This window comes from Streptomyces sp. NPDC055243, assembly GCF_044544025.1.
In the GTDB taxonomy this organism is placed as follows: domain Bacteria; phylum Actinomycetota; class Actinomycetes; order Streptomycetales; family Streptomycetaceae; genus Streptomyces.
Map to the genome: position 1 here is coordinate 56,857 of NZ_JBITWR010000014.1, position 179,184 is coordinate 236,040.

Genomic DNA, 179,184 nt, shown 5'->3' on the forward strand with positions numbered 1-179,184 from the left:
CGTACGCCGCCGGTCGAGCCGGGCAGGTTCACGATGAGCGTGCGCCCCGCGACTCCGGCCAGTCCCCGGGAGAGCGCGGCCGTGGGCACCTGCTGTCTGCCGTGGGCGCGAATAGCCTCCGGGATGCCCGGCACTTCGTGGTCGATGACGGCGCGGGTGGCCTCGGGGGTGCGGTCGGTGGGCGAGATGCCGGTGCCGCCTGTGGTGAGGATCACGTCGTATCCGGCGTCGACTCCGGCGCGCAGGGCCTGCTCGACGGGGGCGCCGTCGGGGACGACCCGGGGGCCTTCGACCTCGAAGCCGAGCGCGGCAAGGGCGTCGGCGATGACCGGCCCGCCCCGGTCGGCGTAGACGCCCGCGGCGGCGCGGTTGGAGGCGGTGACGACGAGCGCGCGGTAGGCCGTCATGCTCCGGCTCCTTCGCGGCTCCAGTCCCCGGACTTGCCGCCGGTCTTCTCCTCGACGCGTACGTCCGTGATGACCGCGCCCTTGTCGACGGCCTTGACCATGTCGATCACCGTGAGGGCGGCGACGGACACCGCGGTGAGGGCCTCCATCTCGACGCCCGTACGGTCCGTCGTCTTCACGGTGGCGAGGATCTCGACGGCGTCGTCGGCCACGGAGAGGTCGAGTTTCACCCCGGAGACGGCCAGCGGGTGACAGAGCGGGATCAGGTCGGGCGTGCGTTTGGCGCCCATGATGCCGGCGATCCGCGCGGTGGCGAGGGCGTCGCCCTTGGGGACGCCTTCCCCGCGCAACAGCTCGATCACGCGGGGCGAGACCAGGACGCGGCCACTGGCGCGGGCGGTGCGCGCGGTCACGTCCTTCGCGGATACGTCGACCATGCGGGCGGCGCCCGCTTCGTCGATGTGCGTCAGGCTCTGCTGCGTACTCATGTGCTGTGGCGCTCCCGGTCCGGGCCCTCTCGCGGTGCGGCGCAAGGGGGCCTATGTGCGCGACACCGTACCGCGCGAGAGTGCCTTTCAGCCGAGCAGGACCACTTCGACGTCGGTGCCCGGCTCCACCGCTGTGGTGTCCTCCGGGACCACGATCAGCGCGTCCGCGTGCGCGAGAGCCGCGACGAGGTGGGAGCCCGCGCCGCCCACGGGCCGCACGCTGCCCGCGTCGGCGTCGTACTGCCCGCGCAGGAACTGCCGCTTCCCCGCGGGCGAGCTCAGCGCCTTGTCGGCGCTGAGCACCGCGCGTGCCGTGGGCCGGTGGACGTCCGGCAGGCCCATCAGGGCGCGCACGGCGGGTCGTACGAAGATCTCGAAGGAGACGTACGACGACACCGGGTTGCCCGGCAGGGCGAGCAGCGGGGTGTGGTCGGGGCCGATGGAGCCGAAGCCCTGGGGCTTGCCCGGCTGCATGGCGAGCTTGCGGAACTCGATGCCGCTGCCGTCCTCGTCCTCGTCCCCCACGGAGGCGAGGGCTTCCTTCACGACGTCGTACGCGCCGACGCTGACGCCGCCCGTGGTGACGATGAGGTCGGCGCGGATCAGCTGGTCCTCGATGGTGGAGCGCAGCGTCTCGGCGTCGTCGGCGACCGCGCCCACGCGGTAGGCGATCGCTCCGGCGTCCCGGGCGGCGGCGGTGAGGGCGAAGCTGTTGGAGTCGTAGATCTGGCCCTTGGCCAACTCCTCGCCGGGCTGGATCAGTTCGCTGCCGGTGGACATGACGACCACGCGGGGGCGCGGGCGCACCTTGACCGTGCCGCGGCCGATCGCGGCGAGCAGGCCGATCTGCGGGGCGCCGAGGACCGTGCCCGCGGTCAGTGCGCGGTCACCGGCCTGGACGTCGCTGCCACGCGCCCGCACGTGCGCGCGTGCCTCGGCGGGGCGGTGCACGCGGACCTCTCCGGAGGCTCCCTCGGGGGCGGCGCTGTGCGCGCGCATCCCGGAGACGGGGCCTTCGCCGAGGCCTCCGTCGGTCCACTCCACGGGGACGACGGCCTCGGCGCCGGGCGGCAGCGGGGCGCCGGTCATGATGCGGGCGGCCTGGCCCGCGCCGACGACCGGCTGCTCGCCCTGGCCCGCCGCCACGTCACCGATGACCGTCAGGACGGCGGGGAACTCCTCGCTCGCGCCCGCGATGTCGGCGACCCGGACGGCATAGCCGTCCATGGAGCTGTTGTCGAAGGGCGGCAGCGAGACGGGCACCGTGACGTCCTCGACGAGGACGCAGCCCTGGGCGTCGAGGAGTTGGAGCTCGATGGGCTCCAGGGGGCGGACGGTTCCGAGGATGTCGTCCAGGTGCTCGCTCACCGACCAGACGTGTTCCTGGCCGGTGACTTCGGTCGTCGCGCTGCTGCTCAAAGTGCTACATCTCCTCGGACACGTAACTGCGAAGCCAGGCCTGGAAGTCCGGGCCCAGGTCTTCACGTTCGCACGCGAGTCTGACAATGGCACGCAGATAGTCGCCGCGGTCGCCGGTGTCATAGCGGCGGCCCTTGAAGACGACGCCGTGCACGGGGCCGCCGACCTTCTCGTCGACGGCGAGCTGCTGGAGGGCGTCGGTGAGCTGGATCTCGCCGCCGCGGCCCGGCTCGGTCTTGCGCAGTATGTCGAAGACATGGGGGTCCAGGACGTACCGGCCGATGATGGCGTAGTTGCTGGGGGCGTCCGCCGCGTCGGGCTTCTCGACCAGGCCGGTCACCTTGACGACGTCGCCCTCGTCCGTGGCGTCGACCGCCGCGCAGCCGTAGAGGTGGATCTGCTCCGGGGCCACCTCCATGAGGGCGATGACGCTGCCGCCGTGCCGCTCCTGGACCTCGACCATGCGGGCGAGGAGCGGGTCGCGCGGGTCGATCAGGTCGTCGCCGAGGAGGACGGCGAACGGTTCGTTGCCGACGTGCGGGGCCGCGCACAGGACGGCGTGACCGAGTCCCTTGGGGTCGCCCTGGCGTACGTAGTGCATGGTCGCGAGGTCGCTGGACTCCTGGACCTTGGCGAGTCTCGCCTCGTCGCCCTTCTTCAGAAGGGCCGACTCCAGCTCGTAGTTGCGGTCGAAGTGGTCCTCCAGGGGGCGCTTGTTGCGGCCCGTGATCATGAGGACGTCGTCCAGGCCGGCGGAGGCGGCCTCCTCGACCACGTACTGGATCGCCGGCTTGTCGACGACTGGCAGCATCTCCTTGGGAGTGGCCTTGGTGGCCGGCAGGAACCGGGTGCCCAGGCCTGCTGCGGGAATGACAGCCTTGCTGATCCTTGGGGGGTGAGACTCAGTCATGTCCGTAACCATAACCGGTGCGTATGTGCGGAATCTGTGTCTCCGGACATTTTGTTCTCATATGAGCGCACCTGGAAGGGTTTGTGAGCGCACCATGAAAGAACCCGGCTCGGACCAGCCAACCAAGCGCACGTTGCGGGGAGAATTCCTCGCGGTGAGACGCCGGTTGACTAGGGATGACGCGCAGAAGGCCGCCGCGGTTCTCGCCGACCGCGCATTGGAGCTGAAAGAGCTCGCCGGGGCGCGCACGGTCGCCGCGTACGTCTCCGTGGGCAGCGAACCGGGGACGCGGGCGCTCCTCGACGCCCTGCACGCGCGCGGGACGCGGGTCCTGCTGCCGGTGCTCCTGGCGGACAACGACCTGGACTGGGCGGCCTACGAGGGCGAGGGCTCGCTGACCCGCGTGCAACACCCGGGAAAGATCGAGCTCTTGGAGCCCTCAGGCGCGCGCCTGGGGCCCGACGCCGTCCTGGCGGCGGACGCCGTGCTGCTGCCGGGCCTGGCCGTGGACGAGCGCGGGATGCGGCTCGGGCGCGGTGGCGGTTCGTACGACAGGGTGCTCGCCCGGCTCGACCGGGCCGGCGCCGATCCCGCCCTGGTGGTGCTCCTGTACGACACGGAGGTCGTCGCCCACCTCCCCCAGGAGCCGCACGACAAGCCGGTGCACGCCGTCGTCACGCCGTCGGGAGTACGCCGCTTCCGCTGACCCGCTCCGTACGCGAAAGGGCCCTCCACGCGCGCGTGGAGGGCCCTTTCACTGTCTCGTGCGGCAGCTCAGGGCCGCAGCACCAGGGTGTCGTTCGTGCTCTTCTTCACGGCGTTCTCGGAGAAGGACCACGGAAGCAGCTCGCCCTTGACCCACTTGCTCGTCTGGTCGGTGTAGTGCGCGCTGTAGGCGTGCCCCGAAGCGCCGGTGAGGTTGATCCACTTCGACTTGTCGAGGTCGTCGAGGTTCACCACCATGCGCATCGACGGCACCCACTGCACTCCGTAGCCGCCCGCCGCGTTCCAGCCGGTGGCGTTGACCGCCGCCTCGCCGCCGCCCAGCTTGAACGGGCCGCGGTTGAGCATGAACTGGAGCCAGCCGGGGCCTTCGACGCCCAGGGTCTGGTTCTTCAGGGTCAGCCGGTGCAGGCGGCCCCAGCTCCAGGTGTCGACGTCCTTGCCGAGCTTGGCCGTCAGGTCCCAGCGCGCGTCCTCCATCGCCCGGCCGAACAGCTGGTCACGGGTCTTGGTCTCGGCGTCCGTGCGGGTCTTGGGCGACTTCCACCAGTCGTTGTCCTCGTCGTCGAGGATCGACCGGATCACTTCGTAGTAGCGGTCGCCGCCGTCGGGCTGCGCGGACTCCGCGTCCCGCTGGCCGCACTCGCGCACCGGCTCGGCCTCGTCGGCCGGACCCGTGTTCCCGGCCGGCTCGACGTTCAGGCACTGGCCCTTGACCCGCAGCTCCTTGGGCAGCTTGTTGCCGATGGAGAGCTTGAGGATGTTGCGCCAGACCGAGTTGAAGTACGCCGCTGCCGCCGAGTCGGGATCCTGGGTGTAGTCCCAGCCCTCGAGGAGCTTCTGCGCCTCACGGACGTAGCTGTCCTTGACGTCGATCTTGAGCAGCTTGGGCACGAGGACCTTGGCGATCTCGCTGCTGTTGTCCATCTGCATCGTGCGCATGTCCTCGGTGGAGACCTTCCCACCGTTCTTGATCTTCGACTGGATCAGATCGGTGATGCGCTGGCTGCGTGCCCCGTAGCCCCAGTCCGACGTGAGCTTGTACGGGTACTCCTTGCCGATGACGGCCTGGTTCGCGGTCACGATGTAGCCGCGCTTGGGGTCGTACTCGTAGGGCAGCGCGGACTGCGGGATGTAGCCGGTCCAGCGGTAGTCGGAGTCCCAGCCGGGCGCGGGGAGCGCGCCGTCGCCCTTGCCGCGGACCGGGATCTTGCCCGGCGCCTGGTAGCCGATGTGGCCCTTGGTGTCCGCGTAGATCAGGTTCTGCGAGGGCACTTCAAAAGAAGCGGCCGCCTTGCGGAACCCCGAGAAGTCCTTCGCCTTGTTGAGCTCGAAGACCGCGTCCATCGACCTGCCCGGCTTCAGCGCGGTCCAGCGCAGCGAGACTCCGTAGCCGTCGCCCCGGTCGGGGGCGGCGCTGTCGACGGTGGCCTTCTTGCCGACCTTCACCAGTTCGTCGTCACGGTCGGACAGCAGGGGTCCGTTGCCGGTCTCTCTGACGGTGATCTTCTTGGACTTGCCGCCCGCGACCTTGATGGTCTCCACGCGCGACTTGAAGGGCAGCACCTTGTTGTCGTACTCGTAGCCGTCGCCCGCGAACTTCTCGAGGTAGAGGTCCGTGACGTCGGCACCGAGGTTCGTCATGCCCCAGGCGATGTCCTGGTTGTGGCCGATGACCACACCGGGCATCCCGGCGAAGGTGTAGCCGGAGACGTCGTACTGGCAGTCCTTGGAGACCGTCCGGCAGTGCAGGCCCATCTGGTACCAGACGGACGGCAGCTGCGGTGACAGGTGCGGGTCATTGGCGAGCAGCGGCTTCCCGGAGATCGTGTGGTCTCCGGAGACGACCCAGGAATTGGATCCGATGCCGTTGCCGTTCGGACCCAGGCCCGCGTCCGGGACGCTGTCCAGGATGTCGGAGAGGCCCGACAGCTGGGACTGCAGCCCTCCCGGGGCCTCGGTGTTGCCCGCGAGGCCGGTGCCCGCCGCGCCGCCGGTCTGCGACTGGCTGCCCGTACTGCTGCCCTTGCCCTCGTACTCCTTGGTGACGCTGTTGTAGGCGCCTTCCTGGACGATGGGCTTGTTCCGGTCGTACGGGTACTGCGGGTACAGGTCCTTGATCTGGGACGGGCCGAGGCGACTGGTCATCAAGGAGCGGTCGATCTCGTCCTGCATGTTGCCGCGCAGGTCCCAGGCCATGGCCTTGAGCCACGCCACGGAGTCGACGGGGGTCCACTCCTGGGGCTCGTAGTCGTTGGTGAAGCCAAGGGCGGCGTACTCCAGGGAGATGTCCTTGCCGCTCTTGTCCTTCAGGTAGGCGTTGACTCCCTTGGAGTACGCCTGGAGGTACTTCTTCGTCGCGGGCGAGAGCTTGGTGTCGTACTCCTTCTGCGCCACACGGTGCCAACCGAGCGTCCGCAGGAACTCATCGGTCTTTACTTGGCCCTTGCCGAACATCTCGGAGAGGCGACCGGAGGTCATGTGGCGACGTACGTCCATCTCCCAGAAGCGGTCCTGCGCCTGGACGAAGCCCTGGGCGATGAACAGGTCGGCGTCGGACTCGGCATAGATCTGCGGGATGCCGTTGCCGTCACGCTTCACGTCGACGGGGCCGGAGAGGCCGTCGAGCTTGATCGTCCCCTTGGTCTGCGGGAAGGAGGCCCGCACCGTGCTGACGCTCCAGTACGCGCCGTAACCGATGCCCGCCACGATGGCCAGGACCAGGACGATCACGAGGAGGCGGGCTCGGCGCCCCTTCTTCTTGCCGGACTTATGACCGGAAGAGGCGGTGGTATTCGAGGGCATCGCTGTCCTTGCTGTCCTTACGCGAGCGGCAGGGCTGGCTGGGCGGTGGTGGGAGCGCTGGAGCAACCATAGGCGCAGGGCACTGCGGCCCCGGACGCGGAGTCAGGAACGTACATCGCGACGCATCGTATGGGTGTTCGAAGGCGTCAAGGAAGCGTTAACAATTAGGTAAGGTAACGAAGTACTTGGCTCGCGCGGAGGAAGGAACGGCCCCTGACTGTCCACGACCTCAACCAGCTTCTGCTCATCTGCTCGCTCGTCCTGCTCGTCGCGGTCGCGGCGGTCCGCATCTCGTCGCGCAGTGGGCTCCCCAGCCTGCTCCTGTACCTGGGCATCGGCATCGCCATGGGCCAGGACGGCATCGGCAACGTCACCTTCAACAATGCCGAATTGACGCAGGTCATCGGCTATGCGGCGCTCGTCGTGATCCTGGCCGAGGGCGGCCTGGGCACGAAGTGGAAAGAGATCAAACCCGCGCTGCCCGCAGCCGCCGTCCTGTCGCTCGCCGGCATCGCGGTGAGCGTCGGCGTGACGGCCGCCGGTGCCCATTACCTGGTCGGCCTGGAGTGGCGCCAAGCGCTCATCATCGGCGCGGTGGTCTCCTCGACGGACGCGGCGGCGGTCTTCTCCGTGCTGCGCAAGGTGCCGCTGCCCTCACGCGTGACGGGCATCCTGGAAGCGGAGTCGGGGTTCAACGACGCCCCTGTGGTGATCCTGGTCGTGGCCTTCTCCACGGCGGGGCCCGTGGAGCACTGGTACATCCTGCTCGGCGAGATCGCCCTGGAGCTGGCGATCGGTGCCGCGATCGGCATCGCGGTGGGCTGGCTCGGCGCCTTCGGGCTGCGGCACGTGGCACTGCCCGCGTCCGGCCTCTACCCCATCGCCGTGATGGCCATCGCGGTCGCCGCCTACGCGGCCGGAGCCATGGCGCACGGCAGTGGATTCCTCGCCGTCTACCTCGCGGCGATGGTCCTGGGCAACGCGAAGCTGCCGCACTGGCCGGCCACCCGCGGCTTCGCCGAAGGGCTCGGCTGGATCGCGCAGATCGGCATGTTCGTCCTGCTCGGCCTCCTGGTCACCCCGCACGACCTGCTGGACGACATGTGGCCGGCGATCATCATCGGCTTGATCCTGACCATGGTGGCCAGACCCCTGGGGGTCGTCATCAGCCTGCTGCCGTTCCGCATGCCCTGGCAGGAGAAGGCCCTGATGTCCTGGGCGGGACTGCGCGGAGCCGTGCCCATCATCCTGGCCACGATCCCGATGGTGAACGGCGTCGACGACAGCCAGCGGATCTTCAACATCGTCTTCGTCCTGGTCGTCGTCTACACCCTCATCCAGGGTCCTACGCTGCCGTGGCTGGCCAGGAAGCTGCGCCTTGGCGACTCTTCGGGCGCCGCCGACCTGGGCATCGAATCGGCGCCCCTGGAGCGGCTGCGCGGACACCTGCTCTCCGTGGCGATCCCGAAGGGATCGCGGATGCACGGCGTCGAGGTGGGCGAACTGCGGATGCCCGCGGGGGCCGCGGTCACCCTCGTCGTTCGCAACGGCGAATCTTTCGTTCCGCAGCCCACGACCGTGCTGCAACGCGGGGACGAGCTCCTGGTCGTCGCGACCGACCCGGTGCGGGACGCGGCGGAGAAGCGACTGCGGGCCGTCGGACAGGGCGGAAAACTGGCCGGATGGCTGGGAACCGCTGGTCAGGAGCCGGAGGGGCGAGGTAATCGCAGGTGATGGGTGCCTCATTCTCCGTATTCACAGGTCTGATGCCACCATTCCCTGTACGGTGAAGGCACACTTCTTCTGTACCAACTGATCGAACCAACTCTGTCTGAAGCAGAGCTGGCGCCGACCGTATGGCGGCCGCGTGTCCTCGCAGTGGGCAACCGGCATCTACCGCAGTCCCGCGCAAGAGGACAGCTCTCGGCGCCGCCGCCCTGAAAAAAAGGGGGGCCGCGCTACCAGGCGGCAGAAAGGCACGGGCCGTGGCATCCACGGTCACCTCCCGCCCGGGATACGGACAGCTGCTGCGCACCCGCGGCGCCTGGACGTTTCTCCTGCCCGGCTTCGCGGCGCGACAGCCCTTCGCGATGCTGACCATCTCCATCGTGCTGCTCGTGCAGCACACCACCGGCTCGTACGGCGTCGCCGGCGCCGTGTCGGCCGTCACCGGTGTCTCCATGGCGGTGTTCGCCCCCTTCGGCGGCAAACTCGCCGACCGGTTCGGCCAGCGGGCCGTCCTGGTGCCGGGCGTGCTCATCCACACGGTGTCGGTGCTCTCCCTGACGGTCCTCGCGCTCTCCGACGCCCCCTTGTGGGCGCTCTTCGTCGCGGCGGTGCCCACCGGTGCCTCACAGCCGCAGATCAGCCCCATGGTGCGGGCCCGCTGGGGCGTCAAGCTCCAGGACTCCCCGCTGGCGGGCACGGCGGCCGCCTTCGAGTCGGTCACGGACGAGCTGACATTCGTCCTGGGTCCGCTCTTCGCGACCGCGCTGTGCACGACCATCGACCCGGCGGCCGGACTCTTCACGGAGGCCGGGCTCACGCTGGTGGGCGGCCTGCTGTTCGCCGCGCAGAAGAGCACCCAGCCCAAGCCCGCCACCCGCGAGGAGCACGCGCGCGTGGAGCACGTCTCCGCGCTGCGGATCCCCGGTGTGCGCGTGCTGATCGTGACCTTCCTGGGCATCGGCGCCGTCTTCGGCGGCATGCAGGTCTCCCTGGCGGCCTTCACCGAGTCCATCGGCGAACCCGGCCTGAACGGCGTCCTGTACGGCACGTTCGCGGCGGGCAACATGCTCTCCGGTCTCGTCTGCGGCGCCATCGCCTGGAAGATCGCCCCGCAGCGGCGGCTCCTGGTCGGCTACGCGGCACTGACCCTGATGGCCTCCGGCCTCTGGGCCGCGCACTCCGTGGTGCTGCTCGCCGGACTCGGCCTGCTGGTCGGCGTCTGCATCGCGCCCGCCCTGATCACCGGCTACACGCTGGTGGACAAGCTCGTGGACCCGTCCGGGCGGACCGAGGCGTTCACCTGGCTCACCGGCGCCGTCGCGCTCGGCCAGGCCGCTGCCGTCACGGTCGCGGGTCAGCTGGAGGACCACTTCTGGGACGGCGCCGGATTCCTGGTGCCGCTGGGCGGTACGGCACTGGCGCTCGCGGTGCTCGTGACCCTGCGCTCGCGGCTCGTTCCGCGGTCCGTCGGGCGCACCGTGGCACGTGGCGTCGGTCACCGCGAGCCGGTCACGGTGGACTGATCACGCGGAATACGTCACTATGGACCGTCGTTAGCACTCATCGAGTGAGAGTGCCAGGAGGAAGCAAGTGCCGACGTACCAGTACCAGTGCACCGAATGCGGCGAGGGCCTCGAGGCGGTGCAGAAGTTCACCGATGACGCCCTGACCGTGTGCCCCAGCTGCGACGGACGCCTCAAGAAGGTGTTCTCGGCGGTCGGCATCGTCTTCAAGGGCTCCGGGTTCTACCGCAACGACAGCCGCGGCTCGTCGTCGAGCAGCACGCCGTCGACGGCGAACGCGTCGAAGTCCTCGGACTCCAAGCCGTCGGACTCCAAGTCCTCCGCGGGCGCTTCTTCGTCCTCCTCGGGCTCCTCGGGCTCGGACTCGAAGTCGTCCGGCTCGTCCTCGGGTTCGTCGGCCGGTTCGTCCAGCTCTTCCAGCTCGTCGGCCGCCTAGGCCACAGCGCTCCGCGCACGTCGTTCTTCCAGGTCCCCGCTGTCCTCCGACAGCGGGGACCTCGGCGTTCCCGCGCCCGGCTACTGTGCTCGGCATGGTGAATCCCGACATGGTGAACACGGCGGACGCGATGCGGGCCGATATCGGTGTCATCGGCGGCTCCGGCTTCTACTCCTTCCTCGACGACGTGACCGAGCTCCAGGTCGACACCCCCTACGGAGCGCCGAGCGACTCCCTCTTCCTCGGTGACATCGCCGGTCGACGGGTCGCGTTCCTGCCCCGGCACGGCCGCGGACACCATCTGCCGCCGCATCGCATCAACTACCGCGCCAATCTGTGGGCGTTGCGCTCCGTGGGCGTACGGCAGGTGCTCGGCCCGTGTGCGGTGGGCGGGCTGCGGCCCGAGTTCGGGCCCGGGACGCTGCTGGTGCCCGATCAGCTCGTGGACCGCACGAAGACGCGTACGCAGACGTACTTCGACGGGGTACCGCTGCCGGACGGGAGCATTCCGAACGTCGTGCACGTGTCGTTGGCCGACCCGTACTGCCCCGTCGGGCGCGGCGCCGCACTGAAGGCCGCCCGCGGGCGGGAGTGGGAGGCGGTGGACGGCGGGACGCTCGTGGTGATCGAGGGGCCGCGGTTCTCGACCCGCGCCGAATCGCTCTGGCACGCGGCGCAGGGCTGGTCGGTGGTCGGCATGACCGGGCATCCCGAGGCCGTGCTCGCCCGTGAACTGGAGCTCTGCTACACGTCGTTGACGCTGGTCACGGATCTGGACGCGGGCGCGGAGAGCGGCGAGGGCGTCTCGCACGAAGAGGTGCTCCAGGTGTTCGCGGCGAATGTGGACCGGCTGCGGACGGTGCTGTTCGACGCGGTGGCGGGGCTGCCGGCGGAGGGCGAGCGGGACTGCCTGTGTGCGGGGGCGCTGGGCGGGATGGATACGGGGATTCGGCTGCCGTGAGGGGTCCGGCGGGCGGGGGCGTGCGGAGGCGTGCGGGGCCGGAACTTCACCTTCGGGTGAGGGAGTTGTCCACAACCCGCGAGTAGCGCACGGGGCTCAGCGGGATTCTGCGCGGCGGCGCATCGTGGGAGCGGAAGGCAAGTCCTCAGCTCTCTCGAACTCTCCGCAGGTGGTGGCCGTCGTGGCGCATGTTCCCCCAGACATCTCCTCCCCTTCTCCTCCCCCGCCGTGCCCCGTGCCGCATTTCTCCCCGGTGCGGGTGAGCGGCGGGCACCGCCGCCTGCGAAGGCTGCTGCGGCACAGACGGCGGGCCGTGGCCGCGGGGCTCGCGGTGACGGCGGCGGCGCTCGTGGCCGCCGGGCCGCGCGATGCCGAGCGGGCGTCGCCGCAGGGGCACCCGACGGCCGCCTCCCCCTCGCGGCAGCCGGACCGTGTCGCCCGCTGGGTGACGGCGCCCGTGCGGATCGCGGACGCGGAGACGGTGCGCCTGCTGCACCGGGGCGATCGGGTCGACGTCGTCGCCGCCGACGGCTCCGCTTCACGGGTGGTGGCTGCCGGGGCCAGGGTGACCGAGGTGCCCGAGCCCCGGGAGGGCGCGGCCGAAAGCGCCGCCGAAGCAGGGGCGTTGGTGGTCCTCTCCGTGCCGCGGGCGACGGCGGCACGGCTCGCCGGGGCCGGTGCGAGCATGCGCCTGGCGGTGACGCTGTGCTGATTCATGACGTGTGCAACTGCACTGACTTCCTGTCAAGTCGCTCATTCGAGCTACCCAATTGGACAGTCCTACCAGGGCCTGCCGTAGGTTGCGAAGCTGTCTGTTTCACAACCTGCACTTGCAACGAAGGGCCTTTTGGTGAGCGAGAAGAACGACCCGAGTCTCTGGGAGGGCTTCAAGGCCTTCCTGATGCGCGGCAATGTCATCGACCTGGCGGTCGCGGTGGTCATCGGAGCCGCGTTCACGAACATCGTGAACTCCGTGGTGAAGGGTGTCATCAACCCGCTGGTCGGCGCCTTCGGGACGAAGGATCTCGACCACTACAGCTCGTGCCTGAAGTCTCCGTGCCAGATGAACGACGCGGGGGAGGTCACCAGCGGCATCCCGATCATGTGGGGCACGGTCCTCAGCGCGACCCTCAGCTTCGTGATCACGGCGGCCGTCGTGTACTTCCTGATGGTGCTGCCCATGGCCAAGTACCTGGCGAGGCAGGCCGCGCGGAAGGCCGCCAAGGAGGGGACGCAGGAGGTCCTCGAACTGTCGGAGCTGGAGGTCCTCAAGGAGATCCGCGACGCCCTCGTGGCCCAGCAGCGCGGCACGGGCACGGGCCCGGGCTCGGCATCGGGGCCCGACGCGCCGCAGAGCCCTGGGCCCGACGGGCGGTAGAGCGGGCTCAGAGGTGGTGGGGCGGCTTCTCGTCGAGGAAGCGCGCCAGGTCGGCGGCGCTGTCGCCGCCGACCGGAGGCCGCTCGCCCCACCCGCGGTCCGTGTCGTCCGAAGACTGCTGCGACAGGGGGTCGTCGAAGACCAGGGCGCTCTTCGGCTTCTTCGGCGCCGTGGAGCCCTCCGGGGTCTCCGATTCCTTCGGATCGCGCGGTTCGGGGGCAGGGGCGGTGCTCATGTCTCCAGGGTACGTCCGTGGGGCGCCGCGGCGTCCGTCAGACGGCCAGCAGTCCCTGAGCTGCGAAGATCTCTTTGGCGGCGGCCACCTGTCCGGGGGTGGGCGAGGGGGTGTCGCGCAGGGTGAAGTCCTTGCCGAGGGCGTCCCACTTCGCCTCGCCCAGCTTGTGGAAGGGCAGCACGTCAACGCGCGAGACGTTGCCGAGCGAGGCGGCGAAGCGGGCGACGCCCGCGATGTTCTCCGGGTCGTCGGTCAGGCCGGGGACGAGGACGAAGCGCACCCAGACGTCCTTGCCCAGGTCGGCGAGGCGGTGGGCGAAGTCGACGGTGGGCCGCAGGGGGCGACCGGTGACCTTCTTGTACGTCTCGCGGTCCCAGGACTTGATGTCGAGGAGCACGAGGTCGACGTCGCGGAGCAGCGCGTCGGTGGCGCGCACGCCGAGGAAGCCGGACGTGTCGAGGGCGGTGTGCAGGCCCAGCTCGTGCTTGAGGCGGTGCAGCAGCTCGCCGGTGAAGACGGGCTGCAGGAGGGGTTCGCCGCCGCTGACCGTGGCCCCGCCGCCCGCCGCCGAGATGAACTTGGTGTACTTGGCGGCCTCCGTGATCACGTCGTCGGCGGTGGTCCGCTTGCCGTCGCGCATCCGCCAGGTGTCGGGGTTGTGGCAGTACAGGCAGGTCAGCGGGCAGCCCGAGAGGAACGTGACGAAGCGGGTGCCGGGACCGTCGACGCCGGTGGACAGGTCCCAGGAGTGGATGGACCCGGTGACGGGGCGCCGGGTGACCGCCGCCGCCGGGGTCTCCGGTGTCGCCGGATTCGCCGATGTCGCCGGATTCGCCGGTGTCGCCGTGTCGAGCAGGACAGCCATGGCAGAACTCCCGAACTACTGGCAGGACGTGGTGTTCGCGGCACCCGGAGCCGGAGTGAGGGTCCGGCTCCGGGGCCGCGGATCAGGGGTGGCTCGTGGGGAGCCGGTGGCTCAGCGAAAGCCGGTGGCTCAGAGCGAGCCGTGGAAGGTGCGGTTGATGACGTCGAGCTGCTGGTCGCGGGTCAGGCGGATGAAGTTGACCGCGTAGCCCGAGACCCGGATGGTCAGCTGCGGGTAGTTCTCCGGGTGCTCCATGGCGTCCTCCAGGGTCGCCTTGTCGAGGACGTTGACGTTCATGTGGAAGCCGTCGCTGGCCATGAAGCCGTCGAGGACTCCGGAGAGGTTCTGGATCCGCTCGCCGGGGGTGCGGCCCAGGGCGTCCGGCGTGATGGTGTTGGTGAGCGAGATGCCGTCCTCGGCGTCGTCGTAGTCGAGCTTGGCGACCGAGAGCGCCGAGGCGATGTAGCCGTGCTCGTCACGGCCGTTCATCGGGTTGGCGCCGGGGGCGAACGGCTCGCCCGCGCGGCGGCCGTCGGGGGTGTTGCCGGTCTTCTTGCCGTAGACGACGTTCGAGGTGATCGTCAGGACGGACTGGGTGTGCACGGCGTTGCGGTAGGTCGGGTGCTGCCTGATCTTGCCCATGAAGTCCGAGACGATCCGCTGGGCGATGTGGTCGGCCCGCTCGTCGTTGTTGCCGTAGGCGGGGTAGTCGCCCTCGATCTCGTAGTCGACGGCCAGGCCCGTCTCGTCACGGACGACCTTGACCTTGGCGTGCTTGATGGCCGAGAGCGAGTCGGCGGCGACCGAGAGGCCCGCGATGCCGCACGCCATCGTGCGCAGGATCTCCTGGTCGTGCAGCGCCATCTCGATGCGCTCGTAGGCGTACTTGTCGTGCATGTAGTGGATGACGTTCAGCGCGTGGACGTACGTCTTGCCGAGCCAGCCGAGCATCGCGTCGTAGCGCTCGGCGACGGTGTCGTAGTCGAGGTAGTCGCCCTCGATGGGCTCGAAGCCCTCGACGACGCGCTTGCCGGTCTTCTCGTCGCGGCCGCCGTTGATCGCGTAGAGCAGGGCCTTGGCGACGTTGACGCGGGCTCCGAAGAACTGCATCTGCTTGCCGACGGCCATCGCGGAGACGCAGCAGGCGATCGCGGTGTCGTCGCCGTACTTGGGGCGCATCAGGTCGTCGGACTCGAACTGGATGGCCGAGGTGTCGATGGCGACCTTGGCGGCGAAGTCCTTGAAGCCCTTGGGCAGTTCCCGCGCCCAGAAGACGGTGAGGTTCGGCTCGGGGGCCGGGCCCAGGTTGTAGAGGGTCTGCAGGGCACGGAACGTGGTGCGGGAGACCAGCGGGCGGCCGTCCTCGCCGATGCCGGCCATCGACCAGGTGACCCAGGTCGGGTCGCCGGAGAAGCCTTCGTTGTACTCGGGGGTGCGCAGGAAGCGGACGATGCGGAGCTTGATGACGAAGTCGTCGATGTACTCCTGGGCCTGGGCCTCGGTGATGCGGCCGGACTCGATGTCGCGCTGGAGGTAGATGTCGAGGAAGTTGTCGATGCGGCCGATCGACATGGCCGCGCCGTTCTGCTCCTTCACGGCGGCCAGGTAGGCGAAGTACAGCCACTGGACGGCCTCGCGGCCGGTGGTGGCGGGCGCCGAGATGTCGTAGCCGTACGACATCGCCATGGCCTTCAGTTCGCCCAGGGCCTTGATCTGCTCGGAGGTCTCCTCGCGGGCGCGGATGACGTCCTCGGTGGCCCACTCCTCGCCGAGGACCGCCTTGCCCGCCTCCTTCTCGGCGATGAGGCGGTCGACTCCGTAGAGGGCGACGCGGCGGTAGTCGCCGATGATGCGGCCCCGGCCGTAGGCGTCGGGCAGGCCGGTGATGATGCCGGAGGAGCGGCAGGCGCGGATCTCGGGCGTGTAGGCGTCGAAGACACCTTCGTTGTGGGTCTTGCGGAGGTGCGTGTAGACCTCCTTGACCTCGGGGTCGGCCTCGTAGCCGTAGGCGTTGAGTGCGCTCTCGACCATGCGCCAGCCGCCGTTGGGCATGATGGCGCGGCGCAGCGGGGCGTCGGTCTGCAGGCCGACGATGAGGTCGCGGTCGTCGTCGATGTAGCCGGGCTTGAAGGCGTCGATGCGGGAGGGGGTCTTCACGTCGACGTCGTAGATGCCGCGTTCGTTCTCCGCCGGGAACATCGCCAGGAGCTTCTGCCAGACCTGGGTGGTGCGTTCGGTCGCGCCGGCCAGGAAGGAGTCGTCGCCCTCGTACGGGGTGTAGTTCTGCTGCACGAAGTCGCGGACGTCGATGGCATCGCGCCACAGACCGCCCTTGAAGCCGTCCCATGCCTCGCCGTGCACTGTCGTTTCCGCGGGAGTGGCAGTCATCGCCGGCACCTTCCGAGTCGCCTTTTCGCTATGCGTCCATTGCACTCCGGTTCGATCGTCCAGCGGCTCCGCAATGGTCCCCACTTCCGGGCCCGAGGTCCCCTCTCTCCGCTCCCCCGGCTCAACTCACCCACCCTGACCTGCTGTTTTCATCGGGACTTTGGACCTAAGTTCGCTTGTGAACACATTCACAAGAATTTCCCGGACATCTCGTGGTACGGGATGTCGTCGCATGGATTCAGGGCATGCGAAGGGGCCGGGTGCTCCCACACCCGGCCCGCTCCGCCGACGCCGCTCAAGGCGTCAGCTCGGGGACTCCGCGCCCTTGCGGGCGTAGAACCACCAGCAGACCGCGATACAGCTGACGTAGAAGGCCACGAAGCCCCACATCGCGCTGGTCACCGCGAAGTTGGCGAACATCGCGGGGATGAAGAAGAAGCCGTACGCCGCGATGGCGGAGGTGAAGCCGGTGACGGCGCCCGCCTCCATCTCGGACTGCTTCAGCGCCTTCGTGTAGGCGGGCGTGCCTTCCGTCAGGCCCTTCAGGTGCTGGGCGCGGAAGATCACCGGGATCTGGCGGAACGTCGAGCCGTTGCCGATGCCCGAGAAGAAGAACGCGAACAGGAAGCAGACGAGGAAGCCCCAGAAGTTGCCGCTGTCGCCGCCGGAGGGCAGGAAGTTGATGACGCCGATGATCGAGAGCGCCATGCCGACGAACGAGATGATGGTGACCCTGGCGCCGCCGATCTTGTCGGCGATCCAGCCGCCTGCCCAGCGGGCGAGCGCGCCCACGGCCGGGCCCATCCAGGCGTAGGTGGCCGCGGAGTAGGCCGCGTCGATCGGTGTGAAGGTGGTCTTGATGAGCATCGGCAGAGCCGCCGCGAAGCCGATGAAGGACCCGAATGTGCCGACGTAGAGCCAGGTCATCAGCCAGTTGTGCTTGCGCTTGAAGATGATCTTCTGCTGGCTGAAGGGGGTCGACGCGACCTTCAGGTCGTTCTGGCCGAACCACGCGACGGCGGCAAGGACCACCAGGACCGGCACCCACAGGAACGCGGCGTTCTGCAGCCACACGGGAGTGCCGTCGGCCTTGTGCTGGGCCGAGCCGACCGCGAGGACCGAGCTGGTGATGACGATCGGGGTGACCAGCTGGACGACGGAGACACCGAGGTTGCCGAGCCCGCCGTTGATGCCGGTGGCGTTGCCCTTGTCGCGCTTGGGGAAGAAGAAGCCGATGTTGGCGAGGGACGAGGCGAAGTTCGCGCCGCCGACACCGCACAGGGCCGCGATGGCGACCATCACGCCGTACGAGGTGTTCGGGTCCTGGACCGCGATGCCCAGCCAGATCAGCGGGATGACCAGGACGATCGTGGAGAGCGCGGTGAAGCGGCGCTGGCCGATCATCGGGCCGAGGAAGGTGTAGAAGACGCGCGCCGTGCCGCCGGTGATGCCGGGGATCGCCGTCAGCCAGAACAGCTGCGAGGTGGAGAAGCCGAAGCCGACGTCCTTGAGGTTGGTCGCGGTGACCGACCACACCTGCCAGACGACGAACGCGACCAGGAGTGCGGGGACGGCGATCCACAGGTTGCGGGAGGCGACCTTCTTGCCGATGGACTTCCAGAAGAGTTCGTTCTCCGGCTCCCAGTCGGTGATGGTCCTGCCTGGGCGGTACTGCGCCGGGTCGTACGTCGCGTCCGTGGGTGCGGTCCGCGCTTCGTGGGTGGCAGGCGATCTCATGTTGGTTCCCAGTTCGCTACCGGTCCCGTCCTTGCTCCGGGGCCTGACGCTTCCACGTTCCCGTGCGCGGCTCTCCGGGAGCAGAGGCGTAGGGCATGCTCCGACCAGCCCAAAGGCACCAAGGTCAGGGGGTCTTCGGACCTCGTGGGCCGGGGTGCGCGAGCGGCCTCGGCCGCCCGCCGTGCGGCGGCCGGGTGTCACCGCCGACGCGCTGCCGGGTGTCACGTCCAGGGCCCGCCGACGCGCTGGGCGCCGCAGCCCGATCCGGCGGACGCCTGCTGCTGTGCCGGGGATCATGACGTCCGCACCGGCCCCCGGGCCGCCACCAGCACCAGCCCCACGTCGCGCACCCGCCGTTCTGCGGGCCCCTTCGCGGGCCCCTTCGCGGGTGTGGGCGAGGGAGCGGGCTCGGGCTCGGGCGCGGGCGCGGGAACTCGTGGCGACGGCCACCGGCGCGACCCGCTCGACCCGCTCGACGCTTACCAGCCGGATGGCACGCCGGGAGACGGCCGCGTAACTCCCCCGCGTGATACGCAAGTCGGCATGGCTTCCTCCCCTTCCCCCGGCTCTCCCGACTCCCTCGATTCCCCCAGCTCCCCCAGTCCCCTCAACTCCCTCGACTCCCTCAACTCCCTCAACTCCCTCACCGACGTCCCCGGGCTTCGCGTAGGCCATGCCACTCGTACCGCCCCCGCCCACGAGGGCCACCTCACCGGCACCACCGTGGTGCTCGCCCCGGTGGGCGGCGCCGTCGCGGCCGTGGACGTGCGGGGCGGTGGCCCCGGCACCCGGGAGACGGACGCGCTCGACCCCCGCAATCTGGTCCAGCGCGTGGAGGCCGTCGTCCTGACCGGCGGCAGCGCGTACGGCCTGGACGCCGCCGCCGGTGTGATGGCGTGGCTCGAGGAGCAGGGCCGCGGTGTGCGGGTCGGCCCCGATCCCTCCCACGTCGTCCCCGTGGTCCCGGCCGCCTGCGTCTTCGACCTCGGCCGCGGCGGCGACTTCACGGCGCGCCCCGACGCCGCGACGGGCCGCGCCGCCGTGGAGGCCGCCGCGGGCACCGAACCGTTCACGCCGGTGGAGGAGGGGAACGTGGGCGCGGGCACCGGCGCCGTGGTCGGCAAGGTCAAGGGCGGTATCGGCAGCGCGAGCGTCCGGCTGGAATCGGGCGTCACGGTCGCCGCCCTGGTCGTGGCGAACGCGGCGGGCGCCGGGGTCGATCCGGCGACGGGCGCGCTGTACGGGCGGTACTTCGAGGGGCGGCGCATGGAGTACCCCACCCCCGAGGCGCACGAGGAGGCCACGCGCCGCCTCGCCGAAGCCGCCGCCTCCGGCAGGAGCGGGCCTCCCCCGCTGAACACCACCCTCGCCGTGGTCGCCACCGACGCCGAACTCACCAAGGCCCAGGCGCAGAAGCTGGCCGGCACGTCGCACGACGGCATGGCGCGCGCCGTGCGCCCCGTCCACCTCCTCAACGACGGGGACACCGTCTTCGCCCTCGCGACCGGCGAGCGCCCCCTGCCGGGAGCCGAGCAGAGCCCGCTCGCCCTGAACGAGATCCTCGCGGCGGGCGCGGACATGGTGACGGCGGCGATCGTCCGGGCGCTCCTGGCCGCGGAGTCCGTGGAGACACCGGGCGGCAAGTTCCCCTCGTACCGCGACCTTTACGGCAACCAGGCGGCGGCCGCGGCCGCCGCCGAAGCCGAATAGCCCCGGCCACCCCGCTTCCGCTCCCCCTCCCCCCTTCTGCCCCCTCCGCCCTCCTCCGCCCCCTCCACCCCTCAGGAACACCAAAGCATCACCTAAGGGAATTCCAAGAAAGAAACGCTACAAATGACCGCATAGAGAGGCCCGTTGGGCGCCGACGGGCCATGTCTCTGTGCCCGCCCTCACACCAAGCGGACGGAACCTTTCCGCCCGCAGGCGGCTCTTAACCCGTACTGGATCAGAACGCGCACTTCGCACAAAGATGGAGCAGCCCGTGACAACGTCGCACATAGCCAAGCCCCGGCGGCGCACCCTTCTGGCGGCCACCGCGCTGGCAGCCGTGGGCGCGCTCTCCCTGACGGCCTGCGGCGGCGACTCGGACGGCTCGAGCGACGGCAAGGACGGCAAGCCCAAGACCCAGGGCGCCGACATCACCATCTCGGCCAAGGACGGCTCGACCGGCGCGTCCATCAACGCCACCGGCGTCAAGGTCGAGGGCGGCAAGCTGACCGACGTGAAGATGACCCTGGTCTCCACCGGGGCGGCGGTCGACGGCACGCTCGCCGCCGACGGCACCAGCTGGAAGCCCAAGGCCCAGCTGGAGCGCGGCATGAAGTACAAGATCGAGGCCAACGCCAAGGACACCAAGGGCAAGGAAGCGACCGAGAACTCGATCTTCACCACCGTCTCGAAGGACAACAGCTTCATCGGCAGTTACACCCCCGACGGCGGCACGAAGGTCGGCGTCGGCATGCCGGTCTCCTTCAACTTCGACAAGGCGATCACCGAGAAGCAGTCCGTCCAGTCGCACATCAAGGTCACCTCGGACAGCGGCCAGAAGGTCGTGGGCCACTGGTTCGGCGATCAGCGCCTCGACTTCAGGCCCGAGGAGTACTGGAAGGCCGGCTCCAAGGTCACCATGAAGATCTCCCTGGAGGGCGTGAAGGGCGCGGACGGCGCCACCGGCGTACAGAACAAGACGGTCACCTTCACCGTCGGCCGCGCGCAGGTGTCCACGGTCGACGTGAAGGCCAAGACGATGACGGTCGAGCGGGACGGCAAGGTCGTCAAGACCATCCCGATCTCCGCGGGCAGCCCGGCGAACCCCACGTACAACGGGAAAATGGTGATCTCCGAGAAGTTCACCCAGACCCGGATGAACGGCGACACGGTCGGCTTCGGCGGTGAGTACGACATCAAGGACGTCCCGCACGCGATGCGCCTGTCGTCCTCAGGCACCTTCATCCACGGCAACTACTGGGGCTCGCCCTCGATCTTCGGCAGCTCCAACACCAGCCACGGCTGTGTCGGCCTCCAGGACGCGCAGGGCGCGGGCGACTCCAGCACGCCGGGCGCGTGGTTCTACGACAACTCCCTCATCGGGGACATCGTGACCGTCAAGGGCTCCCCGGACGAGACGATCGCCCCGGACAACGGCCTCAATGGCTGGAACATGTCCTGGAGCCAGTGGACGGCGGGCAGCGCGGGCTGATTCCAGCCCCCGCGCCAAGCCTCTCACCAGGCCCAACACCGCGAGCCGCACGGGAACTTGCCGTGCGGCTCGTACGTTTTCCCGTTCCCGGACATGATGTCCGACGCAGGGGCTACGGTATGCACTCACAAGGTGACATGCAGCAACGCCGGGAGAAACCTTGAGCGTTCCGTACGAGTACGAGACGGCGTACGAGCCACAGTCGGCCGAGCAGGAGTCTTCGCACTCTCCGCAGGAGCATCTGGAGCGGCTTCTTCGCCGCGCCCTGAACTCCTTCGACCTGCCGGACGAGACGATAGGGCGCCTGGACTCAGCTCTCGCGTACGACAGTTCGCTGCACTCCGCGCACCACAGCGCGGGCCTGCACCGCGAGACGTACCGGCACACGTGGCTGCTCGCCGACGCCGGGTCACTCACCCTCTGGGAGCTCGTGCACAACACGGGCCCCGGCAGCCACGCCCAGCACGAGCTGTACGCGGACGAGGAAGAGGCCGGTGTCGCCACCTCGCGCCTGCCGCTGCCGCCCGACACCCCCGCCACCGCCTGCGACCAGCCCGTCGTGCTCCAGCTCTCGGTCGCCGACGAGCCCCGTCATACGTACGTCCCGGACGACTCGGCGGATCACGCGCGCCGGCTGCTGCGCCGCGCGGAGAACTCGGTGAGCGAGGGGCGGCCCGCCGAGGACATCGAGCGGTTACTGCGCTCGGCGTTCGCGCACCAGATCACGCAGGCCTTCGGCCGCCCCTGCCTGGCGGGCGAGGCACGCCTCTGCTTCTCGCTCTACGAACACGCGTTCCTGCTCTTCGACGGCAGCGAGCTCAGCCTCTGGGAGGTCGAGCACACGGTCACGCCCGACAAGCGCCACAGGTGCGAGGTGTACGTCTCCGAGGAGGCGGCACGCGCGGCGATGGAGCAGCGCGCGAGGAGCGTTCCGCAGCAGCGTACGAAGTAGGGCAGCGCACACAGCAGGGGGCGGCACGCAGGGGCGGCACCCAACCTCACAACCGGCCGTCAGAAGCGTCCGTCACGACCGGCCGCCAGAAGCATCCGTCACGACCGGCCGTCAGAAGCATCCGTCAGGACCGGCCGTCTCCGCCGAACTGCCGTACGAGGCCCGCGAAGGCGGCTCGCTCGTCCGGCGTCAGTTCGACCGTCTCCGCGCGCGGCGGGCCCGTCTGCGCGGGCAGCGCCCGCAGCGCCTGGGACTGACGCCAGACGTCCACGTCGGCCTGGTCGCGACGCAGTACCCGCACCAGGCCCACGGCCCAGACGGCGGTCGCCACGGCCAGTACGGCCACGCCTGCCTGCTGGAGGAACGAGACATTCTGGAGCATGCCGCTCAGTAGACAACACGATCCAGGGCTTACGACAGGGGGTTGTGGGACTTACGTCCTGAAGTGACGCATGTCGCACAACCCCCCTCATAGAGCCCGAACGGCCCGGACCCGCGGAACCGGGCCCACGGAACCGGGCTCAGACGGCCGCCGGAACCTTCTTCTCGGGCGCGCCCGCCTCGGCCTCCGCACCGCTCTCTGCGGGGTTCGTCTTCCGGCCGCCCTTGAGCAGGATGACCGTCACGGTCGAGACAGCGACACCGGCGGCGATCGCCACCAGGTACAGCAGCGGCTGCCCGATGAGCGGCACCACGAAGATGCCGCCGTGCGGGGCCCGCAGCGTGCAGCCGAACGCCATCGACAGGGCGCCGGTGACCGCGCCGCCCGCCATCGAGGCGGGGATCACCCGCAGCGGGTCGGCCGCGGCGAACGGGATCGCGCCCTCCGTGATGAAGGAGGCGCCGAGGAACCAGGCCGCCTTGCCGTTCTCACGCTCGGTCTTGGTGAAGAGCCGGCCGCGGACCGTGGTGGCCAGGGCCATGGCGAGCGGCGGGACCATGCCGGCCGCCATCACCGCGGCCATGACCTTGAAACTGCCGTCGGTCGGGTTGGCGAGGCCGCCGACGGCGAAGGCGTACGCGACCTTGTTCAGCGGACCGCCGAGGTCGAAGCACATCATCAGGCCGAGGATGACGCCCAGGATGATGGCGTTGGCGCCGGACAGGCCCTCCAGCCAGTCGGTGAGCGCGCTCTGGAGCTCCGCGATGGGCTTTCCGATGACGAGGAACATCAGGAAGCCGACGACCGCGGACGAGATCAGTGGGATCACGACCACGGGCATGATGCCGCGAAGGACGGACGGGATCCGCACGCGCTGGATGCCCATCACGACCGCACCCGCGATCAGACCCGCCGCGAGACCGCCGAGGAAGCCCGCGTTGATGGTGACGGCGACGGAGCCGCCGACGAACCCGGGCACGAGCCCTGGCCGGTCGGCCATTCCGTACGCGATGTAGCCCGCGAGGACCGGCACCAAAAAGGCGAAGGCGAGCCCGCCGATCTGGAAGAGGAGCGCGGCCCAGCTGGTGGTGTCCGTCCACACGAAGTGCTCGGCGACGGACGGGGCCTTGTCGATCTTCCAGCCGCCGATGGCGAAGCCGAGCGCGATGAGGAGGCCGCCCGCCGCGACGAACGGGACCATGTAACTGACGCCGGACATCAGCCACTTGCGCAGCTTGGTGCCGTAGCCGTCGCCGCTGTCCCCGGCGTTGTCCACGGGGCTCGGCCCGACGTCCGCGGTGGTCTCGCCGCGGGCCGCCTTCGCCCGGACCTCCGCGATGAGCTCGGCGGGCCTGCTGATGCCCGCCTTCACGCCCACGTCCACCGTGGGCTTGCCGGCGAAACGGTCCTTGTCCCGTACGGGGACGTCGTGCGCGAAGACGACGCCGTCGGCGGCCGCGACGACCGCCGGGTCGAGGCGGGTGAACCCCGCCGACCCCTGGGTCTCGACCGTGATCTCCACGCCTGCCTCGCGGGCGGCGTTCTCCAGGGACTCGGCTGCCATGTACGTGTGCGCGATGCCCGTGGGGCAGGAGGTGACCGCCACGATCCGGAACGGCTCCACCGGGGTGGGGCCATCTTCCGACCGCGGTTCGGTGGGGTCCTCTTCCGCCTGCGGGTCGGTCGGTTCCTCTTCCGCCTGCGGGTCGGTCGGTTCCTCCGCCGCACCGCGCGCGACGGGCTCCCCGCTGATCAGGGCGGCCGCGGACTCCGCGTCCGTCGCACCCCGCAGCGCGCTCGTGAACTCCTCGTCCATCAACTGCCGTGCCAGCGACGACAGGATGGTCAGGTGCGCGTCGTCGGCCCCGGCAGGGGCGGCGATCAGGAAGATGAGATCGGCGGGCCCGTCCGGCGCCCCGAAGTCGATGCCGTCGGCCGAGCGGCCGAAGGCGAGGGTCGGCTCGGTGACATGGGCGCTGCGGCAGTGCGGGATGCCGATGCCGCCGTCGAGACCGGTCGGCATCTGTGCCTCGCGGGCCGCCACGTCGGCGAGGAACCCCTCCAGATCGGTCACCCGGCCCAGGGCGACCATGCGCTCGGCGAGGGCACGGGCCGCCGCTTCCTTGGTTCCGGCGGACCGGTCGATTTCGAGGTCGACCAGTTCCGCGGTGATCATCTCGCTCATCGCGGGCTCCTTCGCACGCGTATCGCCCGGAGGGCGGGGGTGGGGACGGGGGTTGAGGTGGAGCTCGCGCCCTTGCGGGCGTGGGGAGTCATGCGGCCGGCTCCGTCAGTACGCGGTCCATCGGAACCTGTGAGGTGACGGTGACCGCGTCGGGTGCGAGGTCGGAGGGGGTGGGCATGGCGCTGCCGGGGAGTTGCACCGCCGCCGCGCCGTGCGCCACGGCCGAGGCGAGGGCGGTCGCGCCGGTGCCGCCCGCGATGAGGAAACCGGCCAGGGAGGAGTCACCGGCTCCTACGTTGCTGCGTACGGCGTCGACCGGTGCGCTGCCGAAGTACGTACCCGATCCGTCCACCAGGAGCTGGCCGTCCGCGCCGAGGCTGGCGAGCACGGCCCGCGCGCCCGACTCCCGCAGTTCTTCGGCCGCCTTGACCGCGTCGCCGACGGTGGCCAGGGGGCGGCCCACCGCTTCGGCGAGCTCCTCCGCGTTGGGCTTGACGACGTCGGGACGCTCGGCGAGCGCGGCGAGGAGCGCCGGGCCGGAGGTGTCGAGGGCGATACGGGCGCCCGCGGCGTGCGCGCGGGCCACGAGGTCGGCGTACCAGGAGGGGGCGAGCCCGCGCGGCAGGCTGCCGCAGCAGGCGATCCAGTCGGCGCCCGCGGACCGCTCCCGCACGGCTCCGAGCAGCAACTCGGCCTCGGCCGACGTCAGTTCGGGTCCGGTCGCGTTGATCTTGGTGAGGGTGCCGTCCGGTTCGGCCACCGCGATGTTGGAGCGGGTCTGGCCCGCGACCCACACCGGCGCGACCTTGATGCCCTGCTCGTCCAGGAGCTGGGCGACGAGCGCGCCGGGCGCGCCGCCGAGGGGCAGGACGGCGAGCGTCTCCGCGCCCGCCGCGGCGACGGCCCTCGATACGTTGACGCCCTTGCCGCCCGGGTCCATCCGGTCGCCGGTGGCCCGGATGACCTCGCCGCGGTCCAGCGAGGGAACCTCGTAGGTGCGGTCGAGGGAGGGGTTGGGGGTGACGGTGAGGATCATGCGCGTACGTACCGTTTCCTTGCCGGCCTGCGGGCTGTTCTTGCTGCTGCTGTCCACGTTCGTGTCCGTGCCGCTCATGCCGCTCATGCCCGGATCACCTCCGTGCCGCCGCCCTCGATGGCCGTGGCGTCCTCGGGACTGAGCCCGGTGTCGGTGATCAGCAGATCCACGTCGGTCAGATCGCCGAAGCGCGCGAAGTGCTCCTGGCCGTGCTTGGTGGAGTCCGCGAGGAGCACCACGCGGCGGGCCGCGCCGATCGCCGCGCGCTTGACGGCCGCTTCGGCGAGGTCGGGGGTGGTGAGCCCGCCCTCCGCGGAGAAGCCGTTCGCGGCGACGAACAGCACGTCGGCGCGGATCTCTCCGTACGCCCGCAGCGCCCACGCGTCGACGGCGGCGCGCGTACGGCTGCGGACGCGGCCCCCGATCAGGTGGAGCTGGATGCCGGGGTGGTCGGCGAGGCGGGCCGCGGTGGGGAGGCCGTGGGTGACGACCGTGAAGGTCGCCTCCAGGGGGAGGGACGCGGCGAGGCGGGCGACGGTGGAGCCCGCGTCGAGGATGACGCTGCCTTCCGTCGGGAGCTCGGCGAGGGCGGCGCGGGCGATGCGGTCCTTCTCGTCGGCGGCCGTTCCCTCCCGCTCGGCGAGGTCGGGCTCGAAGTCGAGGCGTCCGGCCGGTATGGCACCGCCGTGTACGCGGCGCACGAGACCTGCCCGGTCGAGGGCCTTCAGGTCACGCCGAACGGTCTCGGCGGTGACCTTGAACTCCTCGGCCAGCGACAGCACGTCCACCCGGCCGCCGTCACGCGCGAGCCGCAGGATCTCCTGCTGGCGCTCCGCTGCGTACATGTCCGTTCGCCTCCGAGTTGTGCCCGAGCGTGTGGTTTCACTCGCAGAGTACGTCCAGATTTCAGCGAAGTAAACAAGTTCGGACCCCCACCAGACACAAACGGACTTCCGCCCCGCCACCACTGGGCCCTACGACTTCCCCCCGCAGGGACCTCTCCCACCCACCCGATTGCCCCGCGGGGCAGAGGTTGGCAGGCGGGGGGGACAGGGCCCGCCCCATCCCCCACACACCCGCAGTCGGCGACGCTCGGGAGGGGACGGGTCGGTATGTCCGCCCGGAGCACGGCTCGCGGCGCTCCGGCGCCGAAGCACCTAGGCGGCGACCGGACGATAGCGAGGACGGACATACCGGCCCGGCACCGCACCCACAGCCAACCACCCCGCAACACGCACGCGCCCGCAGTCGGCGACGAACCCCGAGGGGCGGACCTACGGCCAGGTGAAGCCGTCCAGGGTCGTGATGCAGTGGTCCGCCAGCGCCGCGGGACCGCCCCCGCCACCGGCCGGGGCGTCGCCCGACGCCCACGTCTCCACCGCCACCCGCACCGCCGCACTCGCGACCCCCGCCGCCAGCCGCAGCTCCAGAGAGGGCTCCCGCTCGGCGCCACCTTCCCGCGCGGCGCCGCCTTCCCGCTCGGCCAGGATGGCGAGCAGCGTCTTCTCCGAGGCGTGACAGGCGTCCGACCACACCGCGCGCAGCGCAGCACTCTCCCCCGCCATCCGCAGCAGCCCCCGCACCCACTCCAGCGCCTCCGCGTCCCCGATGGCGACCCCCGGCGCCGCATCGCTGTCAGGGACCAGCGCCCTCGCCGCCGCGTACCGCAGCGCTTCCCGCACCGAGAGCCCGGCAGGCGCACCCCGCACCGCCTCCGCCCACTGCTGCGCCCCGGCCGCGAAGAGCGGGGCCACCGCCTCCTCCTTCGTCGCGAAGTAGCGGTAGAACGTGCGCGGCGCGACACCCGCCGCGCGCGCGATGTCCTCGGCGCGGGTGGCCCGCAGCCCGTTCTCGGCGAAGAGCGCGGCCGCGGTGCGGGCGATGTCCAGGCGCGTCTCCGCCTTGCGGCGCTCGGTGAGCGAATCGGGCGAGTTGAGCGAACTTGCGGGCATGCGAGGCAGGTTATGCCAGCGCTCCAGGCAGGCGGACGGGCACTCCTGGGCACGTTGTGCCTGTGTGGCAGAATCTGCCACCGTACGAGAGCCATGAGATCCGAGCCGTGAGATCCAGTGCGTTACGAAGGTGGCAAGCCCGGTGCGTCGTCGACAGTTCCTGACCAACTCCGCCGGCCTCACCGGCGCATCCACGCTCGGACTCGGACTCGGCGTCAGCCTCAGCGGCTGCGCGTCCGGCAGCGACACCACCACCCTCGAAGTCCTCGTCGCCAGCTACGACAAGAGCGTCGGCTCCTCCATCGGTGACCAGTGGGACGGCCTGGTCACCGCCTTCGAGAAGGCGCACCCCACCGTCAAGATCGCCCTGGAACGCGTCCCCTTCGACAAGCTCGACCGGACGCTCGCCCGCCGGGTGAAGGACGGCAACGCCCCCGACATCGCGCAGTCGAACATCTTCGCGCCCTACGCCGAGGACGAGCAGCTCTACGGCGCATCCGACCTCTTCGACATCCGCACCGAGGCCGACTTCACCCGCTCGTACGCCGAGGCGGGATCGGTCAGGCACATCCAGTACGGCATCCCGTTCCTCGCCAGCACCCCGCGCCTCTTCTACAACACGGCCCTCTTCAAGCGGGCAGGCATCAACGGCGCCCCCACCTCCTGGGACGAACTGCTCAAGACGGCCCAGGCGTTGAAGGGCATCGGCGTGAAGACCCCCTACGGGCTGCAGTTGGGGCCGGAAGCCGCCGAGGACGAGACCCTGTCCTGGCTGCTCGCCGACGAGGGCGGCTACTCGGGTCTGGCCGGCTACGACTTCCACACCGCCGGCAACGTCCGGACGCTGACCTGGCTGCGCGACGAACTGGTCGCGAAGGGGCTCGCGGGCGCGGACCCGGCGGGGCTCAACAGGACGGCGGCGTACGAGCAGTTCATGCGCGGCACCATCGGGATGCTGATCGCGCACCCGGTACTCATGGGCGCCGCCGACAAGGTCAAGTTCCCTTACGCGCACGCCGCGTTCCCGGCCCGGAGGGGCGGGGCGGCAGCTCCCGTGGGCCTGAGCGACTGGCTGATGGCGTTCAAGCAGAACGGCCACCGCGACGCGTGCGGCACGTTCCTCGGCTACCTCTACGGCCGCAAGTCCGCGAAGGCGTACGGCGGGGGCCAGGCCGCGCTCCCGGTGACCAGCTCGGCGTCCTCGGCGCTGCGCGCGGACGCGGCGCAGCGCCCGCTGTGGAAGTTCATCGACCAGATGCCGCAGGCGCAGTTCCAGCCGGTCAGCCTGCGCTCGTGGCCGACGGTCCGGGCGACCATCCGCAAGGAGATCGGCGCCGCCGTCGTGAAGGGCGGCAACCCAGCCGCCGTACTCGAATCCCTGGACACGACGGCGGCCCAGGCGGAGCTCTAGGCTCCACCCGGGCCGCACCCGCCACTCCCCCCCCTCAGGGGGTCAGGTCAAGAGGTCAACGCGGGCTCCCGCTCCGGGAGTTCACCGGCGCCCCCGGCGACGACCCCGTCCCCGGCGTCACCCGCGTCACCGGTGTCCCCGCCCTCGACATGCTGTCGCGGCTTGCCCGGCAGGGCGAACATCAGCAGGAAGATGACGACGAGCACGCCGACGACCCACCACAGCGAGTTCTGGAACGCGCCCACGATCTCCATCGGCACCTCGCTGCGCGCCGCCTTCTCGTCGATCATGCCGAAGAACACCACGGAGACCAGGCCGAGCCCGAGCGCCGTACCCATCTGCTGCACGGTGTTGAGCAGCCCGGACGCCGACCCCGAGTGCTCGCGCGGCACGTCCGACAGGATGGCGTCCGTCAGCGGCGCGACGATGAAGCCCATGCCCGCGCCCATCACGACCAGCGGCAGCGCCATCTGCCAGGACGCGATGTCCGCGCCGTACCGGTCCGCCTCCCAGATGTAGAGCAGTACCCCGGCGGCCATGACGAGCGCGCCGCCCTGGAGCACCTTGCGGCCGAACCGCGGCACGAGCTTCTGCACGGACATGCCGGCCGCCACCGACACGGCGATCGAGAACGGCACCCCGGTGGTGCCCGCACGCAGCGCGCTCCAGCCGAGCCCCGTCTGCATGTACACCGTCCAGACCAGGAAGAAGATGCCCATCGCGACACCGAACACGGTCTGCACCGCGATGCCCGCCGCGAAGCTCTTCACCTTGAACAGGGACAGCTCCACCAGCGGCGAACCGTCCTTGGCCGCCTTCGCCTTCTCGTACGCGATGAGCGCGCCGAAGACGGCGACTCCGCCCGCCATCACGGCGTAACCCCACAGCGGCCAGTCCAGCTCCCGGCCACGGGTGAGCGGGTAGAGCACCATCAGCAGGCCGAGGGTGACCAGGACGACGCCGACGAGGTCGAGCTTGAGCGCCTTCGGCGCCTTGGACTCGGTGATGAACTTGCTGCCCAGGATCAGTCCCACGATCCCGACGGGCAGGTTGATCAGGAAGATCGGGCGCCATTCGAGCCCGAAGAGGTTCCACTGCGTCAGCAGCGCGCCGAGCAGCGGACCCGAGACGGCGCCGAGCCCCACGACCATCCCGAAGAGCCCGAAGACCTTGCCGCGCTCGTGCGCGGGGAAGGTGGCGTGCACGATCGACAGGACCTGCGGCACCATCATCGCGGCCATGCCGCCCTGGAGAATCCGCGACGCGACCAGCATCTCCGGGTTGGCGGCGAAGCCGCAGAGCGCGGAGGCGACCGTGAAGCCCGCGATCCCCAGGAGGAACATCCGCTTGCGCCCGTGGATGTCACCGAGCCGCCCGCCGGTGATGAGACCGGCCGCGAACGCGAGTGCGTAGCCCGCGGTGATCCACTGGATCTGGCTGTACGAGGCGCCTGCGTCCTCCTGGATGGACGGGATCGCGATGTTGACGATGGTGACGTCGACGAGGTCCATGAAGGCCGCGGTCATCACGATGGCGAGGGCGAACCAGCGACGCCGGTCGGCGGCGGCTGCCGTTCCTGGCACGGGTTTCGCGGAGCTGCTGTAAGTCATGAGAGAAGACTAGAAGTCATATAGGCCAGAAGATGTCCTAGATGGGCGGCATCCTGTGTGACATGACTTCGACTTCCGGCACGACCTCCGAACGGTCCGGCGGTACGGACACCCCGGCTCGGCTGCTGCAGCTCCTCTCCCTCCTCCAGACCCCACGCGAATGGCCGGGCGGCGAGCTCTCGGACCGGCTCGGCGTCAGCCGCCGCACGGTGCGGCGCGACATCGACCGGCTGCGGGACCTCGGCTATCCGGTGCAGGCGAGCCAGGGGGCGACCGGTGGGTACCGCCTGGTCGCGGGCAAGGCGATGCCGCCGCTCGTCCTGGACGACGAGGAGGCGGTGGCGATCGCGGTGGGCCTGCGGGCGGGGGCGGGGCACGCGGTGGAGGGGGTGGAGGAGGCGTCGGTGCGGGCGCTGGCGAAGCTGGAGCAGGTCCTGCCCTCGCGGCTGCGGCACCGGGTGCAGACCCTCCAGATCGCGACGACCCCGCTGACCAGCGGGGACGGCGCCAGCATCGCGCCCGAGACGCTCACGGTCATGGCGTCCGCGGCGGCGGGCCAGGAGCGTCTGCGCTTCGCGTACCGCTCCGGCGACGGCACCGAGTCCCGCCGCCTGACGGAGCCGCACCGGCTGGTGTCGACGGGGCGGCGCTGGTACCTGGTCGCGTACGACATCGACCGCGACGACTGGCGCACCTTCCGGGTGGACCGGGTGTCGTCGCCCTTCGCTACCGGTGCGCGCTTCGTCCCGCGGGAGCTGCCCACGGGGGACGCGGCGGAGTTCATCCGCCGGTCGATGTGGCGGGGCCAGCCTTCGTACGCGATCGACGTGACGTTCGCCGCGTCCGCGGAGGCCGTCGCGGGGGCGTTCCCCTCGGCGCTCGGCACTCCGGAGCCCGTGACGGCCACGTCGTGCCGGCTCCGCTCGGAGGTGACGGACTCCATCGACTGGCTGGCGGTGCGGTTGGCTACGGCGGGCTGCGATTTCGTGGCCCACGGCCCACCGGAACTGCTGGCTTCCCTCCGGAAGCTGGGCTCCCGCATGACCCAGGCGGCCGCCTCCGCCTGAGGCCGTGCGCTTCACCCCACGGGCCGTGGGTCCGCCCCGCGGGCCGCGGAGGTGGCGCCGAGGGCTCTCCCCGCAGGCCGTGGAGAGGGCCCTCCCCCACACGCGCCGCCCGGATCCTTCCCCTGCGGGCCGTGGGTGCCGCCCCTTCGCCGCGCTCTGCGCGGATCTCCTACCTGCGGGCCGTGGGTGCCAACCCCTTCCCGCGCTTCGCGCGGATCTTTCCCTCCCACCCACCCATTGCCCCGGGGTAATCGGGTGGGTGGGCGGGAGAACTCCGCGCGGAGCGCGGGAAAGAACCCGGTGGACGGAACATCTCCGCGCGAAGCGCGAGGACACACCCCATGGGCGGGCGGCCCCCGTGCCCAGCGCGAGGACACACCCCATGGGCGGGCGGCCCCCGCGCCCAGCGCGAGGACACACCCCATGGGCGGGCGGCCCCCGTGCCCAGCGCGAGGGCACACCCGGGGAGCGGGGCCTCCGCGCGGAGCGCGGGAAAGGGGACCCGCCCACCAGCCGCAAGGCAAAGAAATGAGCCCCGGTGCCGGGGGGATGGCACCGGGGCTCAGCTATTGGGCGGCTTCGCGGGGCCGCGCCCAGTCCCCGCCCAGGCCCCGCCCCGCTCAGCTGTAAGGAACCGTCAAGCAGGCCGCCGCCTAAGCCGCCGCGTCGAAGCCCGTGTCCCTCGCCAGCTTCTTCAGTTCCAGGAGCGCGTGCTTCTCTATCTGGCGGATCCGCTCCCGCGTCAGACCGTGCTGCTTGCCGACCTCCGTGAGGGTCCGCTCGCGGCCGTCCTCGATGCCGTACCGCATCTTGATGATGGAGGCCGTGCGCTGGTCGAGGCGGCCGATCAGGTCGTCCAGTTCCTCGCTGCGCAGCAGCGTCAGGACGGACTGCTCGGGCGAGACCGCGGAGGTGTCCTCGAGGAGGTCACCGAACTGCGTGTCCCCGTTGTCGTCCACGCCCATGTTCAGCGAGACCGGGTCGCGGGCCCAGTCCAGGACGTCCGTGACACGCGCCGGCGTGGAGTCGAGCTCCGCGGCGACCTCCGCGGGCTCGGGGTCGCGGCCGTGCTTGCGGTTGAACTCACGCATCACCCGGCGGATCCGTCCCAGCTCCTCCACCAGGTGGACGGGGAGACGGATGGTGCGCGACTGGTCGGCTATGGAGCGCGTGATGGCCTGACGGATCCACCACGTGGCGTACGTGGAGAACTTGAAGCCCTTGGCGTAGTCGAACTTCTCGACCGCGCGCACCAGGCCCGCGTTCCCCTCCTGGATCAGGTCGAGGAGCGGCAGACCGCTGCGCGGATAGCGTCGCGCCACGGCGACGACCAGCCGCAGGTTCGACCGGATGAAGACGTCCTTGGCCCGCTCGCCGTCGGCGACGAGCGCCTCCAGCTCCTCACGGGACGCCTTCGCGCCGGCGCCGGAGCTCTCGACCTCGCCGTCGATTATCTTCCGGGCGAACACACCGGCCTCGATGATCTGGGACAGCTCGACTTCCTTGGCGGCGTCGAGCAGCGGCGTACGCGCGATCTCGTCGAGGTACATGCCGACCAGGTCGCGGTCGGCGATCTCCCCGCCTACGGCGCGAACACTGCGTGCCGCGTCGGTCTCGCCGAAGGTGGCGGACTTACGACGGGCGACGGCACGGGTTGCCATGCGTGCTCCCTTGCGTGTGGAGGTCCTGGTCGGCCCTTTTCACGGGCCTCTGTGGTGGAAACCACACCCTTCCGGGTGCCCTGCTTCCGATGGAAACAACGACTGGAATCCGGACAGAATTCCCAAGCCGCGCATCTATTTTCCTGACGTTGCAGTACCCTGTGCCGCCACAAAGGGAGGCCAGATGCCGTCGGAACGTACAGAGGTGCAGGTCAGGCCGGGCACTGAGGCCGATCTGGGGCCCCTGACCGCTATCTACAACCACTATGTACGTGAGACGGCGATCACCTTCGACACGGCCGTCTTCCTGCCGGAAGAGCGCCGCCCTTGGCTGCTCTCCCATCCTGAAGACGGCCCCCACCGTCTCTTGGTTGCCCAGGAGAGGGATTCCGGCCTGATCCTCGGGTACGTCACGAGTTCTCCTTTCCGGGCCAAGCCCGCCTACGCCACCTCGGTGGAAGTGAGCGTCTACTGCGCGCCACAGGCCGCGGGCCGCGGCATCGGCACCCTGCTCTACAAGGCGCTCTTCGAGGCCTTGGACGGCGAGGACCTGCACCGCGCCTACGCCGGGATCGCCCAGCCGAACGACGCCTCGGGCCGCCTCCACGAACGCTTCGGCTTCCGCCATGTCGGCACGTACCGCGAGGTGGGCCGGAAGTTCGGCCGCTACTGGGACGTCGCCTGGTACGAGCGTCCCCTGGGCCCCCAGCGCCCAAGCGGGACCTAGGTCCCGCAGGTCACGGCCTAGGTCCCGTCCTAGGCCGCAAGGCCGTTACGCCCCTGTTCGCGCCCCGCCTACCGTGCCTCCATGGACGCCACAGCCGACACCACAGGCACCCTCGACGAAGCCCTGAAGCGCCTGCACGCCTGGGGCCCCGAGCGGCTCGGACGGCTCACCAACCACGCCCCGATGGCCGTCGAGGCGCTCGCCGCGCACGGCCGCTCCGGTGATGTCCACCGCTGGCTCGAGCTGTACGCGCCGAAGTTGGAGGGGTACCCGAACGCGGTCGGAACAATCACCGGTGACACCTGGCGCGAGGCCATCGGCGATCCGCGCCGGGCGGCGGACTGGATCGCGTACTTCGGCAGGGAGATCGACGAACGCCCGTGGCGCGACGTCCTCGCCGTGTGGTGGCCGCGCCTGCTGCCGGGCATGTACGGCGGCTCCACGCACCCGGTGATCCGGGTGGGCCACGCGGTCCGCACCCTCCTGACCGGGCCGGAGACCGAACCCCGCCTCGCGGAACTCGCCCACGGCCTCGGCTACTGGGCCGCCCGCCACCACCCCGTCACCGGCGTCGAGCTCCTGCCGCACGAGCCGGGAGGCACCGCGGCCGCCGCCCTGGACGCCGTCGAGCCGATCGCGGACCGGGGCAGCGGCGGCTTCCCCGCCAGGCTGGGCCGGGTCGCGGGGCTTCCCGCGTGGGCGGCCGGTGTGAGCGATCCGGACGAGGCGCACCGCAGGCTCACCGAGCTGGTGCGTGCGGCCACCCACCGGTACGCCACGCACGGCCACGGCGAGGAGACGATGCTGGTGCACGCCGCGACCGCGCCCAACGCCGTGCTGCGCGCCCTGCCCGCGCTGCCCCGCACCCTGTGGGCGCCGAGCCTGCACGCGGCCTGGACGGCTTCGGCCGCCGTGACCTCGATGTACGCGCCGGACGTCCCGGTCGCGTACACACCGCCCGGCACCTTCGCCCCCGAGGAGGTCTTCGAGCGGGCCCTGGCGCACGGCGACGAGCACGTCATCAAGTTCACCGACACGGCACTGGACGTGGGCGACGAGCAGGCCCTGGCATCCGCCCTGCGCGCGATCGAGATCAGCGAGCCGCCCACCTAGAGCGGCACGCCCGTCAGCCGGATCGGCACACCCGTCAGCCGAACTGCACCGACCTCTTGGCGAGCCCCATCCAGAATCCGTCGATCACGCTCCGCTGCCCGCCGAGATCCCCCGAGGCCTCGGCGGCCCCCAGCGTCACGAACAAGGGCGCGAAGTGCTCCGTACGCGGGTGAGCGAGCTCGCCCGCCGGGGACTTGTGCCGGAAGTCGAGGAGACCGTCCACGTCGCCCGCGTCGAGCGCCTCGTGCCCCCAGGCGTCGAACTCCACCGACCACGACGGCGTACCACCCTGGCGCAGCGCCGCCAGGTTGTGCGTGAAGAAGCCGCTGCCGACGATCAGCACGCCCTCGTCCCGCAGCGGGGCCAGCTTGCGGCCGATGTCCAGCAGGCGCCGCGGGTCGAGGGTCGGCAGGGAGATCTGGAGCACGGGGACGTCCGCGTCCGGATACATCTCGACGAGCGGGACGTACGCTCCGTGGTCGAGCCCGCGATCCGGGATGTCCTGCACCGGCGTGCCGGCCCCGCGCAGCAATTTGCGTACGGAATCGGCGAGTTGCGGGGCGCCCGGGGCGGCGTACGTGACCTGGTAGTAGTGCTCGGGGAAGCCCCAGAAGTCGTACACCAGGGGCGTCACCTCGGTCGCGCCGAGTGCGAGTGGGGCCTCCTCCCAGTGGGCGGAGACCATGAGGATGGCCTTGGGGCGCGGCAGCTGCGCCGACCAGGCGCGGAGCTGGTCGGGCCAGAGCGCGTCGTCGGCCAGCGGCGGGGCGCCGTGGCTGAGGTACAGGGCGGGCATGCGCTCCTGGGTTGCGGTCATGGCGACGCCTCCGAGAGAAGTACACAGAACGGCTTACTTGAACTCTCAAGCTCTTGCTTGAGGGTGACCCTACTCCTGCATTGTTTAACTTTCAAGAAAGGGCTGCGTACAGTGGAGTACATGGACACGGCACCCACTTCTCCCCCGGACGGGGAACCGCGCTGGCTCGACGACGAGGAACAGCGCACCTGGCTCGCCTATCTACAGGCGACCACACTCCTGGAGGATCACCTCGACCGCCAGCTCCAGCGCGACGCCGGTATGCCGCACATCTACTACGGTCTCCTGGTCCAGCTCTCCGTCGCCCCGCGGCGCCGTCTTCGCATGACCGAGCTGGCCAGAAACACCAAGATCACCCGGTCCCGCCTCTCGCACGCCATCGCGCGCCTGGAGAAGAACGGCTGGGTGCGCCGCGAGGACTGCCCCTCCGACAAGCGCGGCCAGTTCGCGATACTCACCGACGACGGGTACGAGGTCCTGCGCCGCACCGCGCCCGGCCATGTCACCGCCGTGCGCCAGGCACTCTTCGACCGGCTCACCCCGGAACAGCAGAAGTCCCTCGGCGAGATCATGGTGATCGTCGCCGAGGGACTTCAGCCGAAGGAGGCGGGGGCGGACCTGCCCTGGCTCCGCTAGGCCCTCTGCCGGGTGTGCCGGTCGCCCGGGGTCAGTGCGCGACCACCGGAATCCGGATCTCGTCCTCGACACCCTCGGCGTCGCCCGAGGCGGCCGGAGTGCCGCCCTGGGCGCCGGTGTTGATGAGGGCGAAGGCGATCGCGGCGGCGGCCACGAGGATGCCCACGGCCCACCAGATCGCGCTGGTGTAGCCCTCGACCATGGCCTCGGCCTGCATCAGCTTCTGCGCGGCCGGAGTCGTCGCGCCCGCCGCGTGCGAGGTGACGTACGCGGTCGTGGCGGAGGCGGCGATGGTGTTCAGGAGAGCCGTGCCGATGGCGCCGCCGACCTGCTGCGAGGTGTTGACCATCGCGGAGGCGACACCGGAGTCACGCGGCTCGACACCGTGCGTGGCCAGGGACATGGCGGGCATGAACGCCGTACCCATGCCGAGGCCGAGCAGCAGCTGCGCGGGCATGATCAGCCCGGCGTACGAGGAACCGACCTCGAGCTGCGTCAGGAGCAGCATGCCGAGGGCGGCGAGCACGAAGCCCGGACCCATCAGCAGCCGCGGCGCGACGCGGGTCATCAGGCGGGCGCCGATCTGCGTGGAGCCCGTGATCATGCCGACGATCATCGGCAGGAACGCGAAGCCGGTCTTGACCGGCGAGTAGCCCTGGACGATCTGCAGGTAGTACGTGAGGAACAGGAACAGGCCGAACATCGCGATGATCGCGAGGCCGAGCGAGAGGTAGACGCCACCGCGGTTGCGCTCGGTCAGGACGCGCAGCGGGAGCAGCGGCGACTTGACCTTCGCCTCGGTGAGGACGAACGCGGCGAGCAGGACGGCGGAGCCGACGAACATGCCGATCGTCAGGGAGTCCGACCAGCCGGCCGACTCGGCGCGCGTGAAGCCGTAGACCAGGGCGACCAGGCCGAGGGTGGAGAGGACCACGCCGGGGATGTCGAGCGGCGAGCGGTTGCGGGCGCCGGCCGGCTCACGGATGACGAAGTAGGCGCCGAGCGCGGCGACGGCGGCGAAGGGGATGTTCACGAAGAACGTCCAGCGCCAGTTCAGGTACTCGGTGAGGAAGCCGCCGAGGATCAGGCCGACGGCGCCACCGCCACCGGCGATCGCACCGTAGATGCCGAACGCCTTGGCGCGCTCCTTGGCATCGGTGAACATCACGGCGAGCAGCGAGAGGGCGGCGGGCGCGAGCAGCGCGCCGAACACACCCTGAAGAGCGCGGGCGCCCAGCATCATGGCCTCGCCGGTCGCGGCGCCGCCGAGCGCGGAGGCCGCCGCGAAGCCGATCAGGCCGGTCACGAAGGTGCGCTTGCGGCCCCAGAGGTCGGCTATGCGGCCACCGAAGAGCAGCAGACCACCGAAGGCCAGGGCGTAGGCCGTTATGACCCACTGGCGGTTGCCGTCCGAGATGCCCAGGTCCTGCTGGGCGGAGGGCAGCGCGATGTTCACGATGGTCGCGTCGAGGACGACCATCAGCTGCGCGAGCGCGATGAAGATCAGCGCTTTCCAGCGCCTGGGATCTGTTTCTGACATGGGAGTAGCCACCTAGCGATACGAGTGGTGAAAAAAGTGACGTAAAGAGACGTGTGTGTCGGGTGCTGCGTCTGTTGGTGTGCCGCGTGCGGCTCTATTGGTGTGCCGCGTACGGCGAAGTCGAGTGGGGCCGGGCAGGACTCAGGACTGGCGCAGGTCCTCCAAGGTCGCCGAGGCACCCGGCAGTTCGGATCGGGCCGGCGCCATCAGGCCGTCGAGGAACAGCTGGAGATGGCGGTGGACGAAGCGGTCCATGTTCAGGCACGCGGTGCCGGGCAGCGGCCTGGTGAGCTGGGAGAGGGCGACCATCAGGTCTCCGACGGCGATGTCGGTGCGCAGCTGCCCGGCCGCGCGCGCCCTTTGCATGAGCCCGTCGGTGACGGCTTCGAGCCGCTCACGGGCGTCGACCAGATCCGGGTGATCGGGGTCGAAGGCGGTCTGGAGCATCGGGCACAGGGCACCGATCCGCTCGTCGGCGGAGGCGTGCACGAACCGGCGCAGGGCATCGAACGCGACGCTCGCGTCGGCGTCGGCCGCCGCGATCGCCTCCTCGGCGTGGGCCGAGACGCGCTCGGTGACCAGCAGGACGACCTGGTGGACCAGTTCGGAACGGTCGGCGAAGTGCCGGTAGACCGTGGCGTTGCCGACGCCGGCCCGGCGGGCGACCTCGTCGAGCGGTACGTCGGGGCCGAACTCGACGAACATCTCGCGTGCGGCGGCGACGATCCGCTCCCGGTTGCGCAGGGCGTCGGCCCGCGGGCGGGGCGTGCGGCGCTGTGCAGCGGCGGCGGTCTCCACGACGGCTCTCCTCAAGCTGGTGATCAAGCTGGCGATCAAGCTGCTGACCGGGGTTCGCGGCGGTGCCGGAGCCTCGGACGCGCGATGCGGGGAATCACTCCCCGTTTCGCTCGGACACAGGTCTAAACGGGGAGACAGTCCCCGGATATTTCCCACCGCCCGAGTTTCTTTCTGTGACGCGCGTCACGCCGGCGTACGGGAGAAACCCACGATCGGTCGCACCCAGCGAGCGCCCGCGCACCCTGCGGCAGAGGGTGATCGAAAGGGTGCAGCCAGGACCGGCGGCTGCCGCAAGGGGAAGGCCCACGCATGCAGCAGCCGACCTGGAGGCAGATACGCGGAGCGCGACGTGGCGCGGCACTGGCCACATGCGCCGTCCTTGCCCTCACGGTCACCACATCGGCGAGCACCGGCCGCCTGATGGAGGAGTCCCCCACGGCGGCGGGCCCCGTCTCCCTGGCCCGCGCGACGACACTCAGCCCGTGCATGATCAACGGCACGATGGGCGTCCAGATGTCGGAGGGCATGCCCACCCCCGCCGGCTACTCCCGCTCCACGGGCACCGTCCGGGCCCTGAACCTCATGGTCGACTTCTCGGACGCGCCCGGCGAGGGCAGCGCGCTCGACCGCCTCGCGGAGTTCTTCCCGCAGACGTCGGAGTGGTTTCGCACCAGCTCCTACGGACGGCTCGACTACCGCCCCGAGTCGCCGGTCCAGGACTGGCTGCGGATGCCCAAGAGCTTCAAGCAGTACGGGATAGAGCGCGGCGCCCCCTTCGATCCGGGCTACCGCGAGCTGGTCAAGGACATCGTGGCGGAGGCCGACCCGGACGTGGACTTCCGGGAGTACGACCTGGTGAACATCCTCATCACGCCGAACGCGGGCCCTTCCGCGCTCGACACGGTCCTGTCGGTGACCTTCGCGGGCAACACCGAGGCGCCCGTCGCGGACGGCGTCCCGGTCTCCAACGCGTCCTTCGTCTACAGCCGCCAGGACGACGGCTCGGGCAACTACCGCGAGACGGGCTACCGCGTGCTCCCGCACGAGAACGGCCACGTCTTCGGCCTGCCCGACCTCTACACGCAGGAGGGCGGCGGCGCGGTCGGCCACTGGGACATCATGAGCGAGGACTGGGGCGCCAACAACGACCTGCTGGCCTGGCACAAGTGGAAGCTGGGCTGGCTGGACGACGACCAGATCAGCTGCGCGTCGAACGCCGGCACCACCGAGCACACGCTGAGCCCGCTGCCGACGAGCGGCGGCACCAAGCTCGCCTTCGTGCCGCTGAGCACGACCAAGGGGTACGCCGTCGAGGTGCGCACCCGCGGCGGCAACGACGAGGCGGTCTGCAAGCCCGGCGTACTGATCTACCGGGTGGACGCGGAGGTCGACACGGGCCAGGGCCCGGTCACCGTCTTTGACTCCAAGAAGGACAGCGGCGGCTGCACGCGCCAGCCGAACGTCCACGCGGAGCTCTCCGACGCGACCTACGAGCCCGGCGAGACCTTCACGGACAGCAGGACGGGCGTCCGCATCACGGTGTCGGACATCGACGCCGAGGGCCGCTACCGGGTGCACGTCACGCGCCCGTGAGCGCACGGCTCAGGCGCCGTTGACCTTGGCGGAGCCCGCGCCGGGCACGGTCTGCTGCACCTGCCGCAGGAACGCGGCGTTGTTCGATGTCTTGCGCAGGCGTTCGATGATCGCCTCCAGGTTGCCCTGCGGGTCCCTGCCGTGCAGGGCGCGCCGCAGACCGCGTACGGCCGTCAACTCGTCGGCGGGCACCAGGAGTTCGTCACGGCGCGTGCCGGAGGGGGTGACGTCGACGGCGGGGAAGACCCGGCGCTCGGCCATGCCGCGGTCGAGGCGGAGCTCCATGTTGCCGGTGCCCTTGAGCTCCTCGAAGTAGTAGTCGTCGGCGCGCGACCCGGTCTCCACCAGGACGGTGGCGAGCATGGTCAGGGACCCGCCCTCCTCCGCGAGCCGCGCGGCACCGAAGAGGCGCTTGGGGCCCTGGATGGCGGCGGCGTCGACACCTCCGGAGAGGGTGCGGCCACCGCTGGAGGCCGCGTTGTTGTACGCGCGGCACAGCCGGGTGAGGGAGTCGAAGAGCATGACGACGTCCTTGCCCTCCTCGGTGAGCCGCTTGGCGCGCTCGACGGCGAGTTCGGCCAGGGCGATGTGCTGCTTGGCGGGCCGGTCGAAGGTCGAGGCGAGCACTTCGCCACGTACGGAACGCTTCATGTCCGTGACCTCTTCGGGCCGTTCGTCGAGCAGGACCACCATGAGGTGCGCCTCGGGGTGGTTCGCGCTGACGGCGGCGGCGATCTGCTGGAGCAGGACGGTCTTGCCGGTGCGGGGCGGCGCGACGATGAGGCCGCGCTGGCCCTTGCCGACGGGGGCGACCAGGTCGATGAGCCGGGTCGCGATGCTGCCGCCGCCCTCGCCGGGCGTCTCCAGACGCAGCCGCTCACGGGGGTGCAGCGGGGTGAGATCGCCGAACCGTGCGCGCCTGTGCAGCGCTTCGGCGGAGTGTCCGTTGACCCGTTCGACGGAGGTGAGGGTGCGGGCCTTGCCGCAGGTGCCCTGCACCATGTCGCCCGCACGCAGGCCGAACCGGCGGATGAGCGTGGAAGGGACCTGTACGTCGTTCGGGTCGGGGAGGCAATCGCCGGTACGGAGGTGGCCGTTGGCGTTGTGACTCACGTCGAGGATGCCGGCCGCGGCGACGGCGCGGGTCTCGGCGGTCGTGGTGGTGGTCGTGGTGGTGCTCTGGGTGGTGGTCTTGTCGCGGGTGATGGTTGCGGTACTCATGATGGGGTCCTTTCGCGGACATGCGAATGAGGGGCCCGGCAGGACGGTGGGTGTTCACGTCCCGTGCGTCGGGCGGAGAGAAGAACTGCGGCAGAGTGCTTCGGAGAAATACGGAAGCTGCAAAGCTGCGGGAGCCTCGATGAGGCGGAAGAAAAGAAGATCGGCACCGGCGCCGCAGAAGGCGGCGTACACACGTGCTGTTCGCAAGGTAGCACAGCTTTCGGGTGGCCCGTCGTGACGTGGGTCACCGCATTCGTACCCGATCGGCTGCACCCACCCACATGACGTGCTCCCCGGTTGTGTGGGCCCCACACATGGGAACCCCGCCCGGCGCACCCTTACGTTTCCGGCCATGACGAGCCCCACTCCCCGCGGTGCCGCCCCCGCCGTCTCCCCTACCGTGGCCCCCGTCGTGGCCGCCGCAGGAACCGACCTCACCGGCCGCACCGCCCTGGTCACCGGCGGCGCGAGCGGCATCGGCCGGGCCTGTGCCGTGGCCCTGGCCGCGGCAGGTGCCTTCGTCCACGTCGTCGACCGGCACGCCGACGCGGCCAAGGACGTCGCCGACGGGATCGACGGCGAGGCGCACGCCGTGGACCTCGCCGACCCCGCCGCGGTGGACACCCTGCCCACCCGCGTCGACGTCCTGGTCAACAGCGCGGGGCTGCAACACGTCGCCGCCATCGAGGAGTTCCCCCCGGAGCGGTTCGACCTGATCCAGAAGGTGATGGTCACCGCGCCGTTCCTCCTGCTGCGCCGGACGCTGCCCCACATGTACGCGCACGGCTGGGGCCGCGTCGTCAACATCTCCAGCGTGCACGGCCTGCGCGCCAGCCCCTTCAAGTCCGCCTACGTGGCGGCCAAGCACGCCCTGGAGGGGCTGAGCAAGGTCACCGCCCTGGAAGGCGCGGAGCACGGCGTCACCAGCAACTGCCTCAGCCCCGGCTACACCCGAACGCCCCTGGTCGAGGACCAGATCAGCGCCCAGGCCGCCGCCCACGGCATCGCCCCCGAGCAGGTCCTCACCGACGTGATGCTGCGGCGTTCGGCCACCAAGCGCCTCATCGAGCCCGAGGAGATCGCCGCCGCCGCGCTCTGGCTCTGCGGCCCGCACAGCGGCTTCGTGACCGGTGCGTCGCTGCCCCTGGACGGCGGCTGGACCGCCAGCTGAACCCCCGCTCCCCCGGCGTCACTTCACGTCCCGCACCCGCGTCCCCTACGTCCCCGTCGAGTACGTCCCCATCGAGAAACGGATCACGCCATGGCAGCCGCAACGCCGCGTGCCCAGGGCAAGACCCCGGGCAAGCCAGGTATCGCCCGCATCATCAGCGCCAGCCTCATCGGCACCACCATCGAGTGGTACGACTTCTTCCTCTACGGCTCCGCCGCCGCCCTGGTCTTCAACACGCTCTTCTTCCCCGACAGCGACCCCCTGGTCGGCACGCTCCTCTCCTTCCTCACGTACGCCGTCGGCTTCGCCGCCCGGCCGCTCGGCGGTGTCGTCTTCGGCCACTACGGCGACAAGATCGGCCGCAAGAAGCTGCTCGTCCTGAGCCTGATGATGATGGGCGGCGCCACCTTCGCGATGGGCCTGCTGCCCACCCACGCCACCCTCGGCGTCGGCGCCCCGATCCTTCTCACGGTGTTGCGCCTGATCCAGGGCTTCGCGCTCGGCGGCGAGTGGGGCGGCGCCGTCCTGATCGTCTCCGAGCACGGCGACGACAAGAACCGCGGCTTCTGGGCCTCCTGGCCGCAGGCGGGCGCCCCCGGCGGCAACCTTCTGGCCACCGGCGTCCTCGCGCTGCTCGCCGCCGTCCAGTCCGACGAGGCGTTCCTCGCCTGGGGCTGGCGCATCCCGTTCCTGCTCTCGGGCGTACTCGTGATCATCGGCCTGTGGATCCGGGTCTCGGTCTCGGAGTCCCCGCTGTTCCTGGAGGCGCAGGCCCGCGCGGAGGCCGAGGCCGCCAAGGCCGGTGCGGCCGAGAAGCAGGACGCGCCGGTCGTCGAGGTCTTCCGGCACAACTGGCGCGGCGTCCTCACCGCCATCGGCACCCGGCTCGGCGAGAACGTCTCGTACTACATCCTCACCGCCTTCGTCCTGGTCTACGTCACCGTGCACCTGGAACTGCCCAAGAGCACCGCCCTGAACGCCGTACTCATCGGCTCCGCCGTGCACTTCGTGACGATCCCCCTGTGGGGCGCGCTCTCGGACCGCATCGGCCGCAGGCCCGTCACCCTGATCGGCTCGGTGGGCATGGCGGCGTGGGCGTTCGCGTTCTTCGCGCTCGTCGACAGCGAGTCCTTCACCGTGATCACCCTCGCGGTCACGGTCGGGCTGCTCCTGCACGGCGCGATGTACGGGCCGCAGGCCGCCTTCATCTCCGAGATGTTCGACACGAAGGTCCGCTACTCCGGCGCCTCGATGGGCTCGCAGCTCGCGTCCATCATCGGCGGCGCGCTCGCCCCGATCATCGCGGTGGAGCTGCTCAAGGACTACGGCTCGGCGACGCCGGTGGCCCTCTACGTCTGCGTGACGGTCGTGATCACCACGCTCACCGTCCTGGTGGCCAAGGAGACCCGGGGCCGTTCGCTCGCCGGACAGCGGCCGGCTCCCGAGGGTGCGTCCAGCACGGCCTCGGCGACAATCGGAAGCTGAAGCGCACCACCGGCACGCGCACCACCGGCGCGCGCACCCCGCTCCCGGAGGCGACCCGTCGTATGACCAGCTCCCCAGACGCCGCCCACCGGGAGCAGGCGTGCGCCGCCCTGCGCGAGCTGCTCGACCTGCTCGCCCGGGACGCCCCCGCCGAGCAGTTCGCCCGCCCGGCCGCCGCGGCCCGCGCGGCCGGGGCGAGCGGCGCCGAGCTGACGGCGATCGACGAGGCCACGCAGACCGCGCTGCGCGTGCGCCGCACCCTCAACCAGCACCAGCGCCGGGAGGCCGAGCTCACCGCCCTGTTCGACACGGCGGGCGACCTCGCGGCCCTTCGCGACCTGGACGCGGTGCTTCGCGCCATCGTGCACCGGGCCAAGCTGCTGCTGCGGACGGACGTCGCGTACCTCTCCCTCAACGACCCGGCGGCGGGCGACACCTACATGCGCGTGACGGACGGCTCGGTCTCCGCCGCGTTCCAGAACCTGCGCCTGGGCATGGGCGAGGGGCTCGGCGGCCTCGTCGCCCAGACCGCCCGCCCGTACGCCACCGGGGACTACGAGGTCGACCCCCGGTTCCAGCACACCACCCCCATCGACAGCGCCGTACTGGAGGAGGGCCTGCACGCCATCCTCGGTGTGCCGCTGCGGCAGGGCACCCATGTCATCGGGGTGCTCTTCGCCGCCGACCGCACCGCCCGCGCCTTCACACCGGACGAGGGCGCGCTGCTCTCCTCGCTCGCCGACCACGCGGCGATCGCCATCGACAGCGCGCGCCGCATGGAGGAGACCCGGGCCGCGCTCGTCGACCTGAACGCGGCCTCGCAGACCATCCGCGCGCACAGCGAGGCCATGCTCCGGGCCGAGGACGCGCACGACCGCCTGACCGATCTCGTGCTGCGCGGCGGCGACTTCACGGAGGTCGCCACCGCCATCGGCGCCCTGCTGCACGGCGGCACCCTCATCCACGACGCGGACGGCACGGAACTGGCCCGCGTGGACGCCGACCCCCGCACTCCGCCCGCCAAGGCCGTGGCCGCGTCGCGCGCCAGCGGCCGGGCCGTCCCCCTCGACGGCACCTGGGTGTGCGCGGTCCTGGCGGGCCCGGAGCTCCTCGGCAGCATCGCCCTGACCGACCGGGCCGACCTGGGCGAGGCCGACCGCCGGCTCTTCGAGCGTGCCGGGGTGGTCACGGCGCTGCTCCTGCTGCTTCGCCGCTCGGCCGCCGAGGCCGAGGACCGCGTACGCGGCGAACTCCTCGGCGACCTGTTGTCCCTCTCCGGAACGCCCGGCCGCCTCACCGCGCGCGCCCGCCGCCTCGACGTCGATCTGGCGCTCCCGCACGCGGTGTTCGTCGCCCACAGCGAGGCGGCGTCGCGTCGGCTGCTGCTCTCCTCGGCCGCCCGCGCGGCCCGCACCCGCCACGGCCTGTCCGGCCTGCATCACGACCACGTGGTCCTGGTGCTCCCGGCCGACGACACCGGCTCCCGGGCCCGCGCGCTCGCCACCGAGCTCACCCAGGCCGCCGGAGCCCCGGTCACGGTCGGCGCGGCGGGCCCCGGCACCGGCCCCGAGGCCCTCTCCCGGGCCCACGCGGAAGCCCTGCGCTGCCTGTCGGCCCTGCGTGCGCTCGGTCACACCGGCCAGGGCGCGGACCTGCCCGACCTCGGCTTCCTCGGCGTACTGCTCGGCGACGACACGAACCTCGACTCGTACGTACGCCGCACGCTGGGCCCCGTCCTGGACTACGACACCAAGCGCGGCACCGAACTCGTCCACACCCTGCGGGCCTACTTCGCCTGCGGGATGAGCCAGTCCAAGGCGAAGGACTCCCTCCACGTCCATGTGAACACCGTGGTCCAACGCCTGGACAGGATCGGCCACTTGCTCGGGCCCGACTGGCAGTCCCCCGAGCGCTCCCTGGAGATCCAGCTCGCCCTGCGCCTGCACGCCTACACCCGGACCACGTCGTCCTGATCCTCGGCGGCCTCCTCGTGCGGCGCGGCGGCAGCCGGGACGAGGAAGGTGGCGACGAGCCCGAGGACGACGAAGCCCGCGGCGACATAGCCGCCCAGCGCGACCCCGTCCGTCATCGCCGAGCGGGCGGCGTCGGCGAAGGACGCGGTCTCCGGGCGGTCCGCCAGCGGACCGATGGCGGCGCCCGCACTGTCGGTGACGGCGCCGGTGAGCTGGTCGGCCTTCCCGGACGGCACACCGGCATCGCTCAGCCGGCCGCGCAGATTCGTGCTGAGCGTGGTGAAGAAGACCGTGGTCAGGGCGGCGATGCCGAGCGCGGAACCGAGCTGGCGGAAGGCGCTCTGGATGCCGGAGCCCTGCCCCGCGCTCTCCTGCGGCACCTCGGCAAGGACCACGTTGGTGACCTGGGCGGTGGCGAACCCGACGCCGATCCCGTACGCGAAGAGCATCAGCGCGACGGCCCACCAGGAGCTGTCCGGGGCGGCGATGAACCCGACCCCGGCCAACCCGACGACCTCCAGGGCGAGGCCGATGCGCACCTGCCCGAGCGCCGAGACCTTGGCTGCCAGCGGGAAGCTGACACCGGTCGCCACGAAGCTGCCGATGGCGATGGGCACCAGGGCGAGCCCGGCCTCCAGGGCGCTGTAGCCGAGGGTGAACTGGAGCCACAGCGGGAGCACCGCGACGATGCCGAACTCGCCCAGGCCGATGATCAGGGTCGCGATGTTGCCGTTGCGGAAGGAGGCGATCGAGAACAGCCGTACGTCCATCAGGACACGTGAGGACTGCGCGGAGTCCTCGGCCCGGCTGAGCGCGATCTGCCGCCGTACGAAGGCGAACAGCGTGCCGGCGGAGAGCACCAGGGCGACGAGAACGGGCGAAGGCCCGCTCCCCCAGCTGACCCCGAGCACCTCCAGCGGCTCGATGCTGACGATCCAGCCGTACGTCCGCCCTTCGACGAGCCCGAAGGCGAGCAGTCCGAGCCCGACGGCGGAGAGCACCGCACCGGCCACGTCCAGCCGGCCCTTGGTCCGGGGAGAGGGCGCCATGTAGAGCAGCACACCGGCGGCGACGAGGACGGACAGCGGCACGTTGATGCCGAACGCCCAGCGCCACGAGACGTGTTCGGCGAGCCAGCCGCCGAGCAGCGGCCCGAGCGCGGCGGCGGCGCCGATGGTCGAGCCCCAGATGGCGAAGGCCTGGCCGCGCGCCTTGCCGGTGAAGGTCGCGTTCAGGAGGGAGAGCGAGGTCGGCAGGATCATCGCCGCGCCCGCACCTTGCAGGAAACGGGCCAGGATCAGCAGCCCGCTGCCGGGCGCGAGCCCGGCCAGCACGCTGGTCGCGCCGAAGACGACGACGCCCGCGACGAAGATCCGGCGGGCGCCGAAGATGTCGGCGAGGCGGCCGGTCAGCAGGAGCAGCGCCGCGAAGACGATCGCGTACGACTCCTGGATCCACTGCGCCTGGGCCGAATTGGCGTCCAGGTCCTCGATGACCGAGGGGACGATCACGTTCACGATCGTGGTGTCGACGACGATCAGGGCGACGCCGAGGGCGATGGCGATGAGGCCGAGCCAGCGGCGGGCGGTGGGGGCAGTGGGTGCGGCGGGTGGGGCGGGTGCGGCGGGCGACGGGTCGGGGGACGGGTCACGCATCTCGATTGATACCTCCATGGTGAAGTAATTCCACGGTGAAGGTAATGTCGGGCCGGTAAGTTGTCAAAGCACGAGTACGGGCAGGCAGAGGGTCCAGAGAGGGCGGGCGCGGTGGCGACGGAGGAACCGACACCCGGCGAGGTGACGGCGCAGCGCGAGCGCCTGATGGAGGGGCTCCGGGGCTACGGCGAGCGCTACAACGAGCTCAGCCGCCGCTTCGCCGTCTGGCTCGGCCTGCACTCCACGGACGCCGACGCCCTCCTGGAGATCGTCGTCGCCGAGGACCGCGGCACCCCGCTCTCCCCGGCCCGCCTCAGCGAGCGCATCCTGCTCTCCTCGGGGGCCACGACCGCACTCCTGAACCGCCTCGAAGCCGCGGGCCACATCGTCCGCACCCGGGAGCACACGGACCGCCGCGTGGTCACGCTGCACAGCCTCCCCGGCATCCGTGAGCGCGCCGACGAGTTCTTCACGCCACTGGCGGCACGGATGGACGCGGCGATGGCCCACTACCCGCCCGAACTCCTCCAGCGGTTCGAGGAGTTGCTGTCGGACCTGAGGACGACGATCGACACGGACCTCGCGGAGCGGGACCGGGGCGCGGGGTCGGCCTGATCGCCTCATGGCCGGATGGCCGGATGGCCGGATGGCCGGATGGCCGGAGCGGCGGTGCGGCGGTGCGGCGGTGCGGCGGTGCGGCGGTGCGGCGGCCGCGGCAACCAATCCCCCCTGTGGTGGCGACTGCCTTGCGCAACGCACACCAACCATCACCAGGGCGGATGAGGCACATGAGAGCGAACCGGCACGAGCGCGCGGCCCAGCACCGCAGGCGCCGGCTGAGCCTGAGACTCGGCATCCCGGTCGCCGTGGCGGCCGCGGCGGGGCTGACGTACGGCACGGCCTTCGGGGTCTTCGGCGAGGACGCGCGGCCACGGGCATCGGCGGCCACCGGGGCGGGTTCCGCAGCGACTGCGGCTTCCGCGGCCTGGGCCGACGACGTCGCCGACGGGTTCGCGTCGGTCAACGCCATGGGCCAGAAGGGGACGTACGGCGGACGCGACGGTAAGACGGTCACCGTCAAGACGCTCGCGGACCTGGAGAAGTACGCGACGGCCTCCGAGCCGTACGTCATCGTGGTCGCCGCGGCGATCACGATGGACCCGAAGGGCAAGGAGATCAAGGTCGCGTCCGACAAGACGATCGTGGGTTCCGGCACCTCGGGCCAGATCGTCGGGGGCGGCTTCTTCCTGGGCCAGGGCGTACACAACGTGATCATCCGGAACCTCACGATCCGGGACTCGTACGCGGGCACGTGGAACGACAAGGAACACGACTTCGACGCCGTGCAGATGGACGGCGCGCACCACGTCTGGATCGACCACAACGACCTGCGGCACATGGCCGACGGCTTGATAGACAGCCGCAAGGACACGACCTACCTGACGGTGTCCTGGAACAAACTGAGCGACAACAACAAGACGTTCGGCATCGGCTGGACCGAGAACACCACGGCCGACATCACGATCCACCACAACTGGCTGCGCGAGACCGAGCAGCGCAACCCGTCCACCGACAACGTCGCCCACGCGCACCTCTACAACAACTACCTCCAGGACGTCGCGGGCACGGACATCACCTCGTCGTACGGGAACTACTCGCGCGGCAACACGAGGATGGTCCTGGAGAACAGCTACTTCGAGGGCATCAACAACCCGGTCACCAAAGACGGTTCAGCCTCGATCGTGCAGCGCGGCAACGTCTTCGCCGGGACCAGCGGGCGCAACGAGAGCGGCGGCACGGCGTTCGACCCGAAGAGCTTCTACGCCTACACGCCCGACAAGGCGGCGGACGTCCCCGCGAAGGTGAAGGCGGGCGCGGGTCCGCGCGCGACGGTCGGGACCGCCGCCGGGACGGCTTCCACCCTCACCGTGGCGAAGGACGGCAGCGGCCGGTACAAGACGGTCCAGGCGGCGGTGAACGCGGTCCCGGCGAACAACTCCTCGCGGGTGATCGTCTCCATCGCACCCGGCACGTACCGCGAGACGGTGAAGATCCCGGCCAACAAGCCGCACGTCACCCTCCAGGGCACGGGCGGCAGCCGCAAGGACACGGTGATCGTGTACGACAACGCGGCGGGCACCCCCAAGCCGGACGGCTCCGGGAACCACGGAACCGCGGGCAGCGCGACCGTGGCCGCGGAGGCGGACGACTTCCAGGCCCGCAACCTGACGATCGCCAACGACTTCGACGAGAAGGCGAACCAGAACCTGGCCGGACACCAGGCGGTGGCCCTGCGCACGGCGGCCGACAAGGCGTTCCTGGACAACATGATCATCACGGGCGACCAGGACACCCTCCTCCTGGACACAGCGGCCAAGGACAGACTGGGCCGGGCCTACGTCCGCAACTCCTACATCGTGGGCAACACGGACTTCATCTTCGGCCGCGCGACAGCGGTGGTGGACCGCTCGGTGATCACCCTCAAGAAGCGCTGGGACGGCACGTCACAGGGCTACGTGACCGCTCCGAGCACGCCGGCCGACCGCAAGGGATTCCTGATCACGAACACCGCGGTGACCGGCGACGTGTCCGCCCGCAGCTTCCACCTGGGCCGCAACTGGCACGCGGGCGGCGACGCGAGCCTGGACCCCCAGACGACGGTCCGCGACTCCACCCTCAGCGCGGCCGTCAGGCCCACCCCGTGGTCGGACATGGGCGGCTTCCCCTGGAAGGACGACCGCTTCGCGGAGTACAGGAACAAGGGCGCGGGCTCCGGCCCGGCAAGCGGCGACCGCCCCCACCTGACGGACACGCAGGCAGCGAACCAGGAAATATCCGACTGGCTGGGCCCCTGGACCCCGACCCCCTGAACCCCACCCCACCCCGGCCCCGCACCGCCGCCCCACCCCGATCCGCTACCCTGTCTGGAACCGCCATCCGTGGCGGCACCAGTACGCCTTCGTAGCTCAGGGGATAGAGCACCGCTCTCCTAAAGCGGGTGTCGCAGGTTCGAATCCTGCCGGGGGCACAACGCGTTAAGCCGCTGACCTGGGGTTTCTCCCCAAGGGAGAGGCCCTGTTCGGCCTCGGACTCCTTGTCCGGGGCCGTTTGCGTGAGCGGTGTGGGAGCGGACGGAGCGTTGATCTCCGGAATACCTCCCACCGGATCAGCACCATCCGGCACGGAATACGGGCTGGGATAGTGCACTTCGCACGGCTCGGACGCTACCTCGGGAGCGATGTCGTCGGAGGTGGCGCGTGCGCGCGGTGCCAGCCGGGCTGCGGCGTCAGCAATCGCCAGGTCAGCCTCGGGGAGCAGGCTCGCACGCGGATGTCGCTCTCGTCGCGGCTGATGGCGCTCCGCCGCCCCTTCGCCCTGGCCCGCCTCCGCGCCCACTCCTTCAGCCGCAACCAGCCCCTGCCGCACACGGCCGAACATGCCATCAACACCCACAGCCTCGACTGAAACGAGTCCGGAAGCCGTCACCCTCAGCACGGTGAAATGGATCACATGGCGTTCGGGGGTTGAAGCGTCAACTAACTGCTGCCGCCGAGAAACGTCCAGGCCACCGGCGCCCAACGCGCTTCGAACGAAGCCTCCCTGCCTCAACTGAGAGGTTCACGTCCGCTTGGTCTGCACCTAACTTGCAGTTAACTCATGCCACTTGAGTGTCATCCGTGTTTACGTTTGCGGTGTCCTGCAGGGGGGCTCCAGCAGGGACACGCCAGCACAGCACCACACCGGAGTCGTCGGGCACACGCCCCGTGACCGACGCTCCTTCGGCGTGTCCTCAAGTGATCAGTCAAAGGAGAAGGACACATGACGAGAATGAAGATCGTTGCTGCTGCGCTGCTCACGGCGGCACTCGCGGTGCCTACGGCGACCGCCATGGCGGCTGACTCCTACGGCGGCGGCGCCCACGCCTGGGCCCCGGCTGCCGGTGACACCGGGAAGATATCCGTCAAGGACAACAGCAGTGACGGGGACCCGGTGAAGGCCGAGTACTACCGCACGGCCAGCGCGGACACGAAGCGGACCCTGTGGAACCACAGCGGCCCGAGGACGACCACCACCTCCGGTGACGGATCGAAGATCTACAAGTTCAAGGCTTGCGACGAGAACTACGGCAACCCGGACGACTGCGCGCCCAACTGGACCATCCGATAGACCGGTTCTCCACTGCCACTTCTGCCGCACCAGCCCGGGACGGGCTGGTGCGGCGTCCCCTTTTCCTGACACAAAAGGCCAGATTCTGTGAAGCGAAATGATTCGTCCGGGCTCCACGTGAGCGGCCTGTGCTACCAAGTCGAGGGGCGGACTCTCCTCGACAGCGTGGAACTGTCCGTCTCCCCGGGTGAATCGGTCGCGGTGACCGGCCCCAGCGGATCCGGCAAGTCGACGCTGCTGATGTGCGTCCTGGGATTGATCAAACCGCAGGCGGGCTCCATCACCGCCGGGGGCAGGGAGATCACCGGACTCCGGTCCGCGCAGCTCGCGCAGGCACGGCGGGAGACCCTGGGCATGGTGTTCCAGTTCGGCGAACTCCTCCCTGAACTCACCCCGGTGGAGAACGTCGCCCTGCCGATACTGCTCGACGGAGGCCGCCACCAGGACATTTACCGGCGCGCGGAGGAACTCCTGGACGAACTCGGCGTCCCCACCAATACCACCCCCACTGGCATGCTCTCCGGAGGAGAGCGCCAACGGACGGCCGTGGCCCGTGCCCTGATCACCGAGCCTGCCGTCCTCCTCGCCGACGAGCCCACCGGGGCCCTCGACCCCGAGGCCAAAGACGGAGTCGCACGCCTGCTCTTCACCACAGCCCGTGACCGCGGTTGCGCACTGCTCCTGGTCACGCACGACCCCTCGGTCGCCGACCGGGCCGACCGGCGCCATGAGCTTCGGGGCGGCATCCTGGCCGAGGTCGGAGCCCTCTGATGCGAACGAGCACGCGCGCGACAGGCACACTGATGAGGATCGGCCTGGCCGCAGGACGCTCCACTCCCGGTGACCGCCTGCGCTGGTGGGGCCTGTTCAGTGCCGCCTTCGCCGTCGCCTTCGTCGCCCTGGCGACCGTGGCCACCGTCGCCACCTTCGACGGCCGCGAGAGCAGGGCAGACGCTCGCGGAGCGGTGATCACCGACAGCAAGCATGCGGAACTGCTGTATCGAGAGGGCGCCGACTCCGTCGGCAGTCGTCCCGTGTCCGTCATCTTCCTCCACCCCCTCACACAGAAGGCTCCCCTCCCTGCCGGTGTGACTCGCTGGCCCAAGCCGGGCGAGGTGCTGCTGTCGCCCGAACTTCTGCGCGCCGGTGGCTCGGAGGGGGTCCGCAGCCGGTACGGGTCGTTCGCCGGAACCATCACCACCGATGGCCTTGTCACTCCTTCCGAGCGGATCGCCTATGTCCGGGTGGCGGACACTCCGCCGAAGGACGATGACCGGTGGATGCCTGTGGCCGCCTTCGGTGCCGGCGGCGGAGCGACGGGAGAGATGCCCGATCAGCCGTCGGTGACGTCACCTCTCCTGGCGCTGTGGTCCTTGACCGGACTGCCCGCCCTCGCCCTGACGGTCGTTGCCGCGCGGGTAGGCTCCCGCTCTCGTGACCGGCGCAGCAGTCTGTTGCAGGCCCTCGGCGGGACATGGCGGCACCGGATGATCGTCAACGTCGGTGAGGCCGCGCTCCCCGCGGCGTTGGGCACCCTCGCTGCACTCGTCCCGTACGCCGTCGCCGCCTTGTGGGACATCCGTCTCGGGCCCACCGGATACATCCTCGACCACCGCGACGTACTGGCCGCATGGCCCACCGCCGTCGGGGCGGCATTCGTATCGCTGCTGGCCGTGCTGAGCATCGTGGTGGCCACGCACCGCGTTCACCGGGACGGCAGGTCCACCCGCCCGTCCTCCTTCACCTCGCGTGTTCCCGCATGGCGCCTGGCCCTCTGTGGCGTCGGTATCGCGCTGGTCCTGACAAGCCAGTACGCGCCCCAAAAAGCGCAACTGGCCGTGTTCACCTGTGGAACCGTCGTGATGTGGGCGTTTCTGTCCTCCGTCGTGGCTCTCGTCACCCGCCACCTGGGCTCCTGGCTCGCCGAGAACGGCAGGCGCAAGGGGCACGCCGGCCGCCTGATCGGCGGACGGTGGACGCACACGCATCCCGGCGTCATCGTGCGCCTGGCTCTGGCCATGGTGATCGGCATCGGGATCGTCGCGCAGATGCAGGTGTGGACCAGCAGGCTCGGAGTGCGCTCGCAGGTAGCCGCCGACACGCACCACCGGATCAAGGACACGGTCATTCAGCTGACCACCGGCGGCATGACCAAGGCGCAGACGGACCAGTTCCGCTCCTCCCTTCCCGCCGGGTCACTCCTACTCGTCCGCGCCTTCCACGATCCAGGCCCACCGAAGGATCCGTGGGTGACGATCGCAGGCTCCTGCCGAGACCTGCGCACCCTGCACGTCGCCTGTCCCAGGGACACGAAGACACCGGCCGGCACCAGCCCTCAAGTGCAAGAGATGCGCCGCTGGTACGGCGACGTCAAGTTCGCCCAGACCGACCAAGTCGCCGTGAAGCCGGACGGCACACAGTCCCTCGTCGTCGTGACACCCGAACCGGGTCACCTCGCCGCGGTGAAGAAGGCCGCGTACACGCTTCCCAATCCTTCGGTTCAGGTCGAGACGCTGGGGGGAAACTGGCTGGGATCCTCGCGCGCCCATCTGGCGAACTGGATCCAGCTGTTCGGCGTCACCGGCATCCTCTTCATCCTGGTGGCCGGTGCGGTCAGCGCGGCAGCCGAATTCGTACGCATCCGCCACGCCCTCGCCCCGCTCTCCGTCCTGACGGGCCACCGCCGGGTCTTCCGGTCCGTGAGCTCATGGCACCTGACCGTCCCCTTGCTCATCGCCACGGTCCTGACCGGGGCAGTGACCGCATGGCACTCCGTGTTCTTCATCTCCCTGGTACAGGAGGGGTCCGTGTCTTGGACCGTCCTGGCAGCCGGTATCACGACGTGCGCCGTGGTCTCACTCACCGTCGGATTCCTCGGCGCCCGCGCGGCGGCACGAGAGGCCGACCAGTGGAAGCCCGTCGCGGATTGAGCACAGCCCGATGATTCAACGAAGCGGGCCCAACAGCCCACTTCGCAGCGAGTGTGGGAGGAGCTGGGGATAACCCCAGGTGGGTGGGCCCGGTGGCCGGATGGTTTTGGGGATCTTGAGGGCGCAGGCTGGGCGTGCCCGGTCGCAGATCGGTGCAACCGGACCGTTCCACAGGGGAGTTCATCCATGTCTGATCGTTCTCAGTCGTCCCAGCCCGTCCGCCGTCCGTCGTCCGGGCGGCGGCGCGGCATCGCGCTCGTGGCCGTGGTCGCCGCCGCTCTGGCCGTGGGCGGTACCTTGCCCGCCTCCGCCGGGCCGCAGCAGTCGCACGGTCCGCGTGATGTCGTACGCACGGGCATGGAGCGGCTCGTGAGCGACGACGGGTTTCCCGCCGCTCTGGCCGCCACCGTCGGCCGTGACGGGCGCAGTCGCGACTACACCGCCGGTGTCGCCGACTTGAGCACCAAGGCGAAGGTGCCCGTCGACGGGCAGGTGCGGGCCGGCAGCAACACCAAGTCCTTCACCGCCACCGTCGTCCTTCAGCTGGTCGGCGAGGGGAAGGTCAAGCTCGGTGCGCGCGTCGAGAAGTATCTGCCGGGGCTGCTGCGCGGCGACGGCATCGACGGTCGCGACATCACCGTCCGCCAGCTCCTCCAGCACACCAGCGGGCTGCCCAACTACACCGACTTCATCCTGGAGGACGTCTTCGACAAGGACCGCCACACCTACCGCCAGCCCCGCGAGCTGATCGACATCGCGCTGGAGCACAAGGCGAACTTCGCCCCCGGAGCCAGCGTGGCGTACAGCAACACCAACTACATCGTCGCCGGGCTGCTCATCGAGAAGGTCACCGGCCGGCCCCTCGCCGAGCAGATCACCGAGCGGATCATCGACCGCATCGGGCTGCGCCACACCTACTTCCCCGGCGTCGGCGAGGAGGGCATACGCGAAGCGCACCCCCGCGGTTACCACGCGCCGAAGCCCGGCGCCCCGCTCGACGAGATCACCGAACTCGATCCCTCCTGGGGCTGGGCGGCCGGGCAGCTCATCTCCACGCCCAGTGACCTGAACCGCTTCTTCTCGGCGCTGATCGGCGGCGAGCTGCTGAAGCCCGCGCAACTCGCCCAGATGCGCTCCACCGTCAAGGTCCCCGCGGACGCGGGCTACGGCCCCGGCGTCCGGTTCGGACTGGGGCTGACCAGCACCCCGCTGAGCTGCGGCGGCCTCGTATGGGGCCACGGCGGCGACACTCCCGGCTACCACACGTCCCCCGGCGTCACCGATGACGGCCGCGCCGCCACGATCGCCGTCACCGCCGACCTGCCGCCCACCGCCAAGGGGTTCGCCAACGTCGACAAGCTTCTCGACACCGCCCTGTGCAGGAAGTGACCGGCCGAAAGGGCAGCCCCGCTCCGAGGACGAACGCGGGTTCCCGGCGCTTTCGCGAATTCAACCTGTGTCGAGCCTCCCGGCCTGGGAACACGTGAGACAACCCCGGTGGCAGCGGTCCGTGCAGGTCCTGGCCCGGCCATGCCACCGGCCCTGGGGCTCCCATGGATGCCGGCACACTCCCGCAGCGTCGGCTCCCATGGTTGAGGCGGGCCGGCCGTGGCCAAGGGGAGCCGCTGCGGCCGGGCCCCGCCACCACTTCCCTCACTGGGACGCTGTTACATCCCCCTAATACGCCCCCGGCCAACCCCCACCCCCACCTCCCCCCTCTCCTCCACCATGGGGACACACACTCAGGGAAAGCCCGCGCGCAAGCCCAAACGCCCCCGCGTCCGCCCCCGCGCACGCGCCCGCAAGCCACGCCGCCGTCTCGTCGACTATCCCCGGCACGGCAGACTCGGGCTCCGGCGGTGGCTTCCCTCCTGGCGGCAGTGGGGCGCGGCCGTCACCCTCACCATCGCCTCCCTCGCCTGCCTCTTCGCCCTCGTGTACGCCTCCGTCGACATCCCCGACGAGAACGCCGCCGCCCGGCGCGAAGCCAACGTCTACTACTGGGCCGACGGCACCCAGATGGTGAGCACCGGTGACGTGAACCGGCAGAACGTACGGCTCTCGGAGATTCCCGACGCCGTCGAGAACGCCGTCATCGCCGCCGAGAACGACACCTTCTACAGCGACTCGGGCGTCTCGCCCACGGGCCTCGCCCGCGCCGCCGTCAACATGGTCCGCGGCCAGGAGACCCAGGGCGGCTCCACCATCACCCAGCAGTACGTGAAGAACACCTACCTCTCCCAGGACCAGACCGTGACCCGGAAGGTCAAGGAGTTCGTCATCGCGCTGAAGGTGGACCGGAAGAAGAGCAAGCGCGAGATCCTTCAGGGGTACCTCAACACCAGTTGGTTCGGGCGCGGTGCCTACGGGATCGAGGCCGCCGCCCATGCCTACTACGGCATCCCCGCCCGGCAGTTGAACCCCAGCCAAGGCGCCGCCCTCGCCGCCCTGTTGAAGGGCGCGGAGCAGTACGACCCGTCCGCCAGCCGCGCCAACCACCGGCGCTCCGAGGCCCGTTGGAAGTGGATTCTCGACCGGCAGGTCAGGGCCGGACTCATGAAGGCGGAGGTGCGCGCCAGGTTCGCCACCTACCCCGAGCCCCACAAAGAGTCCCGGACCACCAGCCTCAGCGGGCAGACCGGCTATCTCGTCGACGTCGCGAACAAGTACGTCAAGCAGCACACCGCCCTCACCGACAAGGACCTCGCCCGCGGCGGCTACAAGATCCACACCACCTTCGACAAGGAGAAGGTGCGGCGCCTGAAGGGCGCGGTCGAGCGCGTGCTCGACCGCGACATCGATCCGAAGAAGCGCCCCGCCGACAAGGGCGTGCAGGTGGGCGCCGCCTCCGTGCGTCCGTCCGACGGCGCCATCGTCGCCCTGTACGGAGGGGCCGACGCCACCAAGCATTTCACCAACAACGCCGACACCTCCGGCGTCCCCGTCGGGTCCGCCTTCAAGCCCTTCGTGCTCGCCTCCGCCCTCGAACACGGACTGCGTACGTCGGTCGGTCGGGATACGCGGTGGCAGCCCGCTTCGGCCGGGAGCTTCTACGGCGATGACGGCCTCCTGCGCGAGTCGGCCGCCCCCGACGCCGTCGGCGGGGTCTCCCCGGACGGCTCGGGCTCCGCGCACGGCTCGGGCTCCGCGGACGGCTCGACCTTGGCAGACGGGTCGGACTCCGCCCATCCCACCCTGCGCCGGGCCCTCGCGAAGGGCGGCAACGCCACCTACGTACGCCTCGGCAAGGACGTCGGCCTGGAGCGGGTGCGGCGCACCGCCGTGGCCTCCGGGCTGCTGGAGGGCAGCATGGCGCGCCTGGATCGGAGCTTTCCGGTCGGTACGTCGACCCCCAGCGCGATCCGCATGGCCGGCGCCTACAGCACCTTCGTCAACCGCGGCCTGCGGCACGATCCCTACTCGGTGACCAAGGTCGTGAAGGACGACGAGCCGGTCGGCGGGTTCGAAAGGCCGGGCGCGCGGCGGGCGTTGGACCCGGATGTGGCCGACGAGGCCGCCGGTGCCATGCGCGGTGTCGGCGCATCGGCCCTGCGCAGGCCGGTCACCGCCGGGCGCACCGGCGACCAGGACCGCCTCCGCTCGGCGTGGTTCACCGCCACCACCGGGGAGCTGTCGACCGCCGTGACGATGTTCCGGACCAGTCCGGGCAAGGCGCAGCTGATGCCCATGTCCGGTGTGGGCGGGGCGCGTTCGCAGCACGGCAACGTCTTTCCCGTCCGCATCTGGCAGGACTACGTGAAGGGTGAGGGGTGAAGGGTGAGGGGTGAGGGGTGAGGGGTGAAGGGTCCCCCAGAGTCAGTGATGATCCTCTGGCTCTCCGCAACTCATCCTTGAGGGCCCCGCACCTCATCCTCGGGGCCCTTCCCCAACCGTCGGCGGGCTGTCATCGTTCCGATATGTATCCCTATGGGCCACCGCCCGGGCCGCCGCCACGCATCGACGCGCGGCAACTGCGGCCCCGGCGGCGGTGGTTCGTCGTCGCGGGGGTGATCGCGGCGATCTGTGTGGGCATCGGCATCGCGAGCTTCGTCATGACGCTGACCTCCACGGTGGATTCCGTCGACGACGGCAAGGCGTTCGTGAGCGGGCGGTCCGTCACGGTGCGCATCGGTCCCGAGGACGACGCCGCCATCTACGTACGCAGCCCCTTCGCCGCACGTGCGCACTGCGAGGTCGTCTCCGGCCCCTCCGGCTCCGCGCCGCGCGTCACCACGCCCGACGGCAGTTTCACCGTGACCAAGGGCAGCGTCGAGTGGCAGCGGGTGTTCGTGCTGAAGTCGGACACGGCAGCGGACTACCGCGTGACGTGCGACGACCCGCGCGGCATTCTCACCTTCGCGCCCGGTGACGACGCCGACCTCGCGTCCTTCGTCGGCGGCATCGTCGTGACCGTCGTCGTGCCGCTCCTCGGCCTGCTCGCGGGCGCGGGGATCGCGATCATCGTGGGGGTACGGCGCGGCAGGCACCGCCGGTGGCTGGAGGCGCAGGCGTACTACGGCCCCCGGGGCGCGCCTCCCGTGCCGCCCCGACCGCCCGGCACCGGTTGACCTTCCCCCTGGGGCAGAGCCCATCGTCCTGCGTGCCGGGCCGAGGGGCCCGGTGACGGAGGATGCCTTCATGGACGCGCACGCGCAGAAATCCGCACAGGCAGACGGACCGGAAGGCGGGCCGGGATATGAGCCGGAAGACGCACCGACGGGCGACGAACCGCTGCTCACCATCGGCGACTTCGCCGCCCGCGCACGGCTCTCGCCCAAGGCACTGCGCCTGTACGACCGCCTGGGCCTGCTGACCCCCGCGTACGTCGACGAGTCCACCGGCTACCGCCACTACCGCGCGACGCAGGTGGAGAGCGCCCGCATGGTCGTCCTGCTGCGCCGCCTGGGCATGCCGCTCGCGGACATCGCCGTGACGGTACGGCTCGACGGCGAGCAGGCGGGGCGGGCGGTCACCGCCTACTGGGCGGGCGTCGAGGAGCGGCACGCGGAGCAGCGCACGCTCGTGGGGTACCTCCGTGGACGACTGTCTGGAAGAGGTTCCGAGATGTACGGGAAAGAGTTCGAGGTCAAGACCGTCGACGTGCCGGAGCAGTACGTCATCTGCGAGAGCAGGCACCTGCTCGCCGAGGAGCTGCCGGTCTGGATCGACGCGTCCACGCGACGCCTGGAGGAGGCGGCCGAGAGCGAGTGCGGCGGCATGGCGGACTCGCCGTTCGTCGTCTACCACGCCGAGGTCACCCAGGACAGCGACGGCCCCGCGGAGGCGTGCGTGCCGGTCAGGGACGCGGAAGCCGCGAGGGCGTGGGCGCGCAGGACGGGCGACCGGCGGGGCACGAGCTCCCGTGTGGAGCCCGCCCACCGGATCGCCTACACCCGCATCACCAAGGCCCAGGTCTCCTACCCGCAGATCCTCGGCGCGTTCGAGGCGGTGGAGGCGTGGGTGGCCCGCGAGGGCCTGAAGGTCACGGGCCCGTGCCGCGAGATCTACTTCGTGGAATGGGACACGGCAGGCCCGGACGACCAGGTGTGCGACGTGGCGTTCCCGGTGAGCGAGTAAGCACCTCGACGCCCCGAGACTCGGGGCGCAGGTTTCTCACCCCCTCCGTGCTCCAGTAGCCCGGGCACCCTCCCCCCGGCCCCCCGGCGAGCCAGCGGCCGGGAAGCCGGGAGGCCGGACGACTCACCGCCCCGGCAGCCGGGCGGCCGGGTTTCGCAGGTGACGGATGCTCCGGAGCCCGGAAGCCTCGGGGTGCGGGTGTCCGGGGGTCTGAACACCCCGGTGGTAGGGCAGCCCGGGTGCCCACCGTCCCCATAACCCGGGGAGCCAGCGCCCCAGCAACCCCGAGTGACTCGCCGTCCCGGGGGCCCGAAGGCCCGAGCGCCGGGAGCCCGGGGCCCCGGTGCCGGGTGGTCCTGCCTCGGTGAGGCTGGGCCCGGGGGCCCGCCGTTCTGGCCGCTTCGGCTGGCGCCCGGCTAGCGCGCGCTTTCGCGCAGTTCCTCCGGGCAGGCCGTGCCGCGTGGGAGTTGGTAGGGGGCGCCGAGGCGGTAGGTGCCGGGGCCGGGGGCCAGGAGTTCGGTCCACTTGTCGCCCTCGGCGTCTTCCTTCGCCTCCATGAGGCAGCCGTTGACGTTGTCGAACTCCTTGGGGGCGTCCTCGTCCGTCTCGCGCTGGCGCTTGGACTCCTCGGTCTCCTTCGGGCGCTCGACGCCCTTGCCGTCGGCGTCCACGATGCTGAGCCACGGCGAGTACGGGACGCGGATCAGGACGCGGCCCGCCTTCTTCACCTCGATCGTCATGCCGCCCGCCTCGGCCCGGTCGACGACCGCGGGCGGCTCGGCGAGCGGGGTCGGGTCGGTGACCTCGTACAGCTGCCAGTTCGAGTCGACCCACACCTGCTTCAGATACGGCAGGCCCTTCTCGACCAGCTGGGCCTCGCGCTTGCCGCCGTCCCCGTCGGGCTCGCCCTTGGGCAGCACGACGTAATGCACGGACCAGCGCTGGAGCCACTCGTGGTAGTTCGCGGAGTTGAGGGTGTCGTCGTAGAAGAGGGGGTTGCGCTCCATGTCCGCCTGCCGGTTCCAGCCGCGGGCGAGGTTCACGTACGGCGCGAGCGCGGACGCCTCTCGGTGGCTGCGCGCGGGCACGACCTCGACGCGGCCCTTCTCGGCGCCGACCTCCTGCAGCTCGTTCACCAGCGGCGCGAGCTCACGCGTCCAGGAGGCCTGGGGCGTGGTGTGCACTATGTCGTCGACCGCCTTGAACCCGACCCAGCCGGTGAAGGCGAAGAGCGCCAGGACGATCGTGTACCACTTGCGGGACTTCTTCACCGTGAACGGCAGCGCGGCCAGCAGCGCGACGCCCCCGAAGGACATCGCGAGGCGGGTGATGTTGGAGCCGATCTGCGAGCTGATCAGCCAGACGCCGAGCACGAAGGCCGCGTACACGGCGGTGGTGATCCGCACGGTCTTCCAGTGCTTCGGTACGAGGAAGAAGACCAGGCCGGAGCAGATCAGCGGCAGCGAGGCCGACCCGAACGACATCGGCTGCGTGCCGGAGAACGGGAAGAGCCACGCGGAGATGCCCACGACGGCGGCGGGCGCGAGCCCCAGGGCGTACGCCCCGGGATAGCGCTTGCTGAGGAACAGCGCGACGGCGACCAGGCCCACGAAGAGTCCGGCCACCGGGCTCCCCATGGTCGCGAGCGCGGCGAACGGCGCGGCGACCAGGGCCTTCGCCCACCGCTTGTAGCGCCAGCGGTAGGGCCAGCAGAAGACGGCGGCGACGGCCATCAGCGCGAACATCTGGCCGAGGCCGTACGTCACGCGGCCCGACACCGCGTTGCAGAACAGCGCGAAGACACCCGCGAACGCGGGCCACAGCGGCTGCTTCACCGCACGGCTGCGGATCAGGATCATCGTGAGCAGCGCGGCGGAGACCGTACCGGCGATCATCATCGTGGTCCGGACGCCGAGCACCGACATCAGATACGGCGAGACGACGCTGTACGACACCGGGTGCATCCCGCCGTACCAGGCGAGGTTGTACGCGGAGTCGGGGTGCCGGCCGACGAACTCGGCCCAGGCGTCCTGCGCGGCGAGGTCTCCGCCGCTGTTGGCGAAGGTGAAGAACCACACGACGTGCAGGACGGCCGCGACGACCGTCGTGATGGTCACGGGGTGGCGCAGGAACCGGTGCCATGCGGAGGCCCGTTCGGGCGCCGCGGGCTGGGTGCGGCGCTGGGCGGGCAGCTGTATTCGCGCCCCGGTGCGGGTGCCGCCACCGGTGCCGGAATCAGGATCGGCGTCGTCGGCTCGCGTCGGCTCCGCTGTGGCCACTTACGGCACTCCCCGTGTCGTTCTCTGTCCGTCCGGGGGGCGTGCCAGGGGGTCCGTCCCGGAACACCCCGTCACACAGCCCCGGCGTACTACCCCCGAACTTAGGACGCTAGCACGCACAGCACGGACGGAGCCCGGGGTGGGGGCTCCCTCCGCGCGGGTCCGGCGGAGTCCGGCCAAGGCGCGGGTGCGGGCGGCGGCTTGTGCCACCGCCCGCACCCGGTGCGTATGCCTGGTGCGTACGCCTGCCGCGTATGCCTCAGCCGACGCGCTGGAGCTTGGCTCCGAAGCCCGGCTCCGCGAGGTCCTTCTGGAGCGCGACGGGCACCTCGACGGCGCCGTCCTTGCCGTCGCCGACGCTCAGGACCCCGACCTTGGTACCGGCCTTCGCCGAGTGCGGGATGGTTTCGCCGCCGTCCTCGCCGAGCTTCAGCTTCACGGTCAGGCCCGACCAGCCCGCGGCGGAGACGTCCTTGGTGGCGACGACCGGGGTCGTGCCGCCCAGGCCGTCGTCGACCTCGCCGACGACATCGCCCTTCTTCACGATCGTCTTGGCGGTGAGCGCGCCCTGACCGGCCTCGATCAGCTTGCGGGTGACCCCGGTGACCTGGTCGATGTTGGCCACGCCGTCCTGCCCGTACTGGCCGAGGGCGGCGCCGATGATCGTGCGGGTCTCGCCGCCGACCTTCTTCTCCGCGGCGAAGAGGATGTTGCCGCCCGCCGCGGTGGTGGTGCCGGTCTTGATGCCGATGGCGACCGTCGGGACGAGCCCGAAGAAGTTGTTCTGCTTGTCGCCGTTGAGGTCCTTGTAGCTGGGCTGGCGCGAGATCTCGTTGAAGACCGGGTCCTCCATCGCGGCCCGGCCCAGCTTCACGAGGTCCTCGGCGGTCGAGACGGTCGTCTTGTCCAGGCCGCTGGGGTCCGTGTAGTGGGTGTTCTTCATGCCGAGTTCCTTGGCGGTCTTGTTCATCTTCGCGACGAACTCGTCCTCGGAATCGCTCTTGGTGTCCCAGCGGGCGAGCAGCTTGGCGATGTTGTTCGCGGACGGCAGCATGACCGCCTGCAGCGCCTCGTACTGCTTGATCTTCTGGCCCTCGGAGACCTTGACGACCGACTCGTTGCCCGCCTTGCCGGTCTCGTAGTGCTTCTCCGCGGCGGCGTCGACCGGGATGTCCGGGCCGTTGTTGCCCGGCTTCAGGGGGTGGTCACGCAGGACGAGGTAGACCGTCATGACCTTGGCGATGCTCGCGATCGGCACGGGCTTCTGGTCGCCGGACGTGCCGAACGTCCCGATGCCGTTCACGTCCATCGCCGCCTGGCCCTTGCTGGGCCACGGCATGGACGGCTTGCCTCCCTCGAAGGTGACCGTCTCCTTCGCGGTGAGCGTGAGGGTGGGCGTCGGCAGCGGGCGCACAGCCTGTACGACCGCAAAGACGACCACCATGAGCAGCACCAGCGGCGTCCAGATCTTGACCCTCCGCACGGCGGTGCGGACCGGGGTCTCCGGCGGCGGCGGGGTGTTGGTCAGCTCGGCGAGCAGGTCGAGCGCGGGCCGCGGGGGGAGCGGCTGCTGGGTGGTGCGCTCGGGGCCCACGCTGCCGGGCTCGGCGGCCTTCTCCTTCTCGGGCGCGGTCGCTCCGGCCGCGGTCGCTCCGGCCGCGGGGGCCGCCGCCTTGGCCGGGGGCAGCGCGCCGCTGGACGGTGCGTTGTCCAGGGGCTTGAGCGCGACGAACTTGCTGGTGCGCTCGGCGGCACCTTCCGGCTTGGCGGAGGGCTTTGCTTCCGGCTTTGCTTCCGGCTTTGCGGCGGGCTTGTCCTCGGGCTTCTTGGCCCCCGGCTTGTGGTCGCCGATCTTGAGCATGGTGGTCGGCTGGTCGACCGCCTTCGGGGGCAACGCCTTGAAGACGGCGGTGGCCTGGTCGACTCCGCCGGAGGGGTGTTCCGGGGCCTTGGCCTTGGCCTTGGGCTCGCCCTCGGCCTTGCTCCCGGCCTTCTCGTCGGCGTCGGCGTCGCTGTCGGCCGCGTCGGCTTCACGCGTCTCGTCGGCGTCGTCCGACGAACCTTCCGAGGCGTCGGCGGCGGCACCCGGCTCGGCGTCGGGGGAATCCTTCTCGTCGCCGTCGGCGCCCTGCGCCGCAGCCGCAGCCGCAGCCACGCCAGAGGCGGTCGCCTCGGACTTGGGGTCGTCAGCGTCACCGGCCTCATCGGAGTCGCCGGAGTCGCTGGAGTCGCTGGAGTCGCCGGACGCAGCCGAAGCGTCGGACCCGCTCTCCCCTGCGCCAGCCACGTCCTCCTCGGAGGGATCGGTCTCGGCCTTGCCATCAGCCGGGGCCTCGGCGTCGGGGGAATCCTTCCGCGCGCCGGCCGCAGCCGCAGCCACGCCCGAGGCGGTCGCCTCGGACTTGGGGTCGCCAGCGTCACCGGCCTCATCGGAGTCGCCGGACGCAGCCGAAGCGTCGGAGGCCGCACCGGCGCCGGAGGAGCCCTCCTCCGAGGAGCTCTCCTCGCCGGTCGCAGCCGCCTTCTCCGCGGGCTTCCCGGCATCCGCGGCCTCGGGGGCCTCCTCGTCCGCCGAGGCCACCCACGCCGCCACTGCGGCCCGCAGCCGCGCGTCGCCCTTCTCCGCGCCCTTGGGCTCGCCCTCGGCGCTCGCGGAGCCCTCAGCGGAGCCCTCAGAGCCCTCGGACTCCGCGGAGCCCTTGGAGTCCCCGGAACCCGCGGTCCCGGACGCCGCCGCTTCCGCGACCGCCTTCGTCGAGAAGACCGTCGTCGCCCGGTCCTGGCGCTGCTCCTCGCTCGCCGGGGATTCCTTCGCCGGGGACTCCTCCCGCGCCGCGGGGACCTCGCGGGCCACCGCCAGACGCGGGTCGCGTTCCTCCGGTGCCGGCACGGACGGTTCTGCCCCAGTCGGTTTCCCCGACGACTTCCGCTGCTTCGACCTGTCGGGGGTCTCGCCCGCCACCGATGCCTCCTCGTACGCCATGCCGCTCGCGTTGCCGTTGCGCCAAAACATGGCCGGACCCGCTGTCCGAACCATGTACCAGTGTCCTGTGTGGGGGCTTAACCCCCGTGGTAGACGAGAACGACATACCTACTGGTTCCCGTACTTACCGGTCACGCACTCTCGACAGACCAATGTGAGAGGGGTCACCCTGTCATTCATCCACGCGGGGAGGCATGGATGGGCAGGAGCCGCAGAACAATTCCGGAGGAGCTTCTGCTGCTCGCTTTGGACCCGGCCACGGGTACCACAGCGCAGCCGCAGTCGCTCGACCTCGGTCTGGCCGGAGCACAGCTAGTGGAGCTGGCGCTGGCCGGACGGATAGCCCCAGACGGGGATCGTATCGCCGTGGTGATGCCACGGCCGACCGGAGATCCGACTCTGGACTCCGCACTGGAACTGCTGCGCAGGCGCGGCAGCCCGGTTCGGGCAGTCCACTGGATTGGCGGGCCCCGACTGGGGCTGCGCCAGATTTACCTCGCGCACCTGGAGCGGTGCGGCATGGTGCATGCCGTTTCGGGCCAGATGTGCGGAGTGCTGCCGACGACTCGCTACCAAGCGACGGACACGGCAATCAGCCGGGACATCAGGTCCCGGCTGGACAGTGCGATCCGCACCGGCGTACCGCCGGACCCGCGGACCGCGGCGCTCGCCGCGCTCGCTCACGCAGTGGGACTCGGCAAGCACCTCTACCCCGGCAACGAGGGGCGTTCATCGCGCTCCCGTCTCCGGGACCTGATCAGGCACGACCCGATGGGCGGCCTCGTGGCGCACGCCGTGATGGACGTCCAGAACGGTGTGGCCGCTCAGCCACGCCGCAGCCCGGCCCCAGCGGGACCGGGCGGGCCGGGCGGACCAGGTGGACACGGCGGTGGCCGACAGCCGGCCAGGACCGCGCCGGAACCCGGCGGGGTTCCGATGCAGCCGCGCCGCGGGTCCATGGCACGTGCCGTGGCCCACTAGCCGGTCGGCATCGATCGACGCACCGCAGTAAAGACTCACCGCAGCACCGCAGTATCGGCAACAGCAACGCCGCACCGCAGTCCCCCAGACCCGGTACGGGAGCCGCTGGGCCGCGCGGGGCACTGGCACCGGAGCGTCCGGACGACGACACCGGTACCTCCGCCCCGCGCGGCCGCATGTCGTGGCGCCGCGCAGCCGGGCCGCACCCCTCACCACCAGTCCTCATGTCCGTCTTCGCGTCGCATTGCGGTTCGCACCGCACATCGGCTGTTTCCCAGCGGTGCGCGACGCGTTGGTGGCACTCTGCTGAACAGCAGATACGCAAAGTAGAGGCATGTAGTCGGAGGTGCACGTCCGTGGCGTCCAGTGTCAATCCCACCGTCAGGCGACGCCGGTTGGGCCAGGAGCTCCGCAGGCTCCGCGAGCTCAAGGGCATGACGGCCGAGGAGGTCGCCGAGCGCCTGCTGGTCTCGCAGTCGAAGATCAGCCGCCTCGAGAACGGCCGCCGTTCGATCAGTCAGCGCGATGTACGCGATCTCTGCGGGGTCTACGAGGTGGAGGACCACCGCATCGTCGACTCGCTCATGCAAATGGCCAAGGACTCCCGCCAGCAGGGCTGGTGGCACTCCTTCGGGGACATCCCGTACAGCGTCTACATCGGTCTGGAGACGGACGCGGCCTCCTTGCGCGTGTACGACCCGCAGGTCGTCCCCGGCCTGCTCCAGACCCGTCCGTACGCGGAGGCGCTCATCACCGGCGCGCTGCCGGAGACCACGCCGACGGACATCGAGAAGCGCGTCCAGGTCCGTGTCCGCCGCCAGGAGCGCATCAGCGCGCCGGAGAATCCACTGCGTCTGTGGACCGTCCTGGACGAGTCCGCGCTGCGCCGCGTGGTCGGCTCCCGGCATCTCATGCGCGACCAGCTCGAACATCTCGTGGAGCAGTCCCAACTGCCGCACGTGACCGTCCAGGTGATTCCCTTCGAGATGGGCGCGCACCCCGGCCTCAACGGCCAGTACGCCATTCTCGAATTCCCGGACGCCGCGGATTCCAGCGTGGTCTACATCGAGGGCGTGACGAGCGATCTCTATCTGGAGAAAGCGAACGACGTCCAGCAGTACAGCGTGATGTACGAACATCTGCGGGCACAGGCCCTGAACGTGGACCAATCACGCCAACTCATCGCAGACATCGCGAAAGAGTACGCACGCTAGATCGCCCAGCGCGTATATGACCGCCCCGCACGCGAGCGCGCCGCACGGTACACCTTGCCCTCGGCGGGGCGGAAGACCCCACTGGAATATGCCATCCGGTTGAGTGAACGCTCCCTTCACTCGGCGATGTTGGCGAGTAGCGTCATTCACGCCATCAAGCAACACCTGTTGGCGCAGCCGCTCTTGGCGGTGACCGCAACTCAACAACTGGGCAAACCGGAGTAACCATGGCAATTCATCAGGGCGCTACGAATACGTGGGTCAAGTCCTCGTATTCCACGGGAAACGGCGCATGCGTCGAGGTCAAGTCACCGATTTCAACGGCCATTTCGGTCAGGGACTCAAAGGTCACCGAGGGCCCCGTCCTCGCCTTTCCCTCCGACTCGTGGCGCGCGTTCGTCTCCGAGGTCGGCCGGGAGACGTCACACCTCGGCTGATAGGCACCACGTCGCGCATCAGCACCACAGGATCAGCGAGAGATCAACAACCGCATAAGCAGAACCGATTGAGCCCTCTCGACTGGCCCGCCGTCCCGGCCGAGGGGGCTCGGCCCTACGCGCGGTCTACGCGCGGTCTACGCGCGGACCGTGCGCCGCCGAGCCAGCGGACGGACCAGTGAAGTGAACTGATCGGCTACCGCAGTTGATCGACGTACAGGTCCGTCCCCGGCACCGTGGGAATGAACGGCGCCACCAGCTCCACCCGCCCGAGGCCCGACTCCGCAACCGCATCCGCCCGCCCGGCGAAGTGCTCCTGCCAGCACTCCCGCGGATCGGCCTGCAGGAACCAGAGCAGCGTCAGCCGCGTGTCGACCCCCTCGACCTGCTTCACGTACGTCATGCGGTCCCCCGGCAGCGGCGTCGGCCGGAAGATCGTCACCATCGCGGCCGGTGACCCGGCCAGGGCGCGTGGCAGCTGCTTGGCCCGCAGCCATTCGAGCAGCTCCTCCCGCCGCTCGCCCGACTCGGCGTCGACGACCTCCAGGACGAGGCCCTGGTAGGGGTGGTCCAGCGCGTGGAAGTCGCGGGGCCCGGCCGCCCCGTCGCGGTAGACGGTGGCCTCGTGGTCCTGGAAGGCCGTGAAGACGTGCGTGCGGTCCTGGTAGACGCGACCGTCGCGATTGAGGCGCTTGTTGATGCCGACGGTCCACTTCATGTGCTCGTCGTAGCGGCCCTCGGTGACCCAGTACGTGGAGAGGTAGCAGCCCGCGGTCACCGGCTGGGCGACGGCGGACTCCTTCGGGACGCGCAGGAGTTGGAGCTCGCGGGGTGCGACCCAGCGGCGGCCCGCGTACATCCAGGGCATGGCCATCGCGCCCGCGTAGTAGTGGTCGTCCTCGTACCAGCGGTTGTACGCGTACTCGTGGCCCGGGTGCGGCTCGACCATGGTGATCAGGGCGTGGCCCGGGTGCACGCCGTAGGGCCCGACGCCGGCCAGCTCCCCGTACACCTCGCTGCGGGTGTTCTCACGCGTGTTCTCCCGGGTCTCGCGCGTGTTCTCGCGGGTGTCGTCGCTCATGCCTCTCCCCTTTCCCCTCTTCCTTCCTCCGGTGGACGCCCATACTCTGACGCCCCGTCAGCAAAACTGCCAGAGCCGGGAGGCGCCCCATGCGCTCGCTCCTCGAAGGAAAGACCGTCGTCGTCTCGGGTGTCGGTGCCGGTCTCGGTCACCAGGTGGCGGCCGCCGTCGTGCGCGACGGGGGCCGGGCCGTCCTCGGGGCGCGCACGGAGGCGAACCTCGCCAAGTCGGCGGCGGAGATCGATCCCGAGGGCACGCGGACGGCGTACCGCGCGACCGACATCACCGACGAGGCCCAGTGCGAGGCCCTGGCCGACCTGGCGCGCGAGCGCTTCGGCGGGATCGACGCGGTCGTCCACGTGGCCGCCTGGGACAGCTACTTCGGGGGCGTGCGGGACGCCGACTTCGACACCTGGCAGCAGGTCATCGACGTCAATCTGCTCGGCACGCTGCGGATGACGCGGGCCTGCCTGCCCGCGCTCAAGGAGCGCGGCGGCTCGGTGGTGTTCATCGGCACGCAGTCGGCCGTCGCGGCGCCCTCGCAGGTGCGGCAGGCGGCGTACGCGGCCTCGAAGGGCGCGTTGACGTCGGCGATGTACTCGCTGGCGCACGAGGTGGGACCTGACCGCATCCGGGTCAACACGGTGCTGCCCGGCTGGATGTGGGGCCCGCCGGTCGAGGCGTATGTCCAGTTCACCGCGCACACCGAGGGAGTGCCGGAGGAGGAGGTGCGGGGGCGCCTGGCGGAGCGGATGGCGCTGCCGGACCTCGCCACGGACGGGGACGTGGCGGACGCGGCGGTCTTCCTCGCGTCGGACCGGGCGCGGGCGATCACGGGGCAGTCGCTTCTGGTGAACGCGGGCGAGCTGATGCGGTAGGCGTCGACCGCCGCGCGGAACAGGCCACGGCTGTACGGGACTCGGGTCCCGTACAGCCGTTTTCGCGTGTTTTCAGACCCCCTTCAGAACCTCTTCAGAGTCCCTTCAGAAGGTCATCCAGAATCAAGGATGTGAACGAAGGTCAGCAAACAGAACGATTTTACTCGCTCTTGACCTTACGGGCGGTTGTCCGCGGCGTCCGCCCGAACCCACCATGAGCGGGCACTTCAAGGCCGCCCACGTCCCGTATGACACGAAACTGGCGAAGTGCACGGCATTTCAGCGCAGTTCACAAGGCGGACCCCTGGAGGGGGCACATGAACAGTCTCGACTGGGCCGTGCTCATCGGCTACTTCGGCATCATGGTCGCGATCGGCGTCTGGTCCCACAAGCGCGTGGACAACGTGAGCGACTTCTTCACCGCGGGCGGCAAGATGCCCTGGTGGCTGTCCGGCATCTCCCACCACATGTCCGGCTACAGCGCGGTGATGTTCACCGGGTACGCGGGCATCGCGTACACCTACGGCGTCACGTCCTTCATCACCTGGTCGTTCCCGATCGCGCTCGGCATCGCCATCGGCTCGAAGCTCTTCGCACCCCGCATCAACCGGCTGCGCTCACGGCTGCACGTGGCCTCGCCGCTGGAGTACCTCAAGAACCGCTACAACCTGAAGACCCAGCAGGCGCTCGCCTGGTCCGGCATGCTCCTGAAGATCGTGGACGTGGCCGCCAAGTGGGCCGCCATCTCCACGCTGCTCTCCGTCTTCACCGGCATCTCGATCAACCAGGGCATCCTGATCACCGGTGTGATCACGGCCATCTACTGCACGATCGGCGGCCTGTGGGCCGACGCGCTCACCGAGCTGGGCCAGTTCATCATCCAGCTCCTGGCCGGTGTCGCGATGTTCGTGGCCGTGGTGTCCAAGCTCGGCGACCACGGCGAATTCTTCGGGGTCTGGGACGAGCCCGAACTCGCGGGCCACGGCCAGCCGTTGGTCGGGCCGTACGGGACGGTCTTCCTGCTGGCGTTCCTGTTCATCAAGCTCTTCGAGTACAACGGCGGCATGCTCAACCAGGCCCAGCGCTACATGGCCACGGCGACCCCCCGCGAGGCCGCGCGCTCGGCCCGGCTCTCGGCGATCCTGTGGCTGGTGTGGCCGGTCGTCCTCTTCTTCCCGATGTGGATGTCCCCGCTCCTGGTGGACGCGAAGAAGCCCGACGGCTCGGACTCGTACGCCCTGATGACCGAACAGCTGCTGCCGCACGGCCTGTTGGGTCTGGTCATCGTCGGCTTCTTCTCGCACACGATGGCCATGTGCTCGTCCGACGCGAACGCGATCGCGGCGGTCTTCACGCGGGACGTGGCGCCGGTGGTGTCCAAGGCGGCCAGGAGCTGGAACGACCGCAAGGGCCTCATCGCGGCCCGTCTGACGACGGTGGTCTTCCTGGGCCTGTCGATGGCGGTGGCGACGCAGGTCAACTCCCCCGCGTTCAAGGACATCATCACGGTCGTCATCAAGTGGGTGGCGGGCCTCATGGGTCCGATCGCGATCCCGATGATGCTGGGTCTGCTGCGCACGTTCCGCAAGTCGGGGCCGACCGCGGCGCTGACCAGCTGGTCGATGGGTCTGCTCGCCTTCTGGCTGGTCAACTACCCGATCAACTGGAGCGTCGAGGGCGGGGTGCCGCTGGAGTACCAGGTCTCGATCCCGCTGGCGGTCTCGCTGATCCTCTACATCCTGGTCGGCCACCTGAAGCCGGAGGACACTCCGGAGCGGGACGCGATCATCGAGAAGATCAACACGGACGACGACGGCTCCGCAGGCGCCGCGGTTGTTCCGCCCCGGCCGGGAGAGGCGGACGGGGTGGTCACCCCGCAGGGCCGGCTGCCGTAGACCACCGGCTTCCTGCCGTGGACCACCGGCTTCGCCGAGTTCGCCCTCAAACGCCGGACAGGCTGTTCGCAGCCCGTCCGGCGTTCTCCGGCGTCAGGTCCTCACGCCCGCGGATACCGCGCCAGCCACCCCGGCGAGGAAACGGCGGGCCCGTGCAGCGCGGGCCCCTGCGTCATCTCCATCGCGAAGTCGTCGGCCAGCTCAAGCATCGTCGCGCGCCCCTCCAGCTCGGTGAGCCAGCCCGGGGGCAGCGCGGTCTCCCCGTGCAGCGCGCCAAGCAGTGCCCCGCAGATGCCTCCCGCGGCGGCGGACGCGCCCCCGTGGTTGACGGCAAGGCGCAGTCCGTGGCGGATGTCCTCGCCCACGAGGGCGCAGTAGACGGCGGCGGCGAGCGCGCCCTCCGCGCCGCCGTCCCCCATCAGCTCCTCCACCCGGGAGGGCGTGGGCATCCCCTGCCGCACGGCACCCAGCGCGTGCTTCAGCGCGTCGGTGACGGGCTGGTGGCCGGGCCGGGCGGCAAGGAGCGCGAGGGCCCGCTGGATGGCGCCGTCCAGGGACTCTCCGCGGGCGAGACCGTGTACGAGGATGGTGTGCGCGCCGGCCGCCAGGTAGGCGGTGGGATGTCCGTGCGTCTGCACGGCGCACTCCACGGCGAGCTGGAGCACCAGCTGCGGCTCCCAGCCGACCAGGAGACCGAAGGGCGCGGACCGCGTGACGGCCTCGGCGCCCTTTTCCTCGGGGTTCTTGGGGGCTTCGAGCGTCCCCATGTTCTCGTCCCCGAGCCCGGTCAGGCAGGCGCGGGCAGGCGAGCGGCGCGAGTAGAGCCACTCCTCACGGGCCAGCCAGCCGTCTTCCTTGCGCCGCTCGTCGGGCCCCCAGTCGCTCTGGGTGGCCGCCCAGCGGCGGTAGGCGCGGTGCAGATCGGTGGGCGGGTGCCAGGCGCCGGTGTCGCGCCGGACCTGGGCGCGTATGAGTCCGTCGACGGTGAAGAGGGTGAGCTGTGTGGCGGCGGTGACGGCGCCGCGCCTGCCGTGAGCGGGGGCGGGCTCGGTCAGCCCTTCCGCACCGTGGGCCTCCCGTATCCCGTCGAGGCTCAGCGAGTCGACGGGGGCGCCGAGCGCGTCGCCGACGGCGGCCCCGAGCAGCGTGCCGCGGACCCGGCTGCGGAAATCCTGCTGCTCGGCGCGGCCCCAGACTCCGGTGGCTGCTGCGGTGCTCACGGCACCTCCTTCCCTGCTCTCCGCCTGCACTTCTGCGCAGCACTGTAATCGACCGGGAACGGTCGGTTCGGAGGCGAAGGGATATCTGAAGAGTCACCCCTGAGATCACTTTTGACCGGTCTTCACGGGGCCTCTTCATCGGCCTCCGGAGGGCCGCGAAACGTCCATGCCACGGCCACACGGGGGTGGGCCGACCCGGCCGCCCGTGGTCCGGCTTCCTCACCTACGCGACAGGGCCGGACTCCGCGTATAGCGCCTGAAAGGCGTCCCGCGCCGCGACGACCCTGGACAGGCGCGGGGCCAGGCGGTGCCGGTCGGCTCCGGGGGCGCGCAGGAGTTCGGCGAGCAGGTCGGCCAGCTCGGCCAGGTCGTCCCACTCGCGCGGTACGGCAAGGACGCGTGCGAGCCCGTGGTCGAGCGCGGTCCAGTCCTCGAGACCCGCGGCGGTCAGCGCGGCCGCGAAGTCGCGATCCGCGGGATGCAGATCCGCACGGGCCACCAGCCGGGCGGCCTCCCGCCACAGCGGACCGGCAGCGGTCACTCCGTCGGAACCGCTCATCGCCAGGGCGAGGTCGCACGTGCCCAGCACCTCGTCCCGCGCGCGGAGCCTGCGGGCCGCGTCGCGGGCGTGGGCCCATCTCCCCGCCCTCCGGTGCGCCTTGCCCACTTCCTCCAGGAAATTCGGATCCTCGTGCCCGGCCGCGTCCACCGCGCACAGTTCGGCCATCGCCTCACGGTTCCGGCCGGACCAATGGTGGATCTCGGCGGCCCTGCGGTGGGCCCATGCCGAAGCGGACCCGGTCTCGGCGCAGCGGGCGAGATCGGCCAGGGCCTGTTCGGCCCTTCCGGTGACCATCAAGGTGGCCGCCCGCTGACGCAGGGCCCCGCCGTTCCCGGCATCGATCAGGAGCGCGCCGTCGAGATCGGCCAAGGCCTCGCGGTAGAGGCCGAGTTCGCGCAGGACGGCACTGCGGTGGACGAGCACCCACGCGCTGCCCGGATTGCGCCCGATCTCACGGTCCAGGTCGGCGCGCGCCTCGTCGAGGCGCCCCAGGGAGCGCAGCGCGTTCCCCCGGCAGGTCAGGAACCAGCCCGAGTCGGGCGACAGGGTGTGGGCACGGTCCGCGTCGGCGAACGCTTCCTCGTGGGCTCCCAGGGCGGTGTGAACCACGCTGCGCTGGGCCAGCGCCCAGGCGTAGCCGGGGGACAGCTCCACGGCACGGTCGAGGTCCGCCAGCGCCCGGTCATGGCGGTTCAGGCGGCCATGCGTCACACCGCGGCTCGCATACGCGGACGCATAGGCGTCGTTGAGCCCAAGGGCCCGGTCGTACTCCGCGAGGGCCTTCGCGTAGTCGCCCGCGATCCGCAGCGCGTCACCCCGCGCGCACGCCACCGTCGCCGATTCCGGGGCCAGTTGGACCGCCCGGTCCAGGTCGGCCATCTGCTGCGCGTGCTCGTCGCGGTCACGCCGCAGCCGCGCTCGCCGGACCAACGCCCATACGTATTCGGGGTCGAGCTCCAACGCCCGGTTCAGGTCGGCGAGGGCTTCGTCGTGCTCTCCGGCGCTGTGCCAGGTGGCACCCCGGGACGCCCAGGGGAACGCGTCCGTCGGCTGGAGCTCGATCGCCCGTCCCAGGTCCCTGAGGGCCTCACCGAAGTGGCCGAGCGACCGGTGGAACTCGCCTCGGATCCTGAGGGCTTGGACGTAGTCCGGCGCGAGGTCGAGTGCCCGGTCGAGTTCGGTGATCGCGGCGGCGAGGTCGCCCTGCCTCGCGCGGGTCGAGCCCTTGCCGTAGTAGGCCCGCGCCAGCTCCGGATCGAGTGCGAGAGCCCGGTCGTACTCGGCCAGCGCCTCCTCGTACGCCCCGTTGTTGCGATGGTCGCGCCCCCGCAGCATCCGCGCCACCGCCTGGCCGCGGTCATCGAGTCCGGCGCGGTCGGCGAGCAGCCCCAGGGCGGCGATGCACGACCCTTCCGCCAGCGCGTCCAGCAGGTCCCGCCCCCACTTGCCGGCCGCCGCGGCACCGGCGTCCGCTCCCGCGTCCAGCAGGACCTGCACCCAGCGCCGGGCGATGACCTCGCCCTTGTCGCAGGCGTTCACGACGTCCCGCAGCACCACGGGCAACGCCGCCCGTGACCCCGCGCACAGCAGGTGGTACGACTCCGCGAGCCGCAGCTCCCGCCACGGCTCGTCCTTCCACAGCTCCGCCGGTTCAAGGACCGTCTCCGCCTCGCGCCGCCACCCGGCGAACGTCTCCGCGAGCCGCGCGTGCGCCTCCGTCCACCCCCGTGGCGAGCGATTGCGCTGCAGCCGCAGCATCGGCGCCCGCACCACGTCGTGGTACCGCACCCGATCGCCCCGGTCGCTCACGAACGGCAGCCCCCGCAGCCAGCCGAAGAGTCCGGGCACCTCACCGTCCGTGCAGATCCCGCCCACCGCCGCACGGAACACGTCCGCGTCGAAGCTCCTGGGCAGCGCGCACGCCAGCGCCGCCGAGCGGCGCACGGGGTCCCGCTCCCACTTCAGGAAGCGCTCCACCGCGGTGGCGCTGGGATCTCCCACGTCGTCCGGGGCGGCGGGCCTGCCCTCGGCGAGGGTGGAGACGAGGACGGGCAGGCCCCCGGAGAGCCGCAGCACCTCCTCCACCACCGGCTCCGCCACCACCCCCTTCCCGGCGAGCAGTCCCCGCGCCTCCAACTCCGTGAAGGGGCCCAGTGGCACGTCCGTCACGAAGTCCGCGTAGCCGCCCCAGCGGGCCGTGTCGAAGGGGTGGTGGCCCGCCGTCACAACGACCACGTTCGCGGGGAACGCACCGTGCCGGTCGGTCGTCATCACGTCGTGCAGCCAGCCGTCCAGGAACGGCGCTGTCCTCTCGTACGTGTCGAAGAACAGGACGACCCACGGCGCGGCCTTCGCGGCATCGGCCAGTTCGGCCAGGAGAACCGGCGTGAGGACCCGCTCCGGGGACAGGACCAGCTGGACGTCGTCCTGGTTGCCGAGGCGTGCGCTCAGCCCGGCGCGCAACCGGTCCGCGCCCTGGGCCAGTCGAGCCGGGTCCACCGCTCCGGCGAAGGCTCCGACACCCGGCAGCAGACCGAGGCCGACCAGGCTCGCGCGGGCCGCCGTCATGCTGCCCGCCGAGGGCGGGGGCGGCGCGCCCGTGCCGGGCTCCTGCCCCGGGTCGAGCATCGCCTCCACCGATGCCGACTCCGCTTCGTGACGGCGCTCGCGGTGGGCCGTCAGGAGCCGGTTCAGCTCCTTGCAGCGGCGGCCCTGGAGGGCGAACTGGGCGCTGATCGCCGCCATCGCCTCGGGCACGCTGCCCACCGCTTCGTCCAGGTAGGCGGTCAAGGCGCCCCGCTCGCGCGCCAGTTGCTCCCACTCCCGGACCAGGGACGTCTTGCCGACGCCGCCGATCCCGTGGACGTGGAAGAGGAAGCGGTGCCGGTCGTCACCGGGCGGCACGTCGAAGTTCGCGCGGAAAGCGTCGAGTTCGCCCCGGCGCCCGACGAACCCCGCCCGCCTCCGGCGGCGTATCAGCTCCTGCATGGACGGCTGTGCCGCCCCGCCCGACGCCACCACAGGCCTCACCCTCCCCGCGTACCCGACTGACCGCCCAAGTCGTGCCCTGCCCACAGTCTTTCACCGGCCGCGGACCGCCGGGCCGAAACCGTGCGGCCGAAATCCGTGGCACCTGAAGGTAAATGTCCGGGGCCGGTAACAAGAACCTGCGGTGTACAACCACTACCGCCGGACGCCTGTCTTCCCTTACGTCACAGAAGTTTCCCCACAGGAGGACCAGTGCGTCGCTCACTCATAGCCGCCGTCGCGGTGACCGCGCTCGCGACCCCGTTCGCCGTCGTGGCCACCGCGGGTGCCGCAACCGCGGCCCCCAACGCGGCGGGCAAGCCCGTGACCGACTTCAACCATGACGGATACGCCGACCTCGCCGTCTCCGCGTACCGCGGCGCCGTGAACGGCACCGCCGGCGCAGGCTACGTATCGATCGTCTACGGCTCGGCGTCCGGCGCCGACACCGCGCACGCCAAGCAGATCGACCGCACCACCGCGGGTGTGCCCGGCGACCCCGAGGAGGGCGGCGGCTTCGGCGGGAGCACCGAGGCGGCCGACCTGGACGGGGACGGATACACCGACCTCATCCTGAACAACGGCCCCAAGGACGTGGTGGTCTGGGGCTCCGCGAGCGGCCTGACCCAGGGCACCGAGCTGCCGGGCGAGTACATCCAGACCCTGAAGGCGGGCGACTTCAACGGCGACGGCAAGACCGACCTCGTCGCCAACTCCTCGTCCACGCTCGAGGTGCGCTACGGCCCGTTCACCCGCGCCGGGAAGCCCGCCTCCACCTCGTCCGTCGAGAACGGAGACGACGGGCCCAAGGAGCTCATGGTCGGCGACGTGACCGGTGACGGCGCCGACGACCTCGTCACCAGCCACGACTTCGAGGAGATGCAGTACTCCTCGCGCCTGTGGAAGGGCAGCAAGGAAGGCCTCTCCAAGACCTCGACGCCGGTCAAGAAGTTCACGACGAACGGCGTCATCGCCGACGTGGACAAGGACGGCTACGGCGACCTCGTGGCCCGCGAGGTCGACGAGGTGTCCGAGATGCAGGTGTACGACGCGGGCGCCGTCCGGGTCGTCTACGGCTCCGCGTCCGGCTTCTCCAGCCGCACCGCGAAGATCACCCAGGACACCGCAGGCGTCCCCGGCGTGGGCGAGCAGGGCGACCCCGACCTGAACGATCGGGGCGACCAGTTCGGCTACTCGCTCTCCGCGGGTGACGTCACCGGCGACGGCTACCCGGACATCGCGGTCGGCGTGCCCGGCGAGGACGTCGACTCCGCCGGGGACACGGGCGCCGTCGTCCTGCTCAAGGGCGGTGCGAACGGCCTGACCGGCACCGGCGCCCAGGCCTTCAACCAGACCACGGCCGGCGTCCCCGGCGTCTCGGAGTCCGGCGACAACTTCGGCACCGAGGTCAAGCTCTCCGACGTGAACAAGGACGGCCTCGCCGACCTGACCGTGGGCGCCCCGCTGGAGGACGGCACGACCAAGGACTCCGGCGCCGCCTGGCTGTTCCGCGGCGCGAAGACGGGCCTGACGACGACCGGCATCACGTCGTTCAGCCCGTCCTCGCTCGGCACCCCGGAGGCGGGAGCCCGCTTCGGCGGCGAGCTCTCCTGACCCCGCCCCCGAAGGGCTGACACGTCCCCCGAGTCAGTCCAGGACGGGAAGCAGCTCCGGGAGGTGGCCGTCCGACGCGGCGGCCGCCTCCTGGCGCTCCAGCGGCACCTCTCCGTACAGCGTCGTCCGCGGCTTCGCCGGACGCCCCGCCTCCTCCGCGATCGCGATCAGATCCTTCACGGAGCGGTACGAGCCGTAACTGGAGCCCGCCATCCGGGAGATGGTCTCCTCCATCAGCGTGCCGCCCAGGTCGTTCGCGCCCGAGCGCAGCATCTCCGCCGCCCCCTCCGTGCCCAGCTTCACCCAGCTCGTCTGGATGTTCGGGATGTACGGGTGCAGCAGGAGCCGCGCCATCGCCACCACCGCGCGGTTGTCGCGGGTGGTCGGTCCCGGGCGCGCGATGCCCGCCAGATACACCGGCGCGTTCGTGTGGATGAAGGGCAACGTCACGAACTCCGTGAACCCCTCCACCCCCTTGGCCAGCGCATCCCGCTGCATCGCGGCCAGCGTGCGGAAGTGCCCGAGCCAGTGCCTGGGCTGGTCCACGTGCCCGTACATCATCGTGGAGGACGAGCGGATGCCCAGCTCGTGCGCCGTGCTGACCACCTCGATCCACGTCGCCGTCGGCAGCTTGCCCTTGGTCAGGACCCAGCGCACCTCGTCGTCGAGGATCTCCGCGGCCGTGCCGGGGATCGAGTCAAGCCCCGCCTCCTTCGCGGCGCTGAGCCAGTCCCGTATCGAAAGACCGGTCCGCGTCGCGCCGTTCACGACCTCCATCGGCGAGAAGGCGTGCACGTGCATGCCCGGCACGCGCTCCTTCACCGCCCGCGCGATGTCGAAGTACGCGGTGCCCGGCAGGTCCGGGTGGATGCCGCCCTGCATGCACACCTCGGTGGCGCCCACCTCCCACGCCTGCGCGGCCCGGTCGGCGACCTGGTCCAGGGAGAGCGTGTACGCGTCCGCGTCCGTCCTGCGCTGGGCGAAGGCGCAGAAGCGGCAGCCGGTGTAGCAGACGTTCGTGAAGTTGATGTTGCGCGTGACGATGTACGTGACGTCGTCGCCGACCACGGACTTGCGCAGGTCGTCCGCGATGCCGCACAGCGCGTCGAGCGCGGGCCCGTCCGCGTGCAGCAGGGCCAGCGCCTGCTCGTCCGTCAGGCGCGTCGGATCGTCGGCCGCCGTCTTCAGGGCCGCCCGTACGTCGCCGTCGATGCGCGAGGGGACCATGCCGGGCGCGGCCTGCTCGCGCAGGGCGTCCCAGTCGCCGTACACCTCGTCGAAGTCGTCGCGGCGGTCCGAGGTGCGGCCCGTCGTGTCGATCGTGCGGTGCAGGTCCGTGCGGCCGGACGAGGCGACGTACCCCTCGTCGGGCTCCTGCCAGGGCAGGCCGCTCGGCCGGGCGTCCTCGTTCGCCAGACCCGTCTCCGGGTCGACCAGCGCGCGCACGTGCGGCAGGAGACGCGGGTCGAGCCAGGGCTCGCCGCGCTCGATGAACTCCGGGTAGATCGTGAGCCGTTCGCGCAGCGTGAAGCCCGCCTCCGCGGTCTTCCGCGCCAGCTCGTCGATGTGCGGCCAGGGGCGCTCGGGGTTCACGTGGTCGGGCGTCAGCGGCGACACCCCGCCCCAGTCGTCGATGCCCGCGCCGATGAGCAGCGCGTACTCCGCGTCCACCAGGTTCGGCGGCGCCTGGATGCGGGCGCTCGGGCCCAGGATGTGCCGGGCCACCGCGATGCACGCGGCGAGCTCCTCCAGCTCCGCGTCCGGCATGCCGCGCATGGCCGTGTCCGGCTTGGCGCGGAAGTTCTGCACGATGACTTCCTGGATGCCGTGGTACGAACGCTGCGTCGAGCGCAGGCGGAAGAGCGCGTCCGCCCGCTCCTCGTACGTCTCGCCGATCCCGATCAGGACGCCCGTGGTGAAGGGCACGTTCGAACGGCCCGCGTCCTCCAGGACCCGCAGCCTGACCGCGGGCTCCTTGTCGGGCGAGCCGTGGTGCGGGCCGCCCGGCTCGCTCCACAGCCGCGTCGCCGTCGTCTCCAGCATCATGCCCATGGACGGCGCCACCGGCTTGAGCCGCTGCAGGTCGGTCCAGGTCATGACGCCCGGGTTGAGGTGCGGGAGCAGGCCCGTCTCCTCCAGGACGCGGATCGCCATCGCGCGGACGTAGGCGAGCGTGTCGTCGTAGCCCTCCGCCTCCAGCCACTCGCGCGCCTCGGGCCAGCGGTCCTCGGGCCGGTCGCCGAGCGTGAACAGGGCTTCCTTGCAGCCCATTTCGGCGCCGCGCCGCGCGATGTCGATGACCTCGTCGGGCGAGAGGAACATCCCGTGGCCCTCGCGCCGCAGCTTGCCGGGCACGGTCACGAAGGTGCAGTAGTGGCACTTGTCGCGACAGAGCCGCGTCAGCGGGATGAAGACCTTCTTCGAGTACGTGATGACACCCGGCCGCCCCACCGCCGCGAGCCCCGCGTCACGCACCCGCGCGGCGGACGCGGCGACGTCCTTCAGGTCGTCGCCGCGCGCCTGGAGCAGCACGGCCGCCTCCGCGGTGTCGAGCGCGACGCCGTCCCTGGCGCGTTTGAGGGCGCGGCGCATGGCGTTGGCGGTGGGTCGGGCCGGCTCGGGGGCCGGCTCCTGATGGCCTGGGTCCTGCGGCGCGCTGTTGGTCATGCGTCCGAGCATACGAGCGACCTCTCGCAGAAACAGCTACAGGTCATTGCTGGTTGCCGGGCCCGTTGCCGGACTGCTGGTCGGGGCAGGTGCGAGGGGCACGTATCGCTGGAACCCGTCGAGCGCCTTGAGGACCTCCGCCTCCCCGAGCGCCGGGAGCTGCACGATGACCTCGTCGACGCCGAGCTCCTCGTAGTGGACGAGTTTCCCCTCGGTCGGCTCGACCGCGGAGAGCGCCACATACAGGCCGGCGGGGTCGCGGCCCGCGTCCGCCCAGGCGCCGCGGAGCGCGGGGAGCGCCTCGCGAAGGCCGCCGCCGCCGATGGGCAGCCAGCCGTCGGCGTACTCCGCGATGTGCGCGAACAGCCTGGGCCCGGCGGCTCCGCCGACGAGGGTGCGGGGACCGTACAGCGGCCCGCCCTTGCGCGGGCGCGGCGCACGCACCGGCTTCGGGTGGACCTCGCTGGCCCGAACACTCCCGAACTCCCCCTCGTACGCCGTCGGTTCCTCGGACCACAGGGCGCGCATGACCGCCATCCGGTCCCGCACGAGCGCGCGCCGCGTGCGCCACTCGACGCCGTGGTCGGCGGCCTCCTCCTTGTTCCAGCCATAGCCGACGCCGAGGGTGAAACGGCCGCCGGAGAGGTGGTCGAGGGTCGCGATCTGCTTGGCGAGGTCGATGGGGTCGTGCTGCCCGACCAGCGTGATGTTCGTGCCGAGGCCGAGCCGGTCGGTGACGGCCGCGGCCTGGGCGAGGGCGACGAAGGGGTTGAGCATGCGGGCGCACTCGGGCGGGAGTTCACCGCCGGGATAGGGGGTCTCGCGGGACACCGGGATGTGCGAGTGCTCGGGCAGGTAGAGCGCCGCGAAGCCCCGCCGCTCCAGCTCCCGGGCCAGGCGGACCGGGGTGATCGTCTCGTCGGTGAGGTAGAGGGTGGCGGCAACGCGCATGGGCTGGCCTCCGGTCACGTCTGCGTACGGCGCCGTGCCACTCCCGTACGTCGTCACGTCTCGTCACGTCTCGTCACGCCGTCTGTCGTCGCGCCTTCACGTCGTCCTCGTACGGGAGCCGGGCTCACTTACTAGCCGCCGGAGCCACAGGAGTCCATGCCGCGTACGGGGAGCGATAAATCCGACGGCCTCGCGCGCCCGCCGAACTACCCTGCCCCTCATGAGCAGACGACGCCGCAAGAAGCGGACGCGGCAACTGGTCCTGGCGGCGGAACTCGGCCGCACCGCCGAGGTGAAGGCGCTGCTGCGTGCGGGCGCGGACCCGCGGACCCCCGACCAGGACGGCACGACCCCGCTCTACGGCGCCTCCGTCCACGGCACGGCGCCCATCGTCAAGGCGCTCCTCGAAGCGGGGGCCGACCCCGACGCGGAGAGCGGCCACGGCGACCAGGGCACACCGCTGTGCGCGGCAGCGTGCTGGGGCCACACCGAAGCCGTGCGCGAACTTCTCGCCCACGGCGCGGACCCCGGCCTCCGCGAGGACCGGGGCAGAGGCAACTCCCCGCTGTACTGGGCGACGCACGGCTCCCACACGGAGACGGCCGACGTGCTTCGGGCAGCGGGCGCGAGCACCTAGGCGCGGGGCTCCGCGTGGCCTAGGATCCGCCGGAATCGACAGAATCGACAGAATCCGCGGAATCGGGGGGATTTCACCATGCGACTTCGTTTCGCGACCGTCCTGCTGCTGCTCGGGGCGCTGCTGGGGGGCACGGCGTCCGCCGGCGCGTACGCGGCCACCCCGCGGACGGCGGCGGCCTCGGCGGCAGCAGCCGCATCGAACACGTCGACCGCGTCGACCGCGCACGCGGCCGGCACCAGTGCCGCCAGGACGACCACCAAGGCGGCGGACGAGGCGCAGTCCAAGCCCAAGAAGAAGAAAAAGAAGAAGTCCAAGGGCGGGACCGGACTGCTCATCGGGATCATCGCCGTCATCGCGGTCATCATCATCGTCGTGATCGCCCTCCGCCGCGTGCGCAAGGCCCGGCACCGCCCGTAAGCCCGGCACCATCCGTAAGTCCGTCACCGCCCGTAGGTCCGTCAATTGCCTTCCCTTGCCGGGAAGTTCACGGCTGAATACCAGGGTTGCCCTTCAGTCCCATCCGACACCCTGGGGAGCCGACACATGTGCGAGGACGAACACCGCCCGGCCAGACCCGTCAACACACCCCTGAACCGGCGCGGTCTGCTCGTGACGGGAGCCGCCGCCGCGCTTACGTTGAACAGCGTGAGCTTCGCGAGCGCCGCAGGGCGTGCATCCGGAAGTGGCGACGAGACCAAGGTGGTGCGCGGGACGCTGCCCACCGGGTCACCCGACTTCGTGTACCTGCCGGTCGAAGTCCCCGAAGGCGTACGCGAGATCCACGTCACGTACACCTACGAGAAGGTCACCGTCCCGGCGGGCACGCCCGGCAACGCGCTCGACATCGGCATCTTCGACCAGCGCGGCACGGCGCTCGGCGGCAAGGGATTCCGGGGCTGGTCGGGCGGCGCGCGTACGGAGTTCTTCATCCGCGCCGAGGAGGCGACGCCCGGCTACATCCCGGGCCCCGTCAAGGCGGGCACCTGGAACATCGCGCTGGGCCCCTACACGGTCGCACCGCAGGGCCTGCCCTACGAGGTCACGATCACCCTCAAGTACGGGGCACCCGGCAAGACGCCCAGGCCCGTCTACCCGCCGGAGCGGGCGAAGGGGCGGGGCCGCGCCTGGTACCGAGGCGACTGCCACCTGCACTCCTGGTACTCGGACGGCAGGCGCACCCCGGCCGAGATCGCGGCGCTCGCGCGGGCGGCGGGCCTGGACTTCATCAACACCTCCGAGCACAACACGCACTCCGCTCACGCCCATTGGGCCGACCAGGCCGGCGACGACCTCCTCGTCATGCTGGGCGAGGAGGTCACCACCCGCAACGGCCACCTGGTCGCCCTCGGCACGGACCCCGGCACGTTCATCGACTGGCGCTACCGCGCCCGCGACAACCGCTTCGGCAAGTACGCCCGCGAGATCCGCGACGCGGGCGGCCTCGTCGTCCCCGCCCACCCGCACGCCACCTGCATCGGCTGCAACTGGAAGTTCGGCTTCGGGGAAGCGGACGCCGTGGAGGTGTGGAACGGCGCGTACACCCCGGACGACGAGGTGTCCCTGGCCGACTGGGACGGCACGCTCGTCGCGGCCGTCCGCGGCCGCAAGCCCTGGATCCCGGCCATGGGCAACAGCGACGCCCACCGCGACCCCGACCCCGTCGGCACCCCGCAGACGGTGGTCCTCGCCGACGACCTGACCCGCGAGGCCATCCAGGCGGGCATCCGCGCGGGCCACAGCTATGTCGCCGAGTCCAAGAACGTCACGCTCAAGTTCACCGCCACCGGCGGCAGGGGCAAGCAGGCGGGCATCGGCGAGCGCCTCTACGTCGAGCAGGACGCCCCCGTCACGGTCCGCCTGGACGTCACGGGCGCCCCCGGCTGCACGATCCGCTTCGTGACGGACCAGGGCGTCCTCTTCACCGCCCCCGCGCTTCCCGCGTCGGGGTCCGGCACGGCGGAGTGGCGCACGACGCCTTCGTACGCGGCGTACGTACGGGCCGAGGTCCGCCACGCACCGGTGACGACGGGCCTCCCCGGTCCCCTGGCGGCGTTCACGAACCCGGTGTTCCTGGGCCGCAGCTAGGCGGCGGGCCCCGCGGGTGTGCCGCGCAGGGGGCTCCTCGACCTCCGGGGAGCCCCCCTCCTTAGAGTCGAGGACCCACCAGCGCCCCACCACACCCGCGCACCCAGGCCCCGCGCACCAGGAGAGACCCATGCCGCCCACCAGGCCCCGCGTCCTGTTCGTCACCGACCTCACCTACCAGGCGCGGGGCCGCCGGTACTGCGACGAGGACATCGCCCTCTCCTCCGCCCTGCGCGAGGAGTTCGACCTCGCGCTGTGCCACCCGCTGGACGCCGGGGCCCTGATGGACTCCTTCGACGCCGTACTGATCCGCAACAGCGGCCCGATCCTGAACCACCAGTCGTCGTTCGACGCCTTCCGCACCCAGGCACTGGCCTGCGGCACCCGCGTCCACAACCAGCTCACGGGCAGGGCGGACATGGCGGGCAAGCAGTACCTCGTCGACCTGACGGCGGAGGGCCACCCGGTGATCCCCACGGTCGACCGCCTCTCGGACGTGGAGAAGCTCCCGGACACGACCGAGTACGTGATCAAGCCCAAGAAGGGCGCGGACTCGATAGGCCTGAAGTTCCTCACCCGCCCCGAACTGGAGACCCACGTCCCCTCGGGGGACACACCACCCGAGGACGAGTTCCTCATCCAGCCCCGCATCGACTTCACGTACGAGGTGTCGTTCTACTTCATCGACGACACCTTCCAGTACGCCCTGCACGCCCCGCACCCCGACAGGCGCTGGGTCCTGGAGCCCTACACCCCGACCCCCACGGACCTGGCCTTCGCCCGCCGCTTCATCGCCTGGAACACGATCGACCACGGCATCCAACGAGTCGACGCCTGCCGCACCAGGTCGGGCGGCCTCCTCCTGGTCGAACTGGAAGACCTCAACCCGTACCTGTCCCTGGACCTCATCCCCCAGAAACACCGCGACGCCTTCATCACCAACCTGAAGACGTCGCTGCACAAGCTGCTGGCGGGCTGAGGAGCGGGCGTCAGTCCGCGACGACCAGTGCCGGGGTGTCCCGCTTCAGGACCTCGCCCCGGAAGAACGCCGGGCTCTTGCGGCCCATCACCAGCATGATCACCACGCCGAGGAGCAGCAGGCCCACGCCGATCACGAAGACGGAGCCGACGCCGAAGACGGAGGAGCCGCTGCCGTAGGCGGGGTTCCACATGTCCACGAGCGTCTTGACGAAGACCGCGGTCAGCAGGATGCCGCCGAACACCGGGAAGAAGCCCTTGAAGGCGAAGTCGCGCGCGGACGAGAACAGCTCGCGGCGGAAGTACCAGGCGCAGGCGAAGGCCGTCAGCGCGTAGTAGAAGCAGATCATGAGGCCGAGGGCGTAGATCGTGTCGACCAGGACGTGCTCGGAGACCAGCGTCATGACCGTGTAGAAGACGCCGGTCGCGACGCCCGCGACGACCGTCGCTCGGCCCGGGGTCTTGAACCGGGGGTGCACGCGCGCGTAGGACGCGGGCAGTGCCTCGTACGTCGACATCGCGAGGACCGTGCGGGCCACCGGGATGAACGTGGTCTGCAGGCTCGCGGCGGCCGATGCGAGGACGGCGACGAAGAGCAGGATGCCCAGGCCGTTGCCCATGATGGGCCCGGCGAGGGCGGCGAAGACGTTGTCGGAGGTGTCCGGGTTGGCGAGGCCGAGGCCCGTGGTTCCGGAGCCGACGGCCATCTGGGCGGCGATCCCGGTGGCGAGGTAGGAGCCGATCAGGACGACCATCGAGATGAGCGCCGCGCGGCCCGGGGTCTTCTCGCTGCCGGTGGTCTCCTCATTGGCGGTCAGGCACGCGTCCCATCCCCAGAACATGAAGATGGACAGGGAGAGACCGGCCGTGAAGGCGCCGAAGGACTGGACGGAGAACGGGTTCAGCCAGGACCAGGAGAAGTCCATGGACCCGGCGATGTCGCCGCTGCGGGCCTTGCCCAGGGCCATCACGACGAAGAGCGCGAGGACCACCAGCTGAAGCCCCACCAGGAGGTACTGCACCCCCTTGGTCGCCGTCATCCCCCGATAGCTGATCGCCGTCGCCGCCGCGATCAGGGCGAGGCACGTGAGGATGTGGACGGCCTTGTTGTCGTCCAGGGCGGCCACCGAGTCGCTGCTCGTGATCTCGCCGGCCAGGAGCCAGAAGTACGAGGTGGCCACGCCCGCCAGGTTCGACAGGACGATGATCGTGGCGATGACCAGGCCCCAGCCGCACATCCAGCCGATCCGCGGGCCGAAGGCCTTGACCGTCCAGGTGAACGATGTGCCGCAGTCCGGCATGGCCTTGTTGAGCTCGCGGTAGGCGAAGGCCACCAGGAGCATCGGCAGGAAGCCCGCGAGGAAGACCGCGGGCATGGCCAGGCCGACCTCGCCGGCCGTGGAGCCGAGGGTCGACGTCAGGCAGTAGACGGGGGCGACGGTGGAGATGCCGATGACCGCGCTGCCCATGAGGCCCACGGAGTTCCCGCCGAGGCCTTTGGCGCGCACGCCCCCGTCGGGGGAGCCGCTTACCGTGTCTCCGGCCTGGGGCCGTACGTCCAACTGGGTCATGAACAGGACGTTAAGGGCTGCGGTTTCCACATGCGGAGGATGAACATCCGGATCGTTCGGCTTTCAATCTATGGGTCCAGCGGCACGACTGCCATTGATTGACTGGGCAATGCCGGGATATTGGTTTCCGTTGCCAGGCAAAAGCCAGACCGTCCGGTATGCGGGAACCGCAGCACTGTCCGTTTTGCCCTGGTTCTAAATTTTCCCGAGCCGTATCCCGCAGCTCACATGGCGGACACTCGCGGCCCCCATCACCCCGGTCACCCAGGTCACCCCCGTCATCAACCCGGCCACACGATCGACTGCAGCTCGCTGTACGCGTGCAGCGCGTACGACCCCACGTCCCGGCCGACACCGCTCCTCTTGAACCCCCCGAAGGGCGCCTCCATGTTCCGGGCGATCGTGTTCACGCCGACCCCGCCCGCCCGCAGCCGCCGCGCGACCCGGAAGGCGCGGGCCACGTCGCCCGACCAGACGTAGTCCAGGAGGCCGTAGTCGCTGTCGTTGGCCAGCGCGATGCCCTCCTCCTCGTCGTCGAAGGGGACCACCACCACGACCGGGCCGAAGATCTCCTCCCGGACCACCCTCATGTCGTTCGTGCACTCCGCCAGCAGCGTCGGGGCGACATAGAAGCCGCGGTCCAGGCCGGGGCCCGCCGGGCGCTCGCCGCCCGCGACGACCCGTGCGCCTTCCTTCCGCCCCAGCTCCACGTACGACTCGATGCGGTCCCGGTGCGCCGCCGAGATCACCGGGCCGACGACCGTCCCCTTCTCGCGCGGGTCGCCGACCTTCATGAAACCGATGTAACCCGTCAGCTTCTCGATCAGGGCGTCGTGGACCGCGCGGTGCGCGATCACCCGTGTCGGTGCCGTGCAGATCTGCCCGCTGTAGAAGGAGTACGTCGTCCCTATCCCCGCCACCGCCGAGTCCAGGTCCGCGTCCTCGAAGACGAGCGCCGCGCCCTTGCCGCCCAGCTCCATCAGCTGCCGCTTCATGTCCCGGCCGCACACCTCGGCGATCCGCTGCCCCACCGACGTCGAGCCGGTGAAGCTCACCATGTCGACGTCCCGGGAGTCCACGGCCGCCTCGCCCACCTCCGGGCGCGCGCCGCTCACCACGTTCACCACGCCCGCCGGCGCCCCGGCCTCCTCGAGGGCCGCCGCCATCCGGTAGACCGACAGCGGGTCCTGCGGCGCGGGCTTGACCACGACCGTGTTGCCCATGGCCAGGGCGGGTGCCACCTTGCCCGCCGGGTTGGCCCAGGGGTTGTTGTACGAGGTGATGCAGGTGACCACGCCCACCGGCTGGCGGACGGTGAGCGCCCCCACTACGCCCGCCCTGCCCATCGGGCCCGCCTCGTTGATCTGCGGCACAAGCGCCGCCTCGACCGGTTCCAGGGCGCCCTTCGCGTACCGCTTGAAGCGCGCCACCGACACCGCGACCTGCATCCCGCGCGCCGTTCCGGTCGTCGCGCCGCTCTCGGCCTGGGCGAGTTCGGCGTACGACGCGAGATCGCGCTGCATGATCGTCGCGGCGCGGTCCAGGACCGCGGCCCGCTCCTCCGGACTCGTGCGCGACCAGGTGGCGAACGCCTCGCGGGCGGCCCCCGCCGCCGCGTGCACCTGCGCGCGGCTCGCCTCGGGGGCCAGGCCCACGACCCCTTCGGTCGCCGGGTTGATCACCTCGTAGTGCCCGCCGTCGGGTTCGATCCACTCGCCGCCGATGAACAGCCGCTGGGCGTCCGGGAGTTGACCGCTCACTTGGTGCTCACCGTCCTGGTGTCCCGGCCCGAACGCAGCACCGTCCCGGGCGTCGCCCCCGTCACCTGGTCCTCGCGGATCGCCTCGACCCCGTTGACCCAGACGGCGTTGACGCCGATCGCCTTGGAGTCGAGGCGCGGGCTGTCGCCGGGCAGGTCGTGCACCAGCGTGGCCTTGCCCGCGTCGATGCGCTCGGGGTCGAAGAGGACGAGGTCGGCGTGGAAGCCCTCCTCGATCCGGCCCCGCTCGCGCAGCCCGAAGAGCTGCGCGGGGTCGTCGGTGAGCATCTTGACCGCCTGTTCCAGGCCGACCAGTTTGCGGCCCCGCAGGCAGTCCCCGATGAACCGCGTCGTGTACGGGGCGCCGCACATGCGGTCCAGGTGCGCGCCCGCGTCGGAGCCGCCCAGCATGACGTCCTCGTGCTGCCAGGTCTCCTGGCGCAGGGCCCACGAGTCGGGGTCGTTGTCGGAGGGCATGGGCCACAGGACCGTACGCAGGTCGTCGTTGGCGCAGATCTCGACGAGGCACTGGAAGGCCTCCTGGCCGCGTTCGGCGGCGATGTCGCCGACGACGCGGCCGGTGAGGCCTTCGTTCTCCTTGGAGTACGTGTCCCCGATGACGTACCGGTCGAAGTTCGAGAGCCGCCGGAAGACCCCGGCCTCCTTGCTGGCGGCGTGGCGCAGCATCTCGCCCCTGACGTCCGGGTCGCGCAGCTTGGCGATGCGCTCGGGGACCGGCAGGCCGAGGACGTCTCCCCAGCCGGGGATCAGGTTCAGGGCGCAGAAGGTGCCGAGCGACATGTTCATGGGGGTGAGGATCGGCATGGTCAGGGCCACGATCCGGCCGCCGGACTTACGGGCGCGCTCGCTGGCGATCAGCTGGCGCGGGACGCGCTCGGGCACGGCGGCGTCGATGGTGAGGACGTTCCAGTTGAGCGGCCGTCCCGCGGCGGCGCTCATCTCGACGAAGAGATCGATCTCGTCGTCGCTGAACTGGTCCAGGCAGCCCGCGACGATGGCTTCGAGCTGTGTGCCCTCGTGCTCGGCGACGGCCCGGCTGAGCGCGAGCAGTTCGTCGGGCTTCGCGTGCCGGGATGCCACCGGCTGTCCGTCGCCGTCCGAGTGGGTGGACGACTGGGTGGTGGACAGGCCCCAGGCGCCGGCGTCCATCGCGTCGTGGAAGAGCCGCAGCATCTCCTCCAGCTGCTCGGGGGTCGGCTGCCCGCCCACGGCGTCCGCGCCCATGACGTACCGCCGCAGGGCACAGTGCCCCACCATGAAACCGGCGTTGACGGCGACGCGCCCCTCCAGGGCGTCCAGATATTCGCCGAACGAGCTCCACGTCCAGGGGGCGCCCTCTTCGAGCGCCACCAGCGACATGCCCTCGACCTTGGACATCATCCGCCGCGTGTAGTCGGCGTCCTCGGGCCGCGCGGGGTTCAACGGGGCGAGTGTGAAGCCGCAGTTGCCGCCCGCGACGGTGGTGACGCCGTGGTTGAGGGAGGGGGTCGCGTAGGGGTCCCAGAAGAGCTGGGCGTCGTAGTGCGTGTGCGGGTCGACGAATCCGGGGGCGAGGATGCGCCCGTGGGCGTCCTCGCTGGTCGTGGCGGTCTCGGTGACGGTGCCGGGCTCGGCGACGACGGCGATGCGCCCGTCCCGGATGCCGACGTCGGCGGTGTACGCGGGGGCGCCGGTTCCGTCGACTACGGTCGCGCCCTTGATCAGGTGGTCGAGCATGGCGAGGTCGTCCCCCTTGAAGGTTTTTTGTGGGTGCGGATTCAGCCCGTCCAGAACGGGTGGGTGGGCGGGAGAAGGCCCGTCCGGCACTTGAGGACAAGCCCGAAGGGCAAAAGGGGTTGCCCCGACCTCCGTCCGGGAGGGGAAGCCGGGGCAGCACAAAGGGGGCGGCTCAACCGCCGGAGGCACCCCGCATGCGCGTGGTGCGGTGAACGGGGTCCGTGTCGATCTTCGGAATCACGTGCTCACCGATCAGCTTGATCGTGTTCTTCGTGTCCTCGGGCGAGATCCCGATCGGCAGGCCGAAGCTGAGCTGATCGGCCCCCGCCTGCTCCCACCGCTTGCACTGCGTGAGCACCTCGTCCGGGTCGCCGCAGATCATCAGCTCCTCGGCGATGAGCAGCTCGATGATCTCCTCGGTGTACTCGGGGAGCAGCTCGGGCCACTCGGGGATGCCCTCGGGGCGCGGGAAGGTGTCGTGGTAGCGGAAGAGCAGCGACTGGAGGTAGTTGAGGCCGCCGCTGACGGCGATCTCCACGGCCTTCTTGTGCGTCTCCGCGCAGATCGCGGTCGAGGTCACCATGACGTTGTCGTTGACGAAGTCGCCGATGGCCTCGGCCTCCTTGACGGCCGTCTTGTACGACTCGACGACCCACTCCATGTCGGAGACCTTCTGCACGCTGAAGCCGAGGACGCCGAGCCCCTTCTTTCCGGCCATCGCGTACGAGGAGGGGGACCCGGCGGCGTACCACATGGCCGGGTGCGACTTCCCGTACGGCTTGGGCAGGATCTTGCGGGGCGGCAGCGACCAGTGTTTGCCCTGGAAGCCGACGTACTCGTCCTGGAGCCACATCTTGGGGAACTCGGCGATGGTCTCTTCCCAGAGTTCCTTGGTGTGGTTCATGTCGGTGATGCCCGGCATGAAGCCCAATATCTCGTGCGACCCGGCACCGCGCCCCGTCCCGAACTCGAAGCGTCCTTCGGAGAGATGGTCGAGCATGGCGACCTTCTCGGCGACCTTGACCGGGTGGTTCACCGGGGCGAGCGGGTTGAAGATGCCGGAGCCCAGGTGGATGCGGTCGGTGGCGTGGGCGAGATAGCCGAGGAAGACGTCATTGGCGGAGAGGTGCGAGTACTCCTCCAGGAAGTGGTGCTCGGAGGCCCAGGCGTATTTGAAGCCGGACTTGTCCGCCTGGATGACGTACTCGGTCTCCTCGATGAGCGCCTTGTGCTCGGCTTCGGGGTCGACCTTGGCCCGCTTGGCGGGCACGTATCCCTGTACAAAGAGACCGAATTCCAAGGAGGTTCACCATCCTCGTGAGGTTCTGACGAACAAGTTTCTGACGAACCGTCAGATTGCGATGCGACGACTGTTCCACCGGCGACAGGGACCGTCAATACCCGCGACCCGCCCTACTGACGTTCCGTCAGACAATGCTGACGCCCGCAAGCCACCCCCCGTCGATGACGAACGGCTGCCCGGTGATGTACGCCGAGTCGTCCCCGGTCAGGAAGAGCGCGAGGGCGGCCACTTCCTCCGGCTTCCCGATCCGGCCCAGCGGCACGAGCTTCTTGTAGAGCTCGGCGACGGCCTCCCGCGCCTCATCGGGGTCGGCGGTCGGGTCCAGCTGCGCGGGGTTGGTCATCGGGGTGTCGACGGCCCCCGGACAGACGGCGTTGACGCGGATGTTCCTGGCCGCCAGCTCCATCGCGGCGACGCGCGTGAGCCCGAGGATGGCGTGCTTGGTCGCGGCGTACGCGCCGACGTACGCCATGCCCGTCATCGCCGTGTACGAGGCGGTGTTCACGATGGTCCCGCCGCCGGCGGCCTCGATCTCGGGCGCGACGGTGCGGATACCGAGGAAGCAGCCGATCTGGTTGACCTGGATGACCTGCTGGAACTCTTCGAGCGGGGTACTGACGAGTTCGTTGAACCGCAGGATTCCGGCGTTGTTGACCAGGCCGTCCACCTTCCCGAAGGCGTCCTTGGCCGCGACCACGGCGGCCTGCCAGTCGTCCTCCAGACCGACGTCGAGGTGCACGTACTTGGCCACGTCCCCGCCGAGCTCCTTGGCGAGGGTCTCGCCCTGGTCGTCGAGCACGTCGCCGATGACGACCTTCGCCCCCTCGGCGGCGAAGAGCCGCACCTCCTGCTCGCCCTGCCCGCGCGCCCCGCCGGTGACGATGACGACGCGGCCGTCCAGCTTGCCCATACGAGTCTCCTTGCGTGAGGTCAGGGCTCTCAGTTGAGGTGCGGAGCGACTTCGGCGGCGAACGCCGCCATCTGGTCGGTGAGTTCGGTGCGGCCACGGCTGCGGAACCGCACCTGGATCTGCTGCACGCCCATCGCCCCGTACGCGCGCAGCGACTCGGCGAGGGCGTCCGGCTTCCCGCTGAGCGTCCGCCGCCCCACGGACCAGCCGGGCTCCCCCACGTACAGGGGCTCGGCGATCGCCCCCACGACGATCGGCTCCGCCACCCCCGCCTCCTCGCGAAGGCGCTTGAGCCTGGCGATCTGCGCGGGCAGCTTGTCGCGCGGGTCGCCCTGCGGCAGCCATCCGTCGCCGCGCACGGCGGCCCTGCGGACGGCGGCGGGCGACGAGCCGCCCACCCAGACGGGCACGCGTTCCTGCGCGGGGCGCGGCTGCTGGCCGAGTCCGCTGAAGTCGTAGTGCTCGCCGTGGTGTTCGGGGTACTCCTCGGGCCCGAGGCAGGCCTTGAGCGCGTCGACGGTCTCGTCGAGCACGGACCCGCGCCGCGCGAAGTCGGCGCCCACGGCGTCGAACTCCTCCTGCACGTGCCCGGCGCCCACCCCGAGGATCAGCCGCCCGCCGCTGAGCCGGTCCAGGGTGGCGTACTGCTTGGCGCCGACGAGCGGATGCCGGAGCCCGACGACGGCGACGTGGCTCATCAGCCGTACGTTCTCGGTGATCCCGGCGAGGAAGGAGAGGGTGGCCACCGGGTCGTACCAGACGGTGCTCATGGTGTCGGCGAGCCGGCGCGGAATGGCCACGTGGTCGCAGCTCGCGATGTACGCGAAGCCGCCCCGGTCGGCGGTGCGGGCGATCTCGGCGAGGTCCTCGGTGGTGGCGTCCGCCTCCCACGCCTCCGCGTACATGACGCTCTGGGACTGGATCGGGAGCTGCATCCCGTAGACCAGTCGCCCCTGCGGGAAGATGTGCGCCAGCGCGTTGGCAGCCATGGGAACCCGACCCCTCACCTTGATCTGACGATGTGTCATATACGGCGACGGACTCATCGTCGTAGCTGACGCACCGTCAGGCAAGGGGTCGGAGGCGACTGCCACGAGCGGTCCCGCGCCGGTCTCCCCCGCCCCCAGGCCTACGCCCCGTCCCGCACCCCTACGCCCCGGGCCCCGCCCACAGCCCGTCGCGCGTGAGCCCCAGCAGGTCGATGGCGTTGCCCCGCACGATCCGGTCGATCACGTCCGGCGCCAGGTGCCCCATCTGGGACTCGCCGACCTCCCTGGACTTGGGCCAGGTGGAGTCGGAGTGCGGGTAGTCCGTCTCGTACAGGACGTTCCCGACGCCGATCGCGTCGAGGTTCTTCAGGCCGAAGGCGTCGTCGAAGAAGCATCCGTAGACGTGCTCGGCGAAGAGCTCGGACGGCGGCCGGTGCACCTTGTCGGCGACCCCGCCCCACCCCCGGTTCTCCTCCCAGACCACGTCGGCGCGCTCCAGGATGTACGGAATCCACCCGATCTGCCCCTCGGCGTACATGATCTTCAGGTTCGGGAAGCGCTCGAACTTGCCGCTCATCAGCCAGTCGACCATCGAGAAGCAGCAGTTGGCGAAGGTGATGGTGGACCCGACGGCGGGCGGCGCGTCGGCGGAGGTCGAGGGCATCTTGCTGCTCGACCCGATGTGCATCGCGATGACGGTGCCGGTCTCGTCGCAGGCCCGCAGGAAGGGGTCCCACTCGTCCGTGTGGATGGAGGGCAGGCCCAGGTGGGGCGGTATCTCGGAGAAGGCGACGGCGCGCACGCCGCGGGCGGCGTTGCGGCGGACCTCGGCGGCGGCCAGTTCGGCGTCCCAGAGCGGGATGAGGGTGAGGGGGATGAGACGGCCGTGCGCCTCGGGCCCGCACCACTCGTCCACCATCCAGTCGTTGTACGCCTGTACGCCGAGCAGGCCGAGTTCGCGGTCCTTGGCCTCGGTGAACGTCTGCCCGCAGAAGCGGGGGAAGGTCGGGAAGCAGAGGGCGGACTGGACGTGGTTGACGTCCATGTCGGCGAGGCGGTCGGGCACGCTGAAGGAGCCCGGGCGCATCTGCTCGTACGTGATGACCTCGAGCTTGATCTCGTCCCTGTCGTACCCGACGGAGGTGTCGAGGCGGGTCAGGGGCCGGTGCAGGTCCTCGTAGATCCACCAGTCCCCTATGGGGCCGTCGTCCCCCTTCGCCCCCATCACGGGGGCGAACTTCCCGCCCAGGAAGCTCATCGACTTCAGGGGCGCCCGGACGACGCGGGGCCCGCTGTCCCGGTACTTCGACGGGAGCCTGTCCTGCCAGACATGGGCGGGCTCGACGGTGTGGTCGTCCACCGAGATGATCCTCGGGAACGTCGGCAAGGTCTCAGTGGTCTCCATGTGCTCCACGGTAGCGCTGATCTGACGACCCGTCAGCTAGTCGTCGGCGATCCGTCGGCCGCGCACCGGGCGTCCACCGCCCGTTCGCGGGCCGCCCCTTACCGGCCACCGAGTGCGTGGACCCTGTGAGAGCCGTCTCGCACAGCTGACGCATCTGCCATGAACAAGGCAAACTGGCGGGGAGCAAGAACCTGGTAAAGATCTGACCCAGGTGAAGCACGGCAATCGTGGGTAGGGCAGACCCGCGGCGCACGACCAGGCACGGTGACGGACCGGGCACGGCAGGGCAGCAGGGGGAGCGATGGACGGTGTACCGCGAGTACCGGACCAGCGGCGTCCGGCCCCGGGGAACGCCCCCGAGGAACTGAGACCGCACTTCAGCGTGCTCGGCCCCGTACGCGCGTGGCACGGCGCCGAGCACCTCTCCATGGGCTCTCCGCAACAGCGCGCGCTGCTCGCGGCGCTCCTGCTGCGTGACGGCCGCACGGCGACGGCCCACGAACTCATCGACGCCCTCTGGGGCGACGAACCGCCCTCGCAGGCACTGGCCGCGGTCCGCACGTACGCGTCGCGGCTGCGCAAGGTGCTGCCCGCCGGGGTCCTGGTCAGCGAGTCGGGCGGCTACGCGATCGCGGTGGCCGACGGCGCCCTGGACCTCGGGCTCGCGGAGGACCTGTGGGCGGAGGCGGAGAAGGCGCGCGGTGTGGGCGACCTCTGCCAGGCCCGCTCGCTGGTGAACAAGGCGCTGAGCCTCTGGGACGGCGAGCCCCTGGCCAACGTCCCCGGCCCGTACGCGGAGACGGAGCGCACGCGCCTGGAGGAGTGGCGCCTGCAGCTCCTGGAGTCCCGCCTGGACATGGACCTGGAGGTGGGGTGCCACGCGGAGGCGGTGTCGGAGCTGACGGCGCTGACGGCGGCGCACCCCCTGCGGGAGCGGCTGCGCGAACTTCTGATGCTGGCGCTGTACCGCAGCGGGCGCCAGGCGGAGGCCCTCGCGGTCTACGCGGACACGCGCCGCCTGCTCGCCGACGAGCTGGGGGTGGACCCGCGTCCGGGCCTGAAGGAACTCCAGCAGCGGATTCTCCAGGCGGACCCTGCCCTCGCGGAGCCCTCGGCCGCGGCCCCGGAACCGGCGGCGTCGGCCGTCCGCCCGGCCCAGCTCCCGGCGACGGTCCCGGACTTCACGGGCAGGGCGTCCTTCGTGACGGAACTGAGCGAGATCCTGTCGGCGGCGGAGGGCCGGGTGATGGCGGTCTCGGCGCTCGCGGGCATCGGGGGCGTGGGCAAGACGACGCTCGCGGTCCACGTGGCGCACGTGGCGCGGACGTACTTCCCCGACGGGCAGTTGTACGTGGACCTGCAGGGCGCGGGAGCGCGGGCGGCGGAGCCTGAAACGGTCCTCGGCGCCTTCCTGCGCGCCCTGGGCACGGCGGACTCCGCTATCCCGGACTCCCTGGAGGAGCGGGCGGCGCTGTACCGCTCCGTCCTGGACGGGCGTCGGGTCCTGGTGGTCCTGGACAACGCGCGGGACGCGGCTCAAGTCCGCCCCCTGCTCCCCGGCATGGAGGGCTGCGCGGCGCTCGTGACGAGCCGCATCCGGATGGTGGACCTCGCCGGGGCCCACCTGGTGGACCTGGACGTGATGTCTCCCGAGGAGGCGCTCCTCCTCTTCACGCGGATCGTCGGCGAGGAGCGGGTCCAGTCGGAGCGGAAGGCGGCGCTGGACGTGGTCGCGGCGTGCGGCTTCCTGCCGCTGGCGATCCGCATCGCTGCGTCCCGCCTGGCGGCCCGCCGCACCTGGACGGTCTCGACCCTGGCCGCGAAGCTGGCGGACGAGCGGCGGCGCCTGGACGAGCTCCAGGCGGGCGACCTGGCGGTGAAGGCGACGTTCGAGCTGGGCTACGGCCAGCTGGAGCCGGCACAGGCGCGCGCGTTCCGCCTGCTGGGCCTTGCGGACGGCCCGGACCTGTCACTGGCCGCGGCGGCCGCGGTCCTCGACCTCCCGGCCGAGGAGACGGAGGACCTGCTGGAAATGCTGGTCGACACGTCCCTGGTGGAGTCGGCGGCTCCCGGCCGGTACCGCTACCACGACCTTGTACGGCTCTACGCGCGTGCGTGCGCGGAACGGGACGAACCGCCGTCGAGCGGGCGGGACGCGATGTCGCGGCTGCTGGACTTCTACCTGGCCTCGGCGGCCCGGGTGTACGCGATAGAACGGCCGGGCGACCGGACGGTGGACCATCTGGAGGTCACCGAGCACGTGGGCCAGGACTTCAGCGACGACGCGAAGGCACTGGACTGGCTGCACTCGGAGGCGGCCTGCATCCTGGCCTGCGTACAGCAGTCGCTGGGACCCAGGACGCTGCGACGGGCCGTCGATCTGCTGCTGGCCTCCAAGGACTTGGCGGAGTCGGGGGCGAGTGCGCTCCGCTACGAACTGGCCACGTCGGCGGCGCGGGACGCCGCGGCGGCGGTCGGGGACGCCTACGCGGAGGGACGGGCACGGGTCACGCTGGCGCAGGTCCTGAGCAAGGTGGGGCACTTCGACACGGCTTCGGCGGAGTTGGAGCGGGCGTCGGAGCTCGGCGAGAAGTCCGGGGACCCATGGACCTGCGGGAACGCCCCGAACGAGTTGGGCATCACCGCGTACTGCGTGAACCAGCATGCGGCCAGCGAGGCCTACCTGCTCAAGGCCATCGAGGAGTTCCGTTCCGATGCCAACCGGGCCGGTGAGGCCAGCGCTCTGTGCAACCTGTCTCGCGTACTCGTCTCGATGGGGCGCACGTCCACGGCGATCGACCTCGCCCGGCAAGGGATGGCGATCTACGACGATCTCGGCCTCACCTTCCGTCTCGCCAACGCCAAGTGCGCCCTTGCGATCGCTCTGAACCATGTGGGCCGTCACGCAGAAGCTCTGGACCAGCTCACTGACGCCCTGCAGATGTTCGTGGAGAACCGCCAGCGCCTGTGGGAAGGGACAACTCATTTCCGCATCGCCCAGGTTCACCTCTCGGCTCGCCTCTCGGCTCAGGCTGCGCAGCACGCGGAGCAGGCGCTCAGCATCGGCTGCGTCGGTGGCGACTGGATGCGCGCCAACGTCCTGACCCTCCTCGGAAGGTCGCTCAACAGCCTCGGACAGCTCGACCGTGCGCGCGCCTGCTGGCAGGAAGCGCTGGCGATTCACGAAGCCTCAGGAGCCCCGGAAGCCGACGAGGTGCGGGGGCTTCTGGCCCCGATCGCAGCAGCCTGACGACTACGTCCGAGGCGTTCATCGAACGTTTATGGGCTGCTGCCACTCTCTAGGCAATCGATCCGTCGCGTCGGGGGGCAGACGGGTCGCATGGGGCCCCACCGCTAGAGTGATCGGCCCTGAAGCGCCCGTTCGGCAACCCTCGGGGGAGTTTCCGAACGGGCGTTTCGCCCCAGCGCACCGTCAATCCATAGGAGTTCTCAACTATGAGCGACGCCAAGAAGAACGAAGACATCATCACGATGGGCGACGGGCACATCCCCGCCCCGCCGAAGGACGGCCAGATCACCACGCTGGGCGACGGGCACATCCCCGCCCCGCCGAAGGACGGCACAGCCACCACCCAGGGGGACGGGCACATCCCCGCCCCGCCGGCGAAGGACTGAAGACTTACATCCTGACGGGGGGTCGACCGCGGTGGCGCGGAGGGGGAGCCACCGCGGTCGACGCATGTCCGGACGCCTTCCCGCAGCGGCGGGAGCCGGTGGCAGCAAAGGAGGGGTACTCGTCATTGCGGCCGTCGGGCCCCGGCTGAAGACTTGAGCCACGGCACGACACCGCACCCGGGAAAGGGACTCCCATGCAGATCGCGATCCTCCTCTACGACAACTTCACCGTCCTCGACGCGGTAGGGCCCTTCCAGACCCTCGCCGCCCTTCCCGACGCCGAGGTCGTCTTCGTCGCGGAGAACGCGGGCCCGGTCCTGGACGACACCCGCAGCCTCTCCCTCGTGGCGACGAAGTCCCTCGACGAGGTCGGCAGCCCGGACATCGTCGTCGTACCGGGAAGCCCGGATCCCGCGCTCGACAACCAGGCGATCCTCGACTGGCTCCGCCGCGTCGACGCCACCACCACCTGGACGACCTCCGTCTGCACCGGCTCGCTCATCCTCGCCGCCGCCGGTCTCCTCAAGGGCCGCCGCGCCACGTCCCACTGGCTGGCGCTGGAGCAGATCAAGCAGTTCGGGGTCGAGTCCACGGGAGAGCGCGTCGTCTTCGACGGGAAGTACGTCACCGGCGCGGGCGTCTCCGCCGGCATCGACATGGGCCTCACCCTCGCCGGGAAGATCGCGGGCGACGAGCACGCGCAGACGGTGCAGCTGCTCATCGAGTACGACCCCCAGCCCCCGTACGACGCGGGCTCCCCCGACAAGGCCCCGGCCGCCCTGGTGGAGAAGTTCCGGGCACAGGCCACCGCCTAGCCATATCCCCGAGCGGGCCGTGCGCATCGAACAGACGTGGCAGAGTCACCCGCATGGTCCGCATGGTCACCTCAACGCAGCGGCGGCGTCTCGGCGCGGTGTCCGCTCTTCTTGCGGGCGCCGCCCTGCTGTCCGCCTGCGGCGAGAAGCCGCACGACACAGCCGGCGCCCCCGCACCGAGCCAGAGCCCCAGTCCGGCCCCCAGCCCTGCCCCCACCCACTCCCCCTCGCCCGGCGCCTCCCCCTACGTGGAGCCCGGCGTCGTCGACGGCGCGCCTCACAACGGTGAGAACAACGCCTACCGCCGCCCCAGCGACATGTCCCCCGCGAGCGAGGAAGCCGCCGAGGCCGAGGCCGCCCGCATGGAGCCCGTACTCAAGCGGCTCCACGCCAGGAAGAAGTGGGACCCGGACAGCGTGCGGGCCGCGCTCACCGGCGAGCTCGGGTACAAGATCGAGAAGTACGACGGCAAGGGCAAGGTCCTCGGTGGCAGCCTCACGGTCCGCGACATGCGTGAGCGTTACGAGAACGGCGAGTACGTCACCCCCGAGGGCACCATGATCGGCCTCCGCGTACGCGACGACGCCTGCGTCACCGCCTTCGTGCAGCCGACCAATTACGAGGCGAAGGCCAACGGCCCCTTCATGGAGACCGGATGCGTCGAACCGCCCATCGGGCACTGATGTCAGGCCGAGTGCACCCCCCGCAGCCACTCCGCCAGGAGCCGGTTCACCTCGTACGCCCGCTCCTGCTGCACCCAGTGCCCGCACCCCTCCAGGATGTGCGAGGACACCAGGCCGGGCAGGGTCTTCGGGTAGGCCTTGATCGCGTCGGCCAGCCAGGTCGTCGACGCGTCCTGGTCGCCGCCGATGAACAGTGACGGCTGGACGATCGGGGTTCCGTCCCAGGCCGCCAGGTCCTCCCAGTCGCGGTCGACGTTGCGGTAGCGGTTGAGCGCGCCGGTCAGGCCCGTGCGCTCGAACTCCGCCGCGTAGAAGTCGAGATCGGCCTCCGTCAGCCAGGATGGGAGGCCGCCCGCTGCCGGGCTGAAGCGGTCGGACATGCGGCCACCCCGGGGTACGAAGTGCAGGCTCGGGGTCTCCGGCGACGGCATCGTGTCGGCCGACAGGCTTGCGTAGAAGCCCGTCAGCCACCCCCGCACATCCGGCTCGATCTCCGCCTCCGCCCTTCCCGGCTCCTGGAAGTAGCTGACGTAGAACTCCTCGCCATCGCCGCCGATCATGGAGAACGCGTCCGTGGGGCGAGGGCCGCCCCGGGGCGCGTACGGAACGCTCAGCAGGCCCACCGCCGTGAAGACGTCCGGCTCCAGCAGCGCCGAGTTCGCCGCGATGCCCGAGCCCCAGTCGTGGCCCACGACCGTCGCGGTCCCGGCCCCCAGCGCGCGTACGACTGCGACGTTGTCGGCGACGTGCGCCAGCATCCGGTACGCGTCCACCTCGCTCGGCTTCGACGAGCGGCCGTATCCGCGTACGTCGATCGCCACCGCCCGGAAGCCCGCCTCGGCGAGGACAGGGAGCTGGTGGCGCCACGAGTACCAGGACTCCGGGAAGCCGTGGACGAGGAGGACGAGCGGGCCCGTGCCCTGCTCCACCAGGTGGATCCGGCCGCCCGGGACGTCCACCAGTCGATGGTGCTGAGTGTGATGCGGCATGTCTTCTCCCGGATCGGTGGATACGCGGTATGTCCTCATGATCCTGGGCTCCCCCCTCCCCCGCCCGCGAGGAACTTTGCCGACTCGGCAAATGGCTCAGGTCGCCGCCCGAAAGTCGTTGGACAGCCGTCGCGGCGCTCGCCGATAGTGCGGCGCATGACCTCTCTTGTGCGCCACCTCACGTTCGACTGTTCCGACGCCTATCGCCAGGGCCTCTTCTGGGCCGAAGTGCTCGGCGGGAAGGTCTCCGACGAGGACGTTCCCGGGGACCCGGAGGCTCTCGTCGAGGCCGACGGCATCACCCTGCTCTTCGTGACCGTGCCCGAAGGCAAGACCGTCAAGAATCGCGTGCACGTCGACCTGCAGCCGCAGGACCGCACCCGTGACGAGGAGGTCGAGCGGCTCATCGCACTGGGGGCCACGCTCGTGGGCGATCATCGGGTGCCCGACGGGCGCGGCTGGGTCACGCTCGGCGACCTGGAGGGCAATGAGTTCTGCGTCGAGCGCAGTGCCGCCGAGCGGGCGGCCAACTAGGCCCTGCGGCCGCGCAGTTCGCGCAGTTCGCGCTTGAGGACCTTGCCGCTCGCGTTCCTCGGCAGCTCCGTCACGAACTCGATCTCCCTGGGGACCTTGTAGTTCGCCATCTCGCGGCGCGACCAGGCGATCAGGTCGTCGGAGGTGAGGACCGCTCCCGGCCGCCGCACCACGTACGCCTTGCCCACCTCGCCGAGCCGCGGATCGGGGACGCCGATCACCGCCACGTCCGCCACCTGCGGATGCACGCCGATGAGCTGCTCTATCTCCGCGGGGTAGGCGTTGAATCCGCCGACGATGAACATGTCCTTGATGCGGTCCGTGATGCGGAGGTTGCCCACCTCGTCGAGGACACCGACGTCGCCCGTCCGCAGCCAGCCGTCGGGCGTGACCGCCTTCTTGGTCTCCGCCGGGTCCTCGAAGTAGCCCTGCATGACGTTGTGTCCGCGGACGAGGATCTCGCCGGGGTGGCCCGGTGAGAGCGCCTCGCCGCCGGGGCTCACCACCCGCACCTCCGTGCCCGGAATCGCCTGGCCCGAGGTCGAGGCGATGACCCGGGCCGCGTCTCCCTGGCGGCACATCGTGACGATGCCGCTCGCCTCCGAGAGGCCGTACGCCGTCAGGACCGTGGCGATGCGCAGCTCGGCGCGCAGGCGCTCGACCAGTTGCAGGGGGACCACCGCCGCGCCCGTCACCACCAGGCGCAGGGCGGACAGGTCGTGCTGGTCGCGGGCCGGGTGGTCGAGGAGGGACTGGTGGAGCGTCGGCGGGCCCGGCAGGACCGAGATCCGCTCCGCCGCCACGTTCGCGAGGACCGTGTCCACGTTGAAGACCGGCTGCGGGATCATCGTCGCGCCGCGCATCAGGCAGGCGATGATCCCCGCCTTGTAGCCGAAGGTGTGGAAGAAGGGGTTGACGATCAGATAGCGGTCGCCTTCCCGCAGGCCCGCGAGCTCGCTCCATATGCCGTAGCAGCGCAGGGTCTGGGCGTGGGTGATGACCGCGCCCTTGGGGCGGCCCGTCGTGCCCGAGGTGTAGATGATGTCGGAGGGCGCCGCTCCGTCGACGCCGTCCGCGCGGCCCCGTACGTCCCGACCGCTCACCCCGTCGCCGCTGGCCAGGAAGTCCTTCCAGGCGCGGAAGTCCTCCGGGGCGTCGTCGGAGAGGACCACCACCTGCTCCAGGTGCGGGAGGCCCGGCAGCGGCCCTTCGCCCTTCCCCTCCGTGGCCGCGCGCCGCAGCGACGCGACGTACGACGTGCCGAGGAAGGTGCCCGTCACGAAGAGCAGTTTGGCGCGGCTGCGTTGCAGTACGTAGGCCGCCTCAGCGCCCTTGAAGCGGGTGTTCAGGGGCACGAGGACCGCGCCCGCCGTCACCGCGCCGAGCGCCGAGACGATCCAGTCCAGGGTGTTGGGGGCCCAGACGGCCACCCGGTCACCGGAGTTGACGCCGTTGGCCATGCACGCGGCGGCGGCCCGCTCCACGCGCCGGCCGAGCTCCCCGTACGAGATACGGGTGCGGCCGTCGACGACCGCCTCCCGGTCGCCGTACCGCTCGGCCGCCGCCCGGACCAGTCCCGGGATGCTGCCCCACTCCAGGTCGCCGCGCATCGCAAGCCCCTCCGCCGCAGTAGCTGACACTCCGTCAGATTAGCTGTAACCTGACGCGCTGTCAGCAGTCGGGACGACGTATGGCGAAGCCCTGGAGCCTCGCCACTCGCGGAGGTGTCGTTGCCCATGGCTTCACTCAAAGACGCTACAGCGATAGTCGGGATCGGGCAGACCGCCTTCGCGAAACAACTGCCCGAGGACGAGAAGACGTTGGCCTGCCGGGCGATCGTCGCCGCGCTCGACGACGCGGGCATCGCCCCGTCCGAGGTCGACGCGTTCGCCTCGTACACGATGGAGGAGACGGACGAGGTCGAGATCGCCAAGGCGATCGGCGCGGGCGACGTGACCTTCTTCAGCAAAGTGGGCTACGGGGGCGGCGGTTCCTGCGCGACCATCGCGCACCTCGCCGCCGCCGTAGCCACCGGCCAGGCGAGCGTCGGCATCGCCTGGCGCTCACGCAAGCGGGGCAGCGGGCCGCGCCCCTGGAAGAACACGGCCGTCCAACTCCCCACCCCCGCCCAGTGGACGCGCCCCTTCGGGCTGCTGCGCCCGGCGGACGAGATCGGGATGCTGGCGCGCCGCTACATGCACGAGTACGGGGCGACCCGCGACCACCTGTTCAATGTGGCCCTCGCGTGCAGGAACCGGGCCAACCAGAACCCGGCCGCGATGATGTACGAACGCCCGCTGACCCGCGAGATGTACATGTCCTCGCGCTGGATCAGCGAGCCGCTCTGCCTCTTCGACAACTGCCTGGAGACGGACGGCGCGTTGGCGTGCGTGATCGTCTCCGCCGAGCGGGCCCGGGACTGCCGCCAGAAGCCGGTGTACGTCCACTCCGTCGCCCAGGGCCTGCCCGCGCAGCACCACGGGATGGTCAACTACTGGAACGACGACCCGCTGACGGGCCCGGCGTGGACGGCGGCCCGCCAGCTCTGGAAGCAGGCGGACTTCGCCCCCGAGGACGTGGACGTGGCGCAGATCTACGACGCGTTCACCCCGCTGATCCCGCTGTCCCTGGAGGGCTACGGCTTCTGCGGCCGGGGCGAGGGCGGCGCGTTCACGGAGGGCGGCGCGCTGGAGAGCGGGGGCCGGCTGCCGATCAACACCGGGGGCGGCGGCCTGAGCGAGGCGTATGTGCACGGCTTCAACCTCATCAACGAGGGCGTGAAGCAGCTGAGGGGGACGAGCACGGCTCAAGTCCCCGATGCGGCCACGTGTTTGGTGACGGCGGGCGAGGGTGTCCCGACATCCGCGGTACTCCTGCGGGCCCCGTAAGGGGCGCGGGGCTGTGACATTTGCGGCTCCGCCGCGTGAGCGCGAGCAACCACGACGGCCCGTACCCGGAAGAGGCGAGAACATGGCAGACGCGAGCACCGAGCCCCTGCTGTCCCCCACCATTGATACAGACGGCGCCCCCTTCTGGGAGTACGCGGCCCAGGGCGAACTCCGCATACAAGCCTGCACCGCCTGCGACGAGCTGAGGTTCCCGCCCAGACCCTGCTGCCCCCACTGCCAGTCCTTCGACAGCGAGTGGCGCCGCATGAGCGGACGGGGCCGCATCTGGTCCTACGTCCGCCCGCACCCGCCCCTGCTCCCCGCCTACGCGGCTCACGCCCCGTACAACGCGATCATCGTCGAGCTGGCCGACGCCCCCCGCATCCGCCTGGTCGGCAACCTCGTCGCCGCCCCGGACGCCCCGCTGGACTCCGTCGACCCCGACCGCCTCCGCATCGGCGCGAAGGTGCAGGTCGCGTTCACCGAGGTGGGCGGGATCGCGATGCCCCGCTGGCTCCTGGAGCGGCCATGAGCCTGCGGACGGCCTTCGACAAGGAGGCGGGCGTCGCGGTCGTCACCCTCGACCGCCCCGCCCGCCACAACGCCATCGACCTCGATACGGCTGCTCAACTCGCCGCCACGTGGCGCGAGTTCCGGTTCGACGACACCGTGCGGGCGATCGTCCTCACCGGAGCCGGGGAGAAAGCGTTCTGCACGGGGATCGACCGCGACACGGACGTGCCGCAGCCCGGCTCCCCCTACTCGATGGACGATCCGCTCCTCTCCGTCGGCCCCAAGGCCAACGACCTGTGGAAACCGGTGATCGCGGCGGTCAACGGGATGGCGTGCGGCGGCGCCTTCTACCTCCTGGGCGAGGCGGAGTTCGTGATCGCCGCCGAGCACGCCACGTTCTTCGACCCGCACACCACCTACGGGATGGTCAGCGCGTACGAGGCGATCCTCATGGCGCAGCGCATGCCGCTGGGCGAGGTCGCGAGGATGTCGCTGATGGGGACGGCCGAGCGGGTCTCCGCGCGCCGGGCGTACGAGACGGGCCTGGTCTCGGAACTCACGTCGGCCGGGGATCTGCTGACGGCGGCCACCCGCGCGGCCGAGGTCATCGCCTCCTGCCCGACCGAGCCGGTCCAGGGCACGGTACGCGCGCTCTGGTCGGCGAAGGAGGCGGCCCGCACCCAGGCCCTGGCCCAGGCGCCCCACCTCATCGCCCTCGGCAACCTGCCGCCGGAGCGCCAGGCGGGACTGTTCACGGGGCGCGGGACCGGCTTCCGGACCAGGTAGGCGGCTTCCGTACCAGGTGAGCGGCTCAGGCCGTCGCCTGGCAGGGTTCACGCACTCGGCGTAACGTCACGAGTGGACGGCCGCCGTCCGGAGCCCCTTCCAACGCTGGTGCGACGGCCGTCACGACGCGCGGCCCTCGCCCCGGCGGCACCTAGGAGCGAGCGGTGCCGGTCCCCCGCTCCGCGTCCAGCGCGTACACGCAGCGGTCCTTGCTGCACGCGTACACCACGCCGTCCCGCACCACCGGCGCCCCGGTGATCTCGCCGCCCGTGGCCAGCTTCCAGCGCAGCCGGCCGTCGTCCGCCTTCAGCGTGTACAGGAGGTGGTCCGTCGATCCGAAGTGGATGCGCCGGTCGGCGACGACGGGCGTGCCGACGACCTCGCCGCCGGCCTGGAAGCGCCACTTCGGCGTCCCCGTCACCGCGTCCAGCGTGTAGAGCCCCTTGCCGCTGCCCACGTGGACGTGGCCGTCGGCGACCAGGACCGGCTCGATCGACGCCCGGGACTCCGTGGCGATGCGCCAGCGGTCACGGCCGTCCGTGGCGTCCAGGGCGTACACGGTGCCCAGGTAGTCCGCCAGGTACACGCCACCGCCGGTGACGGCGGGCCCCGGCGCGAACGCGGGCGGACACAGGAACGCGGCGGGGGCCTCGAAGTGCCACCTGACGTGGCCCGCGGCCACGTCGATGGCGAGGACCCGGCTGCCCGCGGACACGTACACGTACCCGTCCTGCGCGGGCGCGAGCCGCACCGGCACGCCGCCGCAGGAGGCCGCGTCGCCGATGGGGTACGACCAGCGCTCGTCGCCCGTGCGGGCCTCCAGGGCGCGCAGCCGTGCGTCCTTCCAGACGTAGACCGTGCCGTCGTGGACGACGGGGCCCGCCTCGGGGGTCTCGAAGTCGGTCTGGGCCCCGGTGATCTCCCAGAGCTTCGCGCCGTTCGCGGCCTCCCAGGCCTGTACGCCGCCGCCGCGCGTCCCGGTGACGACGGTGCCGCGGTCGGCCTGCAGGGAGTACACCCAGGCGTCGGTGTTCAGGCGCCACAGGTCGGTGCCGTCGGCGCCGTCCAGGGCGTAGAGCGTGGGGCCGTCCGACGCGTGGATACGTCCGTCGGCGACCGCCATGGACCAGGCGACGTCCCGCGTCTTGAAGCTGCGGCGGCCCGTGCCGACGTCCAGGGCGTGGACCTCGAAGGACGTGACGTACACGAGGTTCCCCGCGACGGCGGGCGTACCCCACACGTCGTTCGACATCCGGAACCGCCACGGCCGCCACGCGGCGCCCGCCTCCGGCGCGACGGTGGGCGCGGGCACCACGGGGTCCACGCCGTTCGCCGCGGCCTTGGCCCGCGACCACGAGGCGGCGAGCCCGCCGTCGGTGGGCGGCAGGCTCACGGCGGCGGCGCGCGCGTCGGCCACCCGCGGGCCGGGACCGATCGGCACCTTCGCCCCGGCGAGGTGCACGGGACCGGCGTCCGGCACGCCACCGAAGGGCGGCGGCTGCGTCGGCGGCACCGGCGGCGCGTGCTGCGGAGGCGGCGGGGCCACGGCGGGGGCGCCGCCGCGGCCGCCGCTCCTGCCCGACCCCGCGAGCGCGGCCCGCGCGGGCGGACGGCCGCCGCGGCGGGCCTCGATCAGCGCGACGGCGCGCTCCGGCAGCCACGCGGACGCCGTGCCGCTGTCGCCGTCCTCGCTCTCGGAGGCGAAGAGGTGCGGGGCGAGCTGCGCCTGGAGGTCGGCGGGGCTCGGCCGCAGCGGCGCCTCCATCTGCATGCAGGTCTCGATGAGCGGACGCAGCTCGTCCGGGAGTCCCTCCAGGTCAGGACCCTCGCGCAGGAGCATGAAGACGGTCTCGACGGGGTTCGCGCCGTGGAAGGGCGCGTGCCCGGTGGCGGCGAAGACGAGCATCGAGCCGAGCGAGAAGACGTCACTGGCGCCGGTGACGCTGCGCGAGTCCTTGGCCTGCTCGGGCGACATGTACGCGGGCGTGCCCACGGCGACGTTCGTCATGGTCAGCCGGGTGTTGGAGACGCCGGACGCGATTCCGAAGTCGATCACGCGGGGCCCGTCCTCCACCACGAGGACGTTCGACGGCTTGAGGTCACGGTGGACGAGGCCCGCGCCGTGGATGGACTCCAGGGCCTCGGCGACGCCGGCCGCCAGCCAGCGCACGGCCTGGGTGGGCAGCGGCCCGTGTTCATTCACTATTTCTTCGAGCGAGGGGGCCGGTACGTACGCGGTGGCCAGCCACGGCACGGCCGCGCGCGGGTCTGCGTCCACGACAGCGGCCGTATAGAAACCGGACACGGCCCGTGCCGCCTCGACCTCGCGCGTGAAGCGGACGCGGAACAGCTGGTCCTCGGCGAGCTCGGTCCGCACCGTCTTGATCGCCACGCGCCGCCCTGACGCGGAGCGCGCGAGGTAGACAAGGCCCATGCCACCGGCTCCGAGCCGGCCGAGCACCTCGAACGGGCCGATCCGCCTCGGATCGTGCTGCGTCAGCTGATCCACCACTTGCCCTGCCACCTCCCCGTACGCGGGCGCCGTATGAGCGGCCCCGAGCAGCGTCTCACCACCGAGCCGCTCCGGCGGCACGCACCCTGATTCTTCCTGTACGGGGCGGTCGTTGCGAACCCGGGGCGGGATCGGGGTGTTGTGGGACAAAGGAGACGCGAGAAGGGGGAGATATGTGAGCGAAAGTCGATTCGAACACATGAACCATTCACCGGTGGCCCCGGAGCGAGGGGCGGAATCGAGCGGAATACGTCCTTCAAGGCGGCCCCAGGAGGGCGGCGAACCCCATTTGCACTCGGCCGAATCGCGCTCCGATCACCCCTCGGTAAGCTGACGGCATGACAGGACAGGTACGTACCGTCGACGGCCGCGTGGCCGGTCGGCGCGGTCAGGCGACGCGTCAGAAGCTGCTCGACTGCCTCAGCGAGATGCTCAGCTCCTCGCCCTACCGGGACGTCAAAGTCATCGACGTCGCCCGGAAGGCGGGGACTTCACCCGCGACCTTCTATCAGTACTTCCCGGACGTCGAGGGCGCCGTCCTGGAGATCGCCGAGCAAATGGCGGCCGAGGGTGCCGAGTTGACCCAGCTCCTCGACGGCCGCTCCTGGGTCGGCAAGGCGGGTTGGCAGACCGCACAGGAGCTGGTCGAGGGCTTTCTCGACTTCTGGCGCAAGAACGACGCGATCCTCCGGGTCGTCGATCTGGGCGCCGCGGAAGGTGACAAACGCTTCTACAAGATCCGCATGAAGATCCTGAACTCGGTCAACAACTCCCTTACGGACACGGTCAAGGAGCTCCAGGCCAAGGGCAAGGTCGACAAGGACGTGAGCCCGGCGGCGATGGCCGGCTCCTTGGTGGCGATGCTCGCCGCGGTCGCCTCGCATCAGCGGGGTTTCCAGACGTGGGGTGTCAAGCAGGCCGAACTCAAGCCAAATCTGGCACTGTTGGTGCATTTGGGCGTAACAGGTAAGAAGCCGACGAAGTAGGGCATCCCACACGTCTCTCGGACGTGTCTTCTGACGCTTTCTCAAGTCCTGTCACCGCAGCGGCGGATCACGGTGTTCCAGTGATCCGCCGCTGTTCTGCCCAGGTGGTCACTCGTGCAGTCACCTGCGCGGCCACCCGTGCGGTCACTCCGCCCGCCGCTCCAGGCGGAACAGGCGGATCTCCCGCTCCACGCGGGACTGGTACGTCGCGTACGGCGGCCAGAACTTGAGCGCCGCCTGCCACGCCTGCGCCCGCTCGTCCCCCGTCAACAGCCGTGCCCTGACCGGAATGTCCGCGCCCTGCCAGTTGACGTCGGCATCCGGATGGGCGATGAGGTTGCCGGTCCAGGCGGGGTGTCCCGGGCGCCCGAAGTTGGAGCCGACCAGAATCCAACTCCCCTTCTCCTCCGGCATACAGGCCAAGGGAGTGCGCCGCGGAATGCCGCTCTTGGCGCCGCGCACCGTGAGGATCACCCCCGGCAGCATCGTCGCGCTGAGCAGCACCTTGCCGCGCGTGAGGCGGTGCACCGCGCGGTCCATCGCGGGGATGAAGTGCGGGGCGATCTTCGCGAAGGCCCGGGTGGACGACACCTTCTGCATCAGGCGCACACCGGGCGGCATCAGACGGCCACCGTCGGCTCGGCCCCGGTGGGGGTGAACAGCTCGGCCCGTTCCGCCGCGCGCGCCCGCAGCCGGTGCACGGGGCCGAACAGCAGCTCGTCGCTCGACGCCCGCTTGAAGTACAGGTGCGCCTCGTGCTCCCAGGTGAAGCCGATGCCGCCGTGCAGTTGCACGGCCTCCGACGCGGCGGTCCGCAGCGCGTCCAGGGCCTGCGCCAGGGCCAGCCCTCCCACCTGCTCGGATTCCGCCCCGGCCGCCCACGCCGCGTAATACGCGGCGGAGCGCGCGGCCTGCACCTGTACGTACACGTCAGCGAGCCGGTGCTTCACCGCCTGGAAGGACCCGATCGCCCGCCCGAACTGCTCGCGCTGCTTCACGTACTCGACCGTCCGCTCAAGGGCCCGGTCCGCCGCGCCCACGGCTTCCGCGGCGAGCACGGTGGCGGCGGTGTCGCCGACCGCGGCGAGCGCGCCCGGCACATCGGCGTCGTCGGCGGCGCCGAGCAACTCCGCCTCCACGTCGCGCAGTTCGACGCGGGCCTGCGGACGCGTCTCGTCGAGGGAGGTCTGCCGGGTCCGCACGAGTCCCGCGACGCCCTCCCGGACGAGATAGAGGAGCGTACGGGAACGGGCGAAGCCCCCCGTGTGCGCGGCCACGACGAGCAGCCCCGCGCTGTGCCCGTCGAGGACCTGCTCGGCCTGGCCGTAGAGCCGCCAGACGCCGTCCGAGAGCTTGGCCTGCACGCCGCCCGCACGGCCGCCGCCCGACCAGTCGCCGAGGTTGTCACCGACGAGGCCGAGTGCGGTGGCGAGCCCGGTGCCGGGCACGGCGAGCGCGGCGGTCAGGCCGCCCTCCGCGATGCGGGGCAGCAGCGCCGCCCGCTGCTCCTCGGTGCCCAGGCGCTCGACGAGCGGGGCGGCGAGCGCGGCGGTGGCGAAGAGGGGCGACGGGGCGAGGGCGCGGCCCAGCTCCTCGCCGCTGAGGGCGAGCTCCGCCGAGCCGCACCCCACGCCGCCGTACCTCTCGGGCAGGGCGATGCCGGGCAGGCCGAGCTGTTCGGCGAGGGCGGACCAGAGGGCGGCGTCGTATCCGGCGGGGGTGCGGACCGCGGTCTTCACCTCGTCCGGGCCGCAGCGTTTGGTGACGAGCTCACGAAGGGTGCGGCGGATTTCTTCCTGCTCCGCGGTGAAGGCGGCGTCCATCGGCGGGCTCCTCCCCCGGGTCGCGGCGGTGTCCGCCGACCCAGATCTGACGGGCCGTCATGCTAAATCGGCACCCGCCAGATGCACAGGGCCGCGACGAGACGTAACACCTCCCTGGCCGGGCGCGATCTGATGTACCGTCAGATTCATGCCAACTCCCCTTCCCCTCAGCCCCCGTGAGGCGTCGGCCGGTGCGGGCGCGGCGTCGGCGTCCCGCCCCCGCAAGGTGGCCGTCGTCGGCATATCCCTCTCCGACTGCGGCCGCGTCGACGAGGCCACTCCCTACGCCCTGCACGCCCAGGCGGCCCGCCGCGCCCTGGCCGACTCGGGCCTCGGCCGCGAGGTCGTCGACGGGATCGCGTCCGCGGGCCTGGGCACGCTCGCCCCGGTCGAGGTCGCCGAGTACCTCGGCCTGAAGCCGCGCTGGGTCGACTCCACCTCCGTCGGCGGCGCCACGTGGGAGGTCATGGCGGCGCACGCGGCGGACGCGATCGCGACGGGCCGGGCCAACGCCGTACTCCTTGTCTACGGCTCGACGGCGAGGGCGGACATCAAGGCGAGACGCCGCACGTCGAACCTCTCCTTCGGTGCGCGCGGCCCCCTCCAGTTCGAGGTCCCCTACGGCCACTCCCTGATCTCCAAGTACGCGATGGCCGCGCGCCGCCACATGCACGAGTACGGCACGACGCTCGAACAGCTCGCCTCCGTGGCGGTCCAGGCGCGGGCGAACGCGGCGACAAACCCCGACGCGATGTACCGCGACCCGATCACGGTCGACGAGGTCCTGGGCGGCCCGATGATCGCGGACCCGTTCACCAAACTGCACTGCTGCATTCGTTCCGACGGCGGATGCGCGGTGCTCCTCGCGGCGGAGGAGTACGTGGCCGACTGCGCGTCGACCCCGGTCTGGGTGCTCGGCACCGGCGAGCACGTCTCGCACACGACGATGTCGGAGTGGGAGGACTTCACGGTCTCCCCGGCGGCGGTGAGCGGTCGCCTCGCGTTCGAACGGGCGGGGGTACGCCCCGAGGACGTGGACGTGGCGCAGATCTACGACGCCTTCACCTACATGACCCTGGTGACACTCGAGGACCTCGGGTTCTGCGCGAAGGGCGAGGGCGGCGCGTTCGTGGAGAAGGGCCGTCTGCTGCGGGACGGCGAACTCCCGACGAACACGGACGGCGGCGGCCTGTCGGCCCAACACCCGGGAATGCGCGGCCTGTTCCTGCTGGTGGAGGCGGTACGACAGCTGCGCGGCGAGGCAGGCGAAGGCCGCCAGGTCCGGAGACCGGGCAACCGCCTGCCGGAGGTGGCAGTGGCATCGGGAACGGGCGGCTGGTTCTGCTCGTCGGGGACGGTGGTGCTCGGCAGGGGGTGAGGAGCCTTCGCGGGGTGGACGGGCGGACGGGCGGTGGGGCGGGGTGAGCCGGCCTCGGTGGCCGCTCCCGTAGATTCGCCGGATGGACGACACCGACAGGCCCGATGACATCACCCACGGCCGCGCCCTCCTGCGCTCCCTGCGCGTCTGGGACACCGAGCTGCCCGTCTTCGACCCGGCGGCGGCCCCCGCCGCCCCGCTGCCCCTCTTCTGGCAGTGGTTCGTGGACGTGGCCGAGGCGGGGCAGGTGGAGCCGCACACGATGACGCTGGCCACGGCGGACGCGTCGGGGCGCCCCGACGTACGGACGCTGATGCTGCACGACGCCGACGACGCCGGCTGGCACTTCGGCTCGCACGCGGGCAGCGCGAAGGGCCGCCAGCTCGCGGCGCGACCGGACGCCGCGCTCGGGTTCTACTGGCCCGTGCAGGGGCGTCAGGTCCGGGTGCGGGGCCGGGTCACGGCGGCGGGCGCCGCCGAGAGCCGCGCCGATCTCGCACGCCGTTCGCCCGGGGCGCTGGCTTCGGCGCTGGTCGGCAGGCAGAGCGAAGTACTGCCTGCGTACGGGGATCTGGTGGCCGCGAGCCAGGCCGCTTGGGAGCACGCGCAGGCGGAGCCGGACGCCCCGGCACCGAGCTGGACGCTGTACGTACTCGAACCGGCGGAGGTCGAGTTCTTCCAGGGCGACGCCCGGCGCCGGCACGTGCGGCTGCGCTACCGCAGGGAGACGGACGGCGACTGGGTCAAGGAGCTGCTGTGGCCGTGAGGACCAGGGCCTGGGAATCACCGCGTGAACGTCACCGGGTGAAGCCGTACTGCGCGAAGTCCCGCACCGGGCGGAAGCCGAGCCGCTGGTAGAGCCCGGTGCTCGTGGCGTTGCCGAGGTCGGCGAAGAGCAGCACGTCGTCCGCGCCGTCGGCGAGCGCGGCGCGGCTGACCTCGGCCGTCGCGGCTCCCGCGTAGCCACGGCCGCGCAGTGCCTCGGGGGTGTACACGGGGGCCACCCGGGCCTGGCCCGCGACGCGGCGCGTGCGGCCCGCCATGGCGGCGGGGGTGCCGTCGGGGGTCTCCCAGAGGGTGATGCCTCCGTAGGCGATGCGGGTGTCGGCCCACGTGCCGGACTCCATCGCCCGGCTCTCCCCCAGGGCCTCACCGAACTCCCGGTGCCAGCGCATCAGCAGCTCCCTGTCGCCCTCGGCGGCGACGCGCGCGCCGCCCTCCAGGAGGGACGCGGGCGGGGTGAGCGTGCCCAGGCGGTAGAGCCGGTCGCGGTAGGCGACGTCGGCGGTGGCTCCCGTGTGCCGCTGCCAGGCCCGCGCGAACGCCTCGGCGGTGTCCCGCGGACCGCCCACGCCGGACAGCTTCTGGCCCGCGTCGGAGAGCAGCGCGGCGAGATCGTCGGTGGCCGCCTCGTCCACGAGCGGGCTCAGCGCGAGCCGGTGCGGCGGGGTCCACATGAAGACGCCCTCCACGGCGCCGCCGACTCCGGCGCGGATGCCGAAGCGGGGTGCGTCGTCCCCGTACACATGCGGCCCGCGCCTGCGCAACGTGTCGCCGGTGGTGAGGAAAATGGTGTGCGTGGCCGGGTCGGAGTGCAGGAAATGCTCCGCCCCGGCGAGGAATTGGTCGAGGTCGGAGGTCAACTGCCAGGAGCCGTGGGGGTTCGAGGAGTCCATGGGTCATGATCCCTCGCGGCCCACCACGAGCAGAAGCGGATTACGGCCCCGCTCGTCGCCCACCTTGTCGCCCGGCTCGTCACCGCTCCGGCCGGAACACCGGCACCGTCACGCTTCCCCCCTCGCCCGCCGCACGGAACGCCACCTCCAGCGCCATCCCGATCCGCAGCTCGCCCTCCTCGCAGTCGACGATCTCCGTCATCATGCGCGGGCCCTCGGCGAGGTCGACGACCGCGGCGACGTACGGGACGCGGGAGCCGAACGGCGGCAGGTCGTTCCGGTGCACCACGGACCAGGTGTAGAGCGTGGCCCGGCCGCTCGCCCGTTCCCAGCCGCCCTCCTCGCTCCAGCAGTGCGGGCAGAACTCGCGGGGGTAGTGGTGCGCCTTGCCGCAGGCGCCGCAGCGGCGGATCAGGAGCTCGCCGTCGGCCGCCGCGTCCCAGTAGGGGCGGGTGAAGGCGTCGGGCTCGGGGAGGTCGTAGCGCGGGCTCGCGGTGCTCACGTCCATGCGGCAGCCTCTCCAGACCCAGGTACGTTTCTGACGGTACGTCAGTTCAACGCATCCCCGACGCGCGCGCAAGAGGCGTACGCAAGAGGGCGTACGAGGCGTGGCCCGTCGGCCGGTCGTGGAACCCCACCGGCGGAGGACCTCTCGCGCACACCCGTGATCAATTCGCAACCGGTTTGGGGCTTGACCGTCCCCCATCAAGTGACCACGTGATTACTCTCAGATTCATGGCCGACACCACTCCCCCACAAACGCCACACCAAGACCGCCCCGTATACGTCGTCGGCGGCGGACCCGGCGGGCTCTCCGTGGCGGCCGCCCTGCGTGCGCGCGGCGTCCGCGCGGTCGTGCTCGAGAAGTCCGACCGGGTCGGCGCCTCCTGGCGCACGCACTACGACCGCCTGCGCCTGCACACGACGCGACGCCTCTCCGCACTGCCGGGGCTCGCGATACCCCGCGGCTTCGGACGGTGGGTGTCACGTGACAACGTCCTGCGCTACCTGGAGAAGTACGCCGAGTTCCACCAGCTGGAGATCGTCACCGGCGTCGAGGTCTCCCGCCTGGAGCGCACGGCCGACGGCACCGGCTGGCTGCTGCACGCCACCGGCGGCCGCGAGCTGACCGGCAGCGCGGTGGTGATCGCCACCGGGTACAACCACACCCCCCACCTGCCGGACTGGCCGGGCCGCGACACGTACACGGGTGAGCTCCTGCACGCGAGCGCCTACCGCGAGCCCCGCCCCTACGCAGGCAAGGACGTCCTGGTCGTCGGCGTCGGCAACACCGGCGCCGAGATCGCCGTGGACCTCGCCGCCGGGGGCGCCGCCCGCGTCCGCCTCGCGGTGCGCACCGCGCCGCACATCGTCCGCCGTTCCACGGCGGGGTGGCCCGCGCAGCGCACGGGCATCCTCTGCCGCCGGCTGCCGGTCTCGCTCGTGGACCGTCTCGCGGGCCCGATCGCCAAGGTGAGCGTCCCCGACCTGTCCGCGAAGGGACTGCCCCGCCCCACCACCGGCCTGTACTCCCGGGTCAAGGAGGGTGCGATCCCGGTGCAGGACGTGGGCCTGATCGACGCGGTGCGCAAGGGCCGGGTCGAACCGGTCGCGGCCGTCGAGTCCTTCGAGGACGGCAAGGTCGTCCTGGCCGACGGCAGCGTGATCGCCCCCGACACGGTCGTCGCCGCCACGGGCTACCGCCGCGCCCTGGAGCCGATCCTCGGCGAACTCGGCGTACTCGACGAGAAGGGCACCCCCCTCGTCCGCGGCGCCCGCACCCCGAAGTCGGCCCCCGGCCTCTACTTCACCGGCTTCACGAACCCCATCAGCGGAATGCTGCGCGAGATGGCGATGGACGCGGAGAAGATCGCGAAGGCGGTGGCGAGAACGCGGGGCGGGGGCCGCTGACAGGGCCCGGAGGGGGCGCCCCAAAGGGGCGCGGGGAACTGCGCGACCAGCCACAACGACGCCGCAGTCGACCGACGCCCCCCTCACGGCACCCCCCGATGGCCGGTACTACCCCCTCCCGGCGGCGCAGCCACCGAGAGGGGAGTAGCCCCCCAGGGCACCTGGGTACTGCTAGAAGGACCGCCCCAATCCGCCGGTGCAGCACTGTTCCTGACACAGCGTCAGTTCAGTAATCTGACTATGCGTCAGTTGAGTTGCTGTCACACAGGAGCGGGGCGGACCGATGCTTGGATCGACATACGGCACCTTCACCACCGACCCCCGCCGCGCGCGTGTTGTGGCCTGCGGCGAGACCCCGGCACCGGCCGTCCACGGCCATGCCCCCACGGCGGACGATCTGGACGTCAGCGGCCGTCCGCTGCACGCCGACGTACCGGACCTGGACCGGTTCTTCCGCCCCGAGGCCGTCGCCGTCATCGGCGCGTCGGACGCCGAGGGGCGGCCGAACACCGGCATCACGCGTCAGCTCATGGACTGGGCCGAGCGGTGCGGCGCCCGGCTGCACCCCGTGCACCCCACCCGGCAAACCGTCTTCGGCACACCCTGCTTCCCCTCCGTCGCCGACCTGCCGGAACCAGTCGATCTGGCCGTACTCCTCGTCAGTGATCCCCTTCCCGTGATCGAGGAACTCGCCGAGTCCAAGGTGAAGTTCGCCGTCGCCTTCGCCTCCGGGTTCGCCGAGACCGGCGAGGAAGGCGCGCTCGCGCAGGCCCGCCTCACCGCCGCCGTCGAGCGCTCGGGGCTGCGGCTGCTCGGGCCCAACACCAACCTCAACGCCTTCGAGACGTTCCGCGACGACCTCGAAGGACCGGCGATCGCCCTGATCACCCAGTCCGGCCACCAGGGGCGCCCCGTCTTCACGATGCAGGAGATCGGCGTACGCCTCTCGCACTGGGCGCCCACCGGCAACGAAGCCGACCTGGAGACCTCCGACTTCATCTCCTACTTCGCCGAGCGCCCCGAGGTCGGCGCCATCGCCTGCTACGTCGAGGGCCTCAAGGACGGCCGCGCCTTCCTGCTCGCCGCCGACCGCGCCGCCCAGCGCGGCGTGCCCGTCGTCGCGGTCAAGGTCGGCCGCACCGAGACCGGCGCCCGCACGGCCGCCTCACACACCGGCAAACTCACCGGCGCCGACACGGTCGTCGACGCGGCGATGCGGCAGTTCGGCGTGATCCGCGTGGACGGGCTCGACGAACTCCAGGACACCTCCGCCCTGTTGGCGCGGGCGCGGCCCCCGAAGGCCGAGGGCGTCGTCGTGTATTCGATCTCGGGCGGCACGGGCGCGCACTTCTCGGACCTGGCGACCGAGGCGGGGCTGCGGCTTCCCGCCCTCTCCGACGCCAAGCAGGCGGAGCTGCACCAGTGGATACCGGACTATCTCAACGTCGCCAACCCCGTCGACAACGGCGGGCACCCGGTGGGCGACTGGCGCGGCCGGAAGATCATCGACGCGATCCTGGACGATCCGGAGGTGGGGGTACTGATCTGTCCCATCACCGGCCCCTTTCCGCCCATGAGCGACAAGCTGGCCCAGGACCTGGCGGACGCGGCGGAGCAGACGGACAAGCTGGTGTGCGTGGTGTGGGGCTCGCCCGTCGGCACCGAGGAGGCCTACCGCACGACGCTGCTCGGCTCGTCGCGCGTCGCCACCTTCCGCACCTTCGCCAACTGCATCACGGCGGTGCGCTCCTATCTGGACCACCACCGGTTCACCACCCGCTACCGCTCCCCCTTCGCCGACGCGCCGCGCACGGCATCGCCCTCCTTCCGCAAGGCCCAGGCCCTGATGCGGTCCGGTCAGCAGCTGAGCGAGCACGCGGCGAAGCAGCTGCTGCGCGCGTACGGGATTCGCGTACCGCGCGAGCAGTTGGTGACCAGTGCGGCGGCGGCCGTGCGGGCGGCGGGGCTCGTCGGCTACCCGGTGGTGATGAAGGCGTCCGGTGCGCGGCTCGCCCACAAGAGCGACCTTGGCCTGGTGAAGGTCGGCCTGACCTCGGCCAGCCAGGTGCGCGACGCCTATCGGGAGCTGACCGACATCGCCCGGTACGAAGGGATCGCGCTGGACGGCGTGCTGGTCTGCCAGATGGTGGAGCGGGGCGTCGAGATGGTCGTGGGCGTGACCCAGGACGAGCTGTTCGGGCCGACGGTGACGGTCGGGCTCGGGGGCGTCCTTGTCGAGGTCCTGCGGGACGTGGCCGTCCGGGTGCCGCCCTTCGGTGAGGACCAGGCGCTCGCGATGCTCTCGGAGCTGCGGGGTCGTCCCCTGCTGGACGGGGTGCGCGGGGCGCCGCCCGCCGACATCGACGCGCTCGTCGAAGTCGTGCTGCGGGTGCAGAGGATGGCGCTCGAACTGGGCGACGAGCTGGCCGAGCTGGACATCAACCCCCTGATGGTGCTGCCCCGGGGGCAGGGGGCTGTCGCGCTCGATGCTCTTGCCGTCTGTCGGTGAGCGGGTTTCCAGGCCGCCGCTGCGCGGCGAGTGTCTCCCGCCCACCCACCCGAATACCCCGCAGCGAAATGGAGCGCGCAACCCCATGACACCCTCCCCCGAAGCCGGAACTGATCCCCTCGACTCATTGGTACTCCACGCCACTGACAACGCCGTCTCGTGGATCACCCTCAACCGGCCCGAAGCCATGAACGCCGTCACCTGGGACCAGCGCGAACGCGTCATCTCACTGCTCGCCGACGCCTCCGCCGACCCCGCCGTCCGCGCCGTCGTGATCACCGCGACCGGCAAGGGATTCTGCGCGGGCGCCGATCTGCGCGGTGCGCCCGGTGGGGGTGCGCCTGGCGGCAGTGCGCCCGGCGGCGGTGCCGAGAGCGTGCCCGGCGACGTGGCCCGCACCATCAAGCAGGGCGCCCAGCGCCTCATCGCCGCCGTCCTGGACTGCGAGAAGCCGGTGATCGCCGCGGTGAACGGGACCGCGGCCGGGATCGGCGCGCACCTCGCGTTCGCCTGCGACCTGGTCATCGCCGCCGAACAGGCCAAGTTCATCGAGGTGTTCGTGCGCCGCGGCCTGGTGCCGGACGGCGGCGGGGCCTATCTGCTGCCCCGCCTCATCGGGCCGCAGCGGGCCAAGGAGCTGATGTTCTTCGGGGACTCCGTGCCGGCCGCGGACGCCGAACGGCTGGGGCTCGTCAACCGCGTCGTACCGGCCGACGAACTGGAGAAGACGGCCCGCGCCTGGGCGGAGCGGCTGGCGACGGGCCCGACCCGCGCCATCGCCCTGACCAAGCAACTGGTCAACGCGGCCCTGGAATCGGACCGCGCGACGGCCTTCGCGGCGGAGGCGGCGGCGCAGGAGATCAACATGACGACGGCGGACGCGAACGAGGGCGTGGCCAGCTTCGTGGAGCGCCGTTCGCCTTCGTACGAAGGCCGTTGACGACCGCCGGAGGGCGCGTACGGCACCTGGTGCCTCCCCGCCCTTCCCATCTGACGACCCGTCAGCTTCAATGGTTCACGTGATGGGACATGCAGGGATGGCGGCCACTGCCGTCCGATACCTCAGGTCGGTCGGCGCACCGACCACCACCGGCCCGGTCGAAGCCCTTCCGCGCCCGCAGCTGCGGGCGGTCGGCGACGACGAGCGGGCGCCGCTCGACGCGGGCGAGTTCCGGCGCGTGCTGGGGAACTTCGCGACCGGCGTGACCGTTGTCACGGCACCGGCATCCGAAGGCGATCCGGGCCCCGCCGGGTTCGCCTGTCAGTCCTTCTCCTCGCTCTCCCTCGACCCGCCCCTGGTCTCGTTCATGGTCGCGCGTACGTCGACGACGTGGCCGCGCATCGCCCGCGCGGGCGTCTTCTGCGTGAACGTCCTGGGCGCCGACCAGGGCGCCCTCTGCCGCGGCTTCGCGGTGAGCGGCGCCGACAAGTTCGCCGGCGTCGTGTACGACTCCGCGCCCGTCACCGGCTCGCCCCGCCTGACCGGCGTACCGGCCTGGATCGACTGCACGATCCAGGCGGTGCACACCGGCGGCGACCACCTGATCGTGATCGGCCGGGTGGAGGCGCTCGGCGCCACCGACGACGGCGAACCGCTCCTGTTCCACCGGGGCAAGTTCGGCAAGTTCGGCAGATTCGACGCGCCCGCTACGTGAGCGCGCCCTCCACCACCTTCTCGTCGCCCGGCTTCTCCGCACCGACGCGCCGGATGACCAGCGCCATCAGTGCCGCCGCCGCGCACAGCGCCCCGGAGGCGATCCACATCACGTCGTACGACCCGAAGGTGTCCCGCACGACTCCGCCGATGACGGCCACGAGCGCGGCTCCCACCTGGTGCGACGCGAGCACCCAGCCGAAGACGATGGCACTGTCCTCGCCGTACTGCTCGCGGCAGAGGGCCAGGGTCGGCGGCACGGTCGCCACCCAGTCGAGGCCGTAGAAGACGATGAAGAAGATCATCGGCGGGTTCACGGTCGCGTCGAGGAGCAGCGGCAGGAAGAGCAGCGAGATGCCGCGCAGCGCGTAGTAGACGGCGAGCAGCCGCCGGGCGTCGAAGCGGTCCGTGAACCAGCCGGACGCGATCGTGCCCACGACGTCGAAGATCCCGATGACGGCGAGGAGCGAGGCGGCCGCCGTGATCGGCATGCCGTGGTCGTGCGCGGCGGGCACGAAGTGCGTCTGGATCAGGCCGTTCGTCGAGGCACCGCAGATGGCGAAGGTGCCGGCGAGCAGCCAGAACGGGCCGGTGCGGGCCGCCTTGAAGAGGACCGTGACCGCACGCCGCGCGGCCCCCGTGGCGGGCGGGGGCTTCTCCACGAACTCCTCGGAGCCGTACGGCTTGAGGCCCACGTCCGCCGGGTGGTCGCGCAGCAGCAGCCACACGAACGGGACGACGACGAGCGCCGCCAGAGCAACAGTCACCGCGGCGGGCCGCCACTTGTACGTCTCCACCATCCAGGAGAGCACCGGCAGAAAGATCAACTGTCCCGAGGCGGAGGCGGCGGTCAGGATGCCGGTGACGAGGCCGCGCCGCGTGGTGAACCACCGGTTGGTGACGGTGGCGGCGAAGGCCAGCGCCATGGACCCCGAGCCGAGCCCGACGAGCAGCCCCCAGCACAGCAGGAGCTGCCAGGCGGACTCCATCCACACCGTCAGCCCGGAGCCGAGCGCGATCACGACGAGCGCGACCGCGACCACCCTCCGGATGCCGAAGCGGTCCATCAGCGCGGCGGCGAAGGGTGCGGTGAGCCCGTACAGCGCGAGATTGATCGAGACCGCGAGGCCGATCGTGCCGCGCGACCAGTCGAACTCCTCGTGCAGCGGATCGATGAGCAGACCCGGCAGGGACCGGAACGCCGCGGCACCGATGATCGTCACGAAGGTCACGGCGGCGACGAACCACGCGCGGTGGATGCGGGGCCGCCGCCCCGGCGCCCGCGGGAGCGCCTCGACCGGCTGATTCACGTCTGTCTGGGTCACGACAACAGCATCCGGGCCCTTAGCTGCCCGAACGAGTGGCCCAAAAGACAGCATTAGCTAGAATCGGGCCATGGCTTCAGCGAGCGGACATCCGACCGGCGCACGTCACCGAGTGGTGGTCCTGGCCATGGACGGCGTCATCCCGTTCGAGTTCGGCATCCCGCAGCGGATCTTCGGCCGCGCGAGGAACGCCGACGGCGAGCATCTGTACGAGGTCGTGACCGCCTCCGTCCGCCCGCCGGGCCCGGTGCGCACGGACGCCGACTTCTCGATCCTCGTGGAGAACGGGCCGGAGTGCCTGGCCGGCGCGGACACCGTGGTGATCCCGGCTTCGTACGAGCTGGGTCCGGTCTACGAGGAGGGCCGCCTGACCGAGGAACTGTCCGCGGCCCTCGCCCACATCGAGCCGGGCACGCGCCTGATCTCCATCTGCACGGGCGGCTACGTCCTCGCCGCCGCGGGCTACCTCGACGGCCGCACCGCCACGACGCACTGGTCGTCGGCGGAGCACTTCCAGCGGCTCTTCCCCCGGATCACGGTGGACGCGGAGGTGCTGTTCATCGACGACGGGGACGTCCTCACGTCGGCGGGTGTGGCGGCGGGGCTCGACCTCTGCCTCCATGTCGTACGCAGCGACCACGGATCGGCGGTCGCCAACGACGTCGCGCGCCGTACGGTGGTGCCTCCGCACCGGGACGGCGGGCAGGCCCAGTACATCCAACGCCCCGTTCCGGAGCCGCAGTTCGCGACGACGACTTCCGCTCGGGCGTGGGCGCTCGCCCGCCTCCACGAGCCGATCCAGCTCCGCGACATGGCGGATCAGGAGTCCATGTCCGTACGCACCTTCACGCGCCGTTTCCGCGAGGAGGTGGGGATCAGCCCCGGCCAGTGGCTTGCGCAGCAGCGGGTCGAGCGGGCCCGCCACCTCCTGGAGTCCAGCGACCTCTCCGTCGACCAGGTCGCCCGGGACGCGGGCTTCGGCACGCCCCAGTCCATGCGGCAGCACCTGCAGGCTGCGCTGGGCGTCACGCCGACGGCCTACCGCCGCACGTTCCGCGAAGGCGTACCCGCCGGGCCCCCGCGGTAACCCCGGCCCCCCGCACCCGCCTCCCACCGAACAAGCCTCTCCCACCCACCCAATCACCCCGCATCCACCCCTGAACGAACAAACCTCTCCCACCCACCCGCCCGATCACCCCGCACCCAACCCCTGAACGAACAAGCCTTCCCGCACGATTGCCCCGCGGCGCCAAGGGGTGAATGGGCGGGTGGGTGGGCGGTCCGCGTGACGGAGGTGGGCGGGGAACGTACGGGCCGGGGCGGGTAGGGGGATTGGCCGCGGCATCCGCAGGCGGCAGCGCGCGGGAGGGGACGTGCCGGTATGTCCGCCCGGAGCACGGCTCGCGGCGCTCCGGTGCCGAAGCACCCTCGCGGCCACCGGACGATAGCGAGGACGGACATACCGGCGCGGCACCGCACCCACAGCCGGACCAGACCCGCAACACCACCCGCAGACACCCCACCCACGAACCAGACCCGCAACACCCACCCACAGACACCCCACCCACGAACCAGACCCGCAACACCCACCCACAGACACACCCGCAAATGCCCCCTAGAAAGTCAGCACCCCCCGCGCCACCCTCCCCGCCTCCGCGTCCCCCACCGCTTTGGCGAAGTCCTCCACCGGGTACGTCTCCGTCACCAACTCGTCCAGCAGCAGTCGGCCCTCCCGGTACAGCTCCGCGTACAGCGCGAAGTCCCGTTGCGGGCGTGCCGAGCCGTAGCGGCAGCCCAGGATCGACTTGTCCAGGAACAGGGACGACACCACGAACGACGCCTCGGCCGTGGCCGGCGGCACCCCCAGCAGGATCGCCTGACCGTGCCGGTCCAGGAGATCGATCGCCTGCCGGATCAGCTCGACCCGCCCCACGCACTCGAAGACGTGGTCGGCCCCCGTCGGCAGCAGCTCCCTCACCCCCTCCGCCTCCGCCGACCCGAAGAAGTGCGTCGCGCCGAACTGCCGCGCCACCCCCTCCTTCTCGGGGTTCGCGTCCACCGCCACGATCCGCGTCGCCCCGGCGATCCTCGCCCCCTGGAGCACGTTGAGACCGATGCCTCCGGTCCCGATCACCACCACGCTGTCCCCGCGGTCCACCTTCGCGCGGTTCAGGGCGGCGCCGACCCCCGTCACCACCCCGCATCCGATCAACGCCGCCGACGTCAGCGGAATGTCCTCCGGGATCTTCACGGCCTGCACGGCCTTCACCACCGTGCGTTCCGCGAACGCGGAGTTCGCCGCGAACTGATGGATCGGCTTCCCGCCACGCGAGAACGGCTGCTCCGGCATCCCGATGGCCCGCCGGCACATCGTCGGCCGCCCCCGGTTGCACTCCCCGCAGGCCCCGCAGCTGGCGATGGTCGAGAGGGCAACGTGATCGCCCGCCCCCACATGCGTCACCCCCGCACCGACGGCCTCCACCACCCCCGCCCCTTCATGCCCGAGCACCACCGGCGAAGGAAAGGGAATGGTCCCGTCGATCACCGACAGGTCGCTGTGGCACAGCCCCGCGGCCTTGATCGCGACCAGCACCTCCCCCGGCCCCGGCTCCCGTATCTCCAGGTCGTCGACGACCTCGACCCTGCTCCCCTCGGCCCTGCTCCTGTCGAAAACGACACCCCTCATCGCGCCTTCGCCTCCCTCGGCAGGCCGAGCACGCGCTCGGCGATGATGTTCCGCTGAATCTCGTCCGAGCCGCCGTAGATGGTGTCGGCCCGCGTGAAGAGGAAGAGCCGCTGCAGGGCGTCGAGTTCGTACGGAGCGCTCTCGCTCCAGTCCCCGGGGCCGACGGCAGCCCCGGCCCCCCGCACCTCCATGGCCAGCTCCCCCAGCCGCTGATGCCACCCGCCCCACAGCAGCTTGGCCACACTGGGCGCCCCCGCGTCCCCACCCGAGCCACCAGCCCTGCCCACACTCCCCGAACTCCCCGAACTCCCCAACGTACGCAGCGCGTTCCACCGCATGACCCGCAGCTCCGCCCACTGCCGCACAAGCCGGTCCCGCAGCACGGGATCATCGACGGCCCCGCTGTCGACCGCCTCCCTGACCACGCCCCCGAGCTCCTCCGCGAACCCGATCTGCTGCACGAGCGTGGACACCCCCCGCTCGAACCCGAGCAGGCCCATGGCGACGCGCCACCCGTCACCCGCACCGCCCACCACGTGCGAGGCACGCGCCACCGCCCCGTCGAAGAAGACCTCGTTGAACTCGCTCGTCCCCGTCAGCTGCCGGATGGGCCGCACCTCGATACGCCCTGGCTGGTCCATCGGCACCAGCAGGAACGAGATCCCCCGGTGCCCACGGGACCCCGCCTCCGTCCGTGCGAGGACGAAGCACCAGTCCGCCTCGTGCGCGAGTGACGTCCAGATCTTCTGCCCGGTGATGCGGTACGCGTCACCGTCCCGCACCGCCACCGTCCGCAGCCCCGCCAGGTCCGATCCGGCCCCGGGTTCGCTGTACCCCTGGCACCACAGCGCCTCGCCGCGCGCGATGGGCGGCAGGAACTCGTCCCGCTGCTCCTGGCTGCCGTAGGCCAGGAGCGTCGGCGCCAGCAGGTTCTCGCCGATGTGCCCGTGGCGTCCGGGTGCCCGTGCCCGCGCGTACTCCTCGGCCCACACGACCTGCTGGGTCAGCGTGGCCTGCCGGTTCCCGTACGCTCCCGAGCCCCACCCGAGACCGATCCAGCCGCCCCGGCCCAACTCCCGTTCCCAGGCCCGGCGTTCCTCCGTCCCCTCGTGCTCGCTGCCGGGCCCGCCCCGGCCCACCGCCCCGGCGAACACCCCTGTCAGATGCTCGCCGAGCCACGCCCGCGCCTGTGCGCGGAACTCCTCGTCCGCCGCGTCGAACCCGAACTCCACCGCCCCGCCTACGCGTTCGGCCGGTCTTTGGCGGCGGCGGCCTTCGCCATCGCCTCCAGCTGCGCCAGCATCGGCATCGGGTCGACCCCCACCGTCCCCGGCAGGAAGTCGGCGATCTTCTCGGGCGTCCAGCCGCCCTCCACGTATCCAGCCCGCAGCTCACGCGGCTGCGCCCATACGGCGATCTTCGGCCCCGCGACCGTGTAGACCTGCCCGGTGATCTTCTCCTCCCGGGCGCGGTCGCTCAGCAGATACGTGACGAGCGCGGCCACGTCCTCCGGCTCCCCGATCTCCTTCAGCTCCATGGGCACGTTGGCCGACATCCGCGTCCGCGCGACGGGCGCCACCGCGTTCGCCGTCACCCCGTACTTGTTCAGGCCCAGCGCCGCGCTCCGCACCAGCGAGATGATCCCGCCCTTGGCCGCGCTGTAGTTGGCCTGCGCGACCGACCCCTGGTGGTTGCCGCTGGTGAAGCCGATCAGCGTGCCCGTGCCCTGCTTGCGCATGACCGCCGACGCGGCCCTGAAGACGGTGAACGTGCCCTTCAGGTGGGTGGCGACCACCGGGTCCCACTCCTGCTCGGACATGTTGAAGAGCATCCGCTCGCGCAGGATGCCGGCGACGCACACCACTCCGTCGATGCGCCCGAACTCGGCGAGCGCGACGTCCACGATCCGCTGCCCGCCCGCCATGGTCGAGATGTCGTCGGCGACGGCGACGGCCTCACCGCCCGCCGCCTGGATCTCCTTGACCACGCCGTCGGCTATCTCACTGGTCGGCTCGGCACCCTCCATGGAGACGCCGTAGTCGTTCACGACGACCTTCGCGCCCTCGGCTGCGGCGGCGAGCGCGACGGCCTTGCCGATGCCGCGCCCGGCACCGGTCACGGCCACCACCTTGCCTGCCAAGAAGTTCCCCACGTCCGGCCCCTTCCCGCGGTTTCTGACGGACCGTTAGATTCTATGACCCGTCAGATACCCGAAGACAAGCCCCAGGGAGGACTCATGTCGCTGCCACCCGAGTTCCACGACATCGCCAAACGTGTGAACAACTGGGGCCGTTGGGGCTCCGACGACGAGATCGGCACGCTCAACCTGATCACCGACGAGGTCGTCCGCGAGGCCGCCGCCACCGTCCGCACCGGCCGTCGCATCCCGCTCGCGCTGGCCCTCAAGGAGGACGGCGTCCAGACCGGCCTGATACCCGGCCGGATCAACCCCCTCCACACGATGGTGCAGATCAACCAGGAGCTCTTCGGCCCCGGCACCATCGCCACCAGCGACGACGCCGTCACGATGGGCCTGCAGGCGGCCACCCACTGGGACGCCCTGACCCACGCCTCACACTCGGGAAAGATCTACAACGGCCGCCCCGCGGACACCATCACCGCCCACACCGGCGCCCGGTTCAGCGGCATCGACAAGGTGGCGCACGTGGTCTCGCGCGGGGTCCTGCTCGACGTGGCCCGCGCCAAGGGCGTCGACCGGCTGCCCGGCGACCACGCGGTGACGCCCGAAGACCTCGCGGAGGCGGAGGAGTTCGCGGGGCTCACCGTCCGCGCCGGCGACATCGTCCTCGTGCGCACCGGACAGATCCAGACCTACCTGGCGGGCGACAAGCACGCGTACGGCTATCCGTCCCCCGGCCTGTCGGTCCGCACCCCGGAGTGGTTCCACGCGCGCGATGTCGCGGCTGTCGCCAACGACACCCTGACCTTCGAGATCTTCCCGCCCGAGATCGAGAACCTCTGGCTGCCCGTACACGCGCTCGACCTGGTGGAGATGGGGATGCTGCAGGGCCAGAACTGGAATCTCGAAAAGTTGTCCACAGCCTGTGCAGAACTTTCCCGCTACGGCTTCCTGCTCTCCGCGATGCCCGAGCCGTTCACCGGCGGCACGGGAACGCCGGTGGCCCCGGTCGCGGTGCTGTGAGTTCGGATGGCGGCGCCCCGGCTCCCGCCCCGAGCGCGCTGCCGCACGCGCCGCCATCCGGCTCCGGCGCACAAGTCCTGCCCTTTCGGCCACGAAGGGACCGACGCCGTCGGCGACCCACATCTCGCCGAGGACCGGACCCACAGGCCACCGTCCCTCGACGTCCCCTCGCGGCGAATCGCTGCACACAAGCGTGATCAATCGGACACGGTACGTCAACACCCGTCCGGTGATTAATGAATTATGCCGCTTTTGTTCGGACCGCGCACGGCCGCGCACCGTGGCACGTGACGGCGCATACGGGCGCCCGGTGCGGGCGTGCGGGGTTCAGACCGCCTCGTACGCGACGTCTTCGTACGTCGTCCCGTCGAACGCGACCGCCTCGACCCCCGGCTCGCACCGGTCCACCTCGCACCAGATGCTCTTGCCCGTACCTTCGGCCTGCCAGCCCCAGCGGTCGGCGAGGCCGTCGACGAGTTCGAGGCCGCGGCCGTTGGTGTCGTCGCCCTCCGCGTGCCGCGGCCTCGGCGGCCGCGCACTGGTGTCGGCGACTTCGACGCGGACCGTGCCGGGACCCGCTCCCGCGGCACCGGCCTCCTCCTCGGCGGCGTCCAGGACGTCCGGCAGCCGCATGCGCAGCACGGCCGGACAGCCGGTGTGCACCACCGCGTTGGTGACCAGTTCCGAGATCAGCAGGATCAGCGTCTCGGCCAGTGGCTCATCGACCTCTATGCCGGAGCAGGCGAGCCGTGAACGCGCCCACCTCCGGGCCCGCCCCACCTCTGCGGGGTCGGGCCTGACCTCCAGCTGAACTTGAAGCACCTGCACCGCTCACACCATCCGAACCGGCGGACACATCGCCTCGCGACTCCACAGGGTCACGGAACGTGATCCCCTTGAGAGACAGCATGGTTGACGTTCAGTCACCCCAACAAGCGCTTCAGGCATATTCCAGCGCGAAGGAGTACGCGTGCGGCATACTGTGCGACGCGCGCTGCGGGGGGTCGAACAGGCGGGCATACAGCCCCTTCCTGCACTGCGAACGGTACGCATCGCCGGGCCCGGCGCCGCCTCAGGGGCAACACCGGCATGGCTCGACCTCAGAACCACTCGCATCTCACACAAGGTACCGGAGCGGAAGCCCGACTCCGTGCCGTGACGAGTCACGCCTAGGACACAACCCGGTATCGACGCTCAGTAGCCTCCCCCCACTTCGGGAACCCGGCAAGTCGATCACTCTCCGCACATCCGCCCCAGGGCAGTTCCGCCGCACCAAGGACCCCACGGGCCTCACAGGGCCGCCGCCAGCTCCTCCTCCGCACGCGCCGCCGACTGCCCGAGCCCCGCCCGTACCCAGGCCCGCTTCAGGTGCAGGTGCACGTCGGCCTCCCAGGTGAACCCCATCCCGCCGTGCACCTGAAGGCAGTCCCGCGCGCCCCGCACCGCCGCGTCGTCGGCGAGCAGCTTGGCCCCCGCGATCTCCTGTGCGTCACCGGTGACGGACGCGGCGTACACGGCGGCGCGGGCGACCTCGGTGCGGACGAGCATCTGCGCGCAGAGGTGCTTGACGGCCTGGAAGGCTCCGATGGCCTGCCCGAATTGCGTACGTTCACGGGCATACCGGACGGCCATGTCGCAGGTCCTGCCGGCGCTGCCGAGCTGCTCGGCGGCGTACAGCAGGTCCGCCTCCGCTGCCGCCCCGCCGCCCTCGCCACCCTCACCGCCGTCGCCGGACACCCGGTGCAGTGGCGTCAGCGGGTCGACGGACCGCAGGGCAACGGCCCCGGAGACACCCCCCCGGACCACGTCCGCCTCCTCCAGCCAGGGGACGAGCCCGCCGGAGACGGCCGTCACCACGGTCGCCCCCTGGGCCGCGCCCTCGACGTCGCGCGCCGCGAGGAACGTGGCCACCAGCGGCCCGGGAAGCAGCGCCCGCCCCGCCTCCTCGAAGACCAACACGGCCTCCTCAAGCCCGAGTCCGACCCCGCCCTCCGCCTCCGGCACCCGCAGCGAGAAGAACCCGGCGTCCCCCAGCTCCCGCCACAGGGCCCGGTCGAGGGCGGGGGCCTTGGAGTCCGCCGCCCCCCGCAGCGCGGCCGCGTCGAACCGCCCCTCCAGGAGCTCCCGCACCCCGCCCCTCAACGCCCGCTGATCCTCCGTGAGTTGGAAGTCCATTGCGACCCCTCACCGCCCCTTCGGGAGGCCGAGTATCCGCTCGGCCACGATGTTCTGCTGGATCTGCGAGGTCCCGGCGGCGATCGTGTACGAGAGGGAGGAGAGCCGGTCCAGGGTCCACTCGTGGCCCAGGTCGAGGGCGCCCGCGCCGAGAACCTCGCCCGCCGCCTCGTAGAGCTCCTGGCGGGCGTGCGAGTACCGCAGCTTGAAGACGGACCCGCCGACCCCCGGCACCCCGCCCCCCGCCCGCTGCGACTCGCTCACGTTCCACTGCGTGAGGCGCCACAGCGCCCCGAACTCCGCGCTCAGCCTGCCGAGCCTGCGCCGCAGCACCGCGTCGTCCCAGCGCCCGTTCTTGCGGGCCTCGCGGGCCAGCTCGCCCAGGACCCGGCGGCAGGCGACGACCTCCCCCACGAAGGCCGTCCCGCGCTCGTAGGACAGCGTCACCATCGTCACGCGCCAGCCGTCGTCCTCCGCGCCCACGCGGTTGGCGACCGGCACCCGCACCTCGTCGAGGAACACCTCGGCGAACTCGGTCGATCCGGCGAGCGTGCGCAGCGGGCGGACGGTGATCCCGGGGGCGTCCATGGGCATCGCGAGCCAGGTGATGCCGCGGTGCTTGGGCACGTCCTGGCTCACGGGCGTCGTCCGCACGAGGAGTTCGCACCAGTCGGCGACCTCCGCGTGCGAGGTCCAGATCTTGGACCCGCTCACCACGTAGTCGTCGCCGTCCCGCCACGCGCGCGTGCGCAGCGACGCGAGGTCGGAGCCCGCGTCCGGCTCGCTGAACCCCTGGCACCACACCTCGTCGCCGCGCAGCACCGGCGGCAGCCACCGGGCGCGCTGCCCGGCCGTCCCCTCGGAGGCGATGGTGGGGCCCGCGTGCAGCAGCCCGACGAAGTTCGCCCCCACGTAGGGCGCGCCCGCCTTCTCCGTCTCCTCCAGGAAGATGAGGTGCTGGGTGGGGGTGGCCCCCCGTCCGCCCGCGTCGACGGGCCAGTGCAGGCCCGCGTACCCGGCGTCGTACAGCCTGCGCTGCCACCCCATGTCGTAGGCGCGGCGCCCCGGCCAGTCCAACGGAGCGGGGCGGGGCGGGAGTTGGGGCAGTGTCCGGGCCAGCCACGCGCGCAGCCCGGCCCGGAAGGACTCCTCCTCCTCCGTGTACGTGAGGTCCACGTCAGGCCCTTCCCTCCGGTCGTCTCTCCAACTCCTCCGGGTCAGCTGATGGTCCGTCAGATGGCCCGCCGGTTGGCAGGCTAGCCCCGCACCCCTGGACCGACAAGGCGGTGAGCCTTACGCTCTCGGCACGATCTGACTGCCCGTCAGTTCAGGGCCGGCCATGAGAGGATCGCATGAGGACCTCGGAGCACGAGACCGCCTACGACCTGGGAGCGTCCCGCACCCTCTGGGAGCTCGTCGAGCGCCGCGCCGCGCTCACGCCCGACGCCCCCGTCCTCCTCCAGGCCGCGGCCGATCCGGCCGACGACCGGGCGCTGACCTTCGGCGAACTGCGCGACCGCTGCGAGCGCGTGGCCGCCGGGCTGTACGACATGGGCGTGCGCCCCGGCACCGTCGTGGCCTGGCAGCTGCCGACCCGCGTCGAGACCGCCCTGCTCTCCTTCGCGCTCGCCCGCATCGGCGCGGTCCAGTCGCCGGTCATCCCCTTCTACCGCGACCGCGAAGTCGGCTTCGCCCTGCGGGAGTCGAAGGCCGAGTACTTCTTCGTGCCGGGGGTGTGGCGCGGCTTCGACCACACCGAGATGGCGCGACGGCTCGGCGCACGGGGCGTCTTCCAGGCGTACGCGTACGAGGACCTGCCGGACGCCGATCCGTCCGTGCTGCCCGCGCCGCCCTCCGACGGCACGTCCGTGCGCTGGATCTACTGGACCTCGGGCACGACGTCCGATCCCAAGGGCGTGCTCCACACGGACCGTTCACTGATCGCGGGCGGCTCGTGCCTCGCGCACGCGCTGCACCTCTCGGCGGACGACGTCGGCTCGATGGCGTTCCCCTTCGCGCACATCGCGGGCCCCGACTACACGGTGATGCTGCTCCTGTACGGCTTCCCCGCGGTCATGTTCGAGCACTTCGCGCTGCCGGACGCGCTGGCGGGCTACCGGCGGCACGGCGTGACGGTGGCGGGCGGGTCGACCGCGTTCTACTCGATGTTCCTGGCCGAGCAGCGCAAGCTGCCGCCGGGCGAGAAGCTCATCCCGACCCTGCGTCTCCTGGCGGGCGGCGGGGCGCCGAAGCCGCCGGAGATCTATCACGCGGTCGTACGCGAGATGGGCTGCCGGCTCACCCACGGGTACGGCATGACCGAGGTGCCGATGATCACCATGGGCGCGCCGGACGACACCGCCGAGAACCTGGCGACGACGGAAGGGATGCCGCCGCCGGGGATGGAGATCCGGATCACGGACGCCGAGGGCAAGGAGGTGCCCGCCGGGGTCGACGGCGAGGTGCGGCTGCGCGGAGAGGCCGTCTGCCAGGGGTACTTGGACCCCGTGCAGAGCGCCGGGGTCTTCGACGCGGACGGCTTCCTGATCACGGGCGACCTGGGGCACGTGCGCGCGTCCGGCCACCTGGTCCTGACCGGCCGGGCCAAGGACATCATCATCCGCAAGGGCGAGAACATCTCCGCCAAGGAGATCGAGGACCTGCTCCACCGGCACCCGGCCGTGGGGGACGCGGCGGTGATCGGCCTCCCGGACCCCGAACGGGGCGAGCGGGTCTGCGCGGTGATCGAGCAGCGGCCCGGGGCGGGGCACCTGACGCTGGAGTCGGTGACCGCGTATCTGCGCGGGGAAGGACTCTCCACGTACAAGCTGCCGGAGCAACTGGAGGTGGTGGAGGCCCTTCCCCGCAACGAGACACTGCGCAAGGTGCTCAAGTACAAGCTGCGGGAGCGGTTCACGCGGGGCTAGTTCACCCGGCCGCTCCCGCGAGTCGTCACTCGGGAACGGTGAAGTACGCCGCGAACGCCGCGACGATCTCCGCCTCCGTCACCCGCCCGTCCCCGTCGGTGTCGAGCGAACCGCCCGCGGCGCTCGCGATGTCCTCGGGGACACCGAGGGCCTTCAGGACGCGCCCGACCTCCTCGGGGCTGACCGAACCGTCACCGTCGCCGTCCGCCACGGCGATCACGGCGTCCAGGAACGGCCGCGCGATCTCGGCGAACCGGTCCGTGTTGTCCCGCAGGCGCTTCACCGCGCCGCCCACGAACTCCGGCTTGGTGATCCGCTGGTCGCCGTCACGGTCGGCGATCCCCGCCATGCCCTGCCAGAAGGCCTCGGCCCCGATGTAGAGGGCCTGTCCCTTCTCGGAGCGTGCCGTGGCGCCGAACTCGGTGAGCAGGGCGGCGGCCGCCGTGCTGAAGTCCTCACGGGAGATGTAGCCGTTGCCGTCCTGGTCGAAGGTGGCGAAACGGGCCGCGATCTTACGCTCGTACTCGGCACTGTCCATGGTGTTCGGGCCGCCTCACTTCTGCGGTTGGGTGCGTGTGCACAGGGGGTTCCCTGGTGTCTCTGCCAGCGAGCGTACGTGTTCGGCGACCGCCCGGAGGCGGGAAGCCGACGCTTGTGCCAAGACCGGAACAAGAGAGGTTGTACCAGGAGTCCGCCCTTGGTGATCTTCCGGGTCTCCAGAGTGCCGGGCGTCATGCGTCACGCCTCGTGCCTCACGCCGAGAGCGGCACGGCTTCGTCGTCCACCGCCGCCGCCACGTCCGGGAAGACCTCGAAGAGCCTGCGTACGCCGAGGGCCGCGAGGACGCGGTTCACGTGGGAGCCGTCCTCGGCGCCCTTGGCGGGCAGTATCAGGCGCAACCGGCCCTGACAGGAACGGAACAGACGGCGTGTGGCGATCAGCACGCCGACGCCGCTGGAGTCGCAGAAGAGGACGTCGGAGAGGTCGAGGACGAGGCTGTGGCGGCCGTCGGCCACCGCGTCGTGCACGCGCTGGCGCACGACGGGCGAGGTCACGAGGTCCATTTCGCCGGACACCCGCAGCACGGCCCAGCCGTCCTGCTCGTCCACGGCCACCTGCAGCGTCACTCGCACGCCTCTCGCTCGCTGAAACCGCTCGCTCGTAGCTCGCCCCGCCTATGCGGAAGCCTTCCTTACGCTTCCTGCGTACATCGCGGCTGCCCCACCTCCTGTCCATGAAACACCAGGAACGCAGTTCCCTATCACCCGAGGCCGGACGGAGGCGCACTTTGCCTCAAAGGCAATGCATTGTCGGTGGTGGCGACTACATTCGATGGAGGGTTCCGATCGGGGGCGGGCTTCGCCCGGCGATCGGGACGGGAGAGGAACGGCACGCGCAGAGGGGGCCGCATGGCGAAGGAAGCGCCGCGCCGCTGGGACCGCCGCATGCAGCAGCGACTGGCGCACGGGGAGGCGGCCGCGCTCGGGGAGCTGTACGACCGCTTCGCCTCGCTCGTGCACGGCCTCGCCCACCGCGTGCTCGGCGACGAGGACGCCGCCGACCGGATCACCCGCGAGGTCTTCGCCCACATCTGGGAGAACCCCGACGCGTACGACCCCAAGCAGGGCCCCCTGCGCTCCTGGGTCGCCACGCTCACCCACCAGCGGGCCGTCCGGCGCCTTCGCCAGACCGAGTCCGCCGCCCTGGCCCGCGGCGGCGAGGGCACCACGGAGGACCTGGAGCGCAAGGTGCGCCGCGCGTCGGCCGCCGCCCGCGCGGACTACATCGTCACGGCCATGCCCGCTCCCCTGCGCGCCGCCCTCGAACTCGCCTACTTCCAGCGGCGTGACTACCGCCAGACGGCCGCCGACCTCGGCGTGACGGAGGACGAGGCGCGCCGCCGCCTCCGCCTGGGCCTCCAGCTGCTCTCCACCGCGAACGACGCGGCGGGCCCCGTCGAGCCGCACCCCTCGTCGGGCCCGCCCCGTGGTTACGGGAGAGTGCTGTGACGGGGCCCGACCGGCACGAACCGTTCGAGGAACCGGACCGCCCGGAGAACGGCGACGGTCCGGGGCCCGGCGACGGCGCCCAGGGCCGGGGCGAGCGGGATGCCCGGGACGGTCGAGACGACCGTGATGCCCGGGGCGAGCAGCAGCATGCCCGGCGGCCGCCTCGCATACCGCTGCCCCGCACCTCCATAGAGGACACCGGCAACCCCTTGCCCGACCCTCCCCTCGCCCTCGACCACCGCGTCCTGAAGTCCCTCCTCGGGGCCTGGGCGCTCGCCGCCTGCTCGGTCGAGGAGGCCATCGCCGTCGAGGAGCACCTGGGCCACTGCGGCCCCTGCGCGGAAGAGGCCCTGCGGCTGCGCGACGCGGTGGGCCTGCTGCACCAGGAGGAGAGCCTCGACCTCGACCCGGGCCTGCGCAACCGCGTCATCGAGAACTGCCTCGGGCGGCGCCCGCCGCGTATCCCGGTGCCCGAGTGGGCCGTTCCGTACGACGCGGAGACCGCACGGCTCGACGCGCTCCTGCGGGACATCGGCGAATCGGAGTGGCACGCCCCGGTGCGCCTGCGGTGGTTCGACGAGGACAGCCCCGTCAGCCGCAAGACGACGGTGGCCGGCGTGATCGCCCATCTCCTCGCCGTGGACGGCCTGGTCGCGATCGCCCTCGGCCTCGACGACCCGCTGGGCAGGGAGGCACCGCCGCAGTCCGACCCGGGCCGCCGCACCGAGGCGTACTGGCGCGCTTCGTACTTCCCGCCCACGCGCGCGGTGCGCGGCCCCTGGCGCGAGCAGACCCACGAGCTGATCCGCACGGTGTCCTTCACCGCGGGCGGCGCGCACGGCTCCGGCTCCGGCGGCCTCACCGTCCCGTACGGCGCCCCGGACGAGCAGGGCCGCCGCGTCGAACTGCCGCTGCGGGACTCGATGCTCGACCGCGCCTTCGAGTGCTGGATCCACGCGGGCGACATCGCGGAGGCGGTGGACTATCCGTACGAGCCGCCGTCCCCGCGCCATCTGCACCGCATGATCGACCTCGCCGCCCGGCTGCTGCCCGGCACGCTCGCCGAGCGCCGCCGCTCGGGGCTCGCGGCGCCGTCGCGCGGCTTGGTGGCGGCGGGCGCTCCGGGCCGGAGCCTGCGCCTCGAGGTCGAGGGCATGGGCGGCGGCGAATGGTTCATCCCGCTCGACTCCCCCGGCGCCAGCGCGTCGGCGGACCGTGAGGTGGCCCATGTCGCGCTGGACGGCGTCGAGTTCTGCCGCCTGGCCGCTGGCCACGTTTCGCCGGAGGAGGCGGCGGCGGGGCAGAAGGGAGACCGCGAGGCGATCAGGGACGTGCTGTTCGCGGCGGCGTCACTGAGCCGGATGTAGCCCCGGCCCGGTCAGCGATCCGGGTCCGGGCCCTCGGTCAGGCGAAGACGACCGTCCGGCGCCCGTTCAGCAGAATCCTGCGCTCCGCGTGCCACTTCACGGCCCGTGCGAGCGCCTGGCATTCCACGTCGCGGCCGATCGCGACCAGTTGGTTCGGCGTGACGTCGTGGGCGACTCGCTCGACCTCCTGCTCGATGATCGGGCCCTCGTCGAGGTCCGCCGTCACATAGTGCGCGGTCGCGCCGATCAGCTTCACACCGCGCGCGTGCGCCTGGTGGTACGGCTTCGCGCCCTTGAAGCTCGGCAGGAAGGAGTGGTGGATGTTGATGATCCGGCCGCTGAGCTGCTTGCAGAGGTCGTCCGAGAGCACCTGCATGTAGCGGGCGAGGACGACGAGCTCCACGTTCTCCGCGCGCACGAGCTCCAGGAACTGCGCCTCGGCCTGCGCCTTGTTGTCCTTGGTCACCGGGATGTGGTGGAAGGGCACGTCGTACGAGGCGACCAGCTCGGCGAAGTCCGTGTGGTTGGAGACGACCGCCGCGATCTCGACCGGCAGCGCGCCGATCCGCGAGCGGAACAGCAGGTCGTTCAGGCAGTGCCCGAACTTCGACACGAGCAGGACGACCCGCATCTTGTCGTCGGCGCGGTTCAGCTGCCAGTCCATGTGGAAGGAGTCGCCGATCGCCGCGAAGCTCGCCCGCAGCTTCTCCACCGTCACCGGCGGCTCCGCCGAGAAGTGGACGCGCATGAAGAAGAGTCCGGTGTCGTGGTCGCCGAACTGCTGGCTGTCCTCGATGTTGCACCCGGTCATGAAGAGGTAACTCGACACGGCGTGCACGATGCCCTGCTTGTCCGGGCACGAGAGGGTGAGGACGTACTGCTCAGCGGGGTCGGCGGACGCGGCGACGGACGGCTCGTTCATGCACACAAGGTTCCCACAACCGGCACCCGCCGCGGTCCGCCGTTCCGCAGGGCGGACCGGCCGGCGCGAGGGGCGCTAGGCCCGCGTCATGATCCGCAGCACCTCGAGCGTCCGCGGCTGCACGTCGGGCTCCTCGCCGTCGCTGACGGAGAGCCGCACATGCGCTTCCCGCGCCGCGAGGACCGCCTCCGGCCACCCGGGGTGGTCGAGATAGGCGGACACCAGAGCGTCCGGCCCCACCTCGTGCATGATCCGCAGGACCCGCAGCACGGCAGCGTCGACCAGGGCCGCCTCCTCCGCATCGCGGAAGATCGTCCCCACGTACTTCTCGGCGGACCAGTTGTCGAGCCACGTGTCCTCGACCAGTCGGTAGACGGCGTCGGTCACGTCCCCGTACTCGTCGCGCCCGGAGAGCCAGCACTCACGCTGGAACCCCGGGTCGGAGAGCATGTGCAGCGCCGAGCGCACATTGCTGCGCCAGCGCCACCACGGCATGTCGTTCGTCGGCATGCCGCCCATGGTGCTTGAGCGACGGCCACGACGGGAAGAGTTCTCCGAACCTTGCACGGTCATCGATCGTACGTTCCCCTTTCAGGCGGCTGAATCGGCCCCTGCCATTCACCTTCTTGTCACCATGCGTTGAGAACGCGTCACTCCTTGGTTGGCACTGCGCCGGAATCGTGCATGACCATGCCCGTCTCGCGACGCACCTTGCTTCCCCGCCTCCCCCGCCCCTCCAAGACCGCAACGCTCGGCGCGGCCGCCCTGGTGGCGGTGTGTGCGTCCCTGGCCACCGCGTGCGGGGTCGTCCCTGGATCCACGGGGGGATCCAGGGAGGACCCCGTGACCGTCATGACCTGGGCCCCCGAGAAGACCAAGGCGACCAACAAGCCCGGCATCCCCGCGATGGCGCAGGCCTACGCGCGCTGGGTCAACGCGAACGGCGGGCTCGACGGCCGCAAGCTCAAGGTCGTCACCTGCAACGACCACAACGACCCGGTGGGCGCCGCCGACTGCGCCCGCAAGGCGGTCGACCTGGAGGTCGCGGCCGTCGTCGGCTCCTACAGCCAGCACGGCCAGTCCTTCCTCTCCCCGCTCCAGGTCGCCGGCATCCCCTACATAGGCGGCTACGGCGTCACCGACGAGGAGTTCAGCAGCCCCCTGTCGTACCCCGTCAACGGCGGCGAGCCCTCGCTGATGGCGGGCATCGGCCGCCAGCTCGCCGCCCGCTGCGAGCGCGTCTCCCTCGTACGCCCCGACACCATCGCCGGCGACGACCTCCCCAAGCTCCTGGACGCGGGCCTCGCCGAGGGCCACAGCAAGCCCTCCTCCGACATCCGGGCGCCCGAGGACGGCACCGACTTCACCAGGCAGGCCGAGCAGGCGCTGGAACGCGCGGGCACCGGCGGCTGTGTGACGGCGGCGCTCGGCGAGCGCACGGACACGTTCTACGACTCCTACCGGCGGACCGAGGACGCGTACCCGACCGCGAAGATCTCCTCGGTGCTCGGCAGCGTCGACCAGTCCCTCATCGACCGCACGGGCGGCGGCAACGGACCGTACGAAGGCGCCTACGTCACCGGCTGGTACCCGGCGGCCAGCGACGCCCGCTGGCGCGAGATGCGCGAGGCCATCCGCCAGCAGGCCTTCGGCGACAACCGGGTCGACCCCACGGACGCGGGCGTGCAGACGACGTGGATCGCCTACACCGTCCTGAAGCAGGCCGTCGAGTCGCTCGACGGCGGCGAGGTCTCCGCGCGGACGCTGCGGCGGGCCCTCGACGACGGGCTCGAGGTCGAGACGGGCGGGCTCACGCCCACCCTGAGCTGGCGCTTCAAGGACATGCTCGCGGCGAGCGACTTCCCGCGCCTGGTCAACGCCGACGTCACGTTCCAGGAGGTGCGGGACGGCCGCCTGGTACCGGCGCGCAAGGGGTTCGTGAACGTCTCCAGGACCCTGGAGCGGGTGAGATGACCCCGCTCCAGGCGCGCTCCCGTCCTACAGCTGCGACTTGTCGCGGGTGGTGAGCCCGTACCGGGTGGCGATGGTGTTCCACAGCCCGGCCGCTTCCTGCTTGGCCGTGGTCGCCTCGCCGCTCGCCTTGTTCGCGGCGACCGCGTGCGACGTCGTGCGGGCGTGGCCCTTCTTGCAGCCCTTCTTGCCCGCTACCTGGCCGGCCCACGCGGCGTAGTGGTTGTCGGCCGATGCCGACGCCTTCCAGGCCTTGGTGAGCGACGCGGTCAGCTCGGCGTTGGCCGGGAGCTTGTCCACGGAGAGGGTCGAGAGGCGCGTGACCAGGCCGTTGCGCTGCTTGGCCGCGTTGCGCAGATCGGTGGCCGACTTACCGAGGTCGGCGCACTTTCCTACGTTGCGTACGGCGACGATCACCGAGGCGCGGCTGTTGTTGCTGTCCGCGAGGAGCTTGTCCAGGGCGACTGCCTGCTCCTTGGCGGGGTCGACGGAGGGCGAGGGTTTCTCGTCGGACGGCGCGGAGTCGGAGACGGTCTTGGGACTGTCCTTCTCCTCGTCACCGCCGCCGCCGAGCAGGGCACCCGCGCCGACGCCGATCAGCGCGATGGCGACACCGACGGCCGCGAAGAGCGGCACCTTCGACCCGGTGCGGCCGCCCCCGCCACGCGTCGGAGCGGCGGCCGCGGCGCGGCGCGCGGCCCGGCCCCCGCCGTCGCCCTGGCCGTGCCCCGCGGGCTGCGGCGGCTCGAAGCGGGGCATCTGCTGCGTCGATGCGGGGCCTTCGGGCTCCGACTGCTCGGTACGGAAGAGGCTGTCGAACTCGGCGGGCGGCTGCCGGTCGCCGGGGGCGCCGGGCCGAATCCCGAAGGGTGCCTTGCCGGGCTCGGCGGGCACGGGGGCGATGAACTGCGTGGGCTCGTTGTCGGAACCGGCCTCGGGGGGCATGGGCGCGCCCGGCATGGGCGTGCGCCCCAGGAACTGCGTGGACTCCCCCGCGGGCGCCTCGGGCGGCAGGGCGCCGGGGGCCACGGGAGGTATGTACTGCGTGGCGCCTTCGTCGACGCCTGCTCCGGCGCCGGGCGTCGCGGGTATGTACTGCGTCGCGTCCGCGTCACCCGCGGCGGCGGGCGGCAGCGGCGCCAGACCCCCCGCGACGGGCGGCAGCGGCGCGGCGGCACCGGAGCCGCCGGGGGGAAGCTGGCCGGCCTGGGCGGCGGGCGGAAGCTGCCCGGCACCCCCGGCCTGACCGGCCTGACCGGTCTGCGGGAGCGGCTGCCCCTGCTGAGCCGGATACCCGGAGTCGGCGGGCTGCCCCGCGTGGGCGCCGCCCGCCTGCTGTCTCGCGTGCGCGCCACCAGAGGGCGGGCCCGCATGGGCGCCGCCCGGTCCCGCGTAGGGCCCGTCGGCGGCGGGCTGCCCCGCGTGCTGGCCGCCCTGCGCGTGGCCCGCGTACGGCCCGCCCTGGGGCTGTCCCGCGTACGGCGCACCCGCGCCCTGCGTGCCGTAGAAGGGGTCCTGCGCCGCCTGGCCGCCGTACGCGGCGCCGGGAGCCTGCTGGCCGTACGGGGCGCCCGATGGCTGCCCGCCGTACGAGGCGTCCGAAGGCTGTGCCCCATAGGAGGCGCCGTACGAAGCACCGTACGAGGGGTCCTGCGCATAGCCCTGCTGCGGTGCGCCCTCGGCGGGCAGCGGGGTGCCAGCGCCGTGCGCCTGCTGCTGTCCCGCCGCGGGGTCCCACGGCTGGCCGGAGCCGGGCGGCGGCTCCGTCGGGGCCGGGCCCCACGGCTGGCCCCAGGGGCTGCCGCCCGCGGGGGCCACCTGGTCGCCGGTGGTGCCGGGCATCAAGGGCTCGCTTCCGTCGGCAGGCAGCACGATGCCTTCGTGCGCGTGCCGGTCCGCGGGATGCGGATCGGAGGAAGCGGGGCCCTGCCCGCTCTGCTGCGTCACCGGGACTCCTACGAATGGGGGACCTACGGAACCGTCGGCTCACGCTACCGGGTCGCCACAGTCGTCTGCCACGCAGCTCAAACCTCCGACACCGCTTCAATCGCGGAAGTAACAAAAGCTCTCCGCGAAACGCTGTTTATGTCACCGGGAAGGACCGGACGCGTACGGGAGTTGGCCGTTCACGGTGCGGACAGGGCCGGGACGGGCCACGTTCACCGGTGCGCGACACACATCACAAACCCTTCACGCACCCGATCCCGCGCCCCTTCACGCCGCCTGGACGTCCATCCGCGCCCCGAACTCCCTTACCACCGGCTCCTCGCGGTACGGCTCGAGGCGCTGCTGGAAGTCCTCCAGATACTCGGCTCCGCGGTTCGAGCGCAGCGTTCCGAGCAGTTCGACCGCCTTCAGACCCGTGTGGCACGCCTGCTCGACGTCCCGCCGCTGCACCTGCGCCGTGGCGAGCAGGACCAGGCCGATCGCCCGGCGCCGCGCCCGCGTCTCCGGGTGCCCCGCGAGGGACTCCTGCGCGCTGCGCGCCGCCGCGTCGGCCTGCCCCAAGTCACGGTGACAATGAGCCAGTTCATCGGCCAGATACGCATGGTCGAAGTGCCGGATCCACACCGGATCGTCGCCGGAACCCGCTTCCCCGGACGCCCGGTCCATCGCCTCGACCGCACGGCCCGCCACGACCTGCGTCGAACGGCCGTCCCCGAGCAGCGCGTGCCCCCTCGCCTCGGCGGCGTAGAACATGGCCTCCGCGCGCGGGGTGACCCGCCCGCGCGTCCCCTCCTGGGCCGCCCGCGCCAACTGCGCGATCTCCCGCGGATTTCCCAGCTGGGCCGCGAGGTGGCTCATGGACGCGGCCAGGACATAGCCGCCGTACCCCCGGTCGCCCGCCGCCTGCGCGAGCCGCAGCGCCTGGATGTAGTAGCGCTGGGCCAGGCCCGGCTGGCCCGTGTCCACCGCCATGTACCCGGCGAGCTCCGTCAACCGCGCGACGGCGGCGAACAGTTCGCGCCCCACCGCCTCGCGGTACGACCCGGCGAGCAGCCCCGACACGACGCTGTTCAGGTAGTGCACGACGACCGGCCGCACGTGCCCGCTGCCGTACTGGTGGTCCAGCTGCGTCAGCGCCTCCGTCATGGCCCGCACCGCCGCCACGTCGGAGAGCCCCACCCGCGGCCCGGCCATCCGGCCGACCTGCGCGTCCGGGGACGAGATCAGCCAGTCGCGGCTCGGCTCGACGAGCGCCGACGAGGCGACGGACGAGCCGGAGAGGAAGTCCCGCCGCCCCACGTCGCTGCGCCACAGCTCGCAGACCTGCTCGATGGCGCCCAGCACGGTGGGCGAGAACTGAAGTCCGACACCGGAGGCGAGGTTCTTGCCGTTCGCCATGCCGATCTCGTCGATCGTGACGGTCCGGCCCAGCTTGCGGCCGAGGGCCTCGGCGATGATGCCGGGCGCCCTGCCGCGCGGCTGCTGACCGCGCAGCCACCGGGCGACCGATGTCTTGTCGTAGCGCAGATCGAGACCGTGCTCCGCGCCGCACATGTTGACCCGGCGGGCCAGGCCCGCGTTCGAGCAGCCCGCTTCCTGAATGAGTGCCTGCAGCCTTTCATTGGGCTGCCGCGCGACGAGCGGCCTTGCGGCCATGGCGTACCCCCTGATGTGCACCGTGGTTCATCTGGACGGAGGGGCCGGAATCAGCCACCCCAGATGATCAATGCCCTTGGAACAAACGGAAGATGCACCACAAACGGACGATAAGTCAGTAACTGGGCTTCTTCGGAGTGCCTCACACTTGGCTACCCGCACATGGAACCCATTCCCCATGCGCGCCCCCGCCCGTGCACCCATGCGCCCCACATGCAGGATCGATGCTCCGCCCCCGCGCACGCGACAGCCGTAACCGTAGGTGTCGGGCGGAGTTGAGAAGTCCGTGGAAGAGACCATGGGAGTCACGTCAGCCGCGCACATCCCGAAGCAGCGCGGAGAATCCTTGCTGGACACGGCCGTGCGATACGCGGAAGAGCGCCACTGGGACGTGTTCCCGGGGACGTGGCTCGAGTCCGTCGAGGGGGCCGAAATCTGCTCGTGCGGTGACACCGCGTGCACGACGCCCGGTTCGCACCCGGCGCGCGAGGACTGGGCGACACAGGCGACGGGGAGCGCGACCGTCGCACGGCGGCTGTGGAACAAGCAGCCGAAGTCGTCGATCCTGCTGCCCACGGGCCGCACGTTCGACGCCATCGACGTGCCCGAGACGGCCGGGTTCCTCGCCCTCGCCCGCATGGAACGGATGGAGCTGACGCTCGGTCCCGTCACCTGTACGCCCGACCGCCGCATGCAGTTCTTCGTCCTGCCCGGCGCCACCGCGAAGGTCCCCGACCTCGTCCGCAAGCTGGGCTGGCCGCCGGCCGCGATCGACCTCCTGACCCTGGGCGAGGGGGCGTACGTGGCGGCCCCGCCGACCCGCTTCGGCGCGTCCGGCGCGGTGCAGTGGGCGTGCCGCCCCACCGCGGCCAACCGGTGGCTCCCGGACGCCGAGGAGATCATCTCGCCGCTGGCGTACGCCTGCGGTCGCGAGGCGCGGAGGTAGACATCACGGGGGCGCAGACACCGGACGGGCTGGAAATCCAGCCCGTCCGACTTCTGTCCCCCTCGCCGACGTATCGTGCGGAAACGGCGACGAAAGGCGGGCACCGTGACCGAGGCAGCACCGGCGGAAGCACCCGCCGCGGTACGGGTGCAGGGGCTGTGGAAGGCCTTCGGCCAGCAGATCGCCGTCGCCGGGATCGATCTCACCCTCCCCGCGGGCAAGTTCATCGGCCTCGTCGGCCCGAACGGCGCCGGGAAGACCACCACCCTCTCCATGGTCACCGGCCTCCTCCGCCCCGACCGGGGCACGGTCGAGGTCGTCGGCCACGACGTCTGGTCCGACCCCGTCCAGGTCAAGGCCCGCATCGGCGTCCTGCCCGAAGGACTGCGCCTCTTCGAGCGCCTCTCCGGGCGCGAACTCCTCGCCTACACCGGGCGGCTGCGCGGCCTGCCCGGCGACGAGGTCGACAAGAGGGCCACCCAGCTCATGGACGTACTCGACCTCGCGGGCTCCCAGCACAAACTGGTCGTCGACTACTCGACCGGCATGCGCAAGAAGATCGGCCTCGCCGCGGCCCTGCTCCACAACCCCGAAGTCCTCTTCCTCGACGAGCCCTTCGAAGGCGTCGACCCGGTCTCCGCGCAGACCATCCGCGGCGTCCTGGAGCGCTACACCGCCTCCGGCGCGACCGTCGTCTTCTCCTCCCACGTCATGGAACTCGTCGAATCGCTCTGCGACTGGGTCGCCGTGATGGCCGCGGGACGCATCCGCGCCCAGGGCACCCTCGCCGAAGTGCGCGGCGACGCGCCCTCGCTCCAGCAGGCGTTCCTCGAACTGGTCGGCGCGGGCGGCCGCGACACCGGATCGCACCTCGACTGGCTGGGCGGCGGCACCCGATGAGCACGGCACCCACGGCCGCGCCCGCACCCGCCCCCTCCATCACCCCCGTCTTCGTACGCCTGAAGCTCTCCCTCCTGCGCAACGGCCTGCACCAGTCGACCGGCCGCCGCGCCGCCTACATCGCCTCCGTCGTCGCCGCGCTCCTCGTCGCCGCCCTCCAGCTCCTCGGCCTGATCGCGCTGCGCGGCAACGAACACGCCGCCACCGTCTCCGTCCTGCTCACCGCGGTGCTCGCGCTCGGCTGGGCGGTGATGCCGCTGTTCTTCCCCAGCGGCGACGAGACCCTCGACCCCACCCGCCTGGTGATGCTGCCGCTGCGACCGCGCCCCCTGGTGCGCGCCCTGCTCGTGGCGTCCCTGGTCGGCATCGGACCGCTCTTCACCCTCTGCCTCGCCCTCGGCTCGGTCATCTCCCTCGCCCACGGCGCGGCGGCGGCCGTCACCGGAGTCCTGGCCATCGCCCTGACCCTGCTCGTCTGCGTGGCCCTGGCGCGCACCGTCGCCGCCGCCAACATCCGGCTGCTGACCAGCCGCAAGGGGCGCGATCTGGCCGTTCTGAGCGGCCTGGTCATCGCGGTCGGCGCGCAGGTCGTCAACTTCGGGGCGCAGCGGCTCGGTTCGTCGGGCCTCTCCCGGCTCGACCCGGCGGCGGACGTCGTCGGCTGGCTCCCGCCCGCCTCCGCCATCGCCGCCGTCGACGCGGTGAGCGAGGGCTCGTACGCCACCGGGATCGCCCGACTCGCCCTGAGCGCCGCCGCCCTCTTCGCCCTGCTCGCCCTCTGGCAGCGCAGCCTCACCCACCTGATGACGACCCCCGACGGCTCGACGCTCGCGGCGGCGGAACCCACCAGGGCCCGCTCCACCCGCGGCCTGGGCGCGCTGCTGCCCGGCGGACGCACCGGCACGGTCATGGAGCGCAGCCTGCGCTACGTGTGGCGCGACCCGAAGACGAAGGCCGCCTGGGTCACGTCCCTGGCCATCGGCCTCATCGTGCCGCTCTTCAACGCCCTGCAGGGCACCGGGTCGATCTACTTCGCGTGCTTCGCGGCGGGGATGCTCGGCGTCCTGATGTACAACCAGTTCGGCCAGGACACGTCGGCGTTCTGGATGGTCGCGATGACCATCTCCTCGACGTACGACGCCTACATCGAACTCCGCGCCCGCGCCCTGGCACTCCTGGTGATCACCCTCCCGTACGCGACGCTGGTGACGGTCGTCACGGCCGCGGTGCTCGGCGACTGGACCGGCCTGCCGGAGGGGCTCGGCCTCTCCTTCGCCCTGCTCGGCGCGATGCTGGCGACGGGCGCCTGGTCGTCGGCGCGCTTCCCCTACTCGATCCCGCAGGAGGGCTACAAGAACGTGGCCCCCGGGCAGGCGGGCCTGGCCTGGATCTCGATCTTCGGCGGAATGGTCGCCGCGGCCCTGCTCTGCGCCCCGGTGCTCGCCTTCACCATCTGGCTGCACGTCTCGGGGTCGAGCTCATGGTCCTGGGTGCTGCTGCCGCTGGGCGGGGCGTACGGAGCGGTGATCACCTACGGCGGCCTGCGGCTCGCGGCGCCGAGGGTGGCGAGGCGACTGCCGGAGATCCTGACGGCGGTCAGCAAGGGCTGACGGATACGGATATGGCCCCGGCGGGTCTGGTCCCGGGGGAACGCAGACGACCCGCGAGCCGTGGTTCCCGCCGTACGAGACGGCGGGAAGCCGGCCGGACTCACCGGCGGCTCGCGGGTCGGGTGACTGCTTGGGATTGGGCCGGTCGCACGCACATCACACGTGCTGGTCCGGCGCCGAAATCGAGTTGCGACGACGGGCCACTAGCCCGCAGTCACCTCACGCGTCCGGTTTCCATACATCTGCCGAACCACCTCCTCTCCGTGATGCCTCACAGCCTAGGAACCGGATCGGTTCGGCTCAACCGGTTTTTCGAGAAGCCGGCGATACGGGCTCCGGCCGTGTCTCGTAGGCGTATCCGTCGCCACGCTGAATCAGCCGCAGATTCCGGTGAGAGACGTTGATCCGCCCCATCGGCGTGGTGAGACTGTGCTGCCCCCTGGCCCGTACGGAGATGCGTCCGTGCCAGGTGCCCGCCCATTTTCCCGTGGGCACGGAAGCCCGTACGAGATCCCCGGTGACGTATCCGAAATGCCGCTTGGCCCGCGGCCGTCGAAGCCTGGGAAAGCCGAATCGGTCGGGAGTGGTCCGGGCGTAGGAGCCTCGCCCGGTGGCCTTCACGACCAGGACGCGAGCAGGCACCCGGACGATCCTGCCGCCGTGCTCGCGATCCAGGTCACCGACGGCGAGGGCATCGATGGTGTGGGTCTTGCCGAGCCCCGTCGCCGTGCGGTTCCGATGCGTGCGGCCGCCCGGCCAGGCATGCACGGGCGGGCCGATGACGCCCAGTGCCGCGATGAGCTGTCGACGGGTCGAATTCATGACGGCGGCGTCATGCAGAGGCGTCCGGGCCTGCGCGAGGATCTCCGCCAGACGGTCCGGCCTGTGGGCAAGGAAGACGTCGACGGGTGTGCTGCCCTTGGCCTGGTTGCAGGGGGCGCATGCCGGCACCAGGTGGGAGATCCTGCTGGAGCCGCCGCGGCTGATGGGGTGGACGTGGTCGATGTTCAGGGGCACGCCGGTTGCTCCGCAGTAGGCACAGGCTCTGCCCCAGGTGGCGAGCAAGTGTGCGCGAGCGTCGGTTCCGGCGAGTGTGCCGTGTTGATACTCGGCCCCTCTGAGCTGCTTGCCCGTGCTCATGGAGTGGGAGTCGAAGGGCGCCTTCCTTTGACCTGGTGGTCTTGATGACTCGGGCTGATCACTCGGCCTGCTCGTACGACGAGACAGGTTCGGGCCGTGGCCGAGGAGCCAGTGCTCTCCCTCGTGTGTAGCGTCGCCGACGCCAGCGATCACTCGTCTCCCGGGCAGCTGGATCTCTTGCCGCCATCCATTTGTGCGAATCTTTGGACGTGCGTCTGATTCTGGGCAGCGTGCCCCGCTCCTCGCATTTGGGGGCAACGATTTCGTCCAACTTCCGGGAAGTACCTGTGGGCTGCGTCACGTTCGAGTTCAATGATCTGACGTGCGGTACACGCGGAACTCGCAGAAGTTGCAGCTCATGAGGACACGGCCTGCAGGGGGTGCCAGGTGAGTGCTTCCCGGCGTAGCGGAACCACCGACGAGCTCGGGCCTGAAGAGCCCGAGCCCGGTGGGGCCGAATTGCTCGCGGCATTGCTGGACGGGATGGACGCCGCCCTGTGCGCGTTCGACGCCGATGGGGTGGTGACGCACTGGAATCGTGAGGCCGAGCGGATTCTCGGGTGGTCGGCGGCGGAGGCCGTCGGGCGGCGGGGGTTCGCGGGGTGGGCGGTGCGGACGGCCGACGCCGAGGAGGTCGAGGCGCGGCTCCTGTCGGCCATGGAGGCGCACGGGCGGCAGGTGCACGAGTTCGCGCTCCTGACGAAGGACGGCGGGCGGGTGCTCGTGCGGACCCAGTCCGCGGCCGTGCGGGGCGGGGACGGGAAGCCTTCCGGGGTGTACTGCGCGTTCAGCGAGGTGCACGCCCAGATCGACCTGGAGCGGTCCATCGCGCTGAGCGAGGCCCTGTTCGAGAACGCGTCGTGGGGTGTGGTGCTCGTCGACGCCGATCTCCGTCCCGCCGTGGCGAACGAACATGCGGCGCGGGCCCTGGGGATGGGGCGTACGGCCTTGCTGGGGCGCCCTCTCGGGGAGTTGCTCGGGCAGGGCGTGGAGGAGCTGGAGAGCGCGCTGAGCCATGTGCTCGCCGAGGGTGCGCCGCCCGCGCCCGCCGAGATGTGGGTGTCCGTGCGGGCCACGGAGAGCGGTGAGCCGGAGCGGCGTTGCTGGCGCAGCGGCTTTCTGCGGCTCGCGTCGCCGCTGGCGGAGGAGCCGGTGCCGCTGGGGGTCGGCTGGCTCTTCCTGGACGTCACGGAGGCCAAGCAGACCGAGCAGGACGCGGCGCAACTGCGCTTCCGCTCGCAGCAGTTGCACCGGGCGGCGCGGGCCGCGGGCGAGTGCGAGGACCCGACGGAGGCGGCCACGGTCCAGCTGGACTTCGCGCTCGCCGGGTTCGCCGACCATGCGCTGATCGACTTGGTGGCGGGTGACGAGGACCCGGTGCGGCTCGTACGCGCCGCCGCCACGCCCGCGGGGGCGCCGGGGCCGTGCCTGCCGGTGGCCAAGGCAGGGCTTCCCGTTCGCTATCTGGAGGGCCACCCGGCCCCGCAGTGCGTGGAGCGAGTGGGTTCCGTACGGGCCAGCGCGGGGACGGCGCCGCCCGAGCGCGCCCGGGAGTGGGCGGCGGCCCGGCAGTGGCCGGAGGACTCCGTGCACGCGTTGTGCGCGGTGCTGCGGAGCAGGGGGCGGACGTTGGGGGTGGTGACGTTCCTGCGGGGGGCGAGCCGTACGCAGTTCGAGCGGGCGGATGCGACGTACGCGGAGAGCGTCGCAGCGAGGGTTGCGGCCTCGCTTGACCTGGCGAAAGCCCTGGACGCCGGCTGACGCCCCTGCGGGGGGCGGGGTGACGCCCCTCCTTGCCGGGGGGTGCGGGGTGACGCCCCTGCCGGGGGGGGTGCGGGCTACGCCGTTGCCGGGGGGTGGGTGCGGGCTCGCGCCCCTGCGGGGGTGCCTTTGCGGGGGCGCCTTTGCGGGGGTGCCTTTGCGGGGGCGCCTTTGCGGGGGCGCCTTCAAGGCCGCCGCTTCGCGGCGGATCTTTCCCGCCCACCCACCCGATTGCCCCGCGGCGCATCGGGTGGGCAACGATCTGCCGCCGGGTGAACGGGTGGGCGGGCGGGGAGAATCCGCCGCGAAGCGGCGGGCCAGGACCCGCCGGCCGAACCGGCCAGGCCACACAGAGACCCCAGGACCATCCGCCCACCAGCCAGGCCACGCAGAGGCCCAAGGACCGTCCGCCCACCCGGCAAGGAGGCCGCGCAGAGGCCCAGGGATCGTTCGCCCACCCGTCAGGGGCCACGCAGCGGCCAAGGCACCGTCCGCCCACCCGGCAAGGGCCACGCAGCGGCCAAGGCACCGTCCGCCCACCCGGCAAGGAGGCCGCGCAGAGGCCCAGGGATCGTTCGCCCACCCGGCAGGGGCCACGCAGCGGCCAAGGCACCGTCCGCCCACCCGGCAAGGGGGCCACGCAGGGCCCCAAACACCGCCAGCCCGGCCGGCTAGGCCGCGTGCAGTGCCAGTGTTGGGGAGAGCCTCGCCGCCCGTACCGCCGGGTACAGGCCCGCCACCGTACCGATCACCAGCGTCGCGCCGAAGCCCCCGCTCACCGCCCACAGCGGGACCACCCAGGGGAGCCCGCCCGAGACCGCATACGCGCCCGTCGCCGCCGCGCCGAGCGCGATCCCGGCCAGGCCGCCGAGCCCGGACAGCATCAGGGACTCCGTCACGAACTGGATCCGGATCTGCCCCTTCGTCGCGCCCATCGAGCGGCGCAGGCCTATCTCGTATCGCCTCTCCAGGACCGAGATGATCATGGTGTTGGCTACTCCGACCCCTCCCACCAGCAGCGCGATCCCGCCGAGGCCGAGCAGCAGCGTGGAGAACGCCCCCTCCGTCGCCGCCTTCGCCTTGAGCGCCGACGACGGGTCCGTCACCTGGACGTTGCGCGGGTTCTCCGGGTCGATCGAGGCCGCGAGCAGGTCCCGGACCTCGTGCACCGAGGCGTCGGTCGACCGCTCGTACACCGACGTCGGACGCCCGTCGAAGCCCAGCTCGCTCTGCGCCGCCTCCCAGCCCACCAGGGCCGAGCGCTCCACGTCGGGCGAGAGCGGCAGCGGGTCGAGGATGCCGACGACCGTGAAGTACCGGTCGTCCACCCAGACCTGCTGGCCCGGCTCCGTGATGCCGAGGCGGTCGGCGGCGACGTGGCCGAGGACGATCGACGGGTAGCGGCTGTTGGCCGCGTTGAACCACGTGCCGTGCCCCATCTCGCCGCGCAGCACCTTCAGGAGGCCCTCGGTCGTGGCCTTGACGGAGATGCCGCCGGTCTCGTCCTCGGGGATCTTCTCGCTGCGCCGCACGCTGCGTTCGAGGTCGCCGGTCGCGCCGACGTCCTGGACGCCCTTCACCCGGGAGACCCGGCCCGCCGCGTCGCGCGGGAGCACCACCTTCTCGCCGGAGAACATGGGCTCCCCCGGCGATGCCACCAGCATGTTCGTGCCCAGTTCATCCAACTCCCGCATGAGTTGGGCCTTGCTCGACGACGAGATGCCTACCACCGCGATCATCGTGGCGATGCCTATCGCGATCCCGAGCGCGGACAGCACGACCCGCACGGGACGGCTGCGCAGCCCCGCCGAGCCGACGTGCAGGACGTCCCGCGGCCCGAGCCGCGCCGCCTTCAGCCGCGTACTCCTGATCTTCTTCGTACGGATCATCCGGCGAGCACCCCCGAACCGGCACCGGTTCCGGCACCAGAGCCGGAGCCGGCCGCGGCGCGGACGTCCGCCACCACCCGCCCGTCCCGGATCCGCACCTGCCGCGGCAGCCGCTCCGCGATCTCCGCGTCGTGCGTGATGACGGCGATGGTCGCGCCCTCCGCGTTGAGATCGTGGAGCAGCTCCATCACCGCCTCGCCGGACGCCGAGTCCAACGCCCCGGTCGGTTCGTCCGCCAGGAGCAGGTCCGGCGCCCCGACCACCGCGCGCGCGATGGCCACGCGCTGCTTCTGGCCGCCGGAGAGTTCGTGCGGGCGGTGCCTCATGCGGTCCGCGAGGCCGACCCGGTCGAGGGCTTCGGCGGCCCGCGCGCGACGCTCGCCCCGCGAGAGGCCCGAGTACAGGAGCCCCTCCGCCACGTTGTCCCGCGCGCTGATCCCCGGCACCAGGTGGAACGCCTGGAAGACGAAGCCGATGTGCCGTGCGCGCAGCGCGGAGAGGCTGCGGTCGGCGAGCGTGGCGACATCGTGTCCGGCGATCGCCACCGAGCCCTCCGATGGGCGGTCCAGGGTGCCGATGATGTGCAGCAGCGTCGACTTGCCGGACCCGGACGGACCGACGATGGCGAGGAGTTCGCCCTCCTCCACCCTCAGGTCCACGCCGCGCAGGGCGGCGACCCCGCCCGGGTACTCCTTGGTGACCCCGCCCAACTCCACGACGGCGCTCATATCTTGGGCACCCCGACCTTCATGCCGTCCCGCAAGCCGCCCCCGGTGACCTCGACGCGCCCCTGCCCGAACATGCCGAGCTCGACCTTCACCTGGCGGGCGCGGCCGTTCTCCACGACCTGGACGCCGTAGCCGCCGCCGGGCAGCGCGAGCAGCGCGTTGACGGGGACGGAGAGGACGTCCTCGCGGGTCTCTCCGGTGAGGTTGACCGTGACCGGGGACTGGTCGAAGCCGTCGACCTTGCCGGGGTCGTCGAAGGACACCGTCACCGGGATCTTGGGGGTCTTGTCGGCCGGGTCGTCGCCCGGCTTGGCCGTCCTGCCGACGGAGGCGACCTCGCCCTTGGCCGTCGTGCCGTCCGGCAGGTCCACGGTGACCTTGGTGCCCACCTTGGCGAGCTTCCCCTCGGCGACGTCGAGCCGGAAACGTACGACGCGTTCGGAACCGGTCGTGCCGAGCACCGGTCTGCCCGGTGCCACCTGGTCGCCGACGGCCGAGTCGGTGGACTTCACGCGGACGCCGCCCGGCGAGAAGGCGATCTGGCCGGGCCCGACGCGGCCCGTCTGCTTCTCGTCGTGCGCCTTCTGCCACTGCTTGACGGCGGCGGCCGTACCCGCCGTGTACGCGTCGTCGACGGCGAGCCCGGCCCCGTACCCGAGCGCCTGGAGGTTCTCTTCCAGCTGCCGTACGTCGTTGCCCTCGTCGCCCGTCTTGAGCGTGCGGTACATGGGTTCGGTGCCGTACATGAGACGCACCGGGACGCCGTTGACCTCGTACAGGCGTCCGTCGCGTGTGACGGTCGAACCACTGCCCGTGGACCACGTCAGGGTTCCGGTGGTGCCCGCGTTGATCTTGCGTTCCTTGGCGTAGCCGAGGGTGCCGTCGGTCTGGGTGCCGCTGCTGAGGTCGCCGCGTTCGACTGGGGCGGTGGCGGGCGGGAGTCCCGTGTCCTGGCTCACCGACGTGTCCTTGCCGTTGTCGGCGAGCGCGGTGACGGCGACGCCGCCGCCGGTGACGGCGAGCAGGGCCACGACGGTGGCGACGACGGCGGTGCGGCGCCTCACGCGACGATGTCCTTGCACGCCTCGGCGGCCTTCTCCATCTTCTTCGCCTCGGCGCCCTTGGGAATCTTCTGGGCCTCCATCGCGCCGCCGTCGAACTTCGGGTCGGGCATGTCGAAGCCGTTCTCGCGCATGCAGCGGGCGTACTTGAGCATCTTGTCCTTGTCGGCCTGCGAGACCGATCCGCCGCCCGACCTGCCGTTCTTGCCGGTGCACTCCTTCATGGCGGCCTCCATCTTCTCCTTGCTCAGGTCGCCGCCGATGGTGATCCCTCGGGTGTCCTCGCCCGCCTTGGGCTCGGGCACCTTGAGGCCGTGCTTGCGCAGGCACTCGCGCTCCTTGAAGGCGGCGTCGGCCTGCTTGCCCTTGCCTCCGTCGGCCTTGTCCTGGCTGCTGTCGCCGCCGCCGGACGAGCAGGCCCCGGCGAACAGGGCGAGTGCGGCGAACCCCGATGCGATGGCTCCTGAGCGCGTACGAGTCCTCATGACGTCCCCTTCACTGGTCGCGTGGTCGCGTGGTCGCGTTGTCACGTCGTCGCGCACAGGCTCGCGGGAAGGGGGGTTTCGTTTCTCTCAACGGAGACGCTTACACCGACGAAAGGTGCACTTCAGGTACACAGGGCCGCATGCGCGTACTGCTGGTGGAGGACGAGGAATTCCTGGCCGAGATGATCGCCGACGGGCTGCGCCGCGACGCGCTCGCGGTCGACGTCGCGGCCGACGGTCTGACGGCGCTGCGCAAGCTCCAGCTCGGCGAGTACGACGTCGTGGTCCTGGACCGGGACCTGCCGGGCCTGCACGGCGACGAGGTGTGCCGCAGGGTGGTGGGCCAACGCCTGCTCACCCGCGTCCTGATGCTGACGGCGTCGGCCACGGTCCGCGACCGGGTGGCGGGCCTGGGTCTGGGCGCCGACGACTACCTGACCAAGCCCTTCGCGTACGACGAACTCCTCGCCCGCGTCCTGGCCCTCGGCCGCCGCACGCGCCCCGCGCTGCCCCCGGTTATCGAACGGGCGGGCCTGGTCCTGGACACGGCCCGCCGCCAGGCCAGCCGCGACGGCCGCCATCTGGCGCTCTCCCGCAAGGAGTTCGCGGTCCTGGAGGCGCTGCTGCGGGCGGAGGGCGCGGTGGTCAGCGGCGACGACCTGATCGAACAGGTCTGGGAGGAGGACACCAGCTACCGCACGAACGCGGTCCGCGTCACCCTCTCCAAACTCCGCACCAAGCTGGGCGACCCGCCGGTGGTGGAGACGGTCCCGGGCGCGGGCTACCGGATCACGGGCTGGTCGGCGTGAGGCGCCTCGGAAAGGGGCGCCTCGGAAAGGGGCGCTCCGGAAAGGGGCGCTTCGACGAGGAGCACTCCGGCACGGGGCGCGCCGGTAAGGGGCACTCCGGCAAGGGGCGCTCCGGAGGCCGTGGCTTCCGCATCGGCGGCCTCGGCAGCGAGCGTGCCCGTCTCACCGCCCTGTACGGCGGCATGCTCGTCCTCGCGGGCGGGCTGCTCACCGGGCTCGTCTACTTCCTCGTACGGCAGGGTCTGTACTCCTCGATCAGCACCGCCGTCACCACCGCCGTCCCCGCCCGGCGGCTGAGCCCGCCCTGGCGGATGCCCACCCCGGCCCCGTCGGCTTCGGTCGCCAGGGCGTTGCCCGCCGACGGCGTCACGGCCACCGACATCACGCAGGGGCTCGCCGTCACGAAGATCAGCGATGTCGCCGAACAGGCGGCCCTGAGCCGGCTGCTCACCGTCTCCGTCATCGTGCTGTTCGCGTACGCGGCGCTCTCCATCCTGCTGGCCTGGTGGATGGCGGGCCGCGTCCTGCACCCGGTGTCCGTGATCACCGGCACCGCGCGGCGCCTGTCCGGCGAGAACCTGCACGAGCGGATCGCGCTCGACGCCCCGCCCGGCGAGCTGAAGCAGCTGGCCGACACCTTCGACGAGATGCTCGGGCGGATAGAACAACTGGTCAGCGCGCAGCAGCGGTTCGCCGCCAACGCCGCGCACGAGCTGCGCACCCCGCTCGCGGTCCAGCGGGCCGCCGCCGAGATCGGTCTCGCCGGTGAGCCCGACGCGCGGCAGGTGGCCCGCATCCGTACGAAACTGATCTCCGTGGCCGACGACAGCGAGCGGCTGATCGAGGGGCTGCTGCTCCTGGCCACGTCGGAGCGGGGGCTGGAGCGGCGTGAGCCCATCGCCGTGGACGTCGTCGCCGACGCGGTGGCGGAAGGGCTCGCGGGCCTGGCCGCCGAGCGGGACGTCACGCTCCACCTGCGCGCCGAGCCGCTCACCGTGCACGGCGACGGGGTGCTCCTGGACCGCCTGGTGCACAACCTGGTGGCGAACGCCGTGCACTACAACGTCAAGGGCGGCCGGGTGGAGGTGCGCACGGGGCCGGACGGCATCGAGGTCACCAACACCGGGCCCGTCGTCCCGCCGGACACCGTCCCGCACCTCTTCGAGCCCTTCCGGCGCCTTCGGGAACGTACCCACGCGCGCGGGGAGGGCGCGGGCCTCGGCCTGTCCATCGTCGACGCGATCGCCCGCGCACACGGGGCGCAGACGACCGCGGAGGCGAACGGGGAGGGGGGAGGGCTCAGCGTGCGGGTGCGCTTCCCCACGGGGCCACAGGGACCTCAGGGGCGGTAGAGCTCAGGGCGGTAGAACTCAGGAGCGGCAGAGCTCAGCGGCGGCAGAGCTCATCGGCGGTAGAAGATCCGGTCTCCGTACTCCTCGAACACCTTGCCGTTCCAGTCGTGCCCGCCGTCCACGTTCCCCGACCGCAGCAGCGGGGGCTGGATCCCCCGCCCCGCCAGAGCCTCGACGGCCGTCGCCATCATCGCCTGCATGATCGCGTTCGTGACGACGCTGGAGGCGGGCCCGAAGGGCGCGTCCACCGAGTCGAGGCTGAGCTCCGCGTCACCGAGGGCGATCTTGGAGTCGATCACGACGTCGCAGTGGTCCTTCAGGAAGGTGCCGGACACGTGCCGCGACTTCGTCTCCGTCGCGTACGCCACCGACGTCACGCCGATGACCTTCAGGCCGAGCGCGCGGGCGTTCATCGCCATCTCCACGGGCAGCGAGTTGCGCCCGGAGAGCGAGATGATCACCAGTACGTCACCGGGGCGGGCCGGCGAGGAGTCCAGGACGGCGCCCGCGAGGCCGTCGACGCGCTCCAGGGCCGAGCCGAGCGTGGCGGGCATGACGTCGATGCCGACGACCCCGGGGACGGCGAGGAGGTTCATCAGGGCGAGGCCGCCCGCGCGGTAGACGACGTCCTGGGCGGCGAGCGAGGAGTGCCCGGCGCCGAAGGCGAAGAGCCTGCCGCCCGCCTCGACCGCGTCGGCGAGCAGCGTGCCCGCCGCGTCGACGTTCCCGCCCTCCTCGTCGCGCACCCGCCCGAGCAGGCCGATCGCGGCGTCGATGTACTGACCGGCCAGCTTGCTCTCGCTCTTCGAGCCCATGCGCCGAGGAACCTTTCCGGGTACGTATGTCGTGTACGTATTTCCTGCACGTATTTCCCGTGTGCCGCGGATCACGGTGCGGTCTGGACCAGTGCCCTGTCAATACGGCCCGAGCACCCCGTCGAGGCCGCCATGGCCGGGATTTTCCACGGCGCGATCCGGTTGTCAGTGGTATGCGTCAGAATTGACGTCAGGGCCGGCCGCACGAGAGAAATCTGAGGGGCACCCATGTCGGGGCTTATTGACACCACTGAGATGTATTTGCGCACCATCCTCGAGCTGGAGGAGGAAGGTGTGGTCCCCATGCGCGCCCGGATCGCCGAGCGTCTCGACCAGAGCGGGCCGACGGTGAGCCAGACGGTCGCGCGCATGGAGCGCGACGGCCTGGTGGCGGTCGCGAGCGACCGGCACCTGGAGCTGACCGAGGAGGGCCGCAGGCTCGCCACCCGCGTGATGCGCAAGCACCGCCTCGCGGAGTGTCTCCTGGTCGACGTGATCGGCCTGGAGTGGGAGCAGGTCCACGCGGAGGCGTGTCGCTGGGAGCACGTGATGAGCGAGGCGGTGGAGCGCCGCGTCCTGGAGCTCCTGCGCCATCCCACCGAGTCTCCGTACGGCAACCCGATCCCGGGCTTGGAGGAGCTGGGCGAGAAGGACGGGGCCGACCCGTTCCTGGACGAGGGCATGGTCTCCCTCGCCGATCTCGACCCCGGCGCGGAGGGCAAGACCGTCGTGGTGCGCCGCATCGGCGAGCCGATCCAGACGGACGCCCAGCTGATGTACACGCTGCGGCGCGCGGGCGTGCAGCCCGGCTCCGTGGTGAGCGTGACGGAGTCCGCGGGCGGCGTGCTCGTGGGCAGCAGCGGTGAGGCCGCGGAGCTGGACACGGACGTCGCTTCGCACGTCTTCGTCGCCAAGCGCTGAGGTCGCAGGACCGGGCGCCGGCGCCCGCACCCCCGGGCAACGGCGGAATCCGGCTCCCGTTACCGGGAGTTCGCGTCAACTAGCGGTGCCTGCTGGACAGTTGTGAAGACTCCGGGATCGAATGGGGTCCAAGATTCAGTGTGCGGAATCGCAGCGCCCGGACGTTTTGCGTGCCAGGCTGTCGCGAGAGGCATATGACCTGAGGGCTCTTGACCATGTCGGCGCCGGGTCTGGCCGCCACGGCCGTGGGAGGGGGCAGGAGGATGTGCCCATCTGGTGAGCGGGAGCGTGTGCGCGAGCGGTGCGCGTCGGCATGTCCGGTGCGCGCGGAGGGCCCCGGCGCCCTTGAGCGCCGGGGCCTGTCCTCCCCTGTTCTGACCCGGAGCCCCGAGCTCCCAGGGTCATCCCCCTCGGACCGTCATCCCCGAGCGGCCCGCCTCCCGATGAAGATCTCCCCTCGGCAGCGACGGCCAATCCTTGAGCGTGGTCACTCGAACGAGGGGTGTTGCCGGCGATCTGGCCGCTTTCGAAAAAGAGTTCGATAGCGTGCGGGGGTGCGTGACAGAACCAGGCGTTCAGCCCGAGCGGATTCAAGGGGGGTGCCAGGAATCATGGTGCGGCGCATTGACGTGACGGGCGCGGGCGGCGTACGCCTCGCGGCCTGGGAGTTCGCCGATCCTCCCAAGTCCAGGGAGACCGACGGCCCGCCGGGAGGCGTGCTCTTACTGCACGGCTTGATGGGCCGGGCATCGCACTGGGCGGGCACCGCCCGCTGGCTCGCCGAGCGACATCGCGCGGTCGCACTCGACCAGCGCGCGCACGGGCAGAGCGACAAGCCCCCCGAGGGCCCCTTCACCCGCGATGCCTACGTGGACGACGCCGAGGCCGCGCTCGTCCAGCTCGGCCTCGCCCCCGCCGTCCTCATCGGCCACTCCATGGGAGCGCTCACCGCCTGGCAGCTCGCCGCGAAGCGCCCCGACCTCGTCCGCGCCCTGATCATCTGCGACATGCGGGCCTCCGCACTCGGCGCGGCCTCGCAGCGCGAGTGGGAGGACTGGTTCAAGGCCTGGCCCGTGCCCTTCGCCACGCTCGCCGACGTACGGAAGTGGTTCGGCGAGGACGATCCCTGGGTCGAGCGGCCCAATCCGTCGCGCGGCGAGTTCTTCGCCGAGGTGATGACCGAGGGCCCGGACGGCTGGCGCCCCGTCTTCGACCGCGACCAGATGCTGAAGTCCCGCGAGACGTGGGTGTACGACGCCCACTGGGAGGACCTGACCCAGGTCCAGTGCCCCGCCCTGGTCGTCCGCGGCCTGGACGGCGAGCTGGGCCGTGCCGAGTCCCAGGAAATGGTCCGGGTGCTGCCCCGCGGGGCGTACGCGGAGGTGGCCGACGCGGGCCACCTGGTGCACTACGACCAGCCGGAGGCCTGGCGTGAGGCGATCCAGCCGTTTCTGGACGGAGTCCTGACGGGCTAGGGCCGCCCGGCAGCGGTCACGGGCTGAGGCGCTCCACGGTCCAGCTCTCCCGCTCGCCGTGTGCGTAGCGCAGCCGGTCGTGCAGGCGGTTCGCCCTGCCCTGCCAGAACTCCACGCTCCGCGGCTCGACCCGGAAGCCGCCCCAGTGCGGCGGCGCGGGCACCTGCTCGCCCTCCGGATAGCGCGCCGCCAAGTCGGCGTACGCGCGGTCCAGTTCGTCGCGCGTGGCGATGACCGACGACTGGGCGCTGGCCCAGGCGCCGAGCTGGGAGCCGTGCGGGCGGGTGCGGAAGTACGCCACGGTCTCCTCGCGGGCCACGCGCCGCGCCGTGCCCGTGACGATGACCTGGCGGGCCATCGGGTGCCAGGGGAAGAGCAGCGCGATGTTCGGGTTCCCGGCCAGTTCACGGGCCTTGCGGGACTCGTAGTTGGTGAAGAAGACGAAGCCGCGCTCGTCGTAGCCCTTGAGCAGGACCGTGCGCGAGCTGGGTCGGCCCTCGGCGTCCACCGTCGAGACGACCATGGCGTTCGGCTCGTGGAGCACGCCCGCGTCGGCCGCGGCCAGCGCCTGCGTGAACCAGAGCGAGAAGAGCTCGACGGGCGTGGCGGGCAGCTCCGACTCGACGAGCCCGTCCACGCCGTACTGCGCGCGTATGGCGGCAGGGTCGGACACGGGAGCGGCGGATGAGGAGGCTGGTGCGGAGGCTGATGCAGAGGCGGCGGCTCGATCGGTCACGCGGTCATCTTGCCGTATACGAAGGGGCGTCCGGCGGGCCGTCCCGCACCACGGAGAGGTGACGTGTGGCACTGAGTGCCGCATACCATCGCCAAGGGTGGCACCAAGGGATATCGTTCCGCTGCCGTATCGGTTGGGTGACCACCAGCCGCACGGGGCATCACCGGGATGACCGATCCGGACCGCGAGTCGAAGACCGGCAGCCGTCAGCGCACCGGCAGACCGCGGAACCGGACCGGACATGCCCACTTCTGACACATGGTCACGAGCTGTCTGTCACCACCATCTGTCGTACACATCACGAGGAGCCGCCTGATGTCCGACTTCGTACCCGGACTTGAGGGAGTCATCGCGTTCGAGACGGAGATCGCCGAACCGGATAAGGAAGGCGGCGCGCTTCGCTATCGCGGCGTCGACATCGAGGATCTGGTCGGCCACGTCTCCTTCGGCAACGTCTGGGGCCTGCTGGTCGACGGCGCCTTCAACCCCGGCCTGCCGCCCGCCGAGCCGTTCCCGATCCCGGTGCACTCCGGTGACATCCGCGTCGACGTGCAGTCCGCGCTCGCGATGCTCGCCCCCGTGTGGGGCCTGAAGCCGCTCCTGGACATCAGCGAGCAGGAAGCCCGCGACGACCTCGCACGGGCCGCCGTCATGGCCCTCTCGTACGTCGCCCAGTCCGCCCGCGGCCAGGGCCTGCCGATGGTGCCGCAGCGCGAGATCGACAAGGCCGACACGGTCGTCGAGCGCTTCATGAAGCGCTGGCGCGGCGAGCCCGACCCCAAGCACGTCCAGGCCGTCGACGCGTACTGGACGTCGGCCGCCGAGCACGGCATGAACGCGTCCACGTTCACGGCGCGGGTCATCGCGTCCACGGGCGCGGACGTCGCGGCGGCGCTTTCGGGCGCGGTCGGCGCGATGTCCGGCCCGCTGCACGGCGGCGCCCCTTCCCGGGTCCTCGGCATGATCGAGGAGATCGAGCGGACGGGGGACGCGGTCGCGTACGTGAAGCAGGCGCTGGACAAGGGCGAGCGGCTGATGGGCTTCGGTCACCGGGTCTACCGGGCCGAGGACCCGCGCGCGCGGGTCCTGCGCCGTACGGCGCGAGAGCTGGGCGCCCCTCGCTTCGAGGTGGCCGAGGCGCTGGAGAAGGCGGCCCTCGACGAGCTGCACGCCCGCCGGCCCGACCGCGTCCTGGCCACCAACGTGGAGTTCTGGGCGGCGATCGTCCTCGACTTCGCCGAGGTGCCGGCGCACATGTTCACGTCGATGTTCACCTGCGCGCGGACGGCGGGCTGGTCGGCGCACATCCTCGAGCAGAAGCGGACGGGCCGCCTGGTCCGCCCCTCGGCCCGCTACGTGGGCCCCGGCACGCGGGACCCCCGGGATGTCGAGGGGTACGGGGACATCGCGCGCTGAGGGATTTCCCCACCCCGTACAAGATGGCCTCAAACGCCGGCCGGGCTAACATAGCCCGGCCGGCGTTTGAGGACGAACTCGGCGAAGCCGGTGATGACGGCCACCAAGGCCCCCGCGCCGAGCGGCCCGCGGCGGAGCCGCACATGTCACAGCCGGGAAGCGGCGGGGTTGGGGAAATTCAGCGCAGCGCGCCCTCCACCAGCACCGTCCACTGCGCCACCACCCGCTCCCTGCGCCCTCCGTCGTCCGTCAGGAGATTGGCCAGGCCCAGGCCGCGGGCCATGTCCAGGAGGCCCTGGATGGTCTCCCGGACACCGGGGACGGACTCGTCGGCGTCCAGGAGTTCCACCGCTATCCGGTGCGTCTCACGCCCCACCCGCGCCTCGAGCTCCGTCACCCGCGTCCCCAGCTGGGGCTCGTTGGACGCCGCCACCCACAGGTGCAGCGCCGCCCGGAAGAGCGGACCCGTGTAGAGGTCGACCAGGGCGGCGACCACCGAGGCGCGGTCCTGCGCCGGGAGTTCCCGCAGGGCCGTGGACCGCTGCTCGGCCACGTACTCCACCGCCGCCGTGAAGAGGTCCTCCCGGGTGGGGAAGTGGTGCTGGGCCGCGCCCCGCGAGACACCGGCCCGCTCGGCGACCACGGACACCGTGGACCCCGCCCAGCCGCTCTCGGCGAGACACGCCACCGCGGCCTCCAGGAGCCGCTGCCGCGTCGCACGGCTGCGGTCCTGCTTGGGCGAGCGATCGGCGCGGTCGGCGCGATCAGCCGAGGTCACAGCACCCATGGGCACTCCCGTCGGTCGAGGAACGCCCCCATCCCCTCCCGCGCCTCCGCCGAGGCGAAGAGCCGCGCGGACAGGGCGATGAGGGAGTCCGTGTGGTGGTCGAATGCGTCGAGCACCCTAGCCGTGAGCAGCTTCTTCGTCTCGGCCAGGGCCTGCGGCGCCCCCTTCCGCAGCCCTTCGAGGAGAGGCGAGAGCTCCGCGTCCACGTCGTCCCCCGCCGCCGTCACCAGTCCGATCCGCGCCGCCTCCGCCCCGCCGAACCGCTCCCCGGTGAGGAAGTAGCGGGATGCCGCGCTCGGATCGAGGCGGGCAAGCAGCGGCATGGAGATCACCGCGGGCGCCACCCCGATCCGCACCTCCGTCAGCGCGAACGACGCCCCCGGCCCCGCGACCGCCAGGTCGCACACGCCGAGCAGGCCGAGCCCGCCCGCCCGCACATGCCCGTCCACCCGCGCCACCACCGGCTTCGGCAGCTCCACGATCTGCCGGAGCAGCCCCACGAAGACGGCCGGGTCCGGCGGCTCCCGCAGATCGGCGCCCGAGCAGAACGTCGAGCCGGTGTGCGTGAGGACGACCGCGCGCACGTCGGGGTCCTTGCCGCAGTCCTCCAGCGCCTCCGCCACCCCTCGCAGCAGCCCCGCCGAGAGGGCGTTGCGGTTGGCGGGGTTGTCCAGGGTGAGCGTCACGATGCCGCGCTCCGGGGGCGCGTACACAAGTCCCATGCGAACTCCGTAGGTCGACGGCGTGGGTCAGTACGACTTGGGCAGGCCCAGCGTCTGGTGCGACACGTAGTTGAGGATCATCTCCCGGCTCACGGGCGCGATCCGCGCCACCCGTGACGCCACGATCAGCGACGCGGGACCGAACTCCTTCGTCAGGCCGTTGCCGCCCAGCGTGTGCACCGACTGGTCGACGGCCTTCACGCACGCGTCGGCCGCCGCGAGCTTGGCCATGTTGGCGGCCTCGCCCGCGCCCATGTCGTCGCCCTCGTCGTAGAGCCGGGCGGCCTTCTGCATCATCAGGCGGGCCAGTTCGATGTCGATGTGGGACTGCGCGAGAGGGTGCGCGATGGCCTGGTGGGCGCCGATCGGGCTCTTCCACACGCTGCGTTCCTTGGCGTAGCCGACGGCCCGGGAGAGGGCGTAACGCGCCATGCCGAGCGAGAACGCCGCCGTCATGATCCGCTCGGGGTTGAGCCCGGCGAAGAGCTGGAGCAGTCCGGCGTCCTCGTCGCCCACCAGGGCTTCGGGGGGCAGCCGTACGTCGTCCAGGGTCAGCTCGAACTGCTTCTCCGCCGACTGGAGTTCCATCTCGATCCGCCGCCGCTGGAAGCCCTCGGTCTCGCGCGGGACGATGAAGAGGCAGGGCTTGAGGTTGCCGGTCCGTGCGTCCTCCGTACGGCCCACGATGAGGGTCGCGTCGGCGATGTCGACGCCCGAGATGAACACCTTGCGACCGGTCAGGAGCCAGTCGCCGCTCGCACTGTCCTTGCGTGCGGTCGTGGTGATCCGGTGGGAGTTGGAGCCCGCGTCGGGCTCGGTGATGCCGAACGCCATGGTGCGGGTGCCGTCGGCGAGGCCGGGCAGCCAGGCCCGCTTCTGCTCCTCGGTGCCGAAGCGGGCGATGACGGTGCCGCAGATCGCGGGGGAAACCACCATCATCAGGAGCGGGCAGCCCGCCGCACCCAACTCCTCCAGGACGATGGACAGTTCGGCTATGCCGCCGCCTCCGCCGCCGTACTCCTCGGGCAGGTTCACGCCTAGATAGCCGAGCTTGGCCGCGTCGGCCCACAGTTCGTCGGGGTGGCCCCCCTCCTGGACGACGCGGGTGAGGTAGTCGCGGCCGTAGCGCTTGCCGAGTGCGGCGACGGCCGCGCGCAGGGCCTGGTGCTCTTCGGTTTCGAGGACGGTGCTCATACGGATTGCTCCTCCTGTACGGCGTCTACGACGTCTACGACTGCGAGCAGCGCGCCGACCTCGACCTGGCGGCCGGGAGCGGCGTGCAGGGCGGTGAGCGTGCCGGAGGCGGGAGCGGAGATGCGGTGCTCCATCTTCATGGCCTCCAGCCAGATGAGGGGCTGCCCGGCGGTGACCCGCGCCCCCTCGGCGAGCCCTTCGGCCAGGCGCACGACGGTGCCGGGCATCGGGGCGAGCAGGGAGCCCGGCGACTGCCTGGTGACGGGCTCGGGGAGCAGCGGGAGTGGGGTGAGGGCGGTGTTGCCGACGTACACGCGATCGTCGCCGTAGCGCCGCACGGCGAACTGCCGCCGCACGCCGTCGACTTCGAGCACGACCAGCTCGCCGGACACGGAGAGCACCCGCACCCCTTCGGCGGTCAGTCCCTCGCGCGTGTGCCGGTATCGCACCTCGTGCTCGACGCCGTCCGGCTCGCTCCGCAAGAGCTTGACCTGCGGCTGCGAGGCGAGGTTGCGGAAGCCGCCGAACCGCGAGCGCCCGTGCGCGTCGGCGAGCGCGGCGGCCAGCGGGGCGTGCGGGTCGGGCGCGGGGGCGGCGAGTCCGGTGAGGTACCGGTCGTAGAAGCCCGTGTCCATGCGGGCCTCGACGAACTCCGGATGCCGCAGGGACCGTACGAGCAACTCCCGGTTGGTGACGGGCCCGTGGACCACCGCACGCTCAAGGGCGCCCGCGAGGCCGCGCAGGGCCTGCGTGCGCGTGGGTGCGTACGCGATGGCCTTGGCCAGCATCGGGTCGTAGTGCACGCCGATCGTGTCGCCGTCCCCGTACCCCGTGTCGAGCCGCACGCCCGGCACGGAGAGCCGGTGCAGGGTGCCGGTCTGCGGGGCCCACTGTGCTGCCGGGTCCTCGGCGTAGAGCCGGGCCTCGACGGCGTGGCCGCTCGCGGCGGGCGGCTCCTCCGGGAGCCGTGCGCCCTCCGCGACCTGGATCTGCAGCGCCACGAGGTCGATCCCGAACACGGCCTCCGTGACGGGGTGTTCGACCTGGAGCCGGGTGTTCATCTCCAGGAAGTGCGCCCGGTCGCCCGCGACCAGGAACTCCACCGTGCCCGCCCCGCGATAGGCGGTCACGCGCGCCGCCCGCACGGCCTGCGTGTGCAGTTCCTCGACAAGATCCGGGGCGAGGCCCGGCGCCGGGGACTCCTCGATGACCTTCTGGTGCCTGCGCTGGAGCGTGCAGTCCCGCGTGCCGAGCGCCCAGACGGTGCCGTACGCGTCGGCCATGATCTGCACCTCGACGTGCCGCCCGCCCTCCAGATAGGGCTCGACGAAGACCTCGCCGTCCCCGAAGGCACTGGCGGCCTCCGCCCGCGCGGCGGCCAACTCACCCTTCAGGGGGTCCAGTTCACGTACGACACGCATGCCGCGCCCGCCGCCACCGGCCGCCGCCTTCACCAGGACCGGCAGATCGCCTTCGGTGACGTCGTCCAGGCCCATCGGCGCGATGCCCATGAGCTCCTTGGCGCGCGTCTTGGAGGCCATGGACTCGATCGCCTCGGGCGGCGGCCCGATCCACACGAGCCCCGCGTCCAGGACGGCGCGCGCGAAGTCGGCGTTCTCGGAGAGGAAGCCGTAGCCGGGGTGGACGGCGTCCGCGCCGGCCGCCTGCGCGGCCTTCACGATGAGCTCACCGCGCAGGTAGGTGTCGGCGGGGGCGGACCCGGGAAGCCGCACGGCGGAGTCCGCCTCGCGGACGTGCAGGGCGTCCGCGTCGGCGTCGGAGTACACCGCCACGGTGGCGATGCCGAGTTCGCGGCAGGTGCGGAAGACGCGGCAGGCGATCTCGCCGCGGTTGGCGACGAGGAGCGTACTGATGGTCACGGGACCGGCCGTGGGCCCGGCCGTGGGGTTCGCCGGGGAACTCGTCAGGGAGCTGGTCAGGGGATTGGTCATGGGGGTCGTCAGGGGATTCGTCATGGGGTCCTCACATCCGAAAGACGCCGAAGCCACCGCGCGCGCCCTCGTAGGGGGCGGTGTGGATCGCGGACAGGCACAGGCCGAGGACCGTGCGGGTGTCGCGGGGGTCGATGACCCCGTCGTCGTAGAGCCGGCCCGAGAGGAACATCGGCAGCGACTCCGACTCGATCTGCTGCTCCACCATGGCGCGCAGACCGGCGTCGGCATCGTCGTCGTAGGGCTGCCCCTTGGCGGCGGCCGAGGCGCGGGCCACGATCGACAGGACCCCCGCAAGCTGCTGCGGGCCCATGACGGCGGACTTGGAGCTGGGCCAGGCGAAGAGGAAGCGCGGATCGAAGGCACGCCCGCACATGCCGTAGTGCCCCGCTCCGTACGAGGCGCCCATCAGGACGCTCAGATGCGGAACCCGCGAGTTCGACACGGCGTTGATCATCATCGCGCCGTGCTTGATGATGCCGCCCTGCTCGTACTCCTTGCCGACCATGTAGCCGGTGGTGTTGTGCAGGAAGAGCAGCGGGATGTCACGCTGATTGGCCAACTGGATGAACTGGGCGGCCTTCTGGGACTCCTCGCTGAAGAGCACACCCTGCGCGTTGGCGAGGATGCCGATGGGATAGCCGTGCAGCGAGGCCCACCCGGTCGTCAGGCTCGACCCGTACAGCGGCTTGAACTCGTCGAAGTCCGAGCCGTCGACGATGCGGGCGATGACCTCGCGCGGGTCGAAGGGCACCTTCAGGTCGCCCGGCACGATGCCGAGCAGCTCGTCCTCGTCGTACTTCGGCGGCTCGACGACCACGGCCGGATCGGCGTACGCCTTCCGCCAGTTGAGCCGCTTGACGACCCGCCGGGCCCGGCGCAGCGCGTCGCGCTCGTCCTCGGCGAGATAGTCCGCGAGGCCGGAGGTGCGGGCGTGCATCTCGGCGCCGCCGAGCGACTCGTCGTCGCTCTCCTCACCGGTGGCCATCTTCACCAGCGGCGGACCACCGAGGAAGACCTTGGCGCGCTCCTTGACCATGATCACGTGGTCGCTCATGCCGGGTACGTAGGCGCCACCCGCAGTCGAATTGCCGAAGACGACGGCGACGGTCGGAATCCCGGCGGCCGACGACTGGGTGAGGTGCTTGAAGAGCGCACCGCCCGGAATGAAGATCTCCTTCTGGGACGGGAGATCGGCGCCCCCGGACTCCACGAGGTGGATGGACGGCAGCCGGTTCGCGTGCCCGATCTCGTGGGCGCGGAAGGCCTTCTTCAGGGTCCACGGGTTGCTGGCCCCGCCGCGCACGGTCGGGTCGTTGGCGGTGATCAGGCACTCGACGCCCTCGACGACACCGATGCCGGTGACCATCGATCCGCCGACGGGGTAGTCGCTCCCCCAGGCGGCGAGCGGCGACAGCTCCAGGAACGGCGTATCGGGGTCGAGGAGCAGCTCGATCCGCTCCCGGGCGAGCAGCTTGCCGCGCCCCCGGTGCCGGGCGACGTACTTCTCGCCGCCGCCCTCCAGGGCCTTGGCCTGCTCGGTGTCCAGCTCGGCGAGCTTGCCGAGCATGGCCTCGCGGTGCTCGGCGTACTCGGCGCTCGCGGGGTCGAGCGCGGACGCGAGGACGGTCACGGGTGTACCTCCGTCGTCGGATCGGTCACTTCGGCTCCAGTCGGTGCGACCGCTTCAGCCGCTTCGAGGAGCGCGGCGGGCATGTCGAGGTGGCGGGCGCGCAACCACTCGCCGAGCCCCTTGGCCTGCGGGTCGAAGCGGGCCTGGGACGCGACGCCGGCGCCAAGAATCCCCACGACGACGAAGTTCAGGGCCCGCAGGTTCGGCAGGACATGGCGTACGACGGTCAACTCCGCCGCCTCCGGGATGAGTTCGCGGAACCGCTCGACGGTCAGCTCATGGGCGAGCCACCGCCAGGCGTCGTCCGTGCACACCCAGACGCCGACGTTCGCGTCCCCGCCCTTGTCACCGCTGCGGGCCCCGGCGACGAGGCCGAGGGGCGCGCGGCGGGTGGGGCCTGGCGGGAGGGGTGCGGGCAGGGCCTCTCCGGGTGCTTCGAGCGCTTCGAGAGGTTCGAGTACGCGGGTGTCGCGGGGCTCCTGGACCGTGAGCCGCTCGCCGCCGGGCAGTACGGCGATGTGCTCGACGGTGCCGCGATCGACGTACGCGGCTTCGAAGACTCCGTAGGGCGCGCCCTTGCCCGGGGGCGCCGTCACGTGGAAGCCGGGGTAGCTGCCGAGGGCCAGCTCGATCGCGGCGCCGCTCAGGGCGCGGCCGACGGGTTCCTGCTGCGGGTCGCGCACGACGAGCCGCAGCAGGGCGGAGGCGCCTTCTTCGCTCGCGGCATCGGCCCGGTCGGCGCGAACAAGCTCCCACCGCACCTCCTGCGGCCGCGACTTCGACCGCCCCAGCGCGTCCTCGACCTGGTCCCGCACCAGCTCGGCCTTGGCCTCCACATCGAGCCCGGTGAGGACGAAGACGACTTCGTTGCGGAAGCCGCCGAGCCGGTTCAGCCCCACCTTGAGGGTCGGCGGCGGTGCCTCGCCCCGCACCCCGGACACACGGACCCGGTCGGGCCCCTCCTGCGTGAGGGTGACGGTGTCGAGCCGGGCGGTGACGTCGGGCCCGGCGTACCGGGCGCCGGAGGTCTCGTACAGCAGCTGCGCGGTGACCGTGCCGACGTCGACGAAGCCGCCGGTGCCGTCGTGCTTGGTGATGACGCTGGACCCGTCCGCGTGGATCTCGGCGAGCGGAAAGCCGGGCCGCCGCAGCTCACGCCGCTCGTGCCGGGCGAAGAAGGCGTAGTTGCCGCCGGTGGCCTGCGTCCCGCATTCGAGGATGTGCCCGGCGACGACGGCACCGGCGAGCCGGTCGTGGTCACCGTCCCCCCACCCGAAGTGCGCGGCGGCGGGCCCGCCGACGAGGGCGGCGTCGGTCACGCGCCCGGTGACGACGACGTCGGCACCGGCGCGCAGACAGGCGGCGATCCCGGAGCCGCCGAGATAGGCGTTGGCGGTGAGCGCATCAGGAAAACGCCCCCCGAGGTCATCACCCTCCACATGGGCGACCCGCACCCCGAGCCCCAACCGGTCGGCCAACTCCCGCACGGCATCGGCGAGTCCACCGGGATTGAGCCCACCGGCGTTGGCGACGAGCTTGACGCCCCGCTCCAGGGCGAGCCCCAGGCACTCCTCCAGCTGCCGCAGGTAGGTCTTCGCATAGCCGCGCGCGGGGTCCTTGAGCCGGTCGCGCCCGAGGATCAGCATGGTCAGCTCGGCGAGATAGTCGCCGGTGAGGACGTCGAGCGGGCCGCCGGTGAGCATGTCGCGCATGGCGTCGAAGCGGTCGCCGTAGAACCCGGAGGCATTGCCGATCCGCAGCGGCGGAACCCCCGCCGCCCCTCCCCGGCCGGTCATCGGCCGCTCCCCTTGGCGGGCCGCCCCGCCCCCGGCGGCCCCGCGAAGGCCTGCGCGATGCCCAGCCACCGCTCGGCGTCGGGGCCTTCCGCGCGCAGGGCGAGGTCGTCGCGGTGGGCGCGCTGCGTGACGAGAAGACAGAAGTCGAGCGCGTCCCCGGTGACGCGCTGCTCGGCATCGTCGGGCCCACTGACCCACGACTCCCCCGAGGGCAACACCAGCTCAACCCGGAAAGTCACCACCGGCGCACTCAATCCCCGTACACCGAACGAGAAGTCCCGGGCCCGCACCCCGATATGGGCGACGTGCCGCAACCGATCCGTGGGCACCCGCGCGACACCCAGGGCGTCGGCGACGTCCTGGCCGTGGGCCCAGGTCTCCATCAGCCGGGCGGTGGCCATGGAGGTGGCGGACATGGGCGGCCCGTACCAGGGGAAGCGGGTGCCGCGCGGGGCGGCGGTCAGGGCTTTCAACAAGCCCTCGCGGCCTTCGCGCCACCGGGTGAGCAGCTCACCGGGCGGCAGCGCGGCCCCCTCATCGGCCCCGTCGTCGACGAACGACTCGGGAGCCGCGAGAGCCTCTTCGACCAGCCGCCCGAAGGCGTCGGCGTCGGTGACGGCTATCAGGGCGGCCCGGTCGGTCCAGGCGAGATGGGCGATCTGATGGGCGAGGGTCCACCCGGCGGCGGGGGTGGGCAACGCCCACTCCTGATCACCCAACCCCTCTACCAGCTGGTCGAGTTCCTCGCTCTCACGGCGCAGATCGTCGAGTACGGGCACAGCTTCGGACACGGAGCGCTCCCCTCGGGGCACGGCGGTGTGCCCCGGAGCATGGCAGCGCTCGAGGAAACAAGCAAGCGTGCTTGCATTACTTTCCGGACGTCTCCGGGACGGGCCGCTCGGCGCCCTCGGCGTCCTCGGCATCCTCGGCCGGGGCCAGCACGGCATCCGGGGTGGCCCCCGAGACGACATCCCCGGACTTACGGGCCCGACCGCGCCCGACCTGGGTCCGCACGGCGCCCATGCTGGCGGCGATGACCAGCGAGATGGCCAGGGCCTCGTTCACGGAAAGGGCTTGATTCAGTACGAGGAACCCGGCGACGGCCGCGATGGCGGGCTCCAGGCTCATCATGATCGCGAAGGTGGAGGCGGGCAGGCGCCGCAGGGCGAGCAGTTCGAGGGTGTACGGCAGCACGGAGGACATCACGGCGACGGCCGCGCCGAGCGCGAGCACCTCGGGCCGGACGAGCTTCTCGCCGGACTCGATGAGCCCGAGCGGCAGGAAGAGGACGGCGGCGACGACCATCGCGAGGGCGAGCCCGTCGGCCTGCGGGAAGCGGCGTCCCGTGCGGGCGCTGAAGAGGATGTACGTGGCCCACATGACACCGGCGCCGAGGGCGTAGGCGACACCGACGGGATCGAGCCCGCTGAACCCGCCCCCGCCGCCCAGCAGGAAGACACCGCAGAGGGCGAGCCCGGCCCAGACGAGATTCACGGCACGCCGCGAGGCGAAAACGGACAGGGCAAGCGGCCCGAGCACCTCAAGGGTGACGGCGGGCCCCATGGGAATCCGAGCGACGGACTGATAAAAAAGCCCATTCATCCCAGCCATGGCCACCCCAAAAGCGACCACGGTCCCCCAGTCGGCCCGCGAGTACCCCCGCACCTTCGGCCGGCACACGATCATCAACACCAGCGCGGCGAAGGCGAGCCGCAGGGTCACGATGCCGAGGGCTCCGGCCTTGGGCATCACGCTCACGGCGATGGCCCCGCCGAACTGGACGGAGACCCCGCCCGCGAGCACCAGCCCGACGGGCCCGAGGGCACCCCAGCGCCCGCCGGGTGCCGCCTCCTGAGCACTCTTCGACGCGTCCACAGCCAACCCTTCCACTACTCCAGCCTCGACTAGTCCACTCACCTGAACTACCCCGTCCAAGGTAGTAGACCACGTCAGGATTGTGGAGCCATTTCACTGCTGTACGCAAACGACGTCCACATGCCGGGGCGGCGAGGCTGCTCGATCAACGGCTCACGCAACGACTCACGCCGGCGTGAACTCGTACCGCAGCTCATAGAGGTGGCCGGACTTGACCATCACCGATGCCTCGATGGGCAGGTCGTCGTCGCTGTAGACGACGCGCAGGGTGCGCAGCACCGGAAGGTTGCCGGGCAGCTGGAGAGCCGTGTACTGCTCCTGCGTCGGCACGCGCGCGGAGACGCGGTCGACACTCAGGCGAGGCGGAAAGCCGAGGTCGGACAGCAGGGCCGGGGTACCGCCTCGGATCCTTCGCCGCTCGGTGATCGCGGTGCCCTCGGCGATTCCCACCGGGTAGTAGGAGGCCACCAGCTCCACCGGCTCGCCGTCGATGGAGAGAAGCTGGCGTCGCAGGACGGCCGTGCCACCGTCAGCGAGCCCGAGCGCCGCCGACACATCCGCCGGTGGAACCACTTCCGCGACGTCCATCAGCGTGCTGCGGGGGCTCGTGCCGCCCTCTGCGACCTCGGTGAGCCAGCGGTAGGCCTCGCCGCCTCCGGCCGGGGCCATGTACGCGGCAGGGCGCAAGGTCCGCTGCCGGTGCTCGCGGACGGTCACCGCCGAGCCCGCGCGCCCCACGGCCAGCCCTTCGTCCTTGAGCAGCTGCAGCGCCTTCTGCACCGTGGCACTCGACGCGTCAAACCTTGACTTGAGCTGCGTCGTCGAGGGAAGCCTGGCGCCGGGTGCCAGCTCCCCGCTCATGATCTCGTCCCGCACGTCGGCGGCGATGCGCTCGTGCAGAGCGCGGCGGTCGGATGCGGTGGCGTCGGTACGGGGCACGGTCATCCGATCCTGATCTCGTAGCGCAGGCGCTGACGGTCGGCGGGCATGGTCATCAGGTCGGCCTGAATGGGACGGTCCTCCCCGTCCAGGGTGACCCGGGCCAGCCGCAGAACGGGGACGTCCCCGATACGCAGAACCGCCCGCTCCTCTTCGCCCGGCATACGGGCGGTGACGTCCTCACGCACGGTGACGCCGGTGTACCCGAGCTCGGCGAGCAGCGTGACCGCACCGCCCGGGATCTTGGCCGTGGCGGCGAGCGGGGTGCCCCGGGCGATCTCGACGGGATAGTACGTATCCGTCAACTCATTGGGTTCACCATCAAGTTCAATGACCCGCCGCCGACCGATCACGGGCTCCCCCTCCACCACCCCGAGCAGCTCCGCCACTTCGCGCGGCGCCGGAACCTCACCGGCCTGAACGATGCGCTGGGTCCCCCTGCGCCCCCGCGCGGCCGCTTCAGCACCCCAGGCGTCGGGCCGCTCCCGGTCCCGTGGCGTCAGATACGGCATCGACGTGCTGACCCAGTCGCCATTGCTGCTCATCGTGAACTCCCGTACGCCGAAGAACTCCTTGCCGCACTGCACCGCGTTCGTACCGTAGCCAACTCACGCTGAGTCGGCGCCTTGGCCCAACCTTGCTGCTATTCGTGAATAGCAGTACGGTCCTGCCCCATCGTACAACCCCCTGGCACAAGGCGGTGGTTCACTGTGCACCTGTCACAGCGTCAGCGATTCCCCCGATCCCCAAGATCCGTCGGTGCGGCCCGCACCTTCGCCCTCGGCGCCCTCACCACCTGGGGCATCACCGACCGGCACGACGACATCCGGCTCTGCGTCTCCGAACTCGCCACGAACGCCGTCCTGCACGGGGTCCCTACGGGCCGCGATTTCGAACTCGCCCTCGCGATCGACGGCACCGACCTACGCGTAGCAGTCCGGGACAGCGGCGACGGCCACCCCGTGGCGTCGGACCCCACCACAGAGGACTGCACCGGGCGAGGCCTGCACCTGGTCCACGAACTGGCCGACGACTTCGGAGTGACGGAGCACTCCGTGGGCAAGACGGTTTGGCTCACCTTCAAAGCCCTGCGCTCCGCTCACTTGGCCGACGAGAGGGCTGGATTGCACGCTGACCTGCAAGAGAGTCGCGGCCCCGGGGGGAAGCCTGCCGCCGGGGGGCCCGGCACCTAATTTCAAGAAGGCGCATTACACAACTCACGCGCCCCCCTCCCGCCAGAACACAACTTTGCAAAGTAGGTGCGCCAGCCGCCGGTCCGGTGGTCAGCCGCTTGACGAGACCGGCACCGATCCCCGGGGCGACCGCGCACCACACACCCTTGCGGCCACCCCAGAAGATCCGGTCCGCACCCGGCAGTGAGACCCCACGGCCCTGCGGGAGTGGTCGAGAGTCCCGCCCTTCGGGCCGTCCGGTCGTCTTCCCTCGCGCGGTGGAGGGACGGGTGTCAAGGGTGGAGCGCAGCGCAATCGGCGCAGCCGACGCGACGCAGGAGCGCCCTTGACTCCCGTCCCGTAACCGCCAACCTCGGGACAACCGGGCGGCCCCGGCACCCAACGCACCACAGGCGCACCAAAGCAAAGGTCCGGGGCGCCGTCACACCCCAGGGACACCAACCTGCCGCTACCGAACCCCAACTGCCCCAGCCACAGCCCCAACCGGCTGCCCGACCGGGCGGGTGGAGCCGGGGTCCAGGCGCCCGGCCAGGAGGGGGCGGGTGGGTGGAGGCGAGGCGCCGCCGCAGGCTACCGGGACACCGCTGCCACGGGTCAGCACCCCGAGTCCGGGCCCGGCACGCCGGACGCCTGACAGCAGGGTGCACCAGTGCTACGTCCGGCCCCACGGCCGGGGAGACACCCAGCTAGGAGGGGGCGGGTGGGTGGGGACCAGGCAGCACCGCAGGCTGCCGGGACACCGCTGCCGCAGGGCCCGGGAGGCGCGAACCATGGCCGGAGCCGATGACCGGGCGCGGGTGCCCAGCTCGGTGAGGGCGGGTGGGTGGGTCGAGGCCGCACGGCACCGGGGCACTGCTGCCACAGCAACGCCCCGAGCCCCGATCGACCACACCACTCCCCCGGAAGGCTCGACACCCGGCTAGGAGGGGGCGGGCGGGTGGGGACCAGGCGGCGCCGCAGGCTGCCGGGGCACCGCTGCCGTGGGCCGGGGGCGTGAGCCGTGGCCGGAGCCGGTATCCCGGGCTTGGTGCCCAGCGGGGTGAGGGCAAGTGGTTGGCACGAGGCGGCGCCGCAGGCTGCCGGGGCGTCGCTGCCGTGGGCCGGGGCGTGAGCCGTGGCCGGAGCCGGTATCCCGGGCTTGGCGCCCAGCGGGGTGAGGGCAAGTGGTTGGCACGAGGCGGCGCCGCAGGCTGCCGAGCCGCCGAAGCCGCGGGGCAGGGAAGTCACCACCGCCCCAGCCCAGCGCAGCCCAGCGCAGCCCAGCGCAGCTCAGCGCTCTCCCAGCCCCTCCGCCAACACCTCCGCCAAATGCCGCCCCCGAACCCCCTCCCCCAACTGCTCCAGCTGCGTCCGGCAGGAGAAGCCGTCCGCAAGGACCACGGCGTCGGACGGCGCCGACCTGACCGCCGGCAGCAACTGCTCCTCCGCGCACGCCACCGACACCTCGTAATGCCCCGCCTCGAAGCCGAAGTTCCCCGCGAGCCCGCAGCAGCCCCCGCTCAACTCGCCCACCAGGCCCGCCTTCTCCCGAAGGCGGCGCTCGGCCCCGTCGCCGAGGACCGCGTGCTGGTGGCAGTGGATCTGGCCCACCACCGCCCGCCCGATCCGCGGCGGCGACCACTCCGGGGCCAGTTCCTCCAGCGCCTGCGCGAACGTCCGTACGCGACCGGCGAGTTCAGCCGCACGCCCGTCACCCCCGTCACCCCCGTCACCCCCGTCGCTCCCGCCGCCCTCCCCCATCAGCTCCACCAGATCCGTCTTCAACGCCGCCGCACAGCTCGGTTCGAGCACCACGAGCAGCGCCCCCGAATCCAGCAGCGGCCCCATCCGCTCCAGCGTGCGCCGCATCACCGCGCGGGCCCGGTCCAACTGCCCCGTGGACACGTACGTCAGACCGCAGCACACGTCCCCCGGCGGTACGACCGGCCGCAGCCCCGCGTCCTCAAGCACCCGCACCGCCGCCCGCCCCACCCCCGGCGACAGATGATCCGTGAAGGTATCGGGCCACAGCACCACCGCCGGACCCCCCGAAGCAGCCCCCCTCCCCCCGAACCACCGCCGGAACGACTCCCCCGCCAGCCGCGGAATCTCCCTCTCCCGCGCGATCCCGCCCCACCGCTTCGCCAGCGACGCCAGCACCCCCACCCTCGCCAGCGCATTGGCGACGCCCGCCGTCCGCGTCCGGTCCGCCAGCCGCAGCCACAGCGGCAGCCAGCCCATCGCGTAGTGCGCCGCGGGACGCCGGCGGCCCTCGTAGTGGTGGTGCAGGAACTCCGCCTTGTACGTGGCCATGTCCACGCCCACCGGACAGTCCGACCGGCAGCCCTTGCAGGACAGGCACAGGTCGAGCGCGTCCCGTACCTCCTCCGAGCGCCACCCGTCCGTCACCACCTCCCCCGCGAGCATCTCGTGCAGCATCCGCGCCCGCCCCCGCGTGGAGTGCTCCTCCTCGCCCGTCGCCCGGAAGGAGGGACACATGACGCCCCCGCCCGAACCGGGCGACGCCGTGCGGCACTTCGCGACGCCCACGCACCTGCGCACCGCCGCCGAGAAGTCCCCGCCGTCATGGGGGTAGCCGAAGGCCACGTCCACCGGCTTGCGCGGCAGCGGGTCGAACCGCAGGTTCGCGTCCAGCGGCGCGGGCCGCACCAGCATCCCCGGGTTCAGCAGGTCCGCCGGGTCCCACACCCCCTTCACCCGCTCGAACAGCCGGACGAGTTCAGCCCCGTACATCTTCGGCAGCAGCTCGGCCCGCGCCTGGCCGTCCCCGTGCTCGCCCGAGAGCGAACCCCCGTGCGCGACCACGACCTCCGCCAGATCCTCCGAGAAGCGCCGGAAGCGCCGCACTCCCACGTCGCTCATCAGGTCGAAGTCGATGCGTACGTGGATGCAGCCGTCCCCGAAGTGGCCGTACGGCGTGCCGCGCAGGCCGTGGTCGGCCAGCAGCCCCCTGAAGTCCCGCAGATACGCGCCGAGCCGGGCCGGCGGCACCGCGCAGTCCTCCCAGCCCGGCCACGCCTCACTGCCGTCCGGCATCCGCGTCGCCGTCCCGCTGGCGTCCTCGCGCACCCGCCACAGCGCGCGCTGCCCCGCCGGGTCCGTCACGACCACCGAGTCCACCGTGTCCCCGGAGACCGCCCGCGCGATCGCCTCCGCACGCGCGCGTGCCTCGCCCTCGCTCGCGCCGCCCGTCTCCACGAACAGCCAGGCGCCGCCCTTGGGCAGCCCGCGCGCTCCCTTGACGAGATCGGCCGCCATCCCCTCCACCGTCAGCGGGCCGTGCGGCAGCAGTCCGGCCGCGGCCTCGGCCGCCGCGCTCTCGTCGGCGTACCCGAGGACCGCGAGCGCACGCGCGCGCGGCGCGTCGACGAGGCGTACGACCGCCTCCGTCACCACGCCCAGCGTGCCTTCCGACCCGCAGAACGCGCGGGCCAGGTCCACGTCGCGCTCGGGGAGCAGGGCGTCCAGGGCATAGCCGGAGATGCGGCGCGGAAGGTCCGGGAAGCCGGTGCGCAAGAGCTCCAACTCGCCGTCGACCACAGCACGCAGGCCCTCCGGCGCGCCGGACCAGCCCCGCCCCAGGGCGAGCCGCGCGCCCGCGCCGCCGACGACCGAAAGGGACGAGACGTTGTCGGCGGTGGTCCCCCAGGCGACCGAGTGCGATCCGCAGGAGTTGTTGCCGATCATTCCGCCGAGGGTGCAGCGGTTGTGGGTGGACGGGTCGGGGCCGAAGGTCAGGCCGTGCGCGGACGCCGCGCCCCGCAGGTCGTCGCAGATCACCCCCGGCTGGACGACGGCGGTCCGCGACTCCGCGTCGAGGGACACGATCCGGTTCATGTGCCGGGTGAAGTCGAGGACGAGCCCCGTGCCGGTCGCCTGCCCGGCGATGGACGTACCGGCGCCGCGCGCGACGACGGGCACCCCGCGTTCCCGGCACACCGCGAGCGCCGCCGCCACGTCGTCCGCGTCGCGCGGGGCGAGGACGCCGAGCGGCACGCGCCGGTAGTTGGACGCGTCCATGGTGTTCAGGGCCCGCGCGGTGACGGAGAAGTCGACCTCCCCCCGCACAGCGTCTCGCAGGGTGCGCTCCAGGTCTCCGTGATCGCTCATGCCGTTCCTTTCCCCGGTCCCACCCCTACCCGAATCCCCCTGGCCACCTGCATCCCCTCCGGCTTCGCCGGAAATCCGGCCGCTCCGGCGATCGAGGAGCGGGGTCCGGGGCGGAGCCCGGGGCGGAGCCCCGCGCCGTCCACGGCGGGTGACGTGGCGGTCTCACCGGACGGACACCCCGAAGACGGCCCGCCCCGAGCCGCTAGGCTCACCTCGTGGCTGAGATCCAGATTCCCGCTGACATCAAGCCCGCCGACGGACGTTTCGGCGCGGGCCCCTCCAAGGTGCGCACGGAGGCGCTGGACGCGCTCGCCGCCACCGGTACCTCTCTGCTCGGCACCTCCCACCGCCAGGCCCCGGTCAAGAACCTGGTCGGCAAGGTGCGCGAGGGTGTGCGCGACCTCTTCTCCCTCCCCGAGGGGTACGAGGTGATCCTGGGCAACGGCGGCTCCACCGCCTTCTGGGACGTCGCGACGCACGGCCTCATCGAGAACAAGTCGCAGCACCTCAGCTTCGGCGAGTTCTCCTCCAAGTTCGCCAAGGCCTCGAAGCTGGCCCCGTGGCTGGCCGAGCCCACCGTGATCCAGAGCGAGCCGGGCACGCACCCGGAGCCGCGGGCCGAGGCGGGTGTGGACGTCTACGCGTTCACGCACAACGAGACCTCGACCGGCGTCGCGGCCCCCATCAAGCGGGTGGCCGGCGCGGACGCGGGTTCCCTCGTCCTGGTGGACGCCACCTCCGGCGCGGGCGGCCTGCCGGTCGACATCGCCGAGACGGACGTCTACTACTTCGCCCCGCAGAAGTCCTTCGCTTCGGACGGCGGCCTCTGGCTCGCCGCGTTCTCCCCGGCGGCGATCGAGCGTGCCGAGCGCGTCCACGCGAGCGGCCGGCACGTCCCGGAGTTCTTCAGCCTGCCCACGGCGATCGACAACTCCCGCAAGAACCAGACGTACAACACCCCGGCGCTCGCCACGCTCTTCCTGCTCGCCGAGCAGCTGGAGTGGATGAACAGCCAGGGCGGCCTGGAGTTCACGACCGGCCGCACGGCCGCGTCGTCGCAGGCGCTGTACGGCTGGGCCGACGAGTCCAAGTACGCGACGCCGTTCGTCACGGACCCGGCCAAGCGGTCGCAGGTCATCGGCACGATCGACTTCGCGGACGAGATCGACGCTGCGGCGGTGGCGAAGGCGCTGCGGGCCAACGGCATCGTGGACACCGAGCCGTACCGCAAGCTGGGCCGCAATCAGCTGCGGGTGGCGATGTTCCCGGCGATCGATCCGGCTGACGTCGAGGCGCTCACCAAGTGCATCGACTACGTGATCGAGAAGCTCTGACACTCGGCGGTTCTTCCGCAGTGGGGGGGGGGGGGGGGGGGGGGGGGGGGGGGGGCGCGCGCGGCCGGCCCCCCCCCCCCCCCCCCCCCAACCCCCCCCCCACAAGCAACACGAACCTCACCAGAACCCCCCGCGCG

At 71.2% G+C, this 179,184-nt stretch carries 144 protein-coding genes and 1 tRNA gene (1 of these 145 only partly in view); 72 read left to right on the top strand and 73 right to left on the bottom strand.

Translation table 11 applies throughout. The annotated features are described in order from the left end of the window. The 4 genes from ACIGXX_RS32895 to galU all read right to left on the bottom strand — a co-directional run. Positions 1-407: the 5' portion of a MogA/MoaB family molybdenum cofactor biosynthesis protein gene (locus tag ACIGXX_RS32895; RefSeq protein ID WP_351162878.1), read on the bottom strand. 94 nt of this gene lie to the left of the window's left edge; only the first 407 of its 501 coding nucleotides appear in the window; the start codon lies at positions 405-407; its stop codon lies off the left edge, out of view. Continuing rightward, positions 404-895, bottom strand: a complete 492-nt coding sequence (moaC, locus tag ACIGXX_RS32900) for a cyclic pyranopterin monophosphate synthase MoaC (RefSeq protein WP_351162876.1) — start codon at positions 893-895, stop codon at positions 404-406. The genes ACIGXX_RS32895 and moaC overlap by 4 nt, the downstream gene beginning before the upstream one ends. 87 nt (positions 896-982) lie before the next feature. After that, positions 983-2,314, bottom strand: a complete 1,332-nt coding sequence (gene glp / locus ACIGXX_RS32905) for a gephyrin-like molybdotransferase Glp (RefSeq protein WP_351162874.1) — start codon at positions 2,312-2,314, stop codon at positions 983-985. A gap of 4 nt (positions 2,315-2,318) precedes the next feature. Beyond that, positions 2,319-3,224, bottom strand: coding sequence for a UTP--glucose-1-phosphate uridylyltransferase GalU (galU, locus tag ACIGXX_RS32910; RefSeq protein ID WP_351162871.1), 906 nt, complete (start codon positions 3,222-3,224; stop codon positions 2,319-2,321). A 94-nt stretch (positions 3,225-3,318) separates the two neighbouring features. Between galU and ACIGXX_RS32915 the strand changes: the two genes are divergently transcribed. Beyond that, positions 3,319-3,930: a 5-formyltetrahydrofolate cyclo-ligase gene (locus ACIGXX_RS32915; RefSeq protein ID WP_383819242.1), complete on the top strand. Its 612-nt coding sequence runs from the start codon at positions 3,319-3,321 to the stop codon at positions 3,928-3,930. 68 nt (positions 3,931-3,998) lie between these two features. Here ACIGXX_RS32915 and ACIGXX_RS32920 read toward each other — a convergent pair whose 3' ends face one another. Beyond that, on the bottom strand, positions 3,999-6,752 hold the full coding sequence (locus ACIGXX_RS32920) for a penicillin acylase family protein (RefSeq protein WP_399981139.1): 2,754 nt from the start codon (positions 6,750-6,752) through the stop codon (positions 3,999-4,001). Positions 6,753-6,965: 213 nt separating this feature from the next. Between ACIGXX_RS32920 and ACIGXX_RS32925 the strand changes: the two genes are divergently transcribed. The 6 genes from ACIGXX_RS32925 to mscL all read left to right on the top strand — a co-directional run bounded on the left by ACIGXX_RS32925 (position 6,966) and on the right by mscL (position 12,778). Further along, positions 6,966-8,486: a potassium/proton antiporter gene (locus ACIGXX_RS32925; protein ID WP_351163262.1), complete on the top strand. Its 1,521-nt coding sequence runs from the start codon at positions 6,966-6,968 to the stop codon at positions 8,484-8,486. A 251-nt stretch (positions 8,487-8,737) separates the two neighbouring features. Then, entirely contained in the window at positions 8,738-10,003 is a 1,266-nt protein-coding gene (locus ACIGXX_RS32930) for an MFS transporter (protein ID WP_351162866.1), read from the top strand. 67 nt (positions 10,004-10,070) lie between these two features. Then, positions 10,071-10,439: an FmdB family zinc ribbon protein gene (locus ACIGXX_RS32935; protein ID WP_351162864.1), complete on the top strand. Its 369-nt coding sequence runs from the start codon at positions 10,071-10,073 to the stop codon at positions 10,437-10,439. Positions 10,440-10,533: 94 nt separating this feature from the next. Next, complete coding sequence (locus ACIGXX_RS32940; protein ID WP_383819238.1) at positions 10,534-11,400, top strand: S-methyl-5'-thioadenosine phosphorylase; 867 nt, start codon at positions 10,534-10,536, stop codon at positions 11,398-11,400. 235 nt (positions 11,401-11,635) lie between these two features. Next, the gene (locus tag ACIGXX_RS32945; RefSeq protein ID WP_383819236.1) at positions 11,636-12,112 is read left to right on the top strand and encodes a hypothetical protein; all 477 of its coding nucleotides are present in this window, start codon (positions 11,636-11,638) and stop codon (positions 12,110-12,112) included. A gap of 138 nt (positions 12,113-12,250) precedes the next feature. Beyond that, on the top strand, positions 12,251-12,778 hold the full coding sequence (gene mscL, locus ACIGXX_RS32950; RefSeq protein WP_399981146.1) for a large conductance mechanosensitive channel protein MscL: 528 nt from the start codon (positions 12,251-12,253) through the stop codon (positions 12,776-12,778). Between the two features lie 7 nt (positions 12,779-12,785). Here the strand turns inward: mscL and ACIGXX_RS32955 are convergent, their stop codons facing one another. From ACIGXX_RS32955 to ACIGXX_RS32970, 4 genes are all read right to left on the bottom strand, one after another. Continuing rightward, positions 12,786-13,013 carry a hypothetical protein gene (locus tag ACIGXX_RS32955; RefSeq protein ID WP_266865892.1) on the bottom strand — a complete coding sequence of 76 codons (228 nt, stop codon included), beginning with the start codon at positions 13,011-13,013 and terminating at the stop codon, positions 12,786-12,788. A gap of 37 nt (positions 13,014-13,050) precedes the next feature. Then, positions 13,051-13,878, bottom strand: coding sequence for a pyruvate formate-lyase-activating protein (gene pflA, locus ACIGXX_RS32960; RefSeq protein ID WP_399981149.1), 828 nt, complete (start codon positions 13,876-13,878; stop codon positions 13,051-13,053). A gap of 129 nt (positions 13,879-14,007) precedes the next feature. After that, a complete protein-coding gene (pflB, locus tag ACIGXX_RS32965) occupies positions 14,008-16,266 on the bottom strand; it encodes a formate C-acetyltransferase (RefSeq protein ID WP_399981152.1) in 2,259 nt (752 codons plus the stop codon). A gap of 303 nt (positions 16,267-16,569) precedes the next feature. Further along, positions 16,570-18,003, bottom strand: coding sequence for a NarK family nitrate/nitrite MFS transporter (locus ACIGXX_RS32970; protein WP_399981155.1), 1,434 nt, complete (start codon positions 18,001-18,003; stop codon positions 16,570-16,572). Positions 18,004-18,546: 543 nt separating this feature from the next. On the opposite strand from ACIGXX_RS32970, the gene ACIGXX_RS32975 reads away from it, so the two are divergent. The 3 genes from ACIGXX_RS32975 to ACIGXX_RS32985 all read left to right on the top strand — a co-directional run bounded on the left by ACIGXX_RS32975 (position 18,547) and on the right by ACIGXX_RS32985 (position 22,154). Then, a complete protein-coding gene (locus tag ACIGXX_RS32975; RefSeq protein ID WP_399981158.1) occupies positions 18,547-19,713 on the top strand; it encodes a P1 family peptidase in 1,167 nt (388 codons plus the stop codon). A 259-nt stretch (positions 19,714-19,972) separates the two neighbouring features. After that, positions 19,973-21,202 (top strand): Ig-like domain-containing protein, encoded by a 1,230-nt coding sequence (locus ACIGXX_RS32980; RefSeq protein ID WP_351162849.1) that lies wholly within the window; start codon positions 19,973-19,975, stop codon positions 21,200-21,202. A gap of 160 nt (positions 21,203-21,362) precedes the next feature. Next, the gene (locus tag ACIGXX_RS32985) at positions 21,363-22,154 is read left to right on the top strand and encodes a DUF6227 family protein (RefSeq protein WP_361466309.1); all 792 of its coding nucleotides are present in this window, start codon (positions 21,363-21,365) and stop codon (positions 22,152-22,154) included. A gap of 124 nt (positions 22,155-22,278) precedes the next feature. On the opposite strand, the gene ACIGXX_RS32990 is transcribed toward ACIGXX_RS32985, so the two are convergent. From ACIGXX_RS32990 to ACIGXX_RS33010, 5 genes are all read right to left on the bottom strand, one after another. Beyond that, the gene (locus tag ACIGXX_RS32990; protein ID WP_351162845.1) at positions 22,279-22,536 is read right to left on the bottom strand and encodes a hypothetical protein; all 258 of its coding nucleotides are present in this window, start codon (positions 22,534-22,536) and stop codon (positions 22,279-22,281) included. A 139-nt stretch (positions 22,537-22,675) separates the two neighbouring features. Then, complete coding sequence (locus ACIGXX_RS32995; protein ID WP_399981164.1) at positions 22,676-24,721, bottom strand: fructose-specific PTS transporter subunit EIIC; 2,046 nt, start codon at positions 24,719-24,721, stop codon at positions 22,676-22,678. 88 nt (positions 24,722-24,809) lie between these two features. After that, positions 24,810-25,757 carry a 1-phosphofructokinase gene (gene pfkB / locus ACIGXX_RS33000; RefSeq protein WP_351163258.1) on the bottom strand — a complete coding sequence of 316 codons (948 nt, stop codon included), beginning with the start codon at positions 25,755-25,757 and terminating at the stop codon, positions 24,810-24,812. Between the two features lie 83 nt (positions 25,758-25,840). Beyond that, positions 25,841-26,602: a DeoR/GlpR family DNA-binding transcription regulator gene (locus ACIGXX_RS33005; RefSeq protein WP_351162841.1), complete on the bottom strand. Its 762-nt coding sequence runs from the start codon at positions 26,600-26,602 to the stop codon at positions 25,841-25,843. A 429-nt stretch (positions 26,603-27,031) separates the two neighbouring features. Continuing rightward, positions 27,032-27,709, bottom strand: a complete 678-nt coding sequence (locus ACIGXX_RS33010; protein ID WP_383819218.1) for a TetR/AcrR family transcriptional regulator — start codon at positions 27,707-27,709, stop codon at positions 27,032-27,034. A 142-nt stretch (positions 27,710-27,851) separates the two neighbouring features. On the opposite strand from ACIGXX_RS33010, the gene ACIGXX_RS33015 reads away from it, so the two are divergent. Beyond that, positions 27,852-29,120: an extracellular solute-binding protein gene (locus ACIGXX_RS33015; RefSeq protein ID WP_399981168.1), complete on the top strand. Its 1,269-nt coding sequence runs from the start codon at positions 27,852-27,854 to the stop codon at positions 29,118-29,120. 47 nt (positions 29,121-29,167) lie between these two features. On the opposite strand, the gene ACIGXX_RS33020 is transcribed toward ACIGXX_RS33015, so the two are convergent. Beyond that, entirely contained in the window at positions 29,168-30,730 is a 1,563-nt protein-coding gene (locus ACIGXX_RS33020) for an MFS transporter (protein ID WP_361466296.1), read from the bottom strand. 62 nt (positions 30,731-30,792) lie between these two features. Here ACIGXX_RS33020 and ACIGXX_RS33025 point away from each other — a divergent pair, with 62 nt between their 5' ends. Next, a complete protein-coding gene (locus ACIGXX_RS33025) occupies positions 30,793-31,797 on the top strand; it encodes a transcriptional regulator (protein WP_361466293.1) in 1,005 nt (334 codons plus the stop codon). A gap of 653 nt (positions 31,798-32,450) precedes the next feature. Here ACIGXX_RS33025 and ACIGXX_RS33030 read toward each other — a convergent pair. Beyond that, on the bottom strand, positions 32,451-33,458 hold the full coding sequence (locus ACIGXX_RS33030) for an RNA polymerase sigma factor RpoD/SigA (RefSeq protein WP_399981172.1): 1,008 nt from the start codon (positions 33,456-33,458) through the stop codon (positions 32,451-32,453). A 184-nt stretch (positions 33,459-33,642) separates the two neighbouring features. On the opposite strand from ACIGXX_RS33030, the gene ACIGXX_RS33035 reads away from it, so the two are divergent. Both ACIGXX_RS33035 and ACIGXX_RS33040 read left to right on the top strand, forming a co-directional pair. Continuing rightward, the gene (locus ACIGXX_RS33035; RefSeq protein ID WP_351162829.1) at positions 33,643-34,185 is read left to right on the top strand and encodes an N-acetyltransferase family protein; all 543 of its coding nucleotides are present in this window, start codon (positions 33,643-33,645) and stop codon (positions 34,183-34,185) included. Between the two features lie 81 nt (positions 34,186-34,266). Continuing rightward, positions 34,267-35,298 (top strand): questin oxidase family protein, encoded by a 1,032-nt coding sequence (locus ACIGXX_RS33040; RefSeq protein WP_399981176.1) that lies wholly within the window; start codon positions 34,267-34,269, stop codon positions 35,296-35,298. A gap of 34 nt (positions 35,299-35,332) precedes the next feature. Here ACIGXX_RS33040 and ACIGXX_RS33045 read toward each other — a convergent pair whose 3' ends face one another. Continuing rightward, positions 35,333-36,115, bottom strand: a complete 783-nt coding sequence (locus ACIGXX_RS33045; protein WP_361466287.1) for a class III extradiol ring-cleavage dioxygenase — start codon at positions 36,113-36,115, stop codon at positions 35,333-35,335. 120 nt (positions 36,116-36,235) lie between these two features. Here ACIGXX_RS33045 and ACIGXX_RS33050 point away from each other — a divergent pair, with 120 nt between their 5' ends. Further along, complete coding sequence (locus ACIGXX_RS33050; protein WP_351162823.1) at positions 36,236-36,751, top strand: MarR family transcriptional regulator; 516 nt, start codon at positions 36,236-36,238, stop codon at positions 36,749-36,751. Between the two features lie 31 nt (positions 36,752-36,782). Here the strand turns inward: ACIGXX_RS33050 and ACIGXX_RS33055 are convergent, their stop codons facing one another. Together ACIGXX_RS33055 and ACIGXX_RS33060 are read right to left on the bottom strand one after the other, a co-directional pair. Next, a complete protein-coding gene (locus ACIGXX_RS33055) occupies positions 36,783-38,291 on the bottom strand; it encodes an MFS transporter (protein WP_351162821.1) in 1,509 nt (502 codons plus the stop codon). 141 nt (positions 38,292-38,432) lie between these two features. Then, positions 38,433-39,089, bottom strand: coding sequence for a helix-turn-helix domain-containing protein (locus ACIGXX_RS33060; RefSeq protein WP_351162819.1), 657 nt, complete (start codon positions 39,087-39,089; stop codon positions 38,433-38,435). 309 nt (positions 39,090-39,398) lie between these two features. Here ACIGXX_RS33060 and ACIGXX_RS33065 point away from each other — a divergent pair, with 309 nt between their 5' ends. Further along, positions 39,399-40,682 (top strand): M6 family metalloprotease domain-containing protein, encoded by a 1,284-nt coding sequence (locus ACIGXX_RS33065; protein WP_361466281.1) that lies wholly within the window; start codon positions 39,399-39,401, stop codon positions 40,680-40,682. Between the two features lie 9 nt (positions 40,683-40,691). Here ACIGXX_RS33065 and rho read toward each other — a convergent pair whose 3' ends face one another. Beyond that, complete coding sequence (gene rho / locus ACIGXX_RS33070) at positions 40,692-41,903, bottom strand: transcription termination factor Rho (RefSeq protein WP_361466278.1); 1,212 nt, start codon at positions 41,901-41,903, stop codon at positions 40,692-40,694. Between the two features lie 352 nt (positions 41,904-42,255). On the opposite strand from rho, the gene ACIGXX_RS33075 reads away from it, so the two are divergent. From ACIGXX_RS33075 to ACIGXX_RS33085, 3 genes are all read left to right on the top strand, one after another. Beyond that, positions 42,256-43,074 (top strand): 3-hydroxybutyrate dehydrogenase, encoded by an 819-nt coding sequence (locus ACIGXX_RS33075; protein WP_399981182.1) that lies wholly within the window; start codon positions 42,256-42,258, stop codon positions 43,072-43,074. 90 nt (positions 43,075-43,164) lie between these two features. Beyond that, positions 43,165-44,559, top strand: a complete 1,395-nt coding sequence (locus ACIGXX_RS33080; protein ID WP_361466275.1) for an MFS transporter — start codon at positions 43,165-43,167, stop codon at positions 44,557-44,559. Positions 44,560-44,621: 62 nt separating this feature from the next. Beyond that, complete coding sequence (locus ACIGXX_RS33085; RefSeq protein WP_351162809.1) at positions 44,622-46,532, top strand: GAF domain-containing protein; 1,911 nt, start codon at positions 44,622-44,624, stop codon at positions 46,530-46,532. Here ACIGXX_RS33085 and ACIGXX_RS33090 read toward each other — a convergent pair. Then, positions 46,508-48,205 carry a DHA2 family efflux MFS transporter permease subunit gene (locus tag ACIGXX_RS33090; RefSeq protein WP_399981187.1) on the bottom strand — a complete coding sequence of 566 codons (1,698 nt, stop codon included), beginning with the start codon at positions 48,203-48,205 and terminating at the stop codon, positions 46,508-46,510. The genes ACIGXX_RS33085 and ACIGXX_RS33090 overlap by 25 nt on opposite strands. 147 nt (positions 48,206-48,352) lie before the next feature. On the opposite strand from ACIGXX_RS33090, the gene ACIGXX_RS33095 reads away from it, so the two are divergent. The 11 genes from ACIGXX_RS33095 to ACIGXX_RS33145 all read left to right on the top strand — a co-directional run bounded on the left by ACIGXX_RS33095 (position 48,353) and on the right by ACIGXX_RS33145 (position 60,861). Further along, positions 48,353-48,802 carry a MarR family winged helix-turn-helix transcriptional regulator gene (locus tag ACIGXX_RS33095; protein WP_399981349.1) on the top strand — a complete coding sequence of 150 codons (450 nt, stop codon included), beginning with the start codon at positions 48,353-48,355 and terminating at the stop codon, positions 48,800-48,802. 173 nt (positions 48,803-48,975) lie between these two features. Further along, the gene (locus ACIGXX_RS33100) at positions 48,976-51,057 is read left to right on the top strand and encodes a pectinesterase family protein (protein WP_351162805.1); all 2,082 of its coding nucleotides are present in this window, start codon (positions 48,976-48,978) and stop codon (positions 51,055-51,057) included. An 85-nt stretch (positions 51,058-51,142) separates the two neighbouring features. Next, positions 51,143-51,215, top strand: a tRNA-Arg gene (locus tag ACIGXX_RS33105). A 302-nt stretch (positions 51,216-51,517) separates the two neighbouring features. Beyond that, positions 51,518-51,652: a hypothetical protein gene (locus tag ACIGXX_RS33110; RefSeq protein ID WP_351162803.1), complete on the top strand. Its 135-nt coding sequence runs from the start codon at positions 51,518-51,520 to the stop codon at positions 51,650-51,652. Positions 51,653-52,006: 354 nt separating this feature from the next. After that, a complete protein-coding gene (locus ACIGXX_RS33115; protein WP_351162801.1) occupies positions 52,007-52,354 on the top strand; it encodes a hypothetical protein in 348 nt (115 codons plus the stop codon). Positions 52,355-52,441: 87 nt separating this feature from the next. Continuing rightward, positions 52,442-53,125: an ABC transporter ATP-binding protein gene (locus tag ACIGXX_RS33120; protein ID WP_399981193.1), complete on the top strand. Its 684-nt coding sequence runs from the start codon at positions 52,442-52,444 to the stop codon at positions 53,123-53,125. Continuing rightward, a complete protein-coding gene (locus ACIGXX_RS33125; protein WP_399981196.1) occupies positions 53,125-55,284 on the top strand; it encodes a permease in 2,160 nt (719 codons plus the stop codon). The genes ACIGXX_RS33120 and ACIGXX_RS33125 overlap by 1 nt, the downstream gene beginning before the upstream one ends. A gap of 186 nt (positions 55,285-55,470) precedes the next feature. After that, positions 55,471-56,673, top strand: coding sequence for a serine hydrolase domain-containing protein (locus tag ACIGXX_RS33130; RefSeq protein WP_351162795.1), 1,203 nt, complete (start codon positions 55,471-55,473; stop codon positions 56,671-56,673). A gap of 339 nt (positions 56,674-57,012) precedes the next feature. After that, a complete protein-coding gene (locus tag ACIGXX_RS33135) occupies positions 57,013-59,058 on the top strand; it encodes a transglycosylase domain-containing protein (protein ID WP_351162793.1) in 2,046 nt (681 codons plus the stop codon). Positions 59,059-59,201: 143 nt separating this feature from the next. After that, entirely contained in the window at positions 59,202-59,852 is a 651-nt protein-coding gene (locus ACIGXX_RS33140; RefSeq protein ID WP_399981201.1) for a hypothetical protein, read from the top strand. Between the two features lie 70 nt (positions 59,853-59,922). Continuing rightward, the gene (locus ACIGXX_RS33145; protein ID WP_399981204.1) at positions 59,923-60,861 is read left to right on the top strand and encodes a MerR family transcriptional regulator; all 939 of its coding nucleotides are present in this window, start codon (positions 59,923-59,925) and stop codon (positions 60,859-60,861) included. Positions 60,862-61,277: 416 nt separating this feature from the next. On the opposite strand, the gene ACIGXX_RS33150 is transcribed toward ACIGXX_RS33145, so the two are convergent. Continuing rightward, a complete protein-coding gene (locus ACIGXX_RS33150) occupies positions 61,278-63,140 on the bottom strand; it encodes an MFS transporter (RefSeq protein WP_399981207.1) in 1,863 nt (620 codons plus the stop codon). 259 nt (positions 63,141-63,399) lie between these two features. Beyond that, a complete protein-coding gene (locus ACIGXX_RS33155; protein WP_399981210.1) occupies positions 63,400-66,177 on the bottom strand; it encodes a D-alanyl-D-alanine carboxypeptidase in 2,778 nt (925 codons plus the stop codon). Positions 66,178-66,321: 144 nt separating this feature from the next. Here ACIGXX_RS33155 and ACIGXX_RS33160 point away from each other — a divergent pair, with 144 nt between their 5' ends. The 3 genes from ACIGXX_RS33160 to ACIGXX_RS33170 all read left to right on the top strand — a co-directional run bounded on the left by ACIGXX_RS33160 (position 66,322) and on the right by ACIGXX_RS33170 (position 68,755). Beyond that, the gene (locus ACIGXX_RS33160) at positions 66,322-67,104 is read left to right on the top strand and encodes a GPP34 family phosphoprotein (protein ID WP_351162783.1); all 783 of its coding nucleotides are present in this window, start codon (positions 66,322-66,324) and stop codon (positions 67,102-67,104) included. A gap of 356 nt (positions 67,105-67,460) precedes the next feature. Beyond that, positions 67,461-68,318 carry a helix-turn-helix transcriptional regulator gene (locus tag ACIGXX_RS33165; RefSeq protein WP_249589348.1) on the top strand — a complete coding sequence of 286 codons (858 nt, stop codon included), beginning with the start codon at positions 67,461-67,463 and terminating at the stop codon, positions 68,316-68,318. Positions 68,319-68,545: 227 nt separating this feature from the next. Continuing rightward, positions 68,546-68,755 (top strand): DUF397 domain-containing protein, encoded by a 210-nt coding sequence (locus tag ACIGXX_RS33170; protein ID WP_351162781.1) that lies wholly within the window; start codon positions 68,546-68,548, stop codon positions 68,753-68,755. A 196-nt stretch (positions 68,756-68,951) separates the two neighbouring features. On the opposite strand, the gene ACIGXX_RS33175 is transcribed toward ACIGXX_RS33170, so the two are convergent. Next, complete coding sequence (locus ACIGXX_RS33175; RefSeq protein ID WP_399981215.1) at positions 68,952-69,836, bottom strand: hypothetical protein; 885 nt, start codon at positions 69,834-69,836, stop codon at positions 68,952-68,954. A gap of 89 nt (positions 69,837-69,925) precedes the next feature. On the opposite strand from ACIGXX_RS33175, the gene ACIGXX_RS33180 reads away from it, so the two are divergent. Then, the gene (locus tag ACIGXX_RS33180) at positions 69,926-70,714 is read left to right on the top strand and encodes an SDR family oxidoreductase (protein WP_351162778.1); all 789 of its coding nucleotides are present in this window, start codon (positions 69,926-69,928) and stop codon (positions 70,712-70,714) included. A gap of 317 nt (positions 70,715-71,031) precedes the next feature. Further along, complete coding sequence (locus ACIGXX_RS33185; RefSeq protein WP_399981218.1) at positions 71,032-72,609, top strand: sodium:solute symporter family protein; 1,578 nt, start codon at positions 71,032-71,034, stop codon at positions 72,607-72,609. A 101-nt stretch (positions 72,610-72,710) separates the two neighbouring features. On the opposite strand, the gene ACIGXX_RS33190 is transcribed toward ACIGXX_RS33185, so the two are convergent. Together ACIGXX_RS33190 and ACIGXX_RS33195 are read right to left on the bottom strand one after the other, a co-directional pair. After that, a complete protein-coding gene (locus tag ACIGXX_RS33190; protein WP_351162774.1) occupies positions 72,711-73,829 on the bottom strand; it encodes an ADP-ribosylglycohydrolase family protein in 1,119 nt (372 codons plus the stop codon). A gap of 223 nt (positions 73,830-74,052) precedes the next feature. Continuing rightward, positions 74,053-77,379: a tetratricopeptide repeat protein gene (locus ACIGXX_RS33195; RefSeq protein ID WP_399981223.1), complete on the bottom strand. Its 3,327-nt coding sequence runs from the start codon at positions 77,377-77,379 to the stop codon at positions 74,053-74,055. Between the two features lie 252 nt (positions 77,380-77,631). On the opposite strand from ACIGXX_RS33195, the gene ACIGXX_RS33200 reads away from it, so the two are divergent. Next, on the top strand, positions 77,632-79,032 hold the full coding sequence (locus ACIGXX_RS33200) for an FG-GAP-like repeat-containing protein (RefSeq protein WP_351162770.1): 1,401 nt from the start codon (positions 77,632-77,634) through the stop codon (positions 79,030-79,032). A 33-nt stretch (positions 79,033-79,065) separates the two neighbouring features. Here the strand turns inward: ACIGXX_RS33200 and ACIGXX_RS33205 are convergent, their stop codons facing one another. Together ACIGXX_RS33205 and ACIGXX_RS33210 are read right to left on the bottom strand one after the other, a co-directional pair. Next, positions 79,066-81,699, bottom strand: a complete 2,634-nt coding sequence (locus tag ACIGXX_RS33205; RefSeq protein WP_361466217.1) for a bifunctional FO biosynthesis protein CofGH — start codon at positions 81,697-81,699, stop codon at positions 79,066-79,068. A 36-nt stretch (positions 81,700-81,735) separates the two neighbouring features. Next, positions 81,736-82,650 carry an LLM class F420-dependent oxidoreductase gene (locus tag ACIGXX_RS33210; RefSeq protein WP_399981228.1) on the bottom strand — a complete coding sequence of 305 codons (915 nt, stop codon included), beginning with the start codon at positions 82,648-82,650 and terminating at the stop codon, positions 81,736-81,738. 220 nt (positions 82,651-82,870) lie between these two features. On the opposite strand from ACIGXX_RS33210, the gene ACIGXX_RS33215 reads away from it, so the two are divergent. The 4 genes from ACIGXX_RS33215 to ACIGXX_RS33230 all read left to right on the top strand — a co-directional run bounded on the left by ACIGXX_RS33215 (position 82,871) and on the right by ACIGXX_RS33230 (position 86,354). Continuing rightward, positions 82,871-83,287, top strand: coding sequence for an ankyrin repeat domain-containing protein (locus ACIGXX_RS33215; RefSeq protein ID WP_361466211.1), 417 nt, complete (start codon positions 82,871-82,873; stop codon positions 83,285-83,287). Positions 83,288-83,365: 78 nt separating this feature from the next. Next, entirely contained in the window at positions 83,366-83,707 is a 342-nt protein-coding gene (locus ACIGXX_RS33220; protein WP_399981232.1) for a hypothetical protein, read from the top strand. Between the two features lie 126 nt (positions 83,708-83,833). Further along, the gene (locus tag ACIGXX_RS33225; RefSeq protein ID WP_399981235.1) at positions 83,834-85,375 is read left to right on the top strand and encodes a CehA/McbA family metallohydrolase; all 1,542 of its coding nucleotides are present in this window, start codon (positions 83,834-83,836) and stop codon (positions 85,373-85,375) included. Between the two features lie 130 nt (positions 85,376-85,505). Next, entirely contained in the window at positions 85,506-86,354 is an 849-nt protein-coding gene (locus ACIGXX_RS33230; RefSeq protein WP_399981238.1) for a hypothetical protein, read from the top strand. A 10-nt stretch (positions 86,355-86,364) separates the two neighbouring features. On the opposite strand, the gene ACIGXX_RS33235 is transcribed toward ACIGXX_RS33230, so the two are convergent. The 7 genes from ACIGXX_RS33235 to ACIGXX_RS33265 all read right to left on the bottom strand — a co-directional run bounded on the left by ACIGXX_RS33235 (position 86,365) and on the right by ACIGXX_RS33265 (position 96,009). Continuing rightward, positions 86,365-87,924, bottom strand: coding sequence for an APC family permease (locus tag ACIGXX_RS33235; protein ID WP_351162756.1), 1,560 nt, complete (start codon positions 87,922-87,924; stop codon positions 86,365-86,367). Positions 87,925-88,205: 281 nt separating this feature from the next. After that, positions 88,206-89,684 (bottom strand): aldehyde dehydrogenase family protein, encoded by a 1,479-nt coding sequence (locus ACIGXX_RS33240; protein WP_361466203.1) that lies wholly within the window; start codon positions 89,682-89,684, stop codon positions 88,206-88,208. Beyond that, positions 89,681-91,420: a D-aminoacylase gene (locus tag ACIGXX_RS33245; protein WP_351162752.1), complete on the bottom strand. Its 1,740-nt coding sequence runs from the start codon at positions 91,418-91,420 to the stop codon at positions 89,681-89,683. Before ACIGXX_RS33245 ends, ACIGXX_RS33240 begins: the two co-directional genes overlap by 4 nt. 172 nt (positions 91,421-91,592) lie before the next feature. Next, the gene (locus ACIGXX_RS33250) at positions 91,593-92,720 is read right to left on the bottom strand and encodes an LLM class flavin-dependent oxidoreductase (protein ID WP_351162750.1); all 1,128 of its coding nucleotides are present in this window, start codon (positions 92,718-92,720) and stop codon (positions 91,593-91,595) included. Between the two features lie 127 nt (positions 92,721-92,847). Further along, positions 92,848-93,633 carry an SDR family NAD(P)-dependent oxidoreductase gene (locus ACIGXX_RS33255; protein ID WP_383819181.1) on the bottom strand — a complete coding sequence of 262 codons (786 nt, stop codon included), beginning with the start codon at positions 93,631-93,633 and terminating at the stop codon, positions 92,848-92,850. Positions 93,634-93,662: 29 nt separating this feature from the next. Continuing rightward, entirely contained in the window at positions 93,663-94,622 is a 960-nt protein-coding gene (locus tag ACIGXX_RS33260; protein WP_351162746.1) for an LLM class F420-dependent oxidoreductase, read from the bottom strand. A 160-nt stretch (positions 94,623-94,782) separates the two neighbouring features. After that, positions 94,783-96,009, bottom strand: a complete 1,227-nt coding sequence (locus tag ACIGXX_RS33265; RefSeq protein WP_351163253.1) for an amidohydrolase family protein — start codon at positions 96,007-96,009, stop codon at positions 94,783-94,785. Positions 96,010-96,328: 319 nt separating this feature from the next. Between ACIGXX_RS33265 and ACIGXX_RS33270 the strand changes: the two genes are divergently transcribed. From ACIGXX_RS33270 to ACIGXX_RS33285, 4 genes are all read left to right on the top strand, one after another. Further along, on the top strand, positions 96,329-99,277 hold the full coding sequence (locus ACIGXX_RS33270) for a BTAD domain-containing putative transcriptional regulator (RefSeq protein ID WP_351162744.1): 2,949 nt from the start codon (positions 96,329-96,331) through the stop codon (positions 99,275-99,277). Between the two features lie 206 nt (positions 99,278-99,483). Beyond that, entirely contained in the window at positions 99,484-99,663 is a 180-nt protein-coding gene (locus ACIGXX_RS33275; RefSeq protein ID WP_351162742.1) for a sigma-like protein, read from the top strand. Positions 99,664-99,857: 194 nt separating this feature from the next. Continuing rightward, positions 99,858-100,478 (top strand): DJ-1/PfpI family protein, encoded by a 621-nt coding sequence (locus ACIGXX_RS33280; RefSeq protein ID WP_399981246.1) that lies wholly within the window; start codon positions 99,858-99,860, stop codon positions 100,476-100,478. Positions 100,479-100,531: 53 nt separating this feature from the next. Continuing rightward, entirely contained in the window at positions 100,532-101,161 is a 630-nt protein-coding gene (locus ACIGXX_RS33285) for a hypothetical protein (RefSeq protein ID WP_399981249.1), read from the top strand. Between the two features lie 2 nt (positions 101,162-101,163). On the opposite strand, the gene ACIGXX_RS33290 is transcribed toward ACIGXX_RS33285, so the two are convergent. Next, the gene (locus ACIGXX_RS33290) at positions 101,164-102,150 is read right to left on the bottom strand and encodes an alpha/beta fold hydrolase (RefSeq protein ID WP_399981252.1); all 987 of its coding nucleotides are present in this window, start codon (positions 102,148-102,150) and stop codon (positions 101,164-101,166) included. Between the two features lie 156 nt (positions 102,151-102,306). Between ACIGXX_RS33290 and ACIGXX_RS33295 the strand changes: the two genes are divergently transcribed. Then, positions 102,307-102,684 (top strand): VOC family protein, encoded by a 378-nt coding sequence (locus ACIGXX_RS33295; RefSeq protein ID WP_351162734.1) that lies wholly within the window; start codon positions 102,307-102,309, stop codon positions 102,682-102,684. Here the strand turns inward: ACIGXX_RS33295 and ACIGXX_RS33300 are convergent. Beyond that, positions 102,681-104,294 carry a FadD3 family acyl-CoA ligase gene (locus tag ACIGXX_RS33300; RefSeq protein ID WP_399981354.1) on the bottom strand — a complete coding sequence of 538 codons (1,614 nt, stop codon included), beginning with the start codon at positions 104,292-104,294 and terminating at the stop codon, positions 102,681-102,683. The two genes, ACIGXX_RS33295 and ACIGXX_RS33300, sit on opposite strands and share 4 nt — an antisense overlap. Positions 104,295-104,420: 126 nt before the next feature. On the opposite strand from ACIGXX_RS33300, the gene ACIGXX_RS33305 reads away from it, so the two are divergent. From ACIGXX_RS33305 to ACIGXX_RS33315, 3 genes are all read left to right on the top strand, one after another. Beyond that, positions 104,421-105,572: a lipid-transfer protein gene (locus ACIGXX_RS33305; RefSeq protein ID WP_366462315.1), complete on the top strand. Its 1,152-nt coding sequence runs from the start codon at positions 104,421-104,423 to the stop codon at positions 105,570-105,572. 82 nt (positions 105,573-105,654) lie between these two features. Beyond that, complete coding sequence (locus tag ACIGXX_RS33310; protein WP_351162730.1) at positions 105,655-106,104, top strand: OB-fold domain-containing protein; 450 nt, start codon at positions 105,655-105,657, stop codon at positions 106,102-106,104. Further along, positions 106,101-106,871: an enoyl-CoA hydratase/isomerase family protein gene (locus tag ACIGXX_RS33315; protein WP_351162728.1), complete on the top strand. Its 771-nt coding sequence runs from the start codon at positions 106,101-106,103 to the stop codon at positions 106,869-106,871. The genes ACIGXX_RS33310 and ACIGXX_RS33315 overlap by 4 nt, the downstream gene beginning before the upstream one ends. 151 nt (positions 106,872-107,022) lie before the next feature. Here the strand turns inward: ACIGXX_RS33315 and ACIGXX_RS33320 are convergent, their stop codons facing one another. Further along, positions 107,023-109,383 (bottom strand): serine/threonine-protein kinase, encoded by a 2,361-nt coding sequence (locus tag ACIGXX_RS33320; RefSeq protein ID WP_351162726.1) that lies wholly within the window; start codon positions 109,381-109,383, stop codon positions 107,023-107,025. Between the two features lie 338 nt (positions 109,384-109,721). Between ACIGXX_RS33320 and ACIGXX_RS33325 the strand changes: the two genes are divergently transcribed. Beyond that, complete coding sequence (locus tag ACIGXX_RS33325) at positions 109,722-110,369, top strand: TetR family transcriptional regulator (protein WP_351162724.1); 648 nt, start codon at positions 109,722-109,724, stop codon at positions 110,367-110,369. Between the two features lie 144 nt (positions 110,370-110,513). Here ACIGXX_RS33325 and ACIGXX_RS33330 read toward each other — a convergent pair whose 3' ends face one another. Then, positions 110,514-110,990 (bottom strand): nitroreductase family deazaflavin-dependent oxidoreductase, encoded by a 477-nt coding sequence (locus ACIGXX_RS33330; RefSeq protein ID WP_399981260.1) that lies wholly within the window; start codon positions 110,988-110,990, stop codon positions 110,514-110,516. Further along, positions 110,990-112,192 (bottom strand): acyl-CoA dehydrogenase family protein, encoded by a 1,203-nt coding sequence (locus ACIGXX_RS33335; RefSeq protein WP_383819167.1) that lies wholly within the window; start codon positions 112,190-112,192, stop codon positions 110,990-110,992. The genes ACIGXX_RS33330 and ACIGXX_RS33335 overlap by 1 nt, the downstream gene beginning before the upstream one ends. 148 nt (positions 112,193-112,340) lie before the next feature. On the opposite strand from ACIGXX_RS33335, the gene ACIGXX_RS33340 reads away from it, so the two are divergent. Next, complete coding sequence (locus ACIGXX_RS33340; RefSeq protein WP_351162718.1) at positions 112,341-113,570, top strand: thiolase C-terminal domain-containing protein; 1,230 nt, start codon at positions 112,341-112,343, stop codon at positions 113,568-113,570. Between the two features lie 82 nt (positions 113,571-113,652). Continuing rightward, on the top strand, positions 113,653-114,336 hold the full coding sequence (locus ACIGXX_RS33345; protein ID WP_366462312.1) for a pyridoxal 5'-phosphate synthase: 684 nt from the start codon (positions 113,653-113,655) through the stop codon (positions 114,334-114,336). A gap of 31 nt (positions 114,337-114,367) precedes the next feature. Here ACIGXX_RS33345 and ACIGXX_RS33350 read toward each other — a convergent pair whose 3' ends face one another. Then, a complete protein-coding gene (locus ACIGXX_RS33350; RefSeq protein ID WP_399981265.1) occupies positions 114,368-115,246 on the bottom strand; it encodes a GNAT family N-acetyltransferase in 879 nt (292 codons plus the stop codon). A gap of 79 nt (positions 115,247-115,325) precedes the next feature. Continuing rightward, the gene (locus tag ACIGXX_RS33355) at positions 115,326-115,754 is read right to left on the bottom strand and encodes a Zn-ribbon domain-containing OB-fold protein (protein WP_351162712.1); all 429 of its coding nucleotides are present in this window, start codon (positions 115,752-115,754) and stop codon (positions 115,326-115,328) included. A 227-nt stretch (positions 115,755-115,981) separates the two neighbouring features. On the opposite strand from ACIGXX_RS33355, the gene ACIGXX_RS33360 reads away from it, so the two are divergent. The 4 genes from ACIGXX_RS33360 to ACIGXX_RS33375 all read left to right on the top strand — a co-directional run bounded on the left by ACIGXX_RS33360 (position 115,982) and on the right by ACIGXX_RS33375 (position 121,321). After that, entirely contained in the window at positions 115,982-117,157 is a 1,176-nt protein-coding gene (locus ACIGXX_RS33360; RefSeq protein ID WP_361466166.1) for an NAD(P)/FAD-dependent oxidoreductase, read from the top strand. Positions 117,158-117,440: 283 nt separating this feature from the next. Next, the gene (locus ACIGXX_RS33365; RefSeq protein ID WP_399981270.1) at positions 117,441-119,666 is read left to right on the top strand and encodes an acetate--CoA ligase family protein; all 2,226 of its coding nucleotides are present in this window, start codon (positions 117,441-117,443) and stop codon (positions 119,664-119,666) included. Positions 119,667-119,751: 85 nt separating this feature from the next. Then, entirely contained in the window at positions 119,752-120,606 is an 855-nt protein-coding gene (locus ACIGXX_RS33370) for an enoyl-CoA hydratase/isomerase family protein (protein ID WP_399981273.1), read from the top strand. Between the two features lie 97 nt (positions 120,607-120,703). After that, positions 120,704-121,321, top strand: a complete 618-nt coding sequence (locus ACIGXX_RS33375; RefSeq protein WP_351163248.1) for a flavin reductase family protein — start codon at positions 120,704-120,706, stop codon at positions 121,319-121,321. Here ACIGXX_RS33375 and ACIGXX_RS33380 read toward each other — a convergent pair. After that, positions 121,314-122,699: an MFS transporter gene (locus ACIGXX_RS33380; RefSeq protein WP_383819154.1), complete on the bottom strand. Its 1,386-nt coding sequence runs from the start codon at positions 122,697-122,699 to the stop codon at positions 121,314-121,316. The genes ACIGXX_RS33375 and ACIGXX_RS33380 overlap by 8 nt on opposite strands. Before the next feature lie 16 nt (positions 122,700-122,715). Here ACIGXX_RS33380 and ACIGXX_RS33385 point away from each other — a divergent pair, with 16 nt between their 5' ends. Next, positions 122,716-123,732: a helix-turn-helix domain-containing protein gene (locus tag ACIGXX_RS33385; RefSeq protein ID WP_361466156.1), complete on the top strand. Its 1,017-nt coding sequence runs from the start codon at positions 122,716-122,718 to the stop codon at positions 123,730-123,732. A 528-nt stretch (positions 123,733-124,260) separates the two neighbouring features. Here the strand turns inward: ACIGXX_RS33385 and ACIGXX_RS33390 are convergent. The 3 genes from ACIGXX_RS33390 to ACIGXX_RS33400 are packed head-to-tail and all read right to left on the bottom strand — an operon-like array spanning position 124,261 to position 127,483. Continuing rightward, the gene (locus ACIGXX_RS33390; protein ID WP_361466153.1) at positions 124,261-125,331 is read right to left on the bottom strand and encodes a Zn-dependent alcohol dehydrogenase; all 1,071 of its coding nucleotides are present in this window, start codon (positions 125,329-125,331) and stop codon (positions 124,261-124,263) included. Then, the gene (locus ACIGXX_RS33395) at positions 125,328-126,563 is read right to left on the bottom strand and encodes an acyl-CoA dehydrogenase family protein (protein ID WP_399981279.1); all 1,236 of its coding nucleotides are present in this window, start codon (positions 126,561-126,563) and stop codon (positions 125,328-125,330) included. Before ACIGXX_RS33395 ends, ACIGXX_RS33390 begins: the two co-directional genes overlap by 4 nt. Before the next feature lie 8 nt (positions 126,564-126,571). Continuing rightward, complete coding sequence (locus ACIGXX_RS33400; protein WP_351162697.1) at positions 126,572-127,483, bottom strand: SDR family oxidoreductase; 912 nt, start codon at positions 127,481-127,483, stop codon at positions 126,572-126,574. A gap of 84 nt (positions 127,484-127,567) precedes the next feature. On the opposite strand from ACIGXX_RS33400, the gene ACIGXX_RS33405 reads away from it, so the two are divergent. After that, positions 127,568-128,494, top strand: coding sequence for a cyclase family protein (locus ACIGXX_RS33405; RefSeq protein WP_351162695.1), 927 nt, complete (start codon positions 127,568-127,570; stop codon positions 128,492-128,494). A 327-nt stretch (positions 128,495-128,821) separates the two neighbouring features. On the opposite strand, the gene ACIGXX_RS33410 is transcribed toward ACIGXX_RS33405, so the two are convergent. The 3 genes from ACIGXX_RS33410 to ACIGXX_RS33420 all read right to left on the bottom strand — a co-directional run bounded on the left by ACIGXX_RS33410 (position 128,822) and on the right by ACIGXX_RS33420 (position 131,845). Next, positions 128,822-129,322, bottom strand: coding sequence for an ATP-binding protein (locus tag ACIGXX_RS33410; protein WP_351162693.1), 501 nt, complete (start codon positions 129,320-129,322; stop codon positions 128,822-128,824). Between the two features lie 462 nt (positions 129,323-129,784). After that, on the bottom strand, positions 129,785-130,669 hold the full coding sequence (locus tag ACIGXX_RS33415) for an acyl-CoA dehydrogenase family protein (RefSeq protein WP_399981285.1): 885 nt from the start codon (positions 130,667-130,669) through the stop codon (positions 129,785-129,787). Between the two features lie 9 nt (positions 130,670-130,678). After that, the gene (locus ACIGXX_RS33420; protein WP_361466142.1) at positions 130,679-131,845 is read right to left on the bottom strand and encodes an acyl-CoA dehydrogenase family protein; all 1,167 of its coding nucleotides are present in this window, start codon (positions 131,843-131,845) and stop codon (positions 130,679-130,681) included. Positions 131,846-132,021: 176 nt separating this feature from the next. Here ACIGXX_RS33420 and ACIGXX_RS33425 point away from each other — a divergent pair, with 176 nt between their 5' ends. Then, entirely contained in the window at positions 132,022-133,596 is a 1,575-nt protein-coding gene (locus ACIGXX_RS33425; RefSeq protein WP_361466139.1) for an AMP-binding protein, read from the top strand. Between the two features lie 25 nt (positions 133,597-133,621). Here the strand turns inward: ACIGXX_RS33425 and ACIGXX_RS33430 are convergent, their stop codons facing one another. Together ACIGXX_RS33430 and ACIGXX_RS33435 are read right to left on the bottom strand one after the other, a co-directional pair. Further along, positions 133,622-134,134 (bottom strand): EF-hand domain-containing protein, encoded by a 513-nt coding sequence (locus ACIGXX_RS33430; RefSeq protein ID WP_351162685.1) that lies wholly within the window; start codon positions 134,132-134,134, stop codon positions 133,622-133,624. A gap of 214 nt (positions 134,135-134,348) precedes the next feature. Beyond that, positions 134,349-134,723, bottom strand: coding sequence for an STAS domain-containing protein (locus ACIGXX_RS33435; RefSeq protein WP_249589292.1), 375 nt, complete (start codon positions 134,721-134,723; stop codon positions 134,349-134,351). Positions 134,724-135,005: 282 nt separating this feature from the next. Between ACIGXX_RS33435 and ACIGXX_RS33440 the strand changes: the two genes are divergently transcribed. Together ACIGXX_RS33440 and ACIGXX_RS33445 are read left to right on the top strand one after the other, a co-directional pair. Beyond that, positions 135,006-135,605, top strand: coding sequence for a sigma-70 family RNA polymerase sigma factor (locus ACIGXX_RS33440; RefSeq protein ID WP_351162683.1), 600 nt, complete (start codon positions 135,006-135,008; stop codon positions 135,603-135,605). Next, entirely contained in the window at positions 135,602-136,972 is a 1,371-nt protein-coding gene (locus ACIGXX_RS33445; protein WP_361466134.1) for an MDMPI N domain containing protein, read from the top strand. The genes ACIGXX_RS33440 and ACIGXX_RS33445 overlap by 4 nt, the downstream gene beginning before the upstream one ends. Before the next feature lie 37 nt (positions 136,973-137,009). Here the strand turns inward: ACIGXX_RS33445 and purU are convergent, their stop codons facing one another. Continuing rightward, on the bottom strand, positions 137,010-137,894 hold the full coding sequence (purU, locus tag ACIGXX_RS33450) for a formyltetrahydrofolate deformylase (protein WP_351162679.1): 885 nt from the start codon (positions 137,892-137,894) through the stop codon (positions 137,010-137,012). A gap of 75 nt (positions 137,895-137,969) precedes the next feature. Then, on the bottom strand, positions 137,970-138,467 hold the full coding sequence (locus ACIGXX_RS33455) for a hypothetical protein (protein WP_351162677.1): 498 nt from the start codon (positions 138,465-138,467) through the stop codon (positions 137,970-137,972). 117 nt (positions 138,468-138,584) lie between these two features. On the opposite strand from ACIGXX_RS33455, the gene ACIGXX_RS33460 reads away from it, so the two are divergent. After that, positions 138,585-139,868 (top strand): ABC transporter substrate-binding protein, encoded by a 1,284-nt coding sequence (locus ACIGXX_RS33460; RefSeq protein WP_383819140.1) that lies wholly within the window; start codon positions 138,585-138,587, stop codon positions 139,866-139,868. A gap of 24 nt (positions 139,869-139,892) precedes the next feature. On the opposite strand, the gene ACIGXX_RS33465 is transcribed toward ACIGXX_RS33460, so the two are convergent. Together ACIGXX_RS33465 and ACIGXX_RS33470 are read right to left on the bottom strand one after the other, a co-directional pair. Continuing rightward, positions 139,893-141,812: a hypothetical protein gene (locus tag ACIGXX_RS33465; RefSeq protein WP_399981294.1), complete on the bottom strand. Its 1,920-nt coding sequence runs from the start codon at positions 141,810-141,812 to the stop codon at positions 139,893-139,895. 267 nt (positions 141,813-142,079) lie between these two features. Beyond that, complete coding sequence (locus tag ACIGXX_RS33470; protein ID WP_351162673.1) at positions 142,080-143,468, bottom strand: transcriptional regulator; 1,389 nt, start codon at positions 143,466-143,468, stop codon at positions 142,080-142,082. Between the two features lie 298 nt (positions 143,469-143,766). On the opposite strand from ACIGXX_RS33470, the gene ACIGXX_RS33475 reads away from it, so the two are divergent. From ACIGXX_RS33475 to ACIGXX_RS33485, 3 genes are all read left to right on the top strand, one after another. Beyond that, positions 143,767-144,414: a bifunctional DNA primase/polymerase gene (locus ACIGXX_RS33475; RefSeq protein WP_351162671.1), complete on the top strand. Its 648-nt coding sequence runs from the start codon at positions 143,767-143,769 to the stop codon at positions 144,412-144,414. 105 nt (positions 144,415-144,519) lie between these two features. After that, entirely contained in the window at positions 144,520-145,314 is a 795-nt protein-coding gene (locus ACIGXX_RS33480; RefSeq protein WP_351162669.1) for an ABC transporter ATP-binding protein, read from the top strand. Further along, complete coding sequence (locus tag ACIGXX_RS33485; protein ID WP_366462300.1) at positions 145,311-146,924, top strand: transporter; 1,614 nt, start codon at positions 145,311-145,313, stop codon at positions 146,922-146,924. The genes ACIGXX_RS33480 and ACIGXX_RS33485 overlap by 4 nt, the downstream gene beginning before the upstream one ends. Before the next feature lie 300 nt (positions 146,925-147,224). Here the strand turns inward: ACIGXX_RS33485 and ACIGXX_RS33490 are convergent, their stop codons facing one another. Then, the gene (locus ACIGXX_RS33490) at positions 147,225-148,064 is read right to left on the bottom strand and encodes an HNH endonuclease (RefSeq protein ID WP_399981300.1); all 840 of its coding nucleotides are present in this window, start codon (positions 148,062-148,064) and stop codon (positions 147,225-147,227) included. Positions 148,065-148,451: 387 nt separating this feature from the next. On the opposite strand from ACIGXX_RS33490, the gene ACIGXX_RS33495 reads away from it, so the two are divergent. Next, positions 148,452-149,825 (top strand): PAS domain-containing protein, encoded by a 1,374-nt coding sequence (locus ACIGXX_RS33495; protein WP_366462298.1) that lies wholly within the window; start codon positions 148,452-148,454, stop codon positions 149,823-149,825. A gap of 671 nt (positions 149,826-150,496) precedes the next feature. Here the strand turns inward: ACIGXX_RS33495 and ACIGXX_RS33500 are convergent. From ACIGXX_RS33500 to ACIGXX_RS33515, 4 genes are read right to left on the bottom strand one after another with little or no spacing between them, the layout of a single operon-like run. Then, on the bottom strand, positions 150,497-151,714 hold the full coding sequence (locus tag ACIGXX_RS33500) for an ABC transporter permease (protein ID WP_351162661.1): 1,218 nt from the start codon (positions 151,712-151,714) through the stop codon (positions 150,497-150,499). Then, positions 151,711-152,442, bottom strand: a complete 732-nt coding sequence (locus ACIGXX_RS33505) for an ABC transporter ATP-binding protein (protein WP_399981305.1) — start codon at positions 152,440-152,442, stop codon at positions 151,711-151,713. Before ACIGXX_RS33505 ends, ACIGXX_RS33500 begins: the two co-directional genes overlap by 4 nt. Then, positions 152,439-153,506, bottom strand: a complete 1,068-nt coding sequence (locus tag ACIGXX_RS33510; RefSeq protein ID WP_399981308.1) for a peptidoglycan-binding protein — start codon at positions 153,504-153,506, stop codon at positions 152,439-152,441. The genes ACIGXX_RS33505 and ACIGXX_RS33510 overlap by 4 nt, the downstream gene beginning before the upstream one ends. Next, positions 153,503-153,988: a hypothetical protein gene (locus ACIGXX_RS33515; RefSeq protein ID WP_361466106.1), complete on the bottom strand. Its 486-nt coding sequence runs from the start codon at positions 153,986-153,988 to the stop codon at positions 153,503-153,505. Before ACIGXX_RS33515 ends, ACIGXX_RS33510 begins: the two co-directional genes overlap by 4 nt. 140 nt (positions 153,989-154,128) lie before the next feature. On the opposite strand from ACIGXX_RS33515, the gene ACIGXX_RS33520 reads away from it, so the two are divergent. Next, on the top strand, positions 154,129-154,797 hold the full coding sequence (locus ACIGXX_RS33520; protein ID WP_351162653.1) for a response regulator transcription factor: 669 nt from the start codon (positions 154,129-154,131) through the stop codon (positions 154,795-154,797). A gap of 182 nt (positions 154,798-154,979) precedes the next feature. Then, positions 154,980-156,149, top strand: coding sequence for an ATP-binding protein (locus ACIGXX_RS33525; protein WP_366462335.1), 1,170 nt, complete (start codon positions 154,980-154,982; stop codon positions 156,147-156,149). A gap of 50 nt (positions 156,150-156,199) precedes the next feature. Here ACIGXX_RS33525 and ACIGXX_RS33530 read toward each other — a convergent pair whose 3' ends face one another. Further along, positions 156,200-156,964 (bottom strand): SIS domain-containing protein, encoded by a 765-nt coding sequence (locus ACIGXX_RS33530; protein ID WP_351162651.1) that lies wholly within the window; start codon positions 156,962-156,964, stop codon positions 156,200-156,202. 228 nt (positions 156,965-157,192) lie between these two features. On the opposite strand from ACIGXX_RS33530, the gene ACIGXX_RS33535 reads away from it, so the two are divergent. Together ACIGXX_RS33535 and ACIGXX_RS33540 are read left to right on the top strand one after the other, a co-directional pair. Further along, a complete protein-coding gene (locus tag ACIGXX_RS33535) occupies positions 157,193-157,885 on the top strand; it encodes a metal-dependent transcriptional regulator (protein WP_351162649.1) in 693 nt (230 codons plus the stop codon). Between the two features lie 611 nt (positions 157,886-158,496). After that, positions 158,497-159,360, top strand: a complete 864-nt coding sequence (locus ACIGXX_RS33540) for an alpha/beta hydrolase (RefSeq protein WP_351162647.1) — start codon at positions 158,497-158,499, stop codon at positions 159,358-159,360. 16 nt (positions 159,361-159,376) lie between these two features. Here the strand turns inward: ACIGXX_RS33540 and pdxH are convergent, their stop codons facing one another. After that, the gene (gene pdxH, locus ACIGXX_RS33545; RefSeq protein WP_351162645.1) at positions 159,377-160,033 is read right to left on the bottom strand and encodes a pyridoxamine 5'-phosphate oxidase; all 657 of its coding nucleotides are present in this window, start codon (positions 160,031-160,033) and stop codon (positions 159,377-159,379) included. Between the two features lie 378 nt (positions 160,034-160,411). Between pdxH and ACIGXX_RS33550 the strand changes: the two genes are divergently transcribed. After that, positions 160,412-161,512 (top strand): citrate synthase 2, encoded by a 1,101-nt coding sequence (locus tag ACIGXX_RS33550; protein WP_351162643.1) that lies wholly within the window; start codon positions 160,412-160,414, stop codon positions 161,510-161,512. Positions 161,513-161,690: 178 nt separating this feature from the next. Here ACIGXX_RS33550 and ACIGXX_RS33555 read toward each other — a convergent pair whose 3' ends face one another. The 10 genes from ACIGXX_RS33555 to ACIGXX_RS33600 all read right to left on the bottom strand — a co-directional run bounded on the left by ACIGXX_RS33555 (position 161,691) and on the right by ACIGXX_RS33600 (position 172,955). Continuing rightward, the gene (locus ACIGXX_RS33555) at positions 161,691-162,299 is read right to left on the bottom strand and encodes a TetR/AcrR family transcriptional regulator (protein WP_351162641.1); all 609 of its coding nucleotides are present in this window, start codon (positions 162,297-162,299) and stop codon (positions 161,691-161,693) included. After that, positions 162,287-163,021 (bottom strand): enoyl-CoA hydratase family protein, encoded by a 735-nt coding sequence (locus ACIGXX_RS33560; protein WP_399981317.1) that lies wholly within the window; start codon positions 163,019-163,021, stop codon positions 162,287-162,289. The genes ACIGXX_RS33555 and ACIGXX_RS33560 overlap by 13 nt, the downstream gene beginning before the upstream one ends. 27 nt (positions 163,022-163,048) lie before the next feature. Continuing rightward, positions 163,049-164,215, bottom strand: coding sequence for an acyl-CoA dehydrogenase family protein (locus ACIGXX_RS33565; protein WP_399981320.1), 1,167 nt, complete (start codon positions 164,213-164,215; stop codon positions 163,049-163,051). Then, positions 164,212-166,191: a biotin carboxylase N-terminal domain-containing protein gene (locus ACIGXX_RS33570; RefSeq protein ID WP_399981323.1), complete on the bottom strand. Its 1,980-nt coding sequence runs from the start codon at positions 166,189-166,191 to the stop codon at positions 164,212-164,214. Before ACIGXX_RS33570 ends, ACIGXX_RS33565 begins: the two co-directional genes overlap by 4 nt. Before the next feature lie 7 nt (positions 166,192-166,198). Beyond that, a complete protein-coding gene (locus ACIGXX_RS33575) occupies positions 166,199-167,800 on the bottom strand; it encodes a carboxyl transferase domain-containing protein (protein WP_351162633.1) in 1,602 nt (533 codons plus the stop codon). Then, entirely contained in the window at positions 167,797-169,596 is a 1,800-nt protein-coding gene (locus ACIGXX_RS33580; protein WP_383819124.1) for an acyclic terpene utilization AtuA family protein, read from the bottom strand. Before ACIGXX_RS33580 ends, ACIGXX_RS33575 begins: the two co-directional genes overlap by 4 nt. Next, on the bottom strand, positions 169,593-170,387 hold the full coding sequence (locus ACIGXX_RS33585) for a TIGR03084 family metal-binding protein (protein WP_383819122.1): 795 nt from the start codon (positions 170,385-170,387) through the stop codon (positions 169,593-169,595). Before ACIGXX_RS33585 ends, ACIGXX_RS33580 begins: the two co-directional genes overlap by 4 nt. A gap of 76 nt (positions 170,388-170,463) precedes the next feature. Further along, positions 170,464-171,471: an EamA family transporter gene (locus ACIGXX_RS33590; RefSeq protein ID WP_399981330.1), complete on the bottom strand. Its 1,008-nt coding sequence runs from the start codon at positions 171,469-171,471 to the stop codon at positions 170,464-170,466. 165 nt (positions 171,472-171,636) lie between these two features. Continuing rightward, positions 171,637-172,416, bottom strand: a complete 780-nt coding sequence (locus ACIGXX_RS33595) for a GntR family transcriptional regulator (RefSeq protein ID WP_399981333.1) — start codon at positions 172,414-172,416, stop codon at positions 171,637-171,639. Further along, on the bottom strand, positions 172,413-172,955 hold the full coding sequence (locus tag ACIGXX_RS33600) for a UTRA domain-containing protein (protein WP_351162623.1): 543 nt from the start codon (positions 172,953-172,955) through the stop codon (positions 172,413-172,415). Before ACIGXX_RS33600 ends, ACIGXX_RS33595 begins: the two co-directional genes overlap by 4 nt. 165 nt (positions 172,956-173,120) lie before the next feature. On the opposite strand from ACIGXX_RS33600, the gene ACIGXX_RS33605 reads away from it, so the two are divergent. Continuing rightward, complete coding sequence (locus ACIGXX_RS33605; protein ID WP_399981338.1) at positions 173,121-173,603, top strand: ATP-binding protein; 483 nt, start codon at positions 173,121-173,123, stop codon at positions 173,601-173,603. A 1,269-nt stretch (positions 173,604-174,872) separates the two neighbouring features. Here the strand turns inward: ACIGXX_RS33605 and ACIGXX_RS33610 are convergent. Next, the gene (locus tag ACIGXX_RS33610) at positions 174,873-177,713 is read right to left on the bottom strand and encodes an FAD-binding and (Fe-S)-binding domain-containing protein (RefSeq protein WP_399981341.1); all 2,841 of its coding nucleotides are present in this window, start codon (positions 177,711-177,713) and stop codon (positions 174,873-174,875) included. Positions 177,714-177,928: 215 nt separating this feature from the next. Here ACIGXX_RS33610 and serC point away from each other — a divergent pair, with 215 nt between their 5' ends. Beyond that, positions 177,929-179,047 carry a phosphoserine transaminase gene (gene serC / locus ACIGXX_RS33615; RefSeq protein WP_351162616.1) on the top strand — a complete coding sequence of 373 codons (1,119 nt, stop codon included), beginning with the start codon at positions 177,929-177,931 and terminating at the stop codon, positions 179,045-179,047. Positions 179,048-179,184 lie beyond the last annotated feature (137 nt).

Coding starts and splice junctions, on each gene's coding strand:
- moaC (WP_351162876.1), bottom strand. CDS start 895: ATGAGTACGCAGCAGAGCCTGACGCACATCGACGAAGCGGGCGCCGCC.
- galU (WP_351162871.1), bottom strand. CDS start 3,224: ATGACTGAGTCTCACCCCCCAAGGATCAGCAAGGCTGTCATTCCCGCA.
- ACIGXX_RS32915 (WP_383819242.1), top strand. CDS start 3,319: ATGAAAGAACCCGGCTCGGACCAGCCAACCAAGCGCACGTTGCGGGGA.
- ACIGXX_RS32920 (WP_399981139.1), bottom strand. CDS start 6,752: ATGCCCTCGAATACCACCGCCTCTTCCGGTCATAAGTCCGGCAAGAAG.
- ACIGXX_RS32940 (WP_383819238.1), top strand. CDS start 10,534: ATGGTGAATCCCGACATGGTGAACACGGCGGACGCGATGCGGGCCGAT.
- ACIGXX_RS32955 (WP_266865892.1), bottom strand. CDS start 13,013: ATGAGCACCGCCCCTGCCCCCGAACCGCGCGATCCGAAGGAATCGGAG.
- pflA (WP_399981149.1), bottom strand. CDS start 13,878: ATGGCTGTCCTGCTCGACACGGCGACACCGGCGAATCCGGCGACATCG.
- pflB (WP_399981152.1), bottom strand. CDS start 16,266: ATGACTGCCACTCCCGCGGAAACGACAGTGCACGGCGAGGCATGGGAC.
- ACIGXX_RS32970 (WP_399981155.1), bottom strand. CDS start 18,003: ATGAGATCGCCTGCCACCCACGAAGCGCGGACCGCACCCACGGACGCG.
- ACIGXX_RS32975 (WP_399981158.1), top strand. CDS start 18,547: ATGGCTTCCTCCCCTTCCCCCGGCTCTCCCGACTCCCTCGATTCCCCC.
- ACIGXX_RS32980 (WP_351162849.1), top strand. CDS start 19,973: ATGGAGCAGCCCGTGACAACGTCGCACATAGCCAAGCCCCGGCGGCGC.
- ACIGXX_RS32990 (WP_351162845.1), bottom strand. CDS start 22,536: ATGCTCCAGAATGTCTCGTTCCTCCAGCAGGCAGGCGTGGCCGTACTG.
- ACIGXX_RS32995 (WP_399981164.1), bottom strand. CDS start 24,721: ATGAGCGAGATGATCACCGCGGAACTGGTCGACCTCGAAATCGACCGG.
- pfkB (WP_351163258.1), bottom strand. CDS start 25,757: ATGATCCTCACCGTCACCCCCAACCCCTCCCTCGACCGCACCTACGAG.
- ACIGXX_RS33005 (WP_351162841.1), bottom strand. CDS start 26,602: ATGTACGCAGCGGAGCGCCAGCAGGAGATCCTGCGGCTCGCGCGTGAC.
- ACIGXX_RS33010 (WP_383819218.1), bottom strand. CDS start 27,709: ATGCCCGCAAGTTCGCTCAACTCGCCCGATTCGCTCACCGAGCGCCGC.
- ACIGXX_RS33020 (WP_361466296.1), bottom strand. CDS start 30,730: ATGACTTACAGCAGCTCCGCGAAACCCGTGCCAGGAACGGCAGCCGCC.
- ACIGXX_RS33025 (WP_361466293.1), top strand. CDS start 30,793: ATGACTTCGACTTCCGGCACGACCTCCGAACGGTCCGGCGGTACGGAC.
- ACIGXX_RS33030 (WP_399981172.1), bottom strand. CDS start 33,458: ATGGCAACCCGTGCCGTCGCCCGTCGTAAGTCCGCCACCTTCGGCGAG.
- ACIGXX_RS33035 (WP_351162829.1), top strand. CDS start 33,643: ATGCCGTCGGAACGTACAGAGGTGCAGGTCAGGCCGGGCACTGAGGCC.
- ACIGXX_RS33040 (WP_399981176.1), top strand. CDS start 34,267: ATGGACGCCACAGCCGACACCACAGGCACCCTCGACGAAGCCCTGAAG.
- ACIGXX_RS33045 (WP_361466287.1), bottom strand. CDS start 36,115: ATGACCGCAACCCAGGAGCGCATGCCCGCCCTGTACCTCAGCCACGGC.
- ACIGXX_RS33050 (WP_351162823.1), top strand. CDS start 36,236: ATGGACACGGCACCCACTTCTCCCCCGGACGGGGAACCGCGCTGGCTC.
- ACIGXX_RS33055 (WP_351162821.1), bottom strand. CDS start 38,291: ATGTCAGAAACAGATCCCAGGCGCTGGAAAGCGCTGATCTTCATCGCG.
- ACIGXX_RS33065 (WP_361466281.1), top strand. CDS start 39,399: ATGCAGCAGCCGACCTGGAGGCAGATACGCGGAGCGCGACGTGGCGCG.
- rho (WP_361466278.1), bottom strand. CDS start 41,903: ATGAGTACCGCAACCATCACCCGCGACAAGACCACCACCCAGAGCACC.
- ACIGXX_RS33075 (WP_399981182.1), top strand. CDS start 42,256: ATGACGAGCCCCACTCCCCGCGGTGCCGCCCCCGCCGTCTCCCCTACC.
- ACIGXX_RS33080 (WP_361466275.1), top strand. CDS start 43,165: ATGGCAGCCGCAACGCCGCGTGCCCAGGGCAAGACCCCGGGCAAGCCA.
- ACIGXX_RS33085 (WP_351162809.1), top strand. CDS start 44,622: ATGACCAGCTCCCCAGACGCCGCCCACCGGGAGCAGGCGTGCGCCGCC.
- ACIGXX_RS33090 (WP_399981187.1), bottom strand. CDS start 48,205: ATGGAGGTATCAATCGAGATGCGTGACCCGTCCCCCGACCCGTCGCCC.
- ACIGXX_RS33095 (WP_399981349.1), top strand. CDS start 48,353: ATGGAGGGGCTCCGGGGCTACGGCGAGCGCTACAACGAGCTCAGCCGC.
- ACIGXX_RS33100 (WP_351162805.1), top strand. CDS start 48,976: ATGAGAGCGAACCGGCACGAGCGCGCGGCCCAGCACCGCAGGCGCCGG.
- ACIGXX_RS33110 (WP_351162803.1), top strand. CDS start 51,518: ATGTCGCTCTCGTCGCGGCTGATGGCGCTCCGCCGCCCCTTCGCCCTG.
- ACIGXX_RS33115 (WP_351162801.1), top strand. CDS start 52,007: ATGACGAGAATGAAGATCGTTGCTGCTGCGCTGCTCACGGCGGCACTC.
- ACIGXX_RS33125 (WP_399981196.1), top strand. CDS start 53,125: ATGCGAACGAGCACGCGCGCGACAGGCACACTGATGAGGATCGGCCTG.
- ACIGXX_RS33130 (WP_351162795.1), top strand. CDS start 55,471: ATGTCTGATCGTTCTCAGTCGTCCCAGCCCGTCCGCCGTCCGTCGTCC.
- ACIGXX_RS33135 (WP_351162793.1), top strand. CDS start 57,013: ATGGGGACACACACTCAGGGAAAGCCCGCGCGCAAGCCCAAACGCCCC.
- ACIGXX_RS33140 (WP_399981201.1), top strand. CDS start 59,202: ATGTATCCCTATGGGCCACCGCCCGGGCCGCCGCCACGCATCGACGCG.
- ACIGXX_RS33145 (WP_399981204.1), top strand. CDS start 59,923: ATGGACGCGCACGCGCAGAAATCCGCACAGGCAGACGGACCGGAAGGC.
- ACIGXX_RS33155 (WP_399981210.1), bottom strand. CDS start 66,177: ATGGTTCGGACAGCGGGTCCGGCCATGTTTTGGCGCAACGGCAACGCG.
- ACIGXX_RS33160 (WP_351162783.1), top strand. CDS start 66,322: ATGGGCAGGAGCCGCAGAACAATTCCGGAGGAGCTTCTGCTGCTCGCT.
- ACIGXX_RS33170 (WP_351162781.1), top strand. CDS start 68,546: ATGGCAATTCATCAGGGCGCTACGAATACGTGGGTCAAGTCCTCGTAT.
- ACIGXX_RS33175 (WP_399981215.1), bottom strand. CDS start 69,836: ATGAGCGACGACACCCGCGAGAACACGCGCGAGACCCGGGAGAACACG.
- ACIGXX_RS33180 (WP_351162778.1), top strand. CDS start 69,926: ATGCGCTCGCTCCTCGAAGGAAAGACCGTCGTCGTCTCGGGTGTCGGT.
- ACIGXX_RS33185 (WP_399981218.1), top strand. CDS start 71,032: ATGAACAGTCTCGACTGGGCCGTGCTCATCGGCTACTTCGGCATCATG.
- ACIGXX_RS33195 (WP_399981223.1), bottom strand. CDS start 77,379: ATGCAGGAGCTGATACGCCGCCGGAGGCGGGCGGGGTTCGTCGGGCGC.
- ACIGXX_RS33205 (WP_361466217.1), bottom strand. CDS start 81,699: ATGACCAACAGCGCGCCGCAGGACCCAGGCCATCAGGAGCCGGCCCCC.
- ACIGXX_RS33210 (WP_399981228.1), bottom strand. CDS start 82,650: ATGCGCGTTGCCGCCACCCTCTACCTCACCGACGAGACGATCACCCCG.
- ACIGXX_RS33215 (WP_361466211.1), top strand. CDS start 82,871: ATGAGCAGACGACGCCGCAAGAAGCGGACGCGGCAACTGGTCCTGGCG.
- ACIGXX_RS33220 (WP_399981232.1), top strand. CDS start 83,366: ATGCGACTTCGTTTCGCGACCGTCCTGCTGCTGCTCGGGGCGCTGCTG.
- ACIGXX_RS33225 (WP_399981235.1), top strand. CDS start 83,834: ATGTGCGAGGACGAACACCGCCCGGCCAGACCCGTCAACACACCCCTG.
- ACIGXX_RS33230 (WP_399981238.1), top strand. CDS start 85,506: ATGCCGCCCACCAGGCCCCGCGTCCTGTTCGTCACCGACCTCACCTAC.
- ACIGXX_RS33235 (WP_351162756.1), bottom strand. CDS start 87,924: ATGACCCAGTTGGACGTACGGCCCCAGGCCGGAGACACGGTAAGCGGC.
- ACIGXX_RS33245 (WP_351162752.1), bottom strand. CDS start 91,420: ATGCTCGACCACCTGATCAAGGGCGCGACCGTAGTCGACGGAACCGGC.
- ACIGXX_RS33255 (WP_383819181.1), bottom strand. CDS start 93,633: ATGGGCAAGCTGGACGGCCGCGTCGTCATCGTCACCGGCGGGGCGCGC.
- ACIGXX_RS33260 (WP_351162746.1), bottom strand. CDS start 94,622: ATGGCTGCCAACGCGCTGGCGCACATCTTCCCGCAGGGGCGACTGGTC.
- ACIGXX_RS33270 (WP_351162744.1), top strand. CDS start 96,329: ATGGACGGTGTACCGCGAGTACCGGACCAGCGGCGTCCGGCCCCGGGG.
- ACIGXX_RS33275 (WP_351162742.1), top strand. CDS start 99,484: ATGAGCGACGCCAAGAAGAACGAAGACATCATCACGATGGGCGACGGG.
- ACIGXX_RS33280 (WP_399981246.1), top strand. CDS start 99,858: ATGCAGATCGCGATCCTCCTCTACGACAACTTCACCGTCCTCGACGCG.
- ACIGXX_RS33285 (WP_399981249.1), top strand. CDS start 100,532: ATGGTCCGCATGGTCACCTCAACGCAGCGGCGGCGTCTCGGCGCGGTG.
- ACIGXX_RS33290 (WP_399981252.1), bottom strand. CDS start 102,150: ATGCCGCATCACACTCAGCACCATCGACTGGTGGACGTCCCGGGCGGC.
- ACIGXX_RS33295 (WP_351162734.1), top strand. CDS start 102,307: ATGACCTCTCTTGTGCGCCACCTCACGTTCGACTGTTCCGACGCCTAT.
- ACIGXX_RS33300 (WP_399981354.1), bottom strand. CDS start 104,294: ATGCGCGGCGACCTGGAGTGGGGCAGCATCCCGGGACTGGTCCGGGCG.
- ACIGXX_RS33305 (WP_366462315.1), top strand. CDS start 104,421: ATGGCTTCACTCAAAGACGCTACAGCGATAGTCGGGATCGGGCAGACC.
- ACIGXX_RS33310 (WP_351162730.1), top strand. CDS start 105,655: ATGGCAGACGCGAGCACCGAGCCCCTGCTGTCCCCCACCATTGATACA.
- ACIGXX_RS33315 (WP_351162728.1), top strand. CDS start 106,101: ATGAGCCTGCGGACGGCCTTCGACAAGGAGGCGGGCGTCGCGGTCGTC.
- ACIGXX_RS33325 (WP_351162724.1), top strand. CDS start 109,722: ATGACAGGACAGGTACGTACCGTCGACGGCCGCGTGGCCGGTCGGCGC.
- ACIGXX_RS33330 (WP_399981260.1), bottom strand. CDS start 110,990: ATGCCGCCCGGTGTGCGCCTGATGCAGAAGGTGTCGTCCACCCGGGCC.
- ACIGXX_RS33335 (WP_383819167.1), bottom strand. CDS start 112,192: ATGGACGCCGCCTTCACCGCGGAGCAGGAAGAAATCCGCCGCACCCTT.
- ACIGXX_RS33340 (WP_351162718.1), top strand. CDS start 112,341: ATGCCAACTCCCCTTCCCCTCAGCCCCCGTGAGGCGTCGGCCGGTGCG.
- ACIGXX_RS33345 (WP_366462312.1), top strand. CDS start 113,653: ATGGACGACACCGACAGGCCCGATGACATCACCCACGGCCGCGCCCTC.
- ACIGXX_RS33350 (WP_399981265.1), bottom strand. CDS start 115,246: ATGGACTCCTCGAACCCCCACGGCTCCTGGCAGTTGACCTCCGACCTC.
- ACIGXX_RS33355 (WP_351162712.1), bottom strand. CDS start 115,754: ATGGACGTGAGCACCGCGAGCCCGCGCTACGACCTCCCCGAGCCCGAC.
- ACIGXX_RS33360 (WP_361466166.1), top strand. CDS start 115,982: ATGGCCGACACCACTCCCCCACAAACGCCACACCAAGACCGCCCCGTA.
- ACIGXX_RS33365 (WP_399981270.1), top strand. CDS start 117,441: ATGCTTGGATCGACATACGGCACCTTCACCACCGACCCCCGCCGCGCG.
- ACIGXX_RS33370 (WP_399981273.1), top strand. CDS start 119,752: ATGACACCCTCCCCCGAAGCCGGAACTGATCCCCTCGACTCATTGGTA.
- ACIGXX_RS33375 (WP_351163248.1), top strand. CDS start 120,704: ATGGCGGCCACTGCCGTCCGATACCTCAGGTCGGTCGGCGCACCGACC.
- ACIGXX_RS33380 (WP_383819154.1), bottom strand. CDS start 122,699: ATGCTGTCTTTTGGGCCACTCGTTCGGGCAGCTAAGGGCCCGGATGCT.
- ACIGXX_RS33385 (WP_361466156.1), top strand. CDS start 122,716: ATGGCTTCAGCGAGCGGACATCCGACCGGCGCACGTCACCGAGTGGTG.
- ACIGXX_RS33390 (WP_361466153.1), bottom strand. CDS start 125,331: ATGAGGGGTGTCGTTTTCGACAGGAGCAGGGCCGAGGGGAGCAGGGTC.
- ACIGXX_RS33405 (WP_351162695.1), top strand. CDS start 127,568: ATGTCGCTGCCACCCGAGTTCCACGACATCGCCAAACGTGTGAACAAC.
- ACIGXX_RS33415 (WP_399981285.1), bottom strand. CDS start 130,669: ATGGACTTCCAACTCACGGAGGATCAGCGGGCGTTGAGGGGCGGGGTG.
- ACIGXX_RS33425 (WP_361466139.1), top strand. CDS start 132,022: ATGAGGACCTCGGAGCACGAGACCGCCTACGACCTGGGAGCGTCCCGC.
- ACIGXX_RS33430 (WP_351162685.1), bottom strand. CDS start 134,134: ATGGACAGTGCCGAGTACGAGCGTAAGATCGCGGCCCGTTTCGCCACC.
- ACIGXX_RS33440 (WP_351162683.1), top strand. CDS start 135,006: ATGGCGAAGGAAGCGCCGCGCCGCTGGGACCGCCGCATGCAGCAGCGA.
- purU (WP_351162679.1), bottom strand. CDS start 137,894: ATGAACGAGCCGTCCGTCGCCGCGTCCGCCGACCCCGCTGAGCAGTAC.
- ACIGXX_RS33455 (WP_351162677.1), bottom strand. CDS start 138,467: ATGACCGTGCAAGGTTCGGAGAACTCTTCCCGTCGTGGCCGTCGCTCA.
- ACIGXX_RS33460 (WP_383819140.1), top strand. CDS start 138,585: ATGCCCGTCTCGCGACGCACCTTGCTTCCCCGCCTCCCCCGCCCCTCC.
- ACIGXX_RS33470 (WP_351162673.1), bottom strand. CDS start 143,468: ATGGCCGCAAGGCCGCTCGTCGCGCGGCAGCCCAATGAAAGGCTGCAG.
- ACIGXX_RS33475 (WP_351162671.1), top strand. CDS start 143,767: ATGGGAGTCACGTCAGCCGCGCACATCCCGAAGCAGCGCGGAGAATCC.
- ACIGXX_RS33485 (WP_366462300.1), top strand. CDS start 145,311: ATGAGCACGGCACCCACGGCCGCGCCCGCACCCGCCCCCTCCATCACC.
- ACIGXX_RS33490 (WP_399981300.1), bottom strand. CDS start 148,064: ATGAGCACGGGCAAGCAGCTCAGAGGGGCCGAGTATCAACACGGCACA.
- ACIGXX_RS33500 (WP_351162661.1), bottom strand. CDS start 151,714: ATGATCCGTACGAAGAAGATCAGGAGTACGCGGCTGAAGGCGGCGCGG.
- ACIGXX_RS33505 (WP_399981305.1), bottom strand. CDS start 152,442: ATGAGCGCCGTCGTGGAGTTGGGCGGGGTCACCAAGGAGTACCCGGGC.
- ACIGXX_RS33515 (WP_361466106.1), bottom strand. CDS start 153,988: ATGAGGACTCGTACGCGCTCAGGAGCCATCGCATCGGGGTTCGCCGCA.
- ACIGXX_RS33520 (WP_351162653.1), top strand. CDS start 154,129: ATGCGCGTACTGCTGGTGGAGGACGAGGAATTCCTGGCCGAGATGATC.
- ACIGXX_RS33525 (WP_366462335.1), top strand. CDS start 154,980: ATGCTCGTCCTCGCGGGCGGGCTGCTCACCGGGCTCGTCTACTTCCTC.
- ACIGXX_RS33530 (WP_351162651.1), bottom strand. CDS start 156,964: ATGGGCTCGAAGAGCGAGAGCAAGCTGGCCGGTCAGTACATCGACGCC.
- ACIGXX_RS33535 (WP_351162649.1), top strand. CDS start 157,193: ATGTCGGGGCTTATTGACACCACTGAGATGTATTTGCGCACCATCCTC.
- ACIGXX_RS33540 (WP_351162647.1), top strand. CDS start 158,497: ATGGTGCGGCGCATTGACGTGACGGGCGCGGGCGGCGTACGCCTCGCG.
- ACIGXX_RS33550 (WP_351162643.1), top strand. CDS start 160,412: ATGTCCGACTTCGTACCCGGACTTGAGGGAGTCATCGCGTTCGAGACG.
- ACIGXX_RS33555 (WP_351162641.1), bottom strand. CDS start 162,299: ATGGGTGCTGTGACCTCGGCTGATCGCGCCGACCGCGCCGATCGCTCG.
- ACIGXX_RS33560 (WP_399981317.1), bottom strand. CDS start 163,021: ATGGGACTTGTGTACGCGCCCCCGGAGCGCGGCATCGTGACGCTCACC.
- ACIGXX_RS33565 (WP_399981320.1), bottom strand. CDS start 164,215: ATGAGCACCGTCCTCGAAACCGAAGAGCACCAGGCCCTGCGCGCGGCC.
- ACIGXX_RS33570 (WP_399981323.1), bottom strand. CDS start 166,191: ATGACGAATCCCCTGACGACCCCCATGACCAATCCCCTGACCAGCTCC.
- ACIGXX_RS33580 (WP_383819124.1), bottom strand. CDS start 169,596: ATGACCGGCCGGGGAGGGGCGGCGGGGGTTCCGCCGCTGCGGATCGGC.
- ACIGXX_RS33595 (WP_399981333.1), bottom strand. CDS start 172,416: ATGACCGTGCCCCGTACCGACGCCACCGCATCCGACCGCCGCGCTCTG.
- ACIGXX_RS33600 (WP_351162623.1), bottom strand. CDS start 172,955: ATGAGCAGCAATGGCGACTGGGTCAGCACGTCGATGCCGTATCTGACG.
- ACIGXX_RS33610 (WP_399981341.1), bottom strand. CDS start 177,713: ATGAGCGATCACGGAGACCTGGAGCGCACCCTGCGAGACGCTGTGCGG.